Source organism: Falsiroseomonas sp. (assembly GCF_051860665.1).
Lineage (GTDB): Bacteria > Pseudomonadota > Alphaproteobacteria > Acetobacterales > Acetobacteraceae > Falsiroseomonas.
Map to the genome: position 1 here is coordinate 57,672 of NZ_JBHYDM010000004.1, position 221,795 is coordinate 279,466.

Sequence of the window (221,795 nt, forward strand, 5' to 3'; positions counted from 1 at the left end):
TCCCCGCGCGGCACGCACAGCGCGCATATGGGATCCGGCAACTACACCACCATGTTCGGCGAGGATTATCTCGAACTTCTGGGGGTGCTGACGCCGACCGAGCACAATGCGCCGATGCGCGCCTTCCTGGAGAAGCGCGAGGGCCTGGATCGCGCCGCCTTCACCACGGATGACGCCGCCGCGGGGGCCGAGGAGCTGCGCGCCAAGGGCATCGCCGCCATCGGCCCCATCGCCTTCGGCCGTCCCGTGACGCTGCCAGGGGGCGCCGAGGCGGAGGCGCGCTTCCAGGTCTTCCAATGGCCGCGGGAGGCACGGCCCGCGGGCCTCGGAATTTTCGCCTGCCAGCATTTGACGCGGGAAAATGTCTGGATCCCCGCACTGCAGTCCCACGCCAATGGTGCGACCCGCCTTCTGCGCATCGAGGTACTGGTCGACGATCCCAAGGCGGGGGCGGAGGAGATGGCGCGGCTGATCGACCGCCTGGCGGAGCCGGAGGCGGATGGCGCCTGGCGCGTCGCCTCCGGCGCCGGGCGCGCGGACTTCGTCTTCCTCGACCGGGCGAGGCTCGCCGCGCGTCATCCCGGCGTGGAGCTGGAGGGGCTGCCGGCGCAGGGCGCCGCCGCACTGGTGCTCGGCACCGCCGATCTGGCGGCCGCCGCCAAGGCGCTGGGCATCGCACCCGGCGGAACCCTTGCCGCCCCGGCGTCCCGCGCCAATGGCCTTCTGCTGCGCTTCGAGGCCGTGTGAGCCGCGATTGACGCGCCGCGTCGCCGGGTTCCATGCTGCGTCGCGCAAAGCCCCGGGGAGCCTGCCATGGATCCGACGCGTCGTGCGATACTCCTGACCTCCGCAGCGCTGGCCAGCAGCGTGGCGCTGCCGGGCCGGGGCCTGGCGCAGGAACAGCCGCGGCGGGGCGGCGTGATGACGGTGCACTTCGCGACCGAGCAGCGCATCCTCAACCCCTCGCTGCAGGCCTCCACCGGCGTCTACATCGTCGGCGGGAAGATGCAGGAACCGCTGGTGGATCTGGACGCGGCGGGCCAGCCCGCGCCCTGCCTGGCGGAAAGCTGGGAGAGCACGCCGGATGGCAAGACCATCACCTTCCGCCTGCGCCGCGGCGTCACCTGGCATGACGGCCGCCCCTTCACCTCCGCCGACGTGCAGTTCACGGCGATGGAGATGTGGAAGAAGATTCTGAACTATGGCTCCGCGCTGCAGCAGTTCCTGGAAGCGGTGGAGACGCCCGATGCGCAGACCGCGGTGTTCAAGTATTCCCGCCCCATGCCGCTTGGCCTGCTGCTGCGCGCGCTGCCGGACCTCGGCTATATCTCGCCCAAGCATGTCTTCGAGACGGGGAATATCCGCGAAAATCCCGCGAATACGGCGCCGATCGGCACCGGACCCTTCAAGTTCCTGCAATATGAGCGCGGCCAGTACATCATCGCGGAGCGCAACCCGAATTACTGGCGCGAGAACCTGCCCTATCTGGATCGCGTCGTCTGGCGCGTGGTGACGGACCGTTCCGCTGCGGCGGCGCAGATGGAAGCCGGGCAGATCCTTTTCAGCCCCTATTCCTCCCTGACCATCGCCGACCTGCAGCGCCTGGGCCGCGACCCGCGCTTCGAGGTGACGACCAAGGGCAATGAGGGCAATGCCCGCACCAATACGCTGGAGTTCAACTTCCGGAATCCGATCCTCGCCGATCTCCGCGTGCGCCGCGCCATCGCGCATGCCATCGACGTGCCCTTCTTCATCGAGAATTTCCTCGGCGACTTCGCCAAGGCGGGCACCGGGCCCATTCCCTCCGTCTCCACCGACTACTACCCGACGCAGCCGATGCCGCAATATGCCTTCGACCGGCGCCGCGCCAATGCGCTGCTGGACGAGGCGGGGCATCGGCGCGGCGCGGGCGGCATCCGCTTCACCCTGCGCCTGACCCCGGCGCCCTGGGGCGAGGATATCGCGCTGTGGTCCACCTTCATCCAGCAATCGCTGCAGGAGGTGGGCATTCGCGTGGAGATCGTGCGGCTGGACGCCGCCGGCTTCCTGCGCACCGTCTACAACGACTGGAATTTCGACCTGGCCACCGGCTGGCACCAGTACCGCAACGACCCGGCCGTCTCCACCAGCGTCTGGTACCGCTCCGGCCAGCCGAAGGGCGCGCCCTGGACCAATCAATGGGGCTGGCAGGACGAGGAGGCGGACCGCATCATGGACGCGGCACAGACGGAGCTGGATCCGGTGCGGCGCAAGGCGCTCTACGCCGATTTCGTGCGGCGCGTGAACACGGAACTGCCGGTCTGGATGCCGATCGAGCAGATCTTTGTGTCCGTCTTCAACAAGCGGCTGCGCAACTACGCCAATAATCCGCGCTGGGCCTCCTCCTCCTGGCACGATCTGTGGCTGGCTTCGTGACCATCTGATGCGCGTGCTGGCCCTGGCGGGGCGGCGGCTTCTGTCGTCGGTGCCGACGCTGCTGCTGATCCTGATCGGCATCTTCCTGCTGCTGCAGCTGGCGCCGGGTGATGCGGTGGATGCGCTGATCGCGCAGACCGGCGGTGGCGCGGATGCCGCCGCCGCGGCCCGGATGCGGGCGGAGATGGGGCTGGATCTCTCCGTGCCGGCGCAGCTCGCGAACTACATGTGGCGTCTGGTGCGGCTCGACCTCGGCTTTTCCTCGATCTACGGCAAGCCGGTGGCGACCGTGATCTTCGAGCGGCTGCCGGCGACGCTGCTGCTGATGCTGGCGGCGCTGTCCTTCGCCTTCTTCTTCGGCCTGGTGCTGGGCGTGCTGGCGGCGCGACGGGTGAATGGCTGGCCGGATACGCTGATCTCCACCCTTGGCCTGGTCTTCTACGCCACGCCCTCCTTCTGGTTCGGGCTGATGGCCATCGTGCTCTTCTCCGTCCATTTGCAATGGCTGCCGGCCGGCGGCTTCGAGGAGATCGGATCCGGCTTCACCGGCCTGCGCCGCACGCTGGATATCGCGACGCATCTGGTGCTGCCGACGCTGACGCTGGGGCTGATCTTTCTCGCCATCTATCTGCGCATCATGCGGGCCTCGATGCTGGAGGTGCTGTCGCTGGATTTCGTCCGCACCGCGCGGGCCAAGGGGCTGGACGAGACGCGCGTCGTGGTGCGGCATGTGCTGCGCAATGCGCTGCTGCCGATGGTCACGCTGATCGGGCTGCAGGCGGGCACCATGCTGGGCGGGTCCGTGGTGGTGGAGAGCGTCTTCTCCCTGCCGGGCCTCGGGCGGCTGGCCTATGAATCGGTGGTGCAGCGGGATCTGAACACGCTGCTCGGCATTGTCTTCGTCTCTGCGGTTCTGGTCATCTGCGTGAACTTCGTGGTGGACCTGCTCTATGCGCGGCTGGATCCGCGGATCGCGCCATGAAGGCCTTCCTGCGCGGCTACCTTCGCAGCCCGCCGGCGATGATCGGCCTGCTGCTGCTGCTGGCGATCGTCGCCATGGCGATCTCCGCCGACTGGCTGTTTCCGCGCGACCCCCTGGCCCTCGCCGGCAGGCCGCTGCAATGGCCTACGGGCAATCCGCGCTTTCCCCTTGGCACTGACAATTCCGGCCGCGACATCGCGGCGCAGATCTTCCATGGCGCGCGCATCTCCCTGCTCATCGGCGTGGTGGCAACGGCCATCGCCATCATGGTCGGCATCGTGGTGGGGGCGCTGGCCGGCTACCATGGCGGCTGGGTGGATGACGCGCTGATGCGGCTGACGGAGGCCTTCCAGACGCTGCCGAATTTTCTGCTGTTGCTGGTGCTGGTGGCGGTCTTCGGCTCCGACCTCACCACCGTCACCATCGCCATCGGCGCCGTATCCTGGCCCGCCCCGGCGCGGCTGACGCGGGCGGAGTTCCTCTCGCTGCGCAACCGCGAATTCGTGCAGGCCTGCCGCACGCTGGGCATGGGGGATGCGCGGATCATCTTCCGCGAGATCCTGCCCAACGCCCTGCCGCCGATCATCGTCTATGCTTCCGTCGTCATGGCGGTGGCGATCCTGCTGGAATCGGCGCTGGCCTTCCTGCGGCTGTCGGACCCAAATGTCGCCTCCTGGGGCAATCTGATCGGCCTCGGGCGAGATGTGCTGCGGGTGCAGTGGTATGTCTCCGCCATTCCCGGCCTGGCCATCCTGCTGACGGTGCTGGCGGTGTCGCTGGTGGGGCAGGGGTTGAACGATGCGCTGAACCCGCGGCTGCGCCGGCGGTGAGCGCCGTTCTGGCGATCCAGGGCCTGACCGTCGCGCTGCCCCAGGGCGCGGACCGGCCGCATGCTTTGGACCGCGTCTCGCTGGATCTCCATGCGGGCGAGATCCTCTGCGTCGTGGGCGAATCCGGCTCCGGCAAGTCGATGACCGCCGGCGCGGTGATGCGCCTGCTGCCGCCGGGGGTCGTCATCACCGGCGGATCGGTCATCTTCGAGGGCCAGGACCTCGCCACGGCGGAGGAGGGCACGATGCGTCGCCTGCGCGGCGCGCGTATCGCCATGATCTTCCAGGAACCCATGACGGCGCTGAACCCGCTGCGCCGCATCGGTGACCAGATCGGCGAGATGTTCCGCATCCACACGGCGCTGCCCCAGGCCGAGATCGCGGCGCGCGTGCTGGCCCTGCTGGCCGAGGTGCATATCCCGGAACCCGCCCAGGCCGCCCGCGCCTATCCGCACGAGCTTTCGGGCGGCCAGCGCCAGCGCGCGATGATCGCCATGGCGCTGGCGCTGGACCCCAAGGTGCTGATCGCGGATGAGCCGACCACGGCGCTGGACGTCACCACCCAGGCGCAGATCCTGCACCTCATCAAGGATCTGCAGCGCCGCAAGGGCACGACGGTGCTCTTCATCACCCATGATTTCGGCGTGGTGGCGGAGATTGCCGATCGCGTCGCCGTCATGCAGCACGGCCTGGTTGTGGAGGAAGGCCCCGCCGCCCAGGTGCTGAACGCGCCCCGGCACGCCTATACGCAGTCGCTCATCGCCGCCGTCCCGCCGCTTACCGCCCGCGCGCCACGCGCCATCAGCGCGGAGCCGATCCTGGTGATGCGGGATCTGCGAAAGACCTATCGCACCGGTGGCTTCCTCGGCCGCGGCGGGCGGGTGACGCAGGCGGTGCGGGGCGTGACGCTGACGCTGCCCAAGGGCGCCACGCTCGGCATCGTCGGCGAATCCGGCTCCGGCAAGTCCACCCTCGCGCGCTGCCTGGTGCGGCTGGTCGAGCCCGAGGCTGGCAGCGTATCGCTCGGCGATCTGGACCTCACCAGCCTGTCTCGGGCGCAAATGCGGCGGGAGGCGCATCGCATCCAGATGGTCTTCCAGGACCCCTATGGCTCGCTGAATCCGCGCCGCCGCGCCGGCGAATTGGTGGCGCAGGGCCCGATGATCCATGGCAGCCCGCGCGCCGAGGCGCTGCGCCGGGCGAAGGAGCTTTTCGCGCTGGTCGGCCTCGACCCCGCCGCCACCGAACGCTTCCCGCATGAATTCTCGGGCGGCCAGCGGCAGCGCATCGGCCTGGCCCGGGCGCTCGCGATGGAGCCGGAGGTGCTGGTGGCGGATGAGCCGGTCTCGGCGCTGGATGTCTCGGTCCAGGCGCAGGTGCTGCGGCTGCTGGCGGAGCTGCGCGAAAGGCTGGGCCTGTCGCTGGTCTTCATCACCCACGACCTGCGCGTGGCAGCGCAGGTCTGCGACCTGGTGGCGGTGATGAAGGATGGCGCGGTGGTCGAGCACGGCCCCATCGCCCGCGTCTTCGAACAGCCGGAACATCCCTATACCCAGGCGCTGCTCGCCTCCGTTCCCGGTCGGGATTTTGCGCGGAAGAATTGACCGCCCCTGGAATTCGGCGTGAGACTGCCGTTCGGGCTTCAGCGGGGTCGCGATCGTGGGCTGGCGCGTCGGTGTGGATTCGGGTGGCACCTTCACGGATGTCTGCCTCTTCGAGGAGGATACCGGCCGCATCGCGGTCTGGAAGGTCTCCTCCACCCCGGATGATCCTTCCCGCGGCATCGCCGGCGGCGTGGCGGAGGGCATGGCGGAAATCGGCCAGGCGCCCGCCGACATCGCCTATTTCGGCCATGGCACCACGGTGGCCACCAATGCGCTGATCCAGCATCGCGGCGTCCGCACCGGCCTGGTCACCACCGACGGCTTCCGCGACCTGCTGGAGATCGGTCGCCAGAAACGTCCGGACCTTTACGACCTGCAGGTGGACAAGCCGCCGGTGCTGGTGGCGCGGGAACTGCGGCTGCAAGTGCCGGAACGCATCCGCCACGACGGCAGCGTGGAGACGGCGCTGGACGAACAGGCGGTGCGGGAGGCCGCGCGGGCGCTGAAGGCGGCGGGCGTCCAGGCCATCGCCATCTGCTTCCTCTACAGCTTCGTCCATCCCGAACACGAGGCGACGGCGAAGCGCATCCTCGCGGAGGAACTGCCCGGCATCTTCCTGACCACGAGCCATGAGATCGCGCCGGAATTCCGAGAGTTCGAGCGGCTGTCGACCGCGGTGGTGAACAGCTATCTCGGCCCGGTGATGCGCGGCTACATCAAGCGCCTGGCGGAACGCCTGGCGGCGCTCGGCGTCACCGCCACGCCGCATCTCACGCAATCCAATGGCGGCGTCATCGGCTTCGAAGCGGCGGCCGAAATGCCGGTGCGGATGGTGCTCTCTGGTCCCTCCACCGGCGTGGTCGGCGCGCAGGCGATCGGGCGGCTTTCCGGCTTCCCGGACCTCATCACCTTCGACATGGGCGGCACCAGCACGGATGTGGCGCTGCTGCAGGGCGGTGCGGCGCGGCTGACCGGGGAGGCCATCGTGCATGGCTACCCGATCAAGGCGCCGATGCTGGATATCCACACGGTGGGCGCCGGTGGCGGCTCCATCGCCTATGTCGATTCCGGAGGCTTGCTGAAGGTCGGGCCGCGCAGTTGCGGCGCCGATCCGGGGCCGGTCTGCTACGACCGCGGCAACCCGGAAGCGGCGGTGACGGATGCGAATGTCGTGCTCGGCACGCTGCACCCGACGCATCTGCTGGGCGGCCGCATGCCGATCCGGCGCGACCTGTCGCTGGCGGCGGTGGAGCGGCTGGCCAAGCAGCTCGGCATGGGGGTGATGGAGACGGCGCAGGGCATTTTGTCCGTTGTCACCGCGAATATGGCGAAGGCGATCCGCGTGATCTCCGTGCAGCGGGGCCATGATCCGCGCGACTATACGCTGATCGCCTTCGGCGGCGCCGGGCCGCTGCATGCGGCGCGGCTGGCGAAGGAGCTCGACATCCGCCGCGTGCTGGTGCCGCGCAACCCCGGCATCCTGTGCGCCATGGGCCTGCTGCTGACCGATCTGCGCGCGGATTTTTCGGCCACGCGGCTGACGGCGCTGGATCAGGATGCGCTGGCGCCGATGGAGGCCGCCTTCGCCACGCTGACCGCGACGGCCCTGCGCTGGTTCGACCAGGAACACATCGCGCCCGACAAGCGCATGATCCGCCGCACGGTGGACATGCGCTATGCCGGCCAGAACTATGAACTGCCCGTGGCGCTGCCGGATGGCCCTTTCACGGATGCCACGCTGGCCCATCTGGCCGAGGGTTTCGCCGCCGCACATCGCCAGATGTACGGCTTTGTCGCGGAAGGGGAGGCGGTGCAGCTCGTCACCTTCCGGCTGGAAGCCACCGGTGTGGTCCGCAAGGCGGAGCTGCGGCCGCGTCCCTTGCAGGGACCTGATCCGCAGGCGGCGCTGGAGGGCGCGCGGGATGTCTGGCTCCCGGAAGCCCGGAATCTCGTCGCCGTGCCGGTTTATGCGCGGGATCGCCTCGCCCCCGGCAACCGCATTGCCGGCCCCGCCATCATCGAGCAGATGGACGCCACCACCGTCATCCTGCCGGGCCAGGAAGCCCTCGTGGATGAATACGAGAACCTGATCCTGGAGGCGGCGGCATGAGCAACACCCGCCCTGAGCTCCGCGTCCGGCGCAGTGTGCCGGACCCCATCACGGTCGAGGTCATCGGCTCCGCCTTGTCCTCCATCGTCGAGGAGATGGGAGAGGCGCTGGTGCGCGCTTCCTATTCCACCAACATCAAGGAAAGGCGGGACTGCTCCACCGCGCTCTTCGACATCGCGGGCCATACGCTCTGCCAGGCGGAGCACATCCCGATCCATCTCGGCAGTTTCATCGGCATCATCGCGCATATCCTGAAGCGCCATCCGATGGAGCAGATGCAGCCGGGCGATGTCTTCGTCGGCAATGACGCCTATGAGGGCGGCGGAACCCATCTGCCCGACATCGTGCTGGCGGAGCCGATTTTCGTGGATGGCCGCATCGTCTCCTGGGCCGTGAACCTGGCGCATCACTCGGATTTCGCCGATCGCGGCCATGCCCACATCTTCCAGGAAGGCCTGCGCATCCCGCCGATCCGGCTGTATCGCGCCGGCGAATTGCAGCAGGACGTGCAGGAGCTGATCCTGCTGAACTGCCAGGTGCCGCGCGAGCGCCTGTCCGACCTGCGCGCGCAGATGGCGGCGAACCGCCTCGGCGTCGCCCGCATGCAGGCACTCTGCGCCAAATACGGCACGGAGACGGTGCTGGCGGCCGGGGAGGCCCTGCAGGACTACGCCGAGCGCAAGATGCGCGCCGGCATCGCCGCGATCCCGGACGGCACCTGGCATTTCGCCGATGTGCACGACAGCCCGGAGATCGACGGCGAGCTGAAGCTGACCCTGACGCTCACCGTCGCGGGCGACACCATGTCGCTGGATTTCGACGGGCCGGACCAGGTGCGCGCCGGCATCAACATGACCTTCACCGCGCTGCTCGCGACCGTCTACTACGCGGTGAAGACGGTGGTGGACCCGACGCTGCTGCCCAATGCCGGCCTGGCGCGGCCGCTGCGCGTCACCGCCCGCGAAGGCAGCGTGCTGAACTGCGTGCTGCCCGCGGCGGTGAATGCGCGGCTGTCCACCTGCCAGCGCGTGGTGGATCTGATCCATGGCGCGCTCGCCCAGGCGGTGCCGGACCGCGTGACGGCGGCGCATAACGGCGCCTGCTTCGTCGCCTCCTTCGTCGGGCGCCAGCCCGTCACGGGCGAGCCCTGGGTCTATCTTGAGACGATCGGCGGCGGCTTCGGCGCTCGCGCGACGAAGGACGGGCTGGATGGGGTGCATGTGCATACCACCAATACCTCCAACCTGCCGGTGGAGGCGCTGGAGATCGAATACCCGCTGACCCTGATGCGCTACGAGCTGGTGGAAGGCTCCGGCGGCGCCGGGCGGCAGCGCGGCGGCGTGGGACTGCGCCGGGTCTATCGCGCGGAGGCCGAATGCCGCCTGCGGATGGATGGGTCCCGCTTCGCCTCCGCCCCCTGGGGGCTGCAGGGCGGGCAGCCGGGTGGGCGTGGCCGCTTCGTCTTCGGACCTGGCATCGAACCTTTCGTGCTCGGCAACGGGCTGTTGCGGGCGGGCCAATGGGTGGAGATCATCACGCCGGGCGGCGGCGGCTATGGCCCGCCCACGGAACGCGACCACGCCGCGCTGCAACGCGACCTGGACGAAGGCAGCATCACGCGGGAAGCCGCGCGGACGATCTACGGAGCCGACTGACACCGAGAATAGGGGAGATTTTCGCCATGCGCTTCACCCGCCGCGGCCTGATCGCCGCCACCGCTGCCCTGCCCCTCCTGCCGGGCGGCGCCGCCCGCGCCCAGGGTGGGACCTTGCGCTTCGGGCTCTCCTCCTTCCCGCCCAGCCTGCTGCCCTGGGCCAATACCGGCACGGCCGCTGCCACGGTGAAGCTGCTCATTCATCGTGGCCTGCTCTCCTACGCGCCGGATGGCGCGCTCCGCGGCGAGATCGCGGAGTCCTGGCGCAACGAAAGCCCCACCGTCTGGGTTTTCGCGCTGCGCGACAACGCCGTCTTCCACAATGGCGAGAAGATCACCGCCGCCGATGTGAAATGGAACATCGAGCAGATCGCGTCCGAACGCTCCACCGCCCATTACCGGGCGGAGATGCAGCAGATCGCGAGCATGGAGACGCCGGATGCGCGCACGCTGCGCATCACCACCCGTGCGCCCATCGCCACCCTGCCGAACTGGATGGCCTCCTACCATATGATGATCGTCAACCCGCGCAGCCCGACCGGCGCGGGCGTGCTGCCGATCGGCGCCGGGCCCTTCACCATCCGCGCGCAGGAACGCGGCAGCTCGATCGACCTCGTGGCCTTCGATCGCTACTACAAGCCGGGCCAGCCGAAGCTGGCCGGCATCCGCATGGTCGCCTATGCGGATGAGAATCTCCGCGTCTCCGCCATCCGCGCCGGCGATGTGGACCTCATCGAATACGTGCCCTGGCAGGCCATGGCTGCGATCGAGGCGGATGACCGGCTGCGGCTGGACGCCACCGACGGCCCCTTCATGTACCTGAACTTCAATGCCACGCGGCCGCATCTGGGCGATGCGCGGGTCAGGCGGGCCATCGCGCACGCCATCAAGCGCGATGAGATCGTCAAGGTCGCCTTCTTCGGCCGCGGCAGCCCGCTGGAGGGCCTGCCCATCGCCCCCGGCAGCGAATTCTTCGACGCGGCGCTGTCCAGGGGCCAGGCCTATGACCCGGACAGGGCCAAGGCACTGCTGCGGGAGGCCGGGCTGCCGAACGGCTTCAGCACCACCCTGCTCTCCACCGCGCAATACGGCATGCACAAGGATACGGCGGAGGTGGTGCAGCAGCACCTGGCCGCCATCGGCATCCAGGCGGAACTGCGCCTGCCGGATTGGGCGACGCGGGTGAACCTCGGCAATCGCGGCCAGTTCGACATCGCGGTGATGGGCACGGCCACCGACAACAACGATGCGGATGGGTTGAACAGCCTGATCGATGGCTCGCTCTCACCCTCCTATATCCGCAGTGCCGGCTTGCGGATCCCGCGGCTGGAGGAGCTGATGCAGGCCGGCCGCGCGGAATTCGACACCGCTAGGCGTCGCGAGATCTACCGGGAGGCGCAGCGCGTGGCGCTGGAGGAGGTGCCGCTGGTCGGCCTCGCCTGGCGCAGCCAGGGCTATGCCATGAAGCGGGGCATCACCGGCTTCAAGGCCATGCCCGGCGCGCTGAACTTCTTCTCCGGCATCACGCTGGAGGATGCGGCGCTCGGCTGATCCTGGGCAAGCGGCCGGGCGACCCCACTTCGGGTCGGCCGGCCCCCTGCAACCGAAGCGGGACGGAACCGGTTGCCCTGTGGCACGCTGTGCTGCTGGCAGAGCTTGGCACCGAAGCGGGACAGGACAGGACCATGGCAGGCATTTTGCGGCGGCGACTTCTGGCCGCACTTCCCCTGACGCTCCCCTGGGCCCTTGCGACCCCGCGACTGGCGCGCGCCCAGGCGGCGCGGCCCGTGGTGGTCTCCTCGAAGATCGATACCGAGGGCGCGCTGCTGGGCAACCTGATCCTTGTGGCACTGGAACGCGCCCGTATCCCGACCGAGGCGCGGCTGTCGCTCGGCCCCACGCGCATCGTCCGCACCGCGCTGGTGGCGGGCGAGATCGACCTCTATCCCGAATACACCGGCAATGGCGCCTTCTTCTTCCAGCAGCCGGAGGCGCCGGCCTGGCGCCAGGGTGACACGGCCCATGAGACGGTGGCGAGGCTGGACCTGGAGGCCAACAAGCTGGTCTGGCTGGCCCGCGCGCCGGCCAACAATACCTGGGCCATCGCCCTGCGCGGCGATGTGGCCCGCGCCGAGCGCCTCGCCACCATGGAGGATTTCGGCCGTGCCGCCGCGGCCGGCAAGCTGCGCCTCGCGGCCTCGGCCGAATTCGTCGAAAGCCCGGCGGCGCTCGGCAGTTTCGAGCGCACCTATGGCTTCGCCTTCCCGCGCGACCGCATCGTGGTGCTGCCGGGCGGCGATACGGCGGTGACGATGCGCGCCGCCGCCCAGGGCATCTCGGGCGTGAATGCCGCCATGGTCTACGGCACGGATGGCGCGATCTCCGCCCTCGGCCTGGTGGTGATGCAGGACAGCAAGGGCGCGCAGATCGTCTATGAGCCGGCGCCGGTGGTCCGCCAGCCGGTGCTGGAGGCGCATCCAGGCATCCGCGCGGCGCTGGCCCCGGTCTTCGCCTCGCTGACGCTGGAAAAGCTGCAGCAGTTGAACGCCCGCGTGGCGGTGGAAGGCCAGGCGGCGGCGGCGGTGGCGCGGGCGCATTTCGCCACGCTGGGATGAAGGCCGGGGAGGCGGGCCGCGCGCTCTTGTGGCTGGGCGTGCTGGCCGGCCTGGCGCTGCCCTGGCTGACCGTCGCGCCGAACCGGCTGCTGCCGGGTCTTGCCATGTCCGGATTTGCCGCGATCGGCTGGACGGCGCTGCTGGCCCTGGTGCTGGCCGTGCCGCAGCGCGTGCCGGCTTGGCTGGGGGCGGCCACCGCCCTGGGTGGCGTGGCCTTCCTGCTGGCCGCCACCGGCTGGGCCGCCGCCACCTCGCTCGAAGGCCTGGCCCCTGCGGCGCGTGCCGGGCTGGGCGGCGGCTTCTGGCTGGGGCTTGTTGCGGCCGCGGCGCTGGTGGCGGCGCGCGGCGCCGCGCTGCCGGGCCTCGGCCGTTCCATCCTGGCGATCGCGGCCCTGCTCGCCCTCGCACTGCTCTGGCGCGCCGGCACTTTCGCGGCGCTGTCCCTGGTGGTGGAGTACCGGGCGCGGGAGGCCGCGGTCCACGCCGCGCTGCTGCGCCACCTGGCGCTGGCCGGCGCGGCGCTGGCGCTGGCGCTGTTGCTGGCCGTGCCGCTGGCCTGGGCCGGATTTCGCCGGCCGGGCGCGGCCGGAGCGGTGGGCGCGAGCCTCGGCGCGGTGCAGGTGGTGCCGGCCATCGCGCTCTTCGCGGCGCTGATCCCGCTGCTGGCCGGGCTGCTGGCGCTGTTTCCGTCGCTGCGAAACCTCGGGCTGGGGGCGATCGGCCCGGCGCCCGCGGTGCTGGCGACGGCCGGCTACCTGGCGCTGCCGCTCTGGCGTTCCGTGCTCGGCGGGCTGACGGCCGCCGATCCCGCCGCCGTGGCCGCCGCCCGCGCCATGGGCCTGACCGAGGGCGGCATCACGCGCGAGGTGCGGCTGCCCCTCGCGCTGCCGGTTTTTGCGGGCGGGCTGCGCGTGGCCGTGGTGCAGGCAATCGGGCTGGTGACGCTGGGGGGGCTCGTGGGGGCAGGGGGTCTGGGCGCCCTGGTCTTCGAGGGTCTGTCGCAATTCGCCACCGACCTGATGCTGCTCGGCGCGCTGCCGATCATGGCGCTGGCCCTGGTGGCGGATGCGCTGGTCCGCGCCTTGGAACACCGGCTGGGGGGCACCGCATGATCCAGTTCCAGGATGTCTCCGTCCGCTTCGGCGAGACACAAGCCCTGTCCGGCGTGAACCTTCAGGTGGCGGAGGGCGTGCTCTGCGCCCTGGTCGGCCCCTCCGGCTCCGGCAAGTCGACGCTGATGAAGCTGGTGAACCGGCTGGTGGAGCCGAGTGCCGGTCGCGTTCTGGTGCGCGGCGCCGATGTGGCGGGGCAGGAGCCGGCGCGGCTTCGGCGGTCCATTGGCTACGTCATGCAATCCACCGGCCTGTTTCCGCACCGGACGGTGGCCGCCAATATCGGCACCGTGCCGCGCCTGCTGGGCTGGGAGTCGTCCCGAATTGCCGCCCGGGTGGGGGCGCTGCTGGAGCTGGTGCAGCTCGACCCCGGCCTGGCGGAGCGCCTGCCCGCCGCGCTGTCCGGCGGCCAGGCACAGCGCGTCGGCCTGGCACGTGCCCTGGCCGCGGACCCCGACATCTTGCTGATGGACGAACCTTTCGGCGCCGTGGACCCCATCACCCGCCGCGACCTGCGCATGGAACTCCGCCGCATCCATGCCGAGACGGGCAAGACGATCCTGCTGGTGACGCATGATCCGGAGGAGGCGCTGGAGCTGGCCAGCCAGGTGGTGGTGCTGCGCGATGGCGTGGTGGTGGCCGATGGCGCGCCGGCCGCGCTGGTGGCGGCGGAGGCGCCCGACTTCGCCCGCACTCTGCTGGGCGGCGGCCAGCCCGGCCTGCGCCGCCTGTCCCTGCTGCCGGCGGAGGTGGCGCGGGAGGAGGCGCCCGCCCCCGCCGATGCACCCCGCCTGCCCGCCGGTGCCAGCCTGGCCGATGCCCTGTCCCGCATGGCGGAGAGCGGCCGCAGCGTGCTGGCCCTCGGCGAGGGATCCCTGCGGCTGGAGGCCGTGCTGGCGCGCGGCCGATGATGGCGCTTTGGCTGGCCGCGCTGCTGGCGCTGGTGGCGCTGCTGCCGGGCTGGTTCGGCGGCTTTCCGCCCGGGCGCCTCTTGGGGCTGGCCGCCGGCCATGCCGGGCTGGCGCTGGCCGGGGTGTTGCCCGCCGCGCTGCTGGGCCTCGCGCTCGGCGTGCTGGTGACGCGCCCGGCCGGCCGCGCGCTGCGCCCCGCGGCGGATGCGCTGGCGGCCGCCGCCCAGGCGGTGCCGCCCGTGGTGGCGGTGGCGCTGGCGGTGCCGGCCATGGGCTTCGGCTGGGGCCCCACCATCCTGGCGCTGCTGCTCTACGGCCTCATGCCCGTCCTGCGCGCCACCGTGGCGGCGCTGGAGGCGGTGCCGCCGGAGGCGCGGCTGGCGGCCCTGGCGCTCGGCTACACGCCGGCCGGTGCCTTGCGGGAGGTGGAGCTGCCGCTGGCCTGGCCCCTGGTGCTGGGCGGGCTGCGCGTGGCGCTGGTGCTGGGCGTGGCCACCGCCGCGGTAGGGGCGCTGGCGGGGGCCTCCACGCTTGGCACGCCCATCGTGCTCGGCCTGCAGAACCAGAACCAGCTGCTGGTGCTGCAGGGCGCCGCGGCCACCGCGGCGCTGGCCTTCGCGGCGGAGGGTGTGCTGCTCGCGCTGTCCGGCTACGGCGCCGCGCGCGGACGCCGCAGCAGCGCCAGCCCGGCCAGCAGCGATGGCACCGCGCAGACCAGAAAGCCGGTGTCGTAGCGCCCGGTCAGCCACAGCACCCCGGCGAAGACCAGCGGCATCAGCAGCGCGCCCAATTGCCCGAAGGACAGCACGCCACCCGTGGCCGCCCCGCGCATCCCCTCCGGTGCCAGCCGCGCCGCCTCCGCCAGCAGCACCCCGTTCCAGGACAGCGCGGTGAGGCTGAGCCCGCCGCCAACCAGCCCGAGCAGCAGCAGCGGTGAGCCGGGCCCGGACAGGCCCGTGGCCAGCGAACTCAGCGCCATGCCGATGGCCAGCGCCCCCATCACCACCCGTGGCGCCACCAGAACGCTGCCGATCCACCCCCACACTACGCGCCCCGGCACCGCGGCCAGGGTGGCGGCAGAGAAGATGGCGCCGGCCACCGCCAGCGGATGCCCGAGCGCGGTGAGGTAGACCACGAAATAGGCCATGAAGACGGTTTGCAGCCCGTTGAAGACGAAGCAGGCGAGCGACAGCTTGAACAGCTCCCGGTCGCGCATCACCACCGCCAGGGTGGTGTGGAAATCGGAGAGGCGAAAGCTGCGGCCGGGGATGCGGTCCGCGTCGAATTCCGCGCGCAGCGGCTGCAGCAGTGCCGCCAGAACCAGGCAGGCGGCGGCGGAGGCCAGCATGGCGCCGCGCCAGCCCCACCAGCCGGTCAGCAGTGGCCCCAGCAGCCCGCCCAGCAGCAGCCCCGCCGGCACCGCCGTCTGCTTGATGGAGAAGACCAGCGGCGCATAGCGCGGCGGCGAATAGCGGCCGAGCAGGTGGGAACTGGCGGGCGTGGACACCGCCGCGCCGCCGGCGCCGATCACCGCCGAAAGCGCGAAGAAGCCCAGCGGCCCGATGCAGGCCGCCACAAGCCCTGCCGCCAGCATCAGCAGCGCGACCTGGCTGACCCGCAAGGCGCCATGCCGGATGATGAAGCTGCCGCAGCCGAGCTGGAAGCCGAGCGAGGCCAGCGCGCCGATGCCGACATAAACGCCGAGCCAGGCGGCATCCAGCCGCAGATCCTCCAGGATCGCCGGGGCGATGATGGAGGGCAGGTTGCGCCCCAGCGCCGCAAAGGTCTGCTGCAGGAACATCGCCCCCAGCGCCACCAGCAGCAGATTCATTCTCTGGCTACGCTGCATGCGACCCCGGCCCGTTTCCCGGGTCCATCATTTCCATCCCTGCGGGCGCTGTGAAGCCGCGCCGGGGGAGGGGCAGACCTGCGCGGAGTGGCCTCAGGGCGGCCCGACGAGGTCCAGCGAAAGGTCGATGCAGGACTCGTAGCCAGGATGGTGCGTCATGGCGCCCGCCGAAATCATCGCCGCCGCCAGCCCATCCAGCGCCGCGCGCGGCAGATGCGTGGAATTGTTCCAGAGGCCGAGCCCGCGATAGCGGGTGATGGCGCGCAGCAGATGCGGCGCCGGCATTTCCGCGAAACGTGGCGCCACCACGGCGGCGATCTCGGCAGGGTCCGCGCCGCGCAGCCAATCCAGCGCCGCGCCGAGGCCGCGCACCACGGCGGTGAAGGCCGCATGCTTCTGCGCGATGCGCGGTACCACGGCATAGAGCGCGGAATAGGCGGTGGGGCCCCGGCTGGCGGCAGCGTACCAGACCGTCGCGCCCACCTCCTCCAGCGCCGCCGCATGCGGCTCGAAGAGCATCACGGCATCGACGCGGCCTTCGCGCAGCGCCTGCGCCCCCTCGGGCATCGGCATGCGGACATGGCCGGGGCAGGCGGCCGGGTCCACGCCCGCCTGGCGCAGGTCGTGCATCAGGCACCACCAGGGCGTCGGCACCTCCGCGGGGATCGCGACCCGCAGCGTGGCGAGGTCCTGCATGCGGAAATCCGGCCGCTCGCCCATGCCGAGCAGCAGGAAGGGGTCGCGCATCACCGCCGCGCCAAAGCTGCGCAGCGGGCTGGCGGCGTCGCGGCTGCGTTCCAGCATCGGCCGCATCGGGCCGCTCCAGGCGAGGTCGGCGCTGCCATCCAGCAACCGCCCCGCCGCGGCATCCGGCGTGCCCGCGGTCTCCAGCTGCATGGCGATGCCCTGCTCGGCGAAGAAGCCGCGCTCCAGCGCCACGTAGTAGGGTGCGTAGAAGACGGCGCGGAACGGCTCGATGAGCACCAGCTTTTCCATCTGCCGTCAGCCCGCCGTCGCGCCGGTGCGCTCCAAAATTGGCACCCACTTGGCCGATTCCGCCGCCAGGAAGCGGCTCGCCGCGGCGCTGTCGCCCGGCAGCGTATCCACGCCGCGCGCCTCGAAGGAGGCCTGCACGGCGGGGTCCGCCAGCACCTTCAGCAGCGCGTCCGACAGCGTCGCCACGATCTGCGCCGGCGTGCCGGCCGGGGCATAGAGCGCCTGGAAGGAGGAAGCGCGATAGCCCGTCACGCCCGCCTCCGCAAAAGTCGGCAGATCCGGCAGCATGCGGGAGCGATGTGTCGTCGTCACCGCCAGCGCCCGCGCCTTGCCATCCGCCACGAAGGGCGCGAGCAGGGTCTGGCTGTCGATCATGAAGTCGATGCGGCCGGCGATGAAATCCGTCACCGCCGCCGGCGTGCCGCGATAGGTCACCACGGTGAAATCGACATTCGCCAAACTCTTCAGCAATTCGCCCGCAAGATGCGAGGCGGCGCCGACCCCGGTGGTGGCGAAGGTGGCCTGGCCGCGCTTCTCCCGCAGCCAGGACAGCAGCGTCGGCACGTCCCTGGCGGGCACGCCGGGATGCACGCAGGCCAGAAAGGTCTGGTCGCCGACCAGGCCGATGGGCATGAAATCCGCCACGCTGTCGAAGCCGGCGTCCTTGTAGAGCGCCGGGATCACCGAATGCGCCGCGCCGTTGAACAGCAGCGTGTATCCATCCGGCCGCGCGCGGGCCACGTTGCGCGCGCCGATGGTGGAGCCGGCGCCGGGCTGGTTCTCGATAACGAAGGGCTGGCCGAGCGCGCGGGCCAGTGGCTCGTTCACCAGCCGCGCCACGACATCGATGATGCCGCCGGCCGCGAAGGGCACGATGACGCGAACCGGGCGGTCCGGGTAGCGTCCCTGGGCGCGCAGCGCGGCGGGGGCGGCCAGGGGCAGCGCGGCGGCTGCGGCGAGGAGAGCGCGGCGACGTGTCGGCACGGGCTGGATCCTTCCGGACGATATGTCCTGATAAAGCCAGCCCGCTTCCGCCGTGTCAAAGACGGTGCGGCGTCAGTTCAGCCGCAGGTCGTGGATGTGGCGCGGATCGGCCTGGATCTCGCCGCGCTCCACCCGCTGCACCAGGGCGGTGAGCGCCGCATTGGCCGGTGTCGCGATGCCGAGCGGCTGCGCCTGGTCCACGACGTAGCCGTTCATCGCCTCGATCTCCGTGCGGCGGCCCTTCACCATGTCCTGGCCCATGGAGGGGCGGTGCGCGCCGCCGCCGGGTTTCCGGGCCTCGGCCAGGCGATGGTCGTCGTAATGCCGGATGGCCTCGGCATCGCCTTCGCCGGCCCGGGCGATCAGCTCCGGGTCCATGTGCAGCACCTCCTCCAGCGCATAGCCGAGCGCCTGGCCGGTGCGGATGGCCTCGCTGCCGAGCCGCGCAGTGAAGGCGCGCAGCCGGTCGTCCAGCAGCACGTCGCGGCTGATGAGGCCCGTGGCGGCGGAGATGCCGTTCTGCATTACATTCGCCACCAGCTTGGACCAGCGCTCCCCCCACAGATTCGGCGTCAGCAGGGTGCTGTCGGACAGCGCCGTCAGCCGCGCCACCTCCCGCGCCCGATCCGTGCTGCGGCCATGCACCTCCCCCACCCGATAGACGGTATGCGCCGCGCCGCCCTTGCCCGAGGCGCGCTTCACATGGCCCGGCGCGGCCAGTTCCACGGTGATGGAGCTCGCCACCGCGCCCAGCGTGCGGCCCCAGCCCACAATGCCGGCGATGGTCGCCTCGTTCATGCAGTTCTGCAGGCTGACGCAAAACCCATTCGGCGCGAGGTATTGCGCCACCATCTGCGTCGCCCAGGCCGTGTCGTAGGATTTCGTGCAGATGAAGGCGATGTCGAAGGGCCTTTGCCGGGATACCTGCTGCAGTTCCGTCAGGTGCAGGGCGCGGGCCTGGACCGTGAATTCGGGCACGTCCTTCAGATGGCTGACGCGCAGGCCGGCGCCGCGGATCGCCTCGACATTCTCCGGCCACATATCGACGAAGGTCACATCCTCGCCGGCCTGGACCATATAGGCGCCGGCATAGCCGCCAACCGCGCCGGCGCCGATGATGGCGATGCGTTGAGACACTTTGGACTCCTCCTGCCTTTGCACGGCAGGTTAGGCGGCGATCCAGTCCGGCGCTACCACCAGCCCCAGAAGTTCCGCCAGCGCGCGCCATTCCGGCCGAACCCGCTCCTCCGCCCAAAGGAAATTCACGGTGCCGAGGCAGGCGTCGCCATGCAGGATCGGCACATTGACGATGCTGCGCAGCCCGAGGCCGAGGATCAGCGCGTGGTCGTCGAAGAATTCCGTGATGGCGGCCGCGCCCTCGCCCACGAAGACGCGCCGTTCCAGCAGCACATGGCGTCCCCAGGCCGTGTCCCGCTTCGGCTTGGCGCCGCCGACCGGATAGCTTCCGGCATCCGAGCTGTAGAGGCGCCGCACCGTCATCGCCGCAGCATCGAAGCGCATGGCCGTGCAGAGGCGATGTCCCATCGCCTGACGCCCCACCACATCCGCCGCCCGCAGCAGGGCGAGCGGCGCGGCCTCTCGTGCCGCGCCCGTCAGCTGCGCCAGTTGCGCGGCGGTCAGCACCGCATCAGGCATCGGTCATGCCGATGCCGAGCTCGCGGATCACGCGGCTCCACTTCTCCGCATCCGCCCGCAGCGTGGCGCCGAAGGCGGCGGGGGTCTCGTTCACCACCTCGACGCCGATCGCCGCCATGCGGTCCTTCACCTCCGGCAGCAGCATCGCCTTGTTGATCTCGGTGTTCAGCGTCGCGACCAGGTCCTGCGGCATGCCCTTCGGGCCGAGCACGGCGTACCACACCGCCATCTCATAGCCCGGCACCGTCTCCGCCACCGTCGGCACCTCCGGCAGCAGGGTGGAGCGACGGCCTTCGGTCACGGCCAGCAGCTTCAGGCGCCCGTCGCGCACATGGCTCAGCGTCTGCGTGCCGGCGCTGAAGAAGAGCTGCGTCTGGCCCGCCACCGTGTCCTGCACCGCCGGCGCGCCGCCGCGATAGGGCACATGCACCATGTCGATCCCCGCCATGCGCGCGAACATCGCGGCACAGAGGTGGTTGGTGGAGCCGAGGCCGGCCGAGGCATAGGCCACCTTGCCCGGATTCGCCTTGCAATAGGCGATGAACTCACCGACCGAATTCGCGGGAACGGAAGGATGGATCACCATCGTGTTCAGCACGAAGGCGAGCAGTGCGATGGGCGAGAAATCGTCCACGCCGTTGAAGGGCATGTTGTTGAACAGCGCATCGTTCATCGCATGCGTGCTCATCGATCCGAAGAGCAGCGTATGCCCATCCGCCCGCGCCCGCGCCACGGCGTTGGAGCCGATATTGCCGGAGGCGCCGGAGCGGTTCTCCACCACGAAGGGCTGGCCCATGGCGCGGCGCAGCGGCTCCGCCAGCACGCGGGCCAGGATGTCCGTGGTGCCGCCTGCGGCCCAGGGCACGATGATGGTCACCGGCCGGTTGGGGTAGCGATCCTGCGCCTTGGCGGCCTGCGCTGCCAAAGCGAGGGTGGTGGCGAGGGCGGCGCGGCGCGTGATCTGCGGCAAGGGACTTCTCCTCGGGGCTTCGGGCTGCGCCGCTTTAGCCGGCCGGCGGCGCCGCGGAAAGCGCTTCCTCCCGGAAGGCGAAGCCGATGCCGGGCCGGTCGGGCAGCCGCATCACACCCGCCTCCGCCACCAGGTCCTCCGACAGGCGCAGGCGCAGGGCGAGCTGCGCGCCATGCATCTCCAGCAGCCCGCCCTGGGCATGGCCCGCCATCAGTGCCGCATTGGCGATGTCCCAGCCGCCCGCATGCGCCACCGGCGTGCCATGCGCCTCGGCGAGCGACAGGATGCGCTGCGCGGCGCTGATGCCGCCGCAGAAGGCGGCATTGGGCTGCAGCCAGTCCACGGCGCCGCGGGTCAGCGCCTCGCGGAACCAGGCCATGGACTGCACCATCTGCCCGGCGCCGATCGGGATGCGGATGGCCCGGCGCAGCGTGGCCAGCATCTCCAGGTCATTGCCCAGTACCGGCTCCTCGAACCAGGCGATGTCGCAGTCCTCCACCATCAGCGCGAGGCGCCGCGCGGTGGCGACATCCATGCCGCAATTCGCATCCAGCATCAGCAGCGCCTTGGGGCCGATGGCGGCGCGAACCGCGCGCACGCGGCTGGCATCCTCCGCCACGCCGCGGCCGCCGGCGGCCACCAGCATCTTCACGCCGACGAAGCCGGCCGCAATGCTGCGCTGGCAGACGGCGGCGAGTTCCTCCTCCGCATAGCCCGGCAGGCCCACGGTGGCGTAGCAGGGCACCGCCTGGCGCGCGCCGCCCAGCAGTCGCCACAGCGGCTCCCCCATCGCCCGTGCGCGCAGGTCCCATAACGCCATGTCGAGCGCCGAGAGGGCGGAGACGAAGGCGCCGGTGGCATTGCGGGGGTTGTAGCGTGCCGTCAGCTTCGGCCCGATGGATTCCGTGGCGCGCGCATCCTGCCCGCGCAACGGCTCCTCCATCCGTTCCAGCATGGCCACCACCTCCTCCGCCAGGAAGCGGCCGGTGACGCCGGTGCCCACCAGCCCGTCCTCCGTCATCACCTTGCAGCGGACGAAGGCGGGCGTGTCGAGCCCGGCATAGCCGCGCGCCGCCTCCACCGGCGCCAGGCGTTCGACACTGGCGGAGATGCTGCGGATGCGCGTCATGCGGTGTCCTCCTCGGATAGGGGATGGTGGCCGATGGCGTCCAGGAATCGCGCGCGGCCGAGCCTGGCATGCGCCTCCGCCAGGTCGCGCGCACGCAGTCCATCGCCGGCAAGGATCGCCTCCATCAGCGCACGATGCTCGCGATTGGCCTTCTCCATATGGCCGGGGCTTTCGAACGAGCGGCGGCGCAGCAGCATCAGCTTGCGGGTGAGCTGACCGTAGAGCGTCTCCGCCTCCCGGTTCCGGCCGCAGGCGAGGATGCAGGCGTGGAAATCGGAGTTGATCTGGAAGAAGCCGTCGCGGTCGCCGCGCATGATCGCGTTCTCCATCCCCTCCACCATCGCACGCAGCGCCGCGGCCTGCGCGGGCGTCACCGCCTCCGCCGCACGGCGGGCGGCGAGGCCGAAGAGCACCGCGTTGATCTCGTAGATCTCCATCGCCTCGTCGAGGCCGAGGCTGCGCACGAAGGCGCCGCGATTCATGATGACGGTGACGAGACCCGTCTTTTCCAGCGCCCGCGCCGCCTCCCGCACCGGGCCGCGGCTGACGCCGAGGCTGCGCGCCAGCGTCACCTCGTTCAACCGTTCGCCGGGACGCAGCGTGCCGTCCAGGATCAGCGCCTCGATCCGCCGCGCCACATCGATCCCGAGCGCCTGCGGCTGCCTCGCGCGACGTGGTGGCGGCGCGTGCAGCGCAGCATCACGCGACTGCGTCTTCGGCCTGCTTGGGATCGGGCGCGCGGGGGCATCAACCATGGCCATAAACTGTTTACAGTTGCGCCGGGGCCTGACAAGTTGGTCGCAGCGAAAAAGAACGGGCTTGGGAGGATGTCGATGGCGACCATCGCAGGGCAATGCGGTGCGCAATCCGCAAGGCTGCCCCGCCCATGACGGGCCTGCCGCTTTCCGGCCTCCGCGTTCTCGACCTGACGGTGGCACGGGCCGGCCCCACCTGCGTGCGGCACCTGGCGGATTGGGGCGCCGAGGTCATCCGCATCGCGCCGCCCGGTGCCGAAGGTGCGGACATTGCCGGCGACCAGGATGGCTTCGACTACCAGAACCTGCACCGCAACAAGCGCGCCATGCAGATCGACCTGAAGACGGATGCAGGCAAGGCGATCTTCTTCGAACTGGCGAAGACCGCCGATGTGGTCATCGAGAATATGCGCGCCGCCGTGAAATTCCGCCTCGGCGTCGACTATGCCAGCGTCAGCGCCATCAATCCGCGCATCGTCTATGGCTCCATCAGCGGCTTCGGCCAGGACGGGCCCTATGGCCATCGCGCCGGCGTCGACCAGATCGCGCAAGGCATGGGCGGGCTGATGAGCATCACCGGCATTCCCGGTGCCGGGCTGGTGCGCGTCGGCATCCCGATCGCGGATCTCACCGCCGGCAATCTGCTGGCGCTGGCGGTGATGATGGCGCTGTTCGACCGCACCCGCACGGGGCATGGCCGCTGGGTGCATACCAGCCTGCTGGAAGTCATGGTCTTCATGCTGGACTTCCAGGCCAGCCGCTGGCTTTTGGCCGGAGAGGTGGCGGGACAGGCGGGCAACGACCATCCGACCTCCATCCCCACCGGCGTCTATCCCACCGCGGATAGGCCCATCGCGCTGGCCGCATCCTCCCCGCGCATGTGGGAACGCTTCTGCGATGCGCTCGAGAAGCCGGAATGGAAGACGCGGCGGGGCTGGAATACGCGCGACGGACGGTCGGACGACCGCGCCGCGATCAATGCCGCGATCAGCGAGGTGACGCGGACGAAGCCCAGCCTGCACTGGATCGAGGTGCTGGACCCCGCTGGCATTCCCTGCGGCCCGATCAATACCATCGACCAGACCTTTGCCGATCCGCAGGTGCAGCACCTGCAGATGGCGAAGCCCATCTCCCATCCGCGACTGGGGGACCAAAAACTGGTGCGCAACCCGATCAACATGAGCGACCTCGCCTGGGACATCCGCACGCCCACGCCCGATGCCGGGCAGCACACGGATGCGATCCTGGCGGAGCTGGGTCATTCGGCGGATGAGATCGCCCGGCTGCGCGCTGCGCGCGTCATCTCCTAGGAGCAGCACCGATGGACGGCATGCAGATCAACCTTCCCACGCCCAAGATCCTGGCGAGGATCGAGGACGGGATCGGTTGGCTCACCTTCAACCAGCCGGAGAAGCGCAACGCCATCTCGCAGGAGATGTGGCAGGCGGTGGCGGAAGCGGCGCAGCGCTTCGCCGAGGATCCGGCTGTGCGCGTCGTCGTCATGCATGGCGCGGGCGGCAAGGCCTTCGCCTCCGGCGCCGATATCAGCCAGTTCGAGCAGCTGCGCGACAGCGCGGAGGCGGAGGCCAAGTATTCCGCCGTCTCCGCCGCCGCGCGGCAGCGGCTGGAGCAGCTGGGCAAGCCGCTGATCGCGATGATCAACGGCTTCTGCATCGGCGGCGGCTGCGCCACCGCCATGGTGGCCGATATCCGCATCACCGCCACTGATGGCCGCTTCGGCATCCCCGCCGCCAAGCTCGGCGTCGCCTATGCCTGGCACAGCCTGCGCCGACTGGTGGCGCTGGTCGGCCCGGCCATGGCGAAGGAGATCATGTTCACCGGCCGCTTCCTGGATGCGGAGGAGGCGCTGCGCGTCGGGCTGGTGAACCGCGTGGTGCCGGTGGAGCAGCTGGAGGCCACGGTGCGGGAGATGGCGGCGACCATCGCGCGCAATGCGCCGCTGTCCATCCGCGCCTCGAAGGAGGGAATCGACCAGATCGCGGGCGAGCCCGCCAAGATCGACCAGGCGCGCTTCGATGCGCTGTACCGCGCCTGCTTCGACAGTGCCGACTATGCCGAAGGCCGTGCCGCCTTCATGGCGAAGCGACCCCCGATATTCCGTGGAGGCTGACTGACACGGCACGGACCGCGTGCCGCACCCAGGGAGGAAACAAGAATGAGCTGCTTCAACAGGCGCCAGATCCTATCCCTCACCACCGGCATCGCGCTGGGCGGCGGCGCTGTCTTCCGCGCCGCGGCGCAGGACCTGCCCGCGCATGAGCGCCAGCTCTACGAGGCGGCGCGGCGCGAAGGAGAGATCACCTGGTATTCCGGCCAGTACAATGCCGAAAGCTCCGAGGCGGTGGGCCGCGCCTTCAACGAACGCTATCCCGGCGTGCGCTGCAACGTGGTGCGCAGCACCTCCCAGGTGGCCTTCCAGCGGCTGTCGCAGGACACGCGCGCGGGCGTCGCGCAATGCGATGTCTTCAGCTCCACCAATTCCGGCCACTTCACGCAGATGAAGCGGGAAGGCCGGCTGCTGCAGTTCAAGCCGGAGAATGCCGCGGGCCTGCTGCCGGCGATCCAGAGCGCGGACCCCGACAACTTCTTCCACACCAGCTTCCTCGGCCTGTTCCTGATGACGCACAATACGCGGCTGGTGAGAGAGGCCGACGCGCCGCGCAGTTGGCGCGATGCGCTGGATCCCAAGTGGAAGGACAAGCTGGCGGTCGGCCATCCCGGCTTCAGCGGCGCGATCGGCGTCTGGGCCGTGCAGATGCGCAAGATGTACGGCTGGGACTATTTTCTCCGGCTGGAGCGCAACAACCCGCAAATCGGCCGGTCCAGCCAGGATCCGGTGACCACGCTGAATGCCGGGGAGCGTTCCGTGGGACTCTGCGTGCCCACCGGCACGACGCAGCTCGCCATCTCCCGCGGCAATCCGCTGAAGGTGATCTACCCGACCGAGGGCGTGCTGGCGGCCATCTCGCCTTCCGGCATTCCGCGCAACGCGCCGCATCCCAATGCCGCGAAGCTGTTCATGGAATTCCAGGCCAGCCGCGCGATGTCCGAGACGGTGCGGCTCACCTTCAACGAGCCGTTGCGCGGCGACGTGCCGCCGCCCGAAGGCGGCCGCCCGCTGGCCGATATCACGCTGCTCGCGCCGAGCCTGGAGGAACAGGAGAAGGGCGTGCCCGAAGTGCGGGACGCCTGGCGCGACACTTTTGGCGTGTGACGGCCGCGCACCACGAATCCAGGGGAGTGGACACATGACGAATTGGACCCGGCGCGGCATGCTTGGCACCGGCACGGCGCTTGCGGCGGCCGCGATCATTCCGGCGCGGCACGCCGCCGCGCAGGACATGCCGGCGCATGAGCGGGAGCTGTATGCGGCGGCGCAGCGGGAGGGCGAGCTCACCTGGTACACCGGCCAGCTGCAGGCCGAACCCTCGGAGGCCGTGGGCCGCGCCTTCACCCAGCGCTATCCCGGCGTGCGCTGCAACGTGGTGCGCACCACGTCCCAGGTGGCCTTCCAGCGCCTGTCGCAGGATGCGCGGGCGCGCGTGGCGCAATGCGACGTCTTCAGCTCCACCGACTACAGCCACTTCACCTTCCTGAAGGGCGAGGGGCGGTTGATGGCCTACAAGCCGCAGAACGCGGCGGGCGTGGTGAAGGCGGCGCAGGATTCCGCCGATCCGGACGGGCATTTCCAGGTCACCTACCTCGCCCTCTACATGCTGGCGCGCCGCGCGGACCGGCTGAGCGAGGCGGAGGCGCCGAAAAGCTGGCGCGAGCTGACCGACCCGAAGTGGCGCGACAAGCTGGCGGTCGGCCATCCCGGCTTCAGCGGCGCCATCGGCAGCTGGGCCATCATGATGAAGGCCGCCTATGGCGAGCGCTACTTCCGCGAGCTGGAGCGCAACAAGCCGCAGATCGGCCGCTCCGCCGGCGACCCCGTCACCACGCTGAATGCCGGGGAACGGCTGGTGGGCGTCGGCATCCCGTCCGCCGCCACGCTGTTCAGCATCTCCCGCGGCAATCCGCTGGCGCTGATCTACCCGACGGATGGCACGCTGCTGGTGCCGGCGCCGAGTGCGGCCATCGCCAATGCGCCGAAGCCGAATGCGGCCAGGCTGTTCATGGAATTCGCCACCGGCCCGGCCTATTCGCGCACCGTGCGCGAATTCGCCGCCGAATCCCTGCGGCCGGAAGTGCCGCCGCCGGAGGGCTCCCGCCCGCTGGACGAGATCCGGACCATCACCCCGACGCCGCGCCAGGTCGAGACCGAGATGACCGCGGTGAAGGAGCTGTGGCGTGACATCTTCGGGGTCTGAGCGATGAGCGAGGCGCCCGCCCTTCCCCGTGCGGCGGCCGCGGCCGCGCAGCCGCGCCGCGCCGGCCGGCTCGCGCGGTTCGAGCCGGTGATGCTGCTCTGGATCCTGTTGATCGCGATCCTGCTGTTCCTCGTGGCCTTCCCGCTGGGCAAGCTGCTGGTGGTGAGCTTCGAGACGCGCGGCACCGGCGCCTTCACCCTGTCCAACTACCTGGCCGCCTATGGCCGCGCGCGCTACGTCGATGCGCTGGTGAATTCGCTGCGGCTCGGCCTCACCTCCGCCACCATCGCGGTGGTCATGGCGGTGCCGATGGCCTGGGCGGTGTCGCGCACCGACATGCCCTTCAAGGGGCTCACCTGGGCCGTGGTGCTCGGCGCCTTCATCCTGCCGCCCTATCTCAGCGCGGTGGGCTGGATCCTGCTGGCGGGGCCGAATTCCGGCTTCATCAACCTGGGCTGGCGCTGGCTGACCGGGGCGGATGGCGCGCTGGTCAATATCTACAGCTTCTCCGGCATGGCGCTGGTCATCGCGCTGAACGCCTTTCCGCTGGTCTTCATCTTCGTGAAGTCCGCGCTGGACCTCGTCTCATCCGAGATGGAGGACGCCGCGAATATCCTCGGCGCCGGCACCTGGACGGCGATGCGCAAGGTCTCGCTGCCGCTGGTCTGGCCGGCGATCATGGCGGGCTTCATCATCGTCTTTCTCGAAGCTATCGCGCTGTTCGGCACGCCGGCCATCATCGGCATCCCCGCGCGCATCAACGTGGTGACGACGCAGCTCTGGCAGTTCTTCGAATATCCGGTGCGGGTGGAGGTGGCCGCCGCCTATGCCATGCCCCTGCTGCTGATCACCGCCGGCATGATCGTGGTGCAGAAACTGATGCTGGCGCGCAAGGGCTATGTCTCGCAGACCGGCAAGGGCGGGGAGCGGCGGCCCATCAGGCTCGGCCCCTGGCGCTGGGTGGCCTTCGCCTGGTGCGCCATGGTCGGGCTGATGGCCGTCATCGCGCCGCTCTTCGTGCTGCTGCAGGCCAGCTTCGCCAAGGCCTGGGGGCGGGGCCTTGCCTGGGACAACCTGACGCTGGCCAATTATCGCCTGCTCATCTTCGAGCATGAGATGGCGATGACCTCCATCTGGAACACCATCTGGTTCTCCGCCACGGCGGCGACCATCGCCGTGCTGCTCGCGCTGCTGATCGCCTATATCGTCAACCGCAAGCTGGTGCCCTTCGGGGAGGCGCTGGGCTTCCTGGCCATGGCGCCCTTCGTCATCCCCGGCATCGTCATGGCGATCGGCTTCTACGCCGCCTATGCCTCGCCGCCCTTCGCGCTCTACGGCACCGCGGCGATCATCATCCTGGCCTTCGCGGCGCGCTTCCTGCCCATTGCCTATGCCAATTCCTCCTCCGCCATCCGCGCCGTGCATCCGGAGATGGAGGAGGCGGCGCGCATCCTGGGCAGCGGGCGGCTGCATGCGATCTGGATGATCACCGCGCCGCTGGTGCGCAAGTCGCTGCTGGGCGGCTGGCTCATCGTCTTCATCGTCGCCTCCCGCGAATTGTCGGCGGCGATCTTCCTGGTCGGTCCGCGCACGCGGACCATGTCCGTGCTGCTCTATGACCTCAGCGAGGCCGGCAATTTCGAGGTGCTGGCCGCCTTCGGCGGGCTGCTGCTGCTGGTGACCATGGTCTTCGTCGGCATCGGCATGAAGCTGGTCGGGCGTGACTTCATGCTGCGGAGAAACTGAGGATGTCGCGTCTCCAGATCCAGGGGCTGACCAAGGCCTATGGCCCCATCCGCGTGGTGGATGCCATCGACCTGACGCTGCAGGAGGGGGAGTTCGTGTCGCTGCTCGGCCCTTCCGGCTGCGGCAAGACCACCACCCTGCGCATGATCGCCGGCTTCGTCGATCCGCATGCGGGCAGCATCTCGCTCGACGGCCAGGTGATCTCCGCCCCCGGCGCGGTGCTGCCGCCGGAAAAGCGCGGCATGTCCATGATCTTCCAGAGCTATGCCATCTGGCCGAACATGACGGTGGCCGAGAATGTCGGCTTCGGCTTGAAGCTGCGGAAGCTGCCGGCCGAGGAGATCCGCAAACGCGTGCAGGAGATCCTGGAGGTGGTTCAGATGGGCCATCTGGCCGCGCGCTACCCGGCGGAGCTTTCCGGCGGCCAGCAGCAGCGCGTGGCGCTGGCGCGGGCCATCGTGGTGAAGCCCGCGGTGCTGCTGCTGGACGAGCCGCTGTCGAATCTCGACGCCAATCTGCGCGAGGAGATGCGCTTCGAGATCCGCCGCCTGCACGACGAATTCCGCATCACCACGGTCTATGTGACCCACGACCAGTCGGAGGCGATGGCCACCTCCGACCGCATCGCGGTGATGAATGCCGGGCGGATCGAGCAGGTGGATGCGCCGCACATGCTCTACACCCGGCCGCGCACGCGCTTCGTCGCCGGCTTCATCGGCCGCACCAACCTGCTGCCGGCGCAGCTCCGCAACGGCGAGATCGGCTTCGGCGGCATCGCGATGCAGGCCGGCCAGGTGCCGGGGTCTGAGACGGCGACAGGGGGCGATATCCTGGTCTCCGTCCGGCCGCAGAGCATCGGCCTGCACCGCGCGCCGCCGGGCGGCAGCGGCCCGGTGCTGGAAGGCGTGGTGGCGCAGCGCACCTTCCTGGGCGAGACCTGGGACTATGTGGTGCGCGCCCAGGGCAGCGACCTGCGCCTGCGCGCCACCGCGCCGCCGCTGCAGATTCATGACGTGGGCGAGCGCGTCTGGATGCAGTTCGACCCGCAGCAGATGGCCATGGTGGTGTAGCGCGCCGCCGGCCCGTCGCTACACTGGCCGGCATGCCGGCTTCCCGTTTCGTCGCTTCCATCGTCCTGGCGCAGGTGCTGGCGCAGATCGGCGCCTTCACCCTGCCGGCGCTGCTGCCCGGCTACCTCGCGCGCTGGCAGCTTTCCGCCACCGAGGCCGGCTGGCTGATCGGCGCCTTCTTCGCCGCCTATGTCGCCGCCGTGCCGGTGCTGGTGGCGCTGACGGACCGGCTGCCGGCGCGGCGCATCTACCTGCTCGGCACCGCCTGCACCGCGCTGTCCCATCTCGGCTTCGCGCTATGGGCGGAGGGTTTTTGGGTCGCGCTCGCACTGCGCGCCTTGGCGGGCATCGGCTGGGCCGGCTGCTACATGCCGGGGTTGAAGGCGCTGGCGGATCGGCTCGAAGGCGCGGCGCAGTCCCGTGCCGTGTCCTGGCATGCGGCGGGGGTCGGCATCGCCGGCGCGGCCTCCTTCCTCGTCGCCGGCACGCTGGAGGGGCTGGCGGGGCCGGAGGCCGCCTTCCTGTTCGGCGGCCTCGCCGCGCTGGCCGCCTTCGGCATCGGCGCCGCGGTGCTGCCGGATGCGCGGCCCACCCCCCGGCCGGGCGCGCTGCTGGATTTCCGGCCGGTGCTGCGCAACCGCGCCGCCATGGCCTGGATCGCGGGCTATACCGTGCATACCTGGGAACTGGCCGCGCTGCGGGCCTGGGCGGTGACCTTCCTGGCGCTGGTCATCGCGCAGCAGGGCGCGCCCGCCTGGCTGCCGGGGCCCAATGTTCTCTTCACCCTCGCGGGCCTGCTCGGCATCGCCGTCTCCATCCTGGGCAACGAGACCTCGCAGCGCTTCGGCCGTGGCCGCGTGGTGGCGGCGGCGATGGGTGCGGCGGCGCTGCTGGCGGTGCTCACCGGCCTGTCCGCCCTGGTCTCCGCACCGCTCGCCGTGGCCTGCGTGCTGGCCTGGAATGCGGCGATCTACCTCGACAGTTCGGCACTGACGGCCGGCACGGTGCAGGCGGCGGAGCCCGGCCTGCGCGGCGCGACCATGGGGCTGCACAGCATGTGCGGCTATGCCGGCGGCTTCCTCGGCCCGCTCGGCGTCGGCGTGGCGCTGGACTGGGCGGGGCCGGAGGCGCTGTCCGCCTGGGGCCTGGCCTTCGGCCATGTCGCGGTGGTGACGCTGCTGGGCCTGCTGGTCCTGCGCCGGCTTGGCCGCCCGGCCTGAGCCCCGCCGAATCCCCCCGGGATTGATGCGCCGCAAGGCGCCGGACGCGTCTGGCTGGCAGATTGGCGCCTCAGCCAGCGAGGATCGAGGGTGATGCTGACAGACGGGCGACCCGGCGCATGAGCCTTTCGGCCGGTTCCCATCCTGGCCCGGCCACGGCGCTGCCCTGGCTGGCGGGCTGCGCCGCCGGGCTTGCGGCCTGGGCGCTGGCGTATAGCCAGCTCATCCCGGTCTCAAGCTGGCTGGTCTCCCTGCTGCCGCTGGACCGGCACAGCCGGCTGGGCGAGGCGATCGCCTTCTTCCTGTATGACGTGCCGAAGGTGCTGCTGCTTCTGCTGCTGGTGGTCTTCGCCATGGGGGTGGTGCGTAGCTTCTTTTCCCCTCAGCGCACGCGGGCGCTGCTGGCAGGGCGGCGGGTGGGTGTGGGCAATGTGCTGGCGGCCGGGCTCGGCGTGCTGACGCCCTTCTGCTCCTGCTCCGCCGTGCCGCTGTTCATCGGCTTCGTCTCCGCCGGGGTGCCGCTCGGCGTCACCTTCTCCTTCCTCATCGCCGCGCCGATGGTGAATGAGGTGGCGCTGGGGCTGCTATTCGCGCTGCTGGGCTGGCAGGTGGCGCTGACCTACCTGGGCTTTGGTCTCGCCATCGCCATCACGGCCGGCTGGGTGATCGGGCGCCTGCACCTGGAATCCTGGCTGGAGCCCTGGGTGCTGCAGATCCATGCCGGCCCCGCCAGCCTGGAGGAAGCGGCGCCAGGCTGGCCGGACCGCATCCGCGCCGGGCTGGAGTCGGTGCGGGAGATTGTCGGCCGGGTCTGGCACTGGATCATCGCCGGCATCGCCATGGGCGCGCTGATCCACGGCTACGCGCCGGAGGCATTGCTCGCCGCGATCATGGGCAAGGAGGCCTGGTGGTCCGTGCCGGCCGCCGTGCTGATCGGCATCCCGATGTATTCCAACGCCGCCGGCATCATCCCGGTGGTGGAGGCGCTGCTGGGCAAGGGCGCGGCGCTCGGCACCGTGCTGGCCTTCATGATGAGCGTCATCGCGCTGTCGCTGCCGGAGCTCATCATCCTGCGCAAGGTGTTGTCGCCCCGGCTGATCGCGGTCTTCGTCGCGGTGGTCGGTGCCGGCATCCTGGCCGTGGGCCTCCTGTTCAACCGGCTCTTCGCCTGAGGGGTTTCGCCATGAAGGACGTGAAGGTGCTCGGTCCGGGCTGCAAGCGCTGCGACGCGGCGGTGCAGATGGTGCAGGATGCCGCGGCGCGGGCCGGGGTGCCGGTCACCGTCTCCAAGGTCACGGATTACGCGGCGATCGCCAGCTACGGCATCGCCGCCACCCCCGGCATCGTGGTGGATGGCAGGGTGGTGCATGCGGGCGGGCTGCCGAAGCCCGGCGACCTGGCGCGCTGGCTGGCGGGCTGAGGGTCAGCGCGCCCGGGCGAGCAGGCGCTTGGCGCGGTCCACCACCGGCAGGTCGATCATCGCCCCTTCGAAGGCCACCGCGCCCTGGCCTTCCGCCTCTGCAGCTTCGAAGGTTGCGATCAGCCGGCGGGCGCGGTCCACTGCCTCCGGGCTCGGGCCATAGACCTCGTTGATCACGGGCACCTGGGCCGGATGGATGCAGGCAGCGCAGCCGAAGCCGAGCGCGCGGGACCGGCGCAGCGCGGCGCGGTAACCCTCGGGATCGTCGAAGGCGGCGAAGGCGCCGAGCGATCCCATCGGCACGATGCCCGCCGCCCGCGCCGCCAGCAGTGCCAGCATGGCGGGCAGGTACAGGCTGTCGGCGGAGGGCACCGCCTCCATCTCCGTCGCCAGGTCCTCGCCGCCGACGCCGAGCGCCACCACGCGCGGATCGGCGCGGGCGATCTCGGGCAGGCGTGGCAGCGCCTCCGCCGTCTCGACGATGGCGAGGAAGCGCGTCGGCGCGCGGCTATGGCGGGCCTCGGCAGTGGCGGCCACTTCCGCCAGCAGGCGCAGATGCTCTGCGCCCATCACCTTGGGCAGCATCAGCGCGGTGGCGCCGGCGGCGATGGCGGCCTCGATATCCGGCACCGCCAGTTCCAGCGGCCGGTTCACGCGCACGCAGACCGTGGCGCCCGACTGGCCCACCTGCGCCGCCGCGGTCGCCAGCGCCGCGCGGGCTTCCGCCTTGCGCGCGGGCAGGATGGAATCCTCCAGGTCGAGGATCACCACATCCGCGCCGCGGGTATGCGCCTTGGCGACGAAGCGCTCGGCCAGCACCGGCACGAAGAGCAGCGACCGCCAGCGCGCGGGATGGTCGGTCATGACCGGTCCTCCGCCGTGGTGACGATGCCGGCTGCGATCATGTGGTCGATCGCCTCCTCCGCCACGCCGAGCTCGCGCAAGATGGTGCGGGAATCCGCGCCCAGGCGCGGCGCCGGCAGCGCATCCTCGCGCATGCCGCCGCCAAAACGGTTGGGCGTGGCGGTGCGGCGGATGCGGCCTTCGCTCGGGTGATCCTCCGGCGCGAAGAAGCCGGTGGCGGCGAGGTGCGGATCCTCCAGCAGATCGTCCAGGCTGTTATAGGCGGCGGCCGGCACATCCGCCGCGCCGAGGATCACCAGCCATTCCGCCGTCGTCTTCTGGCGCATCGCGGCCGCGCGGATCTTCAGATACTCGGCCGCATGCGCGGTGCGCGCGGCCGCCGACAGAAAGCGCGGATCGGTCTTCAGCTCCGGGCGCCCGATCGCGTCGAAGAAGGCGAAGGCCTGGGCATTGGTGTTCGGTCCCACCGTGATGTAGCCGTCGCTTGTCGGCACCGGGCGATAATCCGGGCTCAGCAGCCGCCCGTCGCCGAGCGGCCCCACCGGCGGGTCGAAGGTGCCGGCGCCGAGATGCTCGCTCATGACGAAGGAGGCCATGTTCTCGAACATCGGCACCTCGATCGCCTCGCCCACCCCGCTGCGCTCGCGGCGGAACAGGGCGAAGCCGATGCATTGCGCGGCGATCAGCCCGGTGATGTGGTCCGTCATCACCATCGGCACGAAGCGCGGCTCGCCCGTGGCGCGGTGGAAGGTGCCGGCGACGCCGGACAGGCTCTGGATGATCGGGTCGTAGGCCGGCCGGTTGAAATAGGGGCCGCCGCGGCCGAAGGCCAGGATCGAGCAATGAATCAGGCGCGGATTGATCGCGCGCAGCGCCTCCCACCCCAGCCCGGCGCGGTCCAGCGCATTGGGGCGGATATTGCTGACGAAGACATCGGCCGTCCGGATCAGCTCCAGCAGCGCCGCCTGGCCCTCGGGATGCTTGATGTCCAGCGCGAGGGACCGCTTGTTGCGGTTGAACTGCATGAACTTGCCGGACATTCCGGGGTTGCGGCTGCCCTGCGCCATGGTCCGCAGCAGGTCGCCGCCGCCGGGTGATTCCACCTTGATGACCTCCGCCCCCTGGTCGGCCAGGATGCGGGAGCAGATCGGGCCGACCACGACGGAGGTGAGGTCCACCACCCGCACGCCGTCCAGCGGACCGCCGCTCATGCGCCGAATTCCAGTTCCATCTCGGCCGCCAGCGTGCCGTCCGGCGCCGCCGCCCAGGCCGCCATCTTGCCGCCGACCGCTGCGGCGCCGGCCAGCGTCACGACCTGTCCGACGAAGAGTGGCCGCCGCAGCCGCGCCGTATATCCCAGCAGCGGCCCCGGGGCGCGCTTCAGCGCGGCATCGACGATCAGATGCATGGTCAAGCCGCCATTCTGCACGGTGGCGGGATAGCCCTCCACGTCGCGTGCGTAATCCGCATCGTAATGGATGCGGTGGCTGTTCCAGGTGACGGCGGAGTAGCGGAAGACCAGAACGGGATCCAATTCCATCGCATCGGACCAGGCGGCATCCTCCGGCGCCGGCACCGGCGGCGTCGCCGCGCTTTGCGCGCCCGGCGGCACCGCCTCGCGGTACACCGCGTCGAACTCATCCACCGCCAGCACCATGCCGCGCGCGGCAATGGTCTGGCGCATGGTCAGCACCACGATCTGCCCCGTGCGCGCCTGCTTCGGCTCGATCGCCGCCACCGCAATTGTCTTGGTCGCGGCGTCGCCCACCTGCAGCGCGCCGTGGATGCGCGTGCGGCGGCCGGCGCCCATGCGGCGGGGCAATGGGATCGGCGGCAGGAAGGCGCCCTTGCGCGGATGCCCATCCGGGCCGATCTCGCTCTGCCGCGCGATATCGGCGAAGAACATCCCGAACCAATGCGGCGGCAGCGGGCTGCCCGGCCCGAAACTGTCGGGATCGAGGTCCAGCATGCCGGCGATGCGGCGCACCGCGGGCAAAGTGATCTCCTCGGCCACCACGCGGCTTCTGCCGATCCAGCCACGCAGTTCCGGCATGGCGGCGGCGACGGCGTCGCTCATGCCCGCGCTCACTGGGCCGACAGGTTCAGGCGCCGGATCATCGGCACCCAGAGATTGGCCTGCGCCAGCGCGCGATCCTCCGCCTGTTCCGGCGTATTGGGCGGCGCGGGGTCGGCGCCGACGCGGGCAAAGGCTTCCTGCAACTCGCGGGAGGCGAGCGCCTGGTTCAGCGATTCGTTCAGCCGCAGCACGATTTCGCGCGGCGTCTGCGCATGCGCCATCAGGCCGAAGAGGTTCAGCGCCTCATAGCCCTGCACCACCTCGCCGATCGCTGGCACCTCCGGCCAGTTCGGCGAACGCCGTGGGCTGGTGACGCCGAGCGCGCGGATCGCCGGATCCGCCTTCACCGGCTCCGCCTCCGGCAGCCCCACCAGCCGCGCCTGGACGCGGCCGGCCAGCAGGTCCGTCATGCCCTGGGTGCTCTGCCGATAGGGCACGTGGATCAGCTCGATCCCCGCCTTCTCGCTGAGCAGCTCCATGGAGAGATGCGTGGTCGCGCCGATGCCGGAGGAGGCGTAGTTCAGCCGGCCGGGATTCGCCTTCGCATAGGCGACGAATTCGGAAAGGTTGCGCGCCGGGACGCTGGAATGCACCAGCAGGATATTCGGCGTGGTGGCATAGAGGCCGATGGTCACCAGGTCCCGCGCATGGGCGAAGGGCAGGTTGGGGCGCAGCGCCTCGTTGATCGCCTGGGTGTTCCGCGTGCCGACCAGCAGCGTGGTGCCATCGGGCGGCGACCGCACCACCGCCTCCGCCGCCACCACGCCGGCGGCACCCGGGCGGTTGTCCGGCGTCACCGCCTGGCCGAGGTTGCGCGACATGGCATCGGCCACCAGGCGGGCCACCACATCGGTCTGCCCGCCGCCGCCATAGGGGATCATCATGCGGATCGGCCGGTCCGGCCAGGCGGCGCGCGCCAGGCGCGGGGCCGCCAGCAGGCCGGCGGCGGTGCCCAGCAGGGTGCGGCGGTGCAGCATCGGTTTCCTCCATCCCGTTTTGCCGCAGTCTAGACGCGCCGCGCATGGCGTGGTGCATCGCATATGTGATGTTGTCGGGAGGGTGCCCGTGCCGCGCGAAGGCTTCGTGAAATCCGCCCAGCGGACGCTGGAGGTGCTGGAGCTCTTCGCCGGCACGCATCGCGCGGCGACGGTGGCGGAGGTGGCGCGCGACCTCGGCTATCCGCAATCCAGCACCTCCATCCTGCTCGCCGACCTCGCCCGCCTCGGCTACCTGGAACAGGATTCCGAAAGCCGCGCCTATCGGCCGACGCTGCGCGTCATGCTGCTCGGCGGCTGGATGCAGGACCGGCTGCTGGGGGAGGGCAGCCTGTTGCGGCGGATGGAACGGCTGCGCGCGCGGCATGACGTGACGGTGCTGATCGGCATGCAGGCCGGCGCGCGGGTGCGCTATATCCTGACGCTCCGCCGCCCCGCCGCCGGCCTGCATATGCGCGCGGGCATGACGCGCGCCATCGGCCGCGCCGCGGTGGGCAAGGCGCTGTTGATGCTGAAGAGCGATGCCGAGGCGCAGCGCATCCTGCGCCGCGCCAATGCGGAGGAGGCGGAGCCCGCCCGCCGTGTCGATATCGCCGCGGTGATGGCGGATCTGCGCGCCGCCCGCCTGCGCGGCTGGCTGGAAAGCGGCGGCGCCGTCGTGCCGGGCCAGAATGTCATCGCCATGCCCCTGCCGCCGCTGGCCGATCATCCGCCGCTGGCCATCGGCCTCGGCACGACGGAGGCCGAGGTGGCGCGGCGGCGCGACAGCCTGGTGGCCGCGCTGCGCGAGGTGCATGCGGCGCTGGCGCGGGAGGCTGCGCCCCAGGAGGCGCGACGACGTGGTGGTTGACCCTCCCCGGCCCGCTGCCATGATGCGCGCAAAGACCAAGACCGAGGAAACGCCCATGACCCGCCGCCGCACCCTGCTGGGCGCCGTCGCCGCAGGCGCCGCGCTGCGCAGCGCGCCCGCCTTCGCTGCCTGGCCGGACCGGCCCATCCGCGTCATCGTGCCCTTCGCCGCGGGCGGCAATGCGGATACCATCGCGCGCCTGCTGCAGCCGCTGCTGCAGGAAAGGCTCGGCCAGCCCGTGGTGGTGGAGAATCGCCCGGGCGCCGGCGGCAGCGTCGGCGCCACCGCCGTCGCAAGGGCGCAGCCGGATGGCTACACGCTGCTGATCGGCTCGAACGGTCCGCTCAGCGTCAACCCCGTGGTGCAGGCGCGGCTGCCCTATGACGCGGCGAAGGATTTCGCGCCGGTGGCCATGGCGATGCAGGTGCCGCATTGCCTGGTGGTGCAGGCCAATGCGCCCTATCGCAGCGTCGCGGACGTCGTCACCGCCTCCCGCGCCCGGCCGGATGCGCTAGGCGTCGGCACCGCGGGCGTCGCCAGCGCCACGCATCTGTCGCTGGAGGCCTTCATCGCCGCCAGCGGCGCCCGGCTGCTGCACGTGCCCTATCGCGGCGGCGGCGCGGCGGTGCCGGATTTCATCGCCGGCAATATCCCGCTGCTCTTCACCGAATTCTCCACCGCCCTGCCGCTGCACCGCGCCGGCCAGGGCCGCATCGTCGCCGTCGCCTCCGCCGCGCGGCTGCCGGCGCTGCCGGATGTCCCGACGATGGACGAGCAGGGCGTGCGCGGCTTCACCGCAGGATCCTATGTCGGGCTGCTCGCCACCGGCGGCGCGCCGGCCGAGGCGCTGGACAAGCTGGGCGCCGCCATGGCCGCCATCGTGCAGCTGCCGGATTTCCAGGCGCGGATGACGGGCATGGGCGGGGAGACCGCCGCCGGCGCGCTCGCCACCCCCGCTGGCTTCGCCGCCTATATCGCGCAGGACCTGGCCCGGTCGCGGGAGGCCGCGCAGGCCGCCGGGATCAAGCCCGAATGAGCCAGCCTGTTCCAGCCGGCGCCACCGACTGCCACTGCCACATCTTCGGCCCCGCCGCGCGCTTCCCTTATGCCGAGCCGCGCTCCTACACGCCGGAAGACGAGACGCTGGAGGACTACCTGGCGCTGCTCGACCGGCTGGGCGTGGCGCGCGGCGTCATCGTGCAGCCCTCAGCCTATGACCGCGACAATAGCTGCACGCTGGATGCGCTGCGGCGCGCGCCGGACCGGCTGCGCGGCGTCGCGGTGGTGGGGGCGGAGGCGACGCCCGCCATGCTGCGCGCCATGCATCGCGACGGCATCCGCGGCCTGCGCGCCAATGAATACCGCCGCGACGGCGCCGCGGCCTACCACGGCGGCGTGCGGCTGGCGGAGATCGAGCCGCTGATGCCGGTGATGGCCGATCTCGGCTGGCACCTGCAATTGTGGATCGACGCCCGCCACCTGCCGGAGCTGGCGCCGCGCCTGGCCAGGCTGCCGGTGCCGGTCGTGGTCGACCATATGGGCCGCATGCATCACAGCCACGGCGTGGCGGATCCCGGCTTCGAGGCACTGCGCCGCGGCGTGGCGGAGGGCCGCTACATGGCCAAGCTCTCCGGCACCTACCGCCTCGGCGCGCTGGGCCCGGACTATATCGAGGCAAAGCCCTTCCACGATGCGCTGGTCGCCGCCAATCCGGAGGCGCTGGTCTGGGGCACGGATTGGCCGCATCCACGCCCGGATGGCGGCCGCCCGGACGCGGCGCGGCTGCTGCAGGTTTTCCTGGACTGGACGCCCGATGCGGCACTGCGCCGCCGCATCCTGACCGAGACCCCGGCGCGCCTCTATGGCTTTCCGCCCTCAGAGACCGTTTGAGAACAGCGGCCGGTCGGTCCCACGGCGCTTTTCCGCCCCTGCGGCGCGCGAAGGCGCGCGGATGGCGCGACGCCGGATTTGCCGATGCAACCGGCATCGGCTGCATCCCGCGCCTGGCAGGAACGAAAATCACCTGCGGACCCTCAGCGGCCGCCGTTCTCAAGCGGTCGCTAGGCCGGCGGTTCCTCAACCTCGTGCAGCGGCACCTGCATCTCACAGACCAGGCCGCTGGGCTGCCAGTCCAGCGCGACCTGGCCTTGCAGCTGGCCGCGCACCGTGCCGGTCAGCACGCGGGATCCGAAGCCGTTGCGGCGCGGCGGCCCGGCCACCGGCGGCCCGCCGGTTTCCATCCAGGTCAGGTGCAGCCGCGACCCCGGCCGCAACTGCCAGCGGATCGTCAGGCGCCCGCCGGGGCGGGACAGCGCGCCGTATTTGGCGGCATTGGTGGTCAGTTCGTGCAGCGCCATGGCCAGCGGCTGCGCCTGGGTTGGCGGCAGCATCAGGTCCTGCCCCTCCAGCCGCACGCGCGGCGTGGCGCCGGGCTCCTCCAGGAAGGCGGCCAACTCATGCCGCAGCAGGGCGCGCAGATCGGCGCCGGACCAGTGCTCGGCGGCCAGCAGCGTATGGGCCCGCGCCAGCGCCGCGACCCGGCCCTCGATCGCCTCGGCATAGGCGCCGGGATCGTCCCGCGGCGTAAGCCGCAGCGCCGCCTGCACCACGGCCAGCACGTTCTTCGCGCGGTGGTCCACCTCCCGCGTCAGCAGGATCTGGCGCTCCTCCGTCTGCCGCCGCTCGGTCACGTCCATCACCAGCAGGGCGAAGCGCCCCGGCTCCGGCCGGTAGACATGCAGTTCGAACCAGCGGCCCGGCCGCGTGGCATGGTCCAGCAGCCGCGCCGGCTGGCCGGTTTCCACAACGCCGGCGCAGATCCCGAGCCAGGGCGGCTCCGCACCCGGCAGCACCGCGCGCGCGGTCTGCCCCAGCGCCTTGGCACGGGAGATGCCGGTCAGCCGCTCGAAGGCCGGGTTGAGCTCGACCAGGCGGTAATCCCAGGCCCGGCCCTGGGCGTCGCGCACCACCTCGCAGAGCGCGAAGCCCTCATGCATCCGCTCGAACAGCCCGCGCCAATGCGCCTCGCTGGCCCGCGCCGCCGCCGCATCCGCCTCCCGCCCCAGCAGATGCGCGCGCAACTGCCGCTGGCGTCGCCGGGCCCGCAGGGCGGAGCGCACGGCGCCGACCAGCGACAGCGCGTTCAGCGGCCTTTCGATGAAGACGGCATTGCCCAGCCGGTCGGGCAGGCGCAGCGCGGCGACCGCGGTGCGGCCCGCGATCCCGCCCCGGGTCAGGACGATGAAGGGCAGGTCCGACCAGGGCGGCTGCGCCGCGAGATCGGCGCCCAGCGCCTCCAGCGCCGCATGCGACAGCGCCTCGTCCGTCACCAGCACGGCGCCCGCCGTCTCATCCAGCGCGGCGCGCAGGGCCGCGAGATCCGGCAGCTTGCGGCAGCCGATGCCATCGCGTTCCAGCAGCGCCGCCGCGGTCCCGGCATCCCTTCCATAGGGCGCGAGGATCAGCAGCGGGCCGGCATCCTCCGCCAGCACCTCAGGCATCGGCCCCCGGGCGCCCCGACAGCAGCGGCGCTTCCTGGCCCGTATAGGTGGGCGTGCCGCTGAGCACGCCGTGGAAGGCCGTCAGCGTTCCGCCCACCTGCAGGCCATCGGCGGAGATGCGCAGCTCCCGGATGCTGTCCTCATGCCGGCCGCCGCGGTTCTTGATGACGGACAGCGCCTTGCGCACGCGCCCGCCGGCCTCGAAGAAGCGCAGCAGAAGGATGGCATCCGACAGGTAGCTGACATCGACATGGCTCTGCATGCTGCCGAGCAGCCCGCTCTGCGGATTGGTCAGCAGCGTCAGCACGCCGCGCTGGTTCAGGAAGGACAGCAGCTCATGCAGCTGCAGCAGCACCTGCCGGTCCTCCGGCATGGCGGCCAGGTAGCCGCTCAGGCTGTCGATCACCACGATGCGGGCGCCCTCGGCATCGGCGCGCAGCATGCTGGCGAATTCCCCTGGCGAGACCTCGGCCGGATCGAACTGCCGCAGCGTGACATGGCCGCTGGCGATATGCGGCCCGAGGTCCAGGCCGAGCCGCGCCAGCCGGGTCAGCAGCGTGCCGGCGCGCTCGTCGAACTGATAGATGGCGCAGCGCTCCCCGCGCAGCGCCGCCGCATGGACCCATTGCATGGCGAGCGTCGACTTGCCGGAGCCGGCCGGCCCGCTCAGCAGCAGGCAGGTGCCGCGCAGGGGGCCGCCGCCGAGCAACTCGTCCAGCTCCGCGACGCCACTCGTCACCGACTCGCCGACGAAGGGCGCGTGATGCTCGGCGGCGACCAGCCGGGGAAAGACCTCGAGCCCACCGCGGCGGATCACGTAGTCGTGCCAGCCTTCGCGATACCGCGCGCCACGCATCTTCGCCACTTCCAGCCGGCGCCGGGTCCCGCCGTAGTCCAGCGTCCGCCGCTCCAGCGTGATGACGCCGTGGCACAGGCTGTGCAGCTGCCGGTCCGGCACGCCGCTGCTGCCGGCCAGGTCGTCCACCAGCAGCACGGTGGTGCCGCGCTGGGCGAAGAACTGCTTCAGCGCCAGGACCTGGCGGCGGAAGCGCAGCCCGTCCTGCGCCAGCAGCCGCATCTCCGACAGGCTGTCGAAGACCACGCGCACCGCGCCGCTGCGCTCGACCTCCGTCGTGATCAGCCCGACGGTCTCGCCCAGCTCGATCTCCCAGGGATGCAGCAGGGTGGTCTCGCGTTCCTGCCCCAGCGCCGCCTCGGCGGCCACCAGCTCGAACAGCGCGAGGCCGCCGAGGTCCCAGCCATGCGAGGCGGCGACAGCGTGCAGCTCCTCCGTCGTCTCCGAGAGGGTGACATAGAGGCCTGGCTCCCCCAGCCGCTGGCCTTCCAGCAGGAAGCGCATTGCCAGGGTGGTCTTGCCCGATCCCGGCGCGCCCTCGACCAGATAGAGGCGGTTCGGCGTCAGGCCGCCCTCCAGGACGGCGTCCAGGCCGGCGACGCCGGTCGGGGTCCGCGGCGGGGGGGTCATCGGCCACCTCGGGCGCCCGGGCGCCTTGCGCGTGTCTCCATCTGCGGGGGCCGGATCGGCCGGGGCGTGCATCTTTCGCTGGTCATGGCAGAGCCTAACGCCGATCATTGCGCCGGGTGGCATGGCAAGGACAGCATTCCCGAGGTGACCGAACAAGTTTCGTTCAGCGCACCGTCGCCGCCGGGTCGGGCATTGGGGGGCGTCAGGGCCTGGCGGTCGCCTCCTGCCACAGCAGCGCCGTCAGCGCCGCGGCCGGCATGGCGCGGCTCAACGGCGCGCCCTGGCCGGCCCAATGCGCGCCGAAGCCGACCTCGCCGCGGGCCCGGGCTGCCGCGGCCAGCGCCTTCCCGGCGTCATAGGCGATGGGATAGTCGGGCACGGCCCGCGGGGCGGTCTCGCCCCAGGCGGTGAAGCGATTGGCCAGGCAGCGCGCGGGGCGGCCGGAGATCACCGGGGTCATCACCGTATGCGCGCCGCCCGGGCCCTGCAGCCCGGCCCGATGGGCGGGCTCCGCGCTGCTTTCGGGACAGGCGATGAAGGCGGTGCCGAGCTGGGCGGCCGCCGCGCCCAGCGACAGCGCCGCGCGGATGCCGGCCCCGTCCATGATGCCGCCGGCCGCGATCACGGGCGCGCTGCCCTGCGCCGCCACCAGGCGGACCAGCGCCAGGGTGCCGAGGCGGTCGTCAGGCGCGGCGGGATCGAAGACGCCGCGGTGCCCGCCGGCCTCCCAGCCCTGGGCGACCACGGCATCGATCCCCGCCGCCGCAATGGCGCGCGCCTCGGCCGGGCTGGTCGCCGTGGCCAGCAGCAGGCAGCCGGCCTGCCGCAGCGCTGCGATGCGATCGGCCCCCGGCAGGCCGAAATGGAAGCTGACCACCGGCGGCGGCGCCTCCAGCAGCATGGCCAGCATCGCATCATCCTCGGCGAAGCTGCGGTAGGGGCTGCGCAGGCCGCCGGGCGGCACCGCGCCCTGGGCGGCGAAAAGGGGTTGCAGCGCCTGCAGCCAGGCCGCTTCCCGTGCCGGGTCGGGCCTGGCCGGCGCATGGACGAAGAGATTGACGTTGAAGGCGCGTCGCGTGCGGTCCCGCATCGCCTGGATCATGGCGCGGCCGCCGGCGGCATCGGTGGCGCCGAGGCCGAGCGAGCCCAGCCCGCCGGCATCGGAGACCGCGGCGGCCAGCTCCGGGGTGGAGACGCCGGCCATCGGCGCCTGGATGATCGGGATGGTGACGCCCAGGCGGTCGAGCATGCGGTGGCTCCTATCCGGCCCCGCATCCTGCACCGGGGGGCGCGGAGGCGCAGCCCCCCGGGAGGGGCGTGCCCATGCCTCAGTTCGCCGCCGCCAGGGCGCGCCCGATCGCCTCCGGCGTGATCGGGAAGTGCCGGATCCGGGCGCCCGTGGCATGCCAGACCGCATTGGCGATGGCGCCGGCGGTGCCGGTGATGCCGATCTCGCCCACGCCCTTCACGCCCAGGGCATTCACATGCCGGTCCTCCTCCTCCACCAGGATCGCCTCGATGGAAGGGACATCCGCATTCACCGGCACATGGTAGCCGGCCAGGTCGGCATTCATCACCCGGCCGCTGCGCGCATCCAGCACCGCGCCTTCCTGCAGGGCGAAGGACAGGCCCCAGATCATGCCGCCCTGGTACTGGCTCTGCACCAGGCGCGGATTGATGATCCGGCCGGCGGCGAAGGCGCCGACCAGCCGGGTGACGCGGACCTGGCCCAGATCGGGATCCACCTTCACCTCGGCGAAGACCGCGCCATGCGCGTGCATGGCATGGCGGTCCGACGCCGCCGGATCGGCCGCGGCGCTGCCGCGCCCCTCCACCTGCTCCAGCCCGGCGCGGGCCAGGATCTCGGCATAGTCCTCGCTGCGGGAGGGATCGTCCCAGCGCACCAGACGGCCACCGCGCGGCACCACGCCGATATTCCCGGCGCCGAACAGCGGCGATCGCGGATCCGCCACCGCCAGCTCCGTCAGCCGCGCAATCGCTGCCTCGCCCGCCGCCTGCATGGCGCTGCCGGCGGTGGCGGTATGGGCGGAGCCGCCGGCGATGCCGGCATTGGGCAGGTCGGACCGCCCGGCGCGCAGCTCCAGCCTCTCGATGTCGAGGCCGAGGCTATCCGCCGCGATCTGGGCGAAGGCGGTCCAGGCGCCCTGTCCCATCTCATGCGTGCCGGATTCCATCAGCCCGGTGCCGTCGCGCCGCAGCACGGCGCGGGCTTCCGCCTGGAACATCAGCGCCGGGAAGGTCGCGGTGCCCATGCCCCAGCCGAGCAGCAGCCCATCCGCGTCCCGCATCTGCCGCGGCGACAGCGGCCGGCCCGCCCAGCCGAAGCGCGCGGCACCCGACGCATAGCATTCGCGCAGCGCCTTGGAGGAGAAGGGCTTGTTCGAGATCGGCTCCACCTCGGCGTAGTTGCGCAGGCGGAAGGCCAGCGGGTCCATGCCGCAGGCCTCGGCCATCTCGTCGATCGCGCATTCCAGCGCGGCGCTGCCGCTGGCCTCGCCCGGCGCGCGCATGAAGCCGGGCGTGCCGGTATCCAGGCGCACCGCATCGGTGGTGGTGACGATGGCCGGCGCGGCATAGAGGGTATGGGAGGCATTGGCGGCCGGTTCGATGAAGTCATCGAAGCGGCTGGTCGCGGTGCGGACATGGTGATGCAGGGCCAGCAGCGCGCCATCCGGCGCGGCGCCCAGCCGCAGCGTCTGCCGCGTGGGCGCGCGATGCGTGACGGGGCCGTACATCTGCGCCCGCGTCAGCACCAGCTTCACCGGCCGCCCGACCAGGCGCGCCGCCAGGATGCCCAGCACCTGCGGCCCGGCAAGCAGCTTGGAGCCGAAGCCGCCGCCGATGAAGGGGCTGCGGATGGCGATGGCCTCCACGGGAATGCCGAAGAGTCCGGCCAGCCGCATCTGCGTCAGCGCGAAGCCCTGTGTCGGCATGTCGAGTGAGAGCCTGTCGCCATCCCATTCGGCGACGACGGCATGCGGCTCCATCGCATTGTGGAACTGCTGCGGCGTCTCATAGACCGCTTCGATCCGCCGCGCCGCGTCCTGCAGCCCGGCCTCGACATCGCCGTGCCGCAGCTCAGCGGGGCCGCCCACGCCGATGGCCTCCGGCACATAGGCGCCGGGGGCGTCCAGCGTCACCTCCACCGGCTCCGCCGCATAGCGCGGGGCGAGCAGCGCGGCGCCCTCGGTCGCGGCTTCCAGCGTCTCCGCGATCACCACGGCGATCGGCTGGCCGGCATAGCGGACGCGGTCGTCCTGCAGCAGATCCATCTTGAAGGAGAAGGGCGCGGACTTGTCGTCCGGGTGCTGCGCCAGCGCCGGCCGGTTGCCGGGCAGCATCACCGCCACCACGCCGGGATGCGCCCGTGCCGCGGCCTCGTCCAGGAAGGTCACGCGGCCGCGCGCGATGCTGCTGGTGGCGAGCACCGCATGCAGCAGGCCGGGCTTGTGGGTGTCCGCGGCGAAGCGCGCCTGGCCGGTGACCTTCAGCGGGCCGTCGCGGCGGGTGATCGGCTGGCCGATGCTGGAGCCATGCCGGATGCGGTCGATGTCAGACATGCAGACCTCCGGGGAGGGGGGCGAGGGGAGAGGCCGGCAGGGCCGGCAGCCGGTCCGGCGTGCCGGCGGCGGCAAGACGCAGCGCGCGCAGCGCGATGCGCCGCGCCAGCTCGATCTTGAATTCGTTGTCGCCGGAGGGGCGGGCCGCCTCCAGCGCCAGCGTTGCGGCGCGGCGGAAGGCCTCCGCATCGGGGGTCGCGCCGCGCAGCGAGGCCTCCGCTTCCTCCGCGCGCCAGGGCCGGGCGGCGACGCCGCCCAGCGCCAGCCGCGCCTCCTGGATCCGGCCATCGACGATGCGCAGCGCCGCCGCGGCGGAGACCACGGCGAAGGCGAAGGAGGTGCGCTCGCGCAGCTTCACGTAGCGGGAATGCCGGGCAAAGGCCGCGGCGGCGGGCGGCAGGCGCAGCGCCGTCACCAGCTCACCCTGGCCCAGCGCCGTCTCTCGTTCGGGCGTGTTGCCGGGCAGCCGGTGGAATTCCGTCAGCGCCACCTCCCGCCGCCCCGCCGGGCCCTCGATCTCCACCATGGCGCCGAGGGCGGCGAGCGGTACGCAGAAGTCGGAGGGGTGGGTGGCGATGCAATCCTCGCTCCAGCCCAGCACGGCGTGCTGGCGGTTCTCGCCGCCGCGCGCATCGCAGCCGCTGGCCGGCGCGCGCCGGTTGCAGGCGCTGGCCGGGTCCTGGAAATAGGCGCAGCGCGTGCGCTGCATCAGGTTGCCGCCCACCGTCGCCACGTTGCGCAGCTGGGCGGAGGCGCCGGAGAGCAGCGCCTCCGCCACCATCGGGAAGCGCTGGCGGAAATCCGGATCATGCGCCAGGTCGGCATTGCGCAGCTGCGCGCCGATGCGCACGGCGCCATCCGGCAATTGCTCGATGATATCGAGATCCGGCAGGTCCTTCAGGTCGATCAGCCGCTGCGGCCGGGCGACGCCGATCTTCATCAGGTCGAGCAGATTGGTGCCGGCGGCGAGGAAGGCGCTGCCCGGCACCGCAGCGGCCGCCACCGCCTCCGCCACGCTTTGCGGCCGCAGATATTCGAAGCGATTCATGCCGCTGACTCCTCCTCGGTCATGCTGCGCGTGGCGGCGACCACCGCCTCCGTGATTCCGCGATAGGCGCCGCAGCGGCAGAGATTGCCGCTCATCCCCTCCCGCACCCTTTCGGCATCCGTGCCGGCCTGGCCTTCGCCGATCAGGCCGATGGCGCTCATGATCTGGCCGGGCGTGCAGAAGCCGCATTGGAAGGCGTCATGGGCGATGAAGGCGGCCTGCACCGGGTGCAGCACCTCGCCATCCGCCAGGCCCTCGATGGTCAGGATCTCCGCCCCGTCATGGCTCAGCGCCAGCGCCAGGCAGGCATTCGCGCGGCGGCCATTCAGCAGGATGGTGCAGGCGCCGCACTGGCCGCGGTCGCAGCCCTTCTTGGTGCCGGTGAGCTGCAGCCTTTCCCGCAGCAGGTCGAGCAGGGTGACGCGCGGATCGTCCAGCAGGACTCGGTGCTGGACGCGGTTCACGGTGAGGGTGACCGACAAGCTCATGCGGAGCCTCCGATGCTGGGAATACGGGGTAGGCCGGCGGGCGGGGGATCCCTAGTCTGCCGGTGCGGGCGGCGGGCGGTCGGATTGGGCTTGCCTCCCACCGCCGTTGCGGCGTCATATGCGGAGGGACCCTCCGCTTGCAAGCAGAAACGGAGCGATGCTCCGTTTCGTGAAGGAGAGCCTGTCCGCCCATGCCCGAGGATGCCGTGACCGCCGATCGCAAGCCCCGCGCCGATTCCATCCGGAACCGGGAGCGGGTGCTGGAGGCCGCCAAGGTGGTCTTCAGCCAGGGCGGGACGGAGGTGGGCCTGGCCGCGGTGGCGCGGCAGGCCGGCGTCGGCATCGGCACGCTCTACCGCCACTTCCCGACGCGGGAGGCGCTGTATGAGGCGGTCTATCGGCGCGAGGTGGAGCAGCTGGCCGAGCTCGCCGCCCGGTTGGCATCGGAGCCGGACCGACTGGAGGGCCTGCGCCGGCTGATGCAGGCCCTGGTCCAGCTGGTCGCCACCAAGAAGGGCATGGGCGCCGCCCTGGCCATGGCGGCGCACAAGCCGCCGGAGCTGATGGCCTTCACCACCCGGCGGCTGCAGGAGGCGATCGGCCTGCTGCTGCATCCCGCGGCGGAGGCCGGGGAGGCCCGGGCCGATATCACCGCGGAGGATGTGCTGCGTACGGTGGTCGGCCTCTGCTACCTGCAGGAAGGGCCGGACTGGCAGGGCCGGGCGCTGCGGCTGCTCGACGTCTTCCTGGACGGGCTGCGGCGCGGCGATCCGCCGGCGCCGTGAACGCGCCGGCCGCCCTGACCGCCAGCCGCGGACCGGAGAAGGATGACGGCGGAGGGGATTGGCGGACCCGATACGATTCGAACGTACGACCTCTGCCTTCGGAGGGCAGCGCTCTATCCAGCTGAGCTACGGGTCCAGCGGCGACGTCTTTAGCCCGGCGCGGCGGCCGGGGGAAGTCCCGATCGCGCGGCCCCTTCCAGCCGCCGCCGGATGTAGCGGCCGGTGCCCGCGCAGCCTTCGACCAGCGCCCCGTCCCGCAGCACGGCGCGGCCGCGCACCAGGGTGTGGACCACCCGGCCCTGCATCTCCCAGCCCTCATGGATCGAGTAGCCGGCGCCCGAATGTACGCCCTGCCGCGTCACCTTCCAGCGGGCGGCTGGGTCGATGATGGCGAAGTCGGCGTCCATCCCGGGCGCGATGGCGCCCTTGCGGGGCAGCCCCATGATCCGGGCCGGATTGCCGGAGACCAGTTCCGCGATCCGCGCCAGCGGCAGGCCGCGCTTCGCATGGCCTTCGGAGAGCAGCACCGGCAGCAGCGTCTCCAGCCCCGGGCAGCCGGGCGAGGCCTTCCAGATGCCGCCTTCCTTGCCCGAGAGGTCGCGATGCACATGGTCCGTCGCCACCGTGTCGATGCTGCCATCGGCCAGCCCCGCCCAGAGCGCCGCCCGGTCCGCCGCGTCCCGCAGGGGCGGGTTGATCTTGCCCACCGCGCCGCCGGCCCAGCCGATGTCGTGGGTCAGGTAGTGCGGGCAGGTCTCGATGAAGACCCGCCCGCCCAGCGCCCGCTGCTGCCGGGCGGCGTCGAGCGCGGCGGCGGAGGAGGTGTGCACGATGTAGAGCGGCGCGCCGGCATGGCGCGCCACCAGCCCGGCGCGCTGCACCGCATCGGCCTCGACGAAGGGGGGGCGGGAGGCGTTCCAGCTGGCCAGGCCGCCGGCGCCCTCGGGGTCCGCCGCCATCACCCTGGCGCGCAGGACCCAGGCCAGCTCGATGGTCTCGGGATGCGGGCAGACCATGCCGCCATGCGCGGCGGCGGCTTCCGCCAGGCGCAGCAGGAAGCCGTCGTCGATATCGGGCAGGCCGAGGCGCTTTCCCTCGCCGCCGCGGTTGTTCATGAAGATCTTGAAGCTCGGCGCGCCATAGTCGCGGGCATAGAGCGGCACCTCGGCCAGCTGCGCCTCGGTCGAGATGATCGGGTGGAAGCCGAAGTCGATGCGCGACCCGGCCGCGGTGACCGCCACGACCTCCTCCCAGAATTGCGAAAAAGGGTCGGTCGCCATCAGGTAGGGCAGGAAGCAGGTGATGCCCCCCGCCGCCGCCGCCCCGCTTTCCACCGCCGCATCCTCGGGGATCCGGGGCCGGGAAATGTCGGCGCCGTGGCCGAGATGCAGATGCGCGTCGATCGCCCCCGGCAGCACCACCAGCCCGGCCAGGTCCCAGCTTTCCGCGGCCTCCGCCGCGGCGCCCGGTGCCAGCAGGGCGGCGATGCGGCCCTCCGCCACGGCGATGTCGCAGGCCACGGGGCCGGTGCCCGGCAGCACCACCGTGGCGCCGCGCAGCAGCAGGTCGTGGCGCGTCACGGCAGCGCGCCCAGCGCCGCAAGCGCCTCCTCCGTCGACATCACATCGGCATACTTCGCCGCCATGTCGAAGAGGTTCACGGCGTGCGAGGTGGCGCTGCGGTCATAGACCGCATCCTGCGGCACCAGCACGCGCCAGTTATAGGCGAAGGCATCCACCACCGAGCCGCGGACGCAGCCGCTGGTGGTACAGCCGGTGACCACCAGCGAGTCCACGCCCAGATCCACCAGGTAGCTGGCAAGCGGCGTGCCGAAGAAGGCGCTGGGGTGCTTCTTGGGCAGCAGGATATCGCCGGGCTCCGGAGCCACTTCCGCGACGAAGGCATAGCTCTCGGCCGGCACCGTCATCAGCGCCGGCACCTTGGCCGCGAGCCGCCCGCCGTCAAAGCTTTCCTTGGGCGAGACATGGGGAAACAGCACCGGCCAGCCGCGGCCGCGGAACAGCGCCATCAGCTTCTGGATCTGCGCCACCGCTTCCCAGGCCACCTGGCCGCAGCTGGTCGGATATTCGGCCACCGCCTCCCAGAACGGCATGGGGCGGGTGCCGGTGGTGCGGTACTGCACGTCGATCACCAGCAGCGCGGGCCTGCGGCCCAGCCCGGCGCGGCGGCCGAAGCCGGCGGCGGCATAGGCGCGCTGCTCCTCCTCCGAGATGATTCCGTCCCATGGCTTCATCCGGACTTTCCCCCTGCACGCCACCATGTGAGCACACAAGGTGTATCCTAGACCATCGCCGAACCGCAAACCTTCCACGGTCCCCGGCCGCGTGCCACAGCTTTTGCCCCCACGGACAGCCACGGGACCCCCGCCGATGCCGGATGCCTTCGACCTGATCCTGTCCGACCTGCGGCTCGGGGAGGCTGACTGCGACCTCGGCCTGCGCGGCGGCCGCATCGCCCGGATCGCGCCCGCCGGCAGCCTGGCCGGCGGCCCGGTGGAGCCCTGCCGCGGCCTGCTGGCCCTGCCCGGGTTGGTGGATGGCCATATCCACCTCGACAAGACCTTTGTCGGCCTGCCCTGGGCGCCGCATCGGCCCGATGGCAGCGTGGCCGGGCGCATCGCGGCGGAGAAGGCGCAGCTGCGCGCGATCGCGGAACCGATGGCGCTGCGCGCCCGCCGGCTGGTCGAGACCATCGCCGCGCGCGGCACCACCGCCATCCGCACCCATGTCGATGTGGATGCCGAGATCGGCCTGGCGGGGCTGGAGGCGCTGCTGCAACTGCGGGGGGAGGTGGCGCATCTGCTGTCCCTGCAGATCGTCGCCTTTCCGCAATCCGGCGTGCTGCATCATGCGCAAATCCTGGAAGATGCGGTCGCCGCCGGCGCCGATGTGGTGGGCGGCCTCGACCCCGCCGGCATCGACGAGGATATCGAGGCGCAGCTCGCCATCGTCTTCGGCATCGCCGAACGCCGTGGCGTGCCGATCGACATCCACCTGCACGACCCCGGCGAGCTCGGCGCCTTCGAACTCCGCCGCATTGCCGCCCGCACCCTGGCCGCCGGGCTGCAGGGCCGCGTCGCCGTCAGCCATGCCTATGCGCTGGGCCAGGTGGCGGAGGCGACGCTGGCGCGCACGGCGGCGGAGCTGGCGCGGGCCGGCGTCGCCATCATGACCAATGGCCCGGGGCCGGAGGCGATGCCGCCGGTGAAGCGGCTGGTGGCGGAAGGCGTCACGGTCTTCGTCGGCTCCGACAATATCCGCGATGCCTGGTCGCCCTATGGCAATGGCGACATGCTGGAGCGCGCCCGGCTGGTCGGCTACCGCGCCGCGCTGCTGACGGATGCGGAGCTGCGCCTGGGCCTCGATCTCGTCACCGCCGCGCCGGCACGGGTGATGGGCCTGCCCGATCCGGCGCTGGCGGAGGGTTCGCACGCCGACCTGTTGCTGGTGGCCGCCGCCCATGTGCCGGAGGCGGTGGCCACCGCGCCGCCGCGGGCCCTGGTGGTGAAGGCGGGGCGGATCGTTGCGCGCAACGGCGTGCTCGCGGCCTGACCTGGACCTGCGCCCGCCATGGCGTGAGGATTGCATCGACCGGCCGAACAACAGGGGCCCCTGCCGCCCCGCGGAGACGCCATGCAACAGAGTGCCGCCACCCACACCGATGCCCTGACCGAGGCACGCGGCCTCAGCGCGGAATTCGGCGAGACCCTGGCTAACCACGCCGCCATGGTGCTCTGGGCGCAGCGCCGGCTGGGCGGGACGGAGGCCGAGGCGCAGCGCTTCCTCGCGGCCTATATCCGCGACAACCGGCTTTCCCCCATGCTGCCGCTGGATGCGCCGATCGCGCGCAACGACTGGACCGCGCGCCTCGGCGACCGCCGGGCGGAGGCCGCCTACCGAAAATTCTTCCGGGATGAGCTGGCCCGCCTCGGCAGCGCCGCCACGCTGCAGCGCCACTACCTGCCGCGGCTGCTGCCGGGCATCGCGGCCAGCGCCCTGCATGCGCTGATGCGCCTGGCCTATGCCCAGGATTCGAACAGCCCGGCGGAGGTGGCGGAGGCGCTGGGCTATTGGGCCGCCACCTACCTGCCGCTGGGGGAGGGCGTGGGTGCCACGCCGATCACGGACCGCCCGGCCGGCGTGCTGCTGCGCGTGGCGGAGGAGCCGACGCTGCGCGCGCTGGAATTCGACGATGGCCTGCTGTGGCACGCCATGCGCCGTGTCGCCGCCATGCCCGCCTTCGCGCCCGCGCATGACTGGCTGGAGGTGAAGCCGGACACCATCCCGAAGATGGCGCAGGATTCGCTGATGATCTTCGCTGCCACCGGCGAGTTCTGCGCCCTGCACGCCGTCTCCGGCACGCATTGGCTGCGGCTGATCCTGCCGGTGCTGGATCCGGCGGACCGGGAACGCGCCATCCGCTTCTTCTGGCAGGCGATCGCCTCGGTCTATCCGAAGATGAAGTTCCCCCTGCCGCTGACGGCGGAGGAGGCCGCGCGCCAGCGCCAACTGCCCGCCCCCGGCTGGGACGAGATCGCCGCCCGCGCCCGCGCCTCGGATGAGGAGCACGACGTCTCCCTGGTCTATTCCGCGCGCTGCGAGGAGGCGGTCTGGGGCGACCCGCTCTACCGCGTGGTGGCGGCGCGGCGCGTCGGCCTGCTGCCGGGGTGGGAGAATTGATGCACAAAAGGAAACGGCCGGCTCATTCTTCCCATTTGTCGCATGGGCCGCCCCGGCGCATCCTGCCGGGGTGAAGCGGGCGGCGGCAGATCGCCCGGCGGGAGAAAACGACCCATGACCCTCGGACGCCGCGGCGCGCTCGCCCTACCTTTCCTCGCTTTGGCGGCGCCAGGCGCCCGGGCGCAGGAGGCCTGGCCCAACCGGCCGGTGCGCCTCGTCGTCTCCTTCACCCCCGGCGGCACCACGGACATCATCGCCCGTCTGATCGGCGCGACGCTCACCGAAACCTGGGGCCAGTCGGTCGTCATCGAGAACCGCCCCGGCGCCGGCGGCAATATCGGCAGCGAATACGTCGCGCGCTCCGCGCCCGATGGCTATACGCTGCTGGTCGGCTCGGTCGGGCCGCTGGCGGTGAACCAGTCGCTGGTCAAGAACATGCCCTACGACACGCTGCGCGACTTCGCGCCGGTGACGCTGCTGGCGGGCGTGCCGAATATCCTGGTGGTGCCGGAGGCCTCGCGGATCCGCGACGTGCCGGGGCTGGTGGCGGAGGCGAAGCGCCGGCCGGGCGCGCTCAGCTACGGCTCCACCGGCGTGGGCACCTCCGCGCATCTGTCGGGCGTGATGCTGGACCAGATGGCGGGCATCACCACGCTGCACGTGCCCTATCGCGGCGCCGTCGCGCTGAACGACCTGCTGGCCGGCCGTGTCGACTTCATGTTCGCCACCATCCCCTCCGTCATGTCGCATATCCGGGATGGCCGGCTGCGGCCGCTGGCCGTCTCCTCCATGGAAAGGTCGCGCTCCAACCCCAGCGTGCCGACCATGGTGGAGCTGGGCTATCCGGATTTCGATGCCTCCTCCTGGTTCGGCATGGTGGCGCCGGCGGCGACGCCGAAGCCGGTCATCGACAAGATCGTCACCGATGTGCACGCCGCGCTCGCCCTGCCGCGCAATGCGCAGACCATGATCGAGCAGGGCGCCGATCCGGTGGGCAATGGCCCCGAGGCCTTCCGCACCTTCCTGGCGCATGAGATCAATCGCTGGCGCGAGATTGTTCGCATTGCCGGCGCCCTTCCCGAGTAACGGAGACAGACCGATGCCCGACAGCCCCGACCGTTTTCGCATTCCCTCGCTGCGCGACAGCGTGACGCCGGAGGAGTGGCAGGCGCGCGTGGACCTCGCCGCCTGCTACCGGCTGATCGACCTCTACGGCATGTCCGACATGGCCGCGAACCACATTTCCGTCCGTGTACCGGGCGAGGACAATGCCTTCCTCATCAATGCCTACGGCATGCTCTACGAGGAAATCACCGCGTCCTCATTGGTAAAAATCGACGTGAAGGGGAATGTGCTGGCCAAGCCGGAATTCCCCGGTGGCCTCGGCTATGGCGTGAACCGCGCCGGCTTCGTCATCCACGGCGCGATCCATGAGGCGAGCCACGAGATCGCCTGCGTCATCCACACCCATACCTGGCCGGGCATGGCGGTCTCCTCGCTGGAATGCGGCCTGCTGCCGATGAACCAGACCTCCATGCGCTTCGCCAGGATCGGCTATCACGACTACGAGGGCGTGGTGCTGGACCTGGAGATGCAGGAGCGCCTGGTGCGCGACCTCGGCGACAACAACGCGCTGATCCTGCGCAACCACGGCCTGCTGACCGTGGGCAAGACGGTGGGCGAGGCCTTCAACGCCATGCACCGGCTGGAACTGTCCTGCCGCGCGCAGCTCGCCGCCCAGGCCACCGGCCAGAAGCTGGTGGAAGTGCCGCAGGCCGTCATCGACGCCACCTGGAACAACTACCAGCCGGGCACCCGCCGACCCTATGGCGTCATGGAATGGCCGGCGCTGCTGCGCAAGCTGGACCGGATGGACCCCAGCTATCGTGACTGATCTGCCTGTGCTGACGGCCGCCCTCGGCCGCTACCCCGGCACCGCACGCCTGCTGGACGGCGAGATCCCGTCCGGCCGGCTGCGGCTGGACTTCGAAAAGGTCGCGCCGATCTCCAAGGCTTTCGCGCCGATGGTGCGGTCGGGGAAATACCAGGTCAGCGAGATGGCGATCGCCACCTTCCTGATGGCCCGCGCCTATGACAAGCCGCTGGTGCTGCTGCCGGTGGTGCTGGTGGAACGGGCGCAGGAGGCCGCGCTGCTCTGCCGCAAGAACGGCCCGGTGCAGGGGCCGGCGGATCTCGCCGGCGCGCGCATCGCGGTGCGGGCCTATAGCCAGACCACCGGCATGTGGCTGCGTGGCAGCCTGGCCGAATCCTTCGACGTGAGGGCGGACCAGCAACGCTGGACCACCTTCGAGGACGCCCATGTCGCGGAGTTCCAGGACCCGCCCTGGGTCAGCCGCGCGGAAAAGGGCCAGGACCTGCTCGGCCTGCTGAAATCCGGCGAGGCCGATGCGGCGATCTTCGGCAATGACCTGCCGGAGGACCCGGATCTGCGCCCGGTCTTCCCGGACCCCCAGGCCGCCGGCGCCGCCTTCCAGGCCCGGCACGGCTTCCTGCCGGTGAACCACCTGGTGGTGATGCGGCGCGATGTGGTGGAGGCGGACCCGGACCTGGTGCCGGAAGTGCTGCGGATGCTGAAGGAGTCGGGCGCCGCCGTCCGCAGCCGCGCGGAACTGCGGCCCGCCCTGGCGCTGGCGATCGACTATTGCGCGGAGCAGGGCCTGCTGCCGCACCGCTTCACGCCGGAGGAGGCTTTCGCGGGCCTGCCGGCTTCGGTGCCGTGAACCGCGCCGGCCGAGGTCGTGCGACCTCGGCCGGGACGCGCCTCAGGGGTTGGTCTTGAGATAGGCGATCAGGTCGTTCAGCTGCTGCGGATTGCGCAGGCCCGCGAAGGACATGCTGCCGCGGGGCAGGACATCCTTGGGATTGGTGAGGTAGGCGCGGAGATTCTCTTCCGTCCAGGTCTGCCCCTGGCGCCATTCCTGCATATTGGCCGAATAGCGGAAGCCCTCGACCGACCCGGCCGCGCGGCCGACGATGCCATGCAGATTGGGACCGACGCCATTGCGGCCGCCTTCATTGATGGTGTGGCAGGCGCGGCACTGGTTGAAGACCCGCTGGCCCGCGGCGGCATCGCCCTCCTGCGCCTTGGCCGCGAAGGGCGCGAGGGCAAGGACCGTGGCAAGCGTGAGTGTCAGACGTCGCATCCGAGGCATCCTCCTGGTTCAGTCTCCCCGCGTGCTGAACGCGGCGGCCGCATCGCGGGTTCTTGGCGAAAACATGCGACGGGGCAAGCTCCCTGGTGGGCAGGCCCCGCTGCTGGCAAGGTGGCAGCCGCCGCGATCCGCGCAAGGCGGCGACGGAATGAAACCTCGGTCATGAGGGATTGGGCCATGGGGGATCGAGCAATGCCGCAGCATGGCTGAATTCTTCGCCTCCGGCCGCGTTGCCGACCTGGTGCTGGCGGTGCTGGTGGCGGAGGCGGCGCTGCTTTTCGCCTGGCACCGCCGCAGCGGGCGCGGGCTGCGTCCGGCGGCCCTGGCCGGGCTGGTGCTGCCCGGTGTGGCCTTCGCCCTGGCGCTGCGCGCGGCGCTGACGGGCGCCGGCTGGGGGCTCGTCGCAGCCGCGTTGCTGGCTGCCCTGGCCACCCATGTGTTCGACCTGGCGGTGCGGCTGCGCCGCTGACTACGATAAGGGCCGCGGCACCCGGAAGGGCAGCATGGCGTACATGGCGTTGGAGGAAAAACGGTCCAGCGAGAGGCTTTCGTGGATCGCCGTCGCATCGCGGCCCAGCAGCCGTGTCTGGATCTCGGACCGGGAATAGAAGGGCGCATCCACCAGGGTGTTGACGACCCGCGCCGCGCCACCCTCCGCCCGGGTGGGGCGGGGGATGCGCCACAGGGTCCTGGGCAGCGCGACCGGCGCCGGCGGCTCGAAATCCGTCACGCTGCCGTCGCGCGCCACCCGCAGCGCCAGGGACTGGTCCGTGCCATCGCGGCGCTGCGCATTGTAGAGGATGGCCGTCGCCTCCGGCATCGGCGCGCGGCACCAGTCCCAGCCGACGAAATCCTGCTCCAGCGGCGCGCTGCCCCAATTGGTGTCGAAATAGGCCGGGCCGGACCAGCGCAGCGCCGGCTCCTCCAGCGTCACCTCCACCGAGGACCGCGCGGCGATCGGGTGCCAGTGATGCCGGCCCTCCGAATCCAGCTGGAAGGCCCGCGTGGAGACCGCCTCCGGCCGCAGCACCACCTTGCCCCGCAGCTTCTGGGGGAAGGGGGCCGTGACCTCCTCGATCCGCACGGTGAGCGCAGTGCCGTCCCATTCCAGCGCGCTCGGCCCGATGTGGAGAAAATCCGCGCCGCGGCGGAGGGCAGACTTGCGCCGATCCGTCATCGCCCAGCGTCTTGGCGCGCCATAGAGCGCGACATGCACACAACAATGGTTCTCCGGGTCGGCCGGCGCGCCGCCGCGCTTGGCCAGGCTGTACCAGGGGGAGAAGACGGTGCCGATGAAGGCGATGATGGTGATGCCGTGCCGCCCATCCGCGCTCAGCGCATCCAGGTACCACCAGCCATAGCCGCGCGGCGCTGCCGGCCGGTCGAATTCCCAACCGCGTTCCCTCATCCCCGCTCCCCGATCACGGCCGCCGCCGCCAATTGGCCGGAGAGCGCGGCCATGGCCAGCCCCGCCCCCGGATGTGTGGTGCCGCCGGCCAGGACCAGCCCGGGCAGGGCCGTGCGCGCCGCCGGCCGGCTGAAGATGGACTGCCAGCCCTGCACCGCCTGGCCATAGATCGCCCCGCCGCTGCCCGGCGCCTGGCCCTCGTAATCCCGCGGCGTCACGCCCAGCACGGCCTCCCGCCGCAGCTGCACGCCCGCGCGCGCCATCGCCGCCAGCGCCGCCGCCTCGGCCGGGCCGGCGGGCAGGTCGCGCGCATCCGCCCGGGCCGGGGCCGGCACCAGGGCCATCAGCGGCTCCGCACCCTCCGGCGCCGGCGCCGGGTCCAGCCGCTGCTGCGCCCAGAGCGTCACGCTGGGCGCCGCCGGCATCTGGCCGCGCGCCAGGGCAATGTATTCGGCGGTGGGATCGGCCGGGTGGAACACCGCCTGGCGCGGCAGGGGCAGGCCCTCCGCCCGCCCCGCCATGGCCCAGCCGAAGGCGGAGAAGGAGCGGCGGGAGGCTGGCAGCGCCGGCACCGCCCGGGCCGCGGCCGCCCCGGCATGGCCGGCGGCGAGGCTGGCGCCATCCGCCGCCCAGACCACCTGCCGCGCCGCGATCCGCTGTCCATCGGCCAGGCGCAGCCCGGCCACCCGCCCGCCCTGCACCAGGATTTCCGCCACCGCCGCGCCGCGCCTGATCTCCACGCCGCGCGCCTCGGCAAGCGTCGCCAGGGCCTGCGCCAGCCGGTCCATGCCACCCTCGATGGCAAAAAGGCCCGAAAACTCGATATGCGCCACCAGCATCAGCGTGGCCGGCGCCTGCAGCGGAGAGGATCCCACATAGGCCGCCATCCGCCCGAAGACCTGGCGCAGCCGGATATCGGCAAAATGCTCGCCCAGGGTGTCCCAGAGGGTGGCGAAGGGCGAGGTGCCGCGCAGGCCGAGGCCGACCTGCGCCCCCAGCGCCAGCATCCCCGGCCGCTGCACCGTCAGGAACGGCTTTTCCAAGGCCCCCCAGCACCGGGCCGCCCGGTCGCGGAAGGCCAGGAAGCCGCGCGCGGCCTCCGGCCCGGCGAAATGCCCGATGGCCTCGGCCGCCTCATGGGGGTCCGCCAGCAGGTCGAGGTGCCGGCCATCCGGCCAGATATGGCGGCCAAGTACCCGCAGCGGTTGCAGCGCCAGGTGGTCCTCCAGCCGGGCGCCCGCGGTGGCGAACAGCGCCTGGAACACCGGCAGCAGGGCCAGCACCGCGGGCCCGGCATCCACCGGCACCCCGCCCGGCCGCAGGCTCTGCAGCTTGCCGCCCGGCCGTGCAGCCCGTTCCAGCAGCAGGACCTGGCGGCCGGCCGCGGCCAGGTGCAGCGCGGCGGCCAGCCCGCCCATGCCGGCGCCGACGATCACGATGCTGGATGCGTCCCCCTGGCCCATGGCCCGATTGGGCTGGGCCGGGTGCCGGGTGTCAAGCGCCCTGGACAGATCACGATGTGGGGGCAAGACGGCGTCTCAAATGGCTCAAAGCGTCATTCTGCATTGACGCGACTGGCCGCGATCCCCACTACAGATCTACTCTACCTGTCGCTGCCCTTTCGTGGCATCGGTCCCGGGCCAGCCGCTCCGAATCGCCGCGGCGGGCTGGCAGATCAGTCGGACACCTGCATGACCCGCGTCGCCGTGATCCAGCCCGATATCACCCTGAGCCTCGACTGGGAGGGTGTGATTCGTGATGCCAGCCTCTCCGACGCCATTCCGGCGGAGCGGGTGCAGGAATGGCTTGGCCGTCCCTGGATGGAGACGGTGGGGGAGATCGCCGGGCTGCAGGTCCGCCGCATGGTGGAGGATGCGCGCGCCAGCGGCGTCTCCGCCTATCTCCAGGTCACCCAGCGCTTCCCCTCCGGCCTCGAGCTGCCGATCGAATACACCACCGTCCGCCTCGGCGGGCAGGCCGGGCTGATCGCCGTCGGCAAGAACCTGCAGGCGGTGGCGGAGCTGCAGTCCCGCCTGGTGGCGGCGCAGCAGGCGCGGGAGCAGGACTACTGGAAGCTGCGCGAGATCGAGACCCGCTCGCGCCTTCTCTTCGATGCCTCCTCCGAGGCCGTGCTGGTCATCGCCGCCTCCACGCTGCGCATCGTCGAGGCCAATCCGGCCGCGATCCGGGAGCTCGGCATGGCGCCGGGCTGGAATTTCGCCGACGAGGTGGCGCAGCGCGACCGCGCCGCGCTGCGCGACGTGCTGATGCGCGCCCGCGAGCAGGGCCGCGCGCCCGGCATCATGGTGCATCTGGGCGCGGAGGCGACGCCCTGGCTGCTGCGCGCCTCCCTCATGGCGCGCACGCCGGGCCCGGTCTTCCTGATCCAGCTCAGCCCCGCCGCCCCGGCCGTGCCCGCGACCCAGCCGCGCGCCATGCCGCTCCGCAACGATGCGCTGCTGGAGGACATGCCCGATGGCTTCGTCGCCATCGATGCCGAGGGGACCGTGCGCCGCGCCAACCGCGCCTTCCTCGACTTGGCCCAGGCCGGCACCGAGGCCTCCATCATCGGGGAGAAGCTGGACCGCTGGCTGGCCCAGCCGGGCATGGATCTCGGCGTGCTGCTGGCGACGATGGCCCAGCATGGCGAGGTGCGGCTTTTCCCGACCCAGCTCACCGGCAATCTCGGCTCCGAGATCGAGGTGGAGATCTCCGGCTGCGCCGTGACCCGCGACGGGGTGCGGATGATCGGCCTGATGATCCGCGACATCGGCCGTCGCGTGCTGCCCTCCGGCGAGGCGGCGGCGCTGCGCACGGCGCTCGGCATGCTGGCCAATGACGTGGGCCGCGTGCCGCTGCCCACCATGGTGCGCAATACCGCGGCGCTGGTGGAACGCGCCTGCATCGAACAGGCGCTGCGCCTGGCCAATGGCAACCGCACGGCGGCGGCCGATGCGCTCGGCCTCAGCCGGCAGAGCCTCTATGCCAAGCTGGAGCGTTACGAGATCGGCGAAGACCGCGAGGCCAACGAGGACCGCGCGCGGTGACCATCGACCTGCCCGGCAGCGCCGCCGGATCCCCAGCCTTCGGGGCGGCCGACCTTTCGAATTGCGAGCGGGAGCAGATCCACCTCGCCGCCTCCATCCAGCCGCACGGCGCCCTGCTGGCGCTGCGGGAGCCGGATCTGATGGTGCTTCAGGTCAGCGCCAATGCCGCCGCCTTCCTGGGCCTGGACGGGCCGGCGCTGGGCCGGCGGCTGGCCGATTTCGCGCCCGATATCGCGCGCGCCATCGCCCCCCTGCTGGCCGATCCGCTGGATGTGGTGCCGGCCGCGGTGCGCGTGCCGGCGGCGGCCGGCGGCGTCGCGCTGGATGTGCAGCTGCACCGCCCGATCGGCGGCGGCGTGATCCTGGAGCTGGAGCGCGCGGCGGCGGAGGAGGAGGCGGCCCGGCGGATCGAGCCGGCGCTGCAGGGCATCCTCGGCAGCTATGCGGTGAAGCCGCTCTGCGAGGAGGTGTGCCGCATCTTCCGCGGGCTGACCGGCTACGACCGCGTCATGCTGTATCGCTTCGACGATGACGGCCATGGCGAGGTCTTTGCGGAAGAACACGCCGCGGGGATGGAGCCCTACCTGGGCAACCGCTACCCGGCCTCGGACATCCCGGCCATCGCGCGGCGGCTCTATATCCGCAACCGGGTGCGGGTGGTGACGGATGTGCATTATGCGCCGGTGCCGCTGGAGCCGCGGCTCTCGCCGCTGACCGGGCAGGACCTGGACATGTCGCTGTGCATCCTGCGCAGCACCTCGCCCATGCATGTGCAGTACCTGAAGAACATGGGGGTGGGCGCCACGCTGGTGGCCTCCATCCTGGTGGGCGGGCGGCTCTGGGGCTTGATCTCCTGCCATCACCAGACGCCGCGCCGCACCCCCTTCGTGCAGCGCGCCATCACCGAATTGCTGGCGGAGGCCGTGGGCACTCGCATCGCCGCGCTGGAATCCTTCGTCCAGTCGCAGGCGGAACTCGCCGTGCGCCGGCTGGAGCAGCGGATGATCGAGGCGATCACCCGCGATGGGGATTGGCGCACCGCGTTGTTCGACAATGCCCAGACCCTGCTGCTGCCACTCGGCGCCAGCGGCGCCGCCCTGCTGTTCGAGGGGCAGAGCCAGACCGCGGGCGACGTGCCGGGCACGGCGGGGCTGCGTGAAATCGGCAAGTGGCTGGATGCCCAGCCGCGCGCATCCGTCATCGCCACCGCCTCGCTGGCCGCCGATGCGCCCCACCTGGCCGGGCTGACACGGGTGGCCAGCGGCGTGCTGGCGGCGCCGATTTCCACCGCGCCGGGCGAATACCTGGTCTGGTTCCGCCCGGAACAGGTTTCGACCGTGACCTGGGGCGGCGATCCGAACAAGCCGGTGCTGGTGGGCGACGACCCGCGCGACCTCTCCCCCCGCCGGTCCTTCGCCAAGTGGAACCAGGTGGTGGAGGGGCGGTCGGAGCCCTGGTCGCCCAAGGACCTGGCGACGGCGCGGCTGATCGGCGACACGGTCACCGACGTGGTGCTGCAGTTCCGCTCCGTCCGCATGCTGATCGCGGAGGACCAGCTGGCCCAGGTGCGGCGCCAGGTGGGGCTTTCCGCCCAGCCGGTGGTGATCTGCGACCCGGCCGGCAATATCGACCTGCGCAACGAGGCCTTCGACCGGCTGCTGCCCGGCCTGCGCGGCGCCGCGCCGCGCCGCATCGACCACCTGCTGCCCTATTTCGCCGACCCCACCGAGGTCGGCCGCCGGCTGCGGGACGTGCTGGACAATCGCCGGTCCTGGCGCGGCGAGGTGCGGCTGGCCGATGGCCAGGGCGCCGGGCCGGGCGGCGGGCGGCCGGTGCTGGTGCGCGCCGACCCCGTCTTCTCCGCCCCCGACCGCGTGCTGGGCTTCGTCTTCCTGTTCAACGACCTGGCGGAGCGCAAGGCGGCCGATGCCGCGCGGCGGCGCTTCCAGGCCGGGATCGAGGCGGGCAGCCGCCGCCCGGCGGGGCGGCTGGACAGCCAGGCGGACCTCGCCTTCCAGGCCATCCTCGCCTCGGTGGTGGAGAATGCGCAGCTCGCGGCGCTGGAAATCGCCGATGGCGTCGATGTGGCGCGGATGCCGGAACTGCTGGAATCCGTCCGCGCTTCCGTCAGCCGCACGGCGGAGGTGCTGGAGGCGCTGATCCGCCACAGCGGCCCCGGCGCCTCCCCGCCAGGGGCGGGCTGAGGCCATGCCCCTGGACGCCGCGCGGATCGCGCTGCGCCAGGCCACGGGGGCCGTGCATGAACGGCTGCACGGCGTGCCGGTCTTCGCCCGGCTCGCCGCGGGCCGCATCGGCACGGCCGAATACGTGCTGCTGCTGCGCCGCCTGCTCGGCTTTCATCTCGGCGTGGAGGCGCTGCTGCGCGCCGCACCCTCCCTGGCCCCCTATGGCATCGCGGTGGAGGAGCGCCGGCGGTCGCCGCTGCTGGTGGCGGATCTCGTGGCGCTCGGCGCACCGCCGCTGGCCGCGGTCGCCCCCCTGCCGCCGGCGGAGAGCGCCGCCTGGGCCATGGGCTGCCTTTATGTGACGGAGGGCTCGACGCTGGGCGGCCAGCACCTGGCGCGCGCGCTGGACGGGGTGCTGCCGGGCGAGGCCGGGCGCAGCTTCCTGCGCGGCTATGGGGCGCGGCACGGCGCCATGTGGCGCGAATGCTGCACCGCCATCGAGGCCTGTGGCGCCGAAGCCGGGCGGCTGGCCGCCATGATCGCCGGCGCCGAGGCCACCTTCGGCCGCTTCGAGAGCTGGTTCGCCGCGCATCCCGCCTGATCCGCGAGGGCCGCGTTTAACGGCTGTTCAGCACTGCCGTCCCATCCTGCGTGGATGGAACACCGCCGCGCATGCCGCCCTGAAGCCCGCCGCCCGGATCCGGCCGCGCCCCGGCTGACGCGACGGCGCCTTGCGCAGGGGCTGCTGGGGACGCTGGCCCTGCCCGGTCTCCTCCGCGCCGCCCAGGCCGAGCCGCTGCGCGTCGGCGGCACCGGCATGGGGCTGGCGATCGCCAATATCATGCTGGACCTGCATGCCGGGACGGAGGATCTGACGCAGAGCATCGTCCTGCCCAGCCTGGGCACGTCCGGCGGCCTGGCCGCGCTCCGCAACAGGCGGATCGAGATCGCCCTCTCCGCCCGGGAATTGCGGCCGGAGGAAGTCGCGCAGGGGATCGAGGCCCATGCCTTCGGCCGCACGCCGCTGGCCTTCGCAACCCGCTACGACACGCCGGTCCGCGAGGTCAGCCTTGCCTCCGCCGCCGCCTTGCTGGCCGCGGATGCGCCGGTCTGGCCGGGCGGCGGCGCCGTGCGGGTGGTGCTGCGCGACCGCAGCGAGACGGACTGGATCATGCTGGGCGCCGCCTCGCCGGAGATGGCGGCGGCGATGCAGCGCGCCCAGGGGCGCTCCGGCCTCGCGCTGGCCTCCACGGACCAGGAGAATGCCGATCTGCTGGAAAGCCTGCCAGGCTCGCTCGGCCTGACCACCCTCGGCCAGACCCTGTCTGAGCAGCGCCGGCTGCGGCTGCTGGCGCTGGATGGGGCGCCGCCGGACCTGCCGACCATGGCGAAGGGCGAATACCGCTTCAGCCGTATCCTGCATGCCGTGATCCGCAGCGATGCGCCGCCGGCGGCGCGTCGCTTCGTGGCCTTCCTCGGTTCGTCCCGGGCGGGGCAGGCGCTGCGCTCCTTCGGCTTCGCCCCGTTACTGGGAGGCGAGACATGACTGGGGCCGGGACCGGGGCCGAGGCTGGGGCCGCGGCGGCGGAGCCCCAGCGGGAGCCGGCGCTGGATCCGACGCGGGAGCCTGCGGGCGACCTCGGCGGCGAGGCGGCGCTGGCAAGGCTGGTCAGCGGCTTCGCCGCGGGGATCGCCTTGCTGCTGGCCCTGACCCTGCCGGCCATGCATGGCCTGGCGCAGTGGCGCGAGGAACGCGCGGCGATGCGGGCGGAGGCCCGCGTCCTCGCCTATACCATCACCCAGCTCGCCACCCGCGGGCCCGACCTCTGGATGTTCCAGGAGGTGCGGATGCGCGGCCTGCTCTCCGCCGGGCATGATCCCGCGGCCAGCCTGCGTGTGCTGAGCCATCAGGGCCAGGTGCTGGCCGAGGTGCCGCAGCCGCTGGCCTGGCCGCGCTTCGGCATCCGGGAGCCGGTCTTCGACAGCGGCCGGGCGGTGGGGCAGGTGGAGATCGAGAAGTCGCTGCGCCCGCTGCTGCTGGGCACCGCCGCGGTCGGCCTGCTGGCGGCGCTGCTGGCGTCAGCGGCCCATGTGGCGCTGCGGCTGCTGCCGCTGCGGCTGCTGCGCCGTGCCATGGGGCGGGCCACCTACCTCGCCACGCATGACCAGCTGACCGGCCTGCCGAACCGCCGGCTGTTCCATGACAGGCTGGCGCAGATCGGGCTGCACACCACCCGCTACGGCGGTGGCTTCGCCATCCTGGCGCTCGATCTCGACCGGTTCAAGGAGGTGAACGACACGCTGGGCCATGCGGCCGGCGATGCGCTGCTGCGCCAGGTGGCGCAGGCCGTGACGGCGACGCTGCGCGACAGCGACACGCTGGCCCGCCTCGGCGGCGACGAATTCGCCATCATCCAGGTGAATGCCCAGCAGCCGCGTTCGGCCGAGGCGCTGGCGGCGCGGCTGGTGGAGCGGCTGGCGCTGCCCTTCGACCTGGATGGCCAGCAGGTGCGGATCGGCGTCAGCATCGGCGTGGCCCTGACCGGGCCGGTGGCACCCGACGGGCCGGAGGTGCGCGCCGAGCAGATCCTGAAGGATGCCGATACCGCACTCTACAGCGCCAAGGCCGAGGGACGGAACGGCTTCCGCTTCTTCGCCGCCGAGATGAACCGCGCGCTGCAGGAACGCCGCGAGCTGGAGCGCGACCTGCGGGAGGCGCTGGCGGTCGGGCAGCTGCGCCTGCACTACCAGCCGCAGGTGCATCTGGAGACGAAGCAGGTGGTAGGGCTGGAGGCGCTGCTGCGCTGGGACCATCCGCGGCGCGGCCAGGTGATGCCCGACCGCTTCATCGGACTGGCCGAGGAGATCGGCCTGCTGAACCGCATCGGCGAGTGGGTGCTGCTGGAGGCCTGCGCCACGGCGACGCGCTGGCCGGGCCAGCGCATGGCGGTGAATATCTCGGCCGACCAGTTCCAGAGCAGCGACTTCCTGCGCGCCGTCCGCCATGCGCTGGACAGCACCGGGCTGGATCCGCAGCGGCTGGAGATCGAGATCACCGAGGGCGTGCTGCTGACCGATACCGAACGCACCCTGGCCACGCTGCGGGCCCTGCGGCAGATGGGCGTTTCCGTCGCCATGGATGATTTCGGCACCGGCTATTCCTCGCTCGGCTACCTGCAGAAATTCCGCTTCGACAAGATCAAGATCGACCGCAGCTTCGTCTCCCGGCTGGGGGAGGATGCGCAATCGGTCGCCATCATCCGCGCCGTCATCGGCATCACCCAGGCGCTCGGCCTGCGCTGCAATGCGGAGGGCGTGGAGAATGTGGAGCAGGCGGCGCTGCTGAAGGCCGAAGGCTGCACGGAGGCGCAGGGCTTCCTCTATGGCCGCGCGGTGCCGGAACAGGACCTGGCCGCGCTGATCGGCGCGCCGCGCGAGGCCGCGGCCTGAGCCTCACACCCCGCCATAGCCGGCGCGGGTGATCCAATAATCCCAGGCGCGCGCCAGCGGCATGTCGGACAGCAGCATGGCGGCGGTCTTCTCCACCTCGCCGGACGTCAGGTAAGCCGGCGTGCCATGCGGGATGCTGGCCAGCACCATCTCCGCATTGTGCTTCATGTAGACGGCGGTGAAGACGGCGGCGCGCAGGCTGGCGCCGACATTGCAGGCGCCATGGCCGCGCAGCATGACGCTGCGATGCGCACCCAGCGCGCGCGCCAGGGAATGGCCGCGCGGCAGGTCGTCGATCAGCATATTGGTGTCGCCGAATTCCGGCTGGCTGTCCCAGAGCGGCACCTCCGCCCCCATCACGCTGCCCATGTGGAAGATCGGCTTCAGGGCCAGGCCGGGCACCACGGTGAAGGGGATGACGCTGCGCGCATGGTGGTGGATGACGGAGACCACGTCCGGCCGCGCCATGAAGATGGCCGAATGCAGCGCCCGTTCGGAATACATGCGCCGGCCATTCTGCGCGACGGGCGTGCCGTCCAGCTCGAATTCCATGATGTCATCCGCCGTCACCGCCACAGGGCTGCGGCTGCGCGAGAGGAAGTAGCGGTCCGCGCGTTCCGGGTGGCGCAGCGAGACATGGCCGAAATCGTCGATCACATCCTCCCGCGCCAGGATGCGGTTGGCCAGCACCAGCTCCCGGATCGCATGGGCCACGGCATCGCTCATCTCGTTTCCTCCTGCGGCCCGCCATAGAGCCAGGCGAGCGTGTCCTGCCATTCGGCCTGCGTCTTCGCGGCCATGATGCTGTTGCGCAGCGCCGCATGCGGGCCGGCGGGGTGGTAGACATGGTCGCCCACGGCGCGGGACTGCAATTGCACCCGCGCCGTGCGCAGCAGCCGCGCATCGCGATAGGCGGCCAGCGCCGGCGCCACATCGCCATCATGCGCGCGCAGCATCCGCGCGAGGCAGACCGCATCCTCCATCGCCATGCAGGCGCCCTGGGCCAGGTATTGCAGCGTGGGATGCGCGGCATCGCCCAGCAGGGCGACGCGCCCCTCCACCCATTTCGCCACCGGGTCGCGGTCGCACAGCACCCAGAGCTTCCAGTCGCGGCCCTGGCGAATGATGGATTGTGCCAGCGGGTGCACATGCGCGAAGCCGGCAAAGACCTCCTCGGCCGCGACCGGCTTGCCGGCCACCGGCTCCGGCGCGTCGTTGTGATAGGTGACGACCAGGTTGAAGGAGGCCCAGCCCTGCAAGGGGTAGTGCACGATATGGCACTTCGGCCCGGCCCAGAGCGTCGCCGCGTTCCAGCGCAGCGACTCCGGCATCTGTTCCGTCGGGATCACGCTGCGATAGGTGGTGTGGCCGGAGACGCGCGGCGCGCCATCCCCCACCAATTGCCGCCGCACCTTGGACCAGAGCCCATCCGCGCCGATCAGCGCCCGCCCCCGCAGTCTGGTCCCATCCGCCAGCAGCGCGACGACGCCGGAGGACTCCTGCTCATACCCCACCACCTCCGCCGAGGTGCGAAGGCTGATGGCATCGCCGGCGCGGCAGCCTGCCAGAAAGACGGCGTGCAGGTCGCCGCGGTGGATCACGGCATAGGGCGCGCCGAAACGCGCCCGAAAAGCCGCGCCGAGGTCGATGTGGCAGATCTCCTCCGCCGTCAGCGCATCCATGAGCCGCAGCCGGTCCACATGGATGGCCATGGCGCGGGCGGTCTCGCCCAGGCCGAGTTCGTCGAAGACGTGGAAGGCATTGGGGCCGAGCTGGATGCCGGCGCCGACCTCCCCCATCGCCGCCGCCTTCTCCAGCACCGTCACCGCGAAACCCTGGCGCGACAAGGCGAGCGCGGTGGCCAGCCCGCCGATGCCGCCGCCGGCGACCAGGATGGGTTCCGTCATTCGGGCCTGATTCCGGCGGCCTCGGCGATCTGCGCATTCTTGGCGTCCTCGGCCGCGATGAAGGCGGCGAAGGTTTCGGGCGTATCGCCGGTGAAGGCCTCCGCCCCCATTGCCACCAGGCGCTGCGCGATCTCCGCCTCCCGCCCGATCGCATTCAGCTGCTGCGCCAGCGTCGCCGCCGCGTCCGGCGAATATCCGCGCGGCGCCCAGAGGGCATACCACAGGAGAAAGTGCAGGCCGGGCAGCCCGGCTTCCTCCACGCTCGGCACCTCCGGCATGGCGGCGCTGCGGCTGGGGGAGACCACGGCGAAGGCGCGCAGCCGTCCGGCCTGGACCAGCGGCTGGGCGGAGAGCAGGGGCGCCACCATCAAGGCCACATTGCCGGCCACCACGTCGTTGATCGCGGGCGCGGTACCCCGGTAATGGGCGACCACCGCATCGGCCGCGCCGACGCGGCGCTTCAGCCCCTCCGCCGCCAGATGCGCCATGGAGCCGGCGCCAGAGGTGGAAAGCGTATAGTCCCGCGGCGCGGCGCGCATCCGCTCCGCCAGCTCGGCCAGGGTGGTGGCGCGGCTGGCCTCGGGGTGGCCGACGATGACCAGCGGCGCCGTGGCCAGGCGGGCGATGGGGGTGAAATCGGCGATGGGGTCGTAGGTCAGGCCGGGGACGACGCGCCGGCCCATCAGGTGGATATCGGCATTCACCAGGAAGGTCGCGCCATCCGGCGCGCTGCGCGCGACCTCCGCCGCACCGATGGTATTGTTGCCGCCCGCCCGGTTCTCCACCACCCAGCCAGCCCCGCCGCGCGCCGGGAGCCGGGCCGCGTAGAGGCGGCCGATGACATCGATGGCGCCGCCGGGTGGCGCTGGCACCACCAGGCGCACGGGGCGGCCCTGGGCCCTGGCCACGGGGACGACCCCGGCCGCGACGGCGGCGGCCAGCAGATTCCTGCGTTTCATTGCGGTTGTTTCCTGCCCTGTGGCGGAAGGATCGCGCGCTGGCGGGCGCTGTCAATCGCCCCGCATCGCCTCCGCCGCCGCGCGCAGCCAGGCGGCGAGCTCCGCGCGGCGGTCACCGGGCAAGGCGCGTTCCAGGTGCAGGGTCAGGTGGCCGGCGCGTCGGTCCGGCGGCAGGCGGCAGGCATGGGTCCAGACCTCCGCGCCGCGCCGGTGCAGCAGCACATAGAGCAGCGCGGGCCGACAGCGCCCGGCACGGTCGCGCCAATGGCAGGCGCCGACGAATTCGGCCGTGTCATCCGGCCCCAGGAACAGGGAGAAATCCGGGCCCGCGCCCGTGTGATCCAGCATGCCGTCCTCCAAACCCACGGACCGACGGCGGCGCTTCCCGAATAATTGCCGGAACGGCCGCATCCCCCCGGTGAAGGAGGCGCCACCTTGCCCGGGAGGGCAGGTTGGCGTTGGGCGTCGGCCCAACTCTTGATGCAGGGGTGGAATTAGCAAGCCAGGGCGGCCGCGGGCAAGGGGTTTCCACCCCTCGCCCCCCGCGCAGGTCAGCCGACCTCCAGCAGCTCCACGTCAAACACCAGCGTGGCATTCGGCGGGATCACGCCGCCGGCGCCGCGCGCGCCATAGCCGAATTCCGGCGGGATGGTCAGCGTGCGGTGCCCGCCCACCTTCATGCCCTGCACGCCGCGGTCCCAGCCCGCGATCACCTGGCCGACGCCCAGCTGGAAGCGGAAGGCATCGCCGCGGTCGCGGGAGCTGTCGAACTTCTTCCCCTTGTTGTCGGCGGCCTTCGGGTCGAAGAGCCAGCCCGTGTAGTGCACCGCGACCGGCTTGCCGGAGACGGCAAGCGCGCCCTCGCCCACGGTGTGGTCAACCATTGCAACGCCCATGATCTCAGCCCTTCCGGAAGGTGATGTTCTTGGCCCCGTCCCACAGGACGGAGCGCCCGATCTTCGCCAGCCGGTCCAGCCCGCTGGTGATGGTCAGGAAGTGGTTGCCCGCCAGCTGCCCGGCCTTGGAGGAGAAGCAGCAGGGGCCGTAGGCGATCAGGATCTCGGTCTCGCTCACCCCGCCCGGATAGACGATGACATGGCCCGGGGCCGGGTGGCTGGTGGCATTCTCGGGGCCGATGCCCAGGTCACGCTCCCCCATCGGGATCCAGCAGGCCTCGCCGGACCAGCGGACATGGATGATGCGGTCGCTGAAGGGCAGCAGCTCGCGGAAGCGGGCGACGGTCTTGGGCGCGTCCTGGCCTTCGAAGCGGGCCGGGAAGACCTCTCCGGCAATCTCGATCTCGATATCCGTCACGTCTGCTGCCTCCGTGCTGTCAGCGCCACTGGCGGCCCCGCCTACGCGAGCGGCCGGGCTTTGCCAAGACGCCGCGGTCCCGGCGCAACCGTGGCGGGTGCCGACCGTTCTGCCCGCTGAGCGACAGGAGACGCCCATGATGCTGGCGAGGACCCGGGCCCTTCTGGCCGATACGATCCGCGGCTATATCGCCGACGAGGCGATGACGCGCGGTGCCGCGATCGCCTGCTACACCATGTTCTCCTTGGTGCCGCTGCTGGTGGTGGCGGTGGGCATCGCCAGCGTCTTCTTCGGCGAGGCGATGGTGCGCGGCGCGGTGGATGACCAGCTGGTGGCCCTGGTCGGCCAGCAGGGGGCGGCGGCCGTGCAATCCATGGTGCGGGACGCCGGCGGCATCGAGGGCACGGGCGTGCCGGCCCTGGTCGGCCTGGTGGTGCTGCTGATCACCGCGAGCGGCGTCTTCGCCGAACTGCAGAGCGCGCTGAACGCGATCTGGAAGACGGACGAGCCCTCCATGACCGTCTCCTACCTTCTGCGGGCCCGGCTGCTGAGCATGGGGCTGGTGGGCGCGACGGGGTTCCTGCTGCTGGTCTCGCTGGTCGCCAGCGCGCTGCTGGCGGCGCTGGGGCAATGGGCGGATGCGGCCTTTCCCGAATTCGCCCCGGTGCTGCGGGCGCTGCATTTCAGCGTGTCCTTCCTGCTGACCGCGCTGCTCTTCGCCGCCATCTACAAGGTGCTGCCGGACCGGCGGCTGCGCTGGCGGGATGTGGCGGTGGGCGCGCTGGTCACCGCCTTCCTGTTTACCATCGGGCGGGTGCTGATCGGCTGGTACCTGGGCGGCAGCGGCGTGGCGGCGCGCTATGGCGCGGCGGGGGCGCTGATCGTGGTGCTGCTCTGGGTCTATTATTCGGCGCAGGTCTTCCTGCTGGGCGCCGAATTCACCCGCGCCTGGACCGGGCGCATCGGCAGCCGGCGCAAGGCGCCGGTCGGCGGGGTGGTGACGCCGCCGCCTTCCATCGGGGATGGGCGGGACGAGGTCCCGGTGGCGCAGCGATAGGGGCGAGGCGGGCGGAGCCTATCGCCCCGCATAGCCGGTTGTCAGGTGGCTGACCTCGATCCATTCGAGGCCGCTGAAGGAAATCATTTCCCATCCGACGATGACCTGGCCGCTCATGCCCTGGACGTTGATCCGGTTGCCCTCGATCGTCGGCGTGCCTCCGGTGGCACGAATCGAATAGATCAGCGCATCCACCGTGAACTGGAGCGGCTGGCCTTCGATCACCAGGGTGTCGGCACCGTTGCCGCCCTGGATGGTGTCATTGCCTTCGCCAGGGGCCCAGAGGATCCGGTCGTTCCCGTCACCGGCCGTGATGTTGTCGGCGTCCGCGCCGCCCACCACGGTGTCGTTGCCGGGGCCCGCGTCGATGAAGTCCCGGCCCGCCCCGGCCACAGCCAGGTCATTGCCCCAGAGGCCAATGATGGCGTCCATCCCCGCCGTTCCCTCCAGGGTATCGGCCTTCTCGGTTCCCAGAAAGCTCGATATGCCACCGGAAACGGCCTCAAGCGCCGTCTCGTCCAGAAGTATGGGTTTTGTCTGCTCGCTCATGCCACGGCCCTTCCGGCCGCTCCACCGGCCGCGGCGGAAGGGAAGCAGTTCATGAGCGAAAAAGGAACCGCGAAAGTTCTATCGCAGCGAAAGGCGCTGCCTTGGGCCGGCAAGCCCTGCTAAAGCACTATCCGATAACACTGAATCAGTGTTTTCGGATTTCGTGCTTTAGAAACAAAGACTTCTAGAGCACGAGATCCGTCCAACTGGACGGATCGTGCTCTAGGCCGGCCGGCGGGACCGCAGCGCCGCGGCCAGCGTGCCCTCGTCCAGCACATCCAGCGCGCCGCCCATGGGCACGCCCTGGGCGAGGCGGGTGACGGTCACGCCGGCGGGCTTCAGCCGGTCGGTCACGTAATGCGCCGTGGCGGCGCCATCCACCGTGGCGGGCAGGGCGAGGATCACCTCCTCCACCCCCTCCGCCGCCACGCGGGCCAGCAGGGGGGCGATGGAGAGATCCTCCGGCCCGATGCCGGCGAGTGGCGAGAGGGTGCCGCCCAGCACATGGTACAGGCCCTGATGCGCATGGGCGCGCTCCAGCGCCCAGAGCTCCGCCACGCCTTCCACCACGCAGACCAGGTGCCGGTCGCGCCGCGGGTCGCGGCAGATGCCGCAAGGCGACTGGGAATCGAGATTGCCGCAGCTCTCGCAGGGCCGCACCGCGGCGGCGGCGGCCTGCAAGGCCGAGGCCAGCGGCAGCATCGCCTCCTGCGGCCGCATCAGCATCCGCAAGGCCGCCCGCCGCGCGCTGCGCCGGCCGAGGCCGGGGATGCGCGAGAGCAGCGAGATCAGATGCTCGATCGGGTCGCGGTCAGACATCCTCAGACCCATTCCAACAGCGCAGGACCGGGACGACCCTGCCGCTTCGCGGCCGTCCGGAACCTGCCGTGGCTTTGCCACGGTAGGACGACGAACCCCGCAGGATCAGCACCCATTCCGGGGCCCCCGCCGCGTTGCGCAGCAACGTGGTGGGGAACTCAGAAGGGGAGTTTCAGCCCGCCGAGGCCGCCCAGCCCGCCCGGGATATTCATGCCGGCGGTGGCCTTCTGCATCTCCTCCGCCATGGTCGCCTCCACCTTCTGCTTGGCATCGGCATGGGCGGCGACCAGCAGGTCCTCCAGCACCTCCCGGTCATCGGCCACCATCAGGGAGGGGTCGATGGAAACGCGGCGCAGGTCGCCCTTGCCGGAGAGCAGCACCTTCACCATGCCGCCGCCGGCGCCGCCTTCCACTTCCGTCTGCTCCAGCTTCGCCTGCATCTCCTGCATGCGCGTCTGCATCTGCTGCGCCTGCTTCAGCATATTGCCGAGATTCTTCATGGGGTCTCAGTCCTCCGGTGAAAGGTCATCATCCAGCCCGGCCGATTCGGCGTCGGGTGGGGCGAAGTCGCGGCCCTCGGCCATTTCCGCCGCCATGGCGGGGGCCAGGCCATAGGCATCGAGGGAGGCATCGCGCACCGCCTCGATCTTCGCGCCGGGGAAGGCGGCCAGCACCGCCTGCACCAGCGGGTGGGTATGGGCCAGCGCCAGGCGGTCGGCTTCCGCGGTCTTGCCCTGCTCGGCCAGAGTCGGCTCGCCGCCCTCATTCACCAGGGTCACGGTCCAGCGGCTGCCGGTGGCTTCCTGCATCAGGGCGGTCAGCTGCTGCGCCAGGTCGCGCGGCGCCTCCGGCCGCGGGCGGATCTCGATGCGGCCGGGGCTGATCCGCACGGGGTGCACGTTCAGCCGCAGATGCGCATGCAGGCTGGGTTTGCGGCCGGAGGCGAGGGCCACGATCTCCCGGAAGCTGGCCGGCATGGGCGCCGGCGCCGCGGCGGTGACGGCAGCAGGGGCGGGTGCGGCCATGGCCAGCGCCGCGCCGCCACCGCCCGCGATCGCCCGCAGCCCGCCGCCGCCGCCAGCCGGCGCGGGGCCGGGCGCGGCGCTGGCGGGGCCGGCCTCGGTCAGGCGGCGCACCAGGTCGCCGGGGGTGGGCAGGTCCGCGACATGGGCCAGGCGGATCAGCACCATCTCGGCGGCGGCGCGGCGGTTCACGCCGTCCTGCGCGACCTCGGTCAGGCCCTTCAGCAGCATCTGCCAGGCCCGCGCCAGGACGGGGATGGGCAGTTTCTCGGCCAGCGCCCCGCCGCGGGCGCGCTCCGCCTCGGGCAGGGAGGGGTCGTCCTTCAGCGTCGGCACGGTCTTCATGCGCGACAGCAGGTGGACCAGCTCCATCAGGTCCGAGAGCACCACGGCCGGGTCGGTGCCGCGCGCATACGCGCCTTCGGACAGCGCCAGCGCCGCGGCGGTCTCGCCCGCCATCAGCGCCTCCATCAGGTCCAGCGCCAGACCGCGATCGGCGAGACCCAGCATCTCGGTCACCAGCCCGGCGGTGACGGTCTCGCCCCCCGCCAGCGCCATCGCCTGGTCGAGGATGGACAGGCCATCGCGCACGGAGCCATCCGCCGCGCGCGCCACCATGGCCAGCGCCTCGGCCTCGGCAGGCACCGCTTCCAGGTCGCAGATCCGGGCGAAGTGGCCGCGCAGCGTCTCCTGCGGCACCCGGGCCAGCCGAAAGGTCTGGCAGCGGGAGAGGATGGTGGTGGGCACCTTCCGCAGCTCGGTCGTCGCCAGCATGAACTTCACGTCCGGCGGCGGTTCCTCCAGCGTCTTCAGCAGCGCGTTGAAGGCGGCGTTGGACATCATGTGGACCTCGTCCAGGATGATGACCTTGAAGCGGCCCTGGGCGGGGCGGAAGCGCAGGCGCTCCCGCAGTTCGCGCACATCGTCGATGCCGTTGTTGCTGGCGGCGTCCAGCTCCTGCACGTCCGGGTGCCGGTCGGCCAGGATGGCGCGGCATTCGGAGCAGACGCCGCAGGGCTCCGGCGTCGGCCCACCCTTGCCGTCCACGCCGATGCAGTTCAGCGCGCGGGCGATGATGCGGGCGGTGGTGGTCTTGCCGACGCCGCGGACGCCGGTGAGCATGAAGGCGTGGTGCACCCGCCCCTGGGCGAAGGCGTTCTTCAGGGTACGGACCAGCGCTTCCTGGCCGATCAGGTCGGCGAAGGTGGCCGGGCGGTATTTGCGGGCGAGGACGCGGTAGGGCGTGCCGGCCAAGGCCGGGGCGGGTGCCGGTGCGGCGGGGGCAGGCGGCGGGGCGGCGGCCGGCGCCGGATCGCCGAACAGCCCGGGCCCATCCTGCGGGGGCTCAGGAAGATCCTCGACGGGGTCGCCAAAAATGTCGCTGGTCATCGGGGCGCTGTCCGGGGATCGGGGGCCCGGATGCCAGGGCCGCGGGAAAGGTGGAAGATCGGCGGGCGACCCGCGCGAGAACTCGTTACGGCTGCTTCCTTCCGGACCTGACCGGGTTGGCGAGGGGCACGTCCGTCGCCGACCTTCCACCCCCAATATCGGCCCTGCGGCCCTCCGGAGCAATGCCCCCCGGCGCCGCGCCCATCCCCAAAAATGGATGAGGGGTCCGGGGAGAATACCTTCTCCCCGGTCTTTTCACCCTCGGTTGCCCCCATCACGCCCGCGTGGCAGGGTCCGCCGCGATGCTCTCCGTCCCCGCCAGCCGCCCCAATGCCTATACAGGCAGCCCGATCGACCGCGCGGGCAGCCGCCGGGACGATGCCGACTGGATCGCCCAGGCGCTCGCCGATCCCGAGACGCTCTTCGCGCCGGTCTGGCGCAGCCGCAGCCTGATGAAGGGGGTCGAGGACGGCCACCCGGAGGCCGTGCTGCTGACCGGCGCCGCGGCGGAAGCGGTGCGCATGGCCGGCGGCCCCTGGGCCTTCCTCGGGATGTGGGAGCAGCGCCCGGTCTTCGCCGTGGATTGCTCCGCCGCCGAGGACCCGCTGCCGCTGCTGCCGGAGGGGATGGGCGGCTTCACCGACCTGCGCCAGGTGGCCGGGCTGCTGCCGGCGGGGGAGGCCTCGGTGCTGGCCCATGCCCGCGGCCTGATGCATTGGCGCACCCGGCACCGCTTCTGCGGCGTCTGCGGCCATGAATGCGCGCCGCGCAGCGCCGGCAATGCCATGCAGTGCACGAACTGCAACGCCCAGCATTTCCCGCGCACCGACCCGGCCGTCATCATGCTGGTGGTGCGGGAGGGGCGCTGCCTCCTCGGCCATTCGCACCGTTTCCCGAATGTGGCGATGTATTCCACCCTCGCCGGCTTCGTGGAGCCGGGCGAGAGCCTGGAGGAGGCGGTGCGGCGCGAGGTGATGGAGGAAGCCTCCATCGCGGTGGGAGAGGTGCTCTACCACTCCTCCCAGCCCTGGCCCTTCCCGGCCAGCATCATGCTGGGCTTCCATGCCGAGGGCCTGTCGGACGAGATCCGCATCGACCCGGAGGAGCTGAAGGACGCGCGCTGGTTCACCCGGGACCAGTTGCGCGACCCGGCGGCGCATGGCTTTTCCCTGCCGCGCGTGGATTCGATCGCCCGGCGGCTGATCGAGGATTGGCTGGAGCAGGACGCATGAAACCCTATCTTTCGGGCCTGGCCGGGATCCTGCTGCTGGCCGGCTGCGGCGGGCGCGGCTCGCCCGAGCCTACCGCCAGCGTGACCTCTCCGGCGCAGGCCGAATGCCGGGCGGAGGCGCAGCGCGCGCCGGCGGTGGCCGACCAGTCGCGCCGCGTGGTGATCGGCCTGCCCTACAGCGAGGAGCTGGCCAGCCAGGCGCGGCAGGAGGCCGAGAGCCGGGCCTATACGGATTGCCTGCGTCGCCGCGGCCTGGTGCGGGGCGGCGGGGTCGAGCCGCTGCGCCGGCCGACCTTCTGACCATGCCGCGCAGCGCCCGCCCTGCCATCCGCGCCCCGGGGACCTTCCCGGGCATCGCGCGCTAAGGGGGGGGTGGCGGTGTCCGAGGCTGTCACACCTGCCCCGCCGCGCGGCCTGCTCGGCTTCCTCGATGCGCTGCGGGACGGGCAGGTGGTGGTCGGCTGGGCGGCGGATCCGCAGGACCGGACGGTGCGTCCCCTGATCCGGCTGATGCGCGGGCTGGAGGTGCTGGCGGAGGGCGTAGCGGATGTGGCGCGGGAGGACGGCAATCCCGGCTTCCGGCTGCGTGCGCCCATGCCGCTGACGCCGGCCGATTTCCTGGAGGGCCGGCTGCGGGTGCGCGCGGTGCTGCCCGGCCGCCAGGCGGCGACCACGCTGGCGATGACGCGGCGCATGCGCGAGCAGCTGGAGGCGATGGCGGGCTGGGGGCCCACGACCGATTTTCCGGACGGTCCCGCGGCCAGCATGGCGCCCGATACCGCGGCCGATATCGCCCTGGCGGCCGCATCCCTGCCTGTGCCGCCACCGCCGGCACCGGCGCCCATGCCTGCGCCGGCACCGGCGCCCATGCCTGCGCCGGCGCCCGCAACGGTCCCGCCGCCGCCGCCAGTTGAGGTCGCCGCGCCCGTTCCGGCCGCTCCCCCGAAACCCCCCGCCGTGGCGCCGGGCTGGACCCCGCGGCCGGCCGAGGCGGCGCCGCAGCCCGCGCCGCTTCCCGAAGGCACCCCGCCGGCCGCGCCGCCCGAACTGCCCTTCCCCCTCGGCACGCTGCAGGACCTTGCCCGGCAGGCGGCGGCGGCGCGGGTGCCGGTGCTGCATCTGCTGGTCCCGGCGCGGGGCTCCGTCCTGGGCGGCGGCCCGGCCAACGGCCTCGCCCCGCTGGAGGAGCTGGCGGCGGCGCGACCGCTGCTGGCGCAGGACTGGGTGCCGCTGCGCCACGCCTTCGCGCGCCTGCCCAATCCCGGCGTGCTCTGGCGGCACAATGGCCATGGGCTGACGGTGGAGGGGGGGCTGGCCGTGCTCACCACCCTGCTGGCCGTGCTGCAGCTGCGCCGGCCCGAAGCGGCCGCCGGCCTGGCCCGCGCGGCGGCCCTGGTCGCCCGGGCCGATCTCGCCACGCTGCCCCGGCGCGAGATTCCGGCGGAGCCGGGCGATGTCGCCGGCCTGTCCTTCCTCGGCGTCGCGGTGGGGGAGACGGAGCCGGCGCTGACCGCCGCGATCTTCGCCGACCAGCCGCCGCCAAGGCCGGTGGGGGAGGTGCTGCCGGGCCTGGAGGCCTGGTCCGCCGCCGGCGCGCCGCTGCCCTGGCGCGTGGTGCTGCTGGCCGAGCCCGACCTCGGCGGCAGCGCGCATCCGGCGCGGCTCGGCTGGTGGCTGCGCTGGCTGGTGGCCGAATGCGTGATCAGCGAGGCGCTGCACATCGCCCGGCCGGAGGCCGTGCTGGGCGCGCAGCCGGACCTGGTGCTGACCCTCGCGGCGGAGCCGCGGTAGTCCTTCTGCGGCGGAGCCGCGCTGAGCCTCAGTTCCCCTCGCGCTGCGCCAGCCGCAGCGGATGCGCGCGATAGGTGCCGAGGACGCGCAGGTCGGCGGAGAAGAAGGACAGCTCCTCCAGCGCCCGCGCCAGCCCCGGCTCGTCCGGCCGGCCGTCGACATCGGCCAGGAATTGCGTCGCGGTGAAGGCGCCGCCCACCATGTAGCTCTCGAGCTTGGTCATGTTCACGCCATTGGTCGCGAAGCCGCCCAGCGCCTTGTAGAGCGCGGCCGGGATGTTGCGGACGCGGAAGACGAAGGTGGTGACCCAGTCCCCGGCTTCGAAGGGGCCTTCCAGGGGTGTGGCGCGGCAGACATAGAAGCGCGTGGTGTTGTGCGCCGCGTCCTCCACGTTCTTCCGCAGGATCTCCAGGCCGTAGATCTCGGCGGCCAGTTCGCTGGCAATCGCCGCATCCTCCACCCCGCCGCGCTCCGCGATCAGGCTGGCGGCGCCGGCGGTATCGGCCTCGATCACCGGCTGAAGCTTCAGGTCGCGCAGCAGGTTCAGGATCTGGCCGAGCGCCACCGGATGGCTGTGCGCGCGCTTCAGCGTGGCGATCGAAGCACCGCGGGGGGCAAGAAGGCAGTGCTCCACGCGCTCGAAATGCTCGCCCACCACATGCAGGCCGCTATCGGGCAGCAGGCGGTGGATATCCGGCACGCGCCCGGCCAGCGAATTCTCGCAGGGCAGCATGGCAAGCCCGGCGCGGCCTTCCCGCACCGCGGCGATCGCCGCCTCGAAGGAGGCGCAGGGCAGGGTGGTCCAGCCGGGATAGGCCTGGCGGCAGGCCAGGTCGGAATAGGCGCCCGGCAGGCCCTGGAAGGCGATCACACCGGAATGGGCGGGCTTGGCAGTGGCTGGGGGCATGGGGTGCTGAAGGTCCTGCGCGTGGTGCCCGTACGGGTTGTCGTTAACCGCCGGCACCTATATTGTCCGGCAGGTTTTACGGCAGGCCGGGACCGGCGCAAGCCCGCCGGCCCGGCCTGTGTTTCATGCTGGCCGTGCGGTGGCCGGGTTCTGGCAGCCCTCAGCGGCGCTTCGGAAGGGTGCACTCCAGGATGAGTCTGGAAGTCAACAAGGTCTTCGCCGCGGTGCTCACCGCCGGCGTGGTGTTCATGGTCTCCGGCGTGATCGGTGGCGCCATCGTGCATCCGCGGAAGCTGGAGACCAGCGCGCTGGCCCCGGCCGCCCCGCCCGCCGCGGCGGCGCCCGCCGCCGCGCCGGCCGAGGTGCAGCCGATCGGCCCGCTGCTGGCCGCCGCCAGCGCCGACAATGGCCGCCAGATCGCCCAGCGCGCCTGCGCCTCCTGCCACAACTTCGTCCAGGGCGGGCCGAATGGCGTCGGCCCCAATCTCTGGGGCGTGGTGAACGGGCCGCATGCGCATGTGGAGGGCTTCAACTACTCCGCCGCCATGCGCGCCCTGCACGACAAGCCCTGGGATTATGAGGCGCTGAACGCCTTCCTGACGCGCCCTGCCGCCGCCATCCCCGGCACCCGCATGGCCTATGCCGGCATGTCCAGCATCAACCAGCGCGCGGACGTGATCGTCTTCCTGCGCAGCCTGGCCGCCGAGCCGGCGCCGCTGCCCTGACCGGCCCGGCTGATTTCCTGGCGACGGCGGAAGCCGCCGCCGGGGCGGCGGGCGAGGCGATCCGCCCCCTGTTCCGCTCCGCCCTGCTGGTGGAAGCCAAAGGCGATGCCAGCCCGGTCACCGAAGCCGACCGGGCGGCGGAACGGGCCATCCGCGCCCTGCTGGCCGAGCGCCACCCCGATCACGGCGTGATCGGCGAGGAATACGGCGAGACCAACCCGGACGCCGAATGGGTCTGGGTGCTGGACCCGATCGACGGCACCCGCGCCTTCGTCACCGGCCGCCCGCTGTTCGGCACGCTGATCGGCCTGCTGCACCGCGGCACCCCGGTCCTCGGCCTGATCGACCAGCCCGTGACCGGCGAACGCTGGATCGGCCTTTCCGGCCAGCCGACCCGCTTCCTCTCCCGCTTCGGCGGCACGCCGCGCTGCCGGCCCTGCGCGACCCTGGCCGAGGCCGAACTCTCCTGCACCTCCCCCGACATGTTCGACGCGGAGACCGCGCCGCGCTTCGCCGCGCTGAAGGCCGCGGCCCGCCGCACCACCTGGGGTGGCGACTGCTACGCCTATGGCCTGCTGGCGCTCGGCCTGGTGGATGCGGTGGTGGATGCCACCATGAAGCCCTGGGACTGGGCCGCGCTGGTCCCGGTGGTGGAAGGCGCCGGCGGAAGCTGCACGGACTGGGCTGGCCGGCCGCTGCGCCTGGATGGCGATGGCAGCGTCCTCGCCCTCGGCGACCCGGCGATGCTGCCCGAGGTTTCGGCGCTTCTGGCCGGCTGAGCCGGCCGCCGCCCGTTGCGGCGCGGCGGGTGAACCCCCAGACTAACGCCATGCAGATCCATCCCCTACGCCGGCGCGATCTTCTGTCCCTCACCGCCGCCCTCGGCCTGGCGCCGGGCGCCCTGCATGCCGCAACCCCCGCCGGCGGCACCGCCGAAGCGGGCCAGGCGATCCGCACCCATGCCCTGTCGCTGCTCGGCCAGCCCGCCCTGCCCGCCGATTTCACGCACTTTCCCTGGGTGAACCCCGAAGCCCCGAAGGGTGGCGAGATCGCGCTGACGGCACTGGGGTCCTTCGACAGCTTCAACCAGTTCGTCCTGCGCGGCACACCGGCCGTCGGGCTCAGCCTGCTCTACGACACGCTGCTGAAGGAAAGCGCCGACGAGGCGAGCAGCGAATACCCCTATCTCGCGCAATGGATCGACCTGCCCGCCGACCGCCTCTCGGTGAGCTTCGAGCTGAACCCCGCCGCCCGCTGGCACGACGGCAAGCCCGTCACCGCCGCCGACGTGGTCTTCACCTTCAACGCACTCCGCACCCACGGCCGGCCCTTCTACCGCTCCTACTGGGGCGACGTGACGGAGGCCGTGGCCGAGTCCGAACGCCGCGTCACCTTCCGCTTCCGCAGCAACGAGAATCGCGAGCTGGCCCTGATCCTCGGCCAGATGCCCGTGCTGCCCGCGCATTGGTGGGAAGGCCGCGACTTCACCCGGCCGCTGCTGGAGCCGCCGCTGGGGTCCGGCCCCTATCGCCTGGAACGCTTCGAGGCCGGCCGCAGCCTGGTCTATCGCCGCGTGCCGGACTGGTGGGCGCGCGACATTCCCAGCCAGAAGGGCACGCAGAACTTCGACGTGCAGCGCTACGAGTATTTCCGGGACACCACCGTCGCCCTGGAAGCCTTCAAGGCCGGGCAGATCGACTTCCGGACCGAAAACAGTGCGCGCGACTGGGCCACCGGCTACGACTTCCCCGCCATGCGCCGGGGCCTGGCGAAGAAGGACGAGCTGCGCCACGAACTGCCCACCGGCATGCAGGCCTTCGCCATGAACCTGCGCCGCCCGCTGTTCCAGGACGCCCGCGTGCGCCGCGCGCTGATCGAGCTCTTCGACTTCGAATGGATGAACGCCAACCTCTTCTTCGGCAGCTACACCCGCACGCAGTCCTACTTCTCCAACTCCGAGCTCGCCTCCTCCGGCCTGCCCACAGGCGCCGAGCTCGCCGTGCTGGAACCCTTCCGCGGGCGCATCCCGGCCGAGGTCTTCACCACCGAATACAAGCTTCCCGTCACCGACGGCTCCGGCAACAACCGCGAGGGCCTGCGCACCGCGCTGCGCCTTCTCCAGGAAGCCGGCTGGCGCGTGCAGAACCGCCGCCTGGTCGGGCCCCAGGGCCAACCCTTCGAATTCGAGATCCTGCTGCAGGGCGCCACCTTCGAACGCATCGCCCTGCCCTACGTCCAGTCCCTGGAACGCGTCGGCATGACCGTCCGCGTGCGCACCGTCGACCCCTCCCAGTACCAGGCCCGCATCGACGCCTTCGACTACGACATGACCGTCGACGTCATCGGCCAGTCCCTCTCGCCCGGCAACGAACAGCGCGACTTCTTCTCCTCCGCCAAGGCCCGCGAAAACGGCAGCCAGAACGTCGCCGGCATCAGCGACCCCGTCATCGACGAACTCGTCGAACTCGTGGTCAACGCCCCCGATCGCGACCAGCTCATCGCCCGCACCCGCGCACTGGACCGCGTGCTGCTGTGGAACAACTTCATGATCCCCAACTGGCACAGCCGTACCTTCCGCATCGCCTTCTGGGACAAATTCGGCCGCCCCGAGCGCAACCCCCGCTACAACCTCGGCCTCGACAGCTGGTGGATCGACCCCAACAAGGACCGCGCCCTGACCGACGCACGGCGGACGCTGTAGGTGGCCAGGGGGGTGGTGTTGCGCCTGTGGTCCGCAGGGGGGCTTTGCCCTCCTGCACCCCCCACCAGGAGGCAGGGGCCTCCTGGACCACGAGTCCTTGAGCGGGAAGGGAGAGGGGCACAGCGGGACCGCATGATCGGCGCGACCGCCCGCCCCTCTCCCTTCCCGCTCATGATTCAAGGGTTCCAAGGGGCCACTGCCCCTTGGCGGGTGGGGTGTGGGGAGGGCAGCGCCCTCCCCACCGCCACATAGCGCAGACACGCCCCCATGGCCGCCTACATCTTCCGTCGTCTGTTGCTCGTGGTGCCGACCTTGTTCGGCATCATTCTCATCAATTTTGCCGTGGTGCAGTTCGCCCCGGGTGGTCCGGTGGAGCAGATGCTCGCCGAGTTGCGGGGCGAGGGGCAGACGCTCGGGCGTTTGACGGGTGAGGGGCAGGGGGAGACGCGGGCGCCGGGCGGGGGTGGCGGTGGCGAGGGGCCGGTCGGGACCTATCGCGGCGCGCGGGGCTTGGACCCGGCGATCGTGGCGGAGATCGAGCAGATCTTTGGCTTCGACAAGCCGGCGCATGTGCGCTTCGTCGAGATGATGAAGGGCTATCTGACCTTCGACTTTGGTCGCAGCCTGTTCCGCGATCGGCCGGTGGTGGATCTGATCGTCGAGAAGATGCCGGTCTCGATCTCGCTGGGGCTGTGGTCGACGCTGATCATTTATCTCGTGTCGATTCCGCTGGGCATCCGCAAGGCGGTGCGGGACGGCACGCGCTTCGATGTGTGGACCAGCGGCGTGGTGCTGGTGGGTTATGCGATTCCGGGGTTTTTGTTCGCCATCCTGCTGGTGGTGTTCTTTGCCGGCGGGTCTTTCGTGCAGTGGTTTCCGTTGCGGGGCCTGGCGAGTTCGGGGGCGGAGGGCTGGCCCTTCTGGCAGCGCGCCTTGGACTATGCCTGGCACATGGCGCTGCCCACCTTGGCCCTGGTGATCGGCGGCTTCGCGGGCCTGACGATGCTGACCAAGAACGCCTTCCTGGATGAGATCGGCAAGCAGTATGTCGTGACGGCGCGGGCCAAGGGCAATTCGGAGACGCGCATCCTCTACGGGCATGTCTTCCGCAATGCGATGCTGCTGATCATCGCGGGCTTTCCGGCGGCCTTCATCAGCATTCTCTTCACCGGCGCGCTGCTGGTGGAGATTGTCTTTTCGCTGGATGGGCTGGGGCTGCTGGGCTTCGAGGCGGCGATCCGGCGCGATTATCCGATCATGTTCGGCACGCTCTATATCTTCACGCTGATGGGGCTGGTGCTGCAGATCGTGGGCGACGTGATGTACACGGTGGTCGATCCGCGCATCGATTTCGAGGCCCGTCGATGACGCCCATCACGCTGCGGCGCATCGCCAATTTCAAGGCGAACAGGCGCGGCTACTGGTCCATGTGGATCTTCCTGGTGCTGTTCGTCCTCACGCTGTTCGCGGAGCTGCTGGCGAACGACAAGCCGCTGGTGGCGCGGATCGATGATCGCTGGCTGTTTCCGGCGGTGGTCGGCGGCTATGCGGAAAGCGACGTGCTGCCGGATGGGCTGCCCATCACCATGGACTGGCACGACCCGGAGCTGGCCAAGGAATTTTCGGAGCGCGGCGGCTGGGCCATCTGGCCGCTGATTCCCTATCGGCATGATTCCGTGGTGCGCGAGGTGGGCCAGCCCTCCCCGGCGCCGCCCTCCGCGCGAAACTGGCTGGGCACGGATGACCAGAGCCGGGATGTGCTGGCGCGGGTGATCTATGGGTTTCGCCTGTCGGTGCTCTTCGGATTCTCGCTGACCATCGTCAGTTCCCTGGTGGGCATCGCAGCGGGGGCGGTGCAGGGCTATTACGGCGGCTGGGTGGATCTCGGCTTCCAGCGCTTCATCGAGATCTGGTCCGGCATGCCGCAGCTCTATCTGCTGATCATCCTGGCCAGCGTGGTGGAGCCTGGCTTCTTCACCCTGCTGATTTTCCTGCTGCTGTTTTCCTGGATGTCGCTGACCGGCGTGGTGCGCGCGGAATTCCTGCGCGGGCGCAACCTGGACTATGTGCGGGCGGCGCGGGCGCTCGGCGTGTCGGATACCGCGCTGATGGCGCGTCACATCCTGCCCAATGCCATGGTCGCGACGCTGACTTTTCTTCCGTTCATCCTCTCGGGCTCGGTGACGGTGCTGGCCAGCCTGGATTTCCTCGGCTTCGGCCTGCCGCCGGGCTCGCCCTCGCTGGGGGAGCTGGTGAACCAGGGCAAGAACAACCTGCAGGCGCCCTGGCTGGCCATGACGGGCTTCGTCGTGCTGGGCGGCATGCTGACGCTGCTGATCTTCGTGGGGGAGGCGGTGCGCGATGCCTTCGACCCGCGCAAGCTGCCGGGGGGCAGGGCATGAGCAGGCCCTTGCTCGAGGTGCAGGACCTCGCGGTGGCCTTCGGCGCCAAGACCGTGGTGCAGGGCGTCTCCTTCACCGTGCAGCGGGGGGAGACGGTGGCGCTGGTCGGCGAAAGCGGCAGCGGCAAGTCCGTCACCGCGCTGTCCTGCCTGCGGCTGTTGGCCGGCGCCGGGCACAATCCGCGGGGCCGCATCACGCTGGACGGTACCGATGTGCTGGCGGCGCAGGGGGAGGATCTGCGCCGGCTGCGCGGTGGCGTGGCGGGGATGGTGTTCCAGGAACCCATGACCTCGCTGAACCCGTTGCACACGGTGGGCCGCCAGGTGTCGGAGGCGGTGACCCTGCATCGCAGCCTCTCGGGCGATGCGCTGCGCGCGCGGGTGGTGGAACTGCTGACCCGCGCCGGCTTCCCGCAGGCCGAGGCGCGGCTGAATGCCTATCCGCACCAGCTCTCGGGCGGCCAGCGGCAGCGGGTGATGATCGCGGTGGCGCTGGCCAATGACCCGGCGCTGCTGATCGCGGACGAACCCACCACGGCGCTGGACGTCACCATCCAGGCACAGATCCTGGAATTGCTAGCCGACCTCAAGCGGCGCCTGTCCATGGCGGTGCTGCTGATCACGCACGACCTCGCCATCGTCCGCCGCCATGCCGACCGTGTGGTGGTGATGCGCCAGGGCCAAGCGGTGGAGGCCGGCACGGTGGCGGAAGTTTTCGGCAATCCGCAGCACGACTACACCAAGATGCTGCTGGCAACCGAACCCCGCGGCCGCCCCCAGCCGGTGGCGCCGAACGCCCCGGAACTGCTCCGCGGCAGCGAGGTGAAGGTCCACTTCCCGATCAAGCGGGGAATCCTGCGGCGCACGGTCGGTCTGGTGAAGGCGGTGGATGGCGTGACGGTCGCGATCCGGGAGGGCGAGACCCTCGGCCTGGTCGGCGAATCCGGCAGCGGCAAGACCACGCTTGGCCTGGCGCTGCTGCGGCTGGAGGCGAGCGAGGGCCCGATCGCCTTCGGGGGCCAGCCGATCCAGGCGCTGTCCCGCAGCCAGCTTCGCCCGCTGCGCCGGCGCATGCAGATCGTCTTCCAGGACCCCTATGGCAGCCTCTCGCCCCGCATGACGGTGGCGGAAATCATCGGCGAGGGCCTGCGCGTGCATGAGAACCTCTCGGCGGGCGAGGCCGAGAGGCGCGTCGTCGCGGCGCTGGAGGAGGTGGGGCTGGAGTCCACCATGCTGGCCCGCTACCCGCATGAATTCAGCGGCGGCCAGCGCCAGCGCATTGCCATCGCCCGCGCCTTGGTGCTGAAGCCGCGGCTGGTGGTGCTGGATGAGCCGACCAGCGCGCTGGATGTCTCGGTGCAGGCGCAGGTGGTGGAGCTGCTGCGCGACCTGCAGGCGCGGCATCGCCTGGCCTATCTCTTCATCTCGCACGACCTGCGGGTGGTCCGCGCCCTGGCACACCGGATCGTCGTGCTGAAGGACGGCCGCGTGGTGGAGGAGGGGGAGGCGCAGGCGGTTGTCGAGGCGCCGCAACAACCCTACACCCGCGCCCTGATGGCGGCGGCCTTCAACCTGACCACCGCCGGCCACGAGGGTGTGGTACGGACATGAGCGAGGGCGATGACGCGCCGATGCCGCCGATCGAGCGGCTGCGGCTGCTGCTGGATGCGCAGCAGGCGAAGCTCGGCGTGCATATCCGCAAGATGAACTCGCCCGGCAGCCCGGTGTACCGCTACGGCGAGAATATCTGGCCGGCCGGCACCATCCTCGTCACCTCCTTCGCCGGCACCGCGCTGATCCACTTCTATGTCGGCGCGGCGATCCTGGCGGTGGGCTGCTGGTGGTGGCTGGCCAAGGTGCAGCCGCGAATCCGTGACGGCGTCTTCGACCGCACCAGCCTCTGGGCGCTGCAGTCGGAGGATCACTTCGACGCGCTCTGGGCCAAGGGCGTGCTGAGCCTGAGCGCCGAGCTGCCGGATGGCCGCAAATTCGCCGCCGGGCGCCGCGATGACTGGCGCGCCTTCGTGCGGCTGGTGTCACGCGAAACCGCCCCCACCGAGGACGCCGCCTGATGGCCGTGCTGCTTTCGACCAAGCCCGCCGCCATGGCGATGTGGCGCGACGCGCTGCTGGCGGTTGATCCCAACCTGGAAATCCGCATGTTCCCCGAGGCCGGCGATCCGGTGGATATCGAGGCCGCCGTGGTCTGGACCGCGCATGACATGGCGGAGCTGCGCCGCTATCCGAACCTGCGGCTGATCGTCTCCATGGGCGCCGGCGTCGACCACCTGCTGCGCCCGCCGGGACCGCCGCCCGGTATTCCGGTGGCCCGGCTGGTGGACCGGATGCTGACGACGCAGATGGGCGAATGGGTGCTGCTGAATGCGCTGCGCTTCCATCGCCAGGACCTCGACTATCGCGCGCAGCAGCGTGACCGGATCTGGCATGAGCTGCCGGCGCCGGTAACGGCGGAGACGCCGGTGGGCTTTCTGGGTCTGGGCGAGCTCGGCACCCATGCGGCGGCGCTGCTGCGCGGTCTCGGCTTTCCGGTGCTGGGCTGGTCACGCCGGCCAAAGCAGGTGCCAGGGGTGGCGTCCTTCCACGGCGCGGAGGGGCTGGACAGGATGGCGGCGCGCAGCCGCATCCTGGTCTGCCTGCTGCCGCTGACGCCGGAGACGCGCGGCATCGTCGATGCGCGCCTGCTCGGCCTGCTGCCGCGGGGGGCCTTCCTGATCAATGGCGCCCGGGGCCAGCATGTGGTGGATGCGGATCTGCTCGCGGCGCTGGAGTCCGGCCAGGTGGCAGCCGCCGCGCTCGATGTCTTCAGCCCCGAACCGCTGCCGGCGGAGCATCCCTTCTGGGCGCATCCGCGGGTGGTGATGACGCCGCATGCGGCCAGCATCACGATTCCGGCCAGCGCCGCGCCGCAGGTGGTCGAGAACCTCCGCCGCGCCCGCGCGGGCGAGCCCCTGCTGAACCTCGTGGATTTCAGCGCCGGATATTGAGGCCAAGCCGAAGGCAGCGCGCCATTTTGGGGCGCTGCCTTCCGGCTCAGCCGGCCTTGCGGGCCTCTTCCGGCACCACGGTCTCGCGCGCCGTCTGCTCCGCCACCGTCATGATGCTGCGCATGTCGCGCAGGAAGGCGGCGCCCTTCAGGGTGCGCTGCACCAGCACGCTGCGGCGGTCCATCGGGTCCACCTTGCGGCGGGCGAGGTCCAGCTCGCCGAGCCGGTCCAGCGCGCGGGTGATGGCGGGCTTGGAGACATTCAGCTCCGCCGCCAGGCCACGCACCGTATGCGGCCCATCCGTCAGATAGACGGTGAGGAACACGCCGAGCTGGCGTGCCGAGAGATCCGGTCCGTCGCGACGGACGAGCGCCACGACGGTGTCGCGGAGAATACCGACCAGCTGATCGGAGTTTGCCTGAGTGGCCATGATGTCCATTCCTTCTTCGACACGCTTGCGGCTGGCCTGCGCCGATTTTGCACCAGCGCCTCCTCGGCCCTTGGCGCGTCCCTCTGCTGTCCCGCTTTGCGAAGGGTTCGTTCCTGACACGCCCTTCTGAGAGCGCCGCGAGCCTGAAAGTTCCCGTTTCATCTCGAATTCGTTACCGTCCTGAAGTGCGTTGATCGGCAACCAACGCGGTAACGGCCTGTGCCAAGGCACGTGCCGCCTGGATTTCGCCGCCTTCCGGCCGGCCGGGGCGCGACTGATCGTTCCAGGCATACAGATCGATATGAGCCCATCGCAGGCCCCGTGATACGAAGTGTTGCAGAAACAAAGCCGCGACAACGGCACCCGCCATTGGCTTGGAGCTGACGTTGTTGAGGTCAGCGATAGGACTGTCCAGCCAAGAAACGTAATTTTTCATCAGCGGAAGTTGCCACACCGCATCGTGAACCGTGATGCCCGCTGAGAGAATACTTTGTGCGAGATCGGCATCATCCGAGAACAAGGCCGGCAGATCGGGCCCGAGCGCGACACGCGCTGCTCCCGTCAGCGTCGCCGCGTCGATCAGCAGGTCGGGCGCCTGTTCCGAGGCGTAGGTCAGCAGATCCGCCAGGACCAGGCGTCCCTCGGCGTCAGTATTGCCGATTTCCACCGTTATTCCTTGCCGCGTCCGGATCACATCCATCGGCCGGAAGGCGGTGCCGGAGACGCTGTTCTCCACCGCGCCCACCAGCAGCAGCAGCCGGATCGGCAGCCGGGCGCGGATCAGCATCTCCGCCGTCGCGATCATGGCGGCGGCGCCGCCCATGTCCTTCTTCATCCGCAGCATGGCCGCGGCCGGCTTCAGGTCCAGCCCGCCGGTGTCGAAGCACACGCCCTTGCCGCAGAGCGCGACCAGTGGCCCATCGGGCGCGCCCTGCCAGCGCAGGATGGCCACGCGCGGCGCGCGCGGGCTGCCCTGGCCCACGGCCGCGACCGCCGGGAAGCCCTGCTCCAGGGCGCTGCCGGAGATTTCCTCGAAGCTGGCGCCGTGGGCGGCCGCCAGCCGCGCCACGGCGGCGGACAATTCGCTGGGGCCGAGATGGTTGGCCGGCTGGTTCACCAGGTCCCGCCCGGCCCAGATCGCCTCCGCCTGCTGCTGCGCCGCCTGCGTCCCCGGCGGGGCGACCAGCAGGGCCGGCCGGCGCGGCGCGCGGGATTTCAGCCGCGCGAAGCGATAGGCGCCCAGGCACCAGCCCAGCGTCGCCGCAACCGGGTCGGGCGCACCCTCGATCCGCCAGCAGCTGCCTTCCGGCAGGGCGAAGGGCAGGGCGCCGAAGGCCCAGGGGGCGGCGGCCGCGGCCGGATCCTCGCCCAGGCCGAGAACTGCGCCCGCCAGGCCGCCGCCACCGGGCAGCAGGCGAAGTTCCTGCGCCCGGCCGCCGAAGCCGCTGGCCCGCAGGAAATCCGCGCTGGCCTCCGGCAGGGTGGCAAGCAGGGCGGGCAGCCCATCGGGCGCCACCGCATGCAGCGGCAGGGCGCGGTCGGCGGCCTCGGTCAGGCAATCCAGCATGCGGGCTCCCAATGGGGTTCGGGACGGATCCGGCAGGTGATCCGGCCTGGCGACAACGATGACGCTAACACGGAAAGGAATAACAACCACAGGATGTAATGATGCCAATACGTAATCCCGTAGCCGTTTAGGCCGGCGCCGGTCCCGGCCGTGTTCCGGGTGCCGCGCCGGGCAGCCGGCGATTCCCTCCGGCCCGGACTTGCTGTAGGGCCGTGCCCCATGCGGATTCTGCTGTGGTACTGGGGCCGCCGCGGCGGCGGCGCGCAATTCACGCTCGGTCTGGCCCAGGCGCTGGCCCGGCGGCCCGGCGTCGCGCTGCGCCTGTCCATCTCACGCCAAGGTGAATTACTGGACAGGTTTCGGAAATTGAGCGTGGCCACCGACATTGTGGACACCTACCGCGATCTCCCGGGTTTCGCCACCGGACTGCTCCGACTTCCTGGCCTGACCCGGCAATTGCAGCGCAGCGCGGCGGAGGCGGATGTCGTGGTCTCCGGCATGACGCATGTCTGGACCCCGCTGGTGGCGCCGGCCCTGGCCCGGGCCGGCCGCGCCTTCGTGCCGGTGGTGCACGATGCCGCGCCGCATCCCGGCGATTTCGCCTGGGCCTGGGATTGGCGGCTGGGGCGGGAGCTGGATGCCGCGCGGGCCGCCGTGGCACTGTCCGACCAGGTGGCGGATTCGCTCGCGCGCCGCCGCCCCGCCTTGCCGCTGATCCGCATGCGCCTGCCGGCCCTGCTGGCGCCCGGCGCCGCGCCCGCCCCGCCTTCAGCGCCGCCGCCGCCGGGCCTGCGGCTGCTGTTTTTTGGCCGCTTCCGCCACTACAAGGGCCTCGACCTGCTGCGCGACGCCTTCCGCCTGCTGCACCGGGCGCATCCCGAGGTCACGCTGCGCGTGGTGGGGGAGGGGGATGCGGAAGCCTGCGCCCCCGGCCTCGGCGCGCTGCCCGGCCTTCGGCTGGAGCCGCGCTGGGTGGCGGAGGATGAGATCCCCGCGCTGCTCGCCGAGGCCGATGCGGTGGTGCTGCCCTATCGGGAGGCCAGCCAGTCCGGCATCGTGCCGCAGGCTCTGGCCATGGGTGTGCCGGTGGTGGCCATGCCGGTGGGCGGGCTGACGGAGCAGCTGCGCCCGGGTGCGGGCGGCCTGCTGGCGGAGGCGGTGACCCCGGCCGCCCTGGCCGCCGCCCTGGCCCGGTTGACCGTACCGGCGGAGCTCGCCCGCCTGCGCGCCGAGGCACGGGAGGCCGGGCGGGCCGAGGCCGACTGGGACGGCCAGGCGGAGGCGCTGTTGCAGGGGCTTTCGCGCGTGCTGGGCTGAGCCGTCCTCAGGGCAGGGCGGGCAGCCCGGTCGCCCAGTGCAGGATGCCCAGCGCGAAGATCGCGGCGCCGAGCCCGTGCACGATGGCCGGCGGCACCGGCGTGGCGCGCAGCGCGAGCAGCGCCAGGCTGCCGAACAGCGCGCGCCAGAAGCTGGCATCCAGCAGCAGCAGGCCGAGAAAGGTGAAACCGACGAACCAGGCGGCCCGCATCGCCCGCTGCATGGCTGGATCCTTGAGGCAGGACCCGTTTCTGGCCCATGCCGGGCTGGCGGACAAGCTCCCTGCCCCTGCTTGATCGACGGGAACGACCATGCAACAAACTCGCGCATCTGGTGTGGCTTTGTTGTGGAGGCGGGCGATGGACCAGGGCCGCCGCCTGCCAGCCTCCGGACAATAGCCGGCCGCGTCGCGCCGATCGCGGCGCCCGGTTCAGCCAAGGGAAAATCCCGCTTGACCCATCCCCTGTTGCGCCGGCTCGCGCACCTCCTGCCGCCGATCCAGCGCCTGTCGCAAAGCCGCGATGCCGCGCTGCGGGAACGGGATGCGGCGCTGGAGCATATGCGGCGCCTGGTCGACCAGCAGGCGGCGGAGCACGCCGCCCTGCTGGCGGCCAGCAGGGCGGAGGGCGAGCGGGCGGCGGATGCGCGGATGGAGCGCACGTTGAGCATGGTGCGTGCCGAATACACGGTGCTGCCACGCTTCGGCTTCCACCAGCCGCTGGACTACGACGAGGCCAGCCTGCCGCCGCGTTTCGACCCCCCGGTGATGCGGGAAGGGGAGCCGCTGCCGCTGCCCGCGCCGGCTGACCGCTTCGGCTACCCGGCCGATGATACGGCCTATCTGCATATGGGCGGGCTGGATGCGGCCATCGTGCGCGACGCCATCGCTCGTCACCTCGGCGCGCCGCGCGATCTCGCGCTGCTCGACTTCGGCTGTTCCTCCGGCCGCGTGCTGCGGCATTTCGAGGCGGAGCGCAGCGGCCAGGGCTGGCGGCTGCATGGCGTGGACATCCAGGCGCGGCCGATCGAATGGTTGCGGCTGCACTTCCCCGAAAGCTACACGGTGACCACCGGCACGGTGCAGCCGCACCTGCCCTTCGAGGACAACAGCCTCGATGTCATCTACGGCTTCAGCGTCTTCACCCACATCAAGTACCTGTGGGACATGTGGCTGCTGGAGTTGAGGCGCGTGCTGAAGCCGGGCGGGCTGCTGGTGCAGACCATCCACACCGAGAATGCCTGGGCCTACTATCACCGGCAGCGCAACGAGGAATGGGTCCGCCGCGCCCATTCGCCGCGCATGCTGGAATCCCCGACCATGGAGCCCGACTGGTTCCACCATGGCGATATCGCGGTGAGCCAGGCCTTCTGGAAGGCGGAGGTCGCCCGCCGCAACTGGGCCCGCTACCTCGAGGTGCTGGAGCTGCTGCCGCCGCAGCACGCCCTGTCCTTCCAGGACGTGATGATCTGCCGCAAGCCGGCGCGCTGAGGCGCCGGCTTTCGCAGCGGCTCAGAAGGCAAAGGGCTCCGGCGGGTCGTTGGGGGCGCTGCGCGGCACATCGAATTCATGGATGCCGCCGACGCCGAAGCCCACCCATTGGCTGCCGGTCCAGGCATATTCGTATTCGTTGCCGATGCCCCATTCGCTGGCCGGCTGGCCATTCTGGCCCCAGGAGCGCGTCGGCAGCCAGCGGTCGCTGTTGCCGTCGTAGTAGTCGGTGATCCAGAGCGTGCCGTCGCGGATATGGGTCGGGTTGGGGTGGTCCCACTTGGCATAGATCTCGTAGTAGCCGCGTGCGCCCTGCAGCCGGTCGCCCACCTGGAAGCGGGCGAAGTCCTCGGACAGCCAGCCGGCATAGAGGTCCCCGGACTGGCTGTAGAAGGCCCAGGCATAATAGCCGTCCGGCCCGACATCGACCTGGTAGATGCCCCCCTGGCCGAAGTCGTCCCATTCATTGCCGTCCCAGACATAGTCGTATTCCTGGCCGAGCCCCGCCTGCGTGACCGGCTGGCCGCCCTGGTCCCAGGCGCGCGCCTTCATCCAGCGGTCCGACTGCGCATCCAGGTAATCGGTCACCCAGACCGTGCCCTCCGCCGCGCCACCGGTGGCCCAGCTGCGGTCGTAGATGGTGTAGGTTCCGCGGGCGCCGGCGAATTGCTGGCCCACGGTGTAGAGCCCGGCATCGGCCACGGTGAAGCCGGCATAAATGTCGCCGGTCGTCCAATGCCGGAAATACCAGGAAAAGCGCGCCGGCTGCTCCACGCTGGCCTGCACGGTGCCAGCGTAGCCGAAGTCATCCCATTCGTCGCCGTCCCAGGCATAGTCGAATTCCGAGCCCAGCCCGCCATAGCCGCTCGGCGCGCCGCCCAGCACATAGCCCGCATAGCTGGTCAGCTGCTGGTTGGCGCTGACGTCGTAATAGCCGCCGGTGGTCCAGACCGTGCCATCGGCGATCACCTGCCCGCCGAGCGAGGCGGTGCCGGTGATGGTATAGGTGCCGCCCGGCACGGTGACCGTATCGCCGATATCCCAGACGGTGCTGTGCCCGACGAGGCGGCCGAAATAGCGGTCGCCATTCGTCATCTGGAAGGTCCAGTCGAGCAGCGCATCCGCCACCCGATCGGCCTGCATGGCACCGCCCAGGCCCACCTGCACCCAGGCATTGCCGGTCCAGGCGCGGTCCAGCTCGCTGCCCAGCCCGCCATAGCCGGCGGCGGCCGCGCCGCCGCTTTCCAGCGTGAAGTCCACCCGCGCCGCCGCATCCCAGTAGCGCGTGATGCGCACCGTGCCCTCGCTGCCCGCCTCCGCCTGGTCCTGGCCGAAGGGGGTCTCGGTCAGGATGCGATAGGTGCCGTGGTCGGTGCGCAGCGTGTCGCCCGGCGCCCAGGCGACGCTGTCGGCCAGCAGCGTGCCGTACAGCGCATCGCCGCTGAAGGCATTGAAGACCCAGGTGAAGATGCTGTCCGCCAGGTCGCCGGGATCGGCCTGGTCGGCGCCGCCGCGGCCAAAGCTGTCCCAGCCGCTGCCGTTCCAGGCGGCATCCACCTCGCTGCCCAGCCCGGTGAGGCCCGCCGGGCTCGCCTCCCCCAGCTGGGTCAGCATCCAGCTGCCGGTGCGGTCGCGGTACCAGCCGACGGCGATCCAGCCCTCCTCCATCCCAAAGGCGCCGAGATCCGTGCCCTGCGGGTCGCTGGCGACGATGGTGTAGGTGCCATGCGCGGTGGCGAGCGTGCTGCCCACCACATAGCGCGTGGAATCCTCCACCAGCGTGCCGCCCCAGCTGTCGCCGGTGGTGGCGCGAAAGGTCCAGGTGAAGATGCTGTCCGTTATCGTGGACATGGCCAGGCCAGGGCCGAAGGGGTCATGTTTGGGCTCCGCGGCCCTTGCTGGGCCGGCCCGCGCAGTCTCTCGCAAGGCGGTGAAACCGGCGTTAACCGGCCGCCCGCCCCGGCGGGCGGTCAGGCCAGCAGGCGGCCGATGCGCTCCACCAGGGCCGCGGCGGTATAGGGCTTGCCGAGGAAGTTCACCCCCTCGTCCAGCCGGCCATGATGGATGATGGCGTTGCGCGTATAGCCGGTGGTGAACAGCACCAGCAGGCGCGGCCGCCGCGCCAGGGCGGCGGCGGCCAGCTCCCGCCCATTCATGCCGCCCGCCAGCACCACATCCGTGAACAGCAGCGTCACCTCGGGATGCGCCTCCAGCAGCGCGAGCGCGCTGGGGCCGTCGGCGGCGGCGATCGGCCGGCAGCCGGCCTCGGCCAGCGCGGCCACGGCGAAGTCCCGCACCATCTCCTCATCCTCCACCACCAGCACGGTGGCGCCGGGCGCGAGGTGGGGTTCGGCGGCCTGCGGGCGCTGCGCCGCGGGCGGCGGCTGCTCCGCCTCGCGCAGCCGCGGAAGGTAGAGCTTCACGGTCGTGCCCTGGCCTGGCTCGCTGTAGATCGCTGCATGGCCGCCGGACTGGCGGGCGAAGCCATAGACCTGGCTGAGCCCGAGGCCGGTGCCCTGGCCCACTGGCTTGGTGGTGAAGAAGGGCTCGAAGGCGCGGGAGACCACCTCGGGCGCCATGCCGCTGCCGGTGTCGGAGACGCAGATCAGCACATACTGCCCGGCCTCCACATCCTCTCGCCCTGCCGCATAGGACTCGTCCAGATGGGCATTCGCCGTCTCGATGGTCAGCTTGCCGCCGCCGGGCATGGCGTCGCGGGCATTCACCGCCAGGTTCAGCAGCGAGGATTCCAGCTGGTTCGGATCCGCATGCGCGCGCCAGAGCCCGCCCGAGAGCACGGTCTCGATCTCGACATCCTCGCCCAGCGTGCGGCGCAGCAGGTCCGACATGCCGGCGACCAGGCGGTTGGCATCCACCGCCTCCGGCGCCAGCGGCTGCTGGCGGGAGAAGGCGAGCAGGCGCTGGGTCAGGGTCGCGGCGCGATTCGCCCCCTCAAGTGCATTCTCGATGCCCCGGCCGATGCGCGTCTCCAGCGCCTGGCGCGCGGTGGGATCGCCCTGGCCCTCCAGCTCCCCCAGCCGGCGGCGGGCCAGCGCCAGGTTGCCGATGACGACGGTGAGCAGGTTATTGAAGTCATGCGCCACGCCGCCGGTCAGGCGGCCCACCGCCTCCATCTTCTGGGACTGGCGCAGCTGCGCCTCGGCGCGGTCCCGCCCGCGGGCGGCGGTGACCAGCTGGGCATTGGTCTCCGCCAGGTCCCGCGTGCGCTCCGCCACGCGCTGCTCCAGCGCCTCGTTCAGCCGGCGCAGCTCCTCCTCCCGCCCCCGGATGGTGCGGGCGGCCTCGGCCAGGGCGGCGGCGGTTTCGGAGACTTCGCGGATGCCGCTCGGCACCGCCGCCACCGCCTCCCCCCGCCCCAGCGCCGCGGCCTGGGCGGCCAGGTGGCGCAGCGGATTGGCGATCCGCCGGCCGAGCACCAGGGCCAGCAGCAGCGACAGGGTGGCAAGCCCCGCGCCCACCCCGCCCAGCAGCAGCAGCGCGCGGTTCAGCGGCTGGTTCAGCCGGGCCAGCGGCACGCCGACCGCGACCCGCCAATCCGCCAGCGCCACCTTGGCATAGCTGCCGAGCACCGGCGTGCCATCGGCCGTGAAGCCGCGCCAGCTGCCTTCCCAGCCGATCGCATGGCGGCGCAGATCATCGGTCGCCATCTGGCCGACGAAGTCCTCGTGCCGGTTGTTCCGCGCCAGGATGCGGCCCTGGCCGTCGATCACGGCCAGTGTCCAGCCCTCCGGCGCCTGGCGGTCCTCCAGCACCTGGCGGATGCGGTCCGCCGGCGCGCTGAGGCTGAGGAAAAGCCCCGCCGGCTCACCCTGCACCGGCACCCCGGCGGGCAGTTCCACGGCGAACATCGGCGCCGGGTTCAGGACGCCGCGGAACAGGTCCGTCACCACCAGATGGTTGCGGCCCGGGGCCGGCGGCGGCAGGGGGGAGTTGGCGGGCAGCGGCTCGCCGGGCGCCAGCCAGGCATTCAGCCGCTGCTGCCCGCCGGCATCGCGCAGCACGGTCGCCATGCCCAGGCGCTGGCGCAGCTCCACCGCCTGGGCGTGGAAGCCCGGGAGATTCCCCTGCACAAGCTGTGGCGACAGGGCCAGCAGGTTCAGCGTGGCGGCGATGCCGGTGAGTTCACGGTCCACCGCCAGGGCGACGGCGCGCGCGGTGTTCAGCGCCTCATCCTCCAGCCGCTCGCGCTGCGCCGTGGCGAAGCTGTTCGACAGCGTCGCGACGAAGACCAGGATGGGCAGCGCCAGCGCGGCTGCGAAGAGCACCAGGTGGCGCCGCACGGGCCGGCCGGCCGCGCGACCGGCCGGGGGCGCGGCGTCCGGCGAGGGCGGTCCAGGCGCGGCTGGGTCCAAAAGGCGGGCTCCATCTGGGGCGAGGCAGGGCGTCCGGTCGCGCAGGCGGGCGCCGGGCTTGCCGCCAGCCTTCCATGCCCAATGGCGCGGCGGCGGGCAAGGCCGCTGGAGGCCGGCGGGGGCCAAGGCCGCCGGAGGCGGCGGGGGGCAAGGCCGCCGGAGGCGGCGGGGGGGCAAGGCCGCCGGAGGCGGCGGGGGGGGGGCAAGGCCGCCGGAGGCGGTGGGGGCCGGGTCCGCCGCTGGCCCGATTCTTGTTATATCACGCGCCTGCCGGGATCGCCTGGCAGGCTGCGGAGGCTGACCATGGACACGCTGATCCTCGAACCCGGCTGGATCTGGGATGCGCAGGCGGGGCTGCGCAGCGGGCGCTATCTGGTGGTGCAGGACGGCCGCATCGCCGATGTGACGACCGAACGCCCCACCATGGAGGCACCCCGCATCAGCCTGCCCGAAAGCCTGCTGCTGCCCGGCTTCGTCAACCTGCACAACCACGCCTTCAGCGCCCCCCTGTTCCGCGGCCTGGCCGATGACATCGGGGAGGGCGAGCTGCCCGGCGACATCGTCTATTCCCTGCTGATGCCACTCGGCGATATCGCAGCCGAGGTGCTGGACGCCGAGGCGATCGGCGACGTGGCGGAGATGGCGCTGCTGGAGACGCTGAAGGGCGGCTCCACCACCATCATGGATGTCTGGCGCCTGCAGCAGGCGCCCTTCATCGAACGTGGCCGGCGGCTGGGGCTGCGGACCTATTCCTGCCCCTACCTCTTCTCCACGCCGAAGATGGACATGGGCCCGGATGGCAAGCCGGTGACGGCGCCGGAAACGGCGGATACCGGTTTCGACCGGGTGATGCAGCTTTTCGCGGACTACGACGAGGGGCCGCGCGGGCGCACCCGCGTCGGCTTCGGGCCGCATGGGCTGGACACCTGCACGCCCGAATTGCTGGCGCGCATCCGGGGCACGGTGGACGAGATCGGCTGCCCGCTGACCATCCATGCGGCGCAGAGCCAGGTGGAGCTCGACATCGTGCGCGCCCGCTACGGCAAGTCGCCCATCGAACACATCCGCGACCTCGGCCTGCTGCGCCCCGGCACGGTGCTGGCGCATTGCGTGATGGCCACCGATGCGGAGCTGGCGATGATCCGCGACCACGGCGCGGCGGTCGCCTCCTGCCCCTATGCCTTCTCACGCTTCGGCGTCGCCGTGCCCTTCGCGCGGTTCCTGGATGCGGGCATCCGGCTTGGCGTCGGCACGGATGGCGTGGGGCTGGACATGGTGGCGGAGCTGCGCGCCGCGGCGCTGCTGGCAAAGGTGCAGGCCGGGCGCGGCGGGATCGCGAGCGGGGAGGCGATGCTGCGCGCCGCCACGGCCTCCGGCGCCGCCGCCATCGGGCGCGACGATCTCGGCACGCTGGCGGTCGGCGCCACGGCCGACCTGCTGCTCTTCGACCTGTCCGGCGCCCGCTACCAGCCGGTGTGGAACCCCTTGCAGGCGCTGCTGACCAATGGCGTGGCGGCGGACCTGCATACCATGCTGGTGGATGGCCGGCCGCTGATCCGTGACCGGATGGTGCAGGGCGTGGACGAGGCCGCGGTGGTGCGCCGCGGCGCCGCCGCCATCCGCCGCGTCTGGGACGAGGCGCGGCGGCTGGGGCGCGTGCCCGCCGGCATCGCGGCGCGGCGGGCGTGACGCCCTTCAGACGATCTTGCGGTCCTCCGGCAGGTAGCGGTCGGTATAGGTGAAATCCATCGTCGGGGTGACGGGAATGCCGAAGGCCTCCGCCACCTGGCGGGCGGAGGTCTCGAAGCGGTCCTTCACCACCGAGGAGACGCCATTGGCCCGCACATGCGGCGTCAGCAGCGCCACCTCGTTGATCAGCTCGTTGCGCGCGATCTCCACCGCCGTGTCGATCAGCGGCTCCCGCCGCTTCAGGGAGGCCATGGCCGCATCGGGCTCCGCCAGCATGGCGCGCAGGCCGCGGATGGTGGCCTGGTTGAAGCCGCGCACCACGTCCGGGTTCTGCTCCGCGAAGGCCTTCCGCACCACGAGACCGGAGGAATAGAGCTGCACGCCCCATTGGTTGTATTGCAGCCAGCCAATGTCGCGCAGCGGCACGCCGGTGCCCACCATGTTCAGCGCCGTGGTGGTCAGGAAGCCCAGCGTCGCATCCGCCCGGCGCTGGATCACCATGGTATCGCGCAGCTGCGCCGTGACCGAGAGCAGGTTGATCTTCGACACGTCGAGCTGGTTGGCGCGGGCAAAGATCGGAAACAGCAGATGCGTGCCCTCGCCAGGGGAGACGGAGACGGTCCGCCCCTCCAGGTCCTTCGGCTTGGTGATGCCCGAGGACTTCAGGAAGATCGCCGCATTGGGCGAGGCGTCATACAGCACGAAGACCGAGGTGACCTGGCTGCCCGGATTCTCGTGGTTGAACTTCAGCGCCAGGTTGGTGTCGGCGAAGCCGATGTCATAGGTGCCGGCGGCCACCTTGGTCAGCGTGTCGCCGGAGCCGAAGCCGCGGTCGATCTGCACATCGAGGCCGGCTTCCGCGAAGAAGCCGCGATCGGCGGCCAGGGTCCAGGCCGAATGGGCCGACTGCCAGGCCCAGTCCAGGCAGAATTTCACCGGCCGCCGGGCGCCCTGCGCCAGGGCGGGCGCGGCCAGGCTGGGCAGCAAGAGGGCAGATGTCAGGACATTGCGGCGGGTGAATGCGTGCATCTTGGGCAGCCTCCGGTTGGGGATCGCGCAGCGCGCGATGCCCGCGATGTCCAGCAATCGCCGTGCCGCAAACCGGCATCGCCGGGACGCTGGACAGCCGCCCTGCCGCGCCCGATCCTGGCCGCCGGTCACAAAGGACAGGACAAATGCGAGCGATGCGTTTCCTCGGTGCGATGCTTGCCGCGATGGTGGCACTCGCCATGCCTGCCTCGGCGCAGCCCTGGCAGCCGACCCGCCCGATCGAGATCGTCGTGCCCTTCACCGCCGGCTCTCTCGCCGACCGCAACATGCGCGTGGTGGCGCCGCTGCTCTCGGCCGAACTCGGCGTGCCTGTCGCGGTCCAGAACATCCCCGGCGCCAATGGCTACAACCGCATCTACCGCGCCGCGCCGGATGGCCAGACCATCGGCTATGGCGACCCTGTGGCGCAGATGGCGCTGGCCATCGTGCAGCCGCAGCCCTTCGAGGTGCTGCGCTTCACCTGGCTCGGCCATTTCTCCGCCGGGGTGCAGACCATGGTGGCCTCCGCCCGCGGCCGGGTCGCGAGCCTGGAGGCGCTGCGCGGCCTGCGCCAGCCCGTTCGCTGCGGCACTTTTGGCGGCATCTCCACCGGCGCCGCGCAATGCGCGCTGCTGGGCGCGCAATTCGGCTTCCCCGTCGCCTTCGTCTCCGTCCAGGGGCCGCCGGAGCTGGTGCTGGCGGCGGTGCGCGGCGATGTGGATCTCGCCTCCCTCGGCCCGACGCTCTGGCGCGACCATATCGCGGCCAATGCGGTGCGGCCGCTGCTCTCCTGGTCTGGCCAGCGCGATGCGCGGCTGCCGGAACTGCCGGCGCTGAATGACATCGCCCTGGCGAACCTGGCCGACGTCACCGTGATCCGCGGCGTCGCCGCGCCGCCCGCTTTGCCGCCCGCGATCCGGGACCGGCTGATCGCGGCGCTGAACGCCGCCATGGCCAAGCCGGAATGGGAGGCTTTTGTGGCCCAGGCACAGCTCGAGCGCGACTGGACTTTTTCGGCGACCTACCCGGAGAGCCTGGCGCGTGCACAGGCATTGCTGCAGCAGAACGCCGCCACGCTGCGCGGCGCCTTCTGATGCAGCACCTGCTGCTGCCCGGCTGGCGCGCGCGCATCGGCGTGATCAGCCCGACCGTGCTGGAACGCATCCCGCTGGATTTCCAACGCATCGCACCGGAGGGCTGCATGATCTGCGGCATCACCACCGGCATGGGCGGCTGGGCCGGCAACCAGTATGGCCAGGCGCTGGCGCAGCTGAAGGAGTCCGTGCGCTACCTGGCGGCGCGCAAGGTGGACTTCATCCTGCACGTCGCCTCCCCCATCGTGGTGGCGCAGGGGCCGGGCTATGACCGGGTGCTGCTGGCCGAGATGGCGGAGGTTTCGAACGGCATCCCCTGCGGCACCACCATCCGCTGCGCGCTCGATGCCTTCGCCGAGCTCGGCGCCCGGCGCATCCTGGCCGTCACGCCCTTCCATGAGACGCTGAACGGCCAGATGCGCGCCTTCGTGGAGGCCGAGGGCTACAGCTTCTCCCGCATCGCCAGCGTGCCCGCGCATTTCGATTTCCTGCAGGACATCCCGCCCGATGTTCTGTTCCGCGCGGCGCTGGACGCAGCAGCCAGCAATCCGGATTTCGACGCCATCTGGCTGCCCTCCGGCCAGGTGCCGGCGGTGGAGGTGGTTCGGGCGCTGGAGGCGCGCCTCGGCAAGCCGGTGGTGGCGCAGAACCACGCCGACTTCCTGGCCGCCTTCCGCACGCTTGGCGTCACCGGCATCGCGCTCGGCCATGGCATGCTGCTCGACCGGTTCGCGGGCTGATGGACAATCTCGCTTCCGCGCTGATGGAAGGCCTCGCCCAGGCCACCACCTTCGACGCCCTGGTCTTCATGATCTTCGGCACCGTCGTGGGCTATGTCTTCGGCATCCTGCCGGGGCTGCAATCCATCACGGCCATGTCGGTCTTCCTGCCGCTGACCTATTGGTGGACGCCGGCCCAGGCGATGTACTTCTTCGCCGGCATCATCGGCGCCGCCGGCAATGGCGGCGCCGTGACGGCGATCGTGCTGAACATTCCCGGCACGGCGCAGAATGCGGCGACGACGCTGGAAGGCTATCCGATGACGCGCGCCGGCCGCGCCGTCTTCGCGCTGAACCTCTCGGCCTCCGCCAGCTGGCTCGGCGCCGTCTTCGGCGTGGTGGTGCTGGTGGCGCTGGTGCCGGTCTTCCTGCCCTTCCTGCTCTCCTTCGGCCCGGCCGAGACCTTCTGGGTCGCGGTCTTCGGCTTGGTCACCATGGTGCTGGCGGTGGCGGGGTCGCCGGCCAAGGGGCTGGTCGCCATCGCCATCGGCGTCTTCCTCGCCATCATCGGCATGGGCGGGCCGCGCCTGCCGGTGCCGCGCTTCACCTTCGGCAGCAGCTATCTGCTGGATGGGCTGGAGATCGTCGTCGTCATCATCGGTTTCCTCGTCGTCTCGGAATGCCTGCTGCAGGTGGCCGGCGTCTGGGCGCGGGGGCGGGACTCCGGCATCGCCACCAATGCCGTGGCGCGGGTTGGCGCGGATTGGAAGCAGCAGATGCGGGACGGCTGGATGGCGCCCTTCCGCTATCCGGGGATCTTCCTGCGCTCCTCCGCTCTCGGCACCGCCGTGGGCGCGCTGCCCGGCGTGGGCGGCACGGTAGCACAATTCCTGTCCTATAACCTGGCCGTCGCCACCACCAAGGATGCCAGCCAGATCGGCAAGGGGGCCGAGGACGCGCTGGTGGCGACGGAGGCCGCGACCAATTCCAAGGAAGGCGGCGCGCTCTTCCCGACCCTGCTCTTCGGCATTCCCGGCAATGCGGAGATGGCGCTGGTGCTGGCCGCCTGGCAGATTCATGGGCTGGAGCCGGGGCCGAGCTTCATGACCACGCATGGCGCCCTGGCCTGGGCGCTGGTCTTCGGCCTGCTCTTCTCCAACCTGGTGGCCAGCGTCGGCACCGCGGCGGCGAGCCCCTGGCTGGCGCGGCTGCCGGGTTTTGATATGGGCATCCTGGCGCCGGCGGTGCTCGTGGCCTCCCTGATGTCGGCCTATACCGTGCGCTCCAATTTCCTCGATCTGGGCCTGCTGCTCGGCATCGGCGTGTTTGGCGCCTTCCTGCGGCTCTATGGCTATTCGGTGATCGGCGTCGTCATCGGCTTCGTGCTGGGCGATGTCATCGAGCGGAATTTCTATACGGCGCTGCAGAGCTCGCTCGGCGATTATTCGGTCTTTGTCGGATCGCCTGTGGCGGCCGTGCTGGCGGCGATCACCGGCATCGCGGCGCTGGTCTGCGGCGTGAAGGTCGCGCGGGGGCGGCGGGAGGCGGCGGATGCGGCCGGCTTCTCGCGCGGCGCCATCCTCTTCGCGGCGCTGATGCTGGCCGCAACGCTGGCGCTGCTGTGGCAGGCGATGGCGCCGGGCTGGCGCGGCGGCAGCGTGGCGCCCGGCGTGCTGGGCCTGGCTGTGCTGCTGCTGGCGCTGGTGCTGCTGCAGGCCTGGCGGGGGCGGGAAGCGGCTTCGGTGCCGGAGGCCGCGGCCACGCTGCGCCTGGCCGCGCTGCTGGTGGCGGCGCTGGGCGTGGCGCTGTGGCTCGGCTTCCTGGCCGGCATGGCGGCCCTCCTCGCCGCCTTCTGGATCGGCGTGCAGCGCCGTCCGCCGGGCCGCGCCCTGGCGCTGGTCGCGGTCTTTGCGCTCGCCCTGCCGCTGGGCTTTTCCTGGCTGGTCGAAAGCCCGCTCTGGCGCGGCGTGGTGGCGCCGCTGCTGCCGGGGGTGATGGGGGGCGAGGTGATGCCCTCGCCCTGAGTTCAGACGACGCCGGCGCGCAACAGGTCGTGCAGGTGCAGGATGCCGACCGGCACGCGGTCCGGCCCGACGACGAAGAGCGAGGTGATCCGCGCCTCGTTCATCACCGCCAGCAGCTCCGCCGCCAGCGTCTCCGGCGCCGTGGTGCGGGGCGTCGCCGTCATCACGGAGACCACCGGGCTGTCCATGGCCACGCCCTTCTGCAGCGCGCGCCGCACATCGCCATCGGTCAGCATGCCGGCCAGCGTGCCATCGGCGGCGGTGATGCCGGTGACGCCGAAGCGGCGGGAGGTCATGTTCACCACCGCCTCCGCCAGCGTCGCATCCAGCGGCACCAGCGGCAGTTCATCGGCACCATGCATCAGGTCCCGCGCCCGCCGCAGCCGCGCGCCGAGCTTGCCGCCGGGGTGGAATTCGGAGAAATCCTGCGGCGAGAAGCCCCGCGCCTCCAGCAGCGCCATGGCGATGGCATCCCCCAGCGCCAGCGTCATGGTGGTGGAGGTGGTGGGCGCCAGGCCATGCGGGCAGGCCTCCGCCATGCGCGGCATGGTCAGGCAGATATCCGCCGCGCTGCCCAGCGCGCTCTCCTCGCCCGCCGTCAGCGCGATCAGCGGCACGGCGAAGCGGCGCGTATAGGCGATGATCGCGGCCAGCTCCGGCGCCTCCCCGGACCAGGACAGCGCCATCACCGCATCCTGCCGTGTCACCATGCCGAGGTCGCCGTGGCTGGCCTCCGCCGGATGCACGTAGTGCGAGGGCGTGCCGGTGGAGGCCAAGGTCGCCGCGATCTTGCGCGCGATATGGCCGGACTTGCCCATGCCGGTCAGGATCAGCCGGCCCTGCAGGCCCAGCAGCAGATCGACCGCCGCCAGCACCCGCGGGCCGAGCGGCCCGCCCATCGCCGTCTCCAGCGCCTGCAGCCCTGCCGCCTCCAGCGCCACGGTGCCGCGCAGGATCGCCATGCGCTCCGCCTGGCTCATGCCCGCCCCCGCAGCATCTCGCGCGCCCGTTCCAGGTCCTCCGGCGTATCGACGCCGAGCGGCACGTCGTCCACCACCACCGCATCCATCCGCATGCCGGCTTCCAGCGCCCGCAGCTGTTCGAGTTTTTCTCTAACCTCGAGCGGCGAGGGCGGCAGCGCCACCATCCGCAGCATCGGCCCGCGGCGCCAGGCGTAGAGGCCGATGTGATGCCAGAGCGGCCCGGGGCCGGTCGGCGCCGTGGCGCGGGTGAAATAGAGGCAGCGGAAGCGGCCGGGCGCGATCTCGCTGCCCACCATCTTCACCACGGAGGGTGCCGTGCGCTCCTCCTCGCGATGGATTTCGGCCACCAGCGTCGCGGCGTGCACGTCCGGGTCGGCCAGCGGGCCGAGGGAGGCGCGGATCGCCGCCGGCGCGATGGTCGGCAGGTCGCCCTGCACATTCACCACCGTGTCGTAGCGGCCTTCCGGGTCCCAGGCCGTCAGCGCCTCCGCGATGCGATCGGTGCCGGAGGGGTGGTCGCCGCGGGTCATCGCGACCTCGCCGCCCACGGCCCGGATGGCCTGCGCCACCTCCGGGCTGTCGGTCGCCACCAGCACGGGGCCGATCGCGGCCTCCATCGCCCGGCGCCAGACATGCACGATCATCGGCGCGCCGTGGATTTCCGCGAGTGGCTTGCCCGGAAGCCTTGTGGCCGCCATGCGCGACGGGATCAGGATGACGGGGTTCATGCTGTGGCAAAACCCTTCACCAGGGCGTCGATGGCCATCAGCCGGCGGATCAGCGCCTCGAACTGCGCCAGGGGGACCATGTTCGGGCCGTCCGAAGGCGCATTGTCCGGGTCCTCATGCGTCTCGATGAACAGCCCGGCGACGCCGACCGCGCAGGCGGCGCGGGACAGGGTTTCCACGAATTCGCGCTGCCCACCGGTGGAGGTGCCCTGCCCGCCCGGCTGCTGCACCGAATGGGTGGCATCGAAAATCACCGGCAGGCCGGTCTGGGCCGCCATGATCGGCAGGGACCGCATGTCGGAGACCAGCGTGTTGTAGCCGAAGGAGGCGCCGCGCTCGGTCAGCATCACATTCGGATTGCCGGCGCCGGTCAGCTTGGCGGCGACGTTCTTCATGTCCCAGGGTGCCAGGAACTGGCCCTTCTTGACGTTCACCGCCCGGCCCGTGGCGGCGGCGGCCAGCAGCAGGTCGGTCTGGCGGCAGAGGAAGGCCGGGATCTGCAGCACATCCACCGCCTCGGCGACGGGCGCGCATTGCTGCGATTCATGCACGTCTGTGATCACCGGCAGGCCCAGGCTGTCCCGGATCTCGGCAAAGACCGGCAGCGCGGCGGCCATGCCCATGCCGCGGGCGGCGGTGGCGGAGGTGCGGTTGGCCTTGTCGAAGCTCGACTTGTAGATCAGCCCGATGCCGAGCCGGCCGCAGATCTCCTTCAGCGCCGTCGCCGTCTCCAGCGCATGGGCGCGGCTTTCCATCTGGCAGGGGCCGGCGATCAGCGCGATGGGCAGGTGGTTGCCGAACGAAACCGGGCCGATCTGCACGACCTGCTGCGGGAGAATCTGGGACATGCCGGGCCTCACGGATGCGGCCGGGCGGCGGCCCGGGCCGGGAGGCCGGCGGTTAGCATGCGGGGGGGCGGGCGCCTACCCTCGGCCGGCGCCCAGCCCTTTCAGGCCTTTTCCGCCTCCTGCCAGGACACCCGCCGGGCCTTGAAATTGGCATAGACCCGCTCCCCGGCCACGATCGGCTCGAATTCCGGCCCGGCCGGCGCCTCGCCCACCAGGGAGGCTGGGTCGATGCGGGTGTGGTAGGAGGGGTGGACGAAGAGCGGGATGGAATAGCGTTCCCGCCCACTGGTATTGACCACCTTGTGCAGCGCCGCCTGGTAGCGCCCATTGGTCCAGCGCCGCAGCAGCTTGCCTACGTTGATCACCATGGCGTCGCGGTTCGGCACAACCGGCAGCCAGTCGCCTGCCGGCCCCTGCACGAAAAGCCCGCCATTCATGTCCTGGATCAGCAGGGTGATCAGCCCCTCATCCGCATGGGCGCGCACGCCGATATCGGTGACCTCCGCCACCGCCTCCGCCGGTGGGTAATGCACCACGCGCATATTGGAATAGCTTTCGCGGGAGGCCTCGACGAAGAAGTCCTCCGCCACGCCCAGATGCAGCGCCACCGCGGCCAGGATGTCCTGGGACAGGGCGTACATGGCGGCATAGCAGCCCTCGATCCGCGCCCGGAAGCCGGGCATCTCCGGCCAGGGGGTCTCGGCATGGAAGGGCAGGTCCCGCAAGGCCGGGTCGGCCGGGCGGGTGAGGTGACCCACCGAGAAGGCCTCATGCCCACCCGGCTTCTGGCCGGGCAGGGCGCTGTCGAACATCGGGATATAGCCCCGGTTGTTGCGCCGGTCCTGCACCAGGCGCTTGAAGGCCTCGGGCCGGTCGAAGAAGGCCTCGGCCGCGGCGAAGGCGCCATCCAGCGCGGGCTGCGGCACGCCATGGCCGGTCAGCTGGATGAAGCCGTAGCGTTCGAAGGCCGCACCCAGCTGCTGCGCCACCGCGCCGCGCGCCGCCGCATCCCCGGTCCGGAAGGCCGCGAAGTCGAGGGTCGGGATCGCGTCCATGCCGCCCCCGCCTCAGGCCGTCAGGCGCCGCTCGGCGGCGGGCGGCAGATAGGCGTCGGTGTAGACATCCTCCGGCTTCAGCTTCGGCGTCATGCCATAGGCCTCCTCCACCGCCGCCAGGCCGAGCTGGAAGCGGGCGGGATCCACCGCCGAAAGCCCATGCGCGGTGACGTGGTCCGAGGCGATCTGTTCGCGGAAGGAGACCATCTGCCGCTCCGCCTCGATCGCCACATCGGTCAGCGGCTCCGCCGCCTTCAGCCCGGCGATGCAGGCGGCGGGGTCCGCATAGGCGGCCTGCAGCGACCGGATGCCGCCCTTCACCACCGCCCGCACCAGCTCCGGATTGCGGGCGGCATAGTCCTTCGTGGTCAACCAGCAGGTGCCGTAGAGCGGCAGGCCGTAGTCCCGGTACCAGAGGATGCGCTGCTGCGGCCAATCCATCCCCAGCGCCTTCAGCGACATGCCCGTGCTGGTGGCCGCCCCGGTGATGCCCTCCGCCCGGCCCTGCACCAGCATCGGCTCCCGCAGCTCCGGCCGCACCGTCAGCCAGTTCACCTTGCTCGCATCGAAGCCGGCGGCGCGGGCAAAGGCCGGAAAGATCTGGCGGCCGGCGTCGCTGTCCGGCGCCGCCAGGGTCTTGCCCTCGAAATCCTTGGGCGTCCGGATCGGGCCATCGGCGCGCACCGTGGCACAGAGCAGGCTGCGGTCGCCGAAGACGCCCACCACCACCAGCCCGGCATTCGGGTTCTCGGCGATGAACTTGATGACCGGGTTGATATCGGCCTGGGCGATTTCATAGGCACCACCCGCCACGTCGATCGGCACCCGGCCGGAGCCGAAGCCGCGATCGATCTGGATATCGATGCCGGCCTCGCGGAAGAAGCCGCGCTGGCGGCCATAGAGCATGAAGGCATTCGGGCCCTGGAAGGCCCAGTCCACCTGGTACTTCACGCGTGGCAGCGTCTGGCCGATGCCGATGCGGGGGGCGGCGAGCAGGCTGGCACCGGCCAGTCCGAGGGTGCGGCGGGAGAGGGTCATGCGCGGAAATCCCCTTGCACGGTCCGGTCTGCGCGACCGGCCGGTGCCCGGGGTCCAGCAAGAACGCGGCCACGCCTGGCCCCGCCCCTGGCGCCGACGCCGCCGCAAATTCGGGCAGCCGGGCCGCCCCACTGCCGCGCGCTTCAGCTTTCCTGCGGTGCCTTTCCCGCGCCCCGCGGCGGCAAGGTCGTCGTCGTGCCGCCATGCACCGAGGTCCAGCCGGACATGTCGATCACGAACATGCGCGGCGGCTCCACCAGCCGATGCCTCGCGCGTCGCCCCTCCAGCAGCCATTCCACATAGCCCGGCCGCGGAAAGCGCCGCCGCCGCGCCAATTGCCGCTGCACATCCACCATGGCGGTGGGCGGCGCCCAGACGATCTCCATGCCGCGATGGCGCAGCCGCCGATACACATGCAGATGCCCGCAGGCGATCACCTTCACCCCGCCCGCCGCGCAGGTATCGAGCAGCGCCGCCCGCGGCCCATGCGGGATGACGGAGGTGCTGAAACCCGCATCCGCCACATCGCCGTCGAAGGGCGGCATATGGACGAAGACCATCACCGGCCGCCCCTCCCGCCCGGCCAGCGCGCCCGCCAGGAATTCGGCCTGCTCGGCCTCCTCCGCCAGGCCGCTGCCCATCAGCGCGGTGTCCAGCCCCACCAGCCGCCACGCGCCCAGGTCCTGCAGCCACCAGCTCGGCCCCACATGCCGCCGCCAGGCCGCCAGCCGCGCCGCATTCACCGGCTGGTCGAGCCGCGAGAAGGCCGGCGCCTCCCCCACATCATGGTTCCCCGCGATCACCCGACAGGGCAGGCCCAGCCGCGCCAGCGCGGCGGCGCCGAAGGCCAAATCACCCTCCGCCACCGGCCCGTTGAAGGACAGGTCGCCGCCATGCACCAGCAAATCCGGCGGCGCCGCCGCCATCTCCGCCGCGAAGGCAGCCCAGTTGTCGGCGAAGAAATCATGCGTGGCGGAGAGATGCGTATCCGTCACATGCACCAGGCGGATGGGCGGCATGTGCAAAGCCTCGTCGTGAAGCCGCGCAGTCTCCGCGGCCCAGGCTGCGCGGCGATGACGGTTTCGCGTCAACCGCGCGACGTCATCGTCCCGTCGCCGAACCGTCGCCCGACCATCACCGAGTTTTGGCAGGTTCCGCCGCGCCGAACTTCCGGAGGACCCCGGCCATGATGCTTCCCCGCCGCAGCCTGCTCGCCACCGGCCTGGCCCTGCCTGCCCTGGTGCAGGCCCGCCCCGCCCCGGCCCAACAAGGCCCCTCCGCCACCCGCCCGCTGCTGACCATCGGCGTCGCCGAGGTGCCGCCCACGCTGGAGCCGGCACGCGAATTGTCGAACGTCGGCACCCGCGTCACCTACTCGATCTTCGACACGCTGATCCGCCGCGACTTCCTCGGCAGCCCCGATGGCGGCGGCGCCACGCTGAAGCCGCATCTCGCCACCAGCTGGGAACGCGAAAGCCCCTCCTCCCTCGTCCTGCAGCTCCGCCCCGGCGTGCGCTTCCACAACGGCGACCCGATGACGGCGGAGGACGTGGTCTATACCTTCACCTCCCAGCGCATGTTCGGCCCGGACGCGCTGATGAAGGAGGCCCGCTCCTACTTCGCAACCCTCGCCGGCGTCGAAGCCGTGGGCGAGAACGCCGTCCGCTTCACCACCCGCGTGCCGGACGTGCTGCTGGAACAGCGGCTGGCCAGCTGGTGCGGCTGGATCGTCAACAAGCGCGCCTATGAGGAGCTCGGCTTCGAAGGCTTCTCCCGCGCCCCCATCGGCACCGGGCCCTACAAGGTGCGCAGCCTGCAGGCCGACCAGCGCATCGTGCTCGACGCCTTCGACGACTATTGGATGGGCCGCCCCACCGCGCGCGGCGTGGTCTTCCGCCAGATCCCGGAACTCGCCGCCCGCGTCGCCGCCCTGCAGGCCGGCGACGTCGACCTCATCACCAATGTCCCGCCCGACCAGATCGGCGCACTCCGCCGCGCCGAAGGCATCGTGGTGCGCGACGTGGTGCTGGCCAATGCCCACGTCCTGACCTTCGACGAACGCGGCGCCGGCATGGGCGACAAGCGCATCCGCCAGGCGCTCGGCCTGGCCCTCGACCGCCAGCTGCTGGTGGACACGCTCTGGGACGGCAAGGCCGTGGTGCCGCCCGGCCACAACTACCCCGAATACGGCCCGATGTTCCTGGAAGGCCGCAGCCTGCGCCACGACCCCGCCGCGGCCCGCCGCCTGCTGCGCCAGGCCGGCTACAACGGCCAGGAAATCACCTACCGCACCATGCCGAACTACTACACCAACGCGCTGCGCGCCGCGCAGGTCGCGATCGAGATGTGGCGCGAGGTCGGCATCAACGCGAAACTCCAGGTGGTCGAGAACTTCGCCCAGATGCGCGCCGCCGGCCAGCAGATCGGCAACAACTCCAACTCCACCCGCCTGCCCGACCCACTCGGCGCCCTCTGGATCTCCTGGGGGCCCTCCAGCTACTTCCAGGTCAGCGGCGCCTTCCGCAGCACCGAAGCCTTCAACGCCGCCGGCCGCGCCCTGGAAGCCGAAACCAACCCCGCCCGCCGCAAAACCCTCTTCGAAGCCATGCTCAACGCCTTCGAAGACGAAGCCCCCGGCACCGTGCTCTACCAACCCGCCGAATTCTACGCGATGCGCCGCAACATCGACTGGCGCCCCTACACCTTCTACTTCATGGACCTCCGCCCCGATAACCTGCGCTTCACGTGACGGCGAAGCAGGCGCGGGGCTGAGCCGGGGCGGGCGCGCTGGCGATTGCAGGGGGACGCTGTCCCCCTGCAATCGCCAGCGCACCAGCCCCCCGGGCTCAGACCCCCACCCGTTCTGCCGTCCCGCGCAGGAAGCCGCCGAGGGCGCGGTGGAAGACGGGTTCGTCGAGCAGGAAGGCGTCGTGGCCTTTGTCGGTGGAGATTTCGATGAAGGAGGTGTTTGCGGCGGCGGCGTTCAGGGCGCGGACCAGGGCGCGGGATTCCTCGGTGGGGAAGAGCCAGTCGCTGCTGAAGGAGGCGACGAGGAATCGGGTGCTGGTGTTGCGGAAGGCGGAGGGCAGGTCGCCGCCGTGTTCGAGGGCCAGGTCGAAGTAGTCCATGGCGCGGGTGATGGTCAGGTAGCTGTTGGCGTCGAAGCGGTGGACGAAGGTGCTGCCCTGGTGGCGCAGGTAGCTTTCCACTTCGAAGACGTCTTCGAGGAAGGTGAGCGCCGAGGCGCCGCGCAGGCGGCGGCCGAATTTGCGTCCCAGGGCGGCTTCGGAGAGGTAGGTTATGTGCGCCACCATCCGGGCGACGGACAGGCCCTTGGCGGGGATGCGTCCGTCTTCCCAGTAGCGGCCGCCGAGCCAGTCCGGGTCGCCGTGGATGGCGGCGCGGCCGACCTCGTGGAAGGCGATGTTCTGGGCGGAGTGGTGCGTGGCGCAGGCGATGGGGGCGGCGGCGGCGACCATCTCGGGGTAGGTGGCGGCCCATTCCAGCACCTGCATGCCGCCCATGGATCCGCCGACCACGGCCAGCAGCCGGCTGATGCCGAGGTGGTCCACCAGCAGTTTCTGGGCGCGGACCATGTCGCGGATGGTGATGGAGGGGAAGTCGGTGCCGTAGGGGCGGCTGCCATCCGGCATGGGCTCGGCGGGGCCGGAGGAGCCCATGCAGCCGCCGAGCACATTGGCGCAGATGACGAAGAAGCGGTCGGTATCCACGGGCTTGCCGGGGCCGACCACGGCGTCCCACCAGCCCGGCTTGCCGGTGATGGGGTGGCGTTCGGCCACGTATTGGTCGCCGGTCAGGGCGTGGCAGACCAGCACGGCGTTGCTGCGCTGGGCGTTCAGCTTGCCGTAGGTGCGGTAGGCGACGGCGAGGGGGGCGATGACCGCGCCGGAATCGAGGGCCAGCCCCGCCGGGAAGATGGCGCGCTGGTGGTCGATCTGCGGTGTGCGGGCGAGGGCCTCGGTCATGCAATCCCGGGGATCTTGGACGGGGCCAGAAATAGGGCCGCGGACCCTGGGGGGCAACCGCTGACGGGACGATCCGCTTGCCGGCGGGGTGGCGCCGCCTTGGCGGGGGGCTGTGCTGCGTCTATGCAGGGCGCCTCTCTTCCAGCCGGATCAGCCCCCATGAGCGTCATGCCGCGCCCGTCCATCCTCTCGGTGGAGCCTTATGTCGGCGGTGAGTCGAAGGTGCCGGGGGTCAACCGCATCATCAAGCTCTCCTCCAATGAGGGGGCCTTCGGCCCGCCGCCGGGGGCGATAGCGGCCATCACCCATGCGGCGCGGGAGGCGCATCGCTACCCGGATGGCGGTGCGACGGCGCTGCGGGAGGCGATCGGCGCGCGTTTCGGGCTGGATCCGGCCCGGATCGTCTGCGGCAATGGCTCGGACGAGATCCTGACCCTGCTGATCCTGGCCTATGGCGGGGAGGGGACGGAGATCGTCATGTCCGCCCATGGCTTCCTGATGTACGACCTGGCCGGCCGCTGGGCCGGCTGCCGGGTCATCAAGGTGCCGGAGAAGGATCTGCGGGCCGATGTGGACGGCCTGCTGGCCGCGGTCGGGCCACGGACGAAGCTGCTGTTCCTGGCCAATCCGAACAACCCGACGGGCAGCATCCTGCCGCAGTCGGAACTGGTGCGGCTGCGGCGCGGCCTGCCGGGGGATGTGCTGCTGGTGCTGGATTCGGCCTATGCCGAATATGTCACGCTGCCGGATTACGACCCGGGCCAGGCGCTGGTGGATGCCGGCGACAACACCGTGATGACCCGCACCTTCTCCAAGATCTTCGGGCTCGGCGGGATGCGGCTGGGCTGGTGCTATGCGCCGCCTTCAGTGGTGGATGTGCTGGGGCGGGTGCGCGGGCCCTTCAATGTGAGCGGTGCCGCCATGGTGGCAGGCATCGCGGCGCTGGCGGAGCCGGGCTGGATCGAGGCCTCGGTCGCGCACAATACCGAATGGCGCGCCAAGGTGGCCGCGGCGCTGGAGGCGGCGGGGCTGAAGGTCTGGCCGAGCCAGGGCAATTTCCTCCTGGTCGATTTCGGGGCGGCGGAGCGGGCCCGCGCGGCGGATGCGCATCTGCGCGGGCGGGGGCTGATCGTGCGTGCCATGGTCTCCTACGGCCTGGGCGCCTGCCTGCGCATCACCATCGGCACGGCCGAGGAATGCCAGATGGTGATCGAGGCGCTGTCCGAATTCTGCCGAAATGGCTGAGCCCCTTTTCGACCGGCTCTGCCTGCTCGGCGTCGGGCTGATCGGCTCCTCCCTCGCGCGGGTGGCGCGGGTGCGGGGCGATATCGCCCGCACCGTGGTGGCCCATGCCAAGACGCCGGCGACGCTGGCGCGGGTGCGGGAACTGGGCATTGCCGATGTGGTGGAGGCCGATGCCGCGAAGGCGGTCGAGGGTGCCGATTGCGTGGTCTTCTGCGTGCCGGTCGGCGCGAATGCGGAGGTGATGGCCCAGGTCGCGCCGCATCTGAAGCCGGGCGCCATCGTCACCGATGTCGGCTCCACCAAGATGAGCGTTTTTCGCGACCTTGGCCCGCTGCTGCCGAAGGGGGTGCATCTGGTGCCGGCGCATCCGATGGCCGGCACCGAGTTCTCCGGCCCCGATGCCGGTTTTCCCGAGCTGTTCCAGGGCCGCTACGTCATCCTGACCCCGGGGCCGGAGGCCGATCCCGCGGCGGTGGAGGCGGTGCGGGAGCTGTGGAAACGCTGCGGCAGCATGATCGAGACCATGGACCCGGCGACGCATGACAAGGTGGTGGCCATCGTCAGCCACCTGCCGCATCTGCTGGCCTTCACCATCTGCTCCACCGCCGATGACCTGGCGGAGGAGACGAAGGAGCAGGTGCTGAAATTCGCCGCCTCCGGCTTCCGCGACTTCACCCGCATCGCCGCCAGCGACCCCACCATGTGGCGCGACGTCTTCCTGAACAACCGGGAGGCGCTGCTGGAGATGCTGGCCCGCTTCACCGAGGATGCGCATGCGCTGGGCCGCGCCGTGCGCTGGGGCGAGGCCGGCTTCATCGAGGACCGCATCCAGCGCGGCCGCAAGATCCGCAAGGGCCTGATCGAGCGCAAGCAGGCCTGAGCGATGGCGAAGTCCGCGCCCCCGAAGCCGAACCGCAGCACGCTGCTGGCGGTGGAGGATATGGAATTCCTGCTGCGCGACGAGATGCGCTCGGCGCGTTTCGGCATGGAATACCTGAAGGCGGAGCTGGCGCTGCGCGACTGGGGCGTGCGCTCCACCATCGTGGTCTTCGGCAGCGCCCGGGTGCCGAGCCCGGAGGAGGCGGAACGCGCGCTGGCCGCGGCCACGGGGCCGGAGGCACGCCGCCTGGCCCGGCAGCGGCTGGATTTTTCCGCCCATTACGACAAGGCCCGCGCCTTCGCCCGCATCGTCAGCCTGCGTGGCGGTGCGCTGGCGGAAAGCGGCGGGCCGCGGGACAATGTGATCGCCACCGGCGGCGGGCCGGGCATCATGGCGGCGGCCAATCGTGGCGCCGCGGATGTCGGCGCCCCCTCCATCGGCTTCAACATCACGCTGCCGCATGAGCAGGCGCCGAATGAATGGTCCACCCCGGCGCTGACCTTCCGCTTCCACTACTTCGCCATGCGCAAGATGCACCTGGCGATGCGGGCCAATGCGCTGGCGGTCTTCCCGGGCGGCTTCGGCACCTTCGATGAATTGTTCGAACTGCTGACGCTGGTGCAGTCGCGCAAGGCACGCCCCCTGCCCATCGTGCTCTTCGGCAGTGCCTATTGGAACGAGGTGGTGGATTTCCGCGCCATGGCCCGGCACGGCATGATCGATCCGGCGGATCTCGACCTGTTCGAGGTGGTGGACGAGCCGGAGGAGGGCTGGGCGGCGCTGGTCCGGCGCGGGCTGCAGGCCCATACGCCGCCGGCCGACCGCCCGGAGGTGAGTGCGGCGCCGAGGCGGCGGGTTCGACGCTGAGTTGGCCCCCACCCCGACCCTCTCCCGCTTCGCAGGGGAGGGAGGGGCCCGCGAAGCGGGAGGTTGGGGGCTGTCACCCCCTCCGCCGCAGCACCAGCACCCCCGCCACCCCCTGCAAGGCCAGCGTCGCCCAAAGCGCGGCCTCGGCGCCCGCCACCTCCCGCAGCAGGCCGAAGGCGGCCGGGGCGAAGGCATAGAGCGCCTGGTTGATCGCCTGCATCAGCGCCACCACCCGCCCGACCTCGGGTGCCGGGAACTCCGCCTGGACGATCAGCGGCGGCAGCGACAGCAGATTGCCCACCCCCAGCCCGAACAGGGCGCAGCCCGCCAGCAGCAGCGGCACGGATCCGCCGGCGGAGACCAGCGCCAGGCTGCCCGCCATCTGCACCGCGAAGGTGGCCGCCGCCGCCCAGCGCCGGCGCCGCCCCGCCGGCAGCACCCAGCCGGTGACCGTCCGGCCGAGCAGGGCGAAGACCGTGACCAGTGCCATGGCCAGCCCCGCCCCGCGGGGCCCCAGCGCCGGGACCAGCAGCGAGACCAGATGCGTCACCAGCCCCATCTGCGCGAAAAGCCCCAGCGCGAAGGCCAGCGACAGGCCGCGGAACAGCGGGTCCCGCAGCAGCGCCCCCCGGCTGCGCGCGGGCGCGGCCGGCGGCGCGGGCGGGGCCGGGCCCAGCCGGCCATCCGGTTGCTGGCCGTATGCCGCCGGGTCCCTGGCCAGCACCCGCCCGGCCAGCGGCCAGACCACCGCCAGCAGCAGCGCCGCCACCACCGCGGTGGCCGCCCCGAAACCGAAGCCCGCGATCAGCCAAGCCCAGAGCGGCACCATCAGGATGCCGCCCAGGCTCGCCCCGTTGAAGGCCATGGCGAGCGCCGCCGGCCGCCGCCGGTCGAACCAGGGGGAGAGCATGGCATTGATCGCCGCCCCGCTGGTCAGTGCCCAGCCCATGCCGGTCAGGGTGGCCGCGGCGAAGAGCAGGGCCGGAAGATGACCGAATCCCCATCCGAGCAGCCCGGCCGCCGAGGCCAGCGCCCCCGCCCGCGTCACCGCGGCGATGCCCCAGCGCCGGTGCCAGTCCGGCAGCCCCGCCACCAGCGCGGCCGCCACCAGGAAGTGCCAGGTGACCGCCGCCGAAAGCAGACCGAGCCGCCAGCCGCGGTTTTCCGCCAGCGTGGCAATGAAGATGCCCGGCCCGTAGAAGCCGATTCCCCAGGCGAAGATCGCCAGCAGGAAGGCGCCTGCCACCACGCGCCAGCCCTGGAACGATGCCTGCATCGGTTGATCCTGGCGCCTCGGGCCCCGCCCTGGAAGCCGTCTCGGCGCGTGACATGTGTTGCCGCAACGCAATACGCATGCTAAGGCGCCGCCGCCGCATAAAGGGGGCGGTCACATCTGCCCCCCGGACCCGCGTGCCGCACTTCACGCTCCGACCAGAGACAGGACCGGGATCCCCTTGGCCTCCGAAGCGACCACCGTAAGCTCGGCCTCCACCCAGGCCCCGAACCCCACCGGGCTGTCGGAGCGCTATGCGCTCGCGCTGCTCGGCATCGTCGACGACCTGCGCGCGACCGAACCGGGCGCGGCAGACCGCATCGCGGCCGATCTCGAGCGCGTGTTCGGGCTGTGGCAGGGGGATGCGGGCTTCCGCGCCTTCGTCGCCGATCCGCGCCTCGATGCCGCCGAACAGAAGCGCGCCATCTTCGCGGTGCTGGAGCGGGCCGGGATCGGCACCGAGGTCCGCAACCTGCTGGGCGTGATGATCGTCAACCGGCGCCTCGCCGCCCTGCCGGCGGTCGCCGCCAGCTTCGGCGCCCTGCTCTCCGCCCGCCGCGGCCAGCAGATCGCCACCGTCTCCACCGCCCATGGCCTGACCGACACGCAGCGCTCGCAGATCGTCGCGCGGCTGACGGAGGCCGGCTATTCCGGCGTGCAGCTGAAGGAAAACGTGGACCCGACCCTGCTGGGTGGCCTCGTCGTCCGCATCGGCTCGCGCCTCTATGACAATTCTCTCAAGTCCAAGCTGCAGCGCCTGCAGTACGCCATGAAGGGGGCCGCCTGATGGATATCCGTCCTGCCGAAATCTCGGAGATCCTGAAGGCTCAGATCTCCGGCTTCGACGCCGAAGCCAATGTCGCCGAGGTCGGCACCGTGCTGACCGTGGGCGACGGCATCGCCCGCGTCTTCGGCCTGCAGAACGTCATGGCCGGTGAGCTCGTCGAGTTCCCGGGCGCCGGCATCAAGGGCATGGCGCTGAACCTCGAGACCGACAATGTCGGCGTCGTGATCTTCGGCGACGACAAGGGCGTGAAGGAAGGCGACACCGTCTCCCGCACCGGCGAGATCGTGGACGTCGGCGTCGGCAAGGGTTTTCTCGGCCGCGTCGTCGACGCGCTGGGCAACCCGATCGACGGCAAGGGGCCGATCCAGATCGAGAAGCGCATGCGCGTCGAGGTCAAGGCGCCGGGCATCATTCCGCGCAAGTCCGTGCATGAGCCGATGCAGACCGGCATCAAGGCGATCGACGCCCTGATCCCGATCGGCCGCGGCCAGCGCGAGCTGATCATCGGCGACCGCCAGACCGGCAAGACCGCCGTCATCCTGGACACCATCATCAACCAGAAGGTGGCCAACGACGCCGCCGGCGCCGATGACAGCAAGAAGCTGTTCTGCATCTACGTCGCCATCGGCCAGAAGCGCTCCACCGTCGCCCAGCTGGTGAAGACGCTGGAAGAGAACGGCGCGATGGAGTACTCCATCGTCGTCGCCGCGACGGCCTCCGACCCGGCGCCGATGCAGTTCCTGGCGCCCTACACCGGCTGCACGCTGGGCGAGTATTTCCGCGACAATGCCATGCATGCGGTCATCTTCTACGATGACCTGTCGAAGCAGGCCGTCGCCTATCGCCAGATGTCGCTGCTGCTGCGCCGCCCGCCGGGCCGCGAGGCCTATCCGGGCGACGTCTTCTACCTGCATAGCCGCCTGCTCGAGCGTGCGGCCAAGATGAACGACGACTTCGGCGCCGGTTCGCTGACCGCGCTGCCGGTCATCGAGACGCAGGCCGGCGACGTCTCCGCCTATATCCCGACCAATGTGATCTCGATCACGGACGGGCAGATCTTCCTGGAGACGGAACTGTTCTTCAAGGGCATCCGCCCCGCCGTGAACGTCGGCCTCAGCGTCTCCCGCGTCGGCTCGGCCGCGCAGATCAAGGCGATGAAGCAGGTGGCCGGCAAGATCAAGCTGGACCTGGCGCAGTACCGCGAGATGGCGGCCTTCGCGCAGTTCGCCTCCGACCTCGATGCCACGACCCAGGCCCTGCTGGCCCGCGGCGCGCGGCTGACGGAGCTGCTGAAGCAGCCGCAGTACAAGCCGGTTCCGGTCGAGGAGCAGGTGGTGGCGATCTTCGCCGGCACCCGCGGCTACCTGGACAAGGTCCCGCTGAACAAGGTCGGCGAGTTCGAGCGGCAGCTGCTGTCCGGCCTGAAGGCGCAGTCCCCGGAAATCCTGGCCTCGATCCGCACGGACCGCGAGATCAAGAAGGAGACCGAGTCCAAGCTGATCGCCTTCCTCGACAGCTTCGCCAAGTCCTTCGGCTGAGATAGAGCGCAATGGCCAGCCTCAAGGCACTTCGCGCGCGCATCACCTCGGTGAAGAGCACGCGCAAGATCACGCAGGCGATGAAGATGGTCGCGGCCGCGAAGCTGCGCCGTGCCCAGTCGCAGGCGGAGGCCGCGCGCCCCTATGCGGAACGCATGGAGCGCATGCTGGCCTCGCTCGGCGCCTCGGTCGCCGGCAGCCCGGACGCGCCGAAGCTGCTGGTCGGCAGCGGTTCGGACCAGGTACATCTGCTGGTCGTGGTCACCGGTGACCGCGGCCTGGCCGGCGCCTTCAACACCAATGTCGGCCGCTTCGCCCGCACCCGGATCCGGGAGCTGGAGGCGGCGGGCAAGACCGTGAAGGTGCTGGCGGTGGGCCGCAAGGGCGCCGCCTATCTGAAGCGCGAATTCGCCAGCCGCATCGCCGGGGAGATCTCCCTGGCCGGCAAGAAGCGCGTCGAATTCGCCGATGCGCAGGACATCGCCGCCCGCATCACCGCCATGCTGGATGCCGGCGAATACGATGTCTGCACGCTGATCTACAACCGCTTCCGCAGCGTCATCAGCCAGGTGCCGACGGCCCAGCAGATGATCCCGGCGGTGGTGCCCGAGGGCAGCGTCACGGAAGCCGCGACCGGCGCCCAGGCGCTGTACGAATACGAGCCGAACGAGGAGGAAATCCTCGCGACGCTGCTGCCGCAGAACCTGGCGATCCAGGTCTATCGCGCCATGCTGGAGAACGCCGCTGGCTTCTTCGGCAGCCAGATGACCGCGATGGACAATGCCACGCGCAATGCCGGCGAGATGATCAACAAGCTCACGCTGAACTACAACCGCACGCGACAGGCCAACATCACCCGGGAGCTGATCGAGATCATCTCCGGTGCTGAAGCTGTCTGACCAGGGAATTGGCACGATGAAGAACAACGTCGGCAAGGTTTCGCAGGTTCTGGGCGCCGTCGTGGACGTGCAGTTCCCGGCCGAGCTGCCTGCCATCCTGAACGCGCTGACCGTGAAGATCGAGGACCGCACCCTGGTCCTCGAGGTCGCGCAGCACCTGGGCGAGCGCACCGTCCGCACCATCGCCATGGACACCACGGACGGCCTGGTCCGCGGCACCGAGGTGGTGGACACCGGCGCCGGCATTTCCGTGCCCGTCGGGCCGGAGACCCTGGGCCGCATCCTGAACGTGATCGGCGAGCCGATCGACGAGCGGGGCCCGGTCGGTGCCCAGAAGTCCTATACCATCCACCGTGCCGCGCCCTCCTTCGAGGAGCAGGCGACCTCGGCCGAGATCCTGGTGACGGGCATCAAGGTGGTGGACCTGCTGGCCCCCTACCTGAAGGGCGGCAAGATCGGCCTCTTCGGCGGCGCCGGCGTGGGCAAGACCGTGACCATCCAGGAGCTGATCAACAACATCGCCAAGGGCCACGGCGGCGTGTCGGTCTTCGCCGGCGTCGGCGAGCGCACCCGCGAAGGCAACGACCTCTACCACGAGATGGTGGATGCGGGCGTCATCAAGCTGAACGAGGGCAATACCGAAGGCTCCAAGGTGGCGCTGGTCTATGGCCAGATGAACGAGCCGCCGGGCGCCCGCGCCCGCGTCGCGCTGTCCGGCCTGTCCATGGCGGAATACTTCCGCGATGAGCAGGGCCAGGACGTGCTCTTCTTCATCGACAACATCTTCCGCTTCACCCAGGCGGGTGCCGAGGTGTCCGCGCTGCTGGGCCGCATCCCCTCCGCGGTGGGCTATCAGCCGACCCTGGCCACCGACATGGGTGCGCTGCAGGAGCGAATCACCAGCACGAAGAAGGGCTCCATCACCTCGGTGCAGGCCATCTACGTGCCGGCGGACGACCTGACCGACCCGGCGCCGGCCACCTCCTTCGCCCACCTCGACGCCACGACCGTGCTGAACCGCTCGATCGCCGAGCTCGGCATCTTCCCGGCCGTGGACCCGCTGGACAGCACCAGCCGCGCGCTCGACCCCCGCATCGTGGGCGAGGAGCATTATCGCGTGGCGCGCGAGGTGCAGCGCATCCTGCAGACCTACAAGTCCCTGCAGGACATCATCGCCATCCTGGGCATGGATGAGCTGTCCGAGGAGGACAAGCTGATCGTGGCCCGCGCCCGCAAGCTGCAGCGCTTCCTGTCCCAGCCCTTCCACGTCGCGGAAGTCTTCACCGGCTCCCCGGGCGTCTTCGTGAAGCTGGAGGACACGGTGCGCTCCTTCGGCGCGATCTGCGCCGGCGAATACGACCACCTGCCGGAAGCCGCCTTCTACATGGTCGGCACGATCGAGGACGCCGTGAAGAAGGGCGAGAGCCTGAAGGCCGCCGCCTGATTGAGCGGCCTGCCGGCGGAGGCGCCTGCCCCCGCCGGCCATCGACAGATTGAGGACAGGTTTCCCCATGGCCACCTTCCAGCTTGAACTCGTCTCCCCGGAAAAGCTGCTGCTCAGCCGCGCGGTGGACATGGCCGTGCTGCCCGCCGTCGAGGGCGAGATGGGCGTGCTGGCCGGCCATGCGCCGATGATCGTCACCCTGCGCGGCGGCGTCATCGCGGTGACCGAGGGCGGCCAGGTGACGGAGCGTCTCTTCGTCGCCGGCGGCTTCGCCGAGGTGACGCCGGAACGCTGCACGGTTCTGGCGGATGAGGCGACGCCGGTCGGCCAGCTCTCCAAGGCCGCCGCCGAGGCGCGGATGCGCGACGCCGAGGCCGCCTATGCCGCCGCGGCGATGGATGCGCCGGAAAAGCGCGAGGCCAGCATGGCCCGCCTGCTCTCCGCCCGCGCCATGGTCCAGGCCGCCGAGGCCGCCTGACCTTCAGGCGCCATAGCCGCTTGAATTCGGCGCCCCGCCACAGAACATTAATGCTGCCTGCTGCCGGCCACCTTGCCGGCACGGGTCGCGCCGCCGCGTGGTGCGGATCGCGCGGGGCGGCTGGGCGGGATGCAGGATGAAGCACTGGCGTATCGACCAGGTGGCCTGGGACAGCTTCGATCCCAGCCGGCTCGACCCCGAGATCATTCCGTTGGTGAAGGCCGCGGCCATGGTCGAGCGCAATGGCGACGACTATGCGCTCTATCTGCAATCCGTCTTCCATGACGATCCGGACTTCCACCAGGCCGCCGGCCATTGGGCGGAGGAGGAGGTCCAGCACGGCGATGCGCTAGGCAAATGGGCCATGCTGGCCGATCCGGGCTGGGATTTCGAACAGGCCTTCGCCCGCTACCGCGCCGGCTACAAGATCGACGTGAAGGCCGATGCCTCCATCCGTGGCTCCCGCACCGGGGAGCTGATCGCCCGCTGCATGGTGGAGACCGGCACCAGCAGCTACTACACGGCGCTGGGCGAGGCGACCGAGGAGCCGGTGCTGAAGGAGGTCTGCCGCCTGATCGCGGCCGATGAATACCGCCACTTCAAGCTGTTCTACGACCATATGCGCCGCTACCTGGCGCGGGAGAACCTGTCCTTCCCCCGCCGCCTGAAGGTGGCCGCCGGCCGTATCGGCGAAAGCGAGGATGACGAGCTCGCCTTCGCCTTCCATTGCGGCAACGAGGATACCGATACACCCTACGACCATGATCGCTGCATCGCCGGCTATATGGGCCGCGCGATGAACTACTATCGCTACCGGCATATCGAGCGGGGCATGGGCATGGTCTTCAAGTCGATCGGGCTGCAGCCGCGCGGTCGCCTCTCCGCCCTCGCAGCCAAGGGCGCCTGGCGCCTGCTGACCTGGCGCCGGGACCGCTACGCCGCGGCACTGCGCAAGCCCGCTCCCCTCGCCGCGGCGGCCTGACCTTGGCCCTGGCCCGGCGGGCGCTCGGTCCCCTGCTGCTTTCGCCGCTGCTGGGCCGCGCGGCCCTGGGGCAGAGCTTCACCCCGGCCAGCGCCCCGGACCGCCCGCTGTTCGAGATCGCCCAGTCCCGCGGCTTCACCTATGGCTGCGCCGTCACCGCCGAGCTCCTGGCGGATGAGCCGGAATTCGCCGCGCTGGTCGCCCAGGAGGCCGGGCTGCTGGTGCCCGAATACGAGGCGAAATTCGCCACGCTGCAGCCCGAGGAAGGCCGCTTCGACACCGCGCCGCTGGACGCCCTGCTGCGCTGGGCCCAGCACTTCCGCAAGCCGGTGCGCGGCCATGCCCTGATCTGGCACAACAGCCTGCCGGACTGGGTGCCGCCGGCGCTCGCCGAAGGCCGCAGCCGGGCCCAGCGGGTGATGGAGGCGCATTTCGACCGCGTCCTGGCGCATACCCGCGCCCAGATCCGCGACTGGGATGTGGTGAACGAGCCGATCGCCAATCCGCCCGGCAGCGACGTGCCGGAGCCGGCCGGCAATGCCGGCGACCTGCGCGACACGCCCTGGCTGCGCGCCTTCGGCCCCGACTATATCCCCATGGCCTTCCGCGCCGCCCGCCAGCGCGACCTGACGCTGCGGCTGACGCTGAACGACTATGGCGTGGAGGCGGACAGCCCCCAGGCGGAGGAAAAGCGCCGCCGCCTGCTGCGCCTGCTCCGCGGCCTGCGCGCGCAGAACGTGCCGCTGGATGCGGTGGGCATCCAGGCGCATCTGCAGATGCGGGAGGCTTTCAACCCGGCCCTCTTCACCGCCTTCGTGCGGGAGATCCGCGCGCTCGGCCTGCAGGTGCTGATCACGGAGCTGGATGTGCGGGAGGTGAAGCCGCCGGCCGGTGATTTCGTGGCGCGTGATGCCGCGGTGGCGCAGCGCGTGCACGCCTTCGCCTCCGCCGCCTTCGAGGGCGGCGCACGCACCCTGCTGACCTGGGGCATCAGCGATCGCTGGTCCTGGCTGCACCGGGAGGCGACGGTGGCGCTGGACCCGGGCGATGTGCATCGCGGCCTGCCCTATGACTGGGAACTGAACCGCAAGCAGATGTGGCGCGCCCTGGCCCGCGCCTTCCTGGGGCAGCCGCCGGGTTGAGGCCGCGCTACGCCCCGAATCGGGCGAATTCGCGCACCAGCTCCTCATAGATCGGCCGCTTGAAGCTCACGGCCAGGCCCGGCAGTTCCGCCAGCGCGGCCCAGCGCCAGGCATCGAATTCGGGGTGCGGGTCGGCATCCAGGCGGATATCGGCATCCACCCCGGTGAAGCGCAGCGCGAACCACTTCTGGCGCTGGCCGCGATATTTCTGGGCGATCCGCATGGCCTGCAGCTCCGGCGGGAAGTCGTAGCTCAGCCAGTCCGGATGCTCGGCGATGATCTCGGCGCGGTCGGTGCCGATCTCCTCGGCCAGTTCGCGCAGCACGGCGATGCGCAGATCCTCGCCGGGATCGACGCCGCCCTGCGGCAGCTGCCAGCCCCCGGCCGCGCCCTCCGCATTCGGCATGTCGGCGCGGCGGGCCACCAGCACCTGGCCGGCGGGGTTGAACAGCAGCGCGCCGACATTGGCGCGATAGGGCAGCAGGGTCATGCCCGGCTTGTAGCCGCTCAGCGGGTCGGCTGCGAGCCGGGGCGGCGCAGCAGCACGGTGACCGGCGCCAGCACCGCGCCGCGCTCCTCCAGCCCCGCCGACCAGGCGAGGATCGCGGCGGTGAAGAAGGGGGCCGGATTGCCGAGCAGGCCGAGCGCGGAGCCGTGCTGGCGGGCCAGCGCCTCCAGCTCCAGCAGCCGGCGCTCGACCTCGCTGCGGGTCTCGGAAGGTTCGTCCAGCACCAGGTCCACGGTGCGGCCGAAGGCGCGGGCGGGGGTGGGGGCGCCGGGGCGGGGGTCGATATAGAGCAGGCCGCGCGTGGTCAGCGCCGCCTGGATGGTGCCCAGCAGGTCCGCATTGGCGGCGAAACGCTCCCCGCGCAGCCGGCCCAGCGCGCCGATGGCGCCGACCTGGCCCTGGATGCGGGACAGCGCCCAGTCCAGCCGTTCGAGGTTCTCATCGGCCGAAAGCCCGGTCAGCAGGGCGCGGTCGCCCGGGTCGGCGTCCTGGCCGAAGCCCGCGGGCTCCAGCGGCAGGGCCACCAGCACCTCCATCCCCCTTGCGCGGGCGCGTTCCAGCAGCGGCGCGGGGCGCAGCGCATAGGGGCTGAAGGCCAGCGTCACGGTGCCGGGCAGGCGGCGAATCGCTTCCTCCGAATGCTGGGCGAAGAGCCCGACATTGCCGATGATCAGCCCGATGCGCGGCCGCCGGTCCCCTTCCCGGTCGAAGGGGCGGGCATAGGCGCGGATGGAGGTGCGGCCCTCCGGCCCGATCTTCGGCACCAGCCCATACCGGGATCGCTCCAGCATCTGCGGGTCGGGGTCGGGGATCACGGGATCCGCCATCGCGGGCCGGGCGGCGGCGGGGGCCTGGGCCAGGGGCGGCGGCGCGGGCGCGGCCGGCAGTGCCACGGGCATGGCGGCCGGCGCCGGGCTGGCGGCAGGCTCCGCCGTGGCGGGCGCGGCGGGCGCCGCAGTGGCGGGCGCGGCGGGTGCCGCAGTGGCCGGCGGCGGCGGTTCGCGCCGGGGGGCCTCGGCCGCGGTGGCGGGGGGCGGCGGGGCGGGCAGGCCGGACGCCTCGGCCTGCGGCGCAGGCGTCGCCTCTGCCGGCGGTGCGGCGGGAGCCTCCGTCTGCGGCGGCGGCGTCGCCTCTGCCACCGGCCCGGGTGCCTCGGGCGCGCCCAGCCATTGCAGGGTGCCCGCGCCGATCCCCAGGACCAGCAGCAGCGCCGCCCAGAACAGGGCAAGCCCGCGCCGTGACAGGCGCAGCCTCACCGGCGCGGCGGCGCGGCCCGTTGTGCCGCGACCTCATGCCTGGCGCGGCGTGCAGGTCCGCGGCTCGCCGGGATGGTCACCGGACGGTGGCGCCGCAAGCGATCACCGCTGGGCGCGGCGCTGCGGCGCGGGGGCTGCGGCCATGGCGCGCAGCAGCTGGACGGCCTGCTGCAGCTGGTGGTCGGTCTCCGGCTTGGTCGGATCGAAGGCGGGCGCGCCCTCGGCCGGCTGCCGCACCACACGGTCCAACACCCCGGCCGGCAGGTTCAGCGGCGGCAGCGGCGGGGCGGGGGCCGTTTCCGTCGTCCGCTCGCCATTGTCGTTGCGCAGCGACCGGCGCAGATCGGCCTCCCGGTCCCGGTTCGGGGCATTGGGGTCGGGCCGGCTGGCCAGCACCTCGATATCCGGCTCGATGCCCGTCGCCTGGATGGAGCGGCCGGAGGGGGTGTAATAGCGCGCCGTGGTCAGGCGGATGGCGCCATTGCCCGGGATGGGCATGACGGTCTGCACGCTGCCCTTGCCGAAGGATTTCACGCCCATGACGATGGCGCGGCGGTGGTCCTGCAGTGCGCCGGCGACGATCTCGGACGCGCTGGCCGATCCGGAATTCACCAGCACCACGATCGGCAGGCCCTGGGCGATATCGCCCGGCCGCGCGTTCCAACGCTGCGCATCCTCCGGCCGGCGCGCGCGCGTCGAGACGATCTCGCCCTGGTCGAGGAAGTCGTCCGTCACCTGCACCGCCTGGTCCAGCAGGCCGCCGGGATTGTTCCGCAGGTCCAGCACCAGGCCGCGCAGATTGCTGCCGGCCTGGCCGCGCATGGTGGTCATGGCGCGGCGCAGCGCGGATTCGGTCTGCTCGTTGAAGGATGACAGGCGGATATAGGCGATGTCGTTGCCTTCCAGCCGGAAGCGCGCCACCTGCGGGCGGATCACGTCCCGGGTCAGGGAGATTTCCACCGGCCGGCTCTCACCCTCGCGCCGGATGGTCAGGCGGATGGAGCTGCCGCGCTCACCGCGCATCTGCTCCACCGCATCCTGCAGCGACAGGCCCTGGGTGGACTGGCCGTTCAAATGGGTGATGAGGTCGCCCGGCTTGACCCCGGCGCGGGAGGCCGGCGTGTCGTCGATCGGGGAGATCACCTTCACATAGCCGTTTTCCTGCGTCACCTCGATGCCGAGGCCGCCGAATTCGCCGCGGGTCTGCACCTGCATGTCCCGGAAGCTGCGCGGGTTCATGTAGGAGGAGTGGGGGTCGAGGCCCTGCAGCATGCCGTTGATGGCATTCTCGATGACATCGCGGTCGGTCACCGGCTCCACGTATTCGGCGCGGATCCGCTCGAAGACATCGCCGAAGAGGTTCAGCAGGCGATAGGTCTCCGCCCGCCCGCCTTCCTGCGCCCAGGCCTGGATGCCGGGGATCGCCACCATGGGGCCGACCACCGCGCCGGCCAGGAAGGCCGCGCCCACGGCGCCCGCCATGCCCAGCCGCCGTCGCCGCGATGCGGGCGCCGCTGTCACCACAGGTCCCACGGCAGGTCCCGTGCCCGGCATCCTGCCCTGCGGCCCACCATCCTCGTGCCCAGACACGTCGCTCATGCGACCACCCGATCCTTGGGTCGCGGCCCCGCGGCCGCCGACCTGACCAACATGCCCCCGGGAGATGACCCGGAGGTTACCCCCGCGCCGCAAACCACGGGCGCGGATCGACCGGCTGCCCATTGCGGCGCAACTCCACATAAAGGGAACCGCCGGAAGCGCCAGTGCCGCCGAGAATGCCGATCGGCTCACCCGCCAGCAGCCGCTGCCCGGCCGAGGCGTCGAGCCGGTCCATCCCGGCCAGCACGAAATGGTATCCCCCTCCGCAATCCACAATCAACAACAGCCCGAAGGAGCGGAAAGGCGCGGCATAGACGGCGCGGCCATTGCAGGGCGCCACCACCCGCGCGCCGCCGGCTGCGGCATAGGTCAGGCCCCGATGCGGGCCGCCCGGCGCGGCCTCCCCCCATGCGGTGGTGATCCGCCCCGCCACCGGCAGGGCCCGGCCGCCGGAGGGCACGGGCACCGCCGCCTGGCGCTGTGGCGCCCGAGTCGCGGCCGGCTCGGCCCCCTGCCGGGCCGCCTCCGCCAGCCGCGCCTCCCGCGCTTCCTCCGCCGCGACTCGCGCCCGCTCCGCCGCCTGGCGTTCCTGTTCGGCGGCGCGCGCTGCCGCGCTGGCCCGCGCCGCGACCTCCCGCCGCTCCCGCTCCCGCTGCAGGCGGGCGAGCACATCCGCGAGATCGCCGGCTCGCGCGGCAGCGGCGGCGGCCTGGCTGGCGGCGCGTTCCTCCGCCGCATCCGCCTCGCCACGGCGGCTGCGCGCCACGGCCAGCTCCGCCTCCAGCCCCGCCACCGCCTCCCGCGCCGCGCGCTCGGCGGCTTCCAGCGCCAGGGCCTCGCGGGCGGCGAGCCACTCGGCCTCCTGCGCCGCGGTCTGCGCCTCCCGCAGCGCGGTCGCTTCCTCCTCCAGCCGGCGGATCAGGCCGCGCAGCACCAGGGCGCCGCGCAGCGCATCCTCCGGCTCCCCGGGAATCGCCAGCACCGTCTCCGCCGGATAGAGCGACAGTCGCAGCATCACCGGCAGCAGCGGCCGCATGGCGGTGGCGCGGTCGGCGATCTGCCGGGCGGCGCGGGCGCCGGCGGCGCGGGCGGCTTCCAGCCGCGTGGCCACCTCCGCCACCTCGGCCTCCGCCGCCTGGGCGAGGGCGGCGAGTTCGACGCGCCGGGCGGCCAGCGCCACCTCCTCCTCCGCCAGGGACCGGGCGCGTTCGGCGGCCTCTTCGGCGGCGCGGCGGCGGTCCTCGGCCGCCTGTTCGGCCGCGCGCAGGTCGCGGAGGGTGGGCTGGGCGAGGGAAAGCTGGGGCGGCAGCAGCAGCCCGAGCAGCAGCATCAGGCGCGTCGCGCCCAGCCCTGCCTTCCTGCCATCCTGCGAACCGACCAAGCCCTGCACCCCCGGGCTGCATAGACCCCCCTGACGCACCGGGACAAGTTTTGCGGGCCCCGGGGCGAAGCGCGCATTGGCTCCGCCACCCGCCCGCGCCATGTCTGGACCATCAGGGGCATCAGGCCCCGAACGAGGTCGCCCATGGCGGAAGATCCCTACAAGGTCCTCGGGGTGGCCCGGGACGCGACGCCGGAGGCCATCAAGAAGGCCTATCGCAAGCTGGCGCGCCAGAACCATCCGGACCTGAACCCCGGCAAGCCGGAGGCCGAGGCGCGCTTCAAGGCGGCCTCCGCCGCGCATGACCTGCTGTCCGACCCCGAGCGCCGGGCGCGCTATGACCGCGGCGAGATCGATGCCGAGGGGCAGGAGATGCCGCCGCCCCGCCCGGCCGGCGGCTGGCGGCGCCATGCGGAGGCGCCGGGGGGTGGCCGCTACGACCCCCATGCCGGAACGGCGGATTTCGAGGATGTCTTCGCCGACCTGTTTGCCCGGCAGCGGGCGGCGGAGACGGCGCCGCGGCCGGGGCGGGATGTGTCCTATCGGCTCAGCGTGCCCTTCCTCTCCGCCGTGCTGGGGGCGACGGAGAAGCTGGTGCTGCCGGATGGCAAGCAGCTCAGCGTGAAGATCCCGCCCGGCGTGGTCAGCGGCCAGTCGCTGCGCCTGCGCGGCCAGGGCGGCCCTGGCCGCAATGGCGGCCCGGCCGGCCATGCCGTGATCGAGCTGGAGGTGCAGGACCATCCGCTGTTCCGGCGCGAGGGTCTCGACATCCACCTGGACCTGCCCGTGACCTTGAAGGAGGCGGTGCTGGGCGGGCCGGTGACGGTGCCCGCCCCGGCCGGCCCGCTGCGCGTCACCCTGCCCGCCGGCAGCGATACCGGCCGCGTGATCCGGCTGCGCGGCAAGGGCGTGGCGGCGGAGGGCAGCCGCCCGGCCGGCGACCTGCTGCTGACGCTTCGCGTGATGCTCGGCCCGCCCGACGCCGCGCTGGAGGCCTTTGTGCGCGACTGGATGCCCCAAAGGCCCTTCGACCCGCGGGGCGCCATGGATGGCGCGTCATGATGACGCTGGAGCTTCTCTGCGCCCGCTTCGAGGGCCTGGAGCCGGAGGAGCTGCGCGGCTGGATCGGCGCCGGCCTGCTCCGCGCCGATGCCGAGGGCGAGACGCTGGTCTTCCAGGAGATCGACGTGGCGCGGGTGCGCCTGATCCTGGACCTGCGCGAGACCCTGGCGCTGGAGGAGGAGGCGCTGGCCCTGGTGCTGTCGCTGCTCGACCAGATCTACGCGCTGCGCCGCCGCCTGGGCGAGACCTGACCGCTACCGCAGCAGGGACTGCCCCGTCATCGCCGCGGGCTGCGCCACGCCGAGCAGCGCGAGCAGGGTCGGCGCGATATCGGCCAGCCGGCCATCCGCCAGCTTCGCGCCCGCCGGCGCATTCATCAGCAGCACCGGCACCGGGTTGGTGGTATGCGCGGTATGCGGGCCGCCGGTCACCGGGTCGCGCATCAGCTCCGCATTGCCGTGGTCGGCGGTGACCAGCAGGCAGCCGCCGGCGGCGCGGATGGCCTCCGCGATGCGGCCGAGGCCCGTATCCACCGCCTCGCAGGCCAGGGTCGCCGCGGCCAGGCTGCCGGTATGGCCCACCATGTCGGCATTGGCGAAGTTCAGCACGATCAGGTCGTATTTCTTCGAATCGATCGCCGCGACGCATTTGTCCGTCAATTCGGGCGCGGACATCTCGGGTTGCAGGTCGTAGGTGGCGACCTTGGGGGAGGCGACCATGATCCGGTCCTCGCCCGGATAGGCGATCTCCTCCCCGCCATTCAGGAAATAGGTGACGTGCGGATACTTCTCCGTCTCGGCCATGTGCAGCTGCGTGAGGCCGGCGGCGGAGACGACCTGGGCGAGGATGTCCTGCATGGATTGCGGCGGGAAGAGCGCGGGCAGGAAGGGCGCCAGCTGGCTGCTGTATTCGGTCATGCTCGCGGTGGCGGCGAAGCGGATGGTGGGGTCGGCCGCAAAGCCGGAAAAGCCGGGATCGACGAGGGAGGCCATGATCTCCCGCACCCGGTCGGCGCGGTAGTTGAAGCAGAGCAGCCCGTCGCCGTGGTTCATGCAGGCGAAGTCGCCGATGACGCTGGCCGGGAGGAATTCATCGGTCTTGCCGGCGGCATGGGCGGCGGCGATCGCCGCCTGCGCGGTGGCGAAGCGGGTGCCCTTCGCCAGCACCATCACGTCATGCGCCTGCTGCACGCGTTCCCAGCGATTGTCGCGGTCCATGGCGAAGTAGCGGCCGCAGAGCGTCGCGATGCGCGCGCCCGGCGGCAGCGCCGCCTCAAATTTCTGGACGAATTCGGGGGCGGAGGTCGGCGCCGTGTCGCGGCCATCGGTCCAGCCATGCACCAGCACGGTCAGGCCGGCCTCCGATGCCGCCTGGGCCAGCGCCAGGGCATGCGCCTGGTGGCTGTGCACGCCGCCCTCGGACAGCAGCCCCATCAGGTGCAGCACGCCGCCCGAGGCCTTCAGTGCCGCCACCAGCCGGGTGAAGGCGGGCAGGGTGCCGATGCTGCCATCGGCCACGGCGGCATCGATCCGCACCAGGTCCTGCATCACCACGCGACCGGCGCCGATGTTCAGGTGCCCCACCTCCGAATTGCCCATCTGCCCCGCCGGCAGCCCGACATCGAGGCCGGAGGTGCGCAGGAAGGCGCGCGGCCCGGCCTCCCACAGCGCATCGAAGTTGGGCGTCCGCGCCTGCAGCACCGCATTGTCCGCCACCTCCTCCCGCCATCCCCAGCCATCGAGGATCGCGAGCATCACGGGGCGGCGGGCGGGTGCGGTCATCGGGCAAAAATCCTGCGCGGCGGATGCGCTGGCTCTACAGCAAGAGTCCGGGGAAATGAACGGGGGCGGCCCTGGCGTCAGCGTGAGGCGCGCAGCGCCTCCATCTCCGCCCGCAGGGCGCGGATCTCGGCCAGCAGCATCTGGCTGTCCAGATGCGCCGCGCTGCGCGCCGCATCGGTGGCCGCCTGGGTCGCGGCCACATCGGCGCTCTCGCGCTGCTCGCGCAGCGTCTGGATGGATTCCACGATGACGCCGATGAACAGGTTCAGCACGACGAAGGTCGCGATCAGGATGAAGGGCAGGAAGAAGACCAGCGCATAGGGCTCCGCCTCCATCGCCGGCTTCACGATATTCGCCCAGTCATCCAGCGTCATCAGCTGGAACAGGGTGAAGAAGGCGGCGCCCAGGCTGTCGAACTGCTCGGGCATCGCCTCCCCGAACAGCTTCACCGACATCACCGCGAAGACATAGAAGATCAGCAGCATCAGCAGCACGATGCTGCCCATGCCCGGCAGCGCCGCCAGCATCGCCTCCACCACATTGCGCAGCGAAGGCACGGTGCTGATCAGCCGCAGCACCCGCAGCACGCGCAAGGCCCGCAGGACAGACAGCGCGCCGGTGGTGGGCGCCCAGGCGATGGCCACCACCAGGATGTCGAAGATGCCCCAGGGGTCGCGGAAGAAGCGGCCGCGGAAGGCGTAGATGCGGAAGGCGATTTCCGCGGTGAAGATGTAGAGCAGGCCGGTATCCACCGCATGCAGCAGCCCGCCCCACTGCTCCATGATGCCATTGGAGGTCTCGAGGCCGAGGGTCACGGCATTCAGCACGATCAGCCCCACCACCACCCGCTGGAACAGGGGCGAGAGGATCAGCCGTGCGGCGCGCGCGCGCGGCGTCTCCGCGGCATCGGCGGTGGTGAGGACTTCCTGCATCTGATGGGCTTCCCGTGGGCGGCGCGGAGGGAATGGCGCTTCCCGGCTTCGCCTTCAAGCCCCCGCAACGATTACATCAGCAGGGCCGGCACGCCGAAGATATGGCGGTGGAAATGCAGCAGCAGCGCCCAGAGCAGCAGCCCCACCAGCGGCGGCATCAGCCCGATTTCCCCGAGTGCCAGCCGGTTGCGGCCGGCGGCGATGGCCGCGAAGGGGATGATGCTGGTGCGCGCGGCAAAGCCGGGCCAGGCCTCCGGATGCCGCGCCGCCAGCTTGGCGTCGATCGAGGGCATGCCGGCCAGGGCCGTCACCAGGAAGGCGCCGAAGAAGACGAGGGAGGCGGTATCCCCATTGCCGAGGATGTGGATGCCGGCCCAGAGGGCGAAGGACCAGAGCATGGGGTGGCGGGTGACGCGCTGGATGCCGCGCGGCTCCTCCGCGAGTCCCTTGCCGCCGACGGCGGTCGGGTTGCGCTTATGGCTGGTCATGAACAGCACCAGCGTGGGCAGCATCAGCGCGGCCAGTGCCCAGCGCAGCCCGGGCCCGGCGAACCAGACCTGGGTGGTCGGCGCCGCCCGCCAGGCCAGCACCAGGAGCGCGATGGAGACGACGGAGGCGAGGGAGAAGCCGATCATGAAGGCCTTCTCGCCCACCGCGCCGATCACCCGGGCCCGCAGCGCGGTGCCCGAAATGCCGACATGCACGAAAATCCAGAGCAGGGCGGCGAGGATCAGCAGGGTCATGAGGCGGCACTCCGGCGATGGCCGGGGCAGTCAAGCAGGACGCCAGGCCCGGTGATAGGGATGGTTGGTGCGGATCGCCTGCACGCGGAACAATTGTTCGGCCAGCAGCCCGCGCACCAGGAAATGCGGCCAGGTGAGCGGGCCGAGCGAGAGCCGGTGGTCGGCGCGCTCCAGCACCGCGGGGTCCAGCCCCTCCGTCCCGCCGATCAGGTAGCAGACGTTCTGGGCCGCCTCGTCCCAACGGGTGACCAGCGCCGCGAGCTGTTCCGTGGTCGGCGCCTTGCCGCCGAGATCCATCGCCACGACGAAGGCCGGGTCGGGCAGGGCGGCGAGCAGGGCCGCACCTTCCCGTCGCCGGATCTCGGCAGGGTTGCCGCCCTGCGCCTCCGGCAGCTCCGTCACCACCAGGCCGGGCCGCAGCCGGGCCGCGTGCTGCTCGAACAGCGCGCGTTCCGGCCCCGGCTTCATCCGGCCGATGGCGATCAGGCGAGCGCCTCTAGACGTCGTCGTCGTCCTCTATGCCCGGCTCCGGCACGCTGCCATCGTCGGGCAGGGGCGTGCGGTCCTCCTCCTCCGCGGCGGCGGCGGGGCTGTCCGGGCCCCACATCCGCTCCAGGCCGTAGAGCGTGCGGGCCTCCGGCTTGAAGAGGTGGATGACGAGGTCGCCGGCATCGATCAGCACCCAGTCCGGCGAGGCCTGGGTGGCATCGCGGCGCAGCTTCAGGCCTTCCTTCTCGAAGGCCTCCTCCAGATGCTGGGCCATGGCCTGCATCTGGCGGTCGGCCTGGGCGGTGGCGATCACCAGGTAGTCGGCGTAGTCGGCGCGGCCGGTGACATCCAGCACCAGGATATTCTCGGCCTTGTCGGCATCCAGGCTTTCGCGCGCCGCGGCGACCAGGCGGTCGAGCAGCGCGGGCTCCACCTTCTGGCGCGTGGTGCGGGCCGGGCGCGGGTCCTTGGCGGGGGCGGCGGGGGGCTCGACCGGCGGCTCCTCCGGCGTCGGCACCAGCGGCTCGGCCTTCCTCTTCCGCGTGGCGCGGGGCTTTGCGGCCGGCGCCTCGGGCGCGATCTCGGCGGGGGCGGCCTGGGCGGGCTCCGCGACGGCGGGCTTCGGCTTGCGCGTGGCGCGCGGCTTGGCGGCCTGCGGCGCCTCCGCCGGCGCTGCGACGACGGGGGCCTCGGCGGGCTTTGCCTTGCGGGTGGCGCGCGGCTTCGGCGATTCGGCGACGGGCGCTTCGACCAGCGGCGCGGCCTTGGAAGTCCGCTTGGCAGCGGCCTTTGGCGCCGCGGGGGCCTTGGCGGCGGCCTTCGGCTTGGCGGCGGGCTTGGCGGCGGCCTTCGGCTTTGCCGCGGGCTTGGCGGCGGCCTTCGGCTTTGCCGCGGGCTTGGCAGCGGCCTTTGGCGCCGCGGGGGCCTTGGCGGCGGCCTTCGGCTTTGCCGCGGGCTTGGCAGCGGCCTTCGGCTTGGCGGCGGTCTTGGCGGCGGCCTTCGGCTTTGCCGCGGGCTTGGCGGCGGTCTTGGCGGCTGCCTTCGGCTTTGCCGCGGGCTTGGCGGCGGCCTTCGGCTTTCCTGCGGGCTTGGCTGCGGCCTTCGGCTTTGCCGCGGTCTTGGCAGCAGCCTTCGGCTTTGCCGCGGGCTTGGCAGCGGCCTTCGGCTTTGTCGCGGGCTTGGCAGCGGCCTTCGGCTTTGCCGCGGGCTTGGCGGCGGCCCTCGGCTTTGAGGCGGTCTTGGCAGCGGCCTTCGGCTTTGCCGCGGGCTTGGCAGCGGCCTTCGGCTTTGCCGCGGGCTTGGCAGCAGCCTTCGGCTTTGCTGCGGGCTTGGCCGCGGCCTTCGGCTTTGCGGCGCTGCGGGTGGTGGTGGCCTGGCGGGCGGCGACGGCGCGGGGGCGCGGCGTCACGGAATCCTCGGTCACCTTCTCAGGCTTTTGCGGTGTGCGGGCGATGACCGCCTCCTCTCGACAAGTGCAGTTGACGCGGGCTGTAGCACAACGCGCGGCGTCATGCCGCGTCTGTCGCGGCGCGAATTGCGGTGGCGGAGGCGGGATGCTCCGCGCTCGGCACGAAGCACCAGGGCGCATGATCCGGCACCTCGCCCTGCAGCAAGGCGCCGGGCCGCCGCCGGTGCCGTGCCAGGCGATGCGCCGCGCGGCTCGCCAGCGCCTGGCGCGTCCAGCCCGGCCGCGGCAGCACCGCGATCGGCGCGGTCGCCGCGATCGCCGTCCAGCCCTGCCAGCGCGGCAATTGACACAGGTTGTCGGCGCCGATCACCAGCACGAAGCGCGCGCGCGGAAAGCGCCGCCGCAGCGCCCGCAGCGTATCCACCGTGTAGCGCGTGCCCAGCGCCGCCTCGATCGCCGTCGCACGGATGCGGCGCCCATCGGCGATGGCGCGGGCGGAGGCCAGCCGCGCCGCCAGCGGCGCCATGCCGCGCGCCGGCTTCAGGGGATTGCCGGGCGAGACCATCAGCCAGACCTCGTCCAGCCGCAGCGCGCGGCGCACCCGCTCCGCCACATGCCGGTGCCCCGCATGGGCCGGGTTGAAGCTGCCGCCGAGCAGGCCGATGCGCCGGCGGCGCCGGTCCCCCCGCGGGTTGAGCGTCACGGCCTCATCGGATCCGCACGCTGACCGTCACCGGCGCCTCCAGCAGCCCGGTATAGGTGGCGGCATAGTCGTGCCCCGCCTGCGCCGGCAGGGCGGGCGAGAAGCCGCCGAGCGAGACATAGTCGCCCGCGCGCAGCCGCAGCCCCTGGGCGCGCAGATCCTCCACCAGCCAGGCGAGTGCGGCCAGCGGATGGCCGAGCAGCGCGCTGCCCGGGGCGCGCGCCACCTCCCGCCCATCATCGGTCAGCGTCACCACCATGGAAGCCAGCCGCGCCGCGAAGTCGGGCGTCGCCTGCACGGGAATCTCCTCCCCCAGCACGCCGAGCCGGGCGCCGACGTTGATCGAGACCAGCAGCGGGCCGGACCATGCGGTGCCGGCGCCATGCACCAGGTCCGGCAGCTCGATGAAGGGAATCACGGCGTCCAGGTGGCGCAGCAGCGCCACGGGGTCGCGGCCCGCCTCGTTCACGCCCTCATCCCGCACGCGCACCAGCAGGTCGCTCTCCACCGAGGGGACGATGCCGAAGCCGGCCGAAATCTCGGCGCCGGAGCGGGCGCGGATGGTGCCGTGGAAGATGGCGCCGGCCACCGGATGCGGCACGCCGAAGCGCTGCTGTGCCGTGGCATTGGTGAGACCCACCTTCCAGCCGACGCGGTCGCCCCAGGGCTGCGCCAGCACGGCCACCAGCCGGTCCCGTGCGCAGGTCGCATCGGCCAGCGTCATGCCGGGCGGCGGCAGCGGCGCCGCGCGGCGTTCCAGGATGGCGGCGGCGAGGCGCGCCACCTCCGGCACATCGGGGCAGGCGGCGGCGGCGGGCAGCGGCGTGGCGAGCAAGGCGAGGGCGGCAGCGGCGCTGGCGGCGGTCTTCATGGCTTTTCTTTCCCCCCTTCGTCAGCCGGGCGCGGCCTCAGGGCCGCGTCTGGCCGGTTCCGATCACCTGGTAGCGGAAGGTGCACAGCTGCTCCGGCCCCACCGGGCCGCGCGCATGCAGCCGCCCGGTGGCGATGCCGATCTCCGCCCCGAAGCCGAATTCGCCGCCGTCGCAGAACTGGGTCGAGGCGTTCCACATGCCAACGGCGGAGGCGAGCTGGTTGAGAAAATATGTGGCCACCGCGGCATCCTCGGTGACGATCGCCTCGGTATGCTCGCTGCCGAAGCGGGCGATGTGCTCCAGCGCCTGATCGACGCCATCGACGACCTTCACGGACAGGATGGAGTCCAGCCATTCGGTGGCGAAATCCGCCTCCGTCGCCGCCGGCAGCTCCGGCAGGATGGCGCGGGCGCGGTCATCGGCGCGGAAATCGCAGCCCAGCGCGCGCAGGTCGTCCACCAGCAGCGGCAGCAAGGCGGGGGCGATGGCGGCATCGATCAGCAGCGTCTCGGTGGCGCCGCAGACGCCGGTGCGGCGCATCTTCGCATTGGCCAGCAGGCTGCGCGCCATCCCGGGGTCGGCGGCGGCGTGGATATAGGTGTGACACAGGCCCTCGGCATGGGCGAGGACCGGCACGCGCGCCTCCTCCTGCACCCGCTGCACCAGTCCCTTGCCGCCGCGCGGGATGATCAGGTCGATCAGCCCGGCGGCGCGCAGCATGGCAGCGACGAAGGCGCGGTCGGCGGTGGGCGCCACCTGCACCGCGGCTTCCGGCAGGCCGGCGGCGCGCAGGCCCTCCACCATGCAGCCATGGATCGCCGCCGCGCTGCGCAGCGATTCCTTGCCGCCGCGCAGGATCACGGCGCTGCCCGCCTTCAGGCAGAGCGCCGCGGCATCGGCACCGACATTCGGGCGGCTTTCGTAGATCATGCCGATGACGCCGAGCGGCTGCGCCACGCGGCGGATCACCAGCCCGTTCGGGCGGGTCCATTCGGACAGCACGCGGCCGACCGGGTCGGGCAGCGCCGCCACCTCCTCCACCGCCCGGGCCATCGCCTCCACCCGCGCCGGCGTCAGCGCCAGTCGGTCGCGGAAGGCGGGGGAGAGGTCGGGGGCGGCGGCCAGGTCCTCGGCATTCGCCGCCAGCACCAGGTCCGCGCGCGCGCGCAGCGCGGCGGCGGCGGCCATCAGCGCCGCATCCCGCTGCGGTCGCGGCGCCGTGGCGAGGCTGCGCGCGGCCTCGCGGGCGGCGTGGGCAGCAGTCTCGAGCAGGCGGGCAACCTCGTCGGACAGGGCGTTCATGGCGATATCTCCTGCCCCGAGAGGTAGCGCGCGCCCGGCGGGGAGGGAAGCACAGTCGGTTACCGAGGCGGGAGGTGGTTGTAACAGGGGGCGGCGCAAGGCTCCTCACGCCCGCGTGTCATCATTCTGCCTTATGGCGGCGATGCGGCCTCGCGATTGGAGGGAAATGATCAGGGGGACTATCTCCCCGTCAACGCCGCCGCACTTCAAGACAAAGAGGATGCCCCGGCAGAGACGAGTTGAGGATAGGATTATGACCCGCATCAATCGCATGGCCAGTGCGCTGTTCGCCGCCGGAGCCCTGAGCTTCGCCGTGCCGGCGCTGGCCAATGATGTTTCTTTCCCCCGCGTGGTGGGGACTGGTGAGAATGCTTCCGTGGAATATGGCCCGGCCACTCCACGGAACATCCTGGGCGGTGGCGCCGTGGCCATCGCAACCGGCCATGATGGCCGCTGGCGCGTGACGCATACCGACGACAGCTATGCCCAGCGCGGCCCGGCCGGCCTGGTGCCGGTGACCGTCGGCAGCGGCGAGAATGCCACCACCGCCTGGGTGCCGGCCGGCCTTGCGCCGACCACCGGCCTGGCGGGCGGCTTCTCCGGCGCCGGTGGCTGAACCCAGCCGGAACCGAAGACAGACAAGACGGGCGGCGGCCATGGGGCCGCGCCCGAAGAGGGGGCCATGAGGGCCCAAGCAGATAGGAAGATCGAAATGACCCGCTTCAATCGCATCGCCACCGCGGCCCTGGCCGCCGCCACCGTGTCCCTGGCCGCCCCGGCCTTCGCCCAGACCATCGCCGAGAACAGCTATTTCCCGCAGGTGGTCGGCTCCGGCGAGAATGCCGAGGTGGTCTATGGCCCCGGCCCGGCCCGCAACATCGTCGGCGGCGGTGCCGTGACGGTGACCGAGGAGCCGAATGGCAGCGTGCATATCCGCCATACGGACAGCAGCTTCGTGCAGCAGGGCCGCCAGGGCCTGGTGCCGGTGACGGTGGGCTCGGGCGAGAGCCAGCGCACCGTCTGGGTGCCCTCCGCCGATGCCACGCCGCGCACGGCGACCGGCTTCCGGGGCTGAAGTCCAGCCAGGCTTCTTGAGAAGGGGGCGGTCCGCAGGGGCCGCCCCTTTTTCATGCGCTACCGGCCCACCCGCAGGCCCGCGAAGCGGATGATTCCGTCCGGGCTGGGCACGAAACCCTCCACCCCGCGGCGCATCGCCCAGAACCAGCGGTGGTGGTACAGCATCAGGTGCGGGCGATCGGCCATCCAGAGGGTCGCCGCCTCCCGGTAAAGCGCCTGGCGGCGTGGCGTCTCCGTCACCTGCCGCGCCTCGGCGAAGAGCGCATCGACGCGCGGATTGGCGTAGCGGCCCCAGTTGAGAAAGCCGTTCGAGGCCAGCCAGAAGCTGATATTGCCGTCCGGATCCGGCCGGCCGGACCAGATGGCGATCGCCGCCTCGTAGTCGCCGCGCTGGGTCGCCGCGACCATGGCGCTGGATTCCAGGACCTCGATGCGGATGTCGAAGCCGCCTTCTGCCGCCATGGACTGGATGATCTGCGCCACCTGCGATTCCACGGGCTGGTTCGGCACCTTCAGCGTGAAGGCGACACGCTCATGCCCCGCCTCCCGCAGCAGCGCCCGGGCGCGCGCCGGGTCGCGCGGCGATGGGGCGAGCTCGGGAAAATGGTAGGGCGTGCCGGGTGCCTCCGGCTGGTTGTTGGCGGCGAAGCGGCCCTCCAGCGCCACCTGGTTGATGATGGCGCGGTCGATGCTGCGCTCGAAGGCTTCGCGCACGCGCGCATCGGCGCCGAGCGGGCGCTGCGCCAGCGGGCCGTTGCCGAGATTGATGCTGAGCGTCTGGTAGGCGATGGAATCACCGGCCACCAGCCGCAGCCGCTGGTCGCGCTCGACCGAGGGCAGGTCCACCGGCGCCACGCGCTCGATCAGGTCGAGCTGGCCGGCGCGCAGGTTCAGCAGGCGGACATTGTTGTCGGGGATCGGCAGGAAGATCAGCCGGTCCGCATGGATATTCGCGGCATTCCAGTGGCCGGCGAACTTTTGCATCTCGATGCGGTCCTGCGCGATGCGCCGGGTCAGCATGAAGGGGCCGGAGCAGACCGGGTTCTCGCCGATGCGCTCGGCCATCGGCAGCACGGCCGGCGAAAGCATCATGCCGGCGCGGTCGGACAGCACCGAGAGCAGCGGGGCGAAGGGCTCGGACAGCACCAGCCGCACGGTGCGGGCATCCGGCGTCTGCACGTCCGAGACCTGCTGCAGCTCGGTGCGCCGGCGGCTTTCGCGGGCGGTGCGGTAGCGGTCGAGGTTCGCCTTCACCGCCGCCGCGTCGATCGGCGCGCCATCCTGGAAGCGGGCACCTTCGCGCAGGGTCAGCGTCAGCGCGCGGCCATCCGCCGCCCATTCCCAGGCTGTGGCGAGCTCCGGCCGGAACTGCAGGTCCGGCCCGACATCCACCAGCTTGTCGCAGAGGGCGGCGAAGACCACGCGTTCGACGAAACTGCCGGACTGCGCGGGGTCGAGCACGGCTGGGTCCGCGCCGATGCCGATGCGCAGCGTGGTCTGGGCAAGCGCGGGGGCTGCGAGCAGCGGCAGCAGCAGGGCGGCAAGGGGCAGGGTGCGGCGCATCGGCGGGACCTTCGGCCTGGGGAGGGTGGTATCCTGCGCGCATCCCACCCGAGCCGGCAAATCCCCGCCCCGGCCCAAAAACCTCAGCCGGCCAGGGCCAGCAGCACCAGGTCGTCGCGGTGGATGATCTCGTCCCGCCCGCGCCAGCCGAGGATCTTTTCGAGTTCCTCGCTGCGATGGCCGGCGATGCGGGCGGCGTCGCCAGAGTCATAGGCCACAAGGCCGCGGGCCAGCACCTGGCCGGATTCGTCGCGCACGGAAACCGGGTCGCCGCGCTCGAAGCGGCCTTCGACGGCGCGCACGCCGGCGGGCAGCAGGGACGATCCGCGCGCCAGGGCGCGGGCCGCGCCGGCATCCACCACCAGCACGCCGAGCGGCGCCAGGCTGCCGGCGATCCAGCGCTTGCGGGCGGAGCGGCCCTCGCCCTCGGGCAGGAACCAGGTGGCGGGCGCGCCCTGTTCCATCGCCTGCAAAGGCCGGTCCCGCGCGCCGAGTGCGATCGCCATGGCGCAGCCGGCGCCCGTGGCGATGCGCGCGGCGATCAGCTTGGTGCGCATGCCGCCGGAGGAATAGCCGGGCGGCGGCTCGCCCCCCATGGCCATGATCTCCTCCGTGATGTGCTCCACCACGGGGATATGCGCGGCGGCGGGATCGCGGCGCGGGTCGGCGGTGTAGAGGCCGTCGATGTCCGACAGCAGCACCAGCGCATCCGCCTCCACCATCTCCGCCACCCGGGCGGCCAGGCGGTCATTGTCGCCGAAGCGGATTTCCGCGGTGGCGACGGTGTCGTTCTCGTTGATGACGGGGATGCAGCCGAGCGCCAGCAGCGTGTTCAGCGTGGCACGCGCATTCAGGTAGCGGCGGCGGTCCTCGCTATCCTCCAGCGTCAGCAGCAGCTGCGCCGCATTGAGCTGCACGGCCGAGAGCGCATCGGCCCAGGCGCCGGCCAGGCGGATCTGGCCGACGGCGGCCGCGGCCTGCTTCTCCTCCAGCCGCAGCGTCTTCTTGCGCGTCAGGCCCAGCGCATGGCGCGCCAGCGCGATGGCGCCGGAGGAGACCAGGATGACCTCCGCCCCCCGCGCCCTGAGCGCCGCCACATCCTGCGCCACGCCGGCCAGCCAGGCGGCGCGCGGCGTGGCGGTGGCATTGTCCACCACAAGGGCGGAGCCGATCTTCACGACGATACGGCGGGCGGTGGCGAGGGAGGGCAGCATGGCGGGTCTCAGGCTTGGCGATGGGCCAGGATCTGCTGGTACAGCGTGTAGAGCACCTGCTTCACGCCGGCCCCGGTGGCGCCGGAGACCAGCAGCGCCGGCTTGCCGGCCGCCTTGGACAGGGCCTTGAGGCGGGAGGCGGTGGCCTGCGGCGTCATGGCATCCGACTTGTTCAGCGCCACCACCTCCGGCTTGTCGGCCAGGCCGCCGCCATAGCCAGCCAGTTCCTCGCGAATGGTGCGATAGGCCGCCGCGGGGTCGGCGGCGGTGCCATCCACCAGGTGCAGCAGCACCGCGCAACGCTCGACATGGCCGAGGAAGCGCGTGCCGAGGCCGGCGCCTTCATGCGCGCCCTCGATCAGGCCGGGGATATCGGCCAGGACGAATTCCAGCGAGCCGTCGCGTGAGGGTGTGCCATCCGGGTTCAGCCGCACCACGCCAAGCTGTGGGTGCAGCGTGGTGAATGGATAGTCCGCCACCTTCGGCCGCGCGGCGGAGACGGCGGCCAGGAAGGTGGATTTCCCCGCATTCGGGAGGCCGAGCAACCCGCTGTCGGCGATCAGCTTCAGCCGCAGCCAGATCGACCGTTCCTCGCCCGGCCAGCCCTTGTCGGCGCGGCGGGGGGAGCGGTTGGTGGCGGATTTGAAGGTGGCGTTGCCATGGCCGCCATCGCCACCCTTGGCGATCACCACGCGCTGGCCGACCTCGGTCAGGTCCGCCAGCAGCGTCTCCTTGTCCTCGTCCAGGATCTGCGTGCCGACCGGCACCTTCATGATGACGTCGTCGGAGCCCGCGCCGGTGCGGTCCTGGCCGGCGCCATTGCCGCCCTTGCGGGACTTGAAGTGCTGGGCGTAGCGGTAGTCGATCAGCGTGTTCAGGCCGTCCACGGCCTCGATGATGACATCGCCGCCCTTGCCGCCATTGCCGCCATCGGGGCCGCCGAATTCGATGTACTTCTCGCGCCGGAAGGCGATGACGCCATCGCCGCCGTCACCCGCCTTCACATGGACCTTGGCTTCGTCGAGGAATTTCATGGGTTTATGTCCGGTGTCCGGAAACGCGAATGGGGGCCTCGCGGCCCCAGCGCGGAAACGCAAACGGGGGCCCAAGGGCCCCCGTCCAAACACGCGATCCGGAGGATCCGCCTATTCGGCCGCGACGGCCATGGGCGTGATCGAGACCTGCACGCGACCCTCGGCCTTGCGCTCGAACTTCACATGGCCATCGACGATGGCATGCAGGGAATGCGTGCGGCCGACGATCACGTTGTTGCCCGGGCGCATCTTGGTGCCGCGCTGGGTGACGATGATATTGCCGGCCTGGACGAACTGGCCGTCCGAGCGCTTGACGCCGAGGCGCTTGCCAGCCGAGTCGCGACCGTTGCGCGACGAACCGCCGGCCTTTTTGTGTGCCATGGTGGGGGTCCCTTTCTGTCGCTAGCGGATCAGGCCGCGGCGATCGCGGAGATGCGGAGAACGGTCTGCATCTGGCGATGCCCGTTCTTGCGGCGGCTGTTCTTGCGGCGGCGCTTCTTGAAGATCAGCACCTTGTCGCCGCGCGTCTGGCCTTCGACCACCGCGGTGACGGTGGCGCCCGGGACGGTCGGCGCGCCGAGCGTCAGGCCGGCATCCGTGCCGAGGGCCAGGACATCGTGGAAGGTGATGGTGGCGCCGGGCTCGGCCTCGAGCTTCTCGACGGTCAGCACGGCATCGGGGGTGACGCGGTACTGCTTGCCGCCGGTGCGGATCACTGCATAGGTCATGTTCGCGCTCGGGCTTTCGGAGGTCCGGTGCTGCTGGGCGGGTTCGCCCGGACGAGTTTGGGTGATTTGGTCAGGACTGACCACCAGCATCCCCAGGCTATTGGAACCTGAGTGGCCGGAGGGCGCAGCGTATAGCGGGCCGCCTGTGGATGAGTCAACGCCGCGCCGACATGCCCCGGGTTGCGCGCGACCGCCGCGATGATTATAGGGCGCCACCGCCTGCGGAGAGGTGGCGGAGTGGTCGATCGCGTCGGTCTCGAAAACCGAAGTAGGTGCAAGCCTACCGTGGGTTCGAATCCCACCCTCTCCGCCAGATCGGCCATAAGCATTTGATCTTGCGAAGGATCTAGGCACCTCAAGGACCTTGCGGTTGCTCGGTGCTATAGCCGGGTGACACCAGGCCGGTCCTGCCGACCGCCCGTCGCAGCCCATCCGACGTCCGGCGTCTTCCGTATCCCTGCGCGGCTCTCCAAGGACATCCGCCCGGTTCTCAGGCGGCTGGAGCTTGTCGAGGCCTGGGAAGAGGGACCACAGCCGAGGCGGGAAGCTGCGCCCCGTGAATCCCGGGGAGATCGCACCGTGGCCAGTGCTGACCTTTCGGGACGTGGTCCAGTAACCGGACCTCCCGCTGGCGCGCCTGCCCGACGGGATCGACACGCGATGCAGCAAGGCCCTTGCGCCCGTCATGGCCCCGGCCCCGGTCGTCTGGCTGGCAAGCGCCAACCGCCATCAGCACGCTGAGCGGCGCAGTGCCCGCCAGACCTGTTCGGCAGTGGCCGGCAGGTCGACGCGCCCTGCCACGCCAGCTCGCGCAAGCGCGTCGGCGACGGCGTTCGATACCGCGGCGAGCGAGCCCGTAACGCCGGACTCGCCCGCGCCCTTCACGCCGAGCGGATTGCTGCGGGCAGGAACCTCGTGCAGCGCCACCTGCATCGGCGGCAGATCGGATGCGCGCGGCATCGCGTAGTCCATGAACGAGCCCGACAGCAGCTGCCCGTCGAGGTCATAGACGATGCGCTCCGCAATCGCCTGGCCCAGGCCCTGCGCAATCCCGCCCTGCACCTGGCCGTGCACGATGTCCGCATTGATGACCACGCCGACATCGTCCACCGCGACATATCGATCCACCGTGATCGCCCCCGTGTCGGGGTCGATCTCGACCTCGCAAATGTGGCAGCCATTGGGGAAGTTCAGATCCTCGGCGTCGAAGTCGCCGGTCGAATCGAGTTTCGCCGGCAAGTCGTCCGGGATCCCCGGCCGCTCGTGCAGCCAGCGCGCGAGGTCCAGCAGGCCGATACGGCGATCGGTGCCGACCACCTGGAAATGGCCGGCTTCGAAATGGAGGTCGGCCTCTGCCACCTCGAGATTGTGCGCGGCGAGGGCGCGCGCCTTCCTCAGGACCTGCTCGCACGACAGCGCCAGGGCCGAGCCGGCCATCAGCAGCGAGCGCGAGGCTATCGAGGCCAGGCCGCGGGGCACATCGCGGCTGTCGCCCTGCCGCAGCCGCACGAGGTCCAGCGGAACACCCAGGCGTCCCGAGACGAGTTGGGCGAAACTGGTCTCGTGCCCCTGGCCGCTCGACTGGGTGGCGACGACCAGGTCTATGCCGCCATCCTCGGCGAAGCGGATCTCTGCGCTCTCATAAAGCAGGCCGCCGACGCATTCGAGGAAGCAGCAGAGGCCGCGCCCGCGCAGGCGTCCCGCGGCCCGCGCGGCGGCCTCGCGGGCCGGGAAGGCGTCCCAGTCCGCCAGAGCCAGCGCCTTGTCCAGGACCGCCTCGAAATCGCCGCTGTCGTACAACCGCCCGGCGGGGGACCGGTAGGGCATGGCGGAGGCCGGGATCAGGTTCTGGCGGCGCAACGCGACCGGGTCGCGCCCCGTCTCGCGCGCAGCGGCGTCCACCAGGCTTTCCATGACAAGGGCCGCCGCCTCGCGCCCCGCACCACGATAGGGGCCTGTCGAGGCGGTGTTGGTGAAGACCAGCCGCACGGTCACGTCGATCGCCGGTGTCCGGTAGACGAGCGGCAGGCCATTGGTGGTGTTGCGAATGGTGACATAGGGGCCGTGCACCGAGTAGTAGGCGCCCATCGCGTCCAGCACGCTGAGCCGGACGCCCAGGAAGTGACCGGCCTCGTCGAGCGCCAGCTCGGCCTCCATCACCGCGTCACGGCCATGATTGTCGGACAGAAGATGCTCGGCGCGGGTTCCGCGCCATTTCACCGGACGGCCGAGCGCGCGCGCCGCGTGCAGGATGGCGATGTCCTCGGGGTAGGGCTGTTCCTTCACGCCGAAGGCGCCGCCAACGTCGTGCGTGAAGACGAGCATCCGCTCCCGAGGGACCTTGAAGGTGTGCTCTGCGAGCACGCGCAGCATGTACTGCACGCCTTGGCTCGCACAGATCAGGCTCCAGGCCTCGGTCGCGGGATCGAAGGAGGCGATCGCGGTGCGCGGCTCGATCGGGTTCGCGATCACCCGGTTGTTCACCAGGCGCAGCCGCGTGACATGGGCGGCGCGGGCAAAGGCGGCCGCCACGGCCGCCGCATCCCCGCCGTGCCAGGTCAGGCCGATATTGTCAGGCGCGGCATCCCAGACACGCGGCGCGCCGGGCGCGACGGCCGCGGCGGTGTCCACCGCCGCAGGCAGCGGCTCGATATCCGGGCGCACGAGTTCCGCCGCATCCTCCGCCTGGGCGCGGGTCTCGGCCACGACGAGCGCCACGGGCTCACCGACATGCCGCACCCGCCCGTGTGCGAGCGCCGGACGCGGCGCCTCGTTGGGCGTCGGCATGTTGAAGCCCGGCATCGGCAGGTAGGGGATCGGGCCGATCCCCGCGGCGAGCAGGTCGGCGGCGGTGAACACGCCGAGCACGCCGGGCGCCGTGCCTGCCTCCTCGGTCTCGATCCCGCGCAGCAGGCCGTGCGCGAAGGGGGAGCGCACGAACACCGCATGGGCCTGGCCCGCCAGGTCGATATCGTCGGCGAAGACGCCGCGGCCGGTCAAAAGGCGTGCATCCTCGCGCCGGCGGGGGGGGCGGGAGAGGCTCATCGGCCGTGCCCGGCCTTCGGGCGGGGCGGCACGATCGGCGGATGGTTCGGGCGATGGCGCGGCATGACGCTTTCCTCCGCCTGTCGCCTGGGCGGCGCGGTGCGGCTTGATTAAGTGGTTAGTCAAATTTCTAGCCAGGCAACCCGAACTCGGTCAAGCCTATAGGGCGGCGCGACTTGCGCGACGGGACGTAAGCGGGAATAGACAAGCGGCATGCAGCCAGATTCAACCAAGCGGCGCGGCCGCAGGAAGGCCGACGGCGGGCCGGGCGCCGACGCGGCGGCAGCCAGGCCGGGCACGCGCTCGGCGGAGGCGCAGCCGGCGCGCGTCCCTGGCGAGACACAGCGGCGCATCCTGGCATGCGCCCGCATCGAATTCGCGGAGAAGGGATTCGCAGGCGCCCGCACCGAGAGCATCGTCCGCGCCGCGGGCGTGAACCCGAACCTCCTCTACCACTACTTCGGCTCCAAGGAGCGACTGTTCGTCGCAGTCATGGAGGAAGTCTACGGGGATGTCCGTTCCCACCACGGTGACCTGGAACTGGAGGAGCTGAGCCCGGAAGAGGCCATCCGCCGGCTGACCGAGGCGACCTTCGACCTCTTCGTCGCCTCGGACGACGTCATCCGGCTTCTCTCCACCGAGAACATCCACCACGCGGAGCATATCCGCGATTCGCAGCGGATCGCGCACCTCTATGATCCGCTCCTGGCGCTCATCGAGCGCCAGCTGGTGCGTGGGCGGGAGCAGGGCGTGTTCCGCGCCGAAGTGGATGCCCAGGAGCTCTTCATCACCATCACCGGCCTTTCCTACTTCTATCTCTCGAACCGCCACACGCTCGGCGTCATCCTCAGGACCGATCTGAGCGCGCGCACGCGCCGCGAGCGCAGGCGGCGGCACATCGTGGATGTCGTCCTGACCTATCTGCGGCACGGTGACGACGGCGCGCGACGCCTTCCCCGCTGACCGAGGCGCTTGACCGCGCCCGCGGCGCGTGAATAGATTGACTAACTACTTAATTGAACCGCCGGACACGGCCACGATCGAGCAAGCGGCACCAAGCCGCCAAATGGAGGGACATGTCATGAGGAAGTGGCTTGCGGCCGCCGTCGCCGTGGTCGGTATGCAGATCGCCCAGCCCGTCGCGGCGCAGGATCGCGTCACCCTCGTGCTGAACTGGACGCCTTCGGGCGACCATGCGCCGCTCTACTACGCGATCCAGCAGGGCTGGTACCGCGCCGCCGGCGCCGATGTCCGGCTCGAGATCGCGCGCGGCTCCGGCGCCTCCGCCGCGCGGGTCGGCGCCGGCGCGGAGATGGGGATCTCCGACCTCGGCTCGGTCATGGTGGCGCGCGGCGCGGGCGCGGACATCGCGGCGGTGATGAACATCTTCGCCAACTCGCCGCAGGGCTTCTACTGGCTGCGCTCCTCCGGCATCAACTCGGTGCGCGACTTCGCGGGGCGGCGCCTCGGCAATCCGCCTGGCGATGCGGCGCGGGTGATGTGGCCTGCCATCGCGCGGCGGATGGGCATGGACCCGAACGCGGTGACCTGGGTGAACATCAATCCCGCCGCCAAGCCGGCCGCGCTGCTCTCCCGCCAGGTCGAAGGCACGACCTTCTTCTACAACTACCACTACATCATGGAACGCGAGGTCGGCGCCGATCTCGGCTTCGCATCCTGGCGCTCGCTCGGGCTCAATCTCTACGGCAACAGCCTGATCGCCAATGACCGCTTCCTGCGCGAGAAGGCGGATGTCGCGCGCGCCGTGGTGCGCGTGACGCAGCGGGCCTATCTGCACTGCGTCGCCACGCCCCAGCCCTGCGTCGCGGCCATGGCGGCGGCCGTCTCCGGGATCAAGCCGGAGGAGGAGGTCCAGAACTGGAACCTGACCGTCTCCGCGCTGTTCGACGACGAGGCCTTCCGCAGCCAGGCCTTCGGCTGGTTCGTGCCGGAGCGCGTGCGCGCCGACCTTGCCGTGGTGCGGGAGACCTTCGAGCTCCAGCGCCCCTTCGAGGCGGAGGCGGTCGCGACGAACGCGCTGCTCGACACCACGATGCGGCTGCCGGCGCGGCGCGCAAACTGAGGCCCCACGATGCCGTCGAAGACGCTTCGGATGGCGGGCATCGCGGTGCTCGCCCACCTGCTGGCCGTGATGGCGTGGCACCTCGCGGTGGAGATCGGCCGCGTGCCCGCCTTCATCCTGCCCTCGCCAGCGGCCACCTTCGCGACGCTGGGGAATGCCCGCTACGACTGGTGGACCAACACCGCCGTCACGGCGATCGAGATCATCGGCGGCTTCCTGCTGGCGACGGTGCTCGGCGTGCTCTTCGCGCTGCTCTTCACCTGGAGCAGGCTCGGCCTCACGCTGCTCATGCCGCTGCTGATCACGTTCAACATGATCCCCAAGGTCGCGCTCGGCCCGCTTGTCATCGTCTGGATGAGCTACGGCATCGTGACCAATATCGTGATCGCCTTCGCCATCGCCTTCTTCCCGATCCTGCTGACCACCCTCCGCGGCTTGCGGGAGACCGAGCCCGAGCTGCTTGAGCTGGTGCGCGCCATCCACGCCACCCGCTGGCAGGTCTTCCTCAAGATCCAGTTGCCCGGCGCGCTTCCCTATCTGTTCTCCGGCATGAAGGTGGGTTCGGTCCTGGCGGTTGCCGGTGCGATCGTGGGCGAGTTCATCGGCTCCGAGCTCGGGCTCGGCTACCTGATGCTGCAGGTGCAGGTCCGGCTCGACACGGCGGCGATGATGATGGCCGTGCTGCTGATCAGCCTGATCGGAATCATCCTCTACGGTCTCGTTTCGGCGCTCGAGGCGCTGGTGGTGGTGCGCGATGCACGCGTCGGCTGAACCCGCGCATGGACAGGCGGCACAGGCCGCGCCCTTCATCACGCTGCGCAACGTCGCCAAGACCTTCGTGCGCGACGCCACCGCCTTCAAGGCGCTGTCGGACGCCAGCTTCGACGTGCGGGCCGGTGAGTTCGTCTCCCTGGTCGGCCCCTCGGGTTGCGGCAAGAGCACGCTGCTGAGGATCCTTGCGGGCCTGCTGACCGCGGACGAGGGCTCCATCGTATCCATCGGCGGGCCGGGCAACCCCTTCACGCCCGGCCGCGACGTCGGCATCGCCTTTCAGCAGCCGCTGCTGCTGAAATGGCGGCGGGTGGTCGAGAACGTGATGCTGCCGGCCGAGATCCTGGGCCTGCCGCTGCGCGAAAGCCGTGAGCGCGCGCGCGACCTGCTCGATCTCGTCGGCCTGCTGCAGGCCGAGCGCAAGTATCCTTATGAGCTGTCGGGCGGCATGCAGCAGCGCGTCGCGATCGCGCGCGCGCTGGTGCACGATCCGAAGCTCGTGCTGATGGACGAGCCCTTCGGCGCACTCGATGCCCTGACACGGGAACGGATGAACGTCGAGCTGCTGCGCATCTGGGAGAAGAGCGGCAAGACCATCGTGCTCGTGACGCACGGGATCGGCGAGGCGGTCTTCCTGGGGCAGCGCGTCGTCGTCCTCACCGCGGGCCCGGCGCGCATGGCCGCGGATATCCCGATCGATCTCCCGCCGCGCCGCACGCTGGAGCTCAAGACCAGCGAGGCCTTCGGCGCCTACTCCCGCCATATCTACGGTCTTCTCGGCATGAGCTGAGCGCGCGCGCGGCATCGGGACGCCGCGCAATCCCATCGTCGCCGGCTGACCTGCCGGCTGAATCATGAAGGAGGACAGGATGGAACCGGCAGCAGGACAGGCGACGACGATCTGGCGCCCGACCGAGGCGTACCGCTTCCCGGGCGGGGCGCGCGTCGGCATCGTGTTCAACATCGCCTATGAGGGCTGGTCACCCGGCCAGGTGCCGGGCATCGGCCCGATGGGAAACCCGCTCAAGCCCGGCTTCTACGACGCGAACGCGGCGTCGTGGGGCATGTACGGTGCCGTGCGTGGCATCTGGCGCGCGCTCGAGATCGCGGCCAGGAACGGCGTGAAGACGAGCGTCATGACGAATGGCGTTCTCGCCGAGCATTGGCCGGAGACGATCCGCGCGATCCACCAGGGCGGCCACGAGATCGTCGCGCATTCCTACGGCATGGACGTGATCCCGGTCTATCTCGACGAGGCCGGCCAGCGCGAGAATATCCGCCGCACCACGGGCCTGATTTCCGACGTCACCGGCGCGGCTCCGATCGGCTGGATCAGCCCCCGCGGGACCGGGAGCCCGATCCATGTCCGCCTCCTCGCGGAGGCCGGCTACACGCATCATGGCGACTGCAACGACGACGATCTGCCGCACCTTGCCGTCGAGGCGGGCGGCGCGGAGATCGTCGGGATCCCGCTGATCATGGATGTGAACGACCTGCCGAGCGCGATCCGCTACGGGAACAATGCGCGTGCCATGCTTGAGCAGTTCCAGGACGCCTTCGCGGCCCTGCGCGAACGCGAGACGCGGCCGGCGGTGCTGGATGTGACGATCCACACGCATGTCTACGGCCGGCCCGCCGGGGCCTGGGTCTTCGACGAGATCATGCGGATCGTCAAGGCGAGCCCGGATGTCTGGACCGGCACGCGCGCCGAGCTGGCCGCGCATATCCGGGCCGAGAGGGCGGGGCTGGTGCGCTGCGGCGGAAGCAGCGCGTGATCGGGCGTCGGCCGGTTCTGGGCGCCGCACTCGCGGTGCCTGCGCTCGGAACCACCTGGGCGCAGGGCAGCTGGCCCGACCGGCCCGTGCGCTTCGTCGTCGCCTTCGCCCCCGGCGGTCCGGCCGACATCATCGCAAGGCTGCTGGCCCATGCCCTGCGGGAGCTCTGGCCGCATCCGGTGCTCGTCGAGAATCGCGGCGGCGCGGGCGGCAATGTGGCGGCGCAGGCGGTCGGTCGTGCCGCCGCCGACGGCTACACGGCCCTGGTCACGACCAGCGCCTTCGCCGTGAATCCGAGCCTGTCCAGGAATGCGGGCTATCGGCCGGCCGACTTCGCCGTCGCCGCGCTGGTGGCCGGGACGGCCAATCTTTTCGCAGTGCGCGCGGAGAGCGAGATCCGGACGCTCGGCGATCTTGTCGCGCTCGGGCGACGGCGCCCGGTGAACTTCGGCTCCGCCGGCGTCGGCTCGACCCCGCACCTCTCGGCGGAGAACCTGCTGAAGCGTGTCGCCGGCGTCGAAGCCCAGCACATCCCCTATGCCGGTGCCGGCCCGGCGATGACGGCACTGCTCGGCGGCCAGATCGATCTGACCAGCGTCGCGCTTCCGGCGGCCATCCAGATGGTGCAAGGCGGGCGGGCCCGCGGCCTTGCCGTCACCAGCGCCGCGCGGGTTCCGGCCCTGCCCGAGGTCCCGACGGTCACCGAGACGGGCTTCGGCTCCATCGTGGATCTGACCTGGGTATGCCTGCTGTTCCCGGCGGCGGTGCCGGACGGGATACTCGAGCGTGTCAACGCCGATATCGGCCGCCTGCTGGCCCAGCCGGCCTTCCTCGCCCAGCTGGCCGCGACCGGTTTCGACCCCATCGGGGGGACGCGCGCGGAGGCGGGCCGCTATGTCGCGGACGAGATCCGGCGCTGGGCGGAGGTCGTCCAGGCACTCCGGCTTTCCATCGACTGACGGCTTGCGACGGAGCGTAGGCAGCGTCTACCCCCGCGCGCTGTCCCAGCAAGAATCGGTCGGACTGTCCCTTCTGCACGGCCGCGTGGTGGGACACTCATGGGACAACGACAAGGTCTCAGGAGGGACGTCCATGCAACGAACCATGCCACGCCGCACCATTCTTGCCGCCGGCCTCGGCCTGCCGGCCCTTGCCTCATCCTGGCCGGCGCTGGCGCAGGGCGCCTGGCCGAACCGTGCGGTGACGGTGGTGGAGGGCTATCCCCCCGGCGGCGTCACGGACCTCGCCTCCCGCGCGGTATCGGACCGCATGGCGCGGGAATTCGGCGTGCCCGTGGTGGTGGAGAACCGGCCCGGCGCCGCCACCTCCGTCGCCGCCACTTACGTCGCCCGCGCCCGGCCGGACGGCTACACGCTGGTGATGGGCACCACGACCCTCGCCATCAACACGACCCTGCAGCCCACCCTGACGCCGCGAGACCCGGGCCGTGAACTCGACCCGATCGGCATGGTCTTCCGCACGCCCTTCATCCTGCATGTGCATGAATCGCTTCCGGTCCGCACGACGGCGGAACTGGTCGACTACGCCAGGGCCAATCCGGGCAAGGTGCTCTTCGCCTCCCCGGGCACCGGCGCCGTCAGCCATCTGTGCCTGGAGCTGTTCAAGGCCCGCACCGGCATCGATATCGTGCACGTGCCCTATCGCGGCGGTGCGCCGGCGGCGCTGGACCTGCGGGCCGGCCGCGTCCACGCCATGTTCCAGGCCCCGCAGGAAGCCGCGCCGACGCTGCGCGACGGCGTCACGCGCGGGCTTTCCGTCACCGCGCCGACGCGGCTGGCCGATTATCCCAACCTGCCCCCGATCAACGAGACGATCCCGGGCTTCGAGGTCTTCTTCTGGCAGGGCCTCTTCGCCCCCGCCGGCACGCCGGCCGCGGTGATCGAGCGCGCCGGCGCGGCGCTGCGGGCCGCGACCGAGGATCCCGCCAACCGTGCCCGCCTGGCGGAGCAGGGCGTGGAGCTGCTCTCCGGCGATGCCGAGACCCTGCGCCGCACCTTGGCGGAGGATACCACCCGCTGGGGCAACCTGATCCGCGAGGCCGGCATCCGCCTGGAGTGAGGTCCGCGCCTTCCACCTCCACTGCCCTCCCACAGGACCGGACCATGTCCCTGAGCAACCTCACCTCCCGCATCTCCGGCTTCCACCGCATGACGATGGAGGAACGCCTGGCGGCGGTCTCGGCCTTCGCGGGGCTGGATGACGCGGCGACGCAGCAGCTGCGCCGCGCCGGCAATATCGATGCGCATCTCGCCGACCACATGATCGAGAATGCGGTGGCGACCATCGCCATCCCGGTGGGCGTCGCGACCAATATGAAGGTGGATGGGCGGGACGTGCTGGTGCCGATGGCGACGGAGGAATCCTCCGTCGTCGCCGCCGTCTGCAACTCCGCGCGGCAATGCTACGACAGCGGCGGCTTCGTCACCTCGCTGTCCGGCAACCTGATGATCGCGCAGGTGCAGCTCGTGGGCATCAGCGATCCCGGCAATGCACGGCTGAAGATCCTGGAGCACCGGGCGGAGATCGCGGCGATCTGCGACGGCTGCGATCCCATGCTGGTGAAGCTCGGCGGCGGCTTTCGCGACCTCGAAGTGCGCCTCGTGCCCTCCAAGGGCGGCACGATGGTGGTGACGCATCTCATCATCGATACGCGCGACGCGATGGGCGCGAATACCGTCAACACCATGGCGGAAACGCTGGCGCCCTCGATCGAGAACTGGACCGGCGGCAAGGTCTTCCTGCGCATCCTGTCCAACCTGGCGGATCGCCGGCTGGCGCGTGCCCGTGCCGTGTGGTCGGTGGAGGCGATCGGTGGCGCGGCGGTGCGCGATGGCATGATCGCCGCCTACCACTTCGCGGAGGCCGATCCCTATCGCGCCGCCACGCACAACAAGGGCATCATGAACGGCGTCTCCGCCGTGGTGCTGGCCACCGGCAACGACACCCGCGCGGTGGAGGCCGGCGCGCATGCCTATGCCGCGCGCGACGGCCGCTACACCAGCCTCACCACCTGGGAGGTGACGGCGGATGGCTCGCTGGCCGGCATGCTGGAGATGCCGCTGCCCGTGGGCCTGGTCGGCGGCGCGACGAAGATCCACCCGACGGCGCAGGCCTGCCTGAAGATTCTGGGCGTCAGCTCCGCCGCCGAGCTCGCGCGGATCATCGCCGCGGTGGGGCTGGCGCAGAATTTCGGGGCCATCAAGGCGCTGGCGACGGTGGGCATCCAGCAGGGCCATATGGCGCTGCACGCGCACAACGTGGCCATCGCGGCCGGTGCCACCGGGGCGGAGGTGGAGAAGCTGGCCGCGGTACTGGTCGCCCGCCGCCAGGTACGGCCGGATGTGGCGGCGGAGGAACTCGCGAAGCTGCGCGGGACCACCTAGTCTGTCGCCACCACAACCGTCGGGCAGGGGGCGCGTGCAGGACAGGGAACGCCCGCCGACGCGCGTCGATGAGATTGTCGAACGCGTCGCGGATGCCATCGAGCGCGGCCTGCTGAAGCCGGGCGAAAGGCTCGCCTCCGTCCGCCGCGCGGCGGAGGATCACGGCGTTTCCAAGAACACCATGGCGGAGGCCTATGACCGCCTGGTCGCCTCCGGCCATCTGGAGACGCGGCGCGGCGCCGGCACCTTCGCCACCGGCACCGCCCGCCTGGCCCGCGCCCGCGTGCCGCCGCACCTGGCCGAGGCGATCGACACCGTCTCCCTGCTCCGCGAACAGCTGGAGGCGCAGCACAAGGTGCGCCCCGGCGATGGCCGCCCGCCACCGGCCTGGATGGAGGGATCGGAGCTTTCCGCCCAGTTCGCCGGTGGCAAGTGGCGGCCCGGCGGCAGCCTGGAGCATGGCTATGGCAGCTCCTGGGGCTTCCTGCCGCTGCGCGAGCGCATCGCCCTGTCGCTGGTGGAGCGCGGCATTTCCTGCGCGCCCGAACAGGTCCTGACCACCATGGGCGCCAATCACGCGCTCGACCTGGTCATCCGCCACATCGCGGAGCCGGGCGATACGGTGCTGGTGGATGACCCCGGCTACTATCCCCTGTTCGGCAAGCTGCAGTTGGCGCGGCTGCGGGCGGTGGGCGTGCCGCGCCTGCCGGATGGGCCGGACCCGGATGCGCTGCTGGCCCTGATGGCCCGGCACCGGCCCAGGGCCTTCTTCACCCAGTCGCTCGCGCATAATCCCACCGGCGGGACGCTGTCGGCCGCCATCGCGCATCGCGTGCTGCAGGCGGCGGAGCGCCATGGCGTGACCATCGTGGAATGCGACCCCTTCGCCGATATCCTGCCCGCGGCCAGCACGCGCCTGGCCGCGCTGGATGGCCTGCGCCGGGTGATCAGCATCGGCACATTCTCGAAAACCCTCTCGGCCTCGCTGCGGGTGGGCTACCTGGCGGCCGCGCCCGCCATGGTGGCGGCGCTGAACGACGTGAAGATGCTGACGGTGGTCTCCACCTCCACCTATGCCGAACGCTTCGTCGCCCATCTCATCCAGGGCGGCCACTACCTGCGGCATCTGCGCCGCCTGCGGCAGCGTGTGGAGGCGGCGACGACGCTCGCGGTCGCCAGCCTCGCCGAGGCCGGCTGGCCCGTGCCGCGGCCGCCCGGCGGCGGCCTGTACCTGTGGGTGCCCTTCCCGGAGGGGCTGGACGAGGCGGAGGTCTGCCACCGCGCCTCGGCCGAGGACATCTTCCTGGCCCCCGGCGCCATCTTCCGGCCGGAACGCGGCGACCGGCGGCGTCCGGCGCAGATGCGGGTCAATGTCGCCTATGCCGGCGACCCGCGCTTCCTGGCCTTCCTGGCGGCTGCCGCCGGACGGTCTCCAGCCCGGCGGTAACCCTCCGCCTCAGCGCCGGCTGACGTTCCAGTAGACCGGCGCCGGCGGGCTCAGCAGGCCGTCGAGGTTCGCGCGATGGGCGCGCAGCTGGTACTGCACCCCGATCGGCACATAGGGCACCGTCTCCAGCGCGCGGGCCTGGATCCGCGCCGCGATCTCGCGCTTGGCCGCCTCGTCCTGCGCATCGGCGAAGGCGGCGCGCAGGCGCTCGATCTCGGCATCGCAGGGCCAGCCGAACCAGGCGCGTTCGCAGTTGGAGCGCAGGCCGAGGTGGCTGACCGGCTCCATCATGTCGAGCCCGCCGGGGCCGGAGATGAAGATGCTCCAGCCTCCGCGTCCCACCGGCTCCCGGCTCTGCCGCCGGGCCACCACCGTGGCCCAGTCCATGGCCTGCACATCGGTGCGGATGCCGATGCTGCGCAGCAGCTGGTCGGCCACCAGGGTGAAGGCGTTGATATTGGTGTTCTCCGCGGCGTTCAGCAGCACGGCGGGCGTGCCGTCATAGCCGCTGTCGCGCACCAGCTGGCGCGCGCGTTCCAGGTTGGGCCGCGGCCATCCGGCCTCGGTATGCCAGGGGGAGGAGCAGACGAACCAGCTGTTGCAGACGCGACCCTGGCTGGGGTCCGTGGTCACCGCGGCCAGGAAATCCCGCCCGTCCACCGCCTCCAGCAGCGCCCGGCGCAGCTGCGGGTTGTCGAAGGGCGGCTGGGTGGTGTTCAGCCGGATCTGCTGCGCCACGCCCAGCGCATCCTGGTTGGCGATGACGATATTGCGGTCGCGCCGCAGCACCGCCAGCAGATCCGCCGGGATATCCTCCGCGATATCGATCAGCCCCTGGCGCAGCGCGTCCAGCGAGGTCTGCTGGTCGGGCAGGATCATCCATTCCACCCGGTCGAAGCGCGGCGTCTTGCCGCCGGCCAGGCCGCTGGGCGCCTCGCCGCGCGGCTGGTAGCCGGCATGGCGGGCGAAGACCAGGCGATCGCCGGCGCGCCATTCGCTGGCGACGAAGCGGAAGGGGCCGCTGCCGATCGTTTCCGTCACGGCGCGGCTGGCCGGCGTCTGCGCCAGGCGCTCCGGCATGATGAAGGGCACCGGCGCGCCGGGCTTGCCCAGCGCCTCCAGCACCATGCCCCAGGGCGCGTTCAGGGTCAGGGAGAAGTCGCGCGGGGAGGATGCCTCGAAGACCGCGCCGCGGGCGATCAGCTGCTGGCCGAGCCCGTCATTCTGCGCCCAGCGGCGCAGCGAGGCGACCACATCGGCCGAGGTGACCGGCGCGCCATCATGGAAGACCAGGCCTTCGCGCAGGCGGAAGCGCCAGACGCGGCCGGCCTCCTCGCTGGTCCAGCTTTCCACCATCTGCGGCCGCACCCGCAGATCGGCGTCCACGGCGAACAGCGTGTCATAGACCATGTAGCCCATGTTGCGGGCCATGCTGTCGGAGCCGAGATGCGGGTCCATCACCCGCACATCGGAGGAAGGCTTCACCCGCAGCACGCTCTGCGCCCCCGCCGGCAGCGCCAGCGCCACCGAGGCCAGCAAGGCCAGCATCCAACCCGTTCCGCGACGCATCCTCGTTTCTCCCATCGGTTCCTCAGCCGGCGCGGCGCGCCGGCGGTGTCTCGGCCGGCCCTTCGGCCGGCATCTCCTCGGCAGGCGGCAGGCCGCCCATGCGCAGCAGCACGTGCACCGCATGGGCCAGCGCCGCCGCCGGTTCCTGTCCCATCGCCGGCTGCAGGAAGGCGACGCGATCGGCGAAGCCGCCGAAGAGGCTGGCATCCACGCCCTGTTCCAGTGCCGCGCGCAGATCGGGCGGCAGCGCCGCCGGCCAGCCGCAGACCGCCAGCCGGGCCGGCCCCGCGGCGTTCAGCGCATTGCCGAGCGCGATGCCGGTCTGGCGCAGCACGCGGCGCAGGGCCTCCTGCCGGCGGGCGGTCAGGCGGGTCAAGGCGGGCCAGCCGGGGCCGGCGGCGACCAGCGCGGCTTCGTCCACCTCGGTTATCCGGGCCAGCGCGGCGGTGGAGGCATGCGCCTCCAGGCAGCCGCGATGGCCGCAGCGGCAGGCGGGGCCTTCGGGATCGACCACGGCATGGCCCAGTTCCACCGCGCGGATCGGCTGGCCGGCCTCCACCGGATCCACCCAGGCGGCGCCGACGCCATGGCCGAGATAGAGGAACAGGTGCCGGTCCGTGATGGCGCTGCCGGGCCCCTGCAGATGGATCGCGGCCTGGGCCGTGGCCGTGTTGCACAGGGCAAGAGGAACGCCGGGGAAGGCCTGACGCAGCCGCGCCTGCAGCGCCGCCGCATCCAGCGCGAGGATGGGATTGGGCCCGCCGGGCCGGTAGCCGGGGAGGGAGACGGCAAGCTGCCGCGGCGCCAGGCCACGGGCGGCGCACCAGGCGGCAAGGCTGTCCACCGCCTCCGCCACCGCCGCCGCCACCTGTGCCGCGCCGGCGCCGGCGGGCAGCGGCAGGCGGGTGGCGGTATCGACCTCGCCCAGCAGGTTGGCGAGGCCGAAGCCCAGCCGGTCATTGGCGAATTCCAGCGCCGCCACGCGCAGATCCGGGTTCAGCGTGACGATGGAGGAGGGGCCGCCCGGATAGGGCGTCGGCCGCCGCGGCTCCTGCACCAGCCCCTCGGCGCGCAGCTCCGCCAGGATGCGGGAGATGCTGCCTTCGGTCAGGCGGCAGGCGGCGGCGAGGCGCGGGCGGTGCAGCCCCTCGGCGGTCGCGAGCAGCCGGGAGAGGATGGCGGCGCGCGTCTGGCGGCGCGTCCGCGGGGGGTCCTGCACGTGTCCTCGGTCATTCTTGCTTTGCGCAAGAATGGTTCCGCCATCCGCCGCCCGCCGTCAAGCCGCCCCGCCCGGCCAAGGCCCATCAGGCCCGGTTCGCCGCCTGCGGCGCGCCGGCATCCGGCTTCGGCACCGCCTTGAAGGCCAGGTAGCCGCCATGGCTCAGCGCCAGCAGCTGCGCCGAGCTCTCGCCGAATATGGGCAGTTCGGTGATGGCGGCGGTGCCGGTGAAATGGGTGGCGCAGCTGACCAGGTAGATGCCGAGGATCACCAGCGTCAGCAGCCCCTGCTGCACCTTGGAGAGATCGACCCGCCCGAAGCCCGCCGCCTCGTCGCCGCTGAACAGGTCCCGCCAGCAGGCATCCTGCGCATCCTGGTTGCCGAGGACCTGGCCCCGCGCGGTCAGCCCGGCCGGGTCGCGGTTCGGCCCGCCGCCGCGGCTGGCCGCGGCCGCCAGCTGCTCCGGCGTCGCCTCGGCCGTGGCATGGCCGCGCAGCGCCACGATGGCGGGCGCCGCCGCGCCGCTGGCGAAGGAGATGCCCACCGCCGCCAGCAGCGCCCCGGGCAGCGCGATGTTCAGCGCATCCGGCGCCGCCGCCACCAGCAGGTTGCGCTCCGCCGCCGTCAGCAGCAGGCCCACCACCACCACGGTCCAGAGCCCCATCTGGACGCGCGAGATGCTGTAGCGGTTGAGCCCGCCCAGGGCGAAACCCAGGGCGCGGCCGGTGATCGCCAGGCTGATCGCCGCGAGCAGCCCGGCGACCGCCAGCAGGTTCAGCCCGAGCGCCAGGGTGCCGGCGAGCGGATCCTCGCCCGCGCCGGCCAGCAGCAGGATGGCGAGCAGCGCCGTGCCGGCGCAGGTCAGGGCGGCGCTCATGACAGTGCGAAGCTGATCAGGCGCCCCAGCGTCAGCCGGCCACCGCCGCTGATCGCCGGCAGCGGGCGGAAGCCCCGGCTGCTGTGCAGGAAGGACGCCCGGTCCAGCCAGAGCAGGCCGATGAAGGTCTCCGCCAGGATGCGGCTGCCCACCGGGCCCAGGTGCTGCCCGCCGAAGGCGCTGCCCGGCCGCTGCGGCTGCGTCGCGCCAAAGTGCTCGGCCTCGCGCAGCACGTAGTACCAAAGCGGCGCCTGGCCGCCGGGCAGCCCGTCCGGGCTGCCGACCCAGCGCGTGCGAAAGGCCTGCCGCCGCGCGGCGGTCTGCTCCAGCGCCGCGCGCTCCGCCGGCGTCAGCGCCGCCGTGGCGGCGAGGCGCGAGCCGGCGGACCAGAGCACGTCGTCCTCCAGCGGCAGGATGCCCATCTGCCGCGCCACCTCCTGCCCCGAGGGCAGGCGCAGCTGCTGGCCGCGCTTCAGGTTGCGGAAGGCGAGGTTGCCCACGATGCTGGCCGGGCTGCCCGGTGGCCGCGCCGCGTCGAAGAATTCCGGCAGGTCGCCCAGCGGCTCCGCCAGCAGCGCGTCGATCCGGAAGGAAGGCTGCGGGATGACGGCGGCCCGGTCGCCCACCATGGTCCCGCCCGGCCGCAGCGGCACCTGGTCCAGGAAGAAGGACCAGTCGATGCCCCAGAAATCCGGCAGGTCCATGCCGCCGCCGTTCATATTGGCGGTCGGGCTGCGGTCGCGGCTGAAGGTGGGGATGCGCTCGCGCGTATTGTCCTGGCCGGGCGGCGCGATGACCAGCGCGTTCAGCGCGTAGTTCGGCCGCACCATGGAATGGCCGAAGCGGAAGGCCGCGCCGGCGAATTCCAGCGGCATATAGGGATGCGTCGCATCCGCCTTCAGATAGTGCTGCAGCCGCGGCGTGCCGCCCTCGTTCAGCACCTCCTCCACCATGCCGGGCTCGCAGATGCGGCCGAGATAGTCGTGCAGCACCACCCATTGGTAGTGCCAGCGGACGATGCTGGCGGCGGCGGCGAAGCGCGCCGCGGTTGTCGAGACATCCGCGCCAAAAGCGTCGAGCAGCGCATCGCTGGCCACCACCTTGTTGTGCAGGGCGATGAAGGCCTCATGAATCTGGCTGACGATCTTGTTCTCGTCATTGCGCTTGTCGCCCAGCACCGCGGTGCCGTCGGCCAGGCGCAGGATGTCGTGCCGCGCGCCGATCACGGCGGAGATCGGCGGCGCCAGCGTGTTCATCTCCCGCCCCAGCCGCAGGCGCAGCCCGTCGCGCTCATACAGGTAGGGCTGGTCCAGCGGGCCGCGGCCATAGAGGCTGTCGAGGTCGAGCGCCGGCGAGCGGAAATCCACCAGCGCCTCGCGATCCGCCTGGCTGGCGCCGAGCGGCGTCGGGTCGAAGCTGATGTCGTGGTCGACGAACTGGCCGAAATAGGTATAGCCCGACGGGATCAGGTCGTTCTCGTCGGCCGGCTGCGTCGCGGTGATCGGCCCGCCCGGATCCGCCTTGAGCATGGTCGCGGCGAGATCCGCGAGGCCCGCCTCCGGCAGGTTGGGGCAGGGCGGTGCCGTGTCGAACATCGGCCCGAAGCGGCCATAGGGCTGCCCCGGATTGGCCCCGGCCGCGAGGCCGCGCAGCCCCGCCCCATGCATCGATCTTGCTGTTCCCGACATCGCCCCGCTCCTTGTTCCGATGCGGCAAGGATGCGGCGGGGGCGGGGTTCCGGTCTGTGAAGCAGCTCACAGGCCCGCATTGGTCGTGGCGCGCGCCTTCAGCCTTCGATGGCGCCGAGCGCGGCGGGGTCGCGCAGCACCATCTGGCCCGCGCGCAGCTCCACCAGCCCCTCGGCGCGCCAGGCCGCGAGCTGCTTGTTCACCGCCTCCCGCGTCGCGGCGGCCAGCATGCTGAGGTCGGATTGCGACAGGCGCATGGGCAGCAGCACGCCGCCGCCGGGGGCGGGCCGGCCATAGCCGCCGGCCAGGCGCAGCAGCACGGCGGCGAGCCGTGCCGGCAGGCGCAGCGTCGCCAATTGCTCCAGCCCCGTGGAGGTCTCGCGCAGCCGGCGGCAGAGCAGGCGCAGCATGGCGCTGGCCAGTGCCGGCTCCTCGCGCAGCGCGGCCAGCACCGCCTCCCGCGGCAGCCGCACCAGCAGGCAGGGTGCCACCGCCTCCACATCGGCCGTGCGCGGGCCGGAATCCAGCACGCCGATCTCGCCCACGAGATCCACCGGCTCGACCAGCCGGAAGGTGACCATGCGCCCCTCGACGGAGGCGGCGGAGACGCGCAGCCGGCCCTGCAGCAGCACGAAGAGCGCATCCGAGGGATCGCCGCGGCGGATGAGGCTGGCGTCCTCGGCCAGGCGCAGCGTGGTGGCGCCGCGGGCCAGGCGGTGCAGCGCGGCCTCCGGCAGGTCGCGGAATTCGGGCATCGCGGCCAGCGCCGGGAGGAGGCCCGGCGCCGCGCCCTCCCGCGTCCTGCCGCCGCTCACAGCCCGAGCGCGTGGCGCGCGGCCGCCAGGTCGACGATGCCCCAGCCGAGGCGCGGGTCGTGGCCGGCCCCCGGCGGCCGCCGCGCGGTCCGCCGCAGCACGGCGCGCAGCTCGCCCGGGCTGCGCGGCGGCTTGCCCTGCGCCCGTTCCAGCCCGCGCAGCGCCGCCAGCGCGCCGCCGACCAGGCCGCAGGCGGCGGAGCTGCCGGTATTGGCGCGGTCGGCGGACCATTCGTCATGGAAATGGCTCGGGGCGCAGAGATCAGGCTTGGCGCGGGGGTCGTCCGCCTCCGGCTCAAGCCTGGCTTGCAGCGTCATCGGCAGCCCGGTCTCCTTGCCCTCGCCCAGCCGCTTCGCCCAGAGCCCGGCCAGGGCGCCCGGCGCCTGGGCGGAGGGGCCGATGGGCAGGCCATCCGACCGCACCGCGCCGACCGTCAGCACGGCGGGATGCGCATTCACCCCCGTGATGCTGCGGCCCGGGCCGATGGAGGTCTCGCCGCAGCGCGGATGCGCGCCGGGCTCGCCGCAATTGCCGGCGGCGAAGACCATGTCGATGCCGGCCTCCTCGAAGGCCAGCATGTCGCGGTTGAAGCGGTGCTGCGCGTCGTTCCAATAGGCCGGCTCATCCGGCGTCCCGGGCGGGTCGAGGTGCAAGGGGTCGAAGGCGCCCCAGGCATTCACCAGGATCCAGCGCCCCGCCAGCGACTGCTTCTCGCCCCGCGCCATCTTATGGCCGCGCCGGATATGGCGCAGCATGCGCAGCAGGATGGCGCGGGCGAGTGAGATGCTGGGCGGGCCGAGCATGGTATCCGGCAGCAGCGGCACATCCCAGATGCGCGCCGCGGGCGCAATCGACAGGACATTGCGCGCGATCATATGGCCATGCGTCAGCCCATCGGGCGGCGCATCGCCGGGATTGATCCAGATCCGCCGGCCGCGGCCGATCGGGACGAAGCGGGGCCAGCCGGCCAGCTTCTCGGCCGCGGCGGACCGGGCCCCGAAGGCGGCGCGGCGCCATTGCTGCAGCCAGCCCTGGTCGATGCCGTAGTCCAGGATCGCCACATTGATCCCGGCCCCGAGCCCGGGCTCCGCCACCTCCTCCGCCCCCATCGCCGCATGCGCCCGTGCCCGGTCGCCGAACAGGCCGCCGCCGGCGGCATAGGGCGTCCAGAGATCCGCCGGGCCGATCAGCGGATCGGGCTCGATCCGCCGGCGTGCCCGGGCGGTCAGCTGCGCGGTCGGCACGGCGATGCCGATCTGCAGCATGGGCGCCGCCGGATCCGTGCGATCCCGCGCCGCGCATTCATAGTCGAGCCGCAGGGGCGCGGCCGCATCGAGGTCGAGATGCGCGCGCACCGCCTGCAGCAGCGCTTCGTGGTCGCGCCGCGGCAGCGGCTCGGCCAGGTGGACCACCCCGCGGGTCAGCATCGCGCACCTCGCTCCGGCCCATCCGGCCTCGTTCCAGGTCCCAGGCTGACCGGCAATTTTCCATTGCGCAACGATAATAAGAGTGGGAGGCTTTCGCTCCGTGGCGAGCAGCGGAGCGGGAGCGGCCCAAGGGATGGCTTTCCGCGGCAGGCGGGGTGCAGTGCGGATGGGCGGCGAGGGGCCGCGCGCCTGCGCCGTCGCGGTCGCCGATATGGTCGGCTATACCATCCTGATGGAGGTGGCGCCGGCGGCCACCCATTCCGCCTGGATGCGCCTGCTCACCGGCACGTTGCGCCCGCTGGCGGAGGCCTGGGGCTGCCGCTTCCTGAAATCCACCGGCGATGGCGTGACCGTGGAATTCGCCGAAGCCCTGGCGGCGCAGGGCTGGGCGCTGGCGGTGCAGCAGGCGGTGCAGGCGCAGGACCGGCCGGAGGCGCCGCCGATCGCCTTCCGCATCGGCCTCGATGCCGGCCGCGTGGTGACGGAGGGCGAGGATATCTACGGTGCCTGCGTCAATATCGCGACGCGGCTGCAGGAACACGCCCCGCCCGGCGGCCTCGCCATGACCGAGGCGGTGCGCGCGGCGCTCGACCCCGACCCCGGCCTTGTGCCGATCGGCCCGCTTTCGCTGCGCAATATCGCAACGCCGGTCGAGGCCTTCATCCGGCATCCCGCGACGCCGCCGCGGGTGCCGCGCCGCAGCCCGCCCGCCGGCCGCCCCTCCATCGCCGTGATGCCCTTCGAGGGGGCCGCCGCCGGCGATGTGGAGGCCTATTTCGCCGATGGCATCGTCGATGACATCGTGCTCTCGCTCGCCGCGCTGCGCGATCTTTCCGTCATCGCGCGCGGCGCCACGCTGGGCTGGCGCGCGGGGCCGCACGACCCCTGCGCCATCGGCCGCATCCTCGGCGTGCGCTTCGTGCTGACGGGCAGCGTGAAGCGCGCCGGCGGTGGGCTGCGGCTGGCCGCGCGGCTGGCCGAGACCGAGGGCGGCGAGGAGATCTGGCAGGACCGCTTCGAGGTGGCGGAGCGCGACATCTTCGCGCTGCAGGACGAACTCGCCGCGCGCGCCGTGGCCGGCATCGCGCCCAGCATCCGCGCCGCGGAGCTGCGGCGCGCGCTGCGCAAGCCGCCCGGGAGCCTCACCTCCTACGACCATACGCTGCGCGCCATGCATGCGCTGGACGGGCTGCAGCGCGCCCGCTTCGAGACGGCGGAACACCACCTGACGGCGGCGATGCGGGAGGATCCGGCCTATGCCGTGCCGGCCGCCTGGGCGGCGCAATGGCACAGCCTGGCGGTGGGCCAGGCCTGGAGCCGCGACCCGGCGGCGGATGCCGCCAGCGTGCAGGCGCTGGCCGCGCGCGCGGTGCAGCTCGATCCCAACAATGCGCTCGGCCACGCCATCAGCGGCCACTACCGCGCCTACCACCTGCGCGACCCGGCCAGCGCGCTGCCGCATCTCGACCGCGCCGTGCAGGTGGGGCCGGGGCATGCCCTGGCCTGGGCGCTGCGGAGCGCCTCGCTCTCCTATCTCGGCCGCGCGGCGGAGGCGCTGCCGGCGGCGCAGCATGGCTATGCGCTCTCGCCCCTCGGGGCGGACCGCTACTACTTCCAGTTCTTCGTGGGCCTCGCCCAGCATGTCAGCGGCGACCATGCGGGGGCGGTGCGCAGCATGCGTCTCTCGCTGGCCGACAGCCCCGGCTTCACCTCCGCGCATCGCATCCTGATCGCGGCACTCGATGCGCTGGGCGATGCGGCGGCGGCGCGGGGGGCGGCGGCGCAGATGCTGGCCTGCGAGCCCGGCTTCCGCGTCAGCCGCTATGCCGCCGAGCGCCAGCCCTTCGCCGATCCGGCGCTGGCCGACCAGCTGCTGGGCGCGCTGAGCCGCAGCGGCGTGCCGACATGACCGGGATGAGGGAGGCGGGGTGATGGATGCGTTCAACGGCGCGAATGGCGCCAACGGGGCGAATGGCGCCAATGGTGCGAATGGCGCCAATGGTGCGAACGGGGCCAATGGGGCGGAGGGCCTGGCCGCCGTGGTCGCCACCGGCGGTGCGCTGCGGCCGATGGGCGTCTCCCCCTGGCCCAGCGTGGAGCAGGCCCCGGCGGCGGATGGCGGGGCCAGCGTGATCTGGCGCGGCCATCCCGCCCCGCGGGTGCATCCGCTGCCTTCGCTGGACGATCTGCTGGAGGCGCAGCCGCCGTGGAACGGCGTGGCCAATGCGGCGACGCTGCTGCGGCGCGGCTTTCCCGAGGGGCCGGCCGATTCGAAGACAGCCAGCGGCGCGCTGGCCGCGGAGCTGCAGCGCTACCTGCCGACCGAGAGCGTCTTCTCCGGCTGGACCTTCAACAACCTGGCCGTGGTGGCGATGGGCGAATTCGCCGCCGCCGCGGCCTGGACGAAGCATGAGAAGGCGCTGCGGGCGCTGCTGCCGGATGCGGACGGGACGGCGTGCGAGCTTGGCATGCTCGCGGATCTCGTCGCCTTCCGCGACGGCGTGCAGGGCGAGGCGCTGGCGCAGCGCCAGGGCATCATCCCCTATTTCCAGGCGCTGGCCGGCTTCACCGCGGATTCGCATCGCGAGACCACGCGGCTCTGCACGCTCGCCCTGGCCATCGGTGAGCTGGCGGTGATGCACTACAAGCACATCTTCAACCGCGCCCGCCCCTCCGAGCTCTGTCCCATGCTGCTGCCGGCGGTGCAGGTGCCTGGCCATGCCGCCTTCCCCAGCGGCCATGCCACCGAATCCCACCTGGTGGCGCGGCTGCTGGCGGATGTGCTGCCGGAGCGTCATCCCTCCCGCCCGCTGCTGCTGCCGCTGGCGCATCGCATCGCCATCAACCGGGAGGTGCTGGGCCTGCACTACCGCAGCGACAGCGTGGCCGGGGAGTTGCTGGCCGGGCTGCTGCACCAGGACATCCTGGATTTCATCGGCTGGAAGCCGAAGGACGGCCTGATGCATGGCGAGCAGTTGCTGATCCCGGCCGCCGCCGACCGGCCGGACAATCCCACGAGCGACTCCCTCCTGGCGCGGCTGATGGCCGCCGCGCAGCGGGAATGGCACCCGCCGACGACCTGACCCTATGCTGCCCGCCGCCGGGATGGAGCCGGCCAGGGATGGGGGGATGGCAGGGTGGGCGAGGCCTCAGGCGGCCAGGATCTGCTGGCGCGGCTCCGCAAGGCGCGGCCGGCGGAACGCGGCCCGCTGCTGCGCGCCGTCTATCTGGCGGCACCCCCAGGCCCCGCGCGCATCGACCTGCTCAGCACGGCCCATCAACTCGACCCCGCCATGGCCGCCGGGGTGCTGGAGGATCTGTGCCGGGACCACCCGGCGGATGGGTTGGCGCGCGCGGCGCTGATCGAGATCCGGCAGCGGCAGGGCGATGCGGCCGCCGCCGGCCGCCTCGCCCTGGAGGATCTGGCGCGAAGACCCCACCATCCGGAGGCCGCGCTGGCCTGGCTGATGGTGGCCGCCACCGATCCCGCGCCGGAGGCCGGTCCGGTGGCACTGCGGCTCGCCGCCCTGCGGCCCTCCGTCACCCGGGACAGCCTGGCGCTGCTTTTCGCGCAGCGGCTGGGGCAGGCCCTGCTGCCGGTGGAGCCCGAAGCCTTCGTGCGTCAGGTGCGGGAGACGGCGGCGCGCCTGATCCGGCGGCAGGCGGAGGCGGAGCCGGCCGCCGCCGCCTTCCATGCCGCGGTCGGCCAGGCGGCGGCGGTGGCCGTCATCGGCAATGGCCCCAGCCTGGCAGGCCGCGGTCAGGGGGCGGCGCTGGATGCCCTGCCGCTGGTCGTGCGCTGCAACTTCCCCATGCTGGCGGGGCGGGAGGCCGATCTGGGCCGCCGGACCGATATCGTTTTCTTCGTGCAGGCCCTGAAATCCCGCATCGCCGGCGAATTGGCGGCGCGGCATGCCAGCTTTCGCAGCGCCTGGCTCACCGGCTATGCCGGCGCCGATCCCGGCCCGCCGGCACCGATCCTGATCGAGGGCCGGCCGGCCCGCCATTGCCCGCTGCCGCACGAGCTGGCGCGGCTCAGCGTGGCGCTGAGCTATTCAGCGGCGACCACCGGCCTGCGGGCGCTGATCTTCTTCGCGGCCTTTGCCGGCCGGCCGGTCTCGGCCCATGGCTTCGACTTCTTCGGCGGCGCGCACAGCATCTGGCGCGCCCGCCCCGCGTCACCCGGCCTGCACCACCGCCCGGGCTTCGAGCGCGCCTTCTGCACCCATGTGCTGGCGCCGCATTTCGGGGTGGTGATGCGCTGAAAACTCAGCCTCGGCGGTTGGCGTCCAGGCTCCAGGGCCCGGCGCCCGCCGCGGCCAGGTAGAGGAAGACGAAGCAGAAGAGGATGGCCGCGTCGCCGCCATTGTTCACCGGGAAGAAGTCGCGCGGCGCATGCGCCAGCCAATAGGCGAAGGCCATGGTGCCGGAAGCGAGGAAGGCGGCCGGGCGGGTGAAGAGGCCGAGGGTGATCAGCGCGCCCGCCACCAGTTCGATCACGCCGGCAATCCAGGGCAGGCTCAGCATCTCGGGGCCCCCGCCGCTGGCGGAGGCCGGGAAGCCCAGCAGCTTCTGCGTGCCATGTGCCAGGAACAGCAGCCCGGCGACGATGCGGAGGAGGGACAGCAGGCGCGGCGCCCAGGCGGCAGAAATCATGTCTTGTCGGTCCCGGCAGGTGGCGTGACGCGGCCAAGGGCCGATCAGTCGCGCGTGCAACGCAGCAGGACTGGTTGCGGCGCGCGCTCTCTCGCAGCCGTGATCAGATGGCGGGCAGCCGCGTGCCGACCAGCACGTCCCGCGTCACCAGCCCCGCCAGCCGCGCCGCGTCCCAGCCCTCCGTGCCCGCGGGGCGGGTGGGCAGCACCATCCACCGAAAATCGGCGGTGCTGTCGACCACGCGGATCTGCGTCGCCTCCGGCAGGCTGGTGCCCCATTCGGCCAGAACGCCGCGCGGGTCGCGGATGGCCCGCGCCCGATAGGCGGCGGATTTGTACCAATGCGGCGGATAGCCGAGCACCGCGCGCGGGTAGCAGGAGCACAGTGTGCAGACCACCAGGTGATGCAGCCCCGGCGCATCCGCCAGCACGCCGAGCGGCGGCGCCCCGGCCATGGAAACGCCCATCGCCTCGGCGGCTGCGCTGCCATCGCGCAGCATCAGCGCGTGGTAGGCGGGGTCGGTCCAGGCGCGCGCCACCATGGCGGCGCCGATGCGCGGATCGGCGCGGTCGGTGCGCTCGATCTGCTCCGCGATCTGCGCCTCCGTCACGATGCCGCGGGCGGCCAGCGCCGCGGTGAAGCGCGCCAGCAGCGCGACGCTTTCGGGGCTCGGGTCATGGGCCATCAGGCGGCAGGCTCCAGCCAATGCTCGTAGAGCTCGACCAGCACCGTGTCCCCGGCCTCGCCCTCGTTCCACAGGGAGGGCTGGTCGAAGCGCACATGGTACAGCGGGATGGTGGCGGCGGGCCGGGCGAAGGCCAGGTCCTCCGGATTGCGGAAGGCGCCGAGCGGGCGTTCCACCACGCCTTCGCGGCCGCGCAGGTAATGCGGCGTGCGGATATGGCAGGGGCCGCGGGTCTCGGGATAGTCGGCGCGGACGCGGATGCGGGCACCGGGTGCGAAATTCGTCATCCGCGCAGATCCTCCGCCGTAACCACGCCCTTCTCCAGCATCAGGCCGGAGATCGAGCGCAGCCAGCGCTCGTAATAGCCGAGGGCGTGGTACTCGGCCTCCGGAATCGCCTCCACCCCGCGGCGCAGCTCATCCACCGACATCAGCCCGCGCTGGGCGAGCAGCTGCCGCAGCGCATCGACGCGCTTGCCGAAATCATCGGGCGGCGCCGCGTCGTCCGGCTCCACCGGGGTGCAGCGGAAGCGGGGCGCGCCGCCGATGTCATGGGTGGCGGGGGCGGGGAGGGGGGCGTCGTCGGGCATGACGGACAGCCTATTTGATCTCTTCCTCGAGTCCCACGCCCCAAATCTCGGCGCGGCGCAGATATCCGCGATGATTGGCGACCTGGACCTCGCACCAGGGGGCGCCGGCGGCGCATTCGCGGATGCGGCCGATGACGCCGGGGCGCAGGCGCGCCACGGCATTGGCCGTCTCCTCCGGCCGGCGGCGCAGCGTGGCCTCCGGCGCCGGGGCGGCGGGGCGCACCAGCACGGTGCGGCGACCGGCCAGGGTGGAGGAATGCACCCAGCCCTCCGTGCCATCGGCGTCGCGGATGCGGCGCCAGAGCTGAAACTCGCCGATGATCTGAACCGGCAGGTCGCGCCGCTGGAAGGTCCATTCGATCGGATAGCTGGTGGAAGGCCCCACCCGCATATTCACCTCGTCCGAGCGCAGCGCGGCGAAGCGCGGCAGGGGCAGGCCGGTGACCGAGCCGACCGGCGGGATGGGAGGCGGGCTGGCGGGCAAGGCGGGCTCCGGCGGCCGGGCCGTGGCGGCGGCGGCCCCGGCAGCCGCCCCGGCGGCGGCTGCCCCCGCGGCCGCGCCTGTGGCGGCCGGGCGGCGATTGGCGGGCGGCGGGGCGCGGCCGATGGTCGGCGCGGGCTGGCCGGGACGGTTGGCGGCTGGCGCCTGCGGCCGGGCCGGCGTGCTGGGCTGCGCCTGGCTGGGCCGCGGCGCGGCGGGGCGGCTGGCCGGCTGCGAGGGGGCCTGGGCCTGGGACGGGGCCTGGGACTGGGCCTGGGACTGGGACTGGGACGGGGTCTGGCCGGACGGGGTGGCCGGCCGGTTCGGCGGCAGGGCCAGGGAACGGGGCTGTTCCGAGGGCACCAGCCGGGGCGCCGCCGGGGTGGCGGGCCGCGGCGGCGGCAGGTTGCCCTGGTTCGGGGCCAGGCTGGATTGCGCCTGCGCCCCGGCCACCCAGACCGGCGCCAGGCCTGCCAGGGCGAGCAGCGACAGCACGAGCAAGGCCAGGGCAAGCAGAGCTGGGGCAAGCAGAGCTGGGGCGAGCAGGGCTGGGCGGACAGGGACCATGCCCCGATCCCTCCCCCATCCTGCCGTGTCGGGTCAAGCGCGCAGGTGGGTCGCGGCGGCTACACTGTGGCGATCTGGCCGTCACCCACCGCCGCCAGGAAGGTCACCACCCCGGCCACCTCCACGCCGGGGGCCAGGCCGGCCTCCGCCAGGCCTTCCGCCCGCAGCCCGGCCTCGCAGGCGATGCGGCGGATGCCCAGCTCCTCCGCCGCTTCCAGCAGGGCGGCCAGGGTCGCCACGCCACGCTCCGCCAGCAGGGTTTCACGCGCATCGGCCCGCAGCGGCGTCTGCGCCAGCAGGAGGCGGCAGCCCTGGTTGCTGGCGAAAAGCACCACCTCCCGCCCGATCGCCGCCGCGCCGGTGGCCAGCACAAGCGCGTAATGCGCCCGGTCATGCGTGCCGGAGAGCAGCAGGATGCCGAGCGGCGGGCTCACACCGCGCAGGCCGGCGCGACTGGCGTCGCATGGGCGGAGAGGTCGTGGATGGTCGGGTTTTCGCCGCAGAGCGGACAGGCCGGGTCGCGCCGCAGCTTCACGGTGCGGAAGCGCATGTCCAGCGCATCCCAGAGCAGCAGGCGGCCCGAAAGACCCTCGCCGATGCCGAGGACCAGCTTCAGCACCTCCGTCGCCTGCAGCGTGCCCATCACGCCGGTGACGGCGCCCAGCACCCCGGCCTCGGAACAGGTGGGCACGAGGCCATCCGGCGGCGGTTCCGGATGCAGGCAGCGGTGGCAGGGGTGCGGCGCGCCCTCATGGCTGCGGAAGACGGAAAGCTGGCCCTCGAAGCGCAGCACGGCGGCGGAGACCAGCGGCCGGCCCAGCAGGTGGCAGGCATCGCCGAGCAGGAAGCGCGTGCCGAAATTGTCCGTGCCGTCGCAGACCAGGTCGTAGTTCTGCACATTCGCCCAGGCCCAGTCGGCATCGAGGCGCCGGGCATGGATCTCCACCCGTGTCTCGGGGTTCAGGGCGCCGATCGTCTCCGCCGCGCTCTCGGCCTTGTTGCGGCCGATTCGGGTCGTGCTGTGGGCCACCTGGCGCTGCAGGTTGGACAGTTCCAGCTGGTCGTCATCGATGATGCCCAGCGTGCCGATGCCGGCGGCGGCGAGATACAGCGCCAGGGGCGAGCCGAGGCCCCCGGCGCCCACAAGCAGGACGCGCGCGGCGCGCAGCTTCGCCTGGCCGATCGCGCCCACCTCCTCCAGCAGGATGTGGCGCGAATAGCGGCGGAGCTCCGCCTCGGTGAAATCGAGGTCCATGGACGGGATATGGGCGCGGCCGGTCACCCGCTGCAAGGCGGTGGCTTCATCCTCGGTTAGCCGGGGCGGTGGCAGAAGCCCGGGCGTGACCGCAAAGCTGCGACGCCTCCTCGTCCTGGCCGGGCTGCTGCTCCCCGCCCCCGCCTGGGCCTGCCCGGACCTGCTGCTGGGCGACAGCCTGGCGGTGGGCATGGCGCCCTATGCGCGGGCCGCCGGCTATGAGGTGGTGGCCCAGACCGGCGCCGGCCTGCCCTGGCTGCGCCAGCAGGCGCCGCGCTGCGTCGGGCGGCTGGTGCTGGTCTTCGGCACCAACGATCTGCGCGGCCTGGGTCCGGAGGCGGCGGAAGCCTATCCGCGCCAGATCGCGGCGGTGATGGAACGCTGGCCGGCGGCGCGCACCATCTGGGCCACCCCGGGCTGCTTCCCGCGCGATCCGGCGCTGGAAACCGCAAGCCGCCTGCTGGACCGGGCGCTGCTGGACAGCCAGGTCCAGGCCGATGCGGCGCTGGCGCATCTGCCGGCCCTGCATCGCGGCCGCGTCTCCCGCTGCACCACCCCCACGGCGGATGGCGTGCATCCGACGGCGGAGGGCTATCGAAGCTGGTGGGAGGGGCTGCAGGGCCTGCTGGCTCAGCGGCCAGCGGAGAGGAACGCGGCCACGGCCTCCGTCGCGGCGGGGATGCCGAGCGCGGTCGTGGCGCCGTCCCAGGCCTCGGCCAGGGCGATCAGCGCCTCGGTCCCCGGCGCCAGCGGCAGGCCATAGGCGGCGTCCAGGATGGCGCCCGAGCGGCCGGCGGCGAAGACCAGCAGAGCGAGGCCCACGACCAGCACCGCCCGCCCGGCCGGCAGCGTGGCGCTGCGCGGCGAGAAATCATCCGGCAGGTCGCTCGGCGCATCGGTCAGCCAGGGCTGGGGCATGTTCGAAAGACCTCAGAACTGGAAGTAGATGAAGGGCGCCACGCCCTCCGGCGCTGCCAGGATGATCGCCAGCATTGCCAGGCCGAAGACCAGGCCGAGCAGCGGCGCGGGCAGCGGGCGCAGCGCGGATTCCAGGCGCTGGCGCAGGTCCGGCGGGGCGAAATGCAGGCCAAGGCCGAGCGCCATGATGGCCAGGATGCGCGGCGTCCAGGCGGCATCGGGCGCGGCCGCCGCAAGGCCTTCGGCCAGGGCGGCGACGGTGGCGAGGTCGGGCGCCCGGAACAGCACGAAGGCCAGCACCACGATGTGGAAGGTGATGGCCCAGCGCAGCACCTTCCCCGCGGCGGAGGCCGGCACCGCGCGCCCGCCCAGCGCCCGCTCCAGCACCAGCGCCAGCCCGTGCAGCGCGCCCCAGATCACGAAGGTCCAGGCGGCGCCGTGCCAGATGCCGCCCAGCAGCATGGTGACCAGCAGGTTGCGCCGCGTTTGCGCCTCCGTCCCGCGGCTGCCGCCCAGCGGCTTGAACAGATAGTCGCGCAGCCAGGAGGAGAGGGAGATGTGCCAGCGGCGCCAGAAGTCCGACAGAGTCAGGGCGCGGAAGGGCTGCGCGAAATTGCGCGGGAAATGATAGCCGAGCAGCGCCGCGAGCCCGATCGCCATGTCCGAATAGCCGGAGAAATCCAGCCAGATCTGGATGGTATAGCCGTAGCAGGCGAGCAGGATGTCGCCGGCGCCGAAGCCGCCGGGGTCGCGGAAGACCGGGTCCACCAGCCCCGTCGCCAGCTCATTCGCCAGCAGCATCTTTTTCGCGAGGCCCCCCAGGATCAGCAGGCACCCCATGACCACGGGGATGCGCGACCGGTCCGGCACCTGGGCGAGCTGCGGCAGGAATTGCGCGGCGCGCACGATGGGGCCGGCGGCGAGGTGGGGGAAGAAGGTCAGGTAGACCAGCACCTTGAGCGGCGAGGCCTCGGCCCGCGCCTCCCCGCGATGCACGTCCACCATGTAGGAGATGGCCTGGAAGACATAGAAGGAGATGCCGACCGGCAGCAGGATCTCGGGCAGTGGCAGCGGCGGCAGGCCGAGCGCCACCCCGATCGGCGAGGTTTCCCGAATGAGGAAGCCCGCATATTTGAACCAGCCGAGCCAGGCCAGCACGCCGCCGACGCCGAGCCAGAGCAGGCCGCGCCCGCGCCCGTCCGCGACGCCGCGGCCTATCGCCCAGGTCCAGAGCCCCACCGCCAGCAGCGCGATGCAGAAGGCCAGGCTGAAGGCGGAATAGAACACGAAATTCGCCAGCAGCAGGAAAGGCAGCACCAGCCGCGGCGCCCGGCGCACCAGCAGCCAGTGGAGGCCGAGCACCGCGGCGAAGAAGATCGCGAAGAGGCCGGTCGGGAAGAGCATCCGGCTGCGGTCAGGCGCCTGCCGGGCCGAGTCCGGCGCCGCGCAGCAGATGCGCATGCAGCCGGTCCGCCGTCTGCCGATAGCCATCGGCAGTGAAATGCACCAGGTCGGGCCGCATCAGCCCGGCACGGACCAGGCCGGGCAGGCGGCAGGGGTCCTGGGTGACCTCCGCCGACCAGTCGAAGAAGCCCACCCTTTCGCGCGCCGCGACCTGGCGCTGGGTGGCGCGCACCGCCTCCAGCGCCGTCAGTGGCGCCACCGGGCAGGCGCCGCGGCCGCGGCGGATCGGGCGGCCGGCATCCGGCGCGCCCATGAGCAGGATGCCGCTGCGCGGGCTGGCGGCGCGCAGCGCGGCGATGCGGCGGGACAGGGCGAGCGCATAGGCGGCCGGATCGAAATCCCGGTCGGTGGCCTCGTTGGTGCCGTATTCCAGGATGATCAGCGCCGGTGGCGCCACCGCCAGCTCCGCCGCCAGGATATCGGGCGCACGATTGTCCAGCGTGGCGAGGGTTGCGCCATTGATGCCGAAGGACTCCACCAGCACGCCGCTGCCGCGCCGGTCGATGCCCCAGCCCAGCAGCGCCACCGGCCCGTCGCCGACCAGTTCCAGCGCCACCTCCCGCGTGCCGGGCGACAGGTCGAGGCGGATCAGCCGGAGCCGCGGCGCCGGGGTGCGGCTGGCGCGCGGCGTCTCCGAAATGCCGGCGCCGAGGACCCGGAAGCTGCCGCTGTCCGGGCCGCAATGCAGCGCCAGGTGCAGCCGGTCGAAGCCGCGCAGGTCGCTGCTGCGCAGGCCGATCCGGTCGCCCGCGCGTTCCCCGGTCAGCCGGTAGCCGGTCAGGCCGAAGGGGCCGGGGGTGGCGGCGCGCAGCGCATGGGCGGAGGTCCATTCCCCCTCCTGCTCCAGCGCCAGGCCGGCCGGGACAAAACTGCGATTGGCGCGGCCGGGTGGCATGCGGCCGGGGCCGATGGCGCCGAAGCGGGCCTGCAGATGCTCCCGCAGCCGCTCCGCCATGCGGGGAAAGGCGATGTGGCTGTCGCCCAGCACCAGCACCAGGGCGCGTCCTTGCGCGCCCCCCTGCAGCGCGCGCAGCGCGGCACCCAGCGGGGCCAGCGGATCGGCGGCGCCGGGCGGCGGCAGCAGGGCCTCGTAATCCGGATCGGGCGCGGTCGCGAGACCCTCCGCCAGGCGGGCGGACTCGGCATCGCGGCGGCCGGCGGGGGGCGAATCGGCGCCGCAGCCGGCCAGCAGGCCGGCGCACGCCAGGGTGGAAAAAAGGCCGCGTCTTTTCAGCATCCTGCGGCCACCATCCTTATCCTGTTCATCGCGCGCTGCTAGTCTGGCCGAAATCCCCGTCTCTGCGGAGTGCCTTGGATGCGGTCAGGTCGCTGGCATGGGTTTTCGACCAGGCGGAGCCTTCTTTGCGCGGCCGCGGCCGGCCTTCTCGCCCCGGCCGGGCGGGCGCGGGGGGCGGAGGGCGCGGCCTCGGCGCCGGAGCGGCTGAACCTGCTGTTCCTGGGGGATTCGCTCGCCCAGGGGTTGTTCCTCTCGCTCAGCCCCGTGCTGCGCCGCCGGCCGACGCCGCGCCTCATCAACGGCACGCTGCACGCCACCGGCGTGACCCGCACGGATGAGCATGACTGGAGCAGCGTGACGCGGGATCTGGTGGCGCTGCATGAGCCGCAGCTGGTGGTCTTCTGGATCGGCGCCAATGATTTTCGGCCCCTGGTGGTGCGGGAGGAGCGGGTGCGGCACCGCTTCGGCACGCCCGGCTATGCCGAGCATTATGCCCGGCGGGTGGTGGAGATGACCGGCCATGCCGTGCATGCCGGCGCGCGCGTGCTCTGGCTCGGCCTGCCGAATATGCGGGAGCCGCAATTCGCCGGCGCGGCGCGGCAGCTGAATGCCATCCAGCAGGCCGCGGCCGCATCGGCCGGGGCGCAATGGGTGGATACCTGGGACGCCACCAGCGATGCCGATGGCCGCTACCTGCCGAGCGTGCCGGTGCAGACCGCGACCCGGGTTTTTCGGGCGGAGGATGGGGTGCATTTCACCGGCTGGGGCTATCTGCGCATCGGCGCGCTGCTCTTCGACACCGCCGCCGAGCGATTCCCGGAACTGGCGCCAGGGCTCGGGCGGCTGACGGAGGCCTGATCAGACCTCCGTGCAGCCGAAGCGCAGCAGGTTGCCGTGCGGGTCGTGCAGGTGGAATTCGTGCATGTTCCAGGGCCGCAGCGCGAAGTCGGACAGGCCCGGGACGCCGCGGGCGGCGAATTCCGCATGCAGCGCCGGCACCTGGCCGCCGCGGATATAGCAGGCGGTGTGTTCCGGATGGATGCGGTCCTTGCAGAGCCAGAAATGCAGCTCCATCGCCTGCCGCCGGGCGATGGCATAGTCGCCATAGGTCTCCCCGGTGAAGCCGAGCTGGTCGCGGTAGAAGGCCAGGGTCTCGGCCAGGTCGAGCGAGGCGAGGATGGGGATGCAGCGGGCCGGGTCGGTCATGCCGGCTGCCAGTCCCGCCAGAAGCCCCCGGGCGCCGGGCGCTGCGGGCGGGGGCGCTCGGCCTCCGGCGTGCCGATATAGATCCAGCCCAGCAGCCGGTCCGTTTCGGAAAAGCCCAGCGCCGCCTTGACGGCCGGGTCCTGCAAGGCCGGGGAGGAGAGCCAGCAGCAGCCGAAGCCCATCGCATCCAGGGCATTGAGGAAGTTCATGATGCCGGCGGCGGCGGTGGCTTCCTGTTCCCAGGCGGGGATCTTCGGATGCGCCCGGATGGCGGCGCCGGCAGCGACCACCAGGGGCGCGCGCAGCGGCTTGGCGCGTTCGAGGTCCAGCCGCGCCTCCGGCGTCGCGGGGTCGCGCGTCAGCAGCGACTGGGCCAGCATCTCGCCCAGCGCGGCGCGGGCCTCGCCCTGGATGCCGAGGAAGCGCCAGGGCCGCAGCCCGCCATGGTCCGGCGCGCAGGTGGCGGCGGCCACCGCCTGGGACAGCGCCGCCGCATCCGGCGCGGGGTCGTGCAGCTGACGGGGCGGGACGGAGGCGCGGGCCAGCAGGGCGCGCACCACCTGGTTGGCGGGCGCCTCGGGGGCGGGGAAGGGGGCTTCGGGCATGGTCGTCCTGCGGCAGGGTCCGACCTAGATGATGCGAATCATTCGCATTTACAAGTTTCGGAGCGTGACGGGGGCCGAAGCCCCCGATCCCTCCTCAGCCGAAGATATCGGCCGGGCTGTCGCGGCGCAGGCTCTCGCCCAGCTCACGGCCCATCGCCGCGGCATCGGCCGGCGCGCCCCAGAGCTTGCGCTTCAGCAGGAAGGAGCCATCGGCGCGGGCCACTAGGCCCGTCAGCTGCAGCGAACCATCCGGCCGGAATTGCGCATGGCCGCCGATCGGCGTGCGGCAGGACCCGTCGAGCGAGCCCAGCAGGGCGCGTTCCGCGGCGGAGACGCAGGCCGCGTTGCGATCCTCGATGGCGGAAAGCAGCTCGCGCAGCTCCACGTCATCGGCCCGGACGGTGACGCCGACGATGCCCTGGCAGGCGGCCGGGACCATTGTTTCCGCATCCAGCACCACGGCGGCCTCATGCGCCATTTCCATGCGCTTGAGGCCGGCGATGGCCAGCAGCGAGGCCTGCGGCCCGCCCTCGGCCCGCACCTTGGCCAGGCGCATCTGCACATTGCCGCGGATGATCTCCACCCGCAGGTCCGGCCGGGCATGCAGCAGCTGGCTCTGCCGGCGGATGGAGGCGGTGCCGATCAGCGCGCCCTGCGGCAGGCAGGCATAGGGATCCTCGGATGCCGCGCCGGGGCAGCTGGGCCCGAGCACGATGGCGTCGCGCGAATCCTCCCGCTGCAGGGCGCAGGCCAGCACGATGCCGGGCGGCAGCTCCGTCTCCAGGTCCTTCATGCTGTGCACGGCGAAATCGATCCGCCCGTCCAGCAGCGCCTCATGGATTTCCTTGGCGAAGAGGCCCTTGCCGCCGATATCGGCCAGCCGCTTGTCCTGCACCTTGTCGCCGGAGGTGGCGATGACGCATTCCTCGAAGGCCTTCACCTCCCGCAGCAGCGGGCAGACCTTGGTGATGAGGCCGAGGAAGTGCCGCGTCTGCCACAGCGCCAGCGGCGAGCCCCGGGTGCCCACCTTCAGCGGCAGGGTCCGGGTGGACTGGCGGTGCTGCGGCGAATGGCCATGGATGGCGCCCCGCCGGCGCAGCGCCTCGGCGGCGGTGGAGTCGTTTGCGTTCAGCAGCATGCTCAGGCGTCTCCACGCGAGGTCGAGGCGGTCCGGTCCAGGCGTGGCCCCGCGAGGCCCAGAAGATGCGCCATGTCCTTGAAGAATATCTTGATGTGCGTCAAAGGATCCCGCCGGACGAGTTCCTTGTTCATATAGGCCTCCCAGGTCAGGCGCTGGACGTCCTTGTCCTGGCAGATCGCGACGAACTTCTCGCGGCGCTTGTCCGAGGAATACCAGAAATACTGCATGATCCCGAGGATCAGGAAGACGCGGCCATGCGCCTTCATGAAACGCTTTCGGGCGGTTGCCAGCGCCGATGCGCGGCCGGTGGCGCAGAACTCGGCGGCCGCATCGGCGGCCAGGCGGCCACACAGCATGGCGTAGTAGATGCCCTCGCCGGAGGAGGGTGCGACGACGCCCGCGGCATCGCCCGCCAGCACCACGTCCCGCCCATTGTCCCAGCGCTTCAGCGGCTTCAGCGGAATCGGCGCGCCCTCGCGCCGGATGGTGCGCACCTTGTCGAGCCCGGTCGAGGCCCGCAGCTCCCCCACCGAGCCGCGCAGGGAAAAGCCCTTCTGCGCCGAGCCGGTGCCGATCGAGACCTTGTCGCCATGCGGGAAGATCCAGGCGTAGAAATCCGGCGAGAGCTTGCCCTGGTAGAAGACGTCGCAGCGCTTCGCATCGTATTTCGGCGCTTCATCCGTCGGCGCCGCGACGATCTCGTGATAGGCGAAGACGCAGGGGATCTTCTCCGCGCCCTTCACCGACTGCTTGGCGACCGCGCTGCGCGCGCCATCGGCGCCGATGACGCAGCGGGCGCGGACGCGCCCTTCGTCGAAGGAGTCCTTCGGCATATAGACGACGACGGCCACGCCATCCGCGTCATGCTCGATCCGCTCGAAGCTTCCGGTGCGCCGCGTGGCGCCGGATTCGGCGGCGCGAACTCGGAGGAATTCGTCGAAGGATTCGCGCTCCACCATGCCGACGAAGCCGCCATCGATCGGCATGTCGACCTCGCGGTCCGAGGGGGCGATCATCCGCGCGGCATTGACGCGCGCCACCAGCAGATGCGCCGGGATGTCGAAGTCGCGGATCAGCCGGGGCGGAATGGCGCCGCCGCAGGGCTTGATGCGCCCCGCCTTGTCCAGCAGCAGCACGCTGCGGCCCTGCCGCGCCAGGTCATGCGCCGCGGTGGCGCCCGCCGGGCCGCCGCCGACGACGACGACGTCGAATTCCTCCATGCCCTGGCTCATGCCCTTTGCCCCCCCATCAGCGGCGGGACGTGGCCCGCGCTGGCCCTCTGCCCTGGCGCGCGCCCGATGCGCATCGCCAGCATCGCCGCGACGAGGAAGAGCCCCGCATCGGCCAGGAAAACCGTGACGTAGCCACCGGCCGCGCTGCCGGTCAGCAGCCGGCCGAGATCCAGCACCACCGTGCCGGCCAGGCCGCCAGCGCCGAAGGCGATGGCCTGCGCCGCGCCGAACATCCCCATCCGCACGCCCTGCCGCCCCTCCACCCCCTGGGAGACGAGTTGCATCATCGCGGCGATGGCCGCGGCGGCGAAGGCGCCATTGGCCAGGCCGAGGACGAAGAAGCTTTCGCGCAGCGGGAAGTCGGCGCCCGCCATGCCGGCGCCGGCCAGCGCCACCAGCAGCGCAAAGGCCAGGCAGCAGCCGGCCAGGATGCAGCCGCGCAGCACCGGCACCCGGCCCCCGGCGAGGCTGCCGATGATGGCCGCCAGGATCATCCCCGCCAGCACGCCGCCATGCTGGAGCGAGGACAGCCGCGTGGTCTCGCCCAGCGACATGCCGAAGACGGTGCCGGCGAAAGGCTCCAGGATCAGGTCCTGGGCGCTATAGGCCAGCATCGAGACGAAGACGAAGATGGTGAAGTGCCGCGCCACCGGCTCCGCCCAGACTTCCTTCAGGGCCGGGCCGAAGCCAGAGCGCGCGCTGGCCGCGGGGGCCGCCTGGCGCGGGCCCTCGATGCCCGCCACGGCGGCCAGGGCCAGCAGGAAGGCGAGGACGGAAACCCCGGCCGAGACGGCGATCAGCCGCGACCCCTCATAGGGATCGAGCAGCCGGCCGGCGATCGCCGTGGTCAGCACGAAGCCCGCGATCATCATGATCCAGACCAGCGAGGCCGCCGCCGGCCGCCGCGCCGGCGCGACACGCGCGGCGAGCAGCACCAGCAGCGAGGTGCCGGCCGCGCCGACGCCGATGCCCACCAGCAGGAAGGCGACCACCGCCAGCGCAATGCCGGGGATCAGCGCCGTGCCCATCCACGCCGTCGCCACCGCCGCCAGCACGCCACCCGCGCCCAGCACCGCCATGCCGCCGATGATCCAGGGCGTGCGCCGCCCGCCCTGGTCCGAACCATGGCCGAGCCGTGGCCGCAGCATCTGCACCGCGTAATGCAGCGCCACCAGCAGGCCGGGCAGGGTGGCGGGCAGGGCGTGTTCCACCACCATCACCCGGTTCAGCGCGGCCGTGGTCAGCACCACCACGGCGCCGAGCGCCGTCTGGACCAGGCCGAGCCGCACGATGCCAAGCCAGCCGAGGGGGGGAAGGGCGCCGTTCATGGGGCGAGCGCCACGGCGCTGGCCATCATGCCTGCGACATAGAGGGTGATGCCCGTGCCATTGTACCAGGGCGCCAGGCCGCGCGGATCGCGCAGCAGCTTCCGCATCAAGGCGAGCTGCGCCAGCAGCGAGGCCGCGACCAGCAGCGCCGCGATCGGCGCCTCCCACCACGCCAGCAACGCCACCACAACCGCCTGCGGCACCGCCATGAACAGGCAGGCCACGCGGGCGGCGCGCGGCGCGCCCAGGATGACGGGCAGGGAGCGCAGGCCGAAGCGCGTGTCGCCCTCGATCGACTTGAAGTCGTTCAGCGTCATGATGCCATGCGCGCCGAGGCCATAGAGCACCGCCACCGCCACCACCCGCGCATCCGGCGCGCCGGCGGCCAGCACCGCCACCGCCGTGACCCAGGGCAGCGTTTCGTAGGACAGGCCGCAGGCGAGGTTGCCCCACCAGCCATTCTGCTTCAGCCGCAGCGGCGGCGCCGAATAGATCCAGGCCATCACCACCGCCAGCACCGTGGCAGCAAAGCCCCAGGGGCCGAGCGCCGCGCCGATGGCCAGCGAGGCCAGCGTCCAGAGGATGGCGACGTAAAGGCCCCACATCCCGGGAATGCGGCCCGAGGGAATCGGCCGGTTCGGCTCGTTGATCGCGTCCACGTGGCGATCGAACCAGTCATTCACCGCCTGGCTCATGCCGCAGACCATGGGGCCCGTGAGCAGGACGCCGAGCGCGATGAGGGGAAAATTCTCCAGCACATTGGAGCCGGAGGCCGCGACGCCGCAGCCGAAGGCCCACATCGGCGGAAACCAGGTGACCGGCTTCAACAGCTCCAGCACGGCCGCCGGCTGCAGCCGCGGTGCGGGAAGGTCGATGCTGGTCGCCGGATGGGTCATGCCTCAGCCCTGCTGGTCATCGAGATCACCGAGGCCATAGCGCCGCAGTTTCACGTACAAGCTCTGCCGGCTCAGCCCGAGCATCTCGGCGGCCGAGGCGCGGTTGTCACCGGTGAGCTCCAGCGCCGCCTCGATGCACAGGCGTTCGATGGCATCGGTCGCCTCCCGCACCAGGTCCTTCAGCGGCACGCGGCCGATGAGTTCGGTGAGCTGTTCCACGGAGCGGGTGGCGCCTTCGGCGGCGCGCACCGCGGGGCGGGACCGCGCGCCGATGTCGCGGATCTGGAAGCCGAAGCAGGACTGGCCGCCATTCATCACGGAGACGGCGGAGATCTCCACCTCCACCTGGCCGCCGAGGGCGCCATGCAGCGTGGTGGCATAGAGGCGGACCGCGCCGCGGTTGCGCAGGTTCGACAGCAGCACCTCGAGCTCCACGCCCTGGCGGCCGATCCAGCGGTCCAGCGGTTCGCCGCGCACCTGCTCCTCGCTGGTCAGCTGCGCCATGTCGAGGAAGGCGGCGTTCGCCGTCAGAAGATGGGCGCTGGCATCGGTCACCACGAAGCCGTCGGGGGCGACCTCCACCACCTTCAGCAGCTTGGGCTGCGCCTCCGGCAGCGCGGTGCCCGCCTGGTTCGGCACGGAAAGCCGCACCAGGAACAGCAGCCCCCCTTCCTGCCGGAAGGTGGAGGCGGAGACCAGCACGGGCTCGCCACCCTCGGCCAGATGGGCGGTGACGTCATCCGCGCGCCCGGCGCTGCGCACATTGGCCAGCAGCGCCTGCACCGCGGCGCGGTCCTCGGGCTCGAAGAGCTCGTTCAGCGTGCGGCCGGGCATGCGGCGGGCATTGCGGCCGAACAGGCGCTGCGCGGCGGGATTGGCCTCCATGATCCGCTGCTGCTCGGCATCCAGGATCAGCACCGGATCCATCGACATCTGGAACAGCAGCCGGTAGCGGGTCTCCGCCTGGCGCAGGCGGGAATAGTCCCGCTCCATGGATTGCTGCACTTCGACCATGCGCTGCTGCAGCTGCGACAGCGGCCGCAGGTCGCGGCCGAAGACCACGTGCCGGCCGGCGATGCCGAGCGGGGCCACGGAACAGAGCAGGGGGATGGAGGCGCCGCGGGCCGAGATCTGGTTCACATGCCGCCAGCGCACCGCATCCTTGGCGGGATGGGGGGCGAGCATGGCCTCGATCTTGGGGCGGCTGTCCTTCGCCACCGTGTCGATCCAGGACCGGCCGAGCCAGCCTTCCGGGCCGTCGAATTCGCGCGACAGCTCCTCATTGCTGAAGGCGAGGTCACGGATGATGCCGGCCTCGTCAAGCACGAGGGCGATATCCGCGGCGGCCGCTATCAACCCTGCTGCGGCATCCGCATCCAGTGGGCCGAGCGACGTCCTGGGGGTAGCGAACGATTTCACGAAAAGCTGCGTCCTTCATCCCAAGGGTCCCCTCCCCAGCCGAGCCTCCTGATCGCCTTAAGCCAGTCATTCAATTCCGCCGGGGCGCGCCCCGACTACGCCTCCCGCACCAGCAGCGCCAGCAGCGTTTCGGCCTTCAAGGCCGCCTGCTGGCCATCGGCCGCCGTGGCATCCGCGCCGACCAGCGCGGCCAGCTCCGGCCGATCGATGAACACCCGTCCGCCGACGAGCACCCCGATCTGTGGATTGCGCGAGGCACGCCGCACTTCGCGAATGGCGGTGGCCAGCACCTCCAGCCGATCCTCGCAGGCCAGCGAGAAGCCGACCGCCGCGAACCACTGCCTCCGCACCACCGCCGCCAGCTCCTTCACCGTGGTGCCGGTGCCGGAAGCCACTTCCCAGCCCTGGCGGCGAAAGAACTCGCCCACCATCAGCAGGCCGAAGCTGTGCTGTTCACCCGGCACCGGGGCCAGCAGCACCCGGCGATCCACGGCCGCCCGGCCGAGTCGCGGCTGGAAGGCGGGGCTGTTCTCCAGCACCACCTGCTGCAGGCAGCACAGGCCGATGGTCACCGCCGTGAAGTCGCAGCGGTCCTGTTCCCACATCTCGCCGAGACGCCGGGCCACCGGGGCCAGCAGATAGAGGTAGATGCGGTCGAGCGGCATGCCGCGGGCGGTCAGGCCGCCGACATAGGCGAGCGCGCCGCCGAGGTCGCCCTGCATGGCCAGGCCGGCGACCACCGAGATATCCTCGGAACGCGGCATGCTGGTGCCGGGGCTGTCGATATAGGCGGGGCTGGTGGCCTCACGCCGCGACAGGACGAGGCGCGGGATCACCTCGGTCTCAAGCGTCCGGGCCAGCAGCGCAACGCGTCGGCGCTCCGCGCTGGCGGGCCTGGCCTTGGCCAGGGGAGGTGCGCGAGGGCTGGCCGGCGGGGCGCGGCGATCCGCGCGGTCCGCGTTGCCGGGGCTCTCGTGGCCATGGCCGGGGCGCGGGCCATGCCCTGCCTCCTGTACCTGGCCGGCGATCTCCGCCGTGTGTTGTGCTGCCATCATTGGCTTCGCGGACATCGCCCCCTCCGGTCGTTCTAGTTGAGTGCCGACGGCGGTCCGTGTCAACCGTGATTTACGTCAATCATGCTTGACACTACCGACGCCAGGCCTTTAGCCTCCCTGAACAAGCACGGTGTGGGGAGAGAAAACGATGCGCAGAAAAGAGGCCGATGCGGCCTGCGAGCGCGGTTTTCTTTCTGAACTCCCCCAACGCAGGCGACCGGCCAGGGGCCACGGCAGCCTGAGCGGGACAGCGGACCGCCTTTGACGGAGGGTTGTCAAGTCATGCTTACAACGAACGGTTTGTCCGGATTGCTTGACGCTCTGGACGCCTCTCCCTGGGGGGCCACATCGGGCCGCGCGGCCCGCCACAACCGGGAGGCGCAGCAGCGTCGCCGCCCTCTCTATACGCCCGAGGAGCGCAGCCGGCGGGACAGCACGCCCTGGACCCTGGTGCAGGGGGTGCTGGCGCCGATCCAGTTCGCGGTCTTCCTTGTCAGCCTCGGCCTGGTGCTGAATTTTCTTGCGACCGGCAATGGCCTGGCCACCGCCACCGCCTCCGTCGTGGTGAAGACCGCGCTGCTCTACACCATCATGGTGACCGGTTGCGTCTGGGAGAAGGTGGTCTTCGGCCGCTGGCTCTTCGCCCCCGCCTTCTTCTGGGAAGACGTCTTCAGCATGCTCGTGCTGGCGCTGCACAGCGCCTATCTGCTGGCCGTCTTCACCGGCTTCGGCGATGGCCAGGGCCAGATGCTGCTGGCACTCGCCGCCTATGCCGCCTATCTGGTCAACGCGGCGCAGTTCGTGCTGAAGCTCCGCGCGGCACGGATGGATGAGGCCCGCGCCGATGCGGGCGGCATCGCGGCATGAGCGCCGCGGCCGCCCTTCCCCAGCCTGGTTGCGCCGATGCGCCCGTGCTGCGGGAGCGCGGCCAGCGTGAGGTCTTCTGCGGGCTGACCGGCATCGTCTGGCTGCATCGCAAGATCCAGGACGCCTTCTTCCTCGTCGTCGGCAGCCGCACCTGCGCGCATCTGCTGCAATCCGCCGCCGGCGTGATGATCTTTGCCGAGCCGCGCTTCGCCACCGCGATCATCGATGAGCGTGACCTGGCGGGCCTTGCCGATTGCAATGCGGAGCTGGACCGCGTGGTGACGCGGCTGCTGGAGCGGCGGCCGGACATCCGCATGCTCTTCCTCGTCGGCTCCTGCCCCAGCGAGGTCATCAAGCTCGATCTCTCCCGCGCCGCGCAGCGCCTGTCGCAGCGCTTCCTGCCGCAGGTCCGCGTGCTGAACTATTCCGGCAGCGGCATCGAGACCACTTTTACACAAGGCGAGGATGCCTGCCTCGCGGCCCTGGTGCCCGAGATGCCGGCCGAGCCCGGCGCCGCGCGGTCCCTGCTGGTGGTGGGCGCGCTCGCCGAAGTCGTGGAAGACCAGTTCCTGCGGATTTTTGCGGCGCTTGGTGTGGGTCCGGTGCGCTTCCTGCCTTCGCGTCGCGCGGCAGAATTGCCGGCGGTGGGGCCAGGCACGCGCTACCTTCTCGCGCAGCCCTTCCTCAATGACACGGCGCGGGCGCTCGAAGCGCGCGGCGCGACTCGGATCGCCGCACCCTTCCCGCTTGGAGTCGAAGGCACGACGGCCTGGCTGACGGCAGCCGCCGAAGTCTGGGGCGCATCGCCTGCGCGCATCGAGGTCGCCACCGGCGCCGCCGCGTCGCGGGCCAGTGCCGCGGTGGCGCGGATTCGCCAAAGGCTCGCTGGCAAGAGCATCTTCTTCTTTCCCGACAGCCAGCTCGAGATCCCGCTGGCGCGCTTCCTGTCGCGCGAGCTCGGCATGCGGTTGACGGAGGTTGGCACGCCCTATTTGCATCGCCAGCACCTGGCGGAGGAGCTGGCGCTGCTGCCCGATACGGCGACGCTTTCCGAGGGCCAGCATGTCGAGCGGCAGCTCGACCGCTGCCGCGCGCTGCGGCCGGATCTCACGGTCTGCGGGCTGGGTCTCGCGAATCCGCTGGAGGCGGAGGGGCTGACGACCAAGTGGTCGATTGAGCTCGTCTTCACGCCGATCCAGGGCTACGACCAGGCGGCGGATCTCGCCGAACTCTTCGCGCGGCCGCTGCTGCGCCACGCCAAGCTGACGGTGTAGCGCCATGCAACTCGCCCTCTGGACCTATGAAGGCCCTCCCCATATCGGCGCGATGCGCGTGGCGACGGCGATGGAGGGCGTGCACTACGTGCTGCACGCGCCGCAGGGCGATACCTATGCCGACCTGCTCTTCACCATGATCGAGCGCCGCGCCAAGCGCCCCCCGGTCACCTACACCACCTTCCAGGCGCGCGACCTCGGCGGCGATACCGCCAATCTGTTTCGCGAATCCGTGCTGGATGCCTACGAACGCTTCCGGCCGCAGGCGATGCTGGTGGGCGCGAGCTGCACGGCGGAGCTGATCCAGGACGATCCCGGTGGCCTGGCCAAGACGCTGGGCCTGCCGATTCCCGTCGTGCCGCTGGAACTGCCCGCCTATCAGCGCAAGGAGAATTGGGGCGCGTCGGAGACCTTCTACCAGCTGGTGCGCGCCTGCGCCGGGCCGCACGTGCCGCCGCCCGGCACGCAGCGCACGAAGAACGCCACGCCCCGCTGCAATATCCTCGGCCCCACCGCGCTTGGCTTCCGCCATCGCGACGACGTGCCGGAGGTGGAGCGGCTGCTGGCCGCGCTCGGCATCGAGACGCATGTGATCGCGCCGATGGGCGCGACGCCGGCGGATCTCGCCACGCTCGGCGAGGCCGATTTCAACGTGGTGCTCTACCCCGAGATCGCCGGCCAGGCCGCCGCCTGGCTGCGCCGCAGTTTTGGGCAGCCCTGCACCACGGTGATCCCGATCGGTGTCGGTGCCACGCGGGATTTCGTGCAGGAGGTCGCAAAACTGGCCGGCGTGCCGGCGACGACCGCCGAGGGTACGCTGCGGCTGCCCTGGTACTCGCGCTCCGTCGACAGCACCTATCTGACCGGCAAGCGCGTCTTCATCTTCGGCGATGCGACGCATGCCATCGCCGCGGCGCGCGTGGCGCAGCAGGAACTCGGCTTCACCGTCGTCGGCCTCGGCAGCTATTCGCGCGAATTCGGCCGCGAGATCCGCTCCGCAGCCGCACTCTACGGCGTGGAGCCGCTGGTCACCGACGACTACCTCGAGGTGGAAGCGCAGATCACGGCGCTGCAGCCGGAGCTGGTGCTGGGCACGCAGATGGAACGCCATGTGGCCAAGCGCCTCGGCGTGCCTTGCGCGGTCATCTCCGCGCCCGTGCATGTGCAGGATTTCCCGGCGCGGCATTCGCCGCAGATGGGGATCGAGGGTGCGAACGTGCTGTTCGACACCTGGGTGCATCCCCTGATGATGGGGCTGGAGGAACATCTTCTCGGGATGTTCCGCGAGGATTTCGAGTTCAACGACGGCGTGCAGCCCAGCCATCTTGGCTATGGCGCCCAAATGGGCACGCCGTCACAGTCGGGCAAAGAGGCCGCGCCCGCCGCGCAGCCCATGCCCGTGCCCGCGGCGGAGACTCCCCACTCCGCCGCGGGCGCCCCTTTGCTCGCCTGGGTCCCCGATGCCGAGAAGGAGTTGAAGAAGATTCCCTTCTTCGTCCGCGGCAAGGCCCGGCGCAATACCGAACGCTTCGCGCAGGAACGTGGCATCGGGACCATCACGATCGAGACGCTCTACGACGCGAAGGCGCATTTTTCGCGGTGAGATATCTCTCTCGCCGCCGGACCGGAGGGCCTTATGCCTGAGGGTATGAACTGGCGTGCCGCGACCACGATGCGGATCGTCGTGGTCACCATGGACAGCCACCTGGCCGGCGCCATGATGCAGGCGCGCGACGTGCTGCGGCAGGAAATCCCGGGGCTGGAACTGGCGGTGCATGCCGCCGACGAATGGGGAACGGATGCGGCCGCGCTGGCCGATTGCATCGCCGATATCGCGCGCGGCGACATCGTCATCGCCACCATGCTGTTCCTGGAGGACCATATAAACCTGGTGCTGCCGGCGCTGCGGGCGCGGCGCGCGGCCTGCGATGCGATGGTCTGCTGCCTCTCGGCCGGGGAGGTGATGAAGCTGACCCGCCTCGGCCGCTTCGACATGGGCGCCGAGGCGCGTGGCGTGATGGGCCTGCTGAAGCGCCTGCGCGGCAGCAAGAAGGGCGCCGCCTCTTCCGGCCGCGGCCAGATGAAGATGCTGCGGGAATTGCCGAAGCTTCTGCGCTTCATCCCCGGCACGGCGCAGGATGTGCGGGTCTATTTCCTCGCGCTGCAATACTGGCTGGCGGGCAGCCAGGCGAATCTCGCCAACCTGGTGCGTCTTCTGGTGAACCGCTATGCGGCCGGACCGCGCGCCGGGCTTGTCGGCACGCTGAAGGTGGCGCCGCCGGTCGAATATCCGGAAGTCGGCCTCTACCACCCGCGCATTCCGGGGCAGGTGACGGACCGCGTCGCGCAGCTGCCGGCGCGTGGCACCAGGGGCACGGTCGGGCTGCTGATCATGCGGTCCTATGTGCTGGCGGGGAATGCCGCGCATTATGACGGCGTGATCGCGGCGCTGGAGCGGCGCGGGCTGAACGTGGTGCCGGCCTTTGCCAGCGGCCTCGACAACCGCCCGGCCATCGAGGCCTTCTTCCAGCGTGACGGCGTGACCAGCGTGGATGCGGTGGTCTCCCTCACCGGCTTCTCGCTCGTCGGCGGCCCCGCCTACAACGATGCGCGCGCGGCGGAGGAAACTCTCGCGAAGCTCGACGTGCCCTATGTCTCCGCCCATCCGCTGGAGTTCCAGACCCGGCGGCAGTGGGAGGCGGATCCGCGCGGGCTGCTGCCGGTGGAAGCCACCATGATGGTGGCGATTCCGGAGCTGGATGGCGGCATCCTGCCGATGACCTATGGCGGCCGCAGCGGCGATGCGCCGGATGGCGCGCCCGGCAGCCGCGACATGGTCTGCTACACGGAACGCGCGGAGACGCTGGCAGACCGCGTCGCGCGGCTTGTCGCGTTGCGACGCACCGCCCGCGCCGAACGGCGCGTGGCCGCGGTGATCTTCAATTTCCCGCCGAATGCCGGCAATACGGGCACGGCGGCCTATCTCTCCGTCTTCCAGTCGCTGTTCAACACGCTGTGGGCGATGCAGCAGGCGGGCTACACGGTGGCGATGCCGGCCAGCGTGGACGCGCTGCGCGAGGCCATCATCAACGGCAATGCCCAGCAGTTCGGCGCGGTGGCGAATGTCGCGGCGCGCATCCCGGCGGATGACCATGTGCGGCGCGAGCGCCACCTGGCGGAGATCGAGCGCGCCTGGGGGCCGGCGCCCGGCCGCGCGCAATCCGATGGCGCCAGCATCTTCGTCCTCGGCGCGCAGTTCGGGAACGTCTTCATCGGCGTGCAGCCCGGCTTCGGCTATGAGGGCGACCCGATGCGGCTGCTCTTCGAGCGCGGCTTCGCGCCCACCCATGCCTTCAGCGCCTTCTATCGCTGGATCCGCGAGGATTTCGGCGCCCATGCCGTGCTGCATTTCGGCACCCACGGCGCGCTGGAATTCATGCCGGGCAAGCAGGCGGGGCTTTCCGCCGAATGCTGGCCGGACCGGCTGATCGGCGACCTGCCGAATCTCTACCTGTATGCCTCGAACAACCCCTCCGAGGGGATGCTGGCCAAGCGGCGTGCCGGGGCGTCGCTCATCAGTTACCTGACGCCGCCAGTGGCCAGCGCCGGTCTCTATCGCGGTCTGCTCGACCTCAAGGCGACCTTGGACCGCTGGCGCGCGCTGGAGCCGGATTGCGATGCCGCCGTGCGCAGCGCGCTGGCCGAGCTGGTGCAGGCGCAGGCCGCGGCCGTCGATCTCGCAGCAGCGGAGCCGGCCTGGAATGCGGCCGAAACACCCGGCGTGATCCAGGATTTGAGAAGCCAGCTGCTGGAGCTGGAATACACGCTGATTCCGCACGGCCTGCATGTGGTCGGCGAGGTGCCGGATGCGGCGCAGCGGAAGGAGATGCTGGACGCCGCCGGGGTGACCGATACCGCGGAGATCGCGCGCCTCGATGCGCTGCTGGCGACAGAGCACGAGCTGCCGGCGATCCTGCATGCGCTGGATGGCGGCTATACCCGCCCCGCGCCGGGTGGCGACCTCTTGCGCAATACGGATGTGCTGCCCACGGGCCGTAACCTGCATGGCTTCGACCCCTTCAAGATTCCCTCTGCCTTCGCGGTGCGCGACGGCGCCCGGCAGGCGGACCGGCTGCTGGCGCGGCATGCGGCGGATGGCAAGGGCCTGCCGGAGACGGTGGCCATCGTGCTGTGGGGCACCGACAACCTGAAGACCGAGGGCGGCCCCATCGCCCAGGCGCTGTGGCTGATGGGCGCGGAACCGCGGCATGACAGCTACGGCCGCCTGACCGGCGCGCAGCTGATACCGCTGGAGCAGCTCGGCCGCCCGCGCATCGACGTGATGGTCACCCTCTCCGGCATCTTCCGGGACCTGCTGCCGCTGCAGACGAAGCTGCTGGCCGAGGCCGCGCTGCTGGCGGCCAGCGCCGAGGAGCCGATCGAGCAGAACTACATCCGCAAGCATGCGCTGGCGCATCTGGCGCAGCATGGCGGGGAGATGGCGCAGGCGGCGCTGCGGGTTTTCGGCAATGCCGACGGGGCCTATGGCACCAATGTGAACCAGATCCTGGATGCCGGGCTCTGGACGGATGAGGACGAACTCGCCGAGGCCTATATGAAGCGCAAGGGCTTTGCCTATGGCGTCGACGGCAAGGCGGCGCGGCAGGACCAGGTGCTGACGCAGCTGCTGGGCTCGGTCGATGTCACCTACCAGAATCTCGACAGCATCGAGGTCGGCCTTACCTCCATCGACCAGTACTTCGATACCCTAGGCGGCATGAGCCGCGCGGTGCGCCGCGCTCGCGGGGGGCAGGAGGCGTCGGTCTATGTCGGCGACCAGACCCGCGGCGAGGGCACCATCCGCAGCGTCGCGGAACAGGTGGCATTGGAGACGCGGACGCGGGCGCTGAACCCCAAGTGGTTCGAACCTCTGCTGGCGCATGGCTACGAGGGCGTACGGCAGATCGAGGCGCAGGTGACCAATACCATGGGCTGGTCGGCGACGACCGGGCAGGTGGCGCCCTGGATCTACCAGAACCTGGCCGAGACCTACATGCTCGACCCCGCCATGCGCGCGCGCCTCGCGGCACTGAATCCCACCGCTTCCGCCAAGATCGCCAACCGGCTGATCGAGGCGCAGGAGCGCAGCTACTGGCAGCCGGATGCCGAAACCCTGGCCGCGCTGCGACGCGCCGGCGAGGAATTGGAAGACCGGCTCGAAGGCATCACCGAGGAGATGGCGGCATGACCGTGATCGTGCGACCGCGGCCGGATGAGCGCCTGATCGGCGATGGCGATGGCAGCGTGCAGGTGCATATGCACGACCCGCTGAAGATCGACGGCGCCAAGGTTTTTGCCGTCTATGGCAAGGGCGGCATCGGCAAGAGCACGACCTCCTCCAACCTGTCCGTCGCCTTCGCCAAGCTCGGGAAGCGCGTGCTGCAGATCGGCTGCGACCCGAAGCACGACAGCACCTTCACCCTGACCGGCCGCATGATCCCGACGGTGATCGATGTGCTGGATGGCGTGGGCTTCCATTCGGAGGAGTTGCGCGCCGAGGATTTCGTGGTGGAAGGCCGCCACGGCGTGATGTGCGTGGAGGCCGGCGGCCCGCCGGCCGGCACCGGCTGCGGCGGCTATGTGGTGGGCCAGACGGTGAAGCTGCTGAAGGAGCATCACCTGCTGGAAGACACCGACATCGTCATCTTCGACGTGCTGGGCGACGTGGTCTGCGGCGGCTTCGCGGCCCCCCTGCTGCATGCCGATCGCGGCGTGATCGTCGCCGCCAACGACTTCGATAGCATTTTCGCCATGAACCGGATCGTCGCGGCCATCAAGGCGAAGTCGGCGAATTACGGCGTGCGGCTGGGCGGCGTCATCGTCAACCGCTCGAAGGACACCGACCAGATCCAGAAGTACAATGATGCGACGGGCATGAAGATGCTGGCGCATCTGCCGGATCTCGACGTGATCCGCCGTTCGCGGCTGAAGAAGGCGACGCTCTTCGACATGGAGCAGTCATCGGAGGTCGAGGCGGTCTGCAACGAGTATCTGCGCCTGGCCGCGGGCCTGCTTGCCGGCGTCACGCCGCTGGATGCGACGCCGCTGAAGGACCGGGAAATCTTCGACCTGCTGGGGTACGACTGATGCCCACTGCCAGCTACGCTACCCGCCGCGGCGAACTCGAGACCTATTTCGACCGCACCGCCGCCCAGGCCTGGGAACGCCTGACCTCGGATGCGCCGGTCAGCGGCATCCGCGCCACGGTGCGGGCCGGGAGGGATGCCATGCGGGCGAAGCTGCTGTCCTGGCTGCCGCCGGATCTGCGCGGCAAGCGCGTGCTGGATGCCGGCTGCGGCACCGGTGCGCTGGCCGTGGAGGCGGCGCGGCGCGGGGCGGAGGTGGTGGCGGTGGATATCTCGCCCACGCTGATCGCGCTGGCGCAGGACCGGGCGGCGGGACGGCATGGCGCGGGCTCCGTCAGCTTCCATGTCGGCGACATGCTCGACCCGGCCTTCGGCCAGTTCGACCATGTGGTCGGCATGGATTGCCTGATCCATTACAAGCCTGCCGATGTGCTACGCGCACTGGCGGGGCTTGCGGCGCGCACCGATCGCAGCATTCTCTTCACCTTCGCCCCCCGCAGCGCCTTCCTGATGGCCTTCCTGACGGTGGGCCGCCTGGTGCCGCGCGGCGATCGCTCGCCCGCCATCGTGCCGGTGGCGGAGGCCCGGCTGCGGCGGCTGGTCACGGGCGATCCGGCGATGGCCGGCTGGCATCCGGTGCGGACACACCGCGTGGCGAGCGGCTTCTATACCTCCCAGGCGCTGGAGCTCGTGCGGCGATGAAGCGCCCCGGCAGGATCATCCGGATGTGGCAGGGCGTGGGGCCGCATCTGCTGCCCTTCGCCAGCGCCACCTCCGAGCGCCTGCCGATGGCGCGGCTGCTGCGGCTGTCGCTGTTCCAGATCTCCTGCGGCATGGCGGCGGTGCTGCTGGTCGGCACGCTGAATCGCGTGATGATCGTGGAGCTGAAGGTGCCTGCCTGGCTGGTCGCGACGATGGTGGCCCTGCCGCTGGTCTTCGCACCGCTGCGCGCGCTGATCGGCTTCAAGTCGGATACCTACAAATCCGTGCTCGGCTGGCGGCGCGTGCCTTATCTCTGGCTCGGCACCATCATCCAGTTCGGCGGCCTGGCGATGATGCCTTTCGCCCTGCTGGTGCTGGGCGGCGATACCTGGGCGGAGCCCTGGACGGGCCAGCTCGCGGCCGCCATCGCCTTCCTGATGACCGGCTTCGGCATGCATATGGTGCAGACGGTGGGCCTCGCCTTGGCCACCGACCTCGCGCCGCGCGACCAGCAGCCGAATGTGGTCGCGATGCTCTCGGCCATGCAGCTGGTCGGCATGGTGCTTTCGGCACTCGTCTTCGGCGCGCTGCTGGCGGATTTCTCGCAGCTGCGACTGATCCAGGTGGTGCAGGGCGCGGCGGCGCTGACGCTGGTGCTGAACCTGGTCGCCGCCTGGCAGCAGGAGGCGCGGGACCCATCCCGCACCGCGCGGAGCGGGGAGCATGAGCCCAGCTTCTTCGAGGCCTTCCGGGCGCTGCGGCAATCGGGTCCGTGGAACCGTCGGCTGCTCGGCGCGGGTCTCGGCACGGCGGGCTTCGCCATGCAGGATGTGCTGCTGGAGCCCTATGGCGGGCAGATCCTCGGGCTCTCCGTGGGTGCGACCACGGCGCTCTCGGCGCTGCTCGCGGGCGGCGCGGTGCTGGGCTTCCTGCGCGCGGCGCGGCGACTGGGGCAGGGCGCGGATCCGCACCAGGTGGCGGCGCTCGGCGGGCTGTTCGGCATTGCCGGCTTCACGCTCATCATCTTCTCGGGCGCCGTCGGCCTGGGCGCGCTCTTCGCCATCGGCGTGGCGCTGATCGGCTTCGGCGCCGGGCTGTTCGGCCATGCCACGCTGACCGCCTGCATGGGTGCGGCGCCGCCGGAACAGGCCGGCCTCGCGCTCGGCGTCTGGGGCGCGGTGCAGGCCACCGCGGCGGGCGGCGCCATCGCGCTCGGCGGCGTGCTGCGGGATGTGATCTCCTCCCTCGCGCAATCCGGTGCGCTGGGCGAGGGGCTTGCCCAGGCCGCGACCGGCTATGTCAGCATCTACCTGATCGAGATCGCACTGCTTTTCGTCACCCTCGCCGTGGTCGGGCCGCTGGTCCGCAAGCGCGGCATCCCTCAATCGCGCGCCACCGCCGGCCTGGCCGGCGCGGCACGAATCTGACCACCAGGAAGCGGAGGCCCAAATGCCCGGCGCACACCAATTCGTTCAGATGGATCTGACGGCGGGGCTGCTCTACGCCTTCTTCGCCTTCTTCTTCGTCCTGTGCCTCTGGCTGCACCGCGAGGGCAAGCGCGAGGGCTATCCGCTGATCTCCGATCGGCCGGATCATCCGCTGCGCGTGCCCATCGAGGGCTTTCCCGGCGTGCCGCCGCTGAAGGTGTTCAAGCTGAAGCACGATGACCATCATGCGGCGACGCGGCGCGAGCGGGACCTCACCGGCCTCGTGGTGCCGGCCGATGCCTATCCCGGCGCGCCGCTGATCCCGACGGGCGATGCGATGCGCGACGGCATCGGCCCGGCCGCCTATGCCGAACGGGCCGATGTGCCGGACCTGGCCTTCGATGACGATCTGCCGAAGATCGTCCCGCTGCGCGCCGCCCCCGGCTTTCGCATTGGCGAGACGGATCCCGACCCGCGCGGCAAGCCGGTGGTGACGCTGGATGGCAAGATCGCCGGCGTGGTGGTGGACCTCTGGGTCGACCGCTCCGAGATGATCCTGCGCTACCTGGAGGTGGAGGCCACGGGCGCCGCGCGGCGCGTGCTGGTGCCTATGTTCCTGGCCACGATCAATTCGGCCGGCACCGTGCGTGTCATCTCCGTCACCGCAGCCCAGCTCGCCGCGGCGCCGGCGATCGCCCAGCCTGAGCAGATCACGCTGCTCGAGGAGGACAAGGTCGCGGCCTATTTCGGCGGCGGGCACTTCTACGCAACGCCCGAGCGGAGCGAGGCGCTGGTATGAGCCGGCACCCCGATATCGCCGAGCATGACGGGGAACCCATCCCCGGCCTGCCCGGGCCCCTGCCAAAGGGCGAAAGCATCCTCTGGCAGGGCGCGCCCGAATGGCGCGGCATCGCGCGGCGCGCGCTGTTCGTGCGAGGCGTCGCCATCTACTTCCTGCTGATGGCCGCGCTGCGTGGGGCGGACCTGACCGCGGGCGGGGCCAGCGGGATGGAGGCGCTGGCCGAGGCTGCGCTGCTGGTGGTGATCGGCGTGGTGCCCGTGGCGCTGCTGCTGTTCTTCGCGGGTCTCTCGGCGCGCACCACCATGTACACCATCACCACGCGGCGCATCGTCATGCGCGTCGGCGTGGCGCTGCCGATGACCATCAACATTCCCTTCGTGCTGATCGAGAGCGCGGGTGTGGCGAAGCATGCGGATGGCACGGGGGACCTGGTGGTCAGCCTTGCCAAGCCGCATCGCGTCTCTTGGCTCGCGCTCTGGCCGCATATCCGGCCCTTCCGCCTCACCCGGCCCGAGCCCATGTTGCGGGCGCTGAAGGATGCGGATGTGGCGGCGCAGGTGCTGTCACGCGCGCTGGCGGCCGCGGCTTCCGTGCCCGTGCCGGCCATCGCCGGCGCCGCGCCGGCCCGCCAGGCGGGTTCGGCGGAAGCCATGGCCTGAGGAAAAGATCATGTCGCAGACCATCGAGACCCATCCGATCCTGCGGCGCCCGGCGCTGATCTGCGGCAGCATGATCGCGGCCGTGCTGGCGCTGGTCCTGGCCTCCCCCTTCCTGCCCAGCGCGCGGGACGGCGTTGTGCCGGTGCCGCTGGCGCAGCGGGATCTGTTCTTCAGCGATCGCGCGGATGGCGGCGTGGTCATCACGGAAGCGCGCAGCGGGCAGCAGGTGGCGGTGCTGCAGCCCGGTGAGGGCGGCTTCGTGCGCGGCACGCTGCGCAGCCTGGTGCGAGAGAGGAAGCGCGAGGAGATCGGATCCGCGATACCGTTCCGGCTCACGGCGTGGCACACTGGCCAGGTGACGCTGGAGGACCAGGCCACCGGGCGTAGGCTCGACCTGACCGGCTTCGGGCAGACCAATGCGGAGGCGTTCGTACGTTTCCTGCCAAACAAGGAGTAACCAAGGATGAACGGCCGCTGGGGAGTGGGCCGGGCGATCTTCGGTGGGGGTGAGACCCTCGAAGTGCCCTGCACGGTGGATATCGAGAGAACGGCGGATAGTTTTCACGCCTATGCGGTGCCGGAGGGGGTTTTTCTCCGCCCCGGCGACCAGGTCATCGTGCACGGCACGCCGGGCCATGTGGCCTTCGGCGAGCGGATGACCTTCGAGACGCGGGCGACGGTGCTGCGCGCCGGGCCGCTGACGCGCTTCTGGACCCAGTGGGTCGCGATCTTCGAGCTGACGGAGCTCTACCACTGCGGATTCGAGCCGAAGGAGGCCGTCGCATGGAACGCCTGATCCTCGACGGGCCCGTGGTGGCCGAGGCCCCGGCGGCCGGCCTGACGCCGGGCGGGCGCCCGGATGCGGATGGCATCGCCACCAAGATGGCGCTGACCGAAACGGTGCTCTCGCCGCGCTTCTACACCACCGATTTCGCCGCGATGGACCGCATCAGCATCGAGCCCGTGCGGGCGCAGTGGGATGCGATGATGGCGGAGTTCCACGCCGACCCGAACAAGGGCCATTTCACCCGCACCAGCGAATTCGACGAATTCGACATCAAGGCCCTGCCGGAGCCGCTGCAGAAGGAGCTGCTGGAATTCCTGGTCAGCTCCGTCACCGCGGAATTTTCCGGCTGCGTCCTGTACGCGGAGATCAAGAAGCGCGTCACCAATCCCGACATGAAGGACATCTTCAGCGTCATGGCGCGGGATGAAAGCCGGCATGCGGGCTTCATCAACGATGCGCTGAAGGATGTCGGCGTCGGCGTCGACCTGGGCTTCCTGACCAAGGCGAAGAAGTACCACTACTTCCAGCCGAAGTTCATCTTCTACGCCACCTACCTCTCCGAGAAGATCGGCTACGCGCGCTACATCACCATCTTCCGCCAGTTCGAGCGGCATCCGGAGCTGCGCTTCCACCCGATCTTCAAGTGGTTCGAGAACTGGTGCAACGACGAGTTCCGCCACGGCGAGGCCTTTGCCCTGCTGATGCGCGCCAATCCGCATCTGCTGAGTGGCGCCAATGTCTATTGGGTGCGGTTCTTCCAGCTCGCGGTCTTCGCCACCATGTATGTGCGCGACCATGCGCGGCCGGAATTCCACAAGGCGCTCGGCATGACGCCGACCGACTACGACATGAAGGTGTTCCGGATCACGGAGGAGATCTGCCGGCAGGTCTTCCCGGCGACGCTGGATGTGGACAATCCGAGTTTCCTGCGCGGGCTGGAGCGGCTGCGGAAGATCGGCGACGGCATCGCGGCGGCCAAGGCGCAGGGCGGCGTGGTCGGTGGCGTGAAGCGTGCCGCGCTGTCGGTGGCGGCGGCGGCGAGCTTCGTACGGCTGTATTTCCTGCCGCCGCGGCGCCAGGCGCTGCCGGCCGACCCCCGCCTCTCGCCGGCCTGGTAGCGTCATGGCCGAGCATGGGCTGCCCGCGCTGTTCACCCTGTTCATCTGGTGGTTCAGCACGGGCGTCATCCTCTACCTGGACGGGCTCCGGCGGGAGACCTTCCGGTGGACCATGCTCGGCGCCACCACGCTCCTGATCGCGGCCCTGGCGATGCTGCACGCCACCGCCTGGGAGACGACGACGCGCGGCGCCTATCTCGGCTTCCTGGGCGGGCTGCTGGTCTGGGCCTGGATCGAGATCGCTTTCCTCACTGGCCTCGTCACCGGGCCACGCCGCACCGCATGCCCGCCGGGCGCCACGGGCTGGGTGCGGCTGCGGGCGGCGCTGGCGGCGGTGCTATGGCATGAGCTGGCGATCATCGCCGGCGCGGCCTGCATCGCGCTCGCCACCTGGGGAGCGCCGAACCGCATCGGGCTGTGGACCTTCCTCGCCTTCTGGGTGATGCGGCAATCGGCCAAGCTGAATGTCTATCTGGGCGTGCGGAACCTGGCGGAGGCCTTCCTGCCGGATCACCTCCGCTACCTGGAAAGTTTCTTTCGCCGGCGGCGGATGAACCTGCTCTTCCCGGTCTCGGCGGCGTCCGGGCTGCTGGCCTGCCTGCTGCTGGTGCAGGAAGCGATCGCCCCGGGGGCGACGCCGCATCAGGTGGCGGGCTTCTCGCTGCTCGCCACGCTGGTGGCGCTGGGCCTGATCGAGCACATCTTCATGGTCATGCCCGTGCCGGCGGATGCGCTCTGGCGCTGGGGCCTGGCCTCGCGGAAAGGGCGGGCGGGCGGTGTTAGTCCGCCGGCAACGGCGCCGGTGACATGATAGGATGCGCGCCACATTGCGGCACACGACCGGCCACGAAGACGGCCACTGGGGGTCCGAGATGAACTACGAGTCCTTCTTCCGTGCCCAACTCGACAGCCTCCGCCGCGAGGGCCGCTACCGCGTCTTCGCCGATATCGAGCGGCATGCCGGGCAATTCCCCAAGGCGACGCGGCACCGCAATGGCAAGACCTCCGAGGTCACCGTCTGGTGCTCGAACGATTATCTCGGCATGGGGCAGCATCCCAAGGTGCTGGCGGCGATGCACAAGGCGCTGGACCAGCACGGGGCCGGCGCCGGCGGTACGCGCAATATCTCGGGCACCAACCACGAGCATGTGCTGCTGGAGCGTGCCCTGGCGCGGCTGCATGGCACGGAAGACGCGCTGCTGTTCAATTCGGGCTATATGTCCAACTGGGCCTCGCTCTCCACCCTGGCGGCGCGCATGCCGGGCTGCGTCATCGTCTCGGATGAGATGAACCACGCCTCGATGATCGAGGGCATGCGCCATTCCCGCGCCCAACGCCGCATGTTCCGCCACAACGACCTGGTGGATCTGGAGCGCGTGCTCTCCGAGATCGACCCCGCCGCGCCGAAGCTGGTGGCCTTCGAGAGCGTCTATTCCATGGATGGCGACATCGCCCCCATCGGCGCCATCTGCGACCTGGCCGAGAAGTACGGCGCGATGACCTATTGCGACGAGGTGCATGGCGTCGGCCTCTACGGGCCCAATGGCGGCGGCATCACGGATCGTGATGGCGTCTCGCATCGCCTCACGGTCATCGAAGGGACTCTCGCAAAGGCGTTTGGCGTGATCGGCGGCTATATCGCGGGCTCCGCGGCCATGTGCGATTTCGTGCGCAGCTATGCCAGCGGCTTCATCTTCTCCACCGCCTTGCCGCCGGCGATTGCGGCCGGCGCCCGCGCCTCGATCGAGCATCTGATGGCGAGCGACGTGGAACGGGTGCGGCTGCATGAGCGCGCGGCGACGCTGCGCAAGCGCCTGGATGCCATCGGCGTGCCGCATCTCGACAATCCCAGCCACATCGTGCCGGTGATGGTGGGCGACCCCGTGGTCTGCAAGGCGATCAGCGACATCCTGCTGGACGACCACGGCGTCTATGTGCAGCCGATCAACTACCCCACCGTGCCGCGCGGCACGGAGCGGCTGCGCATCACGCCGAGCCCGGTGCATAGCGATGCCGACATGGACCATCTGGTGAACGCCCTCTCGGCCGTCTGGTCGCAATTCAGCCTGCAGCGGGCCGCCTGATGGATCTCGGGCCCTCCGCCCTGGTGACGCGCAAGGCCGTGCAGGCGCGGCCGGTGTTTCCCTTCGATGCGATCGTCGGCCAGGACGAGATGAAGCTGGCGCTGCTGATCGCGGCGGTTGATCCCTCGGTCGGCGGCGTGCTGGTCTTTGGCGATCGTGGCACCGGCAAGTCCACCGCGGTGCGCGCGCTGGCGGCGCTGCTGCCGCCGATGCAGGCGGTGGCCGGTTGCCGGTTCAGCTGCGACCCCGCGCGGCCGGCGGATCTTTGTGAATCCTGCCAGCTGGCGGCGGAGCTGGCGGTCGCCACGGTGCCGGTGCCGGTGGTCGACCTGCCGCTCGGCGCGACGGAGGACCGCGTCGCCGGCGCACTGGATATCGAGCGTGCGCTGGCGCATGGCCAGAAGGCCTTCGAGCCGGGGCTGCTGGCCCGCGCGCATCGCGGCTTTCTCTACATCGACGAGGTGAACCTGCTGGAGGATCACCTGGTCGACCTGCTGCTGGATGTCGCGGCCTCCGGCGAGAATGTGGTGGAGCGCGAGGGCATCAGCATCCGCCACCCCGCGCGCTTCGTGCTGGTCGGCAGCGGCAATCCGGAGGAGGGCGAGCTGCGGCCGCAGCTGCTGGATCGCTTCGGCCTCTCCGTCGATGTCCGCACCCCCACCGACCTCGCCACCCGCGTCGAGGTCATCAGGCGGCGCGACGCCTTCGAGCGCGACAGCGCCGCCTTCCTGGCGGACTGGGCCGAGGCGGCCGATGCAACACGGGCAAGAATCTTGGCGGCGCGGGCGCTGCTGCCCGCGGTCGCCGTGCCGGATGCGACGCTCGAGAATGCGGCGCGGCTCTGCATGGCGCTGGGCACGGATGGGCTGCGCGGCGAGCTGACCCTGATCCGCACCGCGCGCGCGCTCGCGGCGCTGGAGGGCGAGGAGGTGGTCGGTGTGCCGCATCTGCGCCGCATCGCCGCGCCCGCGCTGCGCCACCGCCTGCGCCGCAACCCGCTGGACGAGGCGGTGGCCACGACGCGGGTGGATCGCGCGGTAGCGGAACTGTTCGGGCCGTGAGCGCGGCGGGGCCCTCTGCCGATGCGGAGCTGGCCGCGCTGCTGCTCGCGATCGATCCCGTGGGCCTCGGCGGCGCCGTGCTGCGCGCCGCGCCGGGCCCGGCGCGGGAGGGTTGGCTGGCGCGGCTGCGCGCCGCCCTGCCGGAAGGCACGCCCTGGCGGCGCCTGCCGCTCGGCATTCCGGATTCGCGCCTGCTGGGCGGCCTCGATCTCGCCGCGACGCTCGCCAGCGGCCGGCCCGTCGCGGAGCGCGGCGTGCTTGCGGAGGCCGATGGCGGCATCCTGGTGGCCGCGATGGCGGAGCGCATGGATACGACGACCGCCGCGAAACTCTGCGCGGTGCTGGATGCGGGGGAGGTCGCGGTGCAGCGCGACGGCCTCGCCCTGACCCTGCCCGCGCGCCTCGCCGTGGTGGCGCTGGATGAGGGCCTGGCGGAGGAGGAGGCACCGCCGGCGGCCCTTGCCGAGCGACTCGCCTTCCGGCTGGTGCTGGATCAGCTGCCCTCCGCGCCGCCACAGCCGGTGCAGGAGGCGCGTACGCGGCTTCCGGGCATCACGCTGCCCGAAACGTTGCTGCCGGCGCTCTGCGCCGCCGCCCTGGCCTTCGGCATCCACAGCCTGCGCGCCCCCCTCCTCGCCCTGCGCGCCGCCCGCGCCGCGGCGGCGCTGGCCGGACATGCTGCGGTGGAGGAGGCGGATGCGGCGCTCGCCGTGCGCCTCGTCTATGGCCCGCGCGCCACGCAGCTGCCGGAACAGGCGCCATCCGAGCCCGAACCGTCGGAACCCCCGCCGCCCGAGGACCAGGACAGCGCCGAGAGCCAGAGGCAGCCGGACTCCGGTGCGCTGCAGGAGATGTTGCTGGAGGCCACCCGCGCCGCGCTGCCCACCGGCCTGTTGGCCACGCTGGGGGCCGGGGCGCGGGAGGCGGCGCGCCAGGTCGGCGCCCAGGGCCGCGCCGGGCAGATGCGGCGCTCGGCGCAGCGCGGCCGCCCCATCGGCACGCGCGCCGGCGCGTTGCGGGCGGGCGCGCGCCTGGCCCTGGTGGAAACGCTGCGCGCCGCGGCGCCCTGGCAGGGGCTGCGGCGGCGCGAAGGCGGCGCCGGCCCGCTGGTGCGGGTGACGCGCGACGACATCCGCCTGCTGCGCTTCCAGCAGCACACGGAAACCACCGCCATCTTTGCCGTCGATGCCTCCGGCTCCGCCGCGCTGGCGCGACTCGCCGAGGCCAAGGGCGCGGTGGAGCTGCTGCTGGCCGATTGCTATGTGCGGCGGGACCGCGTCGCGGTGGTGGCTTTTCGGGGCCGCGCGGCGGAGCTGCTGCTGCCGCCCACCAATTCGCTGCTGCGCGCCAAGCGCAGCCTGGCGGGCCTGCCCGGCGGCGGCGCCACGCCGCTCGCCGCCGGCATCGATGCGGCGCTGGCGCTTGCCGAGGAAGCACGCCGCCGTGGCCGCACGCCGCTGCTGGTGCTGCTGACCGATGGCCGCGCCAATATCGCCCGGGATGGCAGCGCCGGCCGCCCGCGGGCGGAGGCCGATGCGCTGGCCGCCGCCGCCCCCTGCCGCGCCTCTGGCCTCGCCACGCTGCTGGTGGACACCGCGCCGCGTCCGCAGCCCTTCGCAAAGCAGCTCGCCGAGGCCATGGGCGCCCGCTACCTGGCGCTGCCCAGTGTGAATTCGGCAAAACTCTCGGCGGCCGTCGCGACGGTGCGGGAGGCGGCGTGATGGCCGAACGCCCCGACTGGCGCCTCGAGGGCCGCGACTGGCCGAACCGGGAGGCGAGCCGCTTCGTCACCGCCGCCGGGCTGCGCTGGCATGTGATGGTGGCGGGGCAGGGGCCGGTGCTGCTGCTGCTGCACGGCACCGCGGCGGCAACGCATTCCTGGCGCGACCTGATCCCGCTGTTGGCGCGTGATTTCACCGTCGTGGCGCCGGACCTGCCCGGCCATGGTTTTTCGGATTCGGTGCCGACCGCGCGGCTTTCGCTGCCGGGCATGGCGGCCTCCGTCGCCGCGCTGCTGGGCGTGCTCGGGCTGCGGCCGGTGCTCGCGGCGGGGCATTCCGCCGGTGCCGCCATCCTGCTGCGCATGGCGCTCGACGGCCGCATCGCGCCGGAGGCCATCATCAGCCTGAACGGCGCGCTGCAGCCGCTCGGCGACCGGCACGCCGCCTTCTTCACCCGCGCCGCGCGGATGCTGGTGGGCCTGCCCTTCGTGCCGAGCCTCTTTGCCTGGCGCGCCGCGGACCGCGCCGTGGCGGAACGCCTTTTGCGCGACACGGGCAGCCGCATCGAGGCGCGCGGCGTCGATCTCTACGCCCGGCTGTTCCGCCATTCGGGGCACCTCGCGGCCGCGCTGGGCATGATGGCGAACTGGGACCTGGTGCCGCTGCTGCGCGACCTGCCAAAACTCGCACCGCGCCTGCTGCTGGTGGTCGGCGCGCAGGATCGCGCCGTGCCGCCGGTGCAGGCCCAGCAGGTGCGCCGCCTGCTGCCCGCCGCGCGCATCGTCACCCTGGAAGGGCTGGGCCACCTGGCGCATGAGGAGCAGCCGGGCCGGGTCGCCGCGCTGATCCTCGGCGAAATGACGCGGGAGATGGCGGCATGACGGATATCTCCGACTCCGATCGCGCCGCCTGTCGCGCCATGCTGGCCAGTGGCTCGAAATCCTTTCGCGCCGCGGCGCTGCTGCTGCCGGCGCGCATCGCGGAACCGGCCGCCGCGCTCTATGCCTTCTGCCGCGTCGCGGATGATGCGATCGACGAGGCGCCGGATCCCGTCGCCGCCTTGCCGCCGCTGCAGCGCCGGCTGGATGCGATCTATGCCGGACGGCCGCAGGCGCATCCGGCGGATCGCGCCTTTGCCCAGGTGGTGCGGGATCACGCGATTCCGCAGGCGCTGCCGGCCGCGTTGCTGGAGGGCTTCGCCTGGGATGGCGAGGGCCGGCGCTACGCGACCCTGGCGGCGCTGGAGGGCTATGCGGCGCGCGTGGCCGCGACCGTGGGCGCGATGATGACGCTGCTGATGGGCGTGCGCGACCCCGCCGCACTGGCCCGCGCCTGCGATCTCGGCGTGGCCATGCAGCTCACGAATATCGCCCGCGACGTGGGCGAGGATGCGCGCAACGGGCGCCTCTATCTGCCGCTGGACTGGCTGGCGGAGGAGGGCCTTCGCGCCGACGAATTCCTGGCCGCGCCGCGCTTCACCCCGGGCCTCGGCCGCGTGGTGCAGCGGCTGCTGGATGCGGCGGATCTGCTTTACGCGCGCGCCGAGGATGGCTTTGCGCGCCTGCCCTGGGATTGCCGCGCGGGAATCGGCGCGGCGCGGCATGTCTATGCCGGCATCGGCCGCGCGGTGGAGCGCCAGGGCGGCGATTCGGTCACCCGTCGCGCCGTGGTGCCGAACCGTCGCAAGGCGCTGCTGATGGCGCGCGGCCTGGCCGCCTTGGCGGCGCGCCGGGCCCCTAATCCTGCGCCGCCCCTATCGGCCACGGGCTTCCTGGTGGAGGCGGTGGCCGCGCAACCGATGCCGGCGCGTGACAGCCTGCCGGAGCGGATCGCCCGCGCCGTCGCGCTCTTCGACCGCCTCGCCGATCCCTCGGCCTTGGGCCGCATGTAGTTCAGCGCGGCACCACCTGCCGGTACAGGTGCCAGGTCGCATGGCCCAGCACCGGCAGCACCACCGCCAGCCCGATGAACAGCGGCAGCGAGCCGGCCAGCAGCAGCACCGCGACGATCAGCCCCCAAGCGGCCATGGGCAGCGGATTCGCCGCGACCGCGCGCAGCGAGGTGCCGACCGCCTGGCCCAGCCCGGCCTCCGGCCGATCCAGCAGCATGGGGAAGGACACCACCGTGAGCACCAGCACCACGGCCGCGAAGCCGAGGCCGACCAGATGGCCCAGCAGCAGCATGCGCTGCCCCTCCGCCGTGCCGAAGACCTGCTGCAGCAGCGCCCTTCCGCCGAGCCCGCCCTGCGCCTGCGGCAGCGCGCCGAGCGTCGCCCCGTAGATCGCATGCGCGGCCCAGATCCAGGCAAGGAAGAGCACGACCAGCAGCAGGCCGAGCGCCGCGATGCCTGGCAGGGCCGGTGATCTCAGCACGTCGAATGCATTGGACCAGCGGGCCGGCTTCCCGGCCTCCCGCCTCCGGCTGATCTCATAGAGGCCGAGCGCGGCGAGCGGGCCGAGCAGCGCGAAGCCGGCGGCCATCGGGTAGAACAGGTGCATCACGTCGCCGCCCGCGGCCAGGGTCGCGGCGACCAGCCCGATGGCGGGATAGAGCACGCACAGGAACATCAGCTGCGTGGGTGTCGCCAGGAAATCCCTCCAGCCGCGACGCAGCGCCAGGGCCAGATCCGGCAGGCCGATCCGGCGCAGCGCCGGGGCGGCCGGGTGGAAATCGGATGTGGTGGTCAGGACCTCAGCCATCCTTCGCTTCCCCCTTCATGGGTTCCGCGGACGGCCCGCTGCCGGCGCTGGCCGACAAGGACCCCCGCCACTGTCAAGTGGGGTGGACGGCGCCCGACCGCGCCTCAAGCCCGCGTGACCGATTCGCGGTTGACTTGAGTGTCAAGAAAGACTGACAGTCATGTCTGACAAGCCGGGATGACAAACAGGCCGGGCGGAGTCGGGAGGGTTTCCCATGGATGCCGTGTCGCGCATCGAATCCAGCCTCGCGGATGCCGTGCTCTCTGCGGAGGCGGCGGGCGCGCCACCGCGGCTGGCCGCGGCGCTGCGCCATGCGGTCTTCCCCAAGGGCGGACGCATCCGGCCGCGGCTCGCACTGGCCGTGGCGGCGGCCTGCGGCGATGACCGGCCGGGCCTGTCCTCGGCCGCCGCGGCGGCGATCGAGCTGCTGCATTGCGCCAGCCTGGTGCATGACGACCTGCCCTGCTTCGACGATGCCGCGACGCGGCGCGGCAAGCCCAGCGTGCACCGCGCCTTCGGCGCGCCCCTGGCGGTGCTGGCCGGCGATGCGCTGATCGTGCTGGCCTTCCAGACCCTGGCCCGCGCCGCGCCGGCCGCGCCGGAACGGCTGGGCCCGCTGCTGCTGGCGGTGGGGGATGGCGTCGGCGTGCCCTTCGGCATCGTCGCCGGCCAGGCCTGGGAATGCGAGCCGCGCGCCGATCTCTCGGAATACCAGCGGCAGAAGACCGGCAGCCTCTTTGCCGCCGCGACGGTGGCCGGCGCCACCGCCGCGGGCCATGCGGAGCCGGAGCTGTGGCGCCTGCTCGGCGACCGGCTGGGCGAGGCCTATCAGGTGGCGGACGACCTGCGCGACGCCGTGGAGGATGAGGCGACGCTGGGCAAGCCGGTGGGCGTGGACAAGGCGCTCGGCCGGCCCAGCGCGGTGGCGGAATTCGGGCTGGAGGGGGCGGTGGCCCGGCTGCGCGCCTTGTCGGAGCAGGCGGTGGCGGCGATTCCGGCCTGCCTCGGCCAGTCCCTGCTGCGCGGACTGATTCTGGCGGAGGCGAAGCGCCTGGTGCCCGCCAAGCTGGCCGCCCAGGCGGCGTGACACGCCCCGCCATCCTCGCCGCGCCCAGCCTGCTGGACCGCTTCCGCGCCTGGCGCGAAGGGGTCACGGCCAGCCCGGGGTTTCGCGCCTGGGCGGCGCGCTTCCCGCTCACGCGTCCGATGGCGCGCAGGCGGGCGCGCCAGCTCTTCGATCTCTGCGCCGGCTTCGTCTATTCGCAGGTGCTGGCGGCCTGCGTGAAGCTGCGGCTCTTCGACATTCTGCATGAGGCGCCGGCCAGCGAGGCGGCGCTGGCGCTGCGCCTTTCGGTGCCGCCCGAGGCCATGGGCCGGCTGCTGGCCGCCGCCGCGGCGCTCAACCTCACGCGCCGCCGCGCCGACGGCTTCTGGGTGCTGGGACCGCTCGGCGCCGCCATGATCGGCAATCCCGGCATCGCCGCCATGGTGGAGCACCATGCGCTGCTCTACGCGGACCTGGCCGACCCCGTGGCCCTGCTGCGGCGGGAGAGGGGGGGCAATGCCCTTTCCGCCTATTGGGCCTATGCCGGCGCTGCGGCGCCCGATGCGCTGGGCGCGGAGCGGGTGGCCGATTATTCGGCCCTGATGGCCGCCTCCCAGCCCATGGTCGCGGCGGAGGTGCTCGCCAGCTACGATTTCAGCCGTCACCGCGCGCTGCTCGATGTGGGCGGCGGGGAGGGGGCCTTCCTGTCGGAGGTCGCGGCCCAGGCGCCGGATCTGCGGCTGATGCTGTTCGATCTGCCGCAGGTGGCGGCGCGGGCCTCGGCGCGCTTCGCGGCGCGGGGGCTGGCGGGCCGCGCGCAGGTCTTCGGCGGCGATTTCAGCTGCGATCCGCTGCCGCAGGGCGCGGACCTGATCAGCTTCGTCCGCGTGCTGCACGACCATGACGATGCGGTCGTGCTGGGCCTGCTGCGCGCGGCACGCGCCGCGCTGCCGCCCGGCGGCCGCCTGCTGATCGCGGAACCCATGGCCGGCACCAGCGGGGCGGAGCCGATGGGCGAGGCCTATTTCGGCTTCTACCTCCTCGCCATGGGGCGCGGCCGTCCGCGCCGGCCGGAGGAGCTGCGCGCCATGCTGGCCGAGGCCGGCTTCGCCGCCAGCCGGGCGCTGTCCACGCCCACCCCGCTGCTCACCCGGCTGATCGTCGCGGATGTCAGCAAGTCCTGACGCTTCGTTGTCAGTTTATCTTGACATAGCCAACTGTCAGGATAGGCTGACACACAACCAAAAGGGAGCGGCCGTCCAGGTGGACACCGTGGCAGTCTTGCTGGAAGCGCCGGAACGTCTCGTTCTGAGCCGCCTCGACCTCACGCCGCCGGGCGATGAGGATATCGTGGTGGATGTGGAATGGAGCGGGATCAGCACGGGCACGGAGCGCCTGCTGTGGTCCGGCCGCATGCCGAACTTTCCCGGCATGGGCTATCCGCTGGTGCCCGGCTACGAATCCGTGGGCCGCGTGGCCTCCGCCGGTCCCGCCTCCAGGCGCCGCGTCGGCGAAAGGGTCTTCGTGCCTGGCGCGAAGTGCTTCGGTGCGGTGCGCGGCCTGTTCGGTGGCGCCGCGGCGCGGCTGGTGCTGCCGGGCACGCGCGCCGTGCCGATCGACGAGGCGCTGGGCGAGGCGGGTGTGCTGATGGCGCTGGCCGCCACGGCGCAGCACGCCATCGCGCAGGAGCTGCCGGAGCTGATCATCGGCCATGGCGTGCTGGGCCGCCTGGTGGCGCGGCTGGTGGTGGCCGCGGGCGGCACGCCCACGGTCTGGGAGACCAATCCGCTGCGCGCCGCGGGTGCTGCCGGCTATCGCGTGACGGTGCCGGAAGACGATGCCCGGCGCGACTATCGCAGCATCTGCGATGTGAGCGGCGACGGCGCGCTGCTGGACAGCCTGGTGCAGCGCCTGGCGCCGGGTGGGGAGATCGTGCTGGCCGGCTTCTACAGCGCGCCGCTCAGCTTCTCCTTCCCGCCCGCCTTCATGCGGGAGGCGCGCTTCCGCGTCACCGCCGAGTGGCGGGAGCCGGACCTGGTGGCGGTGCGCGCGCTGCTGGATGCGGGGCGCCTGTCGCTCGACGGCCTCATCACGCATCGGCGCGATGCCGCCGCCGCACAGGATGCCTATCGCACCGCCTTCGACGATCCCGCGTGCCTCAAGATGATCCTCGATTGGAGAGCATGCTCATGAACGCACATACGGCGTCCCCCGCGGCGACCACGGCGCAGCAGAGCATGGCGGATGCGCTGCGCGAGGAAGCGGCGCAGGAGCCGGATGCCATCGCCACCGGGCCGGTGAAGAAGGAAACGCAGATCATCGCCATCTACGGCAAGGGCGGCATCGGCAAGTCCTTCACCCTGGCGAATCTCAGCTACATGATGGCGCAGCAGGGCAAGCGCGTGCTGCTGATCGGCTGCGATCCCAAGTCCGATACCACCAGCCTGCTGTTCGGCGGCAAGGCGTGCCCGACGATCATCGAGACCAGCAGCGTCAAGAAGCTCGCCGGCGAAGAGGTGCGCATCGAGGATGTCTGCTTCCAGCGCGACGGCGTGTTCGCGATGGAACTGGGCGGACCCGAAGTCGGGCGCGGTTGCGGCGGCCGCGGCATCATCCATGGCTTCGAACTGCTCGAGAAGCTCGGCTTCCACGACTGGGGCTTCGATTTCGTGCTGCTCGATTTCCTCGGCGACGTGGTCTGCGGCGGCTTCGGCCTGCCGATCGCGCGCGACATGTGCCAGAAGGTCATCGTCGTCGGCTCCAACGATCTGCAGAGCCTCTACGTCGCCAACAATGTCTGCTCGGCGGTGGAGTATTTCCGCAAGCTCGGCGGCAATGTCGGCGTGGCCGGCATGGTCATCAACAAGGATGACGGCACCGGCGAGGCCCAGGCCTTTGCCAAGGAAGTCGGCATCCCCATCCTGGCCGCGATCCCGGCCGATGACGACATCCGCCGCAAGTCCGCGAATTACGAGATTGTCGGCGTTCCGGGCGGCCCATGGGCCAGCGTCTTCGAGGAACTGGCCCTGCAGGTCGCCGGCGCGCCACCCGTCCGCCCCTATCCGCTGACGCATGAGAACCTGCTGAACCTGTTCAAGGGCGATGCGGTGGGCCGCGGCGTGGTGCTGGACCCGGCGACGATGGAGGACATGTGCGGCGCCGAGGTGCTGAACAAGCCGTCCCTCGAAGTCGTCTATGAGGGCGCCTGAACCATGACCGAGACCGCCGGTTGCCACGGAGGCCGCGAGACATTGGAGGCTGCCGCGCGCGCTGCCGGCAAGTCCCTGGTGATGGACGAGCTGACGAAGAACTACCCGCGCGGCCCGCATGACCAGCCGCAGAGCATGTGCCCGGCCTTCGGCAGCCTGCGCGTCGGCCTGCGCATGCGGCGCACCGCCACCATCCTCTCGGGCAGCGCCTGCTGCGTCTATGGCCTGACTTTTACGAGTCACTTCTACGGCGCACGGCGCACGGTGGGCTATGTGCCCTTCAACTCCGAGACGCTGGTCACCGGAAAGCTGTTCGAGGATATCCGGGATGCGGTGACGGAGACGGCGAAGCCCGAGGACTACGACGCCGTCGTCATCATCAATCTCTGCGTGCCCACCGCCTCCGGCGTGCCGCTGGACCTGCTGCCGAAGCAGATCAACGGCGTGCGCATCATCGGCATCGACGTGCCGGGCTTCGGTGTGCCGACGCATGCGGAAGCCAAGGATGTGCTGGCCGGCGCCATGCTGCGCTATGCCCGCGGCGAGGCCGAGGCCGGCCCCGTGGCGCGGCCGCGCCAGATGATCGATGGCGAGCGCACCGTCGCGCTGATCGGCGAGCTCTTCCCGGCGGACCCGATGGGTGTCGGCGCCATGCTCGCACCGATGGGGCTGACGGTGGCGCCGCAGACGCCGGCGCGCGAGTGGCGCGACCTCTATGCCGCGCTGGATTGCGAAGTGGCCGCGGCGGTGCATCCCTTCTACACCGCCAGCATCCGCGAATTCCGCGCCGCCGGCCGGCCTGTGGTGGGCTCCGGCCCCGTGGGGCTGGACGGCACGGCGGCCTGGCTCGAGGCCATCGCGCGCGCCACCGGCACCACCGCCGCGCAGCTCGATGCCGCCAAGGCGCGTGCGCTGCCGGCCATCAAGGCCGCGCTCGCCGCGGCGCCGATCAATGCCCGCGTCACCGTCTCCGGCTACGAGGGCTCCGAATTGCTGGTGGCGCGGCTGATGGTGGAGGCGGGCGCGGAAGTGCCCTATGTCGGCACCGCCTGCCCGCGCACCGAATGGTCCGACGCCGACCGGGACTGGCTGGAAGCGCGCGGCACGCATGTGCAGTACCGCGCCAGCCTGGAGCAGGACATGGCGGCGATGCGGGAGGTGAAGCCGGACCTGGCGCTCGGCACCACGCCGCTGGTGCAGAAGGCCAAGGAGCTCGGCATTCCCGCGCTCTACTTCACCAATATGGTCTCGGCACGGCCGCTGTTCGGCGCCGCCGGCGCGGGCTCCATGGCCGGCATCGTCGCCGCCCAGACCAAGGGGCGCGAACGCTTCAGCCGCATGGTCAGCTTCTTCGAGGGCGTCGGCACGCTCGATGGCGCGGGCTACGGGTTCCGCGACAAGCCGGTGGATCCGCCGGGCTTCCGGGAGCGTCAGCGCAAGATCCAGGCGGCCAAGGCGAAAGCCGAAGAATCGGTGGGCACGTAAGATGCTTGTCCTCGATCACGACAGGGCCGGTGGCTATTGGGGCGCGATCTACGCCTTCTCCGCCGTGCGCGGATTGCGCGTGGTGATCGACGGCCCCGTAGGCTGCGAGAACCTGCCCGTCACCGCCGTGCTGCACTACACGGATGCGCTGCCGCCGCATGAGCTGCCGGTGGTCGTCACCGGCCTCGACGAGGACAGCCTGTCGAAGAACGGCACCGAGGATTCCATGCGCCGCGCCGCCGGCACGCAGGACAAGGAATTGCCGGCGGTCGTCGTCACCGGCTCCATCGCCGAGATGATCGGCGGCGGCGTGACGCCGCAGGGCAGCAACCTGCAGCGCTTCATCTGCCGCACCATCGACGAGGATCAGTGGCAGGCCGCGGACCGCGCCATCATGTGGCTTTGGACCGAATTCGGCGCCCGCGGCCGCAAGATGCGCGCGCGAAACCCGAAGCTGGGCCCGACGCCGCGCGTGAACATCATCGGCCCGATCTACGGCACCTTCAACATGCCCTCCGATCTCGCCGAAATCCGCCGCCTGGTGGAAGGCATTGGCTGCACGGTGAACCTGGTCTTCCCCCTCGGCAGCCATGTGGAGGACATCGCGAAACTGCCGGATGCGGATGTGAACATCTGCATGTATCGCGAATTCGGCCAGAAGCTGTGCGAGGAGCTGGAACGCCCCTGGCTGCGCGCGCCCATGGGCCTGTTCGCCACCACCAACTTCCTCCGCAAGCTCGGCGAGCTGACGGGCCTCGACCCCGAAGCCTTCATCGAGCGCGAGAAGCACACCACCATCAAGCCGATCTGGGACCTTTGGCGCAGCGTCACCCAGGACTTCTTTGCCAGTGCCAGCTTCGCGGTCGTCGCGACCGACACTTACGCGCGTGGCCTCCAGCGTTTCCTCGGCGAGGAAATGGGCGTGCCCTGCGCCTTCGCCTTCAGCCGCAAGGCCGGCGAGAAGCCGGACAATGCCGCGGTGCGCGAGGCGATGAAGAAGTCGCCGCCGCTGGTGCTCTTCGGCAGCTTCAACGAACGCATGTATGCGGCGGAGCTGAAGTCGCGCGCCATGTATATCCCGGCCAGCTTCCCGGGCGCCATCATCCGCCGCGCCACCGGAACGCCCTTCATGGGCTATGCCGGCGCGACCTACATCGTGCAGGAATACTGCAACGCGCTCTTCGATGCGCTGTTCCACATGATCCCGCTGGGCACCGACCTCGACCGCGTGGAGCCGACGCCCACGCGCGCGGCCGAGGTCTGGGAGGATGAGGCCGTCGCGCTGCTCGATGCGCATGTGGCCGCCGAGCCCTTCCTGCTGCGCATCTCCGCCGCCAAGCGGCTGCGGGAGGCGGTGGAGCGCGCCGCGCGCGCGGCCGGCGAGACACGCATCCTGCGCGAACGCGTCCAGCGCGAGCTGGGCGATGCTGTCGCGCATCCCGTTGCGGAGGGCGTCGCGTGACGCGGCCCCTGCACCCTTCCGATCTCGTCTGCCGCCGCAAGCGGTTTGCGAGTCGGCCTCGGCGGTTTCCCGCCTTTTCCATCCCAGCCGCGCGGGATCAGCGCGGTGGCGGCCGAAAGGCCAGTTGGAGGTCGAATTGATGGCCGAAGGTTCGAAGACCGGCCTGACCGAAGGCGAGGCGCGAGAGATCCATTCCCTGTTGATCCAGGGTTGGGCCTTCTCCGTCTTCGCCTCGATGGGCGCGCATATCCTGGTGTGGCTGTGGCGGCCGCTGGTTTACGGCAACCAGATCGTCCCGCCGGATTGGCGCTTCTTCTGAGGCGCCAGACCCTGCGAGAGAGAGGAGACAGAAACTATGCATAAGATCTGGATGGTCGTGGACCCGCGGCGATCGCTGTTCCTGGCGATGGTCGGCGTGGTGGCCGTTGCGGGGCTGATCCACATCGTGGTGCTCAGCTCGCCCCGGTACTGCGATCACGTGGGCTGGTGCGCCACGCCGGCAACCTTCACCCCGGGGCAACCGGTCGGGGCCATGCGCTAGCAAGGCGCAGGCGCCGGTGTCGCTCCGCGGCAGCGGGCGAGGCAAGCACAGCGGGCCTCGCCCGCTGTCGAGGACGACGACACAGGCAGGCGGGCGCAGGTCGCGCCCAATTGGGAGCGTCATGCGATGGCGATAATGACTTTCGAGCGGAAATATCGCGTCCGCGGGGGCACCCTGGTGGGCGGCGACCTTTTCGACTTCTGGATAGGCCCGTTCTGGATCGGCTTCTTCGGGATCACCACGGCCTTCTTCACCTTCCTCGGTGTCGGCCTGATCCTGATGGGCGCGGCGATGGGCGGCACCTTCAACCCCTGGCTCATCAACATCGCGCCGCCGGACCTCAGCTACGGTCTGCGCCTGGCACCGATGGCCGAGGGCGGACTCTGGCAGGCCATCACGGTCTGCGCCATCGGGGCCTTCGTGTCCTGGGCGCTGCGCCAGGCCGAGATCTCCCGCAAGCTGGGCATGGGCTATCACATCCCCATCGCCTATGGCGTTGCGGTCTTCGCCTATATCACGCTGGTGGTGATCCGCCCCGTGCTGATGGGCGCCTGGGGTCATGGCTTCCCCTACGGCATCTTCAGCCATCTCGATTGGGTGTCGAACGTCGGCTACCAGCACCTGCACTTCCACTACAACCCGGCGCATATGATCGCGGTGACCTTCTTCTTCACCACGGTGCTGGCGCTGTCGATGCATGGTGGCCTGGTGCTCTCCGCACTGAACCCAGCCAAGGGCGAGGTGGTGAAGACCGCGGAGCATGAGAACACCTATTTCCGCGACCTGATCGGCTATTCGATCGGCACGCTCGGTATCCACCGCCTCGGCCTTTTCCTGGCGCTGTCGGCGGGATTCTGGAGCGCGGTCTGCATCGTCATCAGCGGGCCCTTCTGGACGCGTGGCTGGCCGGAATGGTGGGGCTGGTGGCTCAACCTGCCGATCTGGAACAAGTGACGGGGAAGGGGGACAACGCAGATGCCTGAATATCAGAACCTCTTCACCCGCGTGCAGGTCAGGGGCCCCACGCCCTACCCCGGCACGCCGATGGGCACGGCCCAGCTGCTCGCGGGGAATTCCCAGCGCGAGGGCAAGGGAACCTTCGTGCACCTCTTCGGCATGCTCGGCGATGCCCAGGTCGGTCCGGTCTATCTCGGCACGCTCGGCGTCCTGTCGCTGGTCTTCGGCTTCATCGCCTTCGAGATCATCGGCCTGAACATGCTGGCCTCGGTGAACTGGGATCCGGTGCAGTTCATCCGCCAGCTCTTCTGGCTGGCGCTGGAGCCGCCGCCCGCGCAATACGGGCTGCGCATCCCGCCGATGCGCGAGGGCGGCTGGTGGATCGTCGCCGGCTTCTGCCTGACGGTCTCCATCCTGCTCTGGTGGGCCCGCACCTATCGCCGCGCCAGGGCGCTCGGCATGGGCACGCATGTGGCCTGGGCCTTCGCCGCCGCGATCTGGCTCTACCTGGTGCTGGGCTTCATCCGCCCCGTGCTGATGGGCTCCTGGTCCGAGGCGGTGCCCTTCGGCATCTTCCCGCACCTCGACTGGACCGCGGCCTTCTCGATCCGCTACGGCAACCTCTTCTACAACCCCTTCCACGCCCTCTCGATCGTCTTCCTCTATGGATCGACCCTGCTCTTCGCGATGCACGGCGCGACCATCCTCGCCCTCGGCCGCTACGGCGGTGAGCGTGAGATCGAGTTGGTGCTGGATCGCGGCACGGCGGCCGAGCGTGGTGCGCTGTTCTGGCGCTGGTGCATGGGCTTCAACGCCAGCTTCGAGAGCATCCATCGCTGGGCCTGGTGGTTCGCCGTTCTCTGCCCGCTGACGGGCGGCCTCGGCATCCTGCTGACCGGCACCGTGGTGGACAATTGGTACCTCTGGGCCGTCGATCGGCACTTCGCGCCGGCCTATCCGCAGATCTGGCAGCCGGTCGTCGACCCGGCGCTGGCCGCAACGCCCGCCCTGCAAGGAGCACCGCGATGAGCCTCACGGCACGCGTTGGCCTGGTCTTCGCCGCAGCCCTCTGCGTCGTGATCGTGCTGATGACCTTCGAAAGGCCGCCGGTCCGCGCCACGCAGGTGGGCTTCCGCGGCACCGCCATGGAGCAGGTGGTGAACCCGCGCACCCAGGCGGTGCGCCTCGCCGCCAACCGCATCCCCGAAGCGCCGGAGGCGGCGGATGCGGAAGGCGAGAAGGCGCGGGAGATCTACGAGAACGTGCAGGTGCTGGGCGAGCTGAGCGTCGCGCAGTTCGGCCGCATCATGCAGGCGATGACGGAGTGGATCGCCCCCGAGCAGGGCTGCGCCTATTGCCACAATGTCGAGAACATGGCCTCCGACGAGATCTACACCAAGGTGGTCTCGCGCCGCATGCTGCAGATGACGCGGCACATCAATGCGGACTGGCAGCCGCATGTCGGCAATACCGGCGTCACCTGCTATACCTGCCACCGCGGCCGCCCGGTGCCGGCAGAGGTCTGGGCCTCCGCCATCCCGGCGCAGAACGGGTTGCAGGCGCCGCGCGGGCAGAATCATCCGGCCCCCGTGGCCAATGACAGCTCCCTGCCCGGCGAGCCCTTCACGCCCTTCCTGCTGCAGGACAACGAGATCCGTGTGATCAGCACGGCCGCCCACCCCAACGGCAATACGGCGAATGTCCCGCAGGCGGAGTGGACCTATGCGCTGATGATGCACATGTCCGAGGGTCTCGGCGTGAACTGCACCTTCTGCCACAACAGCCGCTCCTTCGCGAACTGGTCCACCAGCCCGCCGGCGCGGCTCACGGCCTGGCACGGCATCCGCATGGTGCGGGACCTGAACACGGCCTATGTCGTGCCGCTGACGCCGCTCTGGGCCGCGCATCCGCGCGGGCCGGCGGAAGGCCCGCATATGCCGCGGCTGGGCCCGGCGGGCGATGCGCTGAAGGTGAACTGCGCCACCTGCCACCAGGGCGCCAACCGGCCCTTCTATGGCGCGCCGATGCTGCAGGACTATCCGGAGCTCAACCTGGTCTCCCAGGGTCCGCTGCGCGCGGCTTCGGCCGCACCGCAATGAGCCAAGACGGCGCCCGGCCCGCATGGCCGGGCGACCGTGCGCTTCGCATGGCCGGCGCTGCCTTCGGGCGGCGCCGGCCATGCGGCATTTTCATCCCGCGCGCGATGCGGCATGACAGCTTCCGTGTCGGATCTGCTGGAACTTCTCGGACTCTTCGTGGTGGCCCTGGGCGCCGCCAGCCTGCTGCCCCTGCAGTCGGAGCCGCTGCTGGTCGGGCTGCTGCTGCTGGGCGAACAGCCGGCCTGGGTGCTGGTGGCGGTCGCCAGCGCCGGCAATACCTTGGGCTCCGTCATCAACTGGGCGCTGGGCCGGCAGCTGGTGCGCTGGCAGGACCGGCGCTGGTTCCCGGTGAAGCCGGCGGCGCTGGAACGCGCCAGCGGCTGGTATCGCCGTTGGGGCCATTGGTCCCTGCTGCTGAGCTGGGCGCCGATCATCGGCGATCCGCTGACGCTGGCCGCCGGCGTGCTGCGCGAACCCTTCGGGCGCTTCCTGCTGCTGGTCGCGATTGCCAAGACCGGACGCTACCTGGTTCTGGCGCTGGCGACGCTGGGCTTCACCTGAAGGGGGGTTGCGCCTGATGGACGGCAACGATCTGCACCATGACACGCGCCCGCATGCCATCGTCATCGGCGCCGGCTTTGGCGGGCTGGCCGCCGCCATCCGCCTCGGCGCACGCGGCTGGCGCGTGACGGTGGTGGAGAAGCTGGATGCGCCCGGCGGCCGCGCCTATGTCTATCGGCAGGACGGCTTCACCTTCGATGCCGGCCCCACCATCATCACCGCGCCCTATCTGCTGGAGGAGCTGTGGACCCTGGCGGGGCAGCGCATGGCGGACCATCTCGACCTGCGCGCGATGAACCCCTTCTACCGCATCCGCTTCGATGACGGCACGGTGATGAATTGCAGCGCTGATCTCGACGCCACCCGCGCCGAGATCGCCCGCATCGCGCCGGAGGACCTGCCCGGCTTCGAACGCTTCATCGCCGACAGCGAGAAGATCTTCGCGGTCGCCTTCGCCAAGCTGGCCGACCAGCCGTTCCACCAGCTGTCCGCGCTGCTGCGCGCGGTGCCGGACATGCTCCGCCTGCAGGGCTACCGCACCGTCTACAGCAAGGTCAGCGACTATTTCACGAATGACAAGCTGCGCATCGCCTTCAGCTTCCATCCTCTGCTGATCGGCGGCAATCCGCTGAGCACCACGGCCTACTACTGCCTGATCGCGCATCTCGAGCGGCTGCACGGCGTGCACTATGCCATGGGCGGCATGGGCGCCGTGGTGCAGGGCCTGGTCGACCTCATCCAGCATTTCGGTGGCCGGCTGCGCCTGGGCACGCAGGTCGAGCAGATCACGGTGAAGGACGGCCGCGCCAGCGGTGTGCGGCTGGCCGGTGGCGAGACTCTCGCGGCCGATATCGTCGTCTCCAACGCCGATGTCGGCTGGACCTACACAAGGCTGCTGTCGGAGCACAAGCGCCGCCGCTGGACGGATGCCAAGGTCGCCCGCGCCCATTCCTCGATGAGCCTCTTCGTCTGGTATTTCGGGACCAACCGGCGCTTCGAGGATGTCTATCACCACACCATGGTGCTCGGCCCGCGGTACCAGGACCTGCTGACCGACATCTTCAAGCGTAAGATCCTGTCGGAGGATTTTTCGCTGTACCTGCATCGGCCCACCGCCACGGATCCCTCCCTCGCCCCGCCGGGCTGCGACAGCTTCTACGTGCTGTCGCCGGTGCCGCATCTCGGCAGCGGCACGGATTGGGCACGGCATGCGGAACCCTACCGTGCCGCCATCGAGAAGCGGCTGGAGGAGACGGTGCTGCCCGGCCTCGGCGCCAGCCTCGTCACCTCCCGCATCCTGACGCCGCAGGACTTTCGGGATCGGCTGTTGTCGGTGCAGGGCGCGGCCTTCTCGCTGGAGCCGCAGCTGTTCCAATCCGCCTGGTTCCGCCCGCATAATGTCAGCGAGGACCTGCCCGGCCTGTTCCTGGTGGGCGCCGGTACGCATCCGGGCGCCGGCGTGCCGGGCGTGGTGTCCTCGGCCAAGATCCTGGACCAGGTGGTGCCGCATGGCAGCGAGGTGGTGAGGGCCTGCGTGTGATCGCAGGCGGGCGCTGCCCCTTCGCGGGAGGGTGAAGGGAGGGCGGAGCCCTCCCTTGAATCACCGCCGCACCCTCTCCTCCAGCACCCGTGCCGCCGCCAGCCGGCCGGACATGGCGGCCATCGGCACGCCCGGGCCCGGATGGGCGGAGCCGCCGGCGAGGTAGAGTCCCGGCAGGCGGGATGTGGCGCCGGGCCGGGCGAAGGTGCCGGTGGCGCCGTGGCTGGCGCGGCCATAGAGCGCGCCGCCCGTGCCCGGAAACAGGCGGTGGAAGCCGGCGGGGGTGGTGGCGGTGGTGTTTTCCGCGGTCGCCGCAATCTCCAGCCCGCAGCGGCGCAGCAGGGTGAGCGTCAGGTGCTGCAACTCGGCCAGCGCCTCGGCGGAGAGGTCCGCCAGATCGCCGTCCGCGGGGGCATTCACCAGCAGCAGCAGGCGTTCCGGCATGCCGGGCGGCACCTCGGAATGTCCACGATCCTGCGCGCAGACATAGACGGTGGGCGCTTCCGTGATGCGCCGGTCGCGGAAGATGGCCGTGAACTCGGCGGCATAGTCCTCGGCGAAGAAGACGTTGTGGTGGGTCAGCGGGAAGCCGCGCGTCACCGCGTTCAGGCACCAGGTGACGGCGGACAGCGACCGTGCGGCGCGCGGCGTGTCCCGCGTGGCGCGGCGGGCCGCGCCGCCGAGCAGCCCCTGGCCGAGGGCGGAGACATCCCCGTTGAAGACCACCGCATCCGCGGCGAGGGCCTCGCCATCGGCCAGCCGCACGCCCGCGGCGCGGCCGCCCCGGACGAGGATGTCCTGCACCTCCGCCCCGAAGCGGAACTGCGCCCCCTGGCTTTCGGCAAGCTCGCGCACCGCCTGCGCCACGCGATGCATGCCCCCTTCCACCAGCCAGACGCCGTCCTGTTCCACATGCGCCACCAGCATCAGCGTGGCCGGCGCGAGGAAGGGGGAGCAGCCGCAATAGGTGGCGTAGCGGCCGAACAGCTGGCGCAGCCGCGGGTCCGTGAAGTGGGTGCCGAGGGCCTGCCATAGGGTCGCCCAGGGCGCGGTGCGCCACAGCGCATCCAGCCGGCCGACGCGACGCACGAGGTCGAGCGGCGAGGGCCGCTGCGCCGCGATGAAACTGTGCTGCAGCGTGCCGAAGATATCCGCGCTGCGGGCGGCGAAATCGCGAAAGCCCTTTGCGTCTCGCGCGCCGGCGAAATCGCCGATGGCCTCGGCCGAGCGTTCGACATCGGCGAAGAGGTCGAGCCGCCCACCCTCCCGCCAGGCATGCCGCGCCAGGATATCTGCCTGTTGCAGCACCAGCGCATCCTCCAGCCTGCGGCCCGCATCCGCGAAGAGCTGGGCAAAGATCCAGCGCATGGTGAAGACGGTGGGCCCGCCATCGATGGCGGCGCCGCCGGCCTGCACATGGCGCATCTTGCCGCCCGGCGTCGCCGCGCGTTCCAGCACCGTGACGCGCACACCCTGCCGGGCCAGGTCCGCGGCCGCCGTGAGCCCGCCGATCCCGGCGCCGACCACCACCACATGCATCGGAGTCAGGCGACCGCGCGCAGCCGCTGCCGGTTGCGCGCCTGGCGCTCCACCTCCAGCCGGTGCCAGATGATCAGCGCCAGGCCCACGATCAGCGGAATGCTCCACATCGCCGGATGCAGCGCCAGTTCCGGAAACACCCGCACGGAGCCGAAGGCCATGAAGGCGGTGTAGACGGAGATTCCAGCGCCAACCAAGGCCTTGATATGCTCCTTCAGCCAATCCTCCCGCGCCACGCTGGGCTTGTGCAGGAACCACAGGTTGGTGAGCCCGGTGGCGACGCCGACCACGGCGATGCCGATCATCAGATTCTGGCCGATGATCCAGCCCTGCAGCGCGCAGGCCAGCGCCGCGGCGATGACGGCGTATTGCAGGCCGAGGTTCAGCTTCGTGCGGTTCGCCGCGTGGTGCTGCTTGTTGGTGATGCAGAGCCAGCCATACCAGGCGAGGTTGATGGTCAGGATGCCCGTATGCAGCATCATCCAGCCGAACATGCCGCGCAGGAAGGCCGCGTCGTAATCGGCGGCGAGATGTGGATGCGTGCCAAAGGGATCGGCCAGCGTCAGCAGGCTCATCGCCACGGCAAAACTGCCGGTGGCGAGCATGGCGTAGGTGAAGACGCGGCCCCAGCGCCGGTGGTTCGCACCACCCTTGCGGCCGATCACCGGCACCCAGAAGGCGATGGCGCCGGTGGTGCCGGTGAGGATATGGGCGACGATCAGGCTGTGGAACAGCATCAGCTCCATCGACCCGTTCCCTTCCCTTGACGCGGAGTGACAATGCCACTTGACACATCGCGCTGCAAGGCGAGGAAATGGTGCGGGGGACAAGGGGTTTCTGCGGCAAGATGGGCCAGGATTTCGTGCCGCCACATCCCACGCCGCGCTCACCGGTCGTGGCGCTGTTCCGCGCGCTGCTGGAGGGGGAGGGCGACCTGCTCGGCCTGCTGCCGGCCGAGGCCTATACCATGCCGATCGGCCCGCTCGGCTATTCGCGCCGCTCCATCGTCGTGGTGAACGAGCCGAGGCTGGTGCGCCAGGTGCTGGTGGATGCGGAGGGCATCTTCCCGAAGTCGGACCTGATGGTGAATGCGCTGGAGCCGCTGATCGGCGACAGCATCTTTGTGAGTTCCGGCGCCACCTGGAAGCGGCAGCGGCAGATGATGGATCCCGCGCTGACGCTGATGCGCGTGAACCGCGCCTTTGGCAGCATGGAAGCCGGCATCGAGGCGGCGGAAAAAACGCTCGACCGTGCGGTCGCGAACGGAGAAAGTTTCTCGCTGGATCTGGCGATGAGCCATCTGACGGCGGACATCATCTGCCGCTCCGTCTTCTCGACCAGCCTCGAATCCCGCGTGGCGCATGAGGTCTTCGACGCCTTCACCTTCTTCGAACGCAGCGTGGCGCAGGTCGAGATCCGCCGCCTCATCATGGACCGCGCCTGGACGCGCATCCCGCAGACCCAGGCCGTGCTGGACAGCTGCGCGCTGATCCGCCGCAGCCTGGGCGAGCTTCTCGACAGCCACCTCGACGCCGGCCAGAGTTTTGACGACATCGCCAGCGCCGTCGTCGCCGCGCATGACGTCGACGGCAAGGCTTTTACGAGGGAGGAGCTGATCGACCAGCTCGGCGTGCTGTTCCTGGCGGGGCATGAGACCAGCGCCAGCGCGCTCACCTGGGTCTTTTTTCTACTCGCCTCGCGGCCGGATTTCGTGGCGCGGCTGCGGGCCGAGGTCGCTTCGGTGTGCGGCGATGGGCCGATCAGCTTCGAGCACACCAAGCGCCTCGTCTTCACCCGCAACATCTTTCGCGAAACGCTGCGGCT

Annotated in this window: 207 protein-coding genes, 2 tRNA genes, 1 other RNA gene and 1 riboswitch (2 of these 211 cut by a window edge); of the genes, 116 read left to right on the forward strand and 94 right to left on the reverse strand. The window is 71.3% G+C overall.

Translation table 11 applies throughout. The features are described from left to right. The 12 genes from ACTIF1_RS05385 to ACTIF1_RS05440 form a co-directional block, all read left to right on the forward strand. Positions 1-747 carry the 3' portion of a VOC family protein gene (locus ACTIF1_RS05385; RefSeq protein WP_439595359.1) on the forward strand. 99 nt of this gene lie to the left of the window's left edge, so only the last 747 of its 846 coding nucleotides appear in the window; its start codon lies beyond the left edge, outside the window; the stop codon is at positions 745-747. 66 nt (positions 748-813) lie between these two features. Continuing rightward, on the forward strand, positions 814-2,415 hold the full coding sequence (locus ACTIF1_RS05390) for an ABC transporter substrate-binding protein (RefSeq protein ID WP_439595360.1): 1,602 nt from the start codon (positions 814-816) through the stop codon (positions 2,413-2,415). A gap of 7 nt (positions 2,416-2,422) precedes the next feature. After that, positions 2,423-3,397, forward strand: a complete 975-nt coding sequence (locus tag ACTIF1_RS05395) for an ABC transporter permease (protein ID WP_439595361.1) — start codon at positions 2,423-2,425, stop codon at positions 3,395-3,397. Continuing rightward, complete coding sequence (locus ACTIF1_RS05400) at positions 3,394-4,227, forward strand: ABC transporter permease (RefSeq protein WP_439595362.1); 834 nt, start codon at positions 3,394-3,396, stop codon at positions 4,225-4,227. Before ACTIF1_RS05395 ends, ACTIF1_RS05400 begins: the two co-directional genes overlap by 4 nt. Continuing rightward, positions 4,224-5,831 carry an ABC transporter ATP-binding protein gene (locus ACTIF1_RS05405; RefSeq protein ID WP_439595363.1) on the forward strand — a complete coding sequence of 536 codons (1,608 nt, stop codon included), beginning with the start codon at positions 4,224-4,226 and terminating at the stop codon, positions 5,829-5,831. The genes ACTIF1_RS05400 and ACTIF1_RS05405 overlap by 4 nt, the downstream gene beginning before the upstream one ends. A 55-nt stretch (positions 5,832-5,886) precedes the next feature. Next, positions 5,887-7,941, forward strand: a complete 2,055-nt coding sequence (locus ACTIF1_RS05410; protein WP_439595364.1) for a hydantoinase/oxoprolinase family protein — start codon at positions 5,887-5,889, stop codon at positions 7,939-7,941. Continuing rightward, the gene (locus tag ACTIF1_RS05415) at positions 7,938-9,596 is read left to right on the forward strand and encodes a hydantoinase B/oxoprolinase family protein (protein ID WP_439595365.1); all 1,659 of its coding nucleotides are present in this window, start codon (positions 7,938-7,940) and stop codon (positions 9,594-9,596) included. The genes ACTIF1_RS05410 and ACTIF1_RS05415 overlap by 4 nt, the downstream gene beginning before the upstream one ends. 26 nt (positions 9,597-9,622) lie before the next feature. Then, positions 9,623-11,146, forward strand: a complete 1,524-nt coding sequence (locus ACTIF1_RS05420) for an ABC transporter substrate-binding protein (RefSeq protein ID WP_439595366.1) — start codon at positions 9,623-9,625, stop codon at positions 11,144-11,146. Positions 11,147-11,280: 134 nt separating this feature from the next. Further along, positions 11,281-12,210: a glycine betaine ABC transporter substrate-binding protein OsmF gene (gene osmF / locus ACTIF1_RS05425; protein ID WP_439595367.1), complete on the forward strand. Its 930-nt coding sequence runs from the start codon at positions 11,281-11,283 to the stop codon at positions 12,208-12,210. After that, positions 12,207-13,322 (forward strand): ABC transporter permease subunit, encoded by a 1,116-nt coding sequence (locus ACTIF1_RS05430; RefSeq protein WP_439595368.1) that lies wholly within the window; start codon positions 12,207-12,209, stop codon positions 13,320-13,322. The genes osmF and ACTIF1_RS05430 overlap by 4 nt, the downstream gene beginning before the upstream one ends. Continuing rightward, positions 13,319-14,233, forward strand: coding sequence for an ATP-binding cassette domain-containing protein (locus tag ACTIF1_RS05435; protein WP_439595369.1), 915 nt, complete (start codon positions 13,319-13,321; stop codon positions 14,231-14,233). The genes ACTIF1_RS05430 and ACTIF1_RS05435 overlap by 4 nt, the downstream gene beginning before the upstream one ends. After that, on the forward strand, positions 14,230-14,967 hold the full coding sequence (locus ACTIF1_RS05440; protein ID WP_439595370.1) for an ABC transporter permease: 738 nt from the start codon (positions 14,230-14,232) through the stop codon (positions 14,965-14,967). The genes ACTIF1_RS05435 and ACTIF1_RS05440 overlap by 4 nt, the downstream gene beginning before the upstream one ends. On the opposite strand, the gene ACTIF1_RS05445 is transcribed toward ACTIF1_RS05440, so the two are convergent. The 8 genes from ACTIF1_RS05445 to ACTIF1_RS05480 form a co-directional block, all read right to left on the reverse strand. After that, positions 14,883-16,064, reverse strand: coding sequence for an MFS transporter (locus ACTIF1_RS05445; protein ID WP_439595371.1), 1,182 nt, complete (start codon positions 16,062-16,064; stop codon positions 14,883-14,885). The two genes, ACTIF1_RS05440 and ACTIF1_RS05445, sit on opposite strands and share 85 nt — an antisense overlap. 111 nt (positions 16,065-16,175) lie before the next feature. Continuing rightward, on the reverse strand, positions 16,176-17,066 hold the full coding sequence (locus ACTIF1_RS05450; protein ID WP_439595372.1) for an ABC transporter substrate-binding protein: 891 nt from the start codon (positions 17,064-17,066) through the stop codon (positions 16,176-16,178). A gap of 18 nt (positions 17,067-17,084) precedes the next feature. After that, on the reverse strand, positions 17,085-18,062 hold the full coding sequence (locus ACTIF1_RS05455) for a Bug family tripartite tricarboxylate transporter substrate binding protein (protein ID WP_439595373.1): 978 nt from the start codon (positions 18,060-18,062) through the stop codon (positions 17,085-17,087). A gap of 72 nt (positions 18,063-18,134) precedes the next feature. Further along, positions 18,135-19,199 carry a ketopantoate reductase family protein gene (locus ACTIF1_RS05460; protein ID WP_439595374.1) on the reverse strand — a complete coding sequence of 355 codons (1,065 nt, stop codon included), beginning with the start codon at positions 19,197-19,199 and terminating at the stop codon, positions 18,135-18,137. A gap of 30 nt (positions 19,200-19,229) precedes the next feature. Beyond that, positions 19,230-19,718: a GAF domain-containing protein gene (locus tag ACTIF1_RS05465; protein WP_439595375.1), complete on the reverse strand. Its 489-nt coding sequence runs from the start codon at positions 19,716-19,718 to the stop codon at positions 19,230-19,232. Next, entirely contained in the window at positions 19,711-20,688 is a 978-nt protein-coding gene (locus ACTIF1_RS05470; protein WP_439595376.1) for a Bug family tripartite tricarboxylate transporter substrate binding protein, read from the reverse strand. Before ACTIF1_RS05470 ends, ACTIF1_RS05465 begins: the two co-directional genes overlap by 8 nt. Before the next feature lie 34 nt (positions 20,689-20,722). Then, a complete protein-coding gene (locus ACTIF1_RS05475) occupies positions 20,723-21,817 on the reverse strand; it encodes a mandelate racemase/muconate lactonizing enzyme family protein (protein ID WP_439595377.1) in 1,095 nt (364 codons plus the stop codon). Further along, entirely contained in the window at positions 21,814-22,572 is a 759-nt protein-coding gene (locus tag ACTIF1_RS05480) for a GntR family transcriptional regulator (protein ID WP_439595378.1), read from the reverse strand. Before ACTIF1_RS05480 ends, ACTIF1_RS05475 begins: the two co-directional genes overlap by 4 nt. Before the next feature lie 131 nt (positions 22,573-22,703). Between ACTIF1_RS05480 and ACTIF1_RS05485 the strand changes: the two genes are divergently transcribed. The 9 genes from ACTIF1_RS05485 to ACTIF1_RS05525 all read left to right on the forward strand — a co-directional run bounded on the left by ACTIF1_RS05485 (position 22,704) and on the right by ACTIF1_RS05525 (position 32,362). Continuing rightward, positions 22,704-23,882, forward strand: a complete 1,179-nt coding sequence (locus tag ACTIF1_RS05485; RefSeq protein WP_439595379.1) for a CaiB/BaiF CoA transferase family protein — start codon at positions 22,704-22,706, stop codon at positions 23,880-23,882. Positions 23,883-23,893: 11 nt separating this feature from the next. Continuing rightward, entirely contained in the window at positions 23,894-24,703 is an 810-nt protein-coding gene (locus tag ACTIF1_RS05490; protein WP_439595380.1) for an enoyl-CoA hydratase, read from the forward strand. A 45-nt stretch (positions 24,704-24,748) separates the two neighbouring features. Continuing rightward, positions 24,749-25,807 (forward strand): ABC transporter substrate-binding protein, encoded by a 1,059-nt coding sequence (locus ACTIF1_RS05495; RefSeq protein WP_439595381.1) that lies wholly within the window; start codon positions 24,749-24,751, stop codon positions 25,805-25,807. Between the two features lie 34 nt (positions 25,808-25,841). Continuing rightward, the gene (locus ACTIF1_RS05500) at positions 25,842-26,906 is read left to right on the forward strand and encodes an ABC transporter substrate-binding protein (RefSeq protein ID WP_439595382.1); all 1,065 of its coding nucleotides are present in this window, start codon (positions 25,842-25,844) and stop codon (positions 26,904-26,906) included. 3 nt (positions 26,907-26,909) lie between these two features. After that, the gene (locus ACTIF1_RS05505; protein ID WP_439595383.1) at positions 26,910-28,652 is read left to right on the forward strand and encodes an ABC transporter permease; all 1,743 of its coding nucleotides are present in this window, start codon (positions 26,910-26,912) and stop codon (positions 28,650-28,652) included. A gap of 2 nt (positions 28,653-28,654) precedes the next feature. Further along, positions 28,655-29,722, forward strand: a complete 1,068-nt coding sequence (locus tag ACTIF1_RS05510) for an ABC transporter ATP-binding protein (RefSeq protein ID WP_439595384.1) — start codon at positions 28,655-28,657, stop codon at positions 29,720-29,722. Between the two features lie 32 nt (positions 29,723-29,754). Continuing rightward, positions 29,755-30,942, forward strand: coding sequence for an MFS transporter (locus tag ACTIF1_RS05515; RefSeq protein WP_439595385.1), 1,188 nt, complete (start codon positions 29,755-29,757; stop codon positions 30,940-30,942). 119 nt (positions 30,943-31,061) lie between these two features. Further along, complete coding sequence (locus ACTIF1_RS05520) at positions 31,062-32,114, forward strand: permease (protein ID WP_439595386.1); 1,053 nt, start codon at positions 31,062-31,064, stop codon at positions 32,112-32,114. An 11-nt stretch (positions 32,115-32,125) separates the two neighbouring features. Further along, on the forward strand, positions 32,126-32,362 hold the full coding sequence (locus ACTIF1_RS05525; RefSeq protein ID WP_439595387.1) for a thioredoxin family protein: 237 nt from the start codon (positions 32,126-32,128) through the stop codon (positions 32,360-32,362). A gap of 3 nt (positions 32,363-32,365) precedes the next feature. Here the strand turns inward: ACTIF1_RS05525 and ACTIF1_RS05530 are convergent, their stop codons facing one another. From ACTIF1_RS05530 to ACTIF1_RS05545, 4 genes are read right to left on the reverse strand one after another with little or no spacing between them, the layout of a single operon-like run. After that, complete coding sequence (locus ACTIF1_RS05530; RefSeq protein ID WP_439595388.1) at positions 32,366-33,226, reverse strand: HpcH/HpaI aldolase/citrate lyase family protein; 861 nt, start codon at positions 33,224-33,226, stop codon at positions 32,366-32,368. Next, a complete protein-coding gene (locus tag ACTIF1_RS05535) occupies positions 33,223-34,437 on the reverse strand; it encodes a CaiB/BaiF CoA transferase family protein (protein ID WP_439595389.1) in 1,215 nt (404 codons plus the stop codon). The genes ACTIF1_RS05530 and ACTIF1_RS05535 overlap by 4 nt, the downstream gene beginning before the upstream one ends. Continuing rightward, complete coding sequence (locus ACTIF1_RS05540) at positions 34,434-35,303, reverse strand: FAS1-like dehydratase domain-containing protein (protein WP_439595390.1); 870 nt, start codon at positions 35,301-35,303, stop codon at positions 34,434-34,436. The genes ACTIF1_RS05535 and ACTIF1_RS05540 overlap by 4 nt, the downstream gene beginning before the upstream one ends. An 8-nt stretch (positions 35,304-35,311) precedes the next feature. Beyond that, positions 35,312-36,280: a Bug family tripartite tricarboxylate transporter substrate binding protein gene (locus tag ACTIF1_RS05545; protein WP_439595391.1), complete on the reverse strand. Its 969-nt coding sequence runs from the start codon at positions 36,278-36,280 to the stop codon at positions 35,312-35,314. Positions 36,281-36,368: 88 nt separating this feature from the next. Between ACTIF1_RS05545 and ACTIF1_RS05550 the strand changes: the two genes are divergently transcribed. From ACTIF1_RS05550 to ACTIF1_RS05560, 3 genes are read left to right on the forward strand one after another with little or no spacing between them, the layout of a single operon-like run. After that, positions 36,369-37,148 carry an IclR family transcriptional regulator gene (locus tag ACTIF1_RS05550; RefSeq protein ID WP_439595392.1) on the forward strand — a complete coding sequence of 260 codons (780 nt, stop codon included), beginning with the start codon at positions 36,369-36,371 and terminating at the stop codon, positions 37,146-37,148. A gap of 55 nt (positions 37,149-37,203) precedes the next feature. Continuing rightward, positions 37,204-38,184 carry a Bug family tripartite tricarboxylate transporter substrate binding protein gene (locus ACTIF1_RS05555; protein WP_439595393.1) on the forward strand — a complete coding sequence of 327 codons (981 nt, stop codon included), beginning with the start codon at positions 37,204-37,206 and terminating at the stop codon, positions 38,182-38,184. After that, positions 38,181-39,038, forward strand: coding sequence for an amidohydrolase family protein (locus ACTIF1_RS05560; protein ID WP_439595394.1), 858 nt, complete (start codon positions 38,181-38,183; stop codon positions 39,036-39,038). Before ACTIF1_RS05555 ends, ACTIF1_RS05560 begins: the two co-directional genes overlap by 4 nt. 170 nt (positions 39,039-39,208) lie before the next feature. Here the strand turns inward: ACTIF1_RS05560 and ACTIF1_RS05565 are convergent, their stop codons facing one another. The 6 genes from ACTIF1_RS05565 to ACTIF1_RS05590 all read right to left on the reverse strand — a co-directional run bounded on the left by ACTIF1_RS05565 (position 39,209) and on the right by ACTIF1_RS05590 (position 47,251). Beyond that, a complete protein-coding gene (locus ACTIF1_RS05565; protein ID WP_439595395.1) occupies positions 39,209-40,648 on the reverse strand; it encodes an HWE histidine kinase domain-containing protein in 1,440 nt (479 codons plus the stop codon). After that, positions 40,641-42,134: an ATPase domain-containing protein gene (locus ACTIF1_RS05570; RefSeq protein WP_439595396.1), complete on the reverse strand. Its 1,494-nt coding sequence runs from the start codon at positions 42,132-42,134 to the stop codon at positions 40,641-40,643. The genes ACTIF1_RS05565 and ACTIF1_RS05570 overlap by 8 nt, the downstream gene beginning before the upstream one ends. Positions 42,135-42,336: 202 nt before the next feature. Then, positions 42,337-43,383, reverse strand: a complete 1,047-nt coding sequence (locus tag ACTIF1_RS05575) for an NAD(P)H-dependent flavin oxidoreductase (protein ID WP_439595397.1) — start codon at positions 43,381-43,383, stop codon at positions 42,337-42,339. Between the two features lie 79 nt (positions 43,384-43,462). Continuing rightward, positions 43,463-45,715 (reverse strand): xanthine dehydrogenase family protein molybdopterin-binding subunit, encoded by a 2,253-nt coding sequence (locus tag ACTIF1_RS05580; protein ID WP_439595398.1) that lies wholly within the window; start codon positions 45,713-45,715, stop codon positions 43,463-43,465. Further along, positions 45,708-46,763 (reverse strand): FAD binding domain-containing protein, encoded by a 1,056-nt coding sequence (locus ACTIF1_RS05585; protein ID WP_439595399.1) that lies wholly within the window; start codon positions 46,761-46,763, stop codon positions 45,708-45,710. Before ACTIF1_RS05585 ends, ACTIF1_RS05580 begins: the two co-directional genes overlap by 8 nt. Then, the gene (locus ACTIF1_RS05590; protein ID WP_439595400.1) at positions 46,760-47,251 is read right to left on the reverse strand and encodes a (2Fe-2S)-binding protein; all 492 of its coding nucleotides are present in this window, start codon (positions 47,249-47,251) and stop codon (positions 46,760-46,762) included. Before ACTIF1_RS05590 ends, ACTIF1_RS05585 begins: the two co-directional genes overlap by 4 nt. Before the next feature lie 191 nt (positions 47,252-47,442). Between ACTIF1_RS05590 and ACTIF1_RS05595 the strand changes: the two genes are divergently transcribed. After that, on the forward strand, positions 47,443-48,036 hold the full coding sequence (locus ACTIF1_RS05595; protein WP_439595401.1) for a TetR/AcrR family transcriptional regulator: 594 nt from the start codon (positions 47,443-47,445) through the stop codon (positions 48,034-48,036). A 59-nt stretch (positions 48,037-48,095) separates the two neighbouring features. Here the strand turns inward: ACTIF1_RS05595 and ACTIF1_RS05600 are convergent. The 3 genes from ACTIF1_RS05600 to ACTIF1_RS05610 form a co-directional block, all read right to left on the reverse strand. Next, a tRNA-Arg gene (locus tag ACTIF1_RS05600) sits at positions 48,096-48,172 on the reverse strand. A 13-nt stretch (positions 48,173-48,185) separates the two neighbouring features. Continuing rightward, positions 48,186-49,616 carry a dihydroorotase gene (locus ACTIF1_RS05605; protein ID WP_439595402.1) on the reverse strand — a complete coding sequence of 477 codons (1,431 nt, stop codon included), beginning with the start codon at positions 49,614-49,616 and terminating at the stop codon, positions 48,186-48,188. Continuing rightward, the gene (locus ACTIF1_RS05610; RefSeq protein ID WP_439595403.1) at positions 49,613-50,290 is read right to left on the reverse strand and encodes an isochorismatase family protein; all 678 of its coding nucleotides are present in this window, start codon (positions 50,288-50,290) and stop codon (positions 49,613-49,615) included. The genes ACTIF1_RS05605 and ACTIF1_RS05610 overlap by 4 nt, the downstream gene beginning before the upstream one ends. Positions 50,291-50,426: 136 nt before the next feature. On the opposite strand from ACTIF1_RS05610, the gene ACTIF1_RS05615 reads away from it, so the two are divergent. The 5 genes from ACTIF1_RS05615 to ACTIF1_RS05635 all read left to right on the forward strand — a co-directional run bounded on the left by ACTIF1_RS05615 (position 50,427) and on the right by ACTIF1_RS05635 (position 55,477). Next, on the forward strand, positions 50,427-51,608 hold the full coding sequence (locus tag ACTIF1_RS05615) for an amidohydrolase (protein WP_439595404.1): 1,182 nt from the start codon (positions 50,427-50,429) through the stop codon (positions 51,606-51,608). An 81-nt stretch (positions 51,609-51,689) separates the two neighbouring features. Continuing rightward, complete coding sequence (locus tag ACTIF1_RS05620; protein WP_439595405.1) at positions 51,690-52,736, forward strand: questin oxidase family protein; 1,047 nt, start codon at positions 51,690-51,692, stop codon at positions 52,734-52,736. A 114-nt stretch (positions 52,737-52,850) separates the two neighbouring features. Beyond that, positions 52,851-53,822: a Bug family tripartite tricarboxylate transporter substrate binding protein gene (locus ACTIF1_RS05625; RefSeq protein ID WP_439595406.1), complete on the forward strand. Its 972-nt coding sequence runs from the start codon at positions 52,851-52,853 to the stop codon at positions 53,820-53,822. Positions 53,823-53,835: 13 nt separating this feature from the next. After that, positions 53,836-54,630: a class II aldolase/adducin family protein gene (locus ACTIF1_RS05630; RefSeq protein WP_439595407.1), complete on the forward strand. Its 795-nt coding sequence runs from the start codon at positions 53,836-53,838 to the stop codon at positions 54,628-54,630. Then, positions 54,623-55,477 (forward strand): ABC transporter substrate-binding protein, encoded by an 855-nt coding sequence (locus tag ACTIF1_RS05635; protein WP_439595408.1) that lies wholly within the window; start codon positions 54,623-54,625, stop codon positions 55,475-55,477. Before ACTIF1_RS05630 ends, ACTIF1_RS05635 begins: the two co-directional genes overlap by 8 nt. 42 nt (positions 55,478-55,519) lie before the next feature. On the opposite strand, the gene ACTIF1_RS05640 is transcribed toward ACTIF1_RS05635, so the two are convergent. Next, positions 55,520-55,900 (reverse strand): c-type cytochrome, encoded by a 381-nt coding sequence (locus ACTIF1_RS05640; RefSeq protein ID WP_439595409.1) that lies wholly within the window; start codon positions 55,898-55,900, stop codon positions 55,520-55,522. Between the two features lie 211 nt (positions 55,901-56,111). On the opposite strand from ACTIF1_RS05640, the gene ACTIF1_RS05645 reads away from it, so the two are divergent. Beyond that, the gene (locus ACTIF1_RS05645; protein WP_439595410.1) at positions 56,112-56,378 is read left to right on the forward strand and encodes a hypothetical protein; all 267 of its coding nucleotides are present in this window, start codon (positions 56,112-56,114) and stop codon (positions 56,376-56,378) included. Here the strand turns inward: ACTIF1_RS05645 and ACTIF1_RS05650 are convergent, their stop codons facing one another. After that, positions 56,379-57,317 carry a carotenoid 1,2-hydratase gene (locus ACTIF1_RS05650; protein ID WP_439595411.1) on the reverse strand — a complete coding sequence of 313 codons (939 nt, stop codon included), beginning with the start codon at positions 57,315-57,317 and terminating at the stop codon, positions 56,379-56,381. Then, the gene (locus ACTIF1_RS05655) at positions 57,314-58,780 is read right to left on the reverse strand and encodes a phytoene desaturase family protein (protein WP_439595412.1); all 1,467 of its coding nucleotides are present in this window, start codon (positions 58,778-58,780) and stop codon (positions 57,314-57,316) included. The genes ACTIF1_RS05650 and ACTIF1_RS05655 overlap by 4 nt, the downstream gene beginning before the upstream one ends. A gap of 228 nt (positions 58,781-59,008) precedes the next feature. Here ACTIF1_RS05655 and ppsR (ACTIF1_RS05660) point away from each other — a divergent pair, with 228 nt between their 5' ends. Genes ppsR (ACTIF1_RS05660) through ACTIF1_RS05680 form a run of 5 tightly spaced genes read left to right on the forward strand, consistent with a single transcriptional unit; the run spans position 59,009 to position 66,000 of the window. Then, the gene (gene ppsR / locus ACTIF1_RS05660; protein WP_439595413.1) at positions 59,009-60,364 is read left to right on the forward strand and encodes a transcriptional regulator PpsR; all 1,356 of its coding nucleotides are present in this window, start codon (positions 59,009-59,011) and stop codon (positions 60,362-60,364) included. Next, positions 60,361-62,568, forward strand: coding sequence for a GAF domain-containing protein (locus ACTIF1_RS05665; protein ID WP_439595414.1), 2,208 nt, complete (start codon positions 60,361-60,363; stop codon positions 62,566-62,568). The genes ppsR (ACTIF1_RS05660) and ACTIF1_RS05665 overlap by 4 nt, the downstream gene beginning before the upstream one ends. A 4-nt stretch (positions 62,569-62,572) precedes the next feature. Further along, complete coding sequence (locus ACTIF1_RS05670) at positions 62,573-63,151, forward strand: biliverdin-producing heme oxygenase (RefSeq protein WP_439595415.1); 579 nt, start codon at positions 62,573-62,575, stop codon at positions 63,149-63,151. 54 nt (positions 63,152-63,205) lie between these two features. Next, on the forward strand, positions 63,206-64,096 hold the full coding sequence (locus tag ACTIF1_RS05675) for a substrate-binding domain-containing protein (protein WP_439595416.1): 891 nt from the start codon (positions 63,206-63,208) through the stop codon (positions 64,094-64,096). Further along, entirely contained in the window at positions 64,093-66,000 is a 1,908-nt protein-coding gene (locus ACTIF1_RS05680; RefSeq protein ID WP_439595417.1) for a putative bifunctional diguanylate cyclase/phosphodiesterase, read from the forward strand. Before ACTIF1_RS05675 ends, ACTIF1_RS05680 begins: the two co-directional genes overlap by 4 nt. A gap of 3 nt (positions 66,001-66,003) precedes the next feature. Here ACTIF1_RS05680 and ACTIF1_RS05685 read toward each other — a convergent pair whose 3' ends face one another. The 6 genes from ACTIF1_RS05685 to ACTIF1_RS05710 form a co-directional block, all read right to left on the reverse strand. Then, positions 66,004-66,726 (reverse strand): class II aldolase/adducin family protein, encoded by a 723-nt coding sequence (locus tag ACTIF1_RS05685; RefSeq protein ID WP_439595418.1) that lies wholly within the window; start codon positions 66,724-66,726, stop codon positions 66,004-66,006. Next, positions 66,723-67,907, reverse strand: a complete 1,185-nt coding sequence (locus ACTIF1_RS05690; RefSeq protein WP_439595419.1) for a 3-hydroxybenzoate 6-monooxygenase — start codon at positions 67,905-67,907, stop codon at positions 66,723-66,725. The genes ACTIF1_RS05685 and ACTIF1_RS05690 overlap by 4 nt, the downstream gene beginning before the upstream one ends. Further along, positions 67,904-68,866, reverse strand: a complete 963-nt coding sequence (locus ACTIF1_RS05695) for a Bug family tripartite tricarboxylate transporter substrate binding protein (protein ID WP_439595420.1) — start codon at positions 68,864-68,866, stop codon at positions 67,904-67,906. The genes ACTIF1_RS05690 and ACTIF1_RS05695 overlap by 4 nt, the downstream gene beginning before the upstream one ends. Before the next feature lie 51 nt (positions 68,867-68,917). Continuing rightward, positions 68,918-69,214 carry a hypothetical protein gene (locus ACTIF1_RS05700; protein WP_439595421.1) on the reverse strand — a complete coding sequence of 99 codons (297 nt, stop codon included), beginning with the start codon at positions 69,212-69,214 and terminating at the stop codon, positions 68,918-68,920. 31 nt (positions 69,215-69,245) lie between these two features. After that, positions 69,246-69,355, reverse strand: a riboswitch (SAM-I-IV-variant riboswitch). A gap of 62 nt (positions 69,356-69,417) precedes the next feature. Then, positions 69,418-69,750 carry an FKBP-type peptidyl-prolyl cis-trans isomerase gene (locus ACTIF1_RS05705; protein ID WP_246602231.1) on the reverse strand — a complete coding sequence of 111 codons (333 nt, stop codon included), beginning with the start codon at positions 69,748-69,750 and terminating at the stop codon, positions 69,418-69,420. A 16-nt stretch (positions 69,751-69,766) separates the two neighbouring features. Continuing rightward, the gene (locus ACTIF1_RS05710; RefSeq protein WP_439595422.1) at positions 69,767-70,180 is read right to left on the reverse strand and encodes a DUF3830 family protein; all 414 of its coding nucleotides are present in this window, start codon (positions 70,178-70,180) and stop codon (positions 69,767-69,769) included. A gap of 136 nt (positions 70,181-70,316) precedes the next feature. On the opposite strand from ACTIF1_RS05710, the gene ACTIF1_RS05715 reads away from it, so the two are divergent. Next, a complete protein-coding gene (locus ACTIF1_RS05715) occupies positions 70,317-71,237 on the forward strand; it encodes a YihY/virulence factor BrkB family protein (RefSeq protein ID WP_439595423.1) in 921 nt (306 codons plus the stop codon). An 18-nt stretch (positions 71,238-71,255) separates the two neighbouring features. Here ACTIF1_RS05715 and ACTIF1_RS05720 read toward each other — a convergent pair whose 3' ends face one another. The 5 genes from ACTIF1_RS05720 to ffs all read right to left on the reverse strand — a co-directional run bounded on the left by ACTIF1_RS05720 (position 71,256) and on the right by ffs (position 75,164). After that, a complete protein-coding gene (locus ACTIF1_RS05720) occupies positions 71,256-71,786 on the reverse strand; it encodes a calcium-binding protein (RefSeq protein ID WP_439595424.1) in 531 nt (176 codons plus the stop codon). A 222-nt stretch (positions 71,787-72,008) separates the two neighbouring features. Continuing rightward, positions 72,009-72,605: a recombination mediator RecR gene (gene recR / locus ACTIF1_RS05725; protein ID WP_439595425.1), complete on the reverse strand. Its 597-nt coding sequence runs from the start codon at positions 72,603-72,605 to the stop codon at positions 72,009-72,011. A 158-nt stretch (positions 72,606-72,763) separates the two neighbouring features. Continuing rightward, a complete protein-coding gene (locus ACTIF1_RS05730) occupies positions 72,764-73,105 on the reverse strand; it encodes a YbaB/EbfC family nucleoid-associated protein (RefSeq protein ID WP_439595426.1) in 342 nt (113 codons plus the stop codon). A gap of 6 nt (positions 73,106-73,111) precedes the next feature. Beyond that, positions 73,112-75,016 (reverse strand): DNA polymerase III subunit gamma/tau, encoded by a 1,905-nt coding sequence (locus tag ACTIF1_RS05735; RefSeq protein WP_439595427.1) that lies wholly within the window; start codon positions 75,014-75,016, stop codon positions 73,112-73,114. A 49-nt stretch (positions 75,017-75,065) separates the two neighbouring features. After that, positions 75,066-75,164: signal recognition particle sRNA small type (ffs, locus tag ACTIF1_RS05740), an RNA gene on the reverse strand. Between the two features lie 154 nt (positions 75,165-75,318). Here ffs and nudC point away from each other — a divergent pair. The 3 genes from nudC (at position 75,319) to ACTIF1_RS05755 (ending at position 78,038) form a co-directional block, all read left to right on the forward strand. Further along, positions 75,319-76,248: an NAD(+) diphosphatase gene (gene nudC, locus ACTIF1_RS05745; protein WP_439595612.1), complete on the forward strand. Its 930-nt coding sequence runs from the start codon at positions 75,319-75,321 to the stop codon at positions 76,246-76,248. Next, positions 76,245-76,547 carry a phosphoribosylamine--glycine ligase gene (locus tag ACTIF1_RS05750; RefSeq protein WP_439595428.1) on the forward strand — a complete coding sequence of 101 codons (303 nt, stop codon included), beginning with the start codon at positions 76,245-76,247 and terminating at the stop codon, positions 76,545-76,547. The genes nudC and ACTIF1_RS05750 overlap by 4 nt, the downstream gene beginning before the upstream one ends. A gap of 78 nt (positions 76,548-76,625) precedes the next feature. Continuing rightward, complete coding sequence (locus tag ACTIF1_RS05755; RefSeq protein ID WP_439595429.1) at positions 76,626-78,038, forward strand: hypothetical protein; 1,413 nt, start codon at positions 76,626-76,628, stop codon at positions 78,036-78,038. Positions 78,039-78,066: 28 nt separating this feature from the next. Here the strand turns inward: ACTIF1_RS05755 and ACTIF1_RS05760 are convergent, their stop codons facing one another. Continuing rightward, positions 78,067-78,945, reverse strand: a complete 879-nt coding sequence (locus ACTIF1_RS05760) for a prephenate dehydratase (protein WP_439595430.1) — start codon at positions 78,943-78,945, stop codon at positions 78,067-78,069. Positions 78,946-79,136: 191 nt separating this feature from the next. Here ACTIF1_RS05760 and ACTIF1_RS05765 point away from each other — a divergent pair, with 191 nt between their 5' ends. The 8 genes from ACTIF1_RS05765 to ACTIF1_RS05800 all read left to right on the forward strand — a co-directional run bounded on the left by ACTIF1_RS05765 (position 79,137) and on the right by ACTIF1_RS05800 (position 87,776). Next, positions 79,137-79,670: a c-type cytochrome gene (locus ACTIF1_RS05765; RefSeq protein ID WP_439595431.1), complete on the forward strand. Its 534-nt coding sequence runs from the start codon at positions 79,137-79,139 to the stop codon at positions 79,668-79,670. After that, the gene (gene hisN, locus ACTIF1_RS05770; protein WP_439595613.1) at positions 79,667-80,449 is read left to right on the forward strand and encodes a histidinol-phosphatase; all 783 of its coding nucleotides are present in this window, start codon (positions 79,667-79,669) and stop codon (positions 80,447-80,449) included. The genes ACTIF1_RS05765 and hisN overlap by 4 nt, the downstream gene beginning before the upstream one ends. Before the next feature lie 50 nt (positions 80,450-80,499). Continuing rightward, positions 80,500-82,371, forward strand: a complete 1,872-nt coding sequence (locus tag ACTIF1_RS05775; protein ID WP_439595432.1) for an extracellular solute-binding protein — start codon at positions 80,500-80,502, stop codon at positions 82,369-82,371. A gap of 267 nt (positions 82,372-82,638) precedes the next feature. Next, entirely contained in the window at positions 82,639-83,739 is a 1,101-nt protein-coding gene (locus ACTIF1_RS05780) for a microcin C ABC transporter permease YejB (RefSeq protein WP_439595433.1), read from the forward strand. After that, the gene (locus ACTIF1_RS05785) at positions 83,736-84,773 is read left to right on the forward strand and encodes an ABC transporter permease (protein WP_439595434.1); all 1,038 of its coding nucleotides are present in this window, start codon (positions 83,736-83,738) and stop codon (positions 84,771-84,773) included. The genes ACTIF1_RS05780 and ACTIF1_RS05785 overlap by 4 nt, the downstream gene beginning before the upstream one ends. Beyond that, positions 84,770-86,383, forward strand: a complete 1,614-nt coding sequence (locus ACTIF1_RS05790; RefSeq protein WP_439595435.1) for an ABC transporter ATP-binding protein — start codon at positions 84,770-84,772, stop codon at positions 86,381-86,383. The genes ACTIF1_RS05785 and ACTIF1_RS05790 overlap by 4 nt, the downstream gene beginning before the upstream one ends. Continuing rightward, a complete protein-coding gene (locus ACTIF1_RS05795) occupies positions 86,380-86,844 on the forward strand; it encodes a hypothetical protein (protein WP_439595436.1) in 465 nt (154 codons plus the stop codon). The genes ACTIF1_RS05790 and ACTIF1_RS05795 overlap by 4 nt, the downstream gene beginning before the upstream one ends. Further along, positions 86,844-87,776, forward strand: coding sequence for a 2-hydroxyacid dehydrogenase (locus ACTIF1_RS05800; RefSeq protein ID WP_439595437.1), 933 nt, complete (start codon positions 86,844-86,846; stop codon positions 87,774-87,776). The genes ACTIF1_RS05795 and ACTIF1_RS05800 overlap by 1 nt, the downstream gene beginning before the upstream one ends. A gap of 46 nt (positions 87,777-87,822) precedes the next feature. Here the strand turns inward: ACTIF1_RS05800 and ACTIF1_RS05805 are convergent, their stop codons facing one another. Then, complete coding sequence (locus ACTIF1_RS05805; RefSeq protein ID WP_439595438.1) at positions 87,823-88,206, reverse strand: MarR family transcriptional regulator; 384 nt, start codon at positions 88,204-88,206, stop codon at positions 87,823-87,825. A gap of 172 nt (positions 88,207-88,378) precedes the next feature. Further along, the gene (locus tag ACTIF1_RS05810) at positions 88,379-89,773 is read right to left on the reverse strand and encodes a leucyl aminopeptidase family protein (protein WP_439595439.1); all 1,395 of its coding nucleotides are present in this window, start codon (positions 89,771-89,773) and stop codon (positions 88,379-88,381) included. Between the two features lie 219 nt (positions 89,774-89,992). Between ACTIF1_RS05810 and ACTIF1_RS05815 the strand changes: the two genes are divergently transcribed. Further along, the gene (locus ACTIF1_RS05815) at positions 89,993-91,090 is read left to right on the forward strand and encodes a glycosyltransferase family 4 protein (protein ID WP_439595440.1); all 1,098 of its coding nucleotides are present in this window, start codon (positions 89,993-89,995) and stop codon (positions 91,088-91,090) included. Between the two features lie 7 nt (positions 91,091-91,097). Here the strand turns inward: ACTIF1_RS05815 and ACTIF1_RS05820 are convergent, their stop codons facing one another. Further along, complete coding sequence (locus ACTIF1_RS05820) at positions 91,098-91,313, reverse strand: hypothetical protein (RefSeq protein ID WP_439595441.1); 216 nt, start codon at positions 91,311-91,313, stop codon at positions 91,098-91,100. A gap of 228 nt (positions 91,314-91,541) precedes the next feature. On the opposite strand from ACTIF1_RS05820, the gene ACTIF1_RS05825 reads away from it, so the two are divergent. Then, positions 91,542-92,579, forward strand: a complete 1,038-nt coding sequence (locus ACTIF1_RS05825) for a class I SAM-dependent methyltransferase (protein ID WP_439595442.1) — start codon at positions 91,542-91,544, stop codon at positions 92,577-92,579. 21 nt (positions 92,580-92,600) lie between these two features. Here the strand turns inward: ACTIF1_RS05825 and ACTIF1_RS05830 are convergent, their stop codons facing one another. Beyond that, complete coding sequence (locus tag ACTIF1_RS05830) at positions 92,601-94,430, reverse strand: hypothetical protein (RefSeq protein ID WP_439595443.1); 1,830 nt, start codon at positions 94,428-94,430, stop codon at positions 92,601-92,603. A 119-nt stretch (positions 94,431-94,549) separates the two neighbouring features. Continuing rightward, positions 94,550-96,880, reverse strand: a complete 2,331-nt coding sequence (locus ACTIF1_RS05835) for an ATP-binding protein (protein ID WP_439595444.1) — start codon at positions 96,878-96,880, stop codon at positions 94,550-94,552. 375 nt (positions 96,881-97,255) lie between these two features. Here ACTIF1_RS05835 and ACTIF1_RS05840 point away from each other — a divergent pair, with 375 nt between their 5' ends. Continuing rightward, positions 97,256-98,641: an amidohydrolase family protein gene (locus ACTIF1_RS05840; RefSeq protein ID WP_439595445.1), complete on the forward strand. Its 1,386-nt coding sequence runs from the start codon at positions 97,256-97,258 to the stop codon at positions 98,639-98,641. A 6-nt stretch (positions 98,642-98,647) separates the two neighbouring features. Here the strand turns inward: ACTIF1_RS05840 and ACTIF1_RS05845 are convergent, their stop codons facing one another. Beyond that, positions 98,648-99,670: an ABC transporter substrate-binding protein gene (locus ACTIF1_RS05845; RefSeq protein ID WP_439595446.1), complete on the reverse strand. Its 1,023-nt coding sequence runs from the start codon at positions 99,668-99,670 to the stop codon at positions 98,648-98,650. Between the two features lie 146 nt (positions 99,671-99,816). Between ACTIF1_RS05845 and ACTIF1_RS05850 the strand changes: the two genes are divergently transcribed. The 3 genes from ACTIF1_RS05850 to ACTIF1_RS05860 are packed head-to-tail and all read left to right on the forward strand — an operon-like array spanning position 99,817 to position 103,507. Next, entirely contained in the window at positions 99,817-100,764 is a 948-nt protein-coding gene (locus ACTIF1_RS05850) for a tripartite tricarboxylate transporter substrate-binding protein (RefSeq protein ID WP_439595447.1), read from the forward strand. Continuing rightward, the gene (locus tag ACTIF1_RS05855) at positions 100,764-101,504 is read left to right on the forward strand and encodes a hypothetical protein (protein ID WP_439595448.1); all 741 of its coding nucleotides are present in this window, start codon (positions 100,764-100,766) and stop codon (positions 101,502-101,504) included. The genes ACTIF1_RS05850 and ACTIF1_RS05855 overlap by 1 nt, the downstream gene beginning before the upstream one ends. Then, complete coding sequence (locus ACTIF1_RS05860; RefSeq protein WP_439595449.1) at positions 101,504-103,507, forward strand: tripartite tricarboxylate transporter permease; 2,004 nt, start codon at positions 101,504-101,506, stop codon at positions 103,505-103,507. The genes ACTIF1_RS05855 and ACTIF1_RS05860 overlap by 1 nt, the downstream gene beginning before the upstream one ends. Positions 103,508-103,509: 2 nt before the next feature. Here the strand turns inward: ACTIF1_RS05860 and ACTIF1_RS05865 are convergent, their stop codons facing one another. The 6 genes from ACTIF1_RS05865 to ACTIF1_RS05890 form a co-directional block, all read right to left on the reverse strand. Then, positions 103,510-104,487, reverse strand: a complete 978-nt coding sequence (locus ACTIF1_RS05865; RefSeq protein ID WP_439595450.1) for a KpsF/GutQ family sugar-phosphate isomerase — start codon at positions 104,485-104,487, stop codon at positions 103,510-103,512. Continuing rightward, complete coding sequence (locus ACTIF1_RS05870; RefSeq protein WP_439595451.1) at positions 104,484-105,218, reverse strand: 3-deoxy-manno-octulosonate cytidylyltransferase; 735 nt, start codon at positions 105,216-105,218, stop codon at positions 104,484-104,486. Before ACTIF1_RS05870 ends, ACTIF1_RS05865 begins: the two co-directional genes overlap by 4 nt. Further along, positions 105,215-106,066 (reverse strand): 3-deoxy-8-phosphooctulonate synthase, encoded by an 852-nt coding sequence (kdsA, locus tag ACTIF1_RS05875; protein ID WP_439595452.1) that lies wholly within the window; start codon positions 106,064-106,066, stop codon positions 105,215-105,217. The genes ACTIF1_RS05870 and kdsA overlap by 4 nt, the downstream gene beginning before the upstream one ends. Before the next feature lie 101 nt (positions 106,067-106,167). Beyond that, a complete protein-coding gene (locus tag ACTIF1_RS05880; RefSeq protein WP_439595453.1) occupies positions 106,168-107,121 on the reverse strand; it encodes an isopenicillin N synthase family dioxygenase in 954 nt (317 codons plus the stop codon). Between the two features lie 12 nt (positions 107,122-107,133). Then, the gene (locus ACTIF1_RS05885; protein ID WP_439595454.1) at positions 107,134-108,159 is read right to left on the reverse strand and encodes an ABC transporter substrate-binding protein; all 1,026 of its coding nucleotides are present in this window, start codon (positions 108,157-108,159) and stop codon (positions 107,134-107,136) included. A gap of 143 nt (positions 108,160-108,302) precedes the next feature. Beyond that, a complete protein-coding gene (locus tag ACTIF1_RS05890) occupies positions 108,303-109,178 on the reverse strand; it encodes a metallophosphoesterase family protein (protein ID WP_439595455.1) in 876 nt (291 codons plus the stop codon). A gap of 167 nt (positions 109,179-109,345) precedes the next feature. Between ACTIF1_RS05890 and ACTIF1_RS05895 the strand changes: the two genes are divergently transcribed. Continuing rightward, on the forward strand, positions 109,346-110,908 hold the full coding sequence (locus ACTIF1_RS05895) for an ABC transporter substrate-binding protein (protein ID WP_439595456.1): 1,563 nt from the start codon (positions 109,346-109,348) through the stop codon (positions 110,906-110,908). A gap of 97 nt (positions 110,909-111,005) precedes the next feature. Here ACTIF1_RS05895 and metX read toward each other — a convergent pair whose 3' ends face one another. Next, the gene (gene metX, locus ACTIF1_RS05900; protein ID WP_439595457.1) at positions 111,006-112,145 is read right to left on the reverse strand and encodes a homoserine O-acetyltransferase MetX; all 1,140 of its coding nucleotides are present in this window, start codon (positions 112,143-112,145) and stop codon (positions 111,006-111,008) included. A 159-nt stretch (positions 112,146-112,304) separates the two neighbouring features. Here metX and hisC point away from each other — a divergent pair, with 159 nt between their 5' ends. From hisC to ACTIF1_RS05915, 3 genes are read left to right on the forward strand one after another with little or no spacing between them, the layout of a single operon-like run. Beyond that, entirely contained in the window at positions 112,305-113,390 is a 1,086-nt protein-coding gene (hisC, locus tag ACTIF1_RS05905) for a histidinol-phosphate transaminase (RefSeq protein ID WP_439595458.1), read from the forward strand. Beyond that, positions 113,383-114,270 carry a prephenate/arogenate dehydrogenase family protein gene (locus ACTIF1_RS05910; RefSeq protein ID WP_439595459.1) on the forward strand — a complete coding sequence of 296 codons (888 nt, stop codon included), beginning with the start codon at positions 113,383-113,385 and terminating at the stop codon, positions 114,268-114,270. The genes hisC and ACTIF1_RS05910 overlap by 8 nt, the downstream gene beginning before the upstream one ends. A 3-nt stretch (positions 114,271-114,273) precedes the next feature. Beyond that, positions 114,274-115,137: an LOG family protein gene (locus ACTIF1_RS05915; protein ID WP_439595460.1), complete on the forward strand. Its 864-nt coding sequence runs from the start codon at positions 114,274-114,276 to the stop codon at positions 115,135-115,137. A 73-nt stretch (positions 115,138-115,210) separates the two neighbouring features. Here ACTIF1_RS05915 and ACTIF1_RS05920 read toward each other — a convergent pair whose 3' ends face one another. Further along, positions 115,211-116,413 carry an MFS transporter gene (locus ACTIF1_RS05920; RefSeq protein ID WP_439595461.1) on the reverse strand — a complete coding sequence of 401 codons (1,203 nt, stop codon included), beginning with the start codon at positions 116,411-116,413 and terminating at the stop codon, positions 115,211-115,213. A 178-nt stretch (positions 116,414-116,591) separates the two neighbouring features. Here ACTIF1_RS05920 and atpH point away from each other — a divergent pair, with 178 nt between their 5' ends. From atpH to ACTIF1_RS05955, 7 genes are all read left to right on the forward strand, one after another. Continuing rightward, on the forward strand, positions 116,592-117,197 hold the full coding sequence (gene atpH, locus ACTIF1_RS05925; protein ID WP_439595462.1) for an ATP synthase F1 subunit delta: 606 nt from the start codon (positions 116,592-116,594) through the stop codon (positions 117,195-117,197). After that, a complete protein-coding gene (atpA, locus tag ACTIF1_RS05930) occupies positions 117,197-118,735 on the forward strand; it encodes a F0F1 ATP synthase subunit alpha (RefSeq protein WP_439595463.1) in 1,539 nt (512 codons plus the stop codon). The genes atpH and atpA overlap by 1 nt, the downstream gene beginning before the upstream one ends. Before the next feature lie 11 nt (positions 118,736-118,746). Next, positions 118,747-119,634: a F0F1 ATP synthase subunit gamma gene (locus ACTIF1_RS05935; RefSeq protein ID WP_439595464.1), complete on the forward strand. Its 888-nt coding sequence runs from the start codon at positions 118,747-118,749 to the stop codon at positions 119,632-119,634. 16 nt (positions 119,635-119,650) lie between these two features. Further along, positions 119,651-121,078, forward strand: coding sequence for a F0F1 ATP synthase subunit beta (gene atpD, locus ACTIF1_RS05940; protein ID WP_439595465.1), 1,428 nt, complete (start codon positions 119,651-119,653; stop codon positions 121,076-121,078). Between the two features lie 67 nt (positions 121,079-121,145). Then, positions 121,146-121,556, forward strand: a complete 411-nt coding sequence (gene atpC, locus ACTIF1_RS05945; protein ID WP_439595466.1) for an ATP synthase F1 subunit epsilon — start codon at positions 121,146-121,148, stop codon at positions 121,554-121,556. A gap of 136 nt (positions 121,557-121,692) precedes the next feature. Next, positions 121,693-122,538, forward strand: coding sequence for a ferritin-like domain-containing protein (locus ACTIF1_RS05950; RefSeq protein WP_439595467.1), 846 nt, complete (start codon positions 121,693-121,695; stop codon positions 122,536-122,538). 2 nt (positions 122,539-122,540) lie between these two features. Continuing rightward, positions 122,541-123,680: an endo-1,4-beta-xylanase gene (locus ACTIF1_RS05955; protein ID WP_439595468.1), complete on the forward strand. Its 1,140-nt coding sequence runs from the start codon at positions 122,541-122,543 to the stop codon at positions 123,678-123,680. A gap of 7 nt (positions 123,681-123,687) precedes the next feature. Here ACTIF1_RS05955 and ACTIF1_RS05960 read toward each other — a convergent pair whose 3' ends face one another. The 4 genes from ACTIF1_RS05960 to ACTIF1_RS05975 all read right to left on the reverse strand — a co-directional run bounded on the left by ACTIF1_RS05960 (position 123,688) and on the right by ACTIF1_RS05975 (position 128,424). Continuing rightward, positions 123,688-124,170 (reverse strand): RNA pyrophosphohydrolase, encoded by a 483-nt coding sequence (locus tag ACTIF1_RS05960; protein WP_439595469.1) that lies wholly within the window; start codon positions 124,168-124,170, stop codon positions 123,688-123,690. 17 nt (positions 124,171-124,187) lie between these two features. Continuing rightward, a complete protein-coding gene (locus ACTIF1_RS05965) occupies positions 124,188-125,444 on the reverse strand; it encodes a divergent polysaccharide deacetylase family protein (RefSeq protein ID WP_439595470.1) in 1,257 nt (418 codons plus the stop codon). 102 nt (positions 125,445-125,546) lie between these two features. After that, on the reverse strand, positions 125,547-126,926 hold the full coding sequence (locus tag ACTIF1_RS05970; RefSeq protein ID WP_439595471.1) for a S41 family peptidase: 1,380 nt from the start codon (positions 126,924-126,926) through the stop codon (positions 125,547-125,549). Between the two features lie 193 nt (positions 126,927-127,119). Next, positions 127,120-128,424, reverse strand: a complete 1,305-nt coding sequence (locus tag ACTIF1_RS05975) for a murein hydrolase activator EnvC family protein (RefSeq protein WP_439595472.1) — start codon at positions 128,422-128,424, stop codon at positions 127,120-127,122. A gap of 144 nt (positions 128,425-128,568) precedes the next feature. Here ACTIF1_RS05975 and ACTIF1_RS05980 point away from each other — a divergent pair, with 144 nt between their 5' ends. Then, positions 128,569-129,486 carry a DnaJ C-terminal domain-containing protein gene (locus tag ACTIF1_RS05980; protein ID WP_439595473.1) on the forward strand — a complete coding sequence of 306 codons (918 nt, stop codon included), beginning with the start codon at positions 128,569-128,571 and terminating at the stop codon, positions 129,484-129,486. Further along, positions 129,483-129,737 carry a chaperone modulator CbpM gene (locus tag ACTIF1_RS05985; protein WP_439595474.1) on the forward strand — a complete coding sequence of 85 codons (255 nt, stop codon included), beginning with the start codon at positions 129,483-129,485 and terminating at the stop codon, positions 129,735-129,737. Before ACTIF1_RS05980 ends, ACTIF1_RS05985 begins: the two co-directional genes overlap by 4 nt. Positions 129,738-129,740: 3 nt before the next feature. Here the strand turns inward: ACTIF1_RS05985 and gpmI are convergent, their stop codons facing one another. From gpmI to ACTIF1_RS06025, 8 genes are all read right to left on the reverse strand, one after another. Further along, positions 129,741-131,267 carry a 2,3-bisphosphoglycerate-independent phosphoglycerate mutase gene (gene gpmI, locus ACTIF1_RS05990; protein WP_439595475.1) on the reverse strand — a complete coding sequence of 509 codons (1,527 nt, stop codon included), beginning with the start codon at positions 131,265-131,267 and terminating at the stop codon, positions 129,741-129,743. Positions 131,268-131,344: 77 nt separating this feature from the next. Next, on the reverse strand, positions 131,345-132,199 hold the full coding sequence (locus tag ACTIF1_RS05995; RefSeq protein WP_439595476.1) for an ion transporter: 855 nt from the start codon (positions 132,197-132,199) through the stop codon (positions 131,345-131,347). A 71-nt stretch (positions 132,200-132,270) separates the two neighbouring features. Further along, a complete protein-coding gene (locus ACTIF1_RS06000) occupies positions 132,271-132,942 on the reverse strand; it encodes an NnrU family protein (RefSeq protein WP_439595477.1) in 672 nt (223 codons plus the stop codon). A 30-nt stretch (positions 132,943-132,972) separates the two neighbouring features. Next, positions 132,973-133,428, reverse strand: coding sequence for a 23S rRNA (pseudouridine(1915)-N(3))-methyltransferase RlmH (locus ACTIF1_RS06005; protein ID WP_439595614.1), 456 nt, complete (start codon positions 133,426-133,428; stop codon positions 132,973-132,975). A gap of 10 nt (positions 133,429-133,438) precedes the next feature. Continuing rightward, positions 133,439-134,854, reverse strand: a complete 1,416-nt coding sequence (gene rsfS / locus ACTIF1_RS06010) for a ribosome silencing factor (protein WP_439595478.1) — start codon at positions 134,852-134,854, stop codon at positions 133,439-133,441. An 85-nt stretch (positions 134,855-134,939) separates the two neighbouring features. Then, entirely contained in the window at positions 134,940-135,542 is a 603-nt protein-coding gene (locus ACTIF1_RS06015) for a nicotinate-nucleotide adenylyltransferase (RefSeq protein WP_439595479.1), read from the reverse strand. A gap of 4 nt (positions 135,543-135,546) precedes the next feature. Further along, entirely contained in the window at positions 135,547-136,413 is an 867-nt protein-coding gene (locus tag ACTIF1_RS06020) for a 2-keto-4-pentenoate hydratase (protein WP_439595480.1), read from the reverse strand. A 37-nt stretch (positions 136,414-136,450) separates the two neighbouring features. Continuing rightward, positions 136,451-137,716, reverse strand: coding sequence for a glutamate-5-semialdehyde dehydrogenase (locus ACTIF1_RS06025; RefSeq protein ID WP_439595481.1), 1,266 nt, complete (start codon positions 137,714-137,716; stop codon positions 136,451-136,453). A gap of 253 nt (positions 137,717-137,969) precedes the next feature. Between ACTIF1_RS06025 and ACTIF1_RS06030 the strand changes: the two genes are divergently transcribed. After that, positions 137,970-138,332, forward strand: a complete 363-nt coding sequence (locus tag ACTIF1_RS06030; RefSeq protein WP_439595482.1) for a hypothetical protein — start codon at positions 137,970-137,972, stop codon at positions 138,330-138,332. 96 nt (positions 138,333-138,428) lie between these two features. Next, positions 138,429-138,791, forward strand: a complete 363-nt coding sequence (locus tag ACTIF1_RS06035; RefSeq protein WP_439595483.1) for a hypothetical protein — start codon at positions 138,429-138,431, stop codon at positions 138,789-138,791. A gap of 59 nt (positions 138,792-138,850) precedes the next feature. On the opposite strand, the gene ACTIF1_RS06040 is transcribed toward ACTIF1_RS06035, so the two are convergent. The 5 genes from ACTIF1_RS06040 to rplU all read right to left on the reverse strand — a co-directional run bounded on the left by ACTIF1_RS06040 (position 138,851) and on the right by rplU (position 143,332). After that, on the reverse strand, positions 138,851-140,356 hold the full coding sequence (locus tag ACTIF1_RS06040) for an ABC transporter substrate-binding protein (protein ID WP_439595484.1): 1,506 nt from the start codon (positions 140,354-140,356) through the stop codon (positions 138,851-138,853). An 83-nt stretch (positions 140,357-140,439) separates the two neighbouring features. Next, complete coding sequence (gene proB / locus ACTIF1_RS06045) at positions 140,440-141,570, reverse strand: glutamate 5-kinase (protein WP_439595485.1); 1,131 nt, start codon at positions 141,568-141,570, stop codon at positions 140,440-140,442. 8 nt (positions 141,571-141,578) lie between these two features. Next, positions 141,579-142,604 (reverse strand): GTPase ObgE, encoded by a 1,026-nt coding sequence (gene obgE / locus ACTIF1_RS06050; RefSeq protein WP_439595486.1) that lies wholly within the window; start codon positions 142,602-142,604, stop codon positions 141,579-141,581. A 111-nt stretch (positions 142,605-142,715) separates the two neighbouring features. After that, a complete protein-coding gene (gene rpmA, locus ACTIF1_RS06055) occupies positions 142,716-142,985 on the reverse strand; it encodes a 50S ribosomal protein L27 (protein ID WP_216835343.1) in 270 nt (89 codons plus the stop codon). A 29-nt stretch (positions 142,986-143,014) separates the two neighbouring features. Further along, entirely contained in the window at positions 143,015-143,332 is a 318-nt protein-coding gene (gene rplU / locus ACTIF1_RS06060; protein ID WP_439595487.1) for a 50S ribosomal protein L21, read from the reverse strand. Between the two features lie 223 nt (positions 143,333-143,555). Between rplU and ACTIF1_RS06065 the strand changes: the two genes are divergently transcribed. After that, positions 143,556-143,645 (forward strand) — tRNA-Ser (locus ACTIF1_RS06065). Positions 143,646-144,061: 416 nt separating this feature from the next. Here the strand turns inward: ACTIF1_RS06065 and ACTIF1_RS06070 are convergent. Then, positions 144,062-146,377, reverse strand: a complete 2,316-nt coding sequence (locus ACTIF1_RS06070; RefSeq protein WP_439595488.1) for a xanthine dehydrogenase family protein molybdopterin-binding subunit — start codon at positions 146,375-146,377, stop codon at positions 144,062-144,064. A gap of 213 nt (positions 146,378-146,590) precedes the next feature. On the opposite strand from ACTIF1_RS06070, the gene ACTIF1_RS06075 reads away from it, so the two are divergent. From ACTIF1_RS06075 to ACTIF1_RS06115, 9 genes are all read left to right on the forward strand, one after another. Next, complete coding sequence (locus tag ACTIF1_RS06075) at positions 146,591-147,340, forward strand: TetR/AcrR family transcriptional regulator (RefSeq protein ID WP_439595489.1); 750 nt, start codon at positions 146,591-146,593, stop codon at positions 147,338-147,340. Positions 147,341-147,458: 118 nt separating this feature from the next. Next, positions 147,459-148,460, forward strand: coding sequence for an ABC transporter substrate-binding protein (locus ACTIF1_RS06080; RefSeq protein ID WP_439595490.1), 1,002 nt, complete (start codon positions 147,459-147,461; stop codon positions 148,458-148,460). Between the two features lie 9 nt (positions 148,461-148,469). Further along, positions 148,470-149,231, forward strand: a complete 762-nt coding sequence (locus ACTIF1_RS06085; protein ID WP_439595491.1) for an ABC transporter permease — start codon at positions 148,470-148,472, stop codon at positions 149,229-149,231. Continuing rightward, positions 149,215-150,021 carry an ABC transporter ATP-binding protein gene (locus tag ACTIF1_RS06090; protein WP_439595492.1) on the forward strand — a complete coding sequence of 269 codons (807 nt, stop codon included), beginning with the start codon at positions 149,215-149,217 and terminating at the stop codon, positions 150,019-150,021. The genes ACTIF1_RS06085 and ACTIF1_RS06090 overlap by 17 nt, the downstream gene beginning before the upstream one ends. 79 nt (positions 150,022-150,100) lie before the next feature. Beyond that, positions 150,101-151,006, forward strand: coding sequence for a polysaccharide deacetylase family protein (locus ACTIF1_RS06095; protein WP_439595493.1), 906 nt, complete (start codon positions 150,101-150,103; stop codon positions 151,004-151,006). Continuing rightward, positions 151,003-151,965 (forward strand): tripartite tricarboxylate transporter substrate-binding protein, encoded by a 963-nt coding sequence (locus tag ACTIF1_RS06100; RefSeq protein WP_439595494.1) that lies wholly within the window; start codon positions 151,003-151,005, stop codon positions 151,963-151,965. The genes ACTIF1_RS06095 and ACTIF1_RS06100 overlap by 4 nt, the downstream gene beginning before the upstream one ends. 133 nt (positions 151,966-152,098) lie before the next feature. Further along, positions 152,099-153,085, forward strand: a complete 987-nt coding sequence (locus ACTIF1_RS06105) for a Bug family tripartite tricarboxylate transporter substrate binding protein (protein ID WP_439595495.1) — start codon at positions 152,099-152,101, stop codon at positions 153,083-153,085. Between the two features lie 44 nt (positions 153,086-153,129). Continuing rightward, complete coding sequence (locus ACTIF1_RS06110) at positions 153,130-154,410, forward strand: hydroxymethylglutaryl-CoA reductase, degradative (protein WP_439595496.1); 1,281 nt, start codon at positions 153,130-153,132, stop codon at positions 154,408-154,410. Between the two features lie 34 nt (positions 154,411-154,444). Continuing rightward, positions 154,445-155,857, forward strand: a complete 1,413-nt coding sequence (locus ACTIF1_RS06115) for a PLP-dependent aminotransferase family protein (protein WP_439595497.1) — start codon at positions 154,445-154,447, stop codon at positions 155,855-155,857. Between the two features lie 9 nt (positions 155,858-155,866). On the opposite strand, the gene ACTIF1_RS06120 is transcribed toward ACTIF1_RS06115, so the two are convergent. The 6 genes from ACTIF1_RS06120 to ACTIF1_RS06145 form a co-directional block, all read right to left on the reverse strand. Then, positions 155,867-157,405, reverse strand: coding sequence for an ABC transporter substrate-binding protein (locus ACTIF1_RS06120; protein ID WP_439595498.1), 1,539 nt, complete (start codon positions 157,403-157,405; stop codon positions 155,867-155,869). A gap of 43 nt (positions 157,406-157,448) precedes the next feature. After that, on the reverse strand, positions 157,449-158,645 hold the full coding sequence (locus ACTIF1_RS06125) for an ROK family protein (protein ID WP_439595499.1): 1,197 nt from the start codon (positions 158,643-158,645) through the stop codon (positions 157,449-157,451). An 85-nt stretch (positions 158,646-158,730) separates the two neighbouring features. Next, positions 158,731-159,522, reverse strand: a complete 792-nt coding sequence (locus ACTIF1_RS06130) for a hypothetical protein (RefSeq protein WP_439595500.1) — start codon at positions 159,520-159,522, stop codon at positions 158,731-158,733. Continuing rightward, positions 159,519-161,210: a peroxidase family protein gene (locus ACTIF1_RS06135; RefSeq protein WP_439595501.1), complete on the reverse strand. Its 1,692-nt coding sequence runs from the start codon at positions 161,208-161,210 to the stop codon at positions 159,519-159,521. The genes ACTIF1_RS06130 and ACTIF1_RS06135 overlap by 4 nt, the downstream gene beginning before the upstream one ends. 98 nt (positions 161,211-161,308) lie before the next feature. Continuing rightward, complete coding sequence (locus ACTIF1_RS06140; protein ID WP_439595502.1) at positions 161,309-161,965, reverse strand: Crp/Fnr family transcriptional regulator; 657 nt, start codon at positions 161,963-161,965, stop codon at positions 161,309-161,311. Between the two features lie 56 nt (positions 161,966-162,021). Then, complete coding sequence (locus ACTIF1_RS06145) at positions 162,022-163,452, reverse strand: S8 family serine peptidase (RefSeq protein ID WP_439595503.1); 1,431 nt, start codon at positions 163,450-163,452, stop codon at positions 162,022-162,024. A 166-nt stretch (positions 163,453-163,618) separates the two neighbouring features. On the opposite strand from ACTIF1_RS06145, the gene ACTIF1_RS06150 reads away from it, so the two are divergent. Genes ACTIF1_RS06150 through ACTIF1_RS06160 form a run of 3 tightly spaced genes read left to right on the forward strand, consistent with a single transcriptional unit; the run spans position 163,619 to position 167,717 of the window. Further along, a complete protein-coding gene (locus ACTIF1_RS06150) occupies positions 163,619-165,361 on the forward strand; it encodes an adenylate/guanylate cyclase domain-containing protein (RefSeq protein WP_439595615.1) in 1,743 nt (580 codons plus the stop codon). Positions 165,362-165,383: 22 nt separating this feature from the next. Continuing rightward, positions 165,384-166,535 (forward strand): phosphatase PAP2 family protein, encoded by a 1,152-nt coding sequence (locus ACTIF1_RS06155; RefSeq protein WP_439595504.1) that lies wholly within the window; start codon positions 165,384-165,386, stop codon positions 166,533-166,535. 54 nt (positions 166,536-166,589) lie between these two features. Continuing rightward, positions 166,590-167,717, forward strand: a complete 1,128-nt coding sequence (locus tag ACTIF1_RS06160; RefSeq protein ID WP_439595505.1) for a glycosyltransferase family 29 protein — start codon at positions 166,590-166,592, stop codon at positions 167,715-167,717. Between the two features lie 4 nt (positions 167,718-167,721). Here the strand turns inward: ACTIF1_RS06160 and ACTIF1_RS06165 are convergent, their stop codons facing one another. The 7 genes from ACTIF1_RS06165 to ACTIF1_RS06195 form a co-directional block, all read right to left on the reverse strand. Continuing rightward, entirely contained in the window at positions 167,722-168,108 is a 387-nt protein-coding gene (locus ACTIF1_RS06165) for a DoxX family protein (RefSeq protein ID WP_439595506.1), read from the reverse strand. A 103-nt stretch (positions 168,109-168,211) separates the two neighbouring features. Continuing rightward, positions 168,212-168,793: a nitrile hydratase subunit alpha gene (locus tag ACTIF1_RS06170; RefSeq protein WP_439595507.1), complete on the reverse strand. Its 582-nt coding sequence runs from the start codon at positions 168,791-168,793 to the stop codon at positions 168,212-168,214. After that, a complete protein-coding gene (locus ACTIF1_RS06175; protein WP_439595508.1) occupies positions 168,793-169,080 on the reverse strand; it encodes an SH3-like domain-containing protein in 288 nt (95 codons plus the stop codon). The genes ACTIF1_RS06170 and ACTIF1_RS06175 overlap by 1 nt, the downstream gene beginning before the upstream one ends. After that, on the reverse strand, positions 169,077-169,382 hold the full coding sequence (locus tag ACTIF1_RS06180; RefSeq protein ID WP_439595509.1) for a nitrile hydratase: 306 nt from the start codon (positions 169,380-169,382) through the stop codon (positions 169,077-169,079). The genes ACTIF1_RS06175 and ACTIF1_RS06180 overlap by 4 nt, the downstream gene beginning before the upstream one ends. Positions 169,383-169,392: 10 nt before the next feature. Beyond that, a complete protein-coding gene (locus tag ACTIF1_RS06185) occupies positions 169,393-170,358 on the reverse strand; it encodes an SH3 domain-containing protein (protein ID WP_439595616.1) in 966 nt (321 codons plus the stop codon). Between the two features lie 131 nt (positions 170,359-170,489). Beyond that, positions 170,490-170,864, reverse strand: coding sequence for a DsrE/DsrF/DrsH-like family protein (locus ACTIF1_RS06190; RefSeq protein WP_439595510.1), 375 nt, complete (start codon positions 170,862-170,864; stop codon positions 170,490-170,492). After that, positions 170,861-171,685 (reverse strand): HesA/MoeB/ThiF family protein, encoded by an 825-nt coding sequence (locus tag ACTIF1_RS06195; protein ID WP_439595511.1) that lies wholly within the window; start codon positions 171,683-171,685, stop codon positions 170,861-170,863. The genes ACTIF1_RS06190 and ACTIF1_RS06195 overlap by 4 nt, the downstream gene beginning before the upstream one ends. An 85-nt stretch (positions 171,686-171,770) precedes the next feature. Between ACTIF1_RS06195 and ACTIF1_RS06200 the strand changes: the two genes are divergently transcribed. After that, positions 171,771-172,448, forward strand: coding sequence for an SGNH/GDSL hydrolase family protein (locus tag ACTIF1_RS06200; RefSeq protein WP_439595512.1), 678 nt, complete (start codon positions 171,771-171,773; stop codon positions 172,446-172,448). A 167-nt stretch (positions 172,449-172,615) separates the two neighbouring features. On the opposite strand, the gene ACTIF1_RS06205 is transcribed toward ACTIF1_RS06200, so the two are convergent. Further along, positions 172,616-174,064 carry an MBOAT family O-acyltransferase gene (locus ACTIF1_RS06205; RefSeq protein WP_439595513.1) on the reverse strand — a complete coding sequence of 483 codons (1,449 nt, stop codon included), beginning with the start codon at positions 174,062-174,064 and terminating at the stop codon, positions 172,616-172,618. Next, on the reverse strand, positions 174,018-175,304 hold the full coding sequence (locus ACTIF1_RS06210) for a GDSL-type esterase/lipase family protein (protein ID WP_439595514.1): 1,287 nt from the start codon (positions 175,302-175,304) through the stop codon (positions 174,018-174,020). Before ACTIF1_RS06210 ends, ACTIF1_RS06205 begins: the two co-directional genes overlap by 47 nt. Before the next feature lie 78 nt (positions 175,305-175,382). On the opposite strand from ACTIF1_RS06210, the gene ACTIF1_RS06215 reads away from it, so the two are divergent. Next, entirely contained in the window at positions 175,383-176,162 is a 780-nt protein-coding gene (locus ACTIF1_RS06215; RefSeq protein WP_439595515.1) for a DUF459 domain-containing protein, read from the forward strand. Here ACTIF1_RS06215 and ACTIF1_RS06220 read toward each other — a convergent pair whose 3' ends face one another. The 8 genes from ACTIF1_RS06220 to ACTIF1_RS06255 all read right to left on the reverse strand — a co-directional run bounded on the left by ACTIF1_RS06220 (position 176,163) and on the right by ACTIF1_RS06255 (position 184,201). Next, positions 176,163-176,510 (reverse strand): bleomycin resistance protein, encoded by a 348-nt coding sequence (locus tag ACTIF1_RS06220; RefSeq protein WP_439595516.1) that lies wholly within the window; start codon positions 176,508-176,510, stop codon positions 176,163-176,165. Continuing rightward, a complete protein-coding gene (locus ACTIF1_RS06225; RefSeq protein ID WP_439595517.1) occupies positions 176,507-177,115 on the reverse strand; it encodes a nitroreductase family protein in 609 nt (202 codons plus the stop codon). The genes ACTIF1_RS06220 and ACTIF1_RS06225 overlap by 4 nt, the downstream gene beginning before the upstream one ends. 94 nt (positions 177,116-177,209) lie before the next feature. After that, positions 177,210-178,253, reverse strand: a complete 1,044-nt coding sequence (gene hemC, locus ACTIF1_RS06230; protein WP_439595518.1) for a hydroxymethylbilane synthase — start codon at positions 178,251-178,253, stop codon at positions 177,210-177,212. A gap of 2 nt (positions 178,254-178,255) precedes the next feature. Next, a complete protein-coding gene (locus ACTIF1_RS06235) occupies positions 178,256-179,488 on the reverse strand; it encodes a geranylgeranyl diphosphate reductase (protein ID WP_439595519.1) in 1,233 nt (410 codons plus the stop codon). Continuing rightward, positions 179,485-180,816 carry a BCD family MFS transporter gene (locus tag ACTIF1_RS06240; protein WP_439595520.1) on the reverse strand — a complete coding sequence of 444 codons (1,332 nt, stop codon included), beginning with the start codon at positions 180,814-180,816 and terminating at the stop codon, positions 179,485-179,487. Before ACTIF1_RS06240 ends, ACTIF1_RS06235 begins: the two co-directional genes overlap by 4 nt. Next, positions 180,813-181,712: a chlorophyll synthase ChlG gene (gene chlG, locus ACTIF1_RS06245; RefSeq protein ID WP_439595521.1), complete on the reverse strand. Its 900-nt coding sequence runs from the start codon at positions 181,710-181,712 to the stop codon at positions 180,813-180,815. The genes ACTIF1_RS06240 and chlG overlap by 4 nt, the downstream gene beginning before the upstream one ends. Positions 181,713-181,715: 3 nt before the next feature. Further along, positions 181,716-183,131, reverse strand: a complete 1,416-nt coding sequence (gene ppsR, locus ACTIF1_RS06250; RefSeq protein WP_439595522.1) for a transcriptional regulator PpsR — start codon at positions 183,129-183,131, stop codon at positions 181,716-181,718. A 95-nt stretch (positions 183,132-183,226) separates the two neighbouring features. Then, positions 183,227-184,201 (reverse strand): cobalamin B12-binding domain-containing protein, encoded by a 975-nt coding sequence (locus ACTIF1_RS06255; protein WP_439595523.1) that lies wholly within the window; start codon positions 184,199-184,201, stop codon positions 183,227-183,229. Positions 184,202-184,495: 294 nt separating this feature from the next. Here ACTIF1_RS06255 and bchF point away from each other — a divergent pair, with 294 nt between their 5' ends. The 18 genes from bchF (at position 184,496) to ACTIF1_RS06345 (ending at position 204,725) form a co-directional block, all read left to right on the forward strand. After that, positions 184,496-185,053, forward strand: coding sequence for a 2-vinyl bacteriochlorophyllide hydratase (gene bchF / locus ACTIF1_RS06260; RefSeq protein ID WP_439595524.1), 558 nt, complete (start codon positions 184,496-184,498; stop codon positions 185,051-185,053). Then, on the forward strand, positions 185,050-186,327 hold the full coding sequence (locus tag ACTIF1_RS06265; RefSeq protein ID WP_439595525.1) for a ferredoxin:protochlorophyllide reductase (ATP-dependent) subunit N: 1,278 nt from the start codon (positions 185,050-185,052) through the stop codon (positions 186,325-186,327). The genes bchF and ACTIF1_RS06265 overlap by 4 nt, the downstream gene beginning before the upstream one ends. Before the next feature lie 4 nt (positions 186,328-186,331). Next, positions 186,332-187,930, forward strand: coding sequence for a ferredoxin:protochlorophyllide reductase (ATP-dependent) subunit B (gene bchB, locus ACTIF1_RS06270; protein ID WP_439595526.1), 1,599 nt, complete (start codon positions 186,332-186,334; stop codon positions 187,928-187,930). A 45-nt stretch (positions 187,931-187,975) separates the two neighbouring features. Further along, the gene (locus ACTIF1_RS06275) at positions 187,976-191,575 is read left to right on the forward strand and encodes a magnesium chelatase subunit H (RefSeq protein WP_439595527.1); all 3,600 of its coding nucleotides are present in this window, start codon (positions 187,976-187,978) and stop codon (positions 191,573-191,575) included. Next, complete coding sequence (gene bchL / locus ACTIF1_RS06280) at positions 191,572-192,474, forward strand: ferredoxin:protochlorophyllide reductase (ATP-dependent) iron-sulfur ATP-binding protein (RefSeq protein WP_439595528.1); 903 nt, start codon at positions 191,572-191,574, stop codon at positions 192,472-192,474. Before ACTIF1_RS06275 ends, bchL begins: the two co-directional genes overlap by 4 nt. After that, positions 192,474-193,175, forward strand: coding sequence for a magnesium protoporphyrin IX methyltransferase (bchM, locus tag ACTIF1_RS06285; protein WP_439595529.1), 702 nt, complete (start codon positions 192,474-192,476; stop codon positions 193,173-193,175). The genes bchL and bchM overlap by 1 nt, the downstream gene beginning before the upstream one ends. Beyond that, on the forward strand, positions 193,172-194,602 hold the full coding sequence (locus ACTIF1_RS06290; protein WP_439595530.1) for a BCD family MFS transporter: 1,431 nt from the start codon (positions 193,172-193,174) through the stop codon (positions 194,600-194,602). The genes bchM and ACTIF1_RS06290 overlap by 4 nt, the downstream gene beginning before the upstream one ends. Positions 194,603-194,651: 49 nt before the next feature. Next, entirely contained in the window at positions 194,652-195,401 is a 750-nt protein-coding gene (gene puhA / locus ACTIF1_RS06295) for a photosynthetic reaction center subunit H (protein WP_439595531.1), read from the forward strand. Next, positions 195,398-196,063, forward strand: coding sequence for a photosynthetic complex putative assembly protein PuhB (gene puhB, locus ACTIF1_RS06300; protein ID WP_439595532.1), 666 nt, complete (start codon positions 195,398-195,400; stop codon positions 196,061-196,063). The genes puhA and puhB overlap by 4 nt, the downstream gene beginning before the upstream one ends. 10 nt (positions 196,064-196,073) lie before the next feature. Beyond that, entirely contained in the window at positions 196,074-196,520 is a 447-nt protein-coding gene (gene puhC, locus ACTIF1_RS06305) for a photosynthetic complex assembly protein PuhC (protein WP_439595533.1), read from the forward strand. A gap of 6 nt (positions 196,521-196,526) precedes the next feature. After that, positions 196,527-196,859, forward strand: coding sequence for a hypothetical protein (locus tag ACTIF1_RS06310; protein ID WP_439595534.1), 333 nt, complete (start codon positions 196,527-196,529; stop codon positions 196,857-196,859). Continuing rightward, complete coding sequence (acsF, locus tag ACTIF1_RS06315) at positions 196,847-197,968, forward strand: magnesium-protoporphyrin IX monomethyl ester (oxidative) cyclase (RefSeq protein WP_439595535.1); 1,122 nt, start codon at positions 196,847-196,849, stop codon at positions 197,966-197,968. The genes ACTIF1_RS06310 and acsF overlap by 13 nt, the downstream gene beginning before the upstream one ends. A gap of 4 nt (positions 197,969-197,972) precedes the next feature. Beyond that, a complete protein-coding gene (gene puhE, locus ACTIF1_RS06320) occupies positions 197,973-198,779 on the forward strand; it encodes a putative photosynthetic complex assembly protein PuhE (protein ID WP_439595536.1) in 807 nt (268 codons plus the stop codon). Positions 198,780-198,840: 61 nt separating this feature from the next. Then, a complete protein-coding gene (gene hemA, locus ACTIF1_RS06325; RefSeq protein WP_439595617.1) occupies positions 198,841-200,052 on the forward strand; it encodes a 5-aminolevulinate synthase in 1,212 nt (403 codons plus the stop codon). Next, the gene (gene bchI / locus ACTIF1_RS06330; protein WP_439595537.1) at positions 200,052-201,113 is read left to right on the forward strand and encodes a magnesium chelatase ATPase subunit I; all 1,062 of its coding nucleotides are present in this window, start codon (positions 200,052-200,054) and stop codon (positions 201,111-201,113) included. The genes hemA and bchI overlap by 1 nt, the downstream gene beginning before the upstream one ends. Then, a complete protein-coding gene (locus tag ACTIF1_RS06335; RefSeq protein ID WP_439595538.1) occupies positions 201,110-202,834 on the forward strand; it encodes a magnesium chelatase subunit D in 1,725 nt (574 codons plus the stop codon). Before bchI ends, ACTIF1_RS06335 begins: the two co-directional genes overlap by 4 nt. Then, positions 202,834-203,715 (forward strand): alpha/beta fold hydrolase BchO, encoded by an 882-nt coding sequence (gene bchO, locus ACTIF1_RS06340; protein ID WP_439595539.1) that lies wholly within the window; start codon positions 202,834-202,836, stop codon positions 203,713-203,715. Before ACTIF1_RS06335 ends, bchO begins: the two co-directional genes overlap by 1 nt. After that, the gene (locus ACTIF1_RS06345) at positions 203,712-204,725 is read left to right on the forward strand and encodes a phytoene/squalene synthase family protein (protein WP_439595540.1); all 1,014 of its coding nucleotides are present in this window, start codon (positions 203,712-203,714) and stop codon (positions 204,723-204,725) included. Before bchO ends, ACTIF1_RS06345 begins: the two co-directional genes overlap by 4 nt. 1 nt (position 204,726) lies before the next feature. Here the strand turns inward: ACTIF1_RS06345 and ACTIF1_RS06350 are convergent, their stop codons facing one another. Beyond that, a complete protein-coding gene (locus tag ACTIF1_RS06350; protein WP_439595541.1) occupies positions 204,727-205,533 on the reverse strand; it encodes a DUF2189 domain-containing protein in 807 nt (268 codons plus the stop codon). Positions 205,534-205,747: 214 nt separating this feature from the next. On the opposite strand from ACTIF1_RS06350, the gene ACTIF1_RS06355 reads away from it, so the two are divergent. The 13 genes from ACTIF1_RS06355 to ACTIF1_RS06415 all read left to right on the forward strand — a co-directional run bounded on the left by ACTIF1_RS06355 (position 205,748) and on the right by ACTIF1_RS06415 (position 218,432). Beyond that, positions 205,748-206,620, forward strand: a complete 873-nt coding sequence (locus tag ACTIF1_RS06355; RefSeq protein WP_439595542.1) for a polyprenyl synthetase family protein — start codon at positions 205,748-205,750, stop codon at positions 206,618-206,620. After that, positions 206,617-207,762, forward strand: coding sequence for a methyltransferase (locus ACTIF1_RS06360; protein WP_439595543.1), 1,146 nt, complete (start codon positions 206,617-206,619; stop codon positions 207,760-207,762). The genes ACTIF1_RS06355 and ACTIF1_RS06360 overlap by 4 nt, the downstream gene beginning before the upstream one ends. Positions 207,763-207,841: 79 nt before the next feature. Continuing rightward, positions 207,842-208,771, forward strand: a complete 930-nt coding sequence (gene bchC, locus ACTIF1_RS06365; protein WP_439595544.1) for a chlorophyll synthesis pathway protein BchC — start codon at positions 207,842-207,844, stop codon at positions 208,769-208,771. Further along, a complete protein-coding gene (locus ACTIF1_RS06370) occupies positions 208,768-209,787 on the forward strand; it encodes a chlorophyllide a reductase iron protein subunit X (protein ID WP_439595545.1) in 1,020 nt (339 codons plus the stop codon). The genes bchC and ACTIF1_RS06370 overlap by 4 nt, the downstream gene beginning before the upstream one ends. 3 nt (positions 209,788-209,790) lie before the next feature. Further along, positions 209,791-211,272, forward strand: coding sequence for a chlorophyllide a reductase subunit Y (gene bchY, locus ACTIF1_RS06375; protein ID WP_439595546.1), 1,482 nt, complete (start codon positions 209,791-209,793; stop codon positions 211,270-211,272). Between the two features lies 1 nt (position 211,273). After that, positions 211,274-212,734, forward strand: coding sequence for a chlorophyllide a reductase subunit Z (gene bchZ / locus ACTIF1_RS06380; RefSeq protein WP_439595547.1), 1,461 nt, complete (start codon positions 211,274-211,276; stop codon positions 212,732-212,734). 139 nt (positions 212,735-212,873) lie between these two features. Next, positions 212,874-213,053 (forward strand): hypothetical protein, encoded by a 180-nt coding sequence (locus ACTIF1_RS06385; protein ID WP_168034689.1) that lies wholly within the window; start codon positions 212,874-212,876, stop codon positions 213,051-213,053. 36 nt (positions 213,054-213,089) lie between these two features. Next, the gene (gene pufA, locus ACTIF1_RS06390) at positions 213,090-213,275 is read left to right on the forward strand and encodes a light-harvesting antenna LH1, alpha subunit (protein ID WP_439595548.1); all 186 of its coding nucleotides are present in this window, start codon (positions 213,090-213,092) and stop codon (positions 213,273-213,275) included. Positions 213,276-213,401: 126 nt separating this feature from the next. Then, positions 213,402-214,229 (forward strand): photosynthetic reaction center subunit L, encoded by an 828-nt coding sequence (gene pufL, locus ACTIF1_RS06395; protein WP_439595549.1) that lies wholly within the window; start codon positions 213,402-213,404, stop codon positions 214,227-214,229. Between the two features lie 21 nt (positions 214,230-214,250). Further along, positions 214,251-215,261, forward strand: a complete 1,011-nt coding sequence (pufM, locus tag ACTIF1_RS06400) for a photosynthetic reaction center subunit M (protein WP_439595550.1) — start codon at positions 214,251-214,253, stop codon at positions 215,259-215,261. Then, positions 215,258-216,331 (forward strand): photosynthetic reaction center cytochrome PufC, encoded by a 1,074-nt coding sequence (gene pufC / locus ACTIF1_RS06405; RefSeq protein WP_439595551.1) that lies wholly within the window; start codon positions 215,258-215,260, stop codon positions 216,329-216,331. The genes pufM and pufC overlap by 4 nt, the downstream gene beginning before the upstream one ends. 111 nt (positions 216,332-216,442) lie before the next feature. Continuing rightward, positions 216,443-216,892: a YqaA family protein gene (locus ACTIF1_RS06410; RefSeq protein ID WP_439595552.1), complete on the forward strand. Its 450-nt coding sequence runs from the start codon at positions 216,443-216,445 to the stop codon at positions 216,890-216,892. Between the two features lie 16 nt (positions 216,893-216,908). Next, complete coding sequence (locus ACTIF1_RS06415; RefSeq protein WP_439595553.1) at positions 216,909-218,432, forward strand: phytoene desaturase; 1,524 nt, start codon at positions 216,909-216,911, stop codon at positions 218,430-218,432. A gap of 60 nt (positions 218,433-218,492) precedes the next feature. On the opposite strand, the gene crtD is transcribed toward ACTIF1_RS06415, so the two are convergent. Further along, positions 218,493-219,971 (reverse strand): 1-hydroxycarotenoid 3,4-desaturase CrtD, encoded by a 1,479-nt coding sequence (gene crtD, locus ACTIF1_RS06420; RefSeq protein WP_439595554.1) that lies wholly within the window; start codon positions 219,969-219,971, stop codon positions 218,493-218,495. Between the two features lie 5 nt (positions 219,972-219,976). Continuing rightward, positions 219,977-220,717, reverse strand: coding sequence for a hypothetical protein (locus ACTIF1_RS06425; protein ID WP_439595555.1), 741 nt, complete (start codon positions 220,715-220,717; stop codon positions 219,977-219,979). 101 nt (positions 220,718-220,818) lie between these two features. Here ACTIF1_RS06425 and ACTIF1_RS06430 point away from each other — a divergent pair, with 101 nt between their 5' ends. Beyond that, positions 220,819-221,795, forward strand: partial view of a cytochrome P450 gene (locus ACTIF1_RS06430; protein WP_439595556.1) — the 5' portion only. The gene runs 388 nt beyond the window's last position; the window shows 977 of its 1,365 coding nt (coding positions 1-977); its start codon is at positions 220,819-220,821; its stop codon lies beyond the right edge, outside the window.

What these genes read in the sequence shown, in the direction of transcription:
- ACTIF1_RS05960 (WP_439595469.1), bottom strand. Translation starts at nt 124,170, where the DNA reads ATGACCCTGCTGCCCTATCGCGCCAATGTCGGCGCGCTGCTGTTCAAC.
- atpC (WP_439595466.1), top strand. Translation starts at nt 121,146, where the DNA reads ATGGCCACCTTCCAGCTTGAACTCGTCTCCCCGGAAAAGCTGCTGCTC.
- ACTIF1_RS05395 (WP_439595361.1), top strand. Translation starts at nt 2,423, where the DNA reads ATGCGCGTGCTGGCCCTGGCGGGGCGGCGGCTTCTGTCGTCGGTGCCG.
- hemA (WP_439595617.1), top strand. Translation starts at nt 198,841, where the DNA reads ATGAACTACGAGTCCTTCTTCCGTGCCCAACTCGACAGCCTCCGCCGC.
- ACTIF1_RS06195 (WP_439595511.1), bottom strand. Translation starts at nt 171,685, where the DNA reads ATGGACCTCGATTTCACCGAGGCGGAGCTCCGCCGCTATTCGCGCCAC.
- ACTIF1_RS05840 (WP_439595445.1), top strand. Translation starts at nt 97,256, where the DNA reads ATGGACACGCTGATCCTCGAACCCGGCTGGATCTGGGATGCGCAGGCG.
- ACTIF1_RS06090 (WP_439595492.1), top strand. Translation starts at nt 149,215, where the DNA reads ATGCACGCGTCGGCTGAACCCGCGCATGGACAGGCGGCACAGGCCGCG.
- ACTIF1_RS05595 (WP_439595401.1), top strand. Translation starts at nt 47,443, where the DNA reads ATGCCCGAGGATGCCGTGACCGCCGATCGCAAGCCCCGCGCCGATTCC.
- ACTIF1_RS05530 (WP_439595388.1), bottom strand. Translation starts at nt 33,226, where the DNA reads ATGACCGACCATCCCGCGCGCTGGCGGTCGCTGCTCTTCGTGCCGGTG.
- bchY (WP_439595546.1), top strand. Translation starts at nt 209,791, where the DNA reads ATGACCGAGACCGCCGGTTGCCACGGAGGCCGCGAGACATTGGAGGCT.
- ACTIF1_RS05880 (WP_439595453.1), bottom strand. Translation starts at nt 107,121, where the DNA reads ATGGACGCGATCCCGACCCTCGACTTCGCGGCCTTCCGGACCGGGGAT.
- gpmI (WP_439595475.1), bottom strand. Translation starts at nt 131,267, where the DNA reads ATGACCGCACCCGCCCGCCGCCCCGTGATGCTCGCGATCCTCGATGGC.
- ACTIF1_RS05730 (WP_439595426.1), bottom strand. Translation starts at nt 73,105, where the DNA reads ATGAAGAATCTCGGCAATATGCTGAAGCAGGCGCAGCAGATGCAGACG.
- bchO (WP_439595539.1), top strand. Translation starts at nt 202,834, where the DNA reads ATGGCCGAACGCCCCGACTGGCGCCTCGAGGGCCGCGACTGGCCGAAC.
- puhB (WP_439595532.1), top strand. Translation starts at nt 195,398, where the DNA reads ATGAGCCGGCACCCCGATATCGCCGAGCATGACGGGGAACCCATCCCC.
- nudC (WP_439595612.1), top strand. Translation starts at nt 75,319, where the DNA reads ATGCTCTCCGTCCCCGCCAGCCGCCCCAATGCCTATACAGGCAGCCCG.
- ACTIF1_RS05845 (WP_439595446.1), bottom strand. Translation starts at nt 99,670, where the DNA reads ATGCACGCATTCACCCGCCGCAATGTCCTGACATCTGCCCTCTTGCTG.
- ACTIF1_RS05520 (WP_439595386.1), top strand. Translation starts at nt 31,062, where the DNA reads ATGAGCCTTTCGGCCGGTTCCCATCCTGGCCCGGCCACGGCGCTGCCC.
- ACTIF1_RS05465 (WP_439595375.1), bottom strand. Translation starts at nt 19,718, where the DNA reads ATGCCTGATGCGGTGCTGACCGCCGCGCAACTGGCGCAGCTGACGGGC.
- ACTIF1_RS06150 (WP_439595615.1), top strand. Translation starts at nt 163,619, where the DNA reads ATGGGCGGCGAGGGGCCGCGCGCCTGCGCCGTCGCGGTCGCCGATATG.
- ACTIF1_RS06000 (WP_439595477.1), bottom strand. Translation starts at nt 132,942, where the DNA reads ATGACCCTGCTGATCCTCGCCGCCCTGCTCTGGATTTTCGTGCATGTC.
- ACTIF1_RS05795 (WP_439595436.1), top strand. Translation starts at nt 86,380, where the DNA reads ATGAGCGAGGGCGATGACGCGCCGATGCCGCCGATCGAGCGGCTGCGG.
- kdsA (WP_439595452.1), bottom strand. Translation starts at nt 106,066, where the DNA reads ATGTCCCAGATTCTCCCGCAGCAGGTCGTGCAGATCGGCCCGGTTTCG.
- ACTIF1_RS05870 (WP_439595451.1), bottom strand. Translation starts at nt 105,218, where the DNA reads ATGAACCCCGTCATCCTGATCCCGTCGCGCATGGCGGCCACAAGGCTT.
- ACTIF1_RS05415 (WP_439595365.1), top strand. Translation starts at nt 7,938, where the DNA reads ATGAGCAACACCCGCCCTGAGCTCCGCGTCCGGCGCAGTGTGCCGGAC.
- ACTIF1_RS05950 (WP_439595467.1), top strand. Translation starts at nt 121,693, where the DNA reads ATGAAGCACTGGCGTATCGACCAGGTGGCCTGGGACAGCTTCGATCCC.
- ACTIF1_RS06175 (WP_439595508.1), bottom strand. Translation starts at nt 169,080, where the DNA reads ATGACGAATTTCGCACCCGGTGCCCGCATCCGCGTCCGCGCCGACTAT.
- rpmA (WP_216835343.1), bottom strand. Translation starts at nt 142,985, where the DNA reads ATGGCACACAAAAAGGCCGGCGGTTCGTCGCGCAACGGTCGCGACTCG.
- ACTIF1_RS05895 (WP_439595456.1), top strand. Translation starts at nt 109,346, where the DNA reads ATGATGCTTCCCCGCCGCAGCCTGCTCGCCACCGGCCTGGCCCTGCCT.
- atpD (WP_439595465.1), top strand. Translation starts at nt 119,651, where the DNA reads ATGAAGAACAACGTCGGCAAGGTTTCGCAGGTTCTGGGCGCCGTCGTG.
- hemC (WP_439595518.1), bottom strand. Translation starts at nt 178,253, where the DNA reads ATGCTGCTGAACGCAAACGACTCCACCGCCGCCGAGGCGCTGCGCCGG.
- rplU (WP_439595487.1), bottom strand. Translation starts at nt 143,332, where the DNA reads ATGACCTATGCAGTGATCCGCACCGGCGGCAAGCAGTACCGCGTCACC.
- ACTIF1_RS06410 (WP_439595552.1), top strand. Translation starts at nt 216,443, where the DNA reads ATGACAGCTTCCGTGTCGGATCTGCTGGAACTTCTCGGACTCTTCGTG.
- ACTIF1_RS05495 (WP_439595381.1), top strand. Translation starts at nt 24,749, where the DNA reads ATGAGCTGCTTCAACAGGCGCCAGATCCTATCCCTCACCACCGGCATC.
- ACTIF1_RS05695 (WP_439595420.1), bottom strand. Translation starts at nt 68,866, where the DNA reads ATGAAACGCAGGAATCTGCTGGCCGCCGCCGTCGCGGCCGGGGTCGTC.
- ACTIF1_RS06415 (WP_439595553.1), top strand. Translation starts at nt 216,909, where the DNA reads ATGGACGGCAACGATCTGCACCATGACACGCGCCCGCATGCCATCGTC.
- ACTIF1_RS05540 (WP_439595390.1), bottom strand. Translation starts at nt 35,303, where the DNA reads ATGAGCGACGCCGTCGCCGCCGCCATGCCGGAACTGCGTGGCTGGATC.
- hisC (WP_439595458.1), top strand. Translation starts at nt 112,305, where the DNA reads ATGAGCGTCATGCCGCGCCCGTCCATCCTCTCGGTGGAGCCTTATGTC.
- ACTIF1_RS05655 (WP_439595412.1), bottom strand. Translation starts at nt 58,780, where the DNA reads ATGGGCCAGGGGGACGCATCCAGCATCGTGATCGTCGGCGCCGGCATG.
- ACTIF1_RS06355 (WP_439595542.1), top strand. Translation starts at nt 205,748, where the DNA reads ATGGATGCCGTGTCGCGCATCGAATCCAGCCTCGCGGATGCCGTGCTC.
- ACTIF1_RS05920 (WP_439595461.1), bottom strand. Translation starts at nt 116,413, where the DNA reads ATGCAGGCATCGTTCCAGGGCTGGCGCGTGGTGGCAGGCGCCTTCCTG.
- ACTIF1_RS05815 (WP_439595440.1), top strand. Translation starts at nt 89,993, where the DNA reads ATGCGGATTCTGCTGTGGTACTGGGGCCGCCGCGGCGGCGGCGCGCAA.
- ACTIF1_RS05680 (WP_439595417.1), top strand. Translation starts at nt 64,093, where the DNA reads ATGACTGGGGCCGGGACCGGGGCCGAGGCTGGGGCCGCGGCGGCGGAG.
- ACTIF1_RS06120 (WP_439595498.1), bottom strand. Translation starts at nt 157,405, where the DNA reads ATGCTGGCCTTGCTGGCCTCGGTGGCGCTGGCGCTGCCGGCGGGGGCG.
- ACTIF1_RS05420 (WP_439595366.1), top strand. Translation starts at nt 9,623, where the DNA reads ATGCGCTTCACCCGCCGCGGCCTGATCGCCGCCACCGCTGCCCTGCCC.
- ACTIF1_RS05935 (WP_439595464.1), top strand. Translation starts at nt 118,747, where the DNA reads ATGGCCAGCCTCAAGGCACTTCGCGCGCGCATCACCTCGGTGAAGAGC.
- ACTIF1_RS06205 (WP_439595513.1), bottom strand. Translation starts at nt 174,064, where the DNA reads ATGCGCATCTGCTGCGCGGCGCCGGACTCGGCCCGGCAGGCGCCTGAC.
- metX (WP_439595457.1), bottom strand. Translation starts at nt 112,145, where the DNA reads ATGACCGAGGCCCTCGCCCGCACACCGCAGATCGACCACCAGCGCGCC.
- ACTIF1_RS05480 (WP_439595378.1), bottom strand. Translation starts at nt 22,572, where the DNA reads ATGGTTGATGCCCCCGCGCGCCCGATCCCAAGCAGGCCGAAGACGCAG.
- ACTIF1_RS06040 (WP_439595484.1), bottom strand. Translation starts at nt 140,356, where the DNA reads ATGCGCCGCACCCTGCCCCTTGCCGCCCTGCTGCTGCCGCTGCTCGCA.
- ACTIF1_RS05700 (WP_439595421.1), bottom strand. Translation starts at nt 69,214, where the DNA reads ATGCTGGATCACACGGGCGCGGGCCCGGATTTCTCCCTGTTCCTGGGG.
- ACTIF1_RS06085 (WP_439595491.1), top strand. Translation starts at nt 148,470, where the DNA reads ATGCCGTCGAAGACGCTTCGGATGGCGGGCATCGCGGTGCTCGCCCAC.
- ACTIF1_RS05580 (WP_439595398.1), bottom strand. Translation starts at nt 45,715, where the DNA reads ATGTCTGACATCGACCGCATCCGGCATGGCTCCAGCATCGGCCAGCCG.
- ACTIF1_RS05970 (WP_439595471.1), bottom strand. Translation starts at nt 126,926, where the DNA reads ATGGCGGGCGCCGTGGGCGCGGCCTTCCTGGCCGGCGCGGTGGTCGGC.
- ACTIF1_RS06080 (WP_439595490.1), top strand. Translation starts at nt 147,459, where the DNA reads ATGAGGAAGTGGCTTGCGGCCGCCGTCGCCGTGGTCGGTATGCAGATC.
- ACTIF1_RS05865 (WP_439595450.1), bottom strand. Translation starts at nt 104,487, where the DNA reads ATGAGCCAGGCGGAGCGCATGGCGATCCTGCGCGGCACCGTGGCGCTG.
- ACTIF1_RS05390 (WP_439595360.1), top strand. Translation starts at nt 814, where the DNA reads ATGGATCCGACGCGTCGTGCGATACTCCTGACCTCCGCAGCGCTGGCC.
- ACTIF1_RS05475 (WP_439595377.1), bottom strand. Translation starts at nt 21,817, where the DNA reads ATGACGCGCATCCGCAGCATCTCCGCCAGTGTCGAACGCCTGGCGCCG.
- ACTIF1_RS06425 (WP_439595555.1), bottom strand. Translation starts at nt 220,717, where the DNA reads ATGGAGCTGATGCTGTTCCACAGCCTGATCGTCGCCCATATCCTCACC.
- ACTIF1_RS05590 (WP_439595400.1), bottom strand. Translation starts at nt 47,251, where the DNA reads ATGAGCTTGTCGGTCACCCTCACCGTGAACCGCGTCCAGCACCGAGTC.
- bchM (WP_439595529.1), top strand. Translation starts at nt 192,474, where the DNA reads ATGCCCACTGCCAGCTACGCTACCCGCCGCGGCGAACTCGAGACCTAT.
- ACTIF1_RS05790 (WP_439595435.1), top strand. Translation starts at nt 84,770, where the DNA reads ATGAGCAGGCCCTTGCTCGAGGTGCAGGACCTCGCGGTGGCCTTCGGC.
- ACTIF1_RS06110 (WP_439595496.1), top strand. Translation starts at nt 153,130, where the DNA reads ATGTCCCTGAGCAACCTCACCTCCCGCATCTCCGGCTTCCACCGCATG.
- ACTIF1_RS06215 (WP_439595515.1), top strand. Translation starts at nt 175,383, where the DNA reads ATGCGGTCAGGTCGCTGGCATGGGTTTTCGACCAGGCGGAGCCTTCTT.
- ACTIF1_RS06210 (WP_439595514.1), bottom strand. Translation starts at nt 175,304, where the DNA reads ATGCTGAAAAGACGCGGCCTTTTTTCCACCCTGGCGTGCGCCGGCCTG.
- ACTIF1_RS06135 (WP_439595501.1), bottom strand. Translation starts at nt 161,210, where the DNA reads ATGTCGGGAACAGCAAGATCGATGCATGGGGCGGGGCTGCGCGGCCTC.
- ACTIF1_RS05800 (WP_439595437.1), top strand. Translation starts at nt 86,844, where the DNA reads ATGGCCGTGCTGCTTTCGACCAAGCCCGCCGCCATGGCGATGTGGCGC.
- chlG (WP_439595521.1), bottom strand. Translation starts at nt 181,712, where the DNA reads ATGACCCATCCGGCGACCAGCATCGACCTTCCCGCACCGCGGCTGCAG.
- acsF (WP_439595535.1), top strand. Translation starts at nt 196,847, where the DNA reads ATGGAACGCCTGATCCTCGACGGGCCCGTGGTGGCCGAGGCCCCGGCG.
- ACTIF1_RS05915 (WP_439595460.1), top strand. Translation starts at nt 114,274, where the DNA reads ATGGCGAAGTCCGCGCCCCCGAAGCCGAACCGCAGCACGCTGCTGGCG.
- crtD (WP_439595554.1), bottom strand. Translation starts at nt 219,971, where the DNA reads ATGCATGTGGTGGTGGTCGGCGCCGGGATCGGCGGGCTCACGGCGGCC.
- ACTIF1_RS05400 (WP_439595362.1), top strand. Translation starts at nt 3,394, where the DNA reads ATGAAGGCCTTCCTGCGCGGCTACCTTCGCAGCCCGCCGGCGATGATC.
- bchI (WP_439595537.1), top strand. Translation starts at nt 200,052, where the DNA reads ATGGATCTCGGGCCCTCCGCCCTGGTGACGCGCAAGGCCGTGCAGGCG.
- proB (WP_439595485.1), bottom strand. Translation starts at nt 141,570, where the DNA reads ATGCTGCCCTCCCTCGCCACCGCCCGCCGTATCGTCGTGAAGATCGGC.
- pufA (WP_439595548.1), top strand. Translation starts at nt 213,090, where the DNA reads ATGCATAAGATCTGGATGGTCGTGGACCCGCGGCGATCGCTGTTCCTG.
- ACTIF1_RS05485 (WP_439595379.1), top strand. Translation starts at nt 22,704, where the DNA reads ATGACGGGCCTGCCGCTTTCCGGCCTCCGCGTTCTCGACCTGACGGTG.
- ACTIF1_RS06165 (WP_439595506.1), bottom strand. Translation starts at nt 168,108, where the DNA reads ATGATTTCTGCCGCCTGGGCGCCGCGCCTGCTGTCCCTCCTCCGCATC.
- pufC (WP_439595551.1), top strand. Translation starts at nt 215,258, where the DNA reads ATGAGCCTCACGGCACGCGTTGGCCTGGTCTTCGCCGCAGCCCTCTGC.
- atpA (WP_439595463.1), top strand. Translation starts at nt 117,197, where the DNA reads ATGGATATCCGTCCTGCCGAAATCTCGGAGATCCTGAAGGCTCAGATC.
- pufL (WP_439595549.1), top strand. Translation starts at nt 213,402, where the DNA reads ATGGCGATAATGACTTTCGAGCGGAAATATCGCGTCCGCGGGGGCACC.
- ACTIF1_RS05785 (WP_439595434.1), top strand. Translation starts at nt 83,736, where the DNA reads ATGACGCCCATCACGCTGCGGCGCATCGCCAATTTCAAGGCGAACAGG.
- ACTIF1_RS05560 (WP_439595394.1), top strand. Translation starts at nt 38,181, where the DNA reads ATGAGCCAGCCTGTTCCAGCCGGCGCCACCGACTGCCACTGCCACATC.
- ACTIF1_RS05705 (WP_246602231.1), bottom strand. Translation starts at nt 69,750, where the DNA reads ATGGTTGACCACACCGTGGGCGAGGGCGCGCTTGCCGTCTCCGGCAAG.
- ACTIF1_RS05545 (WP_439595391.1), bottom strand. Translation starts at nt 36,280, where the DNA reads ATGCTGCACCGCCGCACCCTGCTGGGCACCGCCGCCGGCCTGCTGGCG.
- ACTIF1_RS05810 (WP_439595439.1), bottom strand. Translation starts at nt 89,773, where the DNA reads ATGCTGGATTGCCTGACCGAGGCCGCCGACCGCGCCCTGCCGCTGCAT.
- ppsR (WP_439595413.1), top strand. Translation starts at nt 59,009, where the DNA reads ATGACCCGCGTCGCCGTGATCCAGCCCGATATCACCCTGAGCCTCGAC.
- ACTIF1_RS05650 (WP_439595411.1), bottom strand. Translation starts at nt 57,317, where the DNA reads ATGAGGGAACGCGGTTGGGAATTCGACCGGCCGGCAGCGCCGCGCGGC.
- obgE (WP_439595486.1), bottom strand. Translation starts at nt 142,604, where the DNA reads ATGAAATTCCTCGACGAAGCCAAGGTCCATGTGAAGGCGGGTGACGGC.
- ACTIF1_RS06265 (WP_439595525.1), top strand. Translation starts at nt 185,050, where the DNA reads ATGAGCGCCGCGGCCGCCCTTCCCCAGCCTGGTTGCGCCGATGCGCCC.
- puhC (WP_439595533.1), top strand. Translation starts at nt 196,074, where the DNA reads ATGTCGCAGACCATCGAGACCCATCCGATCCTGCGGCGCCCGGCGCTG.
- ACTIF1_RS05515 (WP_439595385.1), top strand. Translation starts at nt 29,755, where the DNA reads ATGCCGGCTTCCCGTTTCGTCGCTTCCATCGTCCTGGCGCAGGTGCTG.
- ACTIF1_RS06275 (WP_439595527.1), top strand. Translation starts at nt 187,976, where the DNA reads ATGAACTGGCGTGCCGCGACCACGATGCGGATCGTCGTGGTCACCATG.
- ACTIF1_RS06030 (WP_439595482.1), top strand. Translation starts at nt 137,970, where the DNA reads ATGACCCGCATCAATCGCATGGCCAGTGCGCTGTTCGCCGCCGGAGCC.
- ACTIF1_RS06370 (WP_439595545.1), top strand. Translation starts at nt 208,768, where the DNA reads ATGAACGCACATACGGCGTCCCCCGCGGCGACCACGGCGCAGCAGAGC.
- ACTIF1_RS06220 (WP_439595516.1), bottom strand. Translation starts at nt 176,510, where the DNA reads ATGACCGACCCGGCCCGCTGCATCCCCATCCTCGCCTCGCTCGACCTG.
- ACTIF1_RS05715 (WP_439595423.1), top strand. Translation starts at nt 70,317, where the DNA reads ATGATGCTGGCGAGGACCCGGGCCCTTCTGGCCGATACGATCCGCGGC.
- ACTIF1_RS05775 (WP_439595432.1), top strand. Translation starts at nt 80,500, where the DNA reads ATGCAGATCCATCCCCTACGCCGGCGCGATCTTCTGTCCCTCACCGCC.
- ACTIF1_RS05670 (WP_439595415.1), top strand. Translation starts at nt 62,573, where the DNA reads ATGCCCCTGGACGCCGCGCGGATCGCGCTGCGCCAGGCCACGGGGGCC.
- ACTIF1_RS05435 (WP_439595369.1), top strand. Translation starts at nt 13,319, where the DNA reads ATGATCCAGTTCCAGGATGTCTCCGTCCGCTTCGGCGAGACACAAGCC.
- bchZ (WP_439595547.1), top strand. Translation starts at nt 211,274, where the DNA reads ATGCTTGTCCTCGATCACGACAGGGCCGGTGGCTATTGGGGCGCGATC.
- ACTIF1_RS05985 (WP_439595474.1), top strand. Translation starts at nt 129,483, where the DNA reads ATGATGACGCTGGAGCTTCTCTGCGCCCGCTTCGAGGGCCTGGAGCCG.
- ACTIF1_RS05910 (WP_439595459.1), top strand. Translation starts at nt 113,383, where the DNA reads ATGGCTGAGCCCCTTTTCGACCGGCTCTGCCTGCTCGGCGTCGGGCTG.
- ACTIF1_RS06155 (WP_439595504.1), top strand. Translation starts at nt 165,384, where the DNA reads ATGGATGCGTTCAACGGCGCGAATGGCGCCAACGGGGCGAATGGCGCC.
- ACTIF1_RS05625 (WP_439595406.1), top strand. Translation starts at nt 52,851, where the DNA reads ATGACCCTCGGACGCCGCGGCGCGCTCGCCCTACCTTTCCTCGCTTTG.
- ACTIF1_RS06070 (WP_439595488.1), bottom strand. Translation starts at nt 146,377, where the DNA reads ATGAGCCTCTCCCGCCCCCCCCGCCGGCGCGAGGATGCACGCCTTTTG.
- ACTIF1_RS06350 (WP_439595541.1), bottom strand. Translation starts at nt 205,533, where the DNA reads ATGGCTGAGGTCCTGACCACCACATCCGATTTCCACCCGGCCGCCCCG.
- pufM (WP_439595550.1), top strand. Translation starts at nt 214,251, where the DNA reads ATGCCTGAATATCAGAACCTCTTCACCCGCGTGCAGGTCAGGGGCCCC.
- ACTIF1_RS05440 (WP_439595370.1), top strand. Translation starts at nt 14,230, where the DNA reads ATGATGGCGCTTTGGCTGGCCGCGCTGCTGGCGCTGGTGGCGCTGCTG.
- ACTIF1_RS06025 (WP_439595481.1), bottom strand. Translation starts at nt 137,716, where the DNA reads ATGAACGCCCTGTCCGACGAGGTTGCCCGCCTGCTCGAGACTGCTGCC.
- ACTIF1_RS05555 (WP_439595393.1), top strand. Translation starts at nt 37,204, where the DNA reads ATGACCCGCCGCCGCACCCTGCTGGGCGCCGTCGCCGCAGGCGCCGCG.
- puhA (WP_439595531.1), top strand. Translation starts at nt 194,652, where the DNA reads ATGGATCTGACGGCGGGGCTGCTCTACGCCTTCTTCGCCTTCTTCTTC.
- bchL (WP_439595528.1), top strand. Translation starts at nt 191,572, where the DNA reads ATGACCGTGATCGTGCGACCGCGGCCGGATGAGCGCCTGATCGGCGAT.
- ACTIF1_RS05585 (WP_439595399.1), bottom strand. Translation starts at nt 46,763, where the DNA reads ATGAATCGCTTCGAATATCTGCGGCCGCAAAGCGTGGCGGAGGCGGTG.
- ACTIF1_RS05780 (WP_439595433.1), top strand. Translation starts at nt 82,639, where the DNA reads ATGGCCGCCTACATCTTCCGTCGTCTGTTGCTCGTGGTGCCGACCTTG.
- ACTIF1_RS06310 (WP_439595534.1), top strand. Translation starts at nt 196,527, where the DNA reads ATGAACGGCCGCTGGGGAGTGGGCCGGGCGATCTTCGGTGGGGGTGAG.
- ACTIF1_RS05610 (WP_439595403.1), bottom strand. Translation starts at nt 50,290, where the DNA reads ATGAAGCCATGGGACGGAATCATCTCGGAGGAGGAGCAGCGCGCCTAT.
- ACTIF1_RS05430 (WP_439595368.1), top strand. Translation starts at nt 12,207, where the DNA reads ATGAAGGCCGGGGAGGCGGGCCGCGCGCTCTTGTGGCTGGGCGTGCTG.
- ACTIF1_RS06020 (WP_439595480.1), bottom strand. Translation starts at nt 136,413, where the DNA reads ATGAAGACCGCCGCCAGCGCCGCTGCCGCCCTCGCCTTGCTCGCCACG.
- ACTIF1_RS05685 (WP_439595418.1), bottom strand. Translation starts at nt 66,726, where the DNA reads ATGAGCGATGCCGTGGCCCATGCGATCCGGGAGCTGGTGCTGGCCAAC.
- ACTIF1_RS06240 (WP_439595520.1), bottom strand. Translation starts at nt 180,816, where the DNA reads ATGAACGGCGCCCTTCCCCCCCTCGGCTGGCTTGGCATCGTGCGGCTC.
- ACTIF1_RS05535 (WP_439595389.1), bottom strand. Translation starts at nt 34,437, where the DNA reads ATGAGCGGCGGTCCGCTGGACGGCGTGCGGGTGGTGGACCTCACCTCC.
- ACTIF1_RS06095 (WP_439595493.1), top strand. Translation starts at nt 150,101, where the DNA reads ATGGAACCGGCAGCAGGACAGGCGACGACGATCTGGCGCCCGACCGAG.
- ACTIF1_RS05620 (WP_439595405.1), top strand. Translation starts at nt 51,690, where the DNA reads ATGCAACAGAGTGCCGCCACCCACACCGATGCCCTGACCGAGGCACGC.
- ACTIF1_RS06225 (WP_439595517.1), bottom strand. Translation starts at nt 177,115, where the DNA reads ATGCCCGAAGCCCCCTTCCCCGCCCCCGAGGCGCCCGCCAACCAGGTG.
- ACTIF1_RS05995 (WP_439595476.1), bottom strand. Translation starts at nt 132,199, where the DNA reads ATGCAGGAAGTCCTCACCACCGCCGATGCCGCGGAGACGCCGCGCGCG.
- ACTIF1_RS06290 (WP_439595530.1), top strand. Translation starts at nt 193,172, where the DNA reads ATGAAGCGCCCCGGCAGGATCATCCGGATGTGGCAGGGCGTGGGGCCG.
- ACTIF1_RS05445 (WP_439595371.1), bottom strand. Translation starts at nt 16,064, where the DNA reads ATGAATCTGCTGCTGGTGGCGCTGGGGGCGATGTTCCTGCAGCAGACC.
- ACTIF1_RS05765 (WP_439595431.1), top strand. Translation starts at nt 79,137, where the DNA reads ATGAGTCTGGAAGTCAACAAGGTCTTCGCCGCGGTGCTCACCGCCGGC.
- ACTIF1_RS05510 (WP_439595384.1), top strand. Translation starts at nt 28,655, where the DNA reads ATGTCGCGTCTCCAGATCCAGGGGCTGACCAAGGCCTATGGCCCCATC.
- ACTIF1_RS05885 (WP_439595454.1), bottom strand. Translation starts at nt 108,159, where the DNA reads ATGACCCTCTCCCGCCGCACCCTCGGACTGGCCGGTGCCAGCCTGCTC.
- ACTIF1_RS05575 (WP_439595397.1), bottom strand. Translation starts at nt 43,383, where the DNA reads ATGCTCGACCGCCTGGGCGTCACCATCCCGATCATCCAGGCGCCGATG.
- ACTIF1_RS05565 (WP_439595395.1), bottom strand. Translation starts at nt 40,648, where the DNA reads ATGCCTGAGGTGCTGGCGGAGGATGCCGGCCCGCTGCTGATCCTCGCG.
- ACTIF1_RS06130 (WP_439595500.1), bottom strand. Translation starts at nt 159,522, where the DNA reads ATGAGCGCCGCCCTGACCTGCGCCGGCACGGCGCTGCTCGCCATCCTG.
- puhE (WP_439595536.1), top strand. Translation starts at nt 197,973, where the DNA reads ATGGCCGAGCATGGGCTGCCCGCGCTGTTCACCCTGTTCATCTGGTGG.
- ACTIF1_RS06140 (WP_439595502.1), bottom strand. Translation starts at nt 161,965, where the DNA reads ATGCCCGAATTCCGCGACCTGCCGGAGGCCGCGCTGCACCGCCTGGCC.
- osmF (WP_439595367.1), top strand. Translation starts at nt 11,281, where the DNA reads ATGGCAGGCATTTTGCGGCGGCGACTTCTGGCCGCACTTCCCCTGACG.
- ACTIF1_RS05750 (WP_439595428.1), top strand. Translation starts at nt 76,245, where the DNA reads ATGAAACCCTATCTTTCGGGCCTGGCCGGGATCCTGCTGCTGGCCGGC.
- ACTIF1_RS05760 (WP_439595430.1), bottom strand. Translation starts at nt 78,945, where the DNA reads ATGCCCCCAGCCACTGCCAAGCCCGCCCATTCCGGTGTGATCGCCTTC.
- ACTIF1_RS06170 (WP_439595507.1), bottom strand. Translation starts at nt 168,793, where the DNA reads ATGGCCCATGACCCGAGCCCCGAAAGCGTCGCGCTGCTGGCGCGCTTC.
- ACTIF1_RS06105 (WP_439595495.1), top strand. Translation starts at nt 152,099, where the DNA reads ATGCAACGAACCATGCCACGCCGCACCATTCTTGCCGCCGGCCTCGGC.
- ACTIF1_RS05505 (WP_439595383.1), top strand. Translation starts at nt 26,910, where the DNA reads ATGAGCGAGGCGCCCGCCCTTCCCCGTGCGGCGGCCGCGGCCGCGCAG.
- ACTIF1_RS06075 (WP_439595489.1), top strand. Translation starts at nt 146,591, where the DNA reads ATGCAGCCAGATTCAACCAAGCGGCGCGGCCGCAGGAAGGCCGACGGC.
- ACTIF1_RS05500 (WP_439595382.1), top strand. Translation starts at nt 25,842, where the DNA reads ATGACGAATTGGACCCGGCGCGGCATGCTTGGCACCGGCACGGCGCTT.
- ACTIF1_RS05830 (WP_439595443.1), bottom strand. Translation starts at nt 94,430, where the DNA reads ATGTCCACGATAACGGACAGCATCTTCACCTGGACCTTTCGCGCCACC.
- ACTIF1_RS05805 (WP_439595438.1), bottom strand. Translation starts at nt 88,206, where the DNA reads ATGGCCACTCAGGCAAACTCCGATCAGCTGGTCGGTATTCTCCGCGAC.
- ACTIF1_RS06255 (WP_439595523.1), bottom strand. Translation starts at nt 184,201, where the DNA reads ATGTCCGCGAAGCCAATGATGGCAGCACAACACACGGCGGAGATCGCC.
- ACTIF1_RS05690 (WP_439595419.1), bottom strand. Translation starts at nt 67,907, where the DNA reads ATGACGGAACCCATCCTGGTCGCCGGCGGCGGCATCGGCGGGCTGGCC.
- ACTIF1_RS06235 (WP_439595519.1), bottom strand. Translation starts at nt 179,488, where the DNA reads ATGAGCCAGGGCATGGAGGAATTCGACGTCGTCGTCGTCGGCGGCGGC.
- ACTIF1_RS05645 (WP_439595410.1), top strand. Translation starts at nt 56,112, where the DNA reads ATGGCTGAATTCTTCGCCTCCGGCCGCGTTGCCGACCTGGTGCTGGCG.
- ACTIF1_RS05570 (WP_439595396.1), bottom strand. Translation starts at nt 42,134, where the DNA reads ATGACCCCCCCGCCGCGGACCCCGACCGGCGTCGCCGGCCTGGACGCC.
- ACTIF1_RS05860 (WP_439595449.1), top strand. Translation starts at nt 101,504, where the DNA reads ATGGACAATCTCGCTTCCGCGCTGATGGAAGGCCTCGCCCAGGCCACC.
- ACTIF1_RS05735 (WP_439595427.1), bottom strand. Translation starts at nt 75,016, where the DNA reads ATGACCAGCGACATTTTTGGCGACCCCGTCGAGGATCTTCCTGAGCCC.
- ACTIF1_RS06345 (WP_439595540.1), top strand. Translation starts at nt 203,712, where the DNA reads ATGACGGATATCTCCGACTCCGATCGCGCCGCCTGTCGCGCCATGCTG.
- ACTIF1_RS05630 (WP_439595407.1), top strand. Translation starts at nt 53,836, where the DNA reads ATGCCCGACAGCCCCGACCGTTTTCGCATTCCCTCGCTGCGCGACAGC.
- ACTIF1_RS05980 (WP_439595473.1), top strand. Translation starts at nt 128,569, where the DNA reads ATGGCGGAAGATCCCTACAAGGTCCTCGGGGTGGCCCGGGACGCGACG.
- ACTIF1_RS05890 (WP_439595455.1), bottom strand. Translation starts at nt 109,178, where the DNA reads ATGCCGCCCATCCGCCTGGTGCATGTGACGGATACGCATCTCTCCGCC.
- ACTIF1_RS06385 (WP_168034689.1), top strand. Translation starts at nt 212,874, where the DNA reads ATGGCCGAAGGTTCGAAGACCGGCCTGACCGAAGGCGAGGCGCGAGAG.
- ACTIF1_RS05850 (WP_439595447.1), top strand. Translation starts at nt 99,817, where the DNA reads ATGCGAGCGATGCGTTTCCTCGGTGCGATGCTTGCCGCGATGGTGGCA.
- ACTIF1_RS05615 (WP_439595404.1), top strand. Translation starts at nt 50,427, where the DNA reads ATGCCGGATGCCTTCGACCTGATCCTGTCCGACCTGCGGCTCGGGGAG.
- ACTIF1_RS05490 (WP_439595380.1), top strand. Translation starts at nt 23,894, where the DNA reads ATGGACGGCATGCAGATCAACCTTCCCACGCCCAAGATCCTGGCGAGG.
- ACTIF1_RS05855 (WP_439595448.1), top strand. Translation starts at nt 100,764, where the DNA reads ATGCAGCACCTGCTGCTGCCCGGCTGGCGCGCGCGCATCGGCGTGATC.
- bchB (WP_439595526.1), top strand. Translation starts at nt 186,332, where the DNA reads ATGCAACTCGCCCTCTGGACCTATGAAGGCCCTCCCCATATCGGCGCG.
- ACTIF1_RS05640 (WP_439595409.1), bottom strand. Translation starts at nt 55,900, where the DNA reads ATGCGACGTCTGACACTCACGCTTGCCACGGTCCTTGCCCTCGCGCCC.
- ACTIF1_RS05720 (WP_439595424.1), bottom strand. Translation starts at nt 71,786, where the DNA reads ATGAGCGAGCAGACAAAACCCATACTTCTGGACGAGACGGCGCTTGAG.
- ACTIF1_RS06180 (WP_439595509.1), bottom strand. Translation starts at nt 169,382, where the DNA reads ATGCCCGACGACGCCCCCCTCCCCGCCCCCGCCACCCATGACATCGGC.
- ACTIF1_RS06035 (WP_439595483.1), top strand. Translation starts at nt 138,429, where the DNA reads ATGACCCGCTTCAATCGCATCGCCACCGCGGCCCTGGCCGCCGCCACC.
- ACTIF1_RS05820 (WP_439595441.1), bottom strand. Translation starts at nt 91,313, where the DNA reads ATGCAGCGGGCGATGCGGGCCGCCTGGTTCGTCGGTTTCACCTTTCTC.
- ACTIF1_RS06145 (WP_439595503.1), bottom strand. Translation starts at nt 163,452, where the DNA reads ATGCTGACCCGCGGGGTGGTCCACCTGGCCGAGCCGCTGCCGCGGCGC.
- recR (WP_439595425.1), bottom strand. Translation starts at nt 72,605, where the DNA reads ATGTCTGACCGCGACCCGATCGAGCATCTGATCTCGCTGCTCTCGCGC.
- ACTIF1_RS05675 (WP_439595416.1), top strand. Translation starts at nt 63,206, where the DNA reads ATGGAACACCGCCGCGCATGCCGCCCTGAAGCCCGCCGCCCGGATCCG.
- ACTIF1_RS05525 (WP_439595387.1), top strand. Translation starts at nt 32,126, where the DNA reads ATGAAGGACGTGAAGGTGCTCGGTCCGGGCTGCAAGCGCTGCGACGCG.